Genomic DNA, 230,686 nt, shown 5'->3' with positions numbered 1-230,686 from the left:
TTCGAAGACCTCCCATACATCCGCTTCATTGTTCTTACTGGACAGCGCCAGCAGGAAACCTTCTTCTTTCTTCTGTTTCATAAATCGCTGCAGAGCAATATGTTCCGGCAATAACTGAATACCGTTTACACCATCCTCTCCTACTACACCCGACCATAAGGTGTTATCACAGTCCAGTACGATCAGTTTGAATGAGGGCTGTTTGTAAGCCCTGATCTGACGGGCAACTGTCGTTGCCATCGCAGCGTACACTTCTTCATGGAATGGAATGTGCCCCAACTTATCACGTTGTGTATCATACACTTCCGATATACCAAAGGCTTCTTCGATACAGATCAAGTCCACCTCATGTACATGTTCCATCCGGGCGAGTGCCGCCTTCCAGCGGTGGTTGATCTGCACCAGGAAGTGGTACATCTCTGTATCAGGACAAGCCGCAGCTACCGGTGGTATCACACCTACCATGTATAATGCCTGCCGTTGAGCAGATTCTAAAATAGAGATCAGTTGCGTTAAGCTCTGCTCTACTAACCGGCGCTGTTCTGCCGCTGTTCCCCTGGCATCTCTGATCCAGTCTTCCCAGCGTACCAGCAACAGGTTGATGTCTTTGTTGCGGGCACTGAGACTGTCATCGTTCAGGAGCTCCTGGAAGACCTGGTTGTAAGGCGCCAGTTTCACCTGCACAGGAATACTGAAGCGGTCTGTCCACCAGGTGATATAATCTGATAAAGGATCTGCGGTAAAGGTTGCAGCCACCACCAGCTGAAGGGATGTGGGCTGTGTCGCCGACACTCCCTTCAAGGTGGCATTGTAGGTTTTTACTGCATCAATCCTCCTTTTTTGAATTGCATTTGTGTCATCAGTAAGGTATACATTGACATTACCCAGGTAAGCAGGCAGTCTGTCATGTATAACACTGCTGATATGTGTGTAGTAGGCAGCTACATCGTTCCACCCTGGTTTCACGGCAGCAGGGGTAGCTGCGGTACGCTGATGCTGATGATGGATCGCGTAAATATTGTAAAGCGCTGTTCCTGCCAGTTCTTCTTCCTGTTCTACATATACGCCAAAGCCATGTTCTTCCAGCATACGGGTGATGCGTTCAAGTCTGCCCTCCGTATCATGTACTTCCACAATTACCTGACGGATCCGTTTCCAGTCAGCGGCTTCAATACCCTGTAAAATGTCCCATTCGCTCTTTTCTACGTCGATCTTCAACAGGTCTATCCATTCAACACCCTGTTCTCTCATCACATTGGAAACGGTAGACAAACGGCATTCCCATTTCTCGGAACGGATCATATCATCCAGTATCTCTTCCATGTGCTTTTCTGACATGGTACTGCCTTCACTATCCAGTTTATTCTGCAGGTAGCGGCGTACCACTTCCTTATCTTCTATAGCGTTACCAAAACGGCCTGAGATGATTGTATTGTTTGGATAGTATACAAACTCCGCTGTCGTCTCTTCTGTGGATAGCCCCATATTCATCGCCGTAATGCCTAGTTTATACATAGCGGCATTAGCAGCCAGACAATTATAGATCGGCGGTATTGGTTCGAAGGAGAATACACGGCAACCAGGGAAGTGATGTCCTGCATACATGCTGAACATACCGATATTAGCACCTACATCAAATATCACGTCACCGGGATGGATGGTGATATCATTTCTCAGATAGGCATGCTGCTCAAATACCTCGTGATAAGTAAAGTCTGTCTCGGTCTTGTTCTTATAACAGATGGGTAGTCCGTTAGGAAGAATATAGACCTGTTTATCTTCCCTGTTTTCATCCAGGGCGATATTGAGTAACTGTCCGATCGTATGTCCTTCGTCACCACCTGGTGTTACAAATACATCGAGTGTATTTTCTCCTGTCACCTGGGCATTGGCAGATGTAATACCTGGCAGTGTTTCCAGTGCTGCAGTTACTTCAGCTGCATATACCAGGTGACCATTCATGATAGCCATCGGTATGTCCTTGTCGGACACTTCATCTGCCGGTATATCTTTTACAGCCAGCTCTTTTACCGTAATCGCAGGCTGTGACAGCATATTATTTGTCAATACCGTTAAAGCCTCTGAGATGTTAACGATACGCTCCCTGTCGTAGATATTCGTATTAAAACCGAGGTCCAGGCATAGCTCTTCCCCTTCCATCGTAAAGATGAAAACAAGGTCGAATCTGGCAGTATCTGTAGAAAGATCCAGGGCAGCAGTCACGGTGCCCTGCAGATCCAGTGAAGTGGATTCATTACTCTGCAATACCATCATCACATCTGATAAAGCAGCGTGGCCCGGATCGTATTGTTGTGCGGCATCCTCGATCACCATGTCATAAGGGTACATCTGATAACGGTATGCCGCTACGGTTGTATCCTTTACTTCATGCAAAAGGGCCTCGAAGCTCCGTTCATCGGAGAAACGCGTTCTTAATGGCAGTGTATTGGCAAAGAAACCGATCTGGTCATTCAGATCAGCATGCTCTCTCGCCGCTATCGGAGAGGTGATGACGATATCATCAACACCTGTATAACGATATAATAAAGTATTTACGAGAGCCAGCAGACTCATAAACAAGGTTGCATCCTGTTCTCTGCTGAACTGTTGTAAACGTGCTGTTACAGCTGTACCAAAACGGCATTTTACCACATCACCGTCGAATGTCTGCAGGCGTGGACGTAATCTGTCAGCAGGCATATTCAACCATGGAGCTGGTTTATCAAAACGTTTGCTCCAGTAGTGTTTTGCTTCTTCCCCAAACTGTCCTTCCAGCAGACGGCTATGCCAGCCGGTATAGTCTTTATACTGTACAGACAAGGCTGATAGTTCAGGCGTTTTACCTGCTATCAGCGCATTGTAGATAGCTGATATTTCTTTACCGATCACACCCTGTGACCAACCATCCGAAATAATATGATGAATACAGAATACAAAGATGTAACGTTCTGCTTCGAGCTGTATCAGCGATGCACGAAACAAAGGCCAGGTATGCAGGGCAAAGCCGTTATGCATAGCTGCATGTAAGAGTTGCTCTGCTGTCGCTTCCTTATCGGCATCCGCTCTCAGGTCATGGTAGACGATCTGTGCTTTTACCTTGTCCGTAGCAAGTACCTGCTGTCTTGGTTCGCCGGCAGCTTTGATAAAGATTGTACGCAGACTCTCATGTCTTGCCAGCAGGATGTTCAGCGCAGTGTCCAGCACTGTTTTATCCAGCTGACCTTCTATATTATAGGCGCCCGGAATATTGTATGCACTGGTATTACTTTCCATCTGATCCAGTATCCAGAGGCGTTTCTGCGCATGCGATACGTTATAATGAACCTGTTCAGCTACCGGTGTCAATGCTTCGTAGCTTACCTTATCCGCTGTTGCGATCACTTCGGATAATGCAGCGATGGTATTATGCAGAAACAAAGTCTTGAGTGATAATTTCACGTTCAGTTCCTTGTGTACACCAGCCAGCAACCTGGATGCTCTTAATGAGTGACCACCTTTATCAAAGAAATTGTCATAGATGCCGATATCTTCTCTTTGCAGTATTGTTTTCCAGATAGACAGCAATGTTGCTTCGGTTGCATTGCGAGGCCCTTCCAGTGTAGCTGTCTGCTCAAGCTGAGGAGCAGGCAACGCATCTCTGTCCACCTTTCCATTTGCATTTAGAGGCAGTACGTTCATATCAATGTAACAGCCTGGTTGCATGTAAGATGGCAATCTGTCGCGCAGGAATGACTGCAGCGCAGCTGTTGCTGTTGCCTCTGTCCATACTACATAAGCGGCCAGTTCCTTTTCACCGGCAGCTGTTGTAAATGGTATTACTATGGCATCTTTCACGGTTGCATGTTCCAGAATAGCGTCTGCTATTTCACCCGGTTCGATACGGAAGCCCCTTATTTTTACCTGGTCATCGGTACGACCGGTGAATTCTACTTCACCTTTCTCATTCCATCTGCCAACATCTCCCGTACGGTACATGCGTGTACCCTGTTTGAATGGATTATCGACAAAACGTTCCCGGTTGCGGTCATCCATATTCAGATAACCAGTAGCCAGACCATCACCCGCCAGATAGATCTCTCCATAACTACCTACAGGTACCGGACGTAATTGTTTGTCCAGGATGTATACCTGTGTACCAGTAACAGGATAACCTAATGGAATAGCACCGGTCTGTGCTTCCCGGATAGGATAACAGATAGAGAAGGTTGTATTTTCTGTTGGTCCGTAACCATTGATGATATTGATGTCCGGGTACAATGAAAGTACCGCGTTAATATGTGCAGGAGATAGTTTATCACCTCCTACCAGTATATCTTTCAGTCCTTCGAACAATGAAAGATCATTATCTACCAGTTGATTGAACCATGGCGCACTGAACCACATCATGGTGATGCCATGCTGTTGAATGGTGTCTTTCAATATATCAGCATCCATCAGTTTATCATGATCCAGCAGATACAGCGTACCTCCATTCAGCAGCATACCCCATATTTCAAAGGTACTTGCGTCAAATGATACGGAGCCGGTCTGCAGGAGTCTGTCTTCCTCGCTGAATGTAACATAATTAGGCGCATACACCAGGCGAACGACACCAATGTGTGGCACCATTACCCCTTTAGGCTTACCGGTAGAACCGGAAGTATAGATGATGTATGCCAGTGCATTTGTATCATTAGCAGTATCAACATTACCATTGTCTGCACCGGTGCTTAAAGCAGCTGCTGCAAGTGTTGCTGTCAGTACTACTCTCGGCTGACTATCTTCCAGCATATAACTGATGCGGGAAGCAGGATAAGCAGGATCTATCGGTACATAAGCTGCACCTGCTTTCAGGATCCCCAGTAAACAAATGATCAGTTGTTCTGAGCGTTCCATCATTACACCCACCGGGTCGCCGCTTACTACGCCATGTTCACGGCGCAGGTAATCTGCTACTTTATTAGCGGCACTGTTCAGTGCTGCGTAGGTGAGCTGACGATCTTCATATACCACAGCGATACTCTCACCCATACGCAGGGCTTTTTCTTCAAATAAGCTATGGATACTGCGATCTGATGGATAAGCGTTGCTACCGGTATGATTGAACGTATGCAATATGCGGTTCAGCTCTTCTGCTGACAAATAGGAGATATCAGACAAGGCAGTGTTGCTGTCAGCTACTACCTCATTCACAAATCCGCTATAATGTGCTGCAAAACGTGCGATTCTCTCTGCACTGAACAACTGCGTATTATATTCTATCTCAACAGAGATACCAGTTGCATGCTCTTTAAAGATCAATGTCAGGTCAAATTTGCTGACTGCCGTATCCCTACCTACTTCTTCCCATTGCAGCGCATTGCCGCGGAACTGCTGAGACACACTACGTGCATCACGGTCCTGTAATACAACCATTACGTCAAACAATGGGCTACGGCTCATATCACGCTGTACGTCCAGTTCTTCTACCAGGCGATCAAAAGGATAGTCCTGGTGTTCAAAACCTCCTAACACAACCTCCCTTACTGCCCGTAAGAGATGATCAAAGCTATCGCTGCCATCGAACGTTGTACGCAATGCCAGGGTGTTCACATAGAACCCCAGCTGACGCGCCAGCAATTCGTGGTTACGACCTGCTACAGGACTACCTGTTACGATATCTGACTGACCTGTGTAACGGTATAGTAAACCTTTCACACTCGCCAGTAGGGTCATGTATAAACTTGCGTCATTACGGCGGCCTGTTTCATATAAACCTTCCAGCTGTTCTTTATTCAGTTCCATACGCAGTGTACGGCCTTCATACGTTTTCACAGCAGGACGGGCATTATCAACAGGTAAATCCAGTACAGGAATAGTATCTGCAAACTGATCCTTCCAGTAAGCAGCCGCTGTGTCCAGCTGACCGCCCTGTAAGTTTGCCTGCTGCCATGCGCTGTAATCTTTATACTGAACAGGTAATGCCGGCAGTGATATTGCCTGACCGCTATTCAACTGATCATATATGGTCACCAGTTCTTCGACCATCACTTCGGCGGACCACTCATCGGAGATAATATGATGCATGTTCAGTACAAAGACATACTCGTCCTCTTCTACTTTATATAAACCAGCCTGTAATAGTGGGAAACCAGACAGATTGAATACTGCCTCATGAATCCTGTTTACATATACAGACAGCGCTTCGCCTTTATCTGCACGTCCTTTCAGATCTGCATAGTCTAATGCGATCTTCGCATCCCTTAATATTTGCTGCCGAGGATTACCCTCTTCTGTAATAAATATGGTACGGAGTATCTCGTGGCGTGCAATCAATGCATTGAATGCCTCTTCCAATACACCCGCATTCAGCGCTCCTTTCACGCGGTATTGCACCGGCATGGTATAAGAGCGGCCCTGTTCTTCCAGTTGATCCAGCAACCAGAGACGACGTTGTGCATGAGACAGTTCATAGCTGGATTGTACCCCCACTGCTACCAGTGGATTGGCAATTACTGCGGATGTTGTCTGACTGCTCAGTAGTGCTGACAGCTCTGTAATACGTGGATAAGTAAACATGTCACGGAAGGACAGTTCTACACCCAATTCCTGGCGGATACGCCATAAAGCGCGCATGCCTTTCAGGGAATGACCACCCAGGTCAAAGAAATTATCATGGATGCTGATTGGTTGTTTCTGTAGCACCTCTTCCCAGATACTTACCAGGGTTTCCTCTACTTTATTACGAGGGCCTTCATATGCACGAACGGCATTCAATGTTGGTGCCGGTAACTGCTTACGATCTACCTTTCCATTGCTGGTCAGTGGCATCACATCCAGGGTGATGTAATATGCCGGATGCATATATTGCGGCAGTTTCTCTCTTAACCAGTTGCGCAGCCCTTCTTCATCAGCTACGTTCTGCCATACGATATAACTTACCAGTTCTTTTTCTCTGTCAGATACATTATACGCGAGTACAACCGCTTCACGGATACCACTATAAGCGCCCAGTATATTCTCCACTTCTCCCGGTTCGATACGATAACCACGGATCTTCACCTGGTTATCTCCGCGACCGAGGTATTCAATATTTCCTGCGGATGTCCATCGTGCCAGGTCACCGGTACGATAGATACGTCCGCCTGCTACATAAGGGTCGGCGATAAAGCGTTCAGCTGTCAGTTCAGGACGATTCCAGTAGCCCAGACCAACACCGGCACCACCAATGCACAACTCTCCCGTTACGCCATAGGCGCAAAGCTGCTGGTGCTGATCCAGCACATACATGCGGGTATTCTTAAGCGGACGACCAATACTTAATCCGTTATTATCATCAGCTGTTACTATTTCGTAAGTAGAATCTACGGTTGCTTCTGTAACACCATAGACGTTGATCAGATGTACCGTATTACCAAATATCTCATGGAACAGGGCACGGTCTTCCGCAGGCAGAGCCTCACCTCCTACCAGTATATATTTCAGCGCCAGTCCTTCGGTACCCGTTGCTTTCAGCACATCCATCAGTACACGCAGGTAACCAGGCGTGATATCAATCACGGCAACATGGTTGTTCTTCAGCTGCGCTACATAACGTTCTATCTGACGACGATCGGTTTCACTGATCATCACCAGTTGCGAACCAGACAGTAGCGGTGCAAACAATTGCTGTACGGAAGCATCAAAATTGATAGAAGCTGTCAGCATCGCTACCAGACCTTCCGGATGCTGTACATAGATCAGCTCGCGCAGCCAGTAGCTCAGGTTGATCACCGCATGATGTGCGATCATAGCTCCTTTCGGCAGACCAGTAGAACCGGATGTATAGATCATGTAAGCCAACGAGGTACCATCGCCTTCTGTAGGTACATTACCCAGGTCATTGCCTGTGCTCAGTGCCACAGTCGCCAGACTGTCCGTCAATACCACCCTTGGGGTACTATCTTCCAGCATATAGCTGATACGGGCAGCAGGATAAGCAGGATCTACCGGTACATACGCGGCGCCTGCTTTCAGGATACCCAGCAGACAAATAATCAGTTTCTCTGAGCGTTCTACCATCAAACCAACCAGGTCGCCACTTTCTACACCATGTTCGCGGCGCAGGTAATCTGCTACTTTATTCGCGGCACTATTCAGTTCCGCATAAGTCAGTGTACGGTCTTCAAATACTACGGCTGTACGATTGCCCATGTGCAGGGCATTTTCTTCAAACAGACTATGGATCGTACGTTCAGATGGATACGCATCATTTCCGGTATCGTTGAATACATCCAGTAGACGGTGACGTTCTTCTATCGACAGATAAGGTATTGCTGCTACTGTATTGGTACTATCTGCTACAATACTATTCACGAAGTTTTCATAATGCACGCAGAAACGTTCCATTCTGGCAGCATTGAACAACTGTGTATTGTACTCCACTTCTACCTGTATGCCTTCTTCGTGTTCGCGGAACAGCAGGGTCAGATCAAATTTGCTGACACCGGCATCTGCCGCCACTTCTTCCCACTGCAAACCATTGTCCCATGTCTGCTGTGTCATACCCTGATAGTCGCGGCCCTGTAACACAACCATGGTATCAAACAGCGGACTGCGACTCATATCGCGCTGTACGTCCACTTCTTCTACCAGCAGGTCAAAAGGATAGTCCTGGTGTTCAAAACCTCCTAATACTACACTTCTTACGGATTGTAAGAGACCATCAAAACTATCATTGCCATCAAACTGTGTACGCAATGCCAGAGTATTCACATAAAAGCCGAGCTGACGCGCCAGTAATTCATGATTACGACCCGCCACAGGGCTACCGATTACGATATCTGACTGACCAGTGTAACGATATAATAAACCTTTCACACTCGCCAGCAGGGTCATATATAAACTTGCTTCATTACGGCGACCCACTTCATATAAACCTTCCAGCTGTTCCTTATTCAATTCCATACGCAGTGTACGGCCTTCATACGTTTTCACAGCAGGACGGGCATTATCAGCCGGTAAATCCAGTACAGGAATACTATCAGCAAACTGACTCTTCCAGTAAGCTGCCGCTGTTTCCAGTTGACCGCCCTGTAACTGTGTCTGCTGCCATACACTGTAATCTTTATACTGAACAGGTAATGCCGGCAGCTGTACTGCCTGACCATTATTTAACTGATCATATATCGTCACCAGTTCTTCTACCATTACCTCGGCAGACCACTCATCAGAAATAATATGATGCATATTGAATGCAAACACATATTCCTGTTCTTCTACTTCATACAAACCAGCCTGTAACAATGGGAAAGCTGATAAATTAAATACTGCCTGATGTATCCTGGTTACATATGCAGACAGGGCTTCGCCTTTATCTGCACGTCCTTTCAGATCAGCAGTGTCCAATGCGATCTGTGCATCGGCTAATATCTGTTGACGAGGATTACCCTCTTCTGTAATAAATATGGTACGCAGGATCTCATGGCGGCCAATCAATACATTGAATGCTTCCTCCAGGCGCGCCGCGTTCAGGGCTCCCTTCACCCGGTACTGTACCGGCATGGTATAGGAACGGCCATCTTCTTGCAGCTGATCCAGTAACCAGAGGCGGCGTTGTGCATGGGACAATTCATAACTGGATTGTGTTCCCACCGCTACCAATGGATAAGCAGTACCTGCAGATGTGGTTTGTTTGTTCAGCAATGCTGAGAGTTCTGTAATACGCGGATAACTGAACATGTCACGGAAAGACAGTTCTACGCCCAGTTCCTTACGAATACGCCACAGCGCGCGCATGCCTTTCAGGGAATGACCTCCCAGGTCAAAGAAATTATCATGGATGCTGATCGGGTGTTTCTGTAATATTTCTTCCCAGATGCTTACCAGTGTAGCCTCTACGCTATTACGGGGACCTTCATATGCACGCGTTGTATGCAGTGCCGGTGCCGGTAATTGTTTGCGGTCTATCTTACCATTGCTGGTCAGTGGCATTGCATCCAGAGTCATGTAATATGCCGGATGCATGTATTGCGGCAGTTGTTCTCTCAGCCAGCTACGCAGACCGTCTTCGTCTGCTGCATCCTGCCATACGATATAACTCACCAGTTCCTTTTCTCTGTCAGATACACTATAGGCCAGTACCACAGCTTCCTGTACACCACTGTAAGCCAGCAGTACACTTTCCACTTCACCTGGTTCAATACGATAACCGCGGATCTTCACCTGATTATCGCCACGGCCTAAGAATTCAAGATTACCAGCTGCATTCCAACGAGCCAGATCACCGGTGCGGTACATACGTCCGCCGCTCACAAATGGATCATCTACAAAGCGTTCACTGGTCAGTTCAGGACGGTTCCAGTAACCCAGCCCAACGCCCAGTCCGCCGATACACAATTCACCAGCTACACCGATACCACAAAGCTGCATGTCTTTATCCAGTACATACATCCTGGTGTTTTCCAGCGGACGGCCCACAGGTACATATCCGGTGCTTCTCAGGTCAATACCCAGTCCTTCGTAAAAGCTGGAGTCAATGGTTGTTTCTGTAGTACCGTAGCTATTGATGATACGCAGTGATGAATGACTGAAACGGTCATATACTTTCCGGTAATCTTCAACTGACAGGGTATCAGAACCCAGGATGAAGATGCGCATAAAGTCAAGACGGGCGCCTTCTTCATACATGTAGTCCAGCAGCGGGAGTAATAAACCCGGTGTAGACTCCATCACAGTAATACGATAGCTATGCATCAGCTCATACAGTGCCGGCAGGTTATAACGATGTTCTGCGGAGCAGATCACCATCAAGCCTCCTCTGAAGATGCTGCGCAGCATATCACCAAAGAATACGTCAAAGGAAATACTGGCTACCTGTAGCAACCGTACTTCAAAACTATTGAGATCATAAGCTGTTTCAAGGCTATCCCACAGACCCAGCAGGTGACGATGTGTGATCATCGCTCCTTTTGGTAATCCGGTAGAACCTGATGTATATACCAGGTATGCCAGATCATCCGTAGCTGGTTTCACAGCGGGATTCAGTTCGCTGTACTGATCGGCCATTGCTTCAAATGCGGCCAGGTTCAGTACGCGCATATGATCTGCTGTTACCGGTAACTCATCCAGTTCGGTCAGCAGCACATTCACGCCGCTGTCAGCGATCATGTGATTCACGCGTTCCGCAGCATATTCCGGATCCATCGGTACATAAGCGGCGCCTGCTTTCAGGACGGCCAGTACACTGACTACCATCCATTCGTTACGGCCGACCATAATACCTACACGGTCGCCAGACTGTACGCCAAACTCTTTCGCCAGACAATCAGCCAGGCGATTGGCCAGTTCATTTAATGCACCATAGCTCAGGCTCAGGTCTTCACAATGAACTGCCGGTAAATGCGCGTATTGCAGCGCTTTGGATTCAAACAGCGTTACCAGGTCTGTAGCAGGCAGTTTTGCCTGTCCTTTACCGGCAAACGCAAGCACACGTGCCTGTTCTTCTGCAGGCAGATACGTGTCTTTATTGATGGCCGCAGCGCTGTTGAAGGCCATATTCTGCAGCTGTTGCAGATAACGGTTCAGCAGTATGCGGATACTATCTTCTCTGAAAATGTCTGTGTTAAAATTCAGGGACAGGGATAACTGTCCTTCGGCTGCTGTAAAGTCAAAAGACAGATCAAACTGACTGGCTTCTTTGTCAACCGGGAACGGACTGAGTGTCAGCTGATCCAGTTGTAAAGGCTTTTTAACTGTCGTTTTAGTATTCAGAAAATCTACCATTACGTTGAACAGCGGCGTACGGCTTTCATCACGTACGATGTCCAGTTCCTCTACCAGCAGATCCAGCGGATAGTCCTGGTGTTCAAATGCATCCAGGAACGTCTGTTGCACATTATCAATCAGTGCATCAAATGAATGGTCCGCAGCAAAGGCGGTACGCAGGGGTAATGTATTCACATAGAAACCTACCTGTGATGCCAGATCAGGGTGTAATCTGCCCGATACAGGCGCACCAATCACGATATCGGTCTGACCACTGATGCGCGACAGAAATGCCTTTACAGAAGCCAGCAGTACTACATACAGTCCGCATGTGTGCGCGGCGGTCAGCTCGTTCAGCTGTTGCTGCAACGCGCTGTCAAGATTGACATGTATTGTCTGACCGTTGTAGGTCTGTAATGCAGGTCTGGTATTATCTTCCGGCAGTTGTAAAACAGGAATATCTCCTCTAAAGCGGTTCAGCCAGTACTGTTTTGATGCATTATTTACCTCGCTATCCAGTTTAGCTTGCTGCCATGCGGCAAAGTCTTTGTATTGTATACGTAATGCCGGCAGATCAGGTGTATTACCTGCTGCAAATGCATTATAGGCGAGCGACAGTTCGTTGGAGATCAGATCCATTGACCAGGCATCACCAATAATATGATGCAATGCCAGCACAAAGAGTGCGATGCCATCATTCAGTTGAATGATGGTCGCTTTCAGCAAGGAGGCTGATTGCAGATCGAAAGGATAAACAGCTACTTCTTTTACATATGCACGGGCACTTTCGTATGCTTCCGGATCATTGCTATAGTCAAGGTGCTCTACGCTGAATGCCTTACCATCTCTGATGAACTGGTTCAGACTACCATCGATGAACGCGAAGTTCGTCCGCAGGACTTCATGCCGGTCTACCAGCCAGGCAAATGCCTGAGCAAACGAAGTATAATTAAAAGGACCTTCTATCAGGAAGGCCCAGCTCAGATTGTAAGCGCCTTTGTTCTCATCAAAATTGTCCAGCAACCACAAACGTTTCTGACTGAAAGATGCCGGATAATAAGGAGCTTCGGCCAGCACAGGTATCGGTTCATAGGTACCTGTACCCTGCTCATTGATGGATGCTATCAGTCTGGCCTGCTCCTGTAGAGTAGGATTGCTGAATACATCACGCAGCGTCAGACGCAGTGCAAATTGTTTTTCTATCCATAATATAAGGCGGGTAGCCATCAGGGAGTTTCCACCCTGTTCGAAGAAGTTGGCAGTAATACTGGTAACCGGTGTCCCCAGGATGTTTGTCCATCCTTCCAGTAACGATGTTTCCCATTCATTACCTGGTAATACATCCGGCTGGGTGCTATCGCTGGTATCTACAGCTAATGCAGCCAGTGCTTTACGGTCTACTTTTCCGTTACTGGTGAGCGGTAAGGTTTCTAATTGCGCCCATGCGGAAGGCACCATATAGAACGGCAGGCGTTCTTTGGCATAAGTCTTCAATGCGGAGAGCGCAATATTTCCTTCAACGGTATAGTAACAAACCAGCATGTCTTTACCTGCACCATTCTTACGCGCTATTACTACCGCTTCGCCAACAGCAGGATGTTCTGCCAGTTGTGTTTCGATCTCGCCTGTTTCGATACGATAGCCATTGATCTTTACCTGCTGGTCTTTACGACCCAGGAATTCCAGTGTCGCATCTTCTCTCCAGCGGCCAAGATCTCCTGTACGATACATCTTACCAAAACGGCTGATGGTATCTTCAAAGAAGCTGTTAGTTGTCAGGTCAAGCTGATTCACATATCCATCGGCCACACCCAGACCACCAATATAAATTTCACCTACAGCGCCAGCTGGCACCAGGCATTTATTTTCATCCAGTAGATATACCTTTCTGTTGCGGATAGCACGGCCGACAGGAATATTGCCTGTACCCGGTAATACTTTATGATAAGTAGCGCAAACAGTGGTTTCTGAAGGACCGTAAGTATTGTAGATATTTACACCTTCTTTCAGCAACTGATCAATCTGTGTATATTTCAGTACTTCACCACCGCTTATCAGGACCCTCAGTCCTGTCATTACACCTGCATATCTGTTCAATTCTGCGATTACGGCAGGTGTAGTACTGAGGATAGTTGCCTTGCCGGTATCTATTGCATACAGGATCGCTTCGATATCGCGGCCACCATCTCTTAAGATGTGTATAGCAGCACCCTGGCAAAGTGCAGGAAACACCTCTTCCAGTAGTGTATCGAAGGATAAAGCAGACTGCTGTATAACAATATCTGTATCTGTGATGCCAAAGTATACCACTACGGTCTGTGCGTAATCATACAGCGCCAGTCTGTTGACAGAGACTCCTTTCGGACGTCCGGTAGTACCAGACGTATAAATTACATATGCTTCATCTGTATCCCGTATGATCGTACCCAGATTATCGATTGGATATTCCGTCAACTGAGCGGATACCTCTTCCCACACCAGTTGTGTTGCATGGCTATCGCTAAAATCATGTTCACAGGCAGTATCTGCCAGTAGTAATTTCAGTCCGCTGTCTGCGATCATGAACTGCAGACGACTGGTAGGATATTCCTGTTCCAGTGGCACATAGGAAGCACCTGTTTTCAATATCGCCAGTATAGCGATCAGTGATTTGTCGGAACGAGGTAAACAAACTCCTACTCTGTCCCCATAGCCAATACCATGTGCTGCTTTCAGGAAATAAGCCCATTGGTTTACCTGGGCGTTCAGTTCTTCGTAAGAGATGTACTTACCTTCAAACAATAGGGCGGTCGCCTGTGGTGTTTGTACAGCCATTCGCTCAAAGCGTCTGATGATATCATTCTCTACATAGATATGAGAGTAGTAGAGATCATTATGACGTTTTGCAAGCAGTACTTTTTCTTCCGCACCCAGCATATGCAGGTTATTCAGTCTTGTGGACGGCATTTCCAGTAATGCGTTCAGGAGCATTCTGAAATGACCAGGCCACCAGCCTGCCTGAGAACGGGAAAATAATGCGTTTCTAAAATCAATATGGCAACTCAGTGAAGATTCCTGTTCGATAAATTCGAAAGACAATGCGGCCAGTGAAGTTTCTGTAGGTAAATCTACCAGCTGTGCTTTTGCATTGCCGAAGTGATCGTAGGTTGTCAATCCGAAGTTCTGGAACAATACCAGAACATCCATTACGGGTGCTGCTGTTGTATTTTCCTGTCTCATATCAGCCGGATACAGCTGATGTTCGAAAGCGTCGAATATTTTCCCTGCGGTATAAGACAGCAGCCAGCCAAGGCTGTTATCTGCTGTAAAACGGTTTCTGATCACCATCGTATTGATGAAACAACCGGCAATACCTTCCAGTCCGGCTGCCAGTCTGCCGCTGCTATCTGTACCAATCGCTATATCGGTACGACCGGTAAATTTGTACAACCAGGCGCTGATCAGCGTAATGAGTGCTGCAAATACAGATACCTGTTGTTCCTTACAATACTGCTGGAGACGAGCATAAGTCGCTGCATCCAGCTCAAAAGAAACACGGCTGGCAGCGAAGTCCTTTCCATGATGTTCCATGCCCTGTGGCAGCTGGAACAAAGCGGTCTGTTCAAAACCGGCATACTCATGTAACCAATATTGTTTGTCAGTCAGGTATTGCGCACCTGTCAACCAGGATGCATACCAGCTGGTATACGCTCTAAAATCAGTAGCGGAGGGTAGTTGTACCTGCTCACCCAGTAACATTCTGTAGATAGCAGCCAGTTCATTTTTGATCAGCAGCAATGTCCAGCCATCGCTGATAATGTGGTGCATTACCGCACATACCATGCTTTTACCCGGTGCTACTTTAAACAAACCTATGCGCCACAGTGGTGCACTTTCCAGGTCAAAAGGCATACGGCTGAAAGCCTTACAGGCATCCTGTGAAGCAGCCAGCGGGTTGCCGGCTGCTGACAGATCATTGTATAGAAAACTAACGGAAGCGTCTCTGTTAAAATACTGGCGGGGACCTGCGTCTGTGAGGCGGAAGAAGGAACGCAATACATCATGTCTGCGGGCCAGTTCTGCGGACGCAGCTTCGAGTACGTCAGGACTGATATCATCTTCTACCAGCAGCGTATAGGAAATGTTCAGCGGACTGTTTTCCGGCTGTAACATCTCCATCATAAAGAAGCGTTGCTGGGTCAGGGTAACGGTGTGGGCTTCCTGTTCTGCGTATGGCAGCAGACAGGTATTTATTTCCTGCTGCGGAGCAGCCTCCAGGAATGTTTCCAGGGCAGCTACAGTAGGGTGTTCAAAGAAGTCTTTAATCGTAAGTTTCCTGGACAGTTTCCCGCCGACAATAGCGATAAAACGCATGATCAGCAGGCTATTCAGACTGGCATCCAGCATTGACTGATGAGCATCTGTGAGCTGCTGGCCGCTTACTTCCTGCCAGGCAGCGGTGATGATCTCTGCTGTTGCGCCATCAGCTGCTGCTGCCGGAGCTGTTAATGCTTTTAACGCTTCCAGTGTCATATCCCAGTAGCCGGAACGGAACTGTTCTATCAGGCGGAAGTGCTGTACTTTACCACTGGTGGTTTTAGGTACTTTCTTTATAGGTATGAAGCTTTCAACACTGAGGCCGGTTGCTTCCATGATTCTTTTTTGTGCAGCTGCTGCCAGTTCTGCGAATGGTTCCAGGGCGCCTTTATGCAGGATAAACAGTACTAATGCATCGTTCTTCTCATCTGCCTGTTTGATGGCGCATGCCACTACTTTACCCAGTTCCATGCCGGGAATAGTCTGTACCACTCTTTCGATATCGTGCGGATAATAGTTCTGACCATTGACGATCATCATATTCTTTGCACGACCGGTGATCACTAGTCTTCTGTTGTGTATAAAACCGATATCGCCGGTACGCAGCCAGCCATCTTTTGTATACAACTGGCGGGTTACATCATCCTGCATATAATAACCGGCGGTCACGTTCAGACCTTTGATCTGAATATTACCAACGGTATCATCACCCAGCCATTCATCTTTAGGACCGGCGATCCTGATATTACAATGATCGATTGGTAAACCTACTTCAACAAAACTTACAGCACTTTTATCGTGTGGATCCAGCTCGCGCACCTGATTACCGACACTGAGATTTTCTCTGTCAAGGTAATAAACGGTCAGTTCGTCACCAGGTATAGGCAGCGTAACGGCTACAGAAGCTTCTGCCAGACCATAACCCGGATAACATACTCTTTCCGGCAGACCATAAGGCGCCAGTGTATGCTGGAAATTACGGCAGATAGCAGCATCTATCGGTTCAGCGCCATTGTAAATGATCCTGATGGAGGAAAGGTCCATACCAATGCTGGTAGCTTCTTCTCTGGAGAAAGCAGCCAGGAAATACTGGTAACCGAAGTTAGGGGAATACAACTGTGAGATCCTGTGCTGGGAAGCTTTGGTTAACCACAGAGAAGGTCTTCTGATAAAAAGCGGCGTTGGCAGCAGATACTGATCAATACCTGCAAAAAGAGATGACAGGTGAAAGCAGATCATACCCATATCGTGCGTCAGCGGCATCCAGCTCAGGCTTTTATCCTGGGCGGAGGTGCCGGAACGCATTACGATATCGCGTGCATTATATAAGAGGTTTTCGTGGGTTAGTATAACACCTTTGGGATTACCTGTAGAACCGGAAGAGTATTGTATGTAGGCAATATCTTCCCTGTTCACAACAGGCAGTGTTGTGGCACGTTGTTCCCGTGTGGTAATGGCATCCAGCGGCACTGCAGCGGCTACCATTTCTGCATAGGTATCTGCGCCGGCCTGGTCATCAGCAAATTCAGACATCCTTTTCAGCTGATCAGCAGTTGTGATCAGGAAAGGGTGTCTGAGTGTGCGCCATACGGCGAATAGCTTGTGTTTATATTCTTCCTGTCCTCCAAAAGAAAGCGGCACCGGAATGATCTTACCAATGAGGCAGGCCCAGAAGATAAGCAGGAAGGATTTATTATCCTCTAACTGTATGATCAGTTCATCCCCTGCCTGTAAGCCTGCACTACGCAGGTTAAACAGTACAAATTCTGCCTGCGCTTTCAGTTCTTTATAAGACAGGAATTCCTCTTTGTCCTGACCGGCGATAAAAGTAATACCTGTACTTTTTCCGGCACTACTATCGAACAATATTTCAACCAGGGAATTGATTCTGCTGAAAGACATATCCTTTAAGTATGATTAGGTTATTGTTTATTATAATTGTTGTTCTGCTTCAAACGGGATGAGTACACTGGCCGGCATATCCGCCATTATGCTTCTTTGCAGCATATGTACGCGTACGAGTATTTTATCTTTGCCTTTGTACTGTATTACTTCACAGTTAAGGCCACAGAGCGGGCCTTCTTTAATCGTCATCTGCTGACCGGGTGTAAAGCGTTCACTGGAGACTTCCAGGTTATTCCCCGCTTTAGCAATTGTCCTTACGGCTTCTACTGCTGCATCACTTACACGGGCTACTTCATTACCGAAACGCACATAACTGCAGGCGCTTTCCAGGTTTGATCCGTAGTAGAATTCGTGCATATTGGTGAGGCGCACAAATACATATGAGGGAAAAAGCGGTACTTCAAGTACTTTGATCCTGTCAGTCCATCTTCTTTTTACTGTCGTATAGGGCAGGTATATCTGTATGTTTTTGTCTGCCATTTCCTTCGCTACTCTGGCTTCCTGCCGGGGTCTTGTATAAAGGAGGTACCAACCAACGTTAAATTTGGACATACAATGCGGTTTAAAGAGGTCATTAAAGAAATTGATACAGATTGCTAATTCGGTTAACAGTAGAATCCCCTGGGTTTACGGTATTTTTTATCATTTTACCTGCGGGGCACAGCTATCGCTACAAAAAGTCCCAATGTGAATTTTTAAAGGCAACAGGGGGTACAGCACATAGCTATCGCTACGAAGAGTCCCGATCTGTACGTTTAAAGGAAATAATGGGTATGGGACATAGCTATCGCTACAAAGGGTCCCAATGTGAATGTTCTACGAAAAATGAAGGGTGCAGGGTATAGCTATCGCTACAAAGAGTCCCCGATTGAATTTTCTGAAGAGAGACGGATGATCAGGAGTGGTGCGATCATTTCATTTCTCTGATGATACAAACTTAGAATGATTTTTTCCTCTTCTCAAAGTTGTTACACGAACAAGCTCATTCTAAGTACAAACTACTCATAACTCATAATAAAAACGCTTTGCTCCAGTTCAGCTCATGCTCAGACACATAAGAGAGCAGCGTGAAAGCTACGCCTATAGCGCCTTCCAGCATATCCCCTTCTTTGCCTGCATAAACGTTCTGTGGCAGTTCTTCTTCCAGCAGGATAATCGTACGTTCGATCCAGTATTCATATCCTTTACGATATTGTTCTAATCCTCTTTCATCGTACAGCGTTTTACAGAACTGTGCGACACCTGATGCACCATGGCAAAATCCGGAGGAGATCACCATTGTTGCATTTTCATCCTGACGCATCATGCTTTGCACACCGATAAGGTCTGCCAGCATAATGAGGTTGTCGTCGTTGAACATTTTACCTGCGCGGTACAGTAATAATACCTCGTTCAGATCACCGTAACACCATCCCATTCTGTTGGGAGCGGATATTTCACGGGCGTCTGATTTCATGATGAAAGGGAAAAACGAATATTCGTTCAGAGAGAAGTCTATGTCTATTTTATGCTTGAGTATAAAGTGTATGCCGCCAGTAATAATTTTTCTGATCAGCTCTTTGTGTGCAGAATGAGCATACGCGTTGAGTAATATCAGCATTATACCGCACTGACCATGTGATAGACCAAAGCTGATCACGTCTTCGCCATCAATTTTGATCTGGCTGTTTTTAAACCAGTATCCTCCATCTTCTTCTACGGCGTTCAGACAGATCTTTTCGATCAGACTATCCAGGTATACGGCTACCTGCGGACTGGTATGCATTCTTTCTGTGAAATAATGTACCACGCCCAGGGCGCCATGCAGAAAGTCGAAATTATCTGCGGCAATCAGGTCGAGGGCGGATCTGTACAGGAATTCATCAAGATTTTCCAGCTCGTCGTTTACTTCGAACTGCAGGAATCCCTGTAGGGACATTGCGTTCAGGGCATAACCAAAACCGGCGCCACCACTGCTGAGTGAGGCGCCCATTAAAGCGGGAACGCCCGCATTGATATTTGCAAAGACTTCTCCGATGAGATCTTCCGTCTTGCATTTCAATGCGGGCGCTTCAGTAACTTTATAAAGGTGGGAATAATAATAGATCAGACCCAGTTTCCCTTTCAGGAAAGTATCGTTTGTAGTACGATAATTTTCCAGGAGGAGATTTAATTTGTTAAGATGTTTCTGGGCGATTTGTTGCATTGTTCCTTAATCTTTATCTGCAACAAATTTACCTTTCTACACCGCCAAAGGGTAATTTTCTACACCAAAGGGCTGATTCAAGGTACGTACATTTCAGCCCATCAGCTTGTCTTTCATGATGTCGTAAAAGCCTGCCTTATAGGTGTCTCCCAGCAGGATTTCAGCCTTTACATCTTTCAATACAACCATGCTTCCTTCGATGGCAATGATCTTGCTTAAAGACACGATAAATGACTTGTGCACCCGGTAAAAATGCTTTTTGGGCAATCTGCTCTCCAGGTCCTTCATATTGAGCAGGGCCATCGTTTTCTGGCCTGCATGGTGAATCGCCACATAGTTTTTCATACCTTCTATGTAGTCGATATCCCTGAGGTTCACCTTGAGCATTTTGCCTTTAAATTCCGTTTTCAGGAAAATGTAGTCATTTTCAATAGAAGACGCGTCTTCTACGGGGGTTGCCGCCACTGAAGAGGTCACCATGTTCAGCACCCGCTGTACAGCTTTGAGAAAACGAGGCATCGGGATGGGCTTCAGCAGGTAGTCTACTACCTCCAGGTCGAAGCCTTCCGCAGCGAACTCGCTATAAGCGGTGGTCAGGATCACTTTACTTTTTCCCTGTATGGTTTTGGCAAAATCCAGTCCTGACATTTCAGGCATCTGGATATCCAGGAACACCAGGTCAATTTTCTGCATGTTCACGATCTGCAGGGCTTCAATGGCGTTAGTAGTTGATTTTACCAGCTGTAAGAACGGTATCTGACTGATGTGATGCGTTAATACGTCAATGGCATGCTGTTCATCGTCTACTACTAAACAATTAATCATAATTCGAGGGTTTACGGATTATCAATGAGGAGATTATAATTGGCATAACCGGCGTAACCATCTACGGCGCCAGCTTTTTCCGCAGCCGAAACAGCTTTCACTGCGGTGGCCTGCTCTGTTCCCAGATGAATAGACAAGGATACGGTGTAGGTATCATTATCATCTTTTATTTCAAGCAGGTATTTGTCTTTATACACAGCGGAGAGCCTTTTACGGATATTGTCCATGCCAATACCATGTGACAGCTCTTTGGGTCCGCTTTTCTTTTTATTATGCGTGGAAAAATGTACCATTCTGCCATCCTCACTGACGGTCAACCGAAAAATAACCGGATGCTCCGGATTATTCAGATCTCCGTGTTTAAATGCATTCTCTACCAGGGTGATCAGCACCAGGGGAATAATGCGGAGGTAACCGATATTACCGGTAACATCAAACTGTACCTGTAAGCGGTTACTGAAGCGGAGCTGATTGATCTTGATCACGTTCTGGAGATGTTCCACTTCTTTGGAGAGTGGCACCATACCGCTTTCATCTTCACCGCTGTTCAGCGAATAACGCATGATCTCACAGAGTGTTACAATTCCTTCTGCCAGCTCCCTGGAACATCCCAATGATTTTGCATAGAAGAAGTTCAGCGTGTTATGCAGAAAATGCGGATTGATCTGTGCTCTCAGGAAGGCGTATTCTGCTTCCAGTTTTCCCCTTTCTGCCTGCATCTTTTTCAGTTCGCTCTCTCTCAGTTCTTTCTCTTTTGTAATGAGCCTTGCGGCGAAATAATATCCAAAAGCAAAAAAGGAATATCTGATAAAGGTCCATAAACCTGCCACAACGAAGCTGCTCAGCTCAAAAGGCGGCACTTCTACAGTAGGCAGCATCAACGGAAAGATGACGTCGCCTATGAATGCAAATAACAGCAGGTATGTAATAAAAAGCATTATTTCTGCTGCCAGCAGCAACAGGTATTTCTGTTTCCTGGCTGACAGTATTTTCAGGTAAACGTAAATGCTACCATAAAAAACATAAATGCCGGGCAGCTGTGTAAGTACGACGTCTGCAAGGTCAAGCGCGTCTGTATGGGTAACGTAAATCTTATTCAGCGTGCCAAATGCGATGTATAGCAACCAGGCCCCTATGTGGAGTAACACTACCCTGTATTTCCTGTTTATCTGGAAATGCATCATATAAGGGTTATTTAGTTCTAACAAACTCTACCCAATCTACAACATTATCGGGAATTTCTACATCCGGTTCAATGCCTTTGTTGTCCAGCGGCTCTTCCGGCAGCCTGTTGGTCCGGGAAGTGGCATAGCGCAGTGTATACAACTGGCAGGGCATTGGTGTAGAGGCTACATCGAGATAATCGATAGCGCCCATACTGTGCCGGCCGTAGAGCGTTACCTTAGTGCTCTGTTTTGCCTTCAGCAACAGGATCTCCGCAGCGCTGGCGCTACTTTCATTAACGATAAAGGAGATCGTTTTCGGATAAGGTAACACTGTTGGCATAGTGAGGGTGTCGTCTTTCCAGAGTTTATACATGCCTCCCCTGTTGGCCTGTAGTTCTTTCAGTTCGTTTTTGAAAATTGTTTCCATGCTGTCAGAGATGTTGGGGTAGTCTGTAATGGAGTACAGGTCCTTAATATTGTCGTCGGTCGCCATCACAGACTGTCCTTTTGTAATAATAGGATTGGTATAAAGAAACGGCAGCAGTTTCTGAAAACAGAGCACTGATCCGCCGGTATTATTCCTGAGATCTACGATCAGGTGTTTGATGTGGCTGATGACGGTCCGGTTCTGTTCAATCAGACTATCTATCAGGGGTTTTGCCAGTAAACTGAAACTCGGCATTACCAGCAGGCAGGTCTGATCATCCAGGTTACGGAAAAGCGGATCATAGTAGTGCCCTCTGGACACTTCGCCGCTGTTGTCACCCGGGTATACTTTACGCCAGATGCCGGCCACGCCTGCATTAAGGGTGTGCCGGGCCAATGCCAGTATAGGCGTAATGGTATCATGATATTTATTATAGAAATACCGCATTCTGTACGTTCGTCCGTGTTTGCTGACCCTGGCTTTTACCTGTCCGGGTAGCCAGAACACACTGTCCGCCCTCAGGATAATCCCTACAAACTCCTGCCCCTTCTTTTGTCTGTCGCGGATGAAGGCGATCTGGTATGCGTCGTCTTCATTCTGCCAGATGCCTTCCAGTGAATCCAGTTTATCTTTTTGGCCATCCAGGTAACGCATCAGCTGATCGCGTGAAATCGGTTGTGCCTCTGCATTTGCAAAAAGTGCTCTGATACGGATGCTGTCGCCCGGGTTATCGCCTTTGATGGCGAGGGTCATATGGCGATCATTAAAGAACTTTATCCAGCTTCTCAGTACCGTTACACAATTTCGTTCGTCTGTCCGGGCAGCTATCCGGCCAAGACTATCGGTATAGTGTACAAACAGGGAATGGTTGACCTGGGTCACTTTATCGGCGTACCCGGCGTAATTCTTTTCCACCTTTGACACCATATGATTAAAATTATCTATACAACCACAGTCCTGGGCATTTAACTGTCTGGCAAACAAACAAAAGCAGATAGCGATTAGATACTTGGTTAATACTCGGTTACCCATTTATACTCCTTTAAGATAAAAAAAATACGGGAATCTCACTACTATAAGGCCCGGAGTTATTAGCAGGGGCACTGATATGTGAGTTTCCCGTAAACAATGTTGGAAGACAGTCCCTGAAATATCAGAGTGTCAGCATAGCTGTTTCCCTTGTGTCGCACTGTGGACGACCGGAAACATCTGTAGTATTTAAAATAATTCCGCCACCTCCCCAAAGGTTGTTCATCTTTTCAGCGTTCAGCTTGATAACAGTTACCTTGTTCAGTTTCAGCATTTGCTCTTTTTTGTCTGTAGTGTGTTCCATTTTGTTTAAGGTTTAGCAGTTAAGAAATAGTGCTGTGGTAAGGTTTGAAATATTAAAAGATTGCTTGTTTCTGATTGTATAATAAAATTACCCTGTAATCCCCTCCTCCGGAAAAATGCTACACGAAACGGCCGATTCTAAGTACCAACCCGTTCATTTAGGGTCGTTTTTTGCCGTTTTCCGGGCTTTTAAAGGGTTTATTCCTCCCAAACGATACTCTTTGTGCGGGCCAGGGCGGACTGATAATAACGGGCCAGGAAGTCGTACATCACCATTTCCTGCTTACGGGAATAAGTAATCGTAGTACGGTTGATCATCATATGAATATAACTGCGTAGCAGGTCCCTGATGGATATTTCCAGTTTACCGGCACTTTCCAGCATCAGGATCTCATGAGCTACACCGGCAATATTCAGGGACTTTTCCCGCAGGATCTTCATCAGCGGTTGCAGGCTATCCGACTGACTTGCATTCCGTTCCATAAAACTGGCGATGGTCTGTCTGTTATTCCTGTATTTATTGTCCAGCTGCTGCTTCATCTCCTTACTCCAGTTAAATTCTGCCCGGAAATCGTCCCGCAGGCCACTCAGCAGGGCATGTTTCTCATGCAGGGAGAACATAAAACAGTCCAGCAGTTCGTCTACGGCACGGAGACTCCAGAGCCATCTGATCTCCTCCCGCTGGTCGCCCCAGGTATTGTGCAGCAGGTCAGTAAAGGCGACGCTGTCATGATAGAAAAGCGTTTCTGCCTGTTCTATGGCATTGGCACCGTAGCGGGTGATCTCACGGGAATAGGTATCCAGCTGTACCTTCCAGATATAGCCTGCTGCGGTAAATGGTTGCAGACTGGCATGTATTTTCGCCGTCACCTCTCCTATTTTACTTACATCAGTAAGATGGAAGCGTACACGCAGGTGGAAATCGGGGTCATTAAATCTTACGAAGAACCATTTATCGGTCAGACCGGCATCCACCAGTTCTGCGCCCAGGGGCCTGAGTGCATTCAGCAGTATCTTATCGGCTGATTTTACGCCGCAATACAGTTTGTAGTACAGCCAGTCGCTTCCGGGAGTAAAGTCGCGCTGTGCAGGCTCGCTGATCATTTGTTGCGGAACGGCAGCTTTAAGGTGTGTATAGGAAGCTGTATCCTTTCCAAGGGTTGCTACCAGCTGGTTGACATAAGGCTGTCCGTTTTCGTCAGTAATACACTGCTGATTGTTCAGGGATTCACGCAGTTCAAATGTCTGTCTGCCTTTTATAGTACTCAACCAGGCGTTCACCATACTGTGACAGGAGAAATCGACCATCAGTTCGTTATCGCCATCCGCCAGTACCATTATCTCCGGCAATTTCCAGCGTTCTCTGAACTGTTGCAGCGCTACGGTCAGCTCCTCCCCGTTCAGATTCAGCAGCTGCGCGATATCCTTCTGAGAGAATGTCCATCTGGCCAGGTGCAGGATCGTGTTCCGGCAGGTCACTCTTGGGAAGAAACGGTATTTAGATTCCAGGGCGCCCCAGTGGAAAGACATATCCCCTCTTTTATCCTGGAGTTGTAAGTCGCACAGAAAACGATATACAGGCAGCGAATTATTGGTATAATTATGTGCGGTACTCAGACGCGGGATGATCTGTTTGCCCAGGCGGCGGGAACGCATGACCACACGGTTATTGCGAACGGAAATATAAAGGTCCTGTAAGTCGATCTGTTGTTCTTTATCGAGGGATGATTTCGCCAGATAAGGGATCTCATATCCTCTGAATACAGGGTGTAATAAGATATTCCCTGTACGGCTTTCCGGCAGATGGATGATCTCCGCATACACTACTTCCGGATCCATCGCCTGTTCCTTTTCAGTAATATCGCATACCAGTTTGTTGATTTCGTTATCCGCATAGGCAAAACGACCGAGCAGGTTGGCAGCGCTTGATCCACCCGCACTTTCCAGGTAGATGGAATTGTCTTTTTCATCAACGATCCTGAACATTACAGAGAAGGATGGCGGCAGGTCGTTCCAGTTAGCCGTAAAGTCCTTCAGGTCTTCATCATTGATTTCGATGGACTGACGGCCTTCTGCGTACATATCTACCAGTTTGCCACTCAGCAATTGTTCCAGGGCGCCCCAGGAGAAGCGTACTTCATTCATTTTGCCCGGCAGACTAATATCATCCAGCAGTGGTGCGATATTCGTGCTGCTGCTGTCTACATAACCGATACCGGTTTCTCCGTCCAGTACTTCCAGCAGGGGCATTTCCTGTTCTTCGTAGCGTTCATGGAATCGTTGCATGAATGTCTCCAGGTGAGGGTTTGTTCTATATTCGCTGAGTTTATTCATGACGTTCAGGGCATTCTGCAGCTGATCCTGTACGGTGATATTGATACCATTGCCGGATACATGTTTCACTACATCTGTCTGAAACAGTTTGCTTTCATCGTATGCTACGCCTAATATATCTAGCAACTGCATGATCTCACGGTAGCGTTCGATACTGTTGGTAGCACTTGCATCCAGTTGTTGTAACAGGGTGGCTACTTTACCCAATACGGTGAGCAAGTCTTTCACTACCGCCGGGTCCTGCAGTTCAATTCTTTCCAGCACTTCGATCACCTGTTGCAAGAATTCTTTTCCGGTGATGGCGGGTTCAATTTCACTGATGAGTAGCTGTGCTTCTATCAGTTCATCGATGAAGATCCTGGCGTCTTCCTCTGCGATATGATCATCGGCCAGCCAGTTACACAGTTGACCGATGGTAGCGCCGTTATAAGCAGCGCTTACCACTTTATCCAGGTATTCAGAAGCGCTTACGGCGCTGATCTGATGCAGGCGAGCACCGCCTACATATAAGTATTCTACATAACGGAGTTCATCTCCAATGGTATACACGCTGCTATTGGGCATATAGAGCAGGTGTTCTTTCACACCGGGCATGTTGGCCAGTTGTTGAGAAAGCGCACAGAGATAGTGCATATCCAGGCGTGTGTGGCGATTGAAGGTTGTGCTGCTGACAGTCACAGCGGTAGGGTTTTCGCTCCATTCAGTCACCGCGCAACCGGAAAATAATCCGAATGGGGTGCAACGTCTGCTCATACGGATCACATACTTTGTGAGTGAGCGGGTCAGTTTATCAATATCTTTTTTACTGGTGATCCCTCCTTCTCTCCATTTGATACATTCGCTGTATAATACAGGTGAAGCCAGATAGATTGCTTCAAGGAATGCGTTGTCATGCAGTAAAGCTGGCAGTTGATCATTAGTCGGAATTTGCATTAGCGGGAATCTGGGCGTTCTTAGTACAAGGCGATTATCAAAAGAGTAAGGAGTGCTCATAATCAGATTGGGTTTTACTCGCTAGTAATGTTGGTGCCTACTCTGTTCTGCAGCTTTTCGGCTTCCGCTGGATTAGGGTGTGGAATCATCCACCTATTCTGCGCAGCTCTTTTTCGATACCTGTTTTACGGTTTACGGCTGCTTTAACTTGCTGGTTCCCGAACTTGTAACTGAATACCAGCTTAATAAAACGTGACTCTATTTTATCGACATGAGTCGAGATGACTCCGAAAGATGCCACATCGTATGCGGCGTTGAATGTATTGAAGATGTCTGTTACGTTAAATGTTAATCTCCCTGCTTTATGCAATATACTTTTACTGATACCTGCATTTACTGAATAACGGGCTTTCATACGGTAGGTAGCCCATTTTACCGGCGAATACCAGTTGGCAGTCAGTTCTCCTGCAAATCCGCCTGGCAATGCAAATGTATTGGCAGAACTGGCATACATGCCTGCACCGGCAGTATTGATCTCTGCATAGCGGGTATATGTCAGTGTAGCCGCGCTGGTGGTCTGCCATTTGTTACCCAGCAATCCTTTTGACCAGCTGAGGCTTGCACTTGCGGTGGAAGCTCCTTTCAGATTTTCAAAAGTGCTGATCACCACATTGCCGGTATCTTTTCTGTATACGTCTGTCAGCACCTGCGCATAATGCTGATAGCCCAGTGTGGCGAACAATTCATTCCGGTAAGTATATGACAACTCGAAAGTATGGCCAATAGAAGGCCTGATATCAGGATTACCCTGATAGTAGAAATACTGGCTGACATAAGTCAGGAACGGATTGACAATGCTAAAGCTGAAACGTTCTATATTCTTTCTGTAAGCAAAACCATACTGGTGATTTCCGGACTGACCATACACCAATGAAAAGGATGGAAAAATATTAAACTGACTGCGTTTACTATGCTGACGCAATGTTACAGATTCGCCCTGCATGGTGGCGTGTTCTGCACGCAGTCCGGCTCTCAGTTCCCATTGCCTGATTGTACGCTGGTAATCGAGGTATCCTGCATGAATATTTTCCCTGTAAATAAAATGATTTGTTTTTCCACTATCTGTCTGCCATGTTTTTCCGGTTTGTTGTTCCCATAGTACATTATTATCGGTCAGCGTGGCGGTTGTTTTAATGCCTGCTTCGAGTTTTCCTTTCCAGAGTGGCTGCGAATAATCCAACGCCAACGACAGAATTGTATTGTCTGAAGGTGAATTATCTCTTAACAGCCAGGGATTTTTTAAAGTGCGATTGTTTGTTTCAAAATAAGTCGTGATGTAGTCATCTTTCCACGCTTTGTTGTAGTTAAAATAGTCGGCATTCACAGTTAGCTGTCTGCCCATGGTATCCAGATTCACTTTATACCAGGCGTTCACAGCAGGATTTAATACACGAAGATGACCAGTGGTGGCTACTACAGACAATGCATCCTCTTTTTCTGACCGCGTATCCATTGCACGGTCTCTGTAGATTAGCAGTCCTTTGAACATAATTCCGGCACTGCTGCGCTTATTAACATCAAAATCTATTCCTCCTTTGAAAGAATGATTATAACGTACCCTTGTTTCATAACTATTTTGCGTAATCGTTGCTTTATTATCAGCATAGCGGTCTGAACGTAAATCGTAATACTGCTTATTATATAAATAGTCATAATTAGCGTATATGTTCATCTTTTCATTGCGGTAGTTCAGCGCCAGTCCTCCGTTATATCTTCCATATCTCCCCATCCCTACTCCTGCGGTCAGTACCCCGTTCAGTCCGTATCGTTTATTTTTTACTGTGATGATATTTATCACGGCCGCACCTGCTGCATCATAGCGGGCAGAAGGGTTTGTGATCAGCTCTACTTTTTCGATGCTGCCTGCCGGTAGCGCACTCAGCCATCCTTTCAAAGCATCCCCGGATAAGCGGCTATCCTTTCCATCTACCAATACGGTTACTTTTTTCCCATAAAGCTCATATTGTCCATTTCCTCTTTCGATCACACCAGGCGCCAATGTCAAAACCTGTAGTGCATCTCCGCCGGCAGCGATCTTACTGTCTGCGATGTTTAATAATATTTTCCCGGTTTTCATTGTCACTACCGGAGCAGCGGCGTTCACTGTAAAGGCCTGCAGATCGTGTCTGCGTAATGTATCAGCCTGCTGCGCTTCAACTGTCTGTTGCCCCAGACATAGGATTGTGGTGATTACATAGAGGGCTTTGTATTTCATATAGTCGGGTTAATCCTGTCAGCCTTCCGCACATAACGACGATGAAACAAACTTAATGCAGAGAGCGGGATGAGCGAATTGAAATACACGAATGAGGATTTTCGAAGGACGAAAAGGGATTTGGGGAGGGAGGTGTTCCAATATAGCTGTAAATGGAAAAGCCGCCTCTTGCGGGGCGGCTTCTTCGTTATATGATCCGATAATTTGTTAAGATGTCAGTATGAGATTGGCGGCACTGATCTGAGATAGATGTAATTTTCTCTGCAAATCACGCTTCACTTCTCTCATATGTTTATTAAATGATTCTCTTCTGGCAGCATCCTCCTTACTGTTTATTATGAAACATTGTCCATTTTTTTTCAGACGCTCAATGATCTGAGCGTTATTTTCTATGCGGATTATCATTGCTTAGAAACCGTTTAAATTGTTTAAATAAATATTAAACCTCACCAAAGATAATGTATTGATTACTAATTTCCCACCTTGCCCATCAGGATAAAAGAAGGAGTCCTTATAACCACCAAATATCATTGAATTATAATTTTCAAAATTAGGTTCAGTTGCATCGATTATAAAAAGACCATGAGCTAGTTTTAGCTTCATATCTGACTTATCTGATATTTCTCCAATCCATATGAACTTGGGCATCGCAATATTTAAAATAAACTCTTTTACATCTGGCTGTAAGCTAGTATCACGAGCCAGGTAATCTTTATACGATCTGCTTGAAGTTATAAACACCCTTATAAATATTTCACTTCCATATTGAATAGGATAATCTCCATTTAACAATAACTTTTTAACGCACTCTTTGGCAAAACCCGCTTCAAGATACATTTTCTGATGCATCGGCACTATGAATTGATTAATCCGGCAGGAGGACCAATCTGCATTATTATAGTGTTCTGCAGGTGAATCATATCTCTGTAATTGATAAGGAGGTATATTATCGTCTATAAAAACGAACTGTCGGTTAATATCATCATTGTCAAACAGGCTAATCCCTTTTTGCTGAATGATTTCATTTAAATATGGGTCTGATTCCGTTGTAACAGGCAACTGATCAATTTGATCTTCTGTGGTAGGTGTACGGCCTATTACAACTAGTGCATGTGCTATATTTAAACGATTAGTTATCGCTACTATCATGGGCATTCCACTTTCCACATACCCGGAAAACAAACGTTTGAAAGCTATGTCACCAAACTCACTACGGGAATAAATCTTTGTTGCAAATCCGAATTCCCTTAGCGCAAAACCAATCTGTTCCGTCTGCAAACCTTCAGAAGGTATCTGCCTTACATTGGACCGGGCTTTAAGTGTTTGAATGATCATCGATGGCAGTGCAGGCTTATACTCGGGATACCTGGACGAAAAGTATTCCATTATAGCCCAAACTGACGTTTCAGCACAACTTATTGTTTCTGTATCCTGAGAAGAATGTGGGAATCCATGTGCAGTTAGTCTAACTCCATTAACAGTTGCCGGATAAGAAGAAGTAACATGTAGGAATTTCTCTCCTTTCAATGCGTTAGGATCAATGACGGATCGTCCAATTACATATGGAATCGTTGGCCGCAACACCATGAAGCCCCTATAATGTTGTTGCAGTTTTTCAATTTTATCATTTTCCCTGAAATCCCCCTCTTGAATTGCATTTTCAAAAATGGAGACTTTAATACAATTCTTATTATAGTCTCCCAACTTAGTTGAGTAATAAGAATAATAGCTATCCCTATATACTCTGTCTACATATGGAAACTCTACAACAAAACGAATTGCTGGCAGAAATTTGTCAAAATAGTCAACCAATACGTCGTCATATATTGACGCCGCAATTTCATCTGAGATTACCCATTCTTTTTTAAACAATGAGAGCAGATATGCTCGTAAATCTTTGAGATCACAAATAATGGTGGTGTTTGTCATTACTAAAATTTCATAATATTAAATTTTAAAGCAAAGCACGTTGCACGCAATTTAAATCAATAAATTATATCACGTGAACAAAAAAACACATTGAAAATAATTTTTCTTGATAATAGAATCTGCGTTTCATCATGACCTGATAATTGTACATTTCATCGATTTTCCTTCCCTTCGATAAATCAGACAACTAATCATCGCAATTCACGGTTGACTGCTCCTTCCCACAGCACTAGCTTTGCATTATCATTAAGGAAAGGCTTGCCTGACCTTCACTTTAAACGACAACACATGAAAAAAACAATGCTATTGTTTGCTGCTGGTATAGGAATGATGCTCTCTGTGCAGGCGCAGCAAAACCCAACACTGATCATTCATCATGCAAACATCATTACACTGGATGATGCGAAACCACAGGCGCAGGCGATCGCGATTGCAAATGATAAGATCATTGCGGTTGGTAACGATGCGGAGATTCTTCCGCTAAAAGCGACAAATACAAAAGTGGTCAACGCAAATGGGCGCACAATTATTCCGGGATTATATGATTCACATCTGCATGTTATCAGAGCGGGCAGATTTTACAATACTGAATTGAGATGGGATGGTGTGAAGTCTTTGAAAAGAGCATTACAAATGCTGAAAGAGCAGGCGGCAAGAACACCGAAAGGACAATGGGTAAGGGTTGTTGGTGGATGGAACGAATATCAGTTCGATGAGAAACGGCTGCCAACGCTGGAAGAGATCAATGAGGCTACCGGCAATACGCCGGCGTTCATTTTATATCTCTATGCGCATGCCTATCTGAACAAAGCAGGTATTGCCGCATTGCATATCGATGAAAACACGCCTAATCCTACCGGCGGACTTATACAAAAAAACGCAGATGGACAGCCTACCGGTTTGCTGATAGCAGAGCCGAATGCATATATCCTTTATTCTACACTTGCCAGACTACCTGAACTGACGCCTGCTGAAAAAGGCAATTCTACATTGGGTTTTATGACAGAGATGAACAGACTGGGTGTAACGAGCGTCATGGACGCGGGTGGCGGATTTCAGAACTTCCCGGATGATTATGGCATCACTGATTCTTTGTTTAAACTGGGTCAGCTGACGGTCCGTCTGCCTTATTATCTGTTTGCACAAAAAGGTGGTTCTGAGTTGCAGGATTATCAGAAATGGATCAGTATGGTAGATATAGAACACCAACATGGTGAGGAAGCTGAAACGGAATACTTTGTTGAAGGTGGTGGAGAAAATCTCGTCGCAACCGGCGGTGATTTTGAGAATTTCAATAAACCTCGTCCGGACCTTGCCCCTGTTATGGAGCAACAACTTAAAGAAGTGCTGACCGTATTAGTGAAGAACAGATGGCCGTTCCGCCTGCATGCAACTTACAATGAGTCTATCACCCGATTCCTCAATGTGATCGAAGCAGTCAATAAAGAGTATCCATTGAATGGACTGTCCTGGTTCTTTGATCACGCGGAAACCGTATCCGAAGAAAACCTGCAACGTATCAAAGCGCTGAACGGTGGTATTTCCATTCAGCACCGTATGGCCTTCCAGGGGGAGAATTTCGTAGCCCGTTATGGTAAACAGGCAGCCCGTAATACCCCTCCTATCCGGCAGATGCTCGATATGGGTATCAAAGTGGGTGCAGGTACTGATGGTACCAGGGTAGCAAGTTATAATCCATGGGTGGCGCTCTACTGGCTCTCTACCGGTAAAACTATCGGCGGACATGATTACACTGCAAATGAGAATAAACTTGACCGTCTGACCGCATTGAAATTGTATACACAGGGTAGTGCAGGTCTTATCAATCAGCAGGGTGACAGAGGAACATTGAAAGCTGGTTACCTGGCAGATCTCGCCGTGTTAAGCGATGATTATCTGAAAACAGATGCAGCAAAGATCAGGGATATTCATGCATTGCTGACTATCCTGGACGGTAAGATCGTCTATGGCGAAGGCGAATTCAAAGCTGTAGCACCCGTGCAGCCGAAAGCCATGCCGGCCTGGTCTCCGGTGAATTTCTACGGCGGATATCAGTATAAGTAGTACAACGTATTATTGCAGGCTTTATATATTGTAAAAATCCAGCGTTCATAACGCTGGATTTTTTATGCGTATCAATGGATATTATATTGTGTATCAATCAGCTGCAACAGTTTCTTCGATTACTATACGATTACACCGTTATTATGCCGCTATTTCTACGCTCATGAGCGTAGCGGTAGCGGCGTAATAACGGTGTAATAGCGGTGTAGTGCGGATAACTGATTGATATGAGCGAAGCATATCATCAGGAACGGAAACTCTGCGCGGTGATCTTCGCGTGTTTTTTAAAAAAATTCGAAAAATGGGCTAAATCATCAAATCCGAGGGTATAACCGATATCATATACACTCCAGTCTGTCCTTTTCAGCAGCATCTTCGCTTCCTGTATGATCCTGTCACTGACAATATCTGTCGTTGTACGGCCTGTTTTTGCTTTCAGTACTTTATTGAGGTGGTTGACATGTACAGCCAGGCGATCGGCATAGTCTTTCGCTGTACGCAATTCCAATCGCTGGTGCTGTGATTCCAGTGGAAACTGTCTTTCCAGTAATTCTACAAATAACGAAGAAATCCTGTCGGCTGCATTTTGCGGCGCGGTCAGGACAGACATTGGCTGCAGCTTCTGTCCGTAGTGAATGATCTCCTGTAAGAGGTTGCGCAGCAGGTCATATTTGTAGACATAATCACCGGCAATTTCCCGGAGCATTTTACGGAAAATATATTCCAGTTCGGCTACTGCTTCCGGCGTCAGCTGGAAGACCGGCAATGCACCTGGTTTGAAAATGGGTAATTCATCCAGAAAAACACCCGCATTATTCCTGGATAGAAACTCTGCGGTAAAAATGCAGAACATACCTGTCTGATCGCTGTCTACAGGCACCCAATGATAAGGAATTCTCGGGGTAGCGAAAAGCAGCGCACTGTCTTCAATCTCTATTACTTTATCAGCATATTCGGCCCTGCTGTGCCCACGGATGAGACTGACCTTGTAATAATCCCTTCTGCTGTATGGCATAATCCGGTTACCCGTCTTTTTATCATACAGCTTTTCTGTTTCAAAAACGTTAAAATGCCCATTCTGCGTCCCGATACCATCAGGAAGATCACCGGTTGCCCGCTGGTAAAACTTGTTTAGGGAGGTATTCTCGATCATGTTATCAAAAGATGACAGGATCAAAGGTACCATGTTTGTGAAATCTGCAAAATTCATTCTATCACCGTTAGCCATTTTCCTTATTTGGAGATCTCCTTCACCCATCGTAATATTGCGATATATGAGCTAATAAAACCAATCTATTCACCAAAGGCAAATAAGGTCGCCATCATGGCGAAGGCTGTAGTAAGTATGGAAAAGGTATACGATGTTATAGTGATTGGCGGAGGACAAAGTGCACTGGCTGTCGCGTATTATCTGCGACGGACCACACTTGATTATATAATGCTTGACAAAGAAGCGATGCCCGGAGGCGCATGGCAACACTACTGGGATTCGCTGACACTCTTCTCTCCCGCTTTATGGAGCTCTCTTCCCGGCGTTATCATGCCTGGTGGCAATAACTATTATCCAACAAGAGATGAAACGGTCGATTACCTGCGTAACTATGAAGCGCGGTATAATTTCCCTGTACAAAGATCAGTGACCGTTTCGGCTGTCCGCAGAGAGGAAAACATATTTATCCTGACGACAGATAAAGGGGATTATAAGGCGCGGGCTGTGATCAGTGCGACCGGTTCTTTTGTGAACCCGCACATACCGGCTATCCCCGACAGGGAGCTTTACAAGGGTACCGTACTGCATTCCGCACAATATAAAAATCCGGCGGCCTTTGCCGGCAAAAAAGTGGCTGTTGTAGGGGAAGGTAATTCAGGCGCCCAGATCCTTGCGGAAGTATCCAAAGTAGCCGGTACGCTATGGATCGTACAGGAAGCGCCTTCTTTTCTTTCCGGCGAAATAGACGGCAGATATCTGTTTGATGTGGCGACGATGGTCTATAAAGCCAAACAGGAAGGACGGACCTATCAGGCCCCTACGCTGGGACATATTGTACAGGTGCCTGCCGTAAAAGAGGCCATTGAGCGGGACATTTATCATTCCTTACCGGCTTTTGACCGCTTTACGGAAAACGGTATTGGCTGGAACGGCGGACAGGAAGCTGCTGTTGATGCAGTGATCTTCTGTACCGGCTTCTCCCCTGCATTACAGCATCTGGCGCCTTTAAATGCGACCCGTACAGATGGGAAGATCCATACCAATGAGACGATTGCTATAGACGTTCCCGGCCTCTGGCTTGTAGGTTATGGACAATGGACGGGCTTTGCCTCTGCTACCCTGATCGGTGTGGGCAGAACAGCCAAAAAAACAGTGGAAGAAATCCAGCTCTATCTGCAATAATTTATACTGACCTTTACAACAAAGTAAATTGACCTGTGCAACAAAGTGCCGGGTCGGTCTCGTATCTACCTTTGTGTTGTAAACAAAAACAAAAGGTTATGCAAAAAGTATGGTTTATAACAGGTAGCGCAAGAGGTTTAGGCAGAAGCCTGACAGCAGCAGTATTAGCAAAAGGTGATCTCGTGGCAGCAACCGCCAGGAACCCTTCACAGTTAGACGAATTCGTTCAGCAATATGGCGATCATATATTCCCCGTTCAACTGGACGTTACAGATTATACACAGGTACGCAAAGCAGTAGAAGATACCATTGCACGTTTCGGCAGAATCGATGTACTGGTCAATAATGCCGGTTTCGGTATCATTGGCGCAGCAGAAGCATTCACAGACGAGCAGGTACGTAGTCAGCTGGAAACAAATCTGTATGCTCCCATAGAAATTACAAGAGTTGTATTACCTTATATGCGTAAACAGTGCTCCGGCAGGATACTGCAGATCAGTTCCATCGGTGGCCGTATTACCAGCAATGGGCTGACCATGTACCAGAGCGCTAAATGGGGACTCTCCGGCTTCGCGGATGGTCTTGCCAAGGAAGTAGGCGCACTGGGTATTAAAGTGACGGCTGTTGAACCAGGTGGATTCCGTACCGACTGGGCTGGCGATTCAATGACCTACGCAGCAAACGTGGAAGGATATGAATCTACTATCGGTCAGCGGACAGAGATCTTTAAAACCGGTAAATTTGTACCTAAAGGTGATCCTGAAAAAGCAGCCGCTGTACTGGTAAACCTGGCAGATCATCCGGAGCCTCCTGTACACCTCGTATTAGGTAGTGATGCAACCGGCTTACTGCAACAGGTGAATGCCGCAAGACAGGCCGAATTTGAACAGTGGTTGTCAGTGAGTGAGTCTACCGATGCTGTAGATAACCAATAATTCAACTTTATACGCATAGCTGTTGCCATGACAGCTATGCTTTTTACTTTTTTAATGCGGTGATATATATGAGTGATAGTAAAGCATTAAAGCAGATCAGCTATTCCTGCTATCATACGAAAACAAAAGAAGGGGAACAATTTGTTGCCGAACATGTATTCAGTTACCAGATAGCAGGCACACTGATCATGAATGATGGTGAGCAGGAATATCAGTTCAAGGAAGGAGAATTCCGGTTCAGTAAAAGAAATACCCTGATCAAGTTTACCAAACACCCGCCTGCCAACGGAGACTATAAGAACTTATCTATTTTTCTTGATCAGCAGACATTGAGAAGCTTTGGCGCGGAGTATGGTTATACTTCTGAGAAGCATGTACAAACTGTTCCGTTTTTCACCTTACGTCCGCATGCACTGCTGAAAAACTATATGGATTCTTTACAGCCTTATGATCAGCTGTTACAGTCCGGCAATGAAATATTATTGTCCTTAAAAGTGAAAGAAGCTATTGCGATACTTGTGCAGACAAATCCGCAGTTAAAAGATATACTTTTCGACCTCAGCGAACCAGGTAAATTAGACCTGGAAGGCTTTATGAACAAGAACTTTCATTTCAATGTCTCACTTGACAGATTCGCCTATCTGACGGGCAGAAGTTTGTCTACTTTTAAAAGAGATTTCGAAAAAACATTTAATACCCCTCCGGGTAAATGGCTGCAGCAGAAAAGATTACAGGAGGCCTATTACCGGATAAAAGAAAAAGGGGTGGCGCCGTCTGATGTTTATATTGATGTCGGATTTGAAGACCTCTCCCACTTTTCCTATGCGTTTAAAAAGATGTATGGACAAGCCCCCAGCAGGATATGAATGCCTGTCCGCTAATATCAACGGACAGGCATTTACAGCTGCATAGGTAGTGTATTTTAATGTGCAGATCCCAGGTCACGGTCTTCTTCCGGACCACTTAGCAAACGGGATAATTCGCTGCAATAGGTAATCTTTCCATTTTCAATATGAAACTCCGCTATCAGGTGTGCGCTGGCTACTGTTCCATCAGGTTTGGTAGCGGTTACGATATGATTAGTGAATACGATATTCCCTTCCTCAATAACCGTATTATATAAAAATTCCAGACGGGTAGTGCGTTGCTTTACCAGTGCCATATGTGCCACAAACTGCTCATAGTTCAATTCCTTTCCATCTACAAACTGTCGGTAAGACACATCAAAATAGCGGGCGATCATTTCCTCATCAAATATAGGGTCCATCAATACCTTGCTAAAGGCCTCTTTTACAAGCGCTTTGTAGTTATTCATACTTTTTCTGATTTTGTATAACAAAGTAAGTATGGTTCTCTTCCATTCCTTGTGCACAAAACCGGGTAATGTTTATACAATAACCCGCAAAACTGATGTGCAAAAAAATAGCCCACACAATACTAATATTATTAGTAATATTGCTAAATATATTAGTCGTAAACAAACAGATTGTTTCATAACAATCAGCGTCAGCTATGCCAGAAAAAGCAGATATTATTTTTCAGCTGCAAAAGGATATTCTCCGCTTGCAGGGATACAGGTCCGTACAGCAGGACAATGCGCCTGTAATAGACCTGGGTCCGGTGAATACTGCCTTTCCGAATGGCGTCTTCCCTACCGGCGCGATACATGAGTTTCTTTGTCCGCTGACAGAACAGGCAGCAGCCACTTCCGGTTTTGTGAGTGCACTGACCGGTTCTTTGATGCAGTTTGGCGGCGCCTGTATCTGGATAAGCGTTTCCAGAACACTCTTTCCCCCTTCACTGAAAACATTTGGTATTGAACCACACCGGGTGGTTTTCATTGACCTGCAGCGTACGAAAGATGCGCTCTGGGCATTGGAAGAAGCCCTGAAGTGTGAAGGACTTGCTGCGGTGATCGCCGAATTACCGGAGATTGGATTTACACAATCGCGCAGATTACAACTGGCGGTAGAACAAAGTAAAGTAACCGGCTTTATCCTGCGCACTTCTTCCAGGAGTGTGGGTACGACTGCTTCCGCAGCAAGGTGGCAGATCACTCCATTGCCCAGTGCCATGGAAAATGATATGCCTGGCGTAGGTTATCCGCGCTGGCAGGTAGAACTGCTGAAAGTACGGAACGGACGGAATGGCGTCTGGAAAATGGAATGGTCAGAAGGCCGTTATAACATTCTACAGGAGCCTTCTTCCAGTAAACATGTACAGACGCATCAATTAAAAGCAGGGTGATATGTCCGCACGTTTTTTTACGATATGGTTTCGTCATTTAACAACGGACTGGCTTACCCGCCGTCAGCCGGAACTACAAAACATCCCTTTTGTATTTGCCGCCCTGGTACATGGCAGAATGGTGATCACTGCTGCGAATATTCGCGCCGAAACACAAGGCATCCGCAGTGGTATGCCAGTCGCTGACGCAAAAGCGATTGTACCCGGTTTACAGGTTTTTGATGCATTACCGGATAAGGAATCTCAACTCTTACAGGCTCTCGGAGAATGGTGCATCCGTTATACCCCACTGGTAGCTGTCGACCTGCCGGACGGTCTCATTCTCGATATCAGTGGCTGCCCACATTTATGGGGAGGCGAACGGGAATACCTGCGGGAGGTCATTACCAAACTGCGCGCCATCGGATATGATGTAAGAGGCGCTATCGCAGATACCATTGGTACTTCCTGGGCAGTTAGCCGCTATGGCAGGATCAAGCCTATTATTGAAAGCGGGGAACAATCTGCCGCCCTGCATCCCTTACCACCCGCTGCATTACGACTGGAACCGGAACTCCTGGACAAACTGCATAAACTGGGTCTGCAACAGGTCGGTAATTTTATGACGATGCCAGGCCGGATATTACGCCGGCGTTTTGGCAATACACTCCTCTCCCGCCTCAGTCAGGCCCTGGGATACGAAATAGAAGCCATACAGCCCTTATTTCCGCCCGCTCCTTATGAAGAACGATTACCCTGCCTGGAACCGATTCGTACCGCTACAGGGATCGAAATTGCCATTCAGACACTACTGGAGAAATTATGCCTGCGCCTGCAACAGGAAGGGAAAGGATTACGCACAGCCACCCTCAAGGGATACCGCACCGACAACAGGATGGTACAGGCGAGTATTGGCACCAGCAGGGCCTCACATCATGTGCAGCACCTTTTCAAACTGTTTGAGCTAAAGATCCCTTCCATAGAGCCAGCATTGGGTATTGAACTATTTACGCTGGAGGCGGAGCAGACAGAAGAGGTAGCGGCTGCACAGGAGGCATTCTGGACAGCAGGTCCCGGACTGAACAATCCTTCTGTGGCAGAACTGCTGGACAGACTGGCCGGGAAGGTAGGCGCTGATAGTATCCGCCGGTATCTGCCACAGGAACATTACTGGCCGGAGCGCTCTATTAAGCAGACGCCCTCCCTGGAAGAACAACCCACTACCAGCTGGCGGACTGACAAACCACGGCCGGTACAGTTACTGGCTAAACCGGAGCCTATTGAAGTAACAGCGCCGATACCGGATTATCCGCCTATGCTATTCCGCTATAAAGGGAAACTGCATGAGATCAAAAGAGCAGATGGGCCGGAACGGATAGAACGCGAATGGTGGCTGGATGGCGGTGAACACCGGGATTATTACAGTGTGGAAGATAAAGAAGGACGGCGTTACTGGTTGTTCCGCTCAGGACATTATTCCGGTCAGCAGTCACAATGGTTTATTCATGGATTTTTTGCCTAGAGAAAAGTGAGGAAATATGCATTACGTTGAATTACAGGTGACCAGCAATTTCAGCTTCCTGCGTGGCGCTTCCCATCCGGATGAACTGGTGATACAGGCAGCGGAATATGGTTATAAAGAGATCGCCATTACTGACCGGAATACGCTGGCAGGTATTGTGCGTGCACATGCTGCTGCCAAAGCAAAAGGGATCAGGATCATTCCTGCCTGCAGACTGGATCTGCAGGACGGCCCTTCCCTGCTGGCCTATCCTACCGATCAGGCAGCCTATAGCCGGTTATCTTCCCTGTTGACTACCGGCAATCTGCGTGCTGAAAAAGGAGATTGTCATCTCTACAAAAAAGATATCTACGCCTATGCGACAGGCATTATCTTCATCGTTATACCACCTGAACAACTCAATACTAAATTTGATTTTGAAACCGCTTTCAAAAATGATCTGAAAGAATACCGGGAGAAGCTTGGCGAGCAACTGTACCTCTCTGTTACCCGTTCCTATCTGGGAGATGATCATAAAAGGCTTTACCGCCTGGCGCAACTATCCGCATTGTATTATATTCCGCTGGCCGCCACCAATGACGTGCATTATCATCATCCGGAACGGCGGCAGTTGCAGGATATACTGACCTGCGTAAGAGAAAAATGTACGATCTACAATGCCGGTTTCCGCTTACACCAGAATGCAGAAAGACATTTAAAAACACCGGCGGAAATGCTTCGCCTGTTCCGGCAGTATCCGGAAGCGATCAGTAATGCGCGGCGTATTGCAGATGCCTGTCAGTTTACGCTGGAAAGTCTGAAATATGTATACCCCGAAGAACTGACCACGGATGGTCGTACGCCTCAGGAAGAACTGACTTATCTTTCCTGGGAAGGTGCGAAAGAGCGGTTTGGAAATGATATTCCGGAGAAGATCTCTTCAGCGATCAACTACGAACTGACATTCATTGAAGAGATGAATTATGCAGCTTATTTTCTGACGGTGCATGACATTGTACGTTTCGCCCGGAGTCAGCATATCTTATGTCAGGGACGTGGTTCTGCGGCGAATTCCACGGTATGTTATGTACTAGGGATCACGTCTGTGGATCCGACTGAAATTGATCTCTTATTCGAAAGATTCATCTCTTCTGCCCGTAATGAACCGCCTGATATTGATGTAGACTTTGAACATGAACGCAGAGAAGAAGTCATGCAATACGTCTTCAATAAGTACGGCAGGGACAGGGCTGCTATTGTTGCTACCGTTACACAACAACACCAGAAAGGTGCCATCCGGGATGTCGGCAAAGCGATGGGATTATCTGTAGATACGATCAACCGCATGTCTACTTCTATCTGGCGTTATACGGATGAATGGTTTGATGAAGGACGGCTGCAGGAACATGGGCTGAATCCGGAAGATCCACATCTGAAAAAAGTACTGTCACTGACAAAACAGATGATGGGATTTCCAAGACAACTGGGACAACATACAGGCGGCTTTGTGATCACACAGGGAAAACTACATGAGCTCTGTCCTATTCTGAATGCCCGTATGGAAAACAGGACCTGTATAGAGTGGAATAAAGATGATATAGATACGCTGGGATTCATGAAGATCGATGTACTGGCATTGGGCATGCTGACCTGTATCAGAAAAGCTTTTGACCTGGTGAAACAACATTATGGAAAGGATTATACACTAGCAAATATCCCTCAGGGGGATAAAGCAGTATATGAAATGATCAGTCGTGCAGACACTATTGGCGTATTCCAGATAGAGAGCCGTGCGCAGCAGTCCATGTTGCCAAGACTACGGCCAGAAAAGTTTTATGACCTCGTTATTGAAGTAGCAATCGTACGCCCCGGCCCTATTCAGGGAGACATGGTACATCCGTATCTGCGCCGACGGAATGGACAAGAGGAACCAGATTATCCGCCACAACTGAAAGACATCCTGGAGAAAACACTTGGCGTTCCCCTCTTCCAGGAACAAGCCATGAACATCGCCATCAAGGCGGCCAATTTTACTCCAACGGAAGCAGATGAATTACGCCGTAGTATGGCTACTTTCAGACTGAATGGCGTCATTGAGAAGTTTGAGAAAAAACTCATTAAGGGGATGACTGACAATGGCTACGAACTTGACTTTGCACAACGCATATTCAAACAGCTCAAAGGGTTTGGCAGTTATGGATTTCCGGAGAGTCATGCTGCCAGTTTTGCGTTACTGGTGTATGTTTCTTCTTATCTCAAGTGTTATTATCCGGATGTTTTTGCGGGTGCATTGCTGAACAGTATGCCCATGGGTTTTTATCAGCCAGCGCAGATAGTAAGTGATGCCCGTGCACATCATGTGGAAGTCAGACCGGTGGATATCAATCACTCTTTCTGGGATAATACACTGGAGGAAATGGCCGGGAAATACCATGCTTTAAGACTGGGCTTCCGCCAGGTTAAAAGCCTAAACCAGGAAGACATGGACGTCTTATTATCCGCCAGGAAAAAAGGCATTACCAGTATCCTTGCTTTACGGGAAGCCGGTGTGTCTCAGACGGCCCTGGAAAAGCTCGCAGATGCGGATGCCTTCCGGTCCATCGGTCTTGACAGACGAAGGGCCTTATGGGAAATCTCCTCGTTACATGACCGGCCTATTGGTCTGTTTACCGGACAAGCATCTGAAAGCACGGTCGAACAACCCGTTGAACTGCCTGAAATGTCTGCGCCGGAACATGTGGTGCAGGATTATAATGCGCTGGCTTTGTCACTCAAGGCCCACCCGGTGAGTTTTGTCAGGGAAAAGCTTAGTCTGCTACATGTAACGGCAGTGAAGGATCTGGCGACGATACCCGACGGAATGCCAGTAAAAGTGGCTGGTCTGGTACTGGTGAGACAAAGACCCGGTACCGCCAGCGGGGTTTGCTTTATTACCATTGAAGACGAGACGGGCTGTGCAAACCTGGTGGTGTTTAATCAGTTGTTCGAAAAGTACCGTAAGGAGATATTACAGGCCAGGCTGTTGATGGTGGAAGGGAAAATGCAACGGGAAGGTGAAGTGGTCCATGTGGTGGTGAGGCAATGTTATAACCTGAACAAGTTATTACATCAGATGACAGTGGTAAAGGATGGAACGGTGAAGCAGGCGGAAATAAAACCAGGTACAGAGGAGCTGAAGTTACCCGGCGCAAGGAATTTCAGGTAGGAAGCACCATCCCGGTCAGCCAATGTTAATTCTTCATTGCCGGGGGAGTCTGGCAGGATATATGCAGAAGATGGGTTATATTATGTTAACTATGAAAAAGACTCTTTTCCTGCTTTTCACCTCACTATTAGGTATCAAATCCCAGGGAAATGCCCAGGATAAAACACCCGTTTCCTTCAACGATCTTATTGCAAAGGAATGGAAGTTAGCCTATTATGGCGATAATGGTAAAAAACAGCCTCCTTCGAAGCAGCAAGCCGATAACCGCATGACCTTTTACAAAGACAAGCGCGTTTTGTCAGTCGAGCAGGGCAAACAGGACCAGGGGGTATGGCAATATGACTCCACCACCAAAGTGCTGACTATTACGGACAATAAAACAAAAGGGATACTGGCATTGCAGGTGATGCAACTCGATCAATCTAAATTTGTCGTTGGTTATAAGGACCCCAACGGGACTTTAGTGGAAATACATATGCTGGCTGTCAGACAGTAACTACTTCCCTTTTACTTCGATCCATACCGGCGCATGATCGCTGGTCTTCTCCCATCCTCTTACATCGCGGTCTACACCGGCTGCCTTCAGGCGTTTGTCAAAATGCGAGCTAAGCAGGAAGTGGTCAATACGCAGACCGGCATTACGGCCGTAAGCGTCTCTGAAATAATCCCAGAAGGTATAGATCTTATCTTCAGGGTAGAGTTTGCGGATGGCGTCTGTCCAGCCCAGTTCTACCAGTTCTTTAAACGCGGCCCTGGTTTCCGGTCTAAACAGGGCATCATCTACCCAGCGTTCTGGTTTATATACATCCAGTTCTGTCGGCATGACGTTATAATCGCCTGTCAGAATTACCGGCACATCCTGTGCGAGCAATTCTTTTGCGTGGGCGGTCAGGCGTTTGAACCAGTTCAGTTTATAGTCGAATTTAGGCCCCGGCGCAGGGTTACCGTTAGGCAGGTACAAACATCCCAGTATAAAATCGCCATTGATCACGGCTTCAATATACCGGCTGTGCACATCTTCAGGATCACCAGGAAGCGCTCTGCGGATCTCTTCTATCTGGAGGTTACGGGCAAGAATGGCCACACCATTCCAGCTTTTCTGTCCATGCCAGATGGCATTATAACCGGCATCTCTGATCGCCTGTTCCGGAAATTTCTCCTGCGGAGCTTTCAGTTCCTGTAAACAGACAACATCGGGTGCGGACTCTTCCAGCCAGCGAAGCAGGACAGGCAGGCGTCCGTTGACACCATTCACATTATACGTGGCTATTTTCATGGCGAATAGATCTGTGTTTAATGATGGATATTGCGTTTAAAATCATGCCGGTTAAAGGACAGGCTGCAATTTATCACTTTTAGGATTACCACATCAGATCTCTGCGATAGAAATACATGCATCTCATACCCCGGGGAGCATGAGATGCATATTGAAAACTGCTGTTAATGTAGTTTGATCGAAACTACTTCACCCGACTCCTTGACCTCCACAAATTCTTCTATCCTGTCGGAGTGACCAACACTGTAGTATTCAGGCGTATAGTAGTCCGTACGACCGTAGCCGCTATAACCACTACCTGTATACACATTCCTGGAATGACTGGTTGACCAGCCTACAATGGCCTGCAGGAAGTACCTTCCGGGCTTCATCTCGGTAAAGGTGAAATTGCCATAGCTGTCTGTCGTCGTTTCCAGGCGGAAGCGGAAGGCTTCATCTGACATATATACGTAGGTGTGCTTACCTTCTTTTTTCTTACGCAGCGAGAGCCATGCGTCAAAATAAGGCGTTACGGGAAACAACACAATTTTCGTGTTGGTAGCATAAATACGTTCTGCCAGTAGCGGTTTAACCCCCAAATTATTCTTAGGCTTTGTAAAGGCAATACCCTTGATCGTCCCCTTTCCCCTTTTCAGCTGTTCGCGGGCGGTTAAGGAATCAAAAGCGAATTCCGGGTAGAGGATCTTTGGAGGTTTTGGTCCCCTTTGTGCCAAAACAATCCCTGCAAGGCATACGAATGCCATAGTCAATACTGATGATGCGATTCTCATTATACTTAATCGTTGGTTAGCATATGGTTTTTAAAGCTTTCCGTTTATGGGCTTTTAGGTCTTTCTATCAGGGGTTGGGCTGTGCAATTGTGTTTACGAAGCCGCTAAGATATAGATTTTGCAAATATTATTATAAAAAAAAACCTAATTCGCTGTAATTCAGGAAGGACGGCCATATCGGATAGGATGCCCCGGTTTCCGGGCAGTAACAGTGTTAAACGGATAGCTTGTTATAAAAAAGGCGATACATTTGTTATATGGAAAATGTATTGAAGCAATTCTTCTCCAAGAAATTCGGCTATATAGATTTTGATGCTGAGACAGCAGATGACATCCTGTATGAAGAGTATAACGCCTTTATCAAAGTACTCTTTATGGAAGCAGGATCGGAAGTGATGGTGGATTTTAAGGAATACAAACTGGAAAAGGACGCGCTTTTCTTTATTAAGGACGGACAATGGTATAAGTGTGCCGGCAGCGGTACGCTATTATATTATAACCGTGATTTTTACTGTATCCAGATCCATGATGCGGAGGTGGCTTGTGATGGTTTGTTGTATAATAATGTATATGATGTACCGGTTGTATACCTGGATGCAGAGGCTTCCCGTCAGACCAGACACATATTGCAGGAAATAAAGATGGAGGCTGTCAGTTCAGAAAGCAGTACGGAGGAGATGATCAGGATCTTCCTGAAACAACTGATCATCCGTTCTACCCGTATGTGGAAGAAGACAAATGACCTGGCGGATAGCAGTGCCACACAGGAAGTAGAGTTTCTGCGGAAATTCAGTCAGCTGGTGGAAGCACATTATATTAAACACCATAATGTGGCTGACTATGCGGATATGCTGAGCATTACCCCTAAAGCGCTCAGTAAGAAAATATCGAAATACAGTGCAAAAACCCCTAATGATATTATAAAGGACAGGATCATCCTGGAGGCCAAACGCCTGCTGATCCATACTGATCTGAGTGTAAAAGAGATCGGTTACAAGCTGGGATATGAAGACCCGGCGTACTTTGTACGTTTATTTACCAACCAGACGGAAAGCTCCCCCCTGCTTTTCAGAAAAAAATACGCCGAAGGAGAAAAAGTACAATAACTGTCGCCATTCGTGCATTGATCGCGCTCATTTGCTGCCGTAGTTTTGTGTTATCAAATTAAATGATCACAATCAACAACACACAAATGAAAAAGCAAATACTCTCTCTCGCAGTTGCCAGTATACTAAGTGCAAGCGCTTTCGCACAGACCGTAAATCCTGACAATGATCCTAACATTGACAGACACACGAAAGCATTCCTGCATGCGTTAAACAACAGCGGTGGTGCACCTTTGGAAACATTGTCTCCTAAAGATGCCCGCGAAGTACTGGTAGGTGCGCAGAAGAGCGTAAAAGTCGATATATCCGGTATTACAGTTACCGACAAAACAATTACACAGGACGGTCAGACTATCAAAATACATATCGTTCGGCCGGAAGCAGCTAAAGGTGTACTGCCAGTATTTATGTTCTTCCATGGCGGCGGATGGGTACTGGGTGACTTCCCTACTCACCTGCGTTTAGTACGTGACCTGGTAGTAAGTTCAGGAGCAGCGGCTGTTTTCGTAGACTATACACCTTCACCGGAAGCACATTATCCGGTAGCGATCAATCAGGCATATGCAGCCACCAAATGGGTAGCAGCGAATGGTAAAGAGATCAACGTAGACAGTAAACGTCTGGCAGTTGCAGGTAACAGCGTGGGCGGTAACATGGCAGCTGTAGTAGCGCTGATGGCGAAAGAGAAAGGTGGTCCGGCTATTAAATTACAGGTACTCCTGTGGCCTGTAACAGATGCTAACTTTGAAACTGGCTCTTACAATCAATATGCAGAACAGCGCTTCCTGACCAAGAATCTGATGAAATGGTTCTGGGATAATTATACAACAGATGCGAATCAGCGAAAAGAGATCTATGCTTCTCCTTTACAGGCTACCACTGAACAGCTGAAAGGTTTACCACCAGCACTGGTACAGGTTGCAGAGAATGATGTACTGCGTGATGAAGGTGAAGCATATGCACGTAAAATGGATGCAGCAGGTGTAAATGTAACGCTGGTAAGATATGATGGTGCGATCCATGACTATGGTCTGCTGAATCCTATCGCGGATAATCCATCTACACGTTCTGCGATGTTACAGGCAGGTAATGAATTAAAAGCTTATTTGAAATAGTTGAGGTTACATAAGTGAGGTTTTAACAAAGAGTGATGCCGCCCTGACAGTGTTTTAATACGCTGTCGGGGCGGTTCTTTTTTGGCACTTCCAATGAATACGAATATGTGTTATATTTGGTTACACCAAAACCCAGATATGCTACACATCGGTCTTATACGGGAAGAGAAACAGCCACACGATAACAGAGTCGCCTTTACGCCACAGCAATGTCAGTGGATCATCAGACATCATCCGCAGGTACGCATCAGTGTACAGCCTTCTCCCTGGAGATGTTTCACAGATAATGAATATGCCGCCGCCGGTATTACGCTTTCCGAAGACCTCTCCCATTGTGAGATACTGTTAGGGATTAAAGAGGTCCCGGCAGATGAACTGATTCCCGGGAAAACATATCTTTTCTTTTCACATACCCGTAAGAAACAGCCGCATAACAGGCATATGTTACAGACGATCCTGGAAAAACAGATCACGCTGATAGACTATGAATGCCTGGTCCATGCAGATGGTGCACGTATTTTAGGATTTGGCTTCTTTGCCGGCGTCGTTGGCGCGCACAACGGTTTGCTGACTTATGGAAAGAAGACAGGGGCTTATAACCTTGTGCCGGTGCATCGCTGCCATGATTTTAAAGAGCTGATCAATCATTATTTCGGCGCTAAACTACCGCCCTTGAAGATCGTCATTACAGGTTCCGGACGCGTTGCTGCGGGTACGCTGGAAGTCATGGGACTACTGGGCATTAAATATATTCCACCGGAAGAATATCTCATCAATACCTATGCTTATCCCGTATATACGCAGCTGAAAGCAGGAGAACTGTATCTGCGGAAAACAGATAAGACCTATAGCAGGGAAGATTTTCACCTGCATCCAGAACAGTACGACTGCCGCTTTCTCCCTTTTGTAACAGCAACTGATATCCTGATGAATGGTATTTACTGGGATGAACGTATTCCGCCGTTATTTACCTGGAATGACCTTGCAAAAGACAACTTCCGGATTAAGGTGATTGCTGACATTACAGATGATACAAATGGCTCGATTCCTTCGAATCTGGGAGATTCCAGTATTGATGATCCTGTGTATGGTGTAGACAAACAGACAAGGGAGCGGACAGCGCCTTTCCTGCCGGATACGCTGGATATGATGTGTGTGAGTAATCTGCCGAATGAACTGCCAAGAGATGCGTCACAGTATTTTGGGGATCAGTTGATGAAGTATGTGTTTGATGAATTGCAGCAGGAGAATAGTGAGACTATACGGAATGCGACAATTGCGGATAAAGGACGATTAACGGAGCGGTTTGCGTATTTGGGGGATTATGTGAGTGAGGATTAAGTAGAATGCGCTAAGAGCGATTTATGGAAGTGCGGACGCGATGGGAAGGATTGTTAGAGACTGTGTAAGGTTGAAACATAAGGACCTGGAACGTGTCCGCACACACTTATCACAGGAAAAGATAATAAGGCTTTAACAAGGCTATAAACGTAGCAGTATACGTTTTCTTATCTGCTTCACGTATTGCCATTACCTGTTCGGAGGAAGACGGTGTAACATGCCCTCTCCTACCGAAAATACCTACGCTGCGGAAATAATCATGTTGCTCGCTTTGCTTTACATGCAGTACCTGCTCTAAAGAGAAGCCTGCTATTTCCGCCAATGCTTTAAAGTCTGCAAAGGGCTTATAAGGCAACAATACAGAAAAACGACCTTCTTCTGACAGCTGCCTGTCAATTACCTGCAAGAGCTCGTTATAATCCAGCGTAGTGGCATGCATGGCCTGATTGCGCAGCTGATTGACGCTTTTCAGGTCTCCCTCATAGAAAGGAGGATTTGTGACAATAAAGTCATACCGCTCCCCTGCCGGCAGTTGCTTGGCATCTGTCTCCATCACCCTTAAGCGCTCCTTCCAGGGAGAAGCTTCAAAGTTTGTTCGGGCCTGTCCTGCGGCAGCCGGATCCAGTTCTATACCCGTAATGGCAGCTTCAGATTGCTGTGCCAGCATCAGAGAAAGCAGTCCGGTGCCGGTGCCTATATCCAGTATGCGGCTGACCGGTGATTGCTCCCGGAGCCAGGCAGCTGTATAGGCGCCCTGCACACAGGCGTCTGTGCAGACTTTCATCGCACAGGCGTCCTGGTATACGGTAAATTGCTTGAAACTGAAATAGTGATTGGGCATCGGCAGTTATTAATGTTCAAAACCTGCTCTGGCGCCCGGAATGGCATCCAGTCCTACGAACTCACCTGCCTGATATTTATACCAGGCGGTCATGGCAATCATCGCAGCATTGTCTGTACAGTATTCGAATTTCGGGATGTAGGTTTTCCAGCCATACCTTTCACCATACTGCTGTAAAGCATTGCGCAGACCGGAATTAGCACTCACCCCTCCTGCGATACCGATCTCTTTAATGCCGGTTTCTTTGGAAGCTTTTACCAGTTTGTTCATCAGGATACTGACGATACGATGCTGAATAGAAGCGCAGATATCGGCCATGTTATTTTCGGCGAACTGCGGATCTTTCTGTTGCTGTTCCTGCAGGAAGTAGAGAATGGAGGTCTTCAGACCGCTAAAGCTGAAGTTCAGACCCGGGATCTGTGGTTCGGGGAATTTGAATCTGTCCGGATTGCCCTCACGGGCATATTTATCGATCAATGGACCACCAGGGTATGGCAGACCCAGTAATTTGGCACTTTTATCAAAAGCTTCACCAGCGGCATCATCCAGCGTTTCACCGATCACCTTCATCTGTAAAGGACTGTCACAACGGACGATCTGGGTATGACCACCGGAGACTGTCAGACAGAGGAAAGGAAAAGAAGGCTTATTATCACCGATGAAATTGGCCAGCACGTGCGCCTGCATGTGGTGTACGGCTATCAGTGGAACATCCAGGGCTAAAGCCATCGATTTGGCAAAACAACTGCCTACCAGCAGGGAACCGATCAGACCCGGCGCCTGGGTAAAGGCAATGGCGTTCAGCTCATCCTTGCGTACACCAGCCACTTTCAGGGCCTGGTCTACGACAGGGACGATATTTTCCTGGTGGGCACGGGAAGCCAGTTCCGGCACTACACCACCGTATCGCTCGTGAATAGTTTGATTGGCAATAAAATTAGACAGGATCTTTCCATCGGCCAGTACGGAAGCACTTGTCTCATCGCACGATGACTCTATGGCCAGTATTTTTACAGACATGCCCGCAAAGGTAGGAAATTATAGCTTTATCAATTGCTACGGATAGCCACTACCGGATCCAGTTTGGATGCCAGGTAAGCCGGAATGAAGCCGGCAATGATCCCTACAACAGAGGATACTGTTAATCCGAGGATGATATTATTGAGTGTGAGGGTGAATTCGAAGAAATGTAAACTGTTCACCGCAACGGTCGTCAGAAACACCAGCACCAACCCCAGCAGACCGCCCAGCATACACAGGATCATAGATTCCAGCAGGAATTCCATCAGGATCACCTTTTTACGGGCGCCGATCGCTTTTTTCAATCCGATGATGTTGGTCCGCTCCTTTACCGTCACGAACATGATATTCGCGATCCCGAAACCACCTACGATCAGTGCGAAACAGGCAATCAGCCAGCCGCCCATATTTACCATACCAAATACCTTATTCAGGTCTCCGCTAACGGCAGTGATCTCATTGAGGGAGAAGTCATCCTCCTCTTTCGGACGTAAGCGGCGGATACTGCGCATCACACCTCTCAGTTCGTCTTTCAGCTGTAATAAGGTGGCTCCGGGAGCCGCCTTTACCAGGATGAACGGGTCCGCAAAGCGGCGTTCATCTACGATGGTACGGCCAAATACATATGGTACGATCACAGAGTTGTCATAGTTGATGCCATCCACCAGACTGGCGCCCTTCTTCTTCAGGGTACCGATCACCCGCACCGGGCGGCCAGCTACAGCAATCGTTTTTTCCATTGCCTTATCAGAGGTGCCGAAAAGCCCTTCCCAGATATTGGCGCCCAGAATAGCCACATTGGCGCCGTTTTCGTTTTCCTTACCAGCGAAAAAGCGGCCGGACAGGAAGGTTAAAGCCTGGATCTTCTCATAATCGCCACTAACCGCAAACAGCTCCGTTCCCTCCATGTATCCATCCTTATACTCTACTCTTTTTCCACTGGCAGAAAAGGCAAAAGCCGACAGACCGGCGCTCTGTACTTTATCTTTGATAGGCGTCAGCTCCTGGAACTTCGGTAAAGGCCGGTTTACATACTTCCACCAGGGAAAATCAGGACCGCCATCCCATGGCCATTTTTGTATATATACGACGTCACTGCCGAGGGTTTCGACCTCATTACGGACATTTCTTTCCAGACTGTTAGTAGCAGTAAGTACGGCGATGATACAGAATATACCAATGGTGATACCCAGCAGGGATAAGAATGTGCGGAGTTTATTTACCCGCAGCTCCAGAACCGCCATTTTCAGGCTGTTCCATAAAATTTTGATCGTGGCAATCATAGATACATGTAAATTAATGATTAAACGTGACAATTACGTACCTTTGCACACATTTTCGGTCACAAACTATATGAAGTACGCAAACGAGATCAATAAAAGAAAGACATTCGCCATTATCGCCCACCCGGATGCCGGTAAGACAACCCTGACGGAAAAGTTCCTCCTGTTCGGGGGCGCTATCCAGACGGCAGGTGCTGTTAAGTCGAACAAGATCAAGAAACATACGACCTCTGACTTTATGGAGATAGAACGCCAGCGTGGTATCTCCGTGGCGACTTCCGTAATGACCTTTGAATACAGGGATATGCTGGTGAACCTGCTGGATACTCCTGGTCACAAGGACTTCGCGGAAGATACCTATCGTACCCTGACAGCGGTGGACAGTGTCGTACTCGTGATCGACTGCGTAAAAGGGGTGGAAGAGCAGACCGAAAGACTGATGGAAGTGTGCCGTATGCGTGATACTCCGGTGATCATCTTCGTGAACAAACTGGACCGTGACGGTAAGAACCCATTCGACCTGCTGGACGAACTGGAAGAAAAACTGAGCATCCGTGTACGTCCGCTGAGCTGGCCTATCAATATGGGTACAGACTTCAAAGGCGTATATAACCTTTATAATAAGAGCTTTGTATCTTTTGCACCCAATAAAAAAGCCACTGATGATGACATCGTTCCTCTCAGTGACCTGAGCAGCAGCTACATAGATGAACATTTCAATGCGCAGGACGCTGCTCAGCTGAGAAATGATGTAGAACTGATCGAGGGTGTGTATGATACCTTCGATAACACAGATTATCTGCAGGGTAAAATGGCGCCGGTGTTCTTCGGTAGTGCCGTTAACAACTTCGGTGTAAAAGACCTGCTGGATACCTTCGTGGAGATTGCGCCGGTACCACGTGACCGTGAAGCCAGCACCCGTGAAGTGAAGGTAGAAGAAGATAAATTCAGTGGTTTTATCTTTAAGATCCACGCGAATCTCGACCCTCGTCACCGTGACCGTATCGCCTTCCTGCGTGTATGTTCCGGCCGTTTCGAGCGTAATAAATTCTATAAACACGTACGTCTGGAAAAAGACATGCGTTTCAGCAACCCATATAGCTTCCTGGCCCGTGAAAAGAACATCGTGGATGATGCTTATCCGGGTGATGTGGTAGGTCTGTTTGATACCGGTAACTTCAAGATCGGCGATACATTGACCGAAGGTGAAAAATTCTTTTTCACTGGTATCCCAAGCTTCTCTCCTGAACTGTTCAAGGAGGTGGTAAATAAAGATCCGATGAAAACGAAGCAGCTGGAAAAAGGCTTGCGTCAGCTGACTGACGAGGGTGTGGCACAGCTGTTCACGCAGCATAATGGTAACCGTAAGATCATCGGTTGTGTGGGCGACCTGCAATTCGAAGTAATCCAGTACCGTTTGCTGCAGGAGTATGGTGCTTCCTGTCAGTTCAATACCCTGCCGTTCTTTAAAGCGTGCTGGATCACTGGTGAGAAACAGAAAGTAGAAGACTTCATCCGCTTCAAACAATCCAACATTGTGCAAGACAAGGATGGTTTGCTGGTATACCTCGCACAATCAGAATGGTACCTCAATACAGAGCGTGCAAACAATCCGGATATTGAGTTCCATTTCACATCTGAAATACACAAACAGTAAAATAAAAAGCCGCTTCCTGTGATCAGGAGCGGCGTATTAAGTAATTGTACGACCAACTCAAATCGAAGTACAATTGCAGACTGTCCTTAGTATGTAAAACAATAACGCAAAGCTATACCAGCTTTGCGTTACTTATTTATGCATTTGGGAATTTGATTTACGCAATAAGGAAATCAATAATGAGACGGGCGTTATTGCCTTATATATTGCATGATGAATTCACGGCTCACCCGCCCATCTTTGCCCTCAAAGTGAGCATCCATATGCTTCGTATCTTTCCAGCGATAGATAATCTTCTGCGGATAGGGACTTTGCAGATTTTCGGCTACGAATCCAACGGACTTCAATACACGTAATTTGAAGCGAACCGGTTCTCCTATACTATCTCTTACTGCAGCAATGGTAAAGTAGATCCCATCCCCTTCCAGAAAAAGACGCATATCATCCACTTTCGTACTGTCTCCTTTTATCAGGCGCATGGTCCTGCCCTTCCAGGTATGCTCATCCACTCGTTTCCATTTCTCGGCATAGATACCGAGTTTGGTCTTCATCGTCCAGTATCCTTCTATATTATCGATATACCGGAAATCGGAAAGACGTACCTGTGCGCCCGCCGTAAAGGCTGCGCACAGGAATACTATGATGAATGAACTATTGCGGAACAACTGCTTCTTCTCCATACATCTGAGGTTTATATTTATGAGAAGGAGAAGGAATGAAAGGTCCGAGGTCGAGTGATGCCCATTTTTCATCAACTATTTTGATGGTCGCATCATCTGCAACGATAATGTTTGGCCAGTCACGTTCAAAGTTGTCAAGCGCACGGGTTTTCAGGGTACCATCCATACCGATACCGGCACCTAATTTACCCGGATGACCAGGTACCGCAGGACGTACGATAAAGCTGTCACGACGCGGATCCAGGTTATTGCAGAAACGCCAGAGTGCAGATGGAAGATCCTGTACATCAACAGTATGTTCGACAAACAGCACCATTTTTATGTTACTGAGTTCCGGCATATTGTATAACTGCTCCGTCAATTCCTTGATATGCAGCGGACGTGCTTTTTCTACGGATACCAGGATACATGGAATACCATCTTTCAGCAGGGAATCATTGATATCCTTAATCTCAGGGAAACGCTGCATGACGTTTGTGCGATTGAAGGTCTGATCGGTAGTAATCAGTTCTGATTCGATCTCTTCTTCATATTTGGCGGTGCCATCAATACACATCTTACCACCGAAGCCCATTTTGGAACAGGAGTGGTCCAGTACGTCCATAGGACCCTGGCTCAGGTAGATATCCGTTGCAGGGTTCAGATGTTTGAACACGTACTGTGCGAGTTCTTTATAGTTCTGGATACTGGTATGTTCGTCAGCAACGACCAGTATTTTGTTGAACATCATTTGTCCGGCGCCCCACATGGCATTCATCACTTTCTGCGCCTGTCCCGGATAATCCTTTTTGATCTGTGCGATGACCAGGTTATGGAATACGCCTTCAACCGGCATTTCCATATCTATCATTTCGGGAACCATTGTCATTTTGATAGGCGCCAGGAAAACCCTTTCAGTCGCTTTTCCGATCCAGGCGTCCTCCTGCGGAGGGATACCTACGATGGTAGAAGGATAGATGGCGTCTTTTCTGTGTGTGATCGCTGTTACGTGGAAGCGAGGGTACCAGTCAGCCAGTGAGTAATAACCGGTATGGTCGCCGAATGGCCCTTCCCAGATCAGTTCTTCTTCCGGATCCACATATCCTTCGATCACAAAGTCTGCATCTGCGGGTACTTCAATTTCCGGCTGGGTGATACATTTCACCAGTTCCACCTTCTGCTTACGCAGGAAACCTGCCAGCATGTATTCGTCCACATTTTCAGGAAGTGGCGCGGTAGCAGAATAGGTATATGCCGGGTCTCCACCGAGGATGACCGCTACCGGCATACGTTTCTTCAGTTTTTTATATTCCATGAAGTGCTTGGCGGACACTTTGTGTTTGTGCCAGTGCATTCCTGTCATGGTTTTGTCGAATACCTGCATGCGGTACATGCCCACGTTGCGGGTACCGGTATTCGGATCTTTGGTATGAATAACGGGAAGGGTGATAAAAGGACCACCATCTTTCGGCCAGCACTGCATCACCGGGATCTTGCTGAGGTCCGGTTCGCTCATGATCACTTCCTGGCAGGCGCCTCTGCCGCTTACGCCCTTTGGCATCCAGGAGGCAAACTGCCCCAGTTTTGGTAACATGGCCAGTTTATCGAGTATTCCTTCTTTCGGCTTTGATAATAATTTCACCAGGGATTCGATCTCATTCGCCACATCATCTAATTCCTGGACGCCAAGCGCCATACACATGCGCCTGTAGCTACCCATGGAATTGATCAGTACAGGGAAATCATAACCTGTGTTTTCGAACAGCAGCGCTTTACCTCCGTTGGGCGATTTACTTACCCTGTCGGTAATTTCTGCGATCTCCAGCTTAGGGTCTACATAAGTCTTGATCCTTATCAGCTCTCCTGCCTTTTCTAATGTGTCTATAAAGTGTTTCAGGTGCTTATATGCCATATTTCTAAATGCTATAAATGCGAATGACGAATTACAATAGGTGCAAAGATACACACAATCGTAATTCGTCATCTTTAATTCCGTTGTTCTGACAGCTGAAACCCTGGTAAGGTGCTTTCCTTCCGGAAACTGCCGTCCTTTCGGAACAATTATTTACAGCCCTACTACAATCGGACCAGTAGCGATCACTACTTTCGGAGAGCGCTGATATACTACTCTCGGACGTGGAGGTGGCGGCGGAGCGGGTACATATACTACCGGAGCTGGTTGTACATACACTACCTGTGCCGGAGCCGGACGGCAGCTATAGTAAGCGCCTCTGTAATCTCTGTTACAATCATCCCAACGACCATGGTGTACTCTGTAATTCCTCGGACGGCAATCATCATGATGACCGTGTCCTCTTCTTCCCTGAGCCTGTGCACCGAGTATACCTCCCCCTATCAGCAGTAATACTAATACTATCTGTTTCATACGTTGTTCGATTTTGTAGTTGAATGGAAATTAAATTAATTAGATTGGAATAGTTGTCCGCTTAGATTAAATAAGTTAAATAAAGATGATGGTGTTTCGTGTTTGTTATTAAACGGTTTTTTTTAATATCTGGTATGTGTATTCGTTGGCGACGTTGTTTTTGTTCCGTCTGGTAGATAAATTTCAAGAAGTATGCCAAAAAACATTGATGCCTCTCTGCATGCATATTTTTTTACTACGTTTCAAAAAAAAGCCGCTTCCTGATGATAGAAGCGGCTTTAAAATATTATACTATGTATGTCAGAATCTCGGACACTGTGATACTTTCTGTCTTCTCCAGTTATTGTGCGCGTTACTGCCGCCACCGAAGCGATAGCTGAGCGTTAATCCCGTAAATATGTACCAGTCTTTATATTTGTCGGAGCCACGCTGTATGCCGTCTGCCGGATAAGTACCGGGTGTTACATGACTACCCAGTGTCACTTCATCACCACGATAGGCAAAGTCTGCTGCTTTCTGTCCGCGTGTTCTTACTAACGTATTTCTGTCAACATAAGTAAGACTCACATCATCCAGATAATCGGTAAAGGTTTTACGTAAACCAAATTCAAAACCAGCGATCCAGTTCTCCGTCAGGAGTATTTTCACACCTGCGCCAAATGGAATAGAGATCTGGCGGAGATTATATTCTTTACGGGTTGGATAGGCGGCCAGGCCTTGTCCTTCTGTACCCAGGGGACGAAGATTTACGGTATTGCCGAGTGAATCTTTCGTTGTCGGATAAAAACTAAACAACGCTACGCTGGCAAATACATATGGTGTGATCTTTTTCTCATCCAGATCCAGGAAATTAAATTCAAAACCCAGTTGTCCTTCCCATATAGGAGAACGGAAACTCAGGTTACGCTTTATCAGCATGGTATCTCTGTTGGTGCTGTCGGCGCCGGCGATCCTTCCGTAAGAAAGACCTCCACGAATAGTGAGATAACGGTTGATATCTCTTTTTAAGAATACACCGAGTGCAAAACGGGTGTATTTCAGATCAACTCTTGTTTGCACAAGGTCGCCGCTATAATTACTCGTGCCAATGAAACCACCGGCCTGCCAGTATTGCGAAAAACCGCTGAAAGGGGCACAGATCAATAAAAAAACAAGCACTCTTTTCCATACAGCACGAGAGAAACGATTCTTCAATAAACTTAGATTTGGCATCAATAAAGGGATTGATTAAAGATCATGATTTTATCCGTCCGGACTCGTTCCGGAGGTACTTCAGCAGGCATAAGGGGTAAACAGGCGGAACAATTGCAATAATTGTACTAGGTTCTATTCAAACGCCGGAAATCAATAAAAATTGTTAAAAATTTCCGTTTTGAAGGCCGCGAAAGTAATAATTTTCTATTTCTCTACGCAAAAAGTACTCAATAACATTTGTCGCCTCCACGTTTTTTTTCGTCATGTTCCCTTAAAAGCTTAAATTCGGAAACTACCGCTTAATGATTTATCTAATATGTAAATTATTGTTTAAGTAAACAACAGCGTGGACGTTAGAAAAACCTACTGGAACCATTTAACACCTCAAATTAATATAGTCTATGAACCACAACCCTCCGGCTCGTGAAATGGAGCTGATGGCCCTCAAAGCATTGAGTTACGCGGACGATCGTATGTCCGAGTCATTCGAGATGAAAGACGTATCCGAATACTTAGGCATCTCTTATTCTTATTTTTATCACAGTTTTACGACGGTCATCGGAGAACCTTACTGGCAATATGTAAAACGGCACCGGTTGGAAGTCTCTGCGGGCTTACTGCGACACAGCGGTTACAACATCAGTGAGATAGCCGACAGAACGGGTTATGCTACCGTGGCCGCCTATACTAAAGCGTTTACGCAATACTTTGATAAGAGTCCGCGCAATTTCAGAAAGATCGGAACACTACCCAATGAAAAGCGCACGCTTGACATGGTGAACCTGATCGTGCAGGCCTTTGATAAACAGGGAGAACTGTTCACACCATTGTTCAGTTTTGAGCGTACAGAGACGGATCATCTGCCGGATAGTACATTATTTTACACGCTGTTATCCCGCGGACAGGACCCTGTGGCACAAATGATCATGAAAATGAACCGGGAGGAACAACGCATGCGTGGCATTATCGGTAACCACAACCTGGTCAATGCAAAAGTGATCACCAGTACACTGGATTCAGTGCCTGTAACTGATTATGAGCGTATGAGCATGTATGCGGGTATCCTGGTACCCAATAAAGATATTACGCCGGTATTGGAACAGACGATCCTCGGAGAAAAATTAATGACCAAGCACATACCGGGCGGCCATTATATCACGCTGCCGGTACCAACAGATTTTGCGACCGCAGGCATTCCGATGTACGAGTTTATAGACCGTTATATCAAAGAAGGCGTTTTCAAAATGAGTGGTACTCATTTCTTTATATCAATGCTTGCGCCTAATTCCTGCGTCATTTATATCCCCCATTTCAAGCAACTCATCTGATTCTCTGTTTCTGTTTCCCTCTTTAAAAATATATATTTGAGGGAAATACGACTGTCCCATGAATCAAGTAAAGCTGCCATTTAATGCCCGGCTGGCCTATACCCTGTTATGCATTATACTGATCATCTATGTTGCCCGCTTAGGGCATGAGCTGATCATCCCTCTTGCATTTGCCATGCTGGTGTCCATTATGCTGTTGCCTATGGCGAATCAGCTGGAAAAATGGCGTTTTTCAAGAGGACTGGCGGCATTTACCGTCATCTTCCTCTTTGTGATATTGCTGTTGGGCATTTTATTACTGCTGGCAGCTCAGATGGGATCATTTGTGGCGGATTTCCCACAGTTGCAGCAACAACTGTTGACTTCGCTCAACTCTTTACAGGAATGGATAAACGTAAAGTTCCATATTGATACGGCGCGTCAGATGGATTACCTGGAACAAATGGCGATGGGTACACTGGGTAGCGCGACCGGTTTTATCAGCAGTACCCTGTTGTCCTTATCGTCGCTGCTGATCTTCGTCATCTTCGTATTATTATATAGTTTCTTCCTGCTGTTATACCGTTCCCTGATCTTCACTTTTCTGATCCGCCTGTTCAGGGAAAAACACCGCGACAAGCTGCTGGACGTCGTGATGCAGACCCGCTACATCATTAAAGGGTATGTATCCGGTCTGATGATAGAAATGCTCGTCGTCGCTGTTGTAAATTGCGCCATGTTGTGGATCTTCGGCGTAAAATACGCTACCCTCCTGGGTATCATGGCAGCATTGTTCAATCTCATCCCCTATCTCGGCATATATGTAGCCACTATCATTTGTATGTTGCTCACGCTCACTAACAGTTCACTCGCCGCTTCTATACAGGTAGGCGCGGGTTTGCTGCTGGTTCATTTCCTGGATAGTAACATCCTGTTACCACGTATTATGGGTTCGAAAGTGAAGATCAATGCATTAGTGACCATCCTTGGAGTTGTATCCGGTAACCTGATATGGGGTGTTCCCGGCATGTTTCTCGCTATTCCATTTATCGCCATTCTGAAGATCGTATTTGAACATATAGAATATATGCAACCCTGGGCCCTGTTACTGGGGGACGTTACCTTAAAAAGAAAGAAAGCACCGGTCGTAGTTGAAAAAGGGCCGGATCCAGTCAGTGAATAAACAGCCATGATGGAAATACCCACGCTTACAACCGGCGATATCAGTCTGCGGACAATAGACGAAAGAGACATTGCAGCGCTCTTCAGCCTTTTTTCTCACGAAAAGGTGGTGCGCTTTATGGACATCGAAAAGTTTGTCAACGTATCAGAAGCTGTACAGCTGATCTCTTTTTTCAGAGAAAAACTGGCCAGCGGCGAGGGTATGCGCTGGGCGATCACTATTAACGGACGCAATGAACTGATCGGCACCTGCGGTTTTCATCACATCAGCCGTACGCATTATAAAATGGAGCTGGGATATGACCTGTTACCCTCCTACTGGGGAAAGGGTATCATGACAAATAGTATCCATCGTTTGCTGCAGTATGGATTTGAAGAATTGCAGATGAACCGCATTGAGGCCTATGTCGATCCTGCGAATATTAACTCTTATCGTTTGTTACAACGCCTTGGGTTTGAGCAGGAAGGACTTATGCGGGAAGCGTTTTTCCAGAAAGGCAAGTTTGTGAATGCGTTTATTACAAGTTTACTGCAAAAGGACTATCGTTATGATATGCAGTTTTAGGTGAACAACTAACTGCGGGAAAGTCCGTAGCACCCCTCTTTTTATCTACCTGAACAGGGTTATATACTACTTATCTTTCGCTGATGCTCCCTTTTTTTCGGAAGTATAACGGAGCGTAACTATAGTCAGACTATACATAAAGCATGATCTGCTGATCTTATCCTAATATACTTAAAACAGCTGAAGATTTCACTGCGAATGATAGCGGTTTTTATTACGTTTGCGTCTATCTAATCACATCAGTATAATGAACTACAGGAACGCTACGCAGGAAGATCTTCCGGAAATTGTCGCAATTTACAACACTACTATTGCGGGTCGTATGGTAACGGCCGATACGGAACCGGTTACTGTGGAAAGCAGGCAGCATTGGTTTGACATTCATTCTCCGGAAAAACGTCCGCTGTGGATGGTAGAAGATGAAGGAGTTTCCGTGGGATGGGTCAGTTTTCAGTCATTTTATGGTCGTCCGGCCTATGACGGCACTGCAGAGATCAGCATCTATCTGCATGAAAATACGCGCGGTAAAGGATATGGTAAAAAGATCCTGAAGTACGCGATGGAACAGTGTCCTTCCATTAAAGTACATACCTTACTCGGCTTCATCTTTGCGCATAACATTCCCAGTCTGAAGTTGTTTGAACAGTTAGGATTTAACGAATGGGCGCACCTGCCTAATATTGCGATATTAGATGGCGTTGAAAGAAGCCTGAATATCCTTGGTAAAAGAATTTATTGAGCATGTGGTGGTTATATGCATTATTATCTGCTTTATTTGCTTCGCTGACGGCTATTTTCGCCAAAGTAGGCATTGCGGGGGTGAATTCTGATCTGGCGACGGCCATCAGGACGGTGATCATCCTGATCATGGCCTGGGGTATTGTATTTTTCAGAGGTGAGGGTAAGGGATTACAGCATCTGTCGAAGACGAACCTGATATTTTTGATATTATCGGGTATGGCGACGGGGCTTTCCTGGATCTTCTATTTTAAGGCCTTACAAATGGGTAAAGTATCTCAGGTTGCACCGGTAGATAAGTTGAGCGTTGCATTGACCATTGTTTTATCGATAGTTTTTTTACATGAAGCGTTGACGGTAAAGATGGCGATCGGGGCGGTGTTGATTATAGCGGGGACTTTGGTGTTGATCTTATAATCGGGCTTTAATCTCTGGCTTATTGCTGTGGGTTTCACGTCTACTGCTTTGGGTTGAGGTTTACTGCTGTGGGTTTGAGAAGGGCTATCGGGCTGATGCCCCTGGCAGCGAATTGTCTTTGGGCGTTGTCAGGTCTGATTGCCCGGGAAGGGTGTTAAACCTCTACTAAACGTATGAAGCGCAGCCATGGGCTAAGGCCCGATAGCTCCTTCTCAAACCCTCCGCAGGAATTTTCTGCCGTGGTATTTAGGAGTTTATTTGAATCTTTCGCTGGAGTACTTTCTATGTTAGATTCTCTTTCTTATACTATTTTCCTCCTCTTATACGCTGATCGAATCCACCTCATATTCGCCTTATATCCATATTATGGGCAAAAATACGTCCTTTATGGTAGTGGTTTGCCAGTAGTCCCCTCTGATTATTTCCATCTGGCAGCATGATGTAAAATTAGATTCTCTTGCTCGTACTATTTTATTCCTCTTATAAGCTGATCGAATCCACCTCATATTCACCTTTTCACCATATCATTATCAATGATACGTCCTCTACGGTGGTGGTTTGCTGGTAATCCCCTTTTATATCCTTGTGCCAACACGATGTGAAAATGGTCTCTAAGAACTAACGAAAATAATCAAACACACTCCCGAAAGAACGGGACCGACAATTCGTGCGGAGGGTTTGAGAAGGAGCTGTCGGGCCTTAGCCCCTGGCTGCGTCTCACACACCTCATAACCGGCTTAACCACATTCCGGGCCTATCAGACCTGACACCGCCAAATGGCAATTCGCTGCCAGGGGCATCAGCCCGATAGCCCTTCTCAAACCCACAGCAGTATATTCAGGTCTACCAATAAAAGTAGACGGTCAGACCGATACTATTTTCACAATAGACTTAGAACTGGACATAAACAAGAGGAATATTAGCGATAATTCGCCATGATGTGGGAAATACCCTAGCCTATGATACGGAGATGAGGTGGACTTGAGGTGGACCTGATTAGGTCACAGGTAGGAGAAAATAGTATCTATATAGATAAAATCTTCAAGGACCTCAAACCATTGCGAATTCATATATAATAATATATGCAACAGGTCCAGGCTGAAAAAAAGGGACATCCTGCGGACATCCCTTTTATAATTATTTACGTGCAGCTATTGCTTATCGGGTGGTTATCAATTCTTTAACACGGGTGATCTTATATACACAACGGCGGTTACCGGCGATAATATGATCGACACGTTTTACATCTACTTCATCTCCCATAATGGTACGGAAGGTTTTCAGTTCAGACTCACAGATATTTGCGCACTGGGTGGCAGCACAGCAGATAGGACAGTGATTTTCAATGAAGACGAAGCCATCCTCTTCCTCTTTCCATTCGGCCAGGTAGCCTTCAGATGAACGGATGGTGGCAAATTGCGCCAGTCTTTCTGCCAGGCCGCTAATGCCTGTCAGCGCATTGATATATTTCTCCTGTTGCTGGAATTCACGGGCGGCCACGACTTTTTCCAGTGCAGCTTCCCCGAGTTCCCGGCGGATGGTTTCTATTAATTGCAGTGTCAGCTCTACATGTGTATCAGGAAAATGGGCATGACCCAGCGGTGTCAGATCCCATATCTGAACGGGACGGCCGACCCCTCTTGAGCTGGTAGCCGACACCACAAGACCCTCTTCTGCGAGCTTCAGCAGCTGCAGGCGGGCGCCCTCTCCTGTTATACCTAACGCGGCAGCTAACATAGCGGCCGACTGAGGCCCCTTCGTTTTGAGTAACTGCAAAAACTTGTCGGCAGTTGCTTTTGTGATGGGTCTATAATTTTCCAAGTTATTACTTGTTTTATTCTCAAATGTCGTAATTTTGTAGGAGTTAAAAAAATTTGTTGCCAGAACAACAGCTTAAAACAGGAGAATTTTAAATGAACGTCTTGATCTTCAACGGCACAATGGACAGTAGCCCCTATACAACTGCCAATCAGTTGACGGGGTACTTCGAGGAGCAGTTCCGCCAGAAAGGATTTTCCACGGAAGTGTTCAGCCCTGTTGACGGCCATATTCCGTTCTTTGCATATCCCAAGGGAGAAATGCCCGAATCCGTTAAAAAAATGTGTGATGCCTTCTGCAAGGCGGATGTCCACGTATGGCTCACTCCGCTTTATCATGGCAGTATGACCGGTGTCATGAAGAATACCCTGGACTGGCTGGAAATGACCAGCAAGCTCAGTAATCCTTATTTAACGGGAAAGGTTGTAGCTTTGGTGTGCTGGGGAGACGGTTCTCAGGCCATGCAGGGTATTAATGCGATGGATTCGGTAGCTAAAGCCCTCAGGGCATGGGTGCTTCCGTTTTCGGTACCAATTATGAAAGAACATCTTTATGACCAGGAGACTAAAACCTTCACTACGTCATATAAGAATAAGTTCGACAGAATGATCTCCCTGCTGGGAGACGCCAGAATCGGGGACAGAATCCCGGTGGCGAATGTGAATGATAATCTCTGAGAGGAAGTATTTACAATTTCCCGATAAAATAAACGTCAGGTAAATAGACTCACCACGCATTATCATACTATGGTGAAATCTGTATAAAAGGAAGCAATATGATAACAGTATCAGAAAAAGCAGGCGAATATATAAAGGACCTTATGGTCAAGGAGAACCATGCTCCCGGTACTTTCGTACGCGTTGGCGTAAAAGGTGGCGGTTGTTCAGGACTGGAATATGTGTTGAAGTTTGAAAGTTCAGAGCATGAAGAAGGCGATCAGACCTTTGAAGATAAAGGTGTTAAAATTGTGGTGCAGATGAAGAGCCTCCTGTACCTGTATGGCACCGAGTTGGATTATTCCGATGGTCTCAACGGCAAGGGGCTTTATTTCAACAACCCTAATGCTACCCGTACCTGTAGCTGTGGGGAAAGCTTTGCGGTATAATTCCCATTATCACCAGCAAGCTTCTGCATTACTTAATTAACTCGGAAAATGAGAAACAGCAACGAAATAATTGATGACATAGCCAACCGGGAATATGAGTTTGGCTTCACTACCGACATTGAGATGGAAATGGCGCCGGTGGGTCTGAATGAAGACACCATCCGTTTTATTTCTGCCAAAAAAGAAGAGCCGGAATGGATGCTGGAATGGCGTCTGAAGGGTTTCCAGGCTTTTAAAAAGATGCAGTTCCCAAAATGGCAGCATTTTGAAATGCCGGAACTGGATCTTCAGAAACTCTCCTACTACGCGGCTCCCAAGAAGAAAAAACAGCTGGGTAGTCTGGATGAGGTGGATCCTGAACTGCTGGCTACCTTCGAAAAACTGGGCATTCCTATCAATGAACAGAAAGCACTGGCCGGTGTTGCTGTAGACGTTGTATTTGACAGCGTTTCCGTTGCCACTACTTTCAAAGCCAAATTACAGGAACTGGGCATCATCTTCTGCTCCTTCGGGGAAGCGGTAAGAAACCATCCTGATCTGGTTAAAAAATACCTGGGTACTGTAGTACCTCACTCTGATAACATTTTTGCCGCGCTGAATGCAGCTGTATTCTCCGATGGCTCTTTTGTATACATTCCGAAAGGCGTACGCTGTCCGATGGAACTGAGCACCTATTTCCGTATCAACGCGGAAAACACAGGTCAGTTCGAACGTACCCTGATCATTGCTGACGATAATTCCTACGTAAGTTACCTGGAAGGTTGTACGGCGCCTAGACGTGATGAGAACCAGCTGCACGCTGCAGTAGTGGAACTCGTTGCGATGGACCATGCAGAGATCAAATACTCTACCGTACAAAACTGGTATCCTGGTGATAAAGACGGTAACGGCGGTATTTACAACTTCGTAACCAAACGTGGTATCTGTAAGGGTAAGAGCAGCAAGATCTCCTGGACACAGGTAGAAACCGGTTCTGCTATCACCTGGAAATATCCAAGTGTGATCCTGCAGGGTGATGATGCTGAGGGTGAATTCTACTCAGTAGCGGTAACCCGTAACAGGCAGATCGCTGATACCGGTACCAAGATCTACCACCTGGGCCGCAATACCCGCAGCCGTATCATTTCCAAAGGTATTTCAGCTGGTTTCAGCGATAATACTTACCGTGGACTGGTACAGGTAGGACCACGTGCCGCGAATGCACGTAACTTTACACAGTGTGACTCCCTCCTGATCGGTGATCGTTGTGGTGCACACACCTTCCCTTACATCGAATCAAGGAACAGTACTGCTACCGTTGAACACGAAGCAACTACCTCCAAGATCGGGGAAGATCAGATCTTCTATCTTAATCAACGTGGTATAGAAACAGAAAAAGCAGTTGCGCTGATCGTAAATGGTTACGCACAGGAAGTGCTGAACCAGCTTCCGATGGAATTTGCCGTGGAAGCACGCAAACTGCTCTCTATCACACTGGAAGGTAGCGTAGGATAATAAAAACATTTTCAAAGCAAAAACAACAGAGAAATATACAATCATGCTGACGATTAAAAATCTGCACGCAGAAGTAGACGGTAAAAAGATCCTGAAAGGCATCAACCTGGAAATCAGGAAAGGTGAAATGCACGCCATCATGGGCCCTAACGGCTCAGGAAAGAGCTCATTGTCTTCTGTGTTAGCGGGTCGTGAAAATTATACTGTGACAGAAGGTGAAGTGATCTTCGAAGGTAAAAACCTGCTGGATCTGTCTCCGGAAGACCGTGCACGTGAAGGCCTGTTCCTGGCATTCCAGTACCCGGTTGAGATCCCAGGCGTATCTAACCTGCACTTCCTCAAGACAGCCTTGAATGAGATCAGGACTTACCACAATCTGCCTCCGCTGGAATCCAAAGAATTCCTGAAGCTGACCAAAGAAAAACAGCAACTGGTAGATTTTAACGCCAACCTGATGAACCGCTCTCTGAATGAAGGTTTCTCCGGCGGTGAGAAAAAAAGGAATGAAGTATTCCAGCTGGCTATGCTCGATCCGAAATTAGCGATCCTGGATGAAACTGATTCCGGCCTGGATATTGACGCGCTGCGTATCGTTGCAGCAGGCGTTAATAAACTGCGCAATGCAGATAAGGCTTTTATGGTTATTACCCACTACCAGCGTTTGCTGGAATACATCGTGCCTGACTTCGTACACGTACTGTACAATGGTCAGATCGTAAAGACCGGCACCAAAGAACTGGCGCTGGAACTGGAAGAGAAAGGCTACGACTGGCTGAAAGAAGAGGTACACCAGAAAGAATCTGTATAACGCAAAAAGAACCATGACGAGCGATAAATCATTCTACGAATTTATATCCAATGGGGTGCCCGGACCTGAGCAGAAAGTGGATGCGGATAACGCAATCATGCCTGCGCGTAAGCTGGCTTTCAGCCGCTTCAAGGAACTGGGTCTGCCAACCATTAAAACAGAAGAGTGGCGCTATACCAACGTACAGCGCTTCCTGAAAGATGCTTTTACCCTGGCACAGGAAGAACAGGCGACTGTTACGCCTGATCAGCTGAAAGCTGCCAATATCCCTCAACTGGACAGTTATCGTATTGTACTGGTGAACGGACGTTTGCAGGCGGACCTGTCTGAGCTGCCAACTGGTGGTAAGATCACCGTTTCCAAACTGAGTGATGCAGCCGGTAACGCACAGCTGCAGGCATGGTTTGACAAACACCCACATCTCCAGTCACAGCCTTTTGCTGCACTGAATGCGGCCCTGTTTGCAGACGGTCTGTTTATCGAAGCAGGTGTTAATGCAACGCTTGACAAACCTTTACAGATCATTCACGTATATACGGCTTCTGCTAACGCCTTTATCCAGCCACGCCACCTGGTAGTGCTGCATAAAAGCGCTACCCTGGAAATCATCGAAAGCGCTGTAGGTCTCAATGACTCCGCCATCGCTTTCGTAAACGCAGTAACAGAAGTGGTACTGGAAGAAAATGCGGAACTCTGGCACTACAATATCCAGAGCACCATTAAAAACAGCCGCCACATCTATCATACTTCTGCTACCCAGAAAGCTGATAGCCGCTATCATCATTTCAATTTCACCCTGCCTTCCGCAGAACTGACCCGTAACAACCTCAGCGTAGCGCTGACAGGCAGCAATACGGAAACCAATCTGCACGGCCTTTACCTTGCTACAGGCAGCCAGCACGTGGATAACCACACCTTCGTGGACCACCTGGTACCAAACTGTAACAGTAATGAGCTGTATAAAGGCGTACTGCTGGATGACGCTAACGGTGTATTCACCGGTAAGATCCACGTACACCAGGATGCGCAGAAAACAAACGCTTTCCAGCAGAACAATAACCTGCTGATGAGCGAAAAGGCCAACATCAATTCTCAGCCACAGCTGGAAATATATGCAGACGACGTGAAGTGCAGCCACGGTTTTACCGTAGGACGCTTCAGTGAAGAGTCTCTCTTCTATCTGCGTTCCCGTGGTATTGGTGAAGAAGCCGCCAAGTCACTGCTGGTGAATGCATTTGCATTTGACATTACCGATCAGGTACACATACCGGCATTACAGGATTTCCTCGCAGAAAAGATCCGCCAGTATGTAGCCGGCGCTATCAATAACTAATTCGATCAGAAATTCCGATCTTTGCACGAGGTCATCCAGGTTTAACCCGGATGACCTCTGATGCTTAAGAGAAGAACGATAAATTACAGCGTATTATGCAACACGTACCAGATATAAAAGATCTTGCGATAGATATAGAAAAAATCAGAAAGGACTTCCCGCTGTTACAGGAAAAAGTATACGGCCAACCCCTTGTATATCTTGATAATGCGGCCACTACCCAGAAACCGCAAATTGTACTGGATACGCTGATAGAATACTACACCCGCATCAACAGTAACGTACACCGTGGTGTACACCACCTGAGCCAGGAAGCGACCAATGCTTACGAAAATTCCCGTAAGATCATTGCCTCCTTCATCAATGCCCGCAAACCGGAAGAAGTGATCTTTACCAAAGGTACTACCGACGGTATCAACCTGGTAGCTTACTCCTTCGGCCGTGGTGAGATCAAACCAGGCGACGTGGTACTGGCATCCGCAATGGAACATCACTCCAATATCGTTCCCTGGCAGATGATGTGTGAAGACCGTGGCGCAGAACTGAAGATCATCCCGATGGATGAAAAGGGCGAACTGCTCATGGACGAATTCAGCGCATTGCTGACAGATAAAGTAAAGATCATCGCTGTTACATACGTATCCAACGCCCTCGGCACCGTTAATCCCATACGCGATATTATTGCCCAGGCACATGCCCGTAACATTCCCGTACTGCTGGATGCAGCACAGGCAGTACAGCATATGCCGGTAGATGTGCAGGAGCTGGACGTTGATTTCCTCGTATTCTCCGGTCATAAGATCTACGGTCCTACCGGTACCGGTGTGCTCTACGGCAAGGAAGAATGGCTGGACCGCCTCCCGCCTTATCAGGGTGGTGGAGATATGATCAAAACCGTGACCTTCGCAAAAACGATCTATAATGTACTGCCTTACAAATTTGAGGCTGGTACGCCGGATATCAGCGGAGCGATCGCATTAGGCACCGCGGTTCAATATGTACAGCAGATCGGTGTTGAAAATATTCAGGCATGGGAAGAACAACTGGTGGAGTATGCCGTACAGCAACTGCAACAGATCGAAGGCCTGCGCTTTATTGGTAATCCGAAACACCGTTCCGGCGCTGTTTCCTTCCTGGTATACGATATTCACCCTTACGATCTTGGCGAACTGCTGGATAAACAGGGTATCGCTATCCGTACCGGACACCATTGCGCAGAACCTGTAATGGATTTCTTCTGTATTCCAGGCACCGTGCGTGCATCATTCGCAGTGTATACTACCTTTGAAGATATAGACAGATTAGTGGCAGGCATCAAAAAGGCTGTCTCTATGTTAAGATAACAGGATTATGACTATCAAAGAACAACAGGACGAACTTATATCAGACTTCTCCTTTATGGAGAACTGGATGGATAAATACGAGCATATTATTCAACTGGGTAAGGAATTGCCGCTGATAGATGAAAAATACAAAACGCCTGATCACCTGATCAAAGGTTGTCAGTCGCAGGTATGGCTGCATACGGAAATGCAGGATGGTAAACTGGTCTTTACGGCAGATAGTGACGCTGTGATCACCAAAGGACTGGTAAGTCTGATGGTGACCGTATTTTCCGGTCACACGCCTAAAGAGATCGCGGAATCCGAAATATACTTTATAGACGCTATCGGTTTGAGTAACCATCTCTCCCCCACCCGTTCCAACGGATTACTGAGTATGCTCAAACAGATTAAGTTATATGCAGTTGCCTACGAGGCAAAATCTCAATCACAAAAAAACGGCACAGAACTATGAGCGAAAATACAATGACTTTACGCGATAGGATTGAAGAGGTACTGCGCACAGTATATGACCCGGAAATCCCGGTGAATATATTAGAGCTGGGTCTTGTCTATGAAATCAGAATAGGCGAGAATAACCGCATCGGTATCACAATGACGCTGACTGCTCCGGGTTGTCCCGTGGCAGGCGATATCATTCGTGAGGTAGATGAAAAAGTAAGAGATATAGACGGCGTATCCGATGTAGATGTAACACTCACTTTTGATCCACCATGGAACAAAGAAATGATGAGTGAAGAAGCCAGATTAGAACTGGGCTTCATGTAGAACAACCACCTTCAGTATAAGCGGGCCGTGTCAGGTAATGATACGGCCCGTTTTTTATTGATTAAATACGTGGTTTCACAGCGATCCGTTCTGGCGACTATCAGCAGAAGCATGTCACAGTTATCAGCTTATCACACGACATTGAAAGTATCGTGTCAACGATATGCTGGCTTTCGATGTAGTGGATGATTATTTATCCTTCCGGACAATAGATATCTTCCTCTACTGATCATTCCTGATATTTTCAAAAGTGCATGGCTTTAAAAGCATGTGACAATTAGCAGTGTTCAAAAACATACCGCCTTATAGCTTAAAGTAAGGATTGCATCTTTATCCAATAACAACTATCCAAACCTAATTCTGTACCTGGATACTTATCAAAGTAAATGGTTTTCAAAGCGATTAGTGAATATGACTCCCATTCGCAACAGGATGTGGAAGCCTTTTCTGTTGTAACATCCTTCAATGAAATCTACAATAGACAGATTATATTACCTGACCAGGGCAACTACAATGAAGTCCTGATAATCACTTACCCGCATTACCACTATCTCCTCCAGCTTCAGTTAATTAATTATCATTTTTCTGGTAACATATTTGTTATGAACCAACCTATAGATAAGATTGTTATAAGGTTCCATACCTTTGTCATCTTATTTACCTTATAAAACTCTTTTATGTTTGAACAATTCACGCAACTGATCCAGCAAAGTGGTCTGCAATCTGTCATCAACAATCCGGAAGTGCCTAATGAGCACAATGATGGCGTGATCGCAGAAGCACAGAACACGATCCTCTCCACCTTCAGCCAACTGCAAGCCAACGGCGAAACACAACAGGTAAATGAGGCACTGGAATCAGCTGATCATCCGGTAGCTCAGAATATCCAGCAGAACTTTGCTGGTAATATTATGGAGAAATTCGGTATCAACGGAGCTACTGCTGCAAGCATCGCTTCTGTACTGATCCCAACAGTATTAAATGCGATGAAAGGCGGTCAGCAAGGCGGCGGAGCTGGTAACGGCTTCAATATTCAGGATATCCTGTCTTCCCTCGGTGGTGGTGGTAATCTGGCAGGCGGCCTGGGCAACCTCGGCGGTGGCAACATCCAGAATACTATCAACAACATCGGTGGCAAATTCGGTCTTGACAAAGATGGCGACGGTGATGTTGACCTCAACGATCTGACTAAAATGTTCAGATAAACACGCTCCCCGAAAAATTTTTAACCATCCAATCTATAATTCTTATGAGAAACAAACAATTGAGCATTGCGTTCCTTTGCCTGGCACTGGCTTTCATGGTCGCTTGTAAAGGCAAACCTTCTGATACGCAGATCCAGGCAAAAGTGACTGAACAACTCAGTGGTATGCCTGAAGTTACGGCTGACGTAAAAGAAGGTGTTGTAACCCTGGCGGGTAATGTACCTGACGAAGCAGCAAGGACTGCAGCAGAAACTAAAGTAGCGGCTGTTGAAGGCGTAAAGAGCATTACCAATAACATTATGGTCACTCCTCCTGCGCCACCTGCTCCTGTTGTGGATACAACAGCTGCTCCGGTGAATGCCGCTGATGAGGCACTTCGTACAGGGGTAGCTGATATTACCAAAGACTTCCCTGGCGTAGATGTGAAAGTAGACGCCGGTGTGATCAGCGTAACTGGTGAATTGTCTGCCGCTAAATGGAAGACGCTGAAACAGGCGCTGGATGGTCTGCATCCGAAGAAAGTAGATGCTTCTGGTCTGAAAGTAAAATAACCTTCTAAATTCATTGTTTTATGTCATTACAGGACAAATACAAAGAACTGATAGATACTGCCAGGTCATCCGGGACGGATAATCTTCAGGTAAATGAAACGGATGGTGTACTGCATATTAGCGGCGAAGCACCGAGTGGTGCGGTGAAGGATAATCTTTGGAATATTTATGGGAAGATCGATCCGAACTTTCTTACCGGTGATGTCGTGATGGACATCAAAGTAGCAACCGCCGTAGAAGGTGCGAAGCTGGAAGTCGTGACGCAATCATCGAATCTGAATGTGCGGAAAGGTCCGGGAACGGATCAGCCGATCATCGGCAAAGCCGGGCATAAGGAGATCGTGTCGTTGGTGAGTAAGCATAGTGATCAATGGTGGTTGATAAGAACGAAAGACGGCGAGGAAGGGTATGCGCATGCGCAGTACCTGAAGCCTGTTGAGTAATTTGTCATGGAATTTATCTTTTTAGCCGGATGGTGTTAAGGCCGTCCGGCTTTTTTATTGCTGGTGATGGGTTTTGTGTGGTTTCAGTGCCCAAGACGGTTACTACTTGATTATGAAATGTTGCGTGCGGTTTCAGAAGGGACCCCGGACTGACGCTCTTTGAAGTCACTTGCTATGGGGCGTGGTGGGTCGTATTGGGCATGACAATGCTATTTTACCTTCAGAACGACGTATCGGCTAACTTCAAATAGCTAAGGTCCGGGATCTCCTCCTGAAACCTTCCGCCGAACATGTCGTACTGGGGATGTATGAGTTCTTTATCAATTTGCTGCTTATGATGAAGCGTGAGTTATAATATAGTTATGCTTGCTGCTTCTTTTCGTACTTTCTGTACTATATAGGTTATTTTGATACTGCTTTCACTATATGCTACATTTCTTTTACCATTCACTTATGCTTTGTTATAACTCTCCATATTTTCATTCTTCTGCCATTACTTTACCATCTATTTTCTGTTCTTCTATATAACTTGCCATTCTCTTGTTCCTTATTAGTCCTTCTCCATCCGCTCTACCCTATTGCTAATCCCTTATCGGCGTTTATTCCATCTCATGTAACGTCTCTATTCTTCCCTCATTCTATTATTCCTCTGCTGTTTCTTCACTCATCTTTCCATTCCTTTATTACCTACAATTCCTCTCCATACTTCTCTGTTCTCATGCTCTCCATATTCCTCCTCTATCCCTTCACCCACCTTTCCATTCCTTTGTTACCTACAATTCCTCTCCATACTTCTCTGTTCTCATCCACCCCTCTTTTCAACCTCTCCATTCCTTTATCACACTCCCCTCCTAATTCAACACAGTCCCCATCTGCAGATCCTTCACCTCCAGCTCCTCCGGACTAAACGTCTCCTGATACGTACGGTCACCAACTTTGTAATATACAATGACATTAAAGTCCTCCTGTTTTAGCAGATTAACCTTTGTACCTGGGATGACCAAACCCGAATAACGACGTTCAGTTGTTTTCTTTCCTTCTACATTAAATCCCGGTTGAAGTGGGTTTCCTTCGAACTTAATCATAAATTTCGTCAGACTGAATCTTCCTGCAATAGCGATATCAGTGACAGCTTTTGTAGCAGCAGAGGTGTTGTAGAATTTGAGGTTGATCTCAGCTCTCGCAATGGTGTAACCGGTACGTATGATCGAGTAACGGGTGTCATATCCATATAGAATAAGTCGTTTCTCCTGGAGTCTGACTTTACCCCGGATCTTAAAAAAAGGACCAAAATAAATGGTGAACATACGTACGATCAAAGCGCCGGCGGCAAACCCGGTGAGGCCCCAAATCAAGTTTTCTGTATCGCAATCCATGGTTTTTCAGATATTGATTAATGTAATTGAATGTACAATGGTTGTTATTGTTAATGCCTGATTACAGATAGCACATGGGGTCAGCTATATCAATCGCTGTTTTCTGATAGCTGTAATGAGGTCATTAATGTGTCCCTGGGTTAATTGGTATTGCAAAAGTAACAACTTATTTCGCTTCTTTGAGCATGTAACTGTTACCTTGTTTTGTCAGCTTATATTTAATGGTGCGTTTTCCGCCGGAAGGCTTGCCATCAGGATCAGATTCGCCATAAACAGGATATGTGCGTACAATGTGTTTTTGCTGCACATAGAATGAATCTCTTCCACGATATCCCTTCAGTTCCGGATCATCTACATCACCGGAGAAAATACGTACGCCTTTGTTATTAATATAAGTAATACCGTATACGCTACCCGTATGTTCTGTTCCATCTGCATAAGTGAACAAATAGATCTCCGGATTTTTATCATTATCAAGATCGTCTATAGCCGTTTGCTGCAGGATCCCCTTTACATCATGGATAGTGGTACTGTCCGCTTTCAGCGAATCAATCTTTGTATCTGTGTCCGCAATAGTGATCGTACGACCGCTGCCATCTCCTTTAGAAACGATCGCATACTTATAATTCTTATACCGGAGTGTTTTTGATACGGCTTCATTTCCGCCTTTAGTGACATTGGAGCTCTCTTCTCCGGGAGCTGGCGCACTCCCTGCATTAGCAGTACCTCCGCTGGCATTCTCACTGGAATTACTGGAGGCTGCCTGCGTAGCATTTTCCTGGGAACTGGCTGAATCTGACATCTCCTGTTTGCTTTTCAAAGGGGAATTACAGGCAATACCACAAATCAGCAGAAAATAAATAATGGGTTTCATATATTCACTTTTAATTTTTTTAATCTATCTTAATTTCTAATGTATCTCATAATGTGTTCGTTATAAACGAAAACAAGGAACATGCCTGAACAAGAGAGCACAACCATAAATTTGTGCGTATCTTGCTATCATGTCATTGCTGCCCTACTTACTGGTCCCGCTGTTATCCGCTTTTTTCCGACCCTACACATCGGCATTATTTACATTTCTTTTTACAACGGCATTATTATTCTTCTATCCACAGATCTATTTTTTTGTGGAAGAAAAGCTGCATCCCAGACCAATTGAGGAAGCATTTGCGGGCAGATGTGGTATGATGGAGTTTTCCTTCATGTTTAGTCACTGGGTTCTCTATATGCCGGCGGCACTCATCCTCCAGGTAATTTTTAACAAACTTTTTATGCGCAGGAAAGCCGCAAAAGAAGCAGCCGAAACGATTAACAAATAATAAATTTTTACCGTTCGTCAAGTCAGCATTTGGATTAAGCGCGCTTCATTTTTATATTTGCGGACCAACTGAGAGCGAATTATTATTCATGATCAACACGAACAGGCATATTATGCGCAGGTTTTTACTGTACTTCCTGCTGTTCTGTGGCCTTCTGACAGGCCACTCAGCCGTAGTACATGCAAAATCACCCTTCAAGCAGAAAAGTCTCTGCTTCGAACGCCTGTTTGACCATGAAAAAATAGAGATCCGCTGTATCGATAGCGAAGACCTCGGTATCGAAGAACCCGAAGACGTACCAGTTTTCCTGCGCGTCACCAAAGTACCACGTAAAAAAAGATATTATCTAAATAGCCCTTCACAGTCTTCAAGTTATACGACCCGCTTCACCCAACTGGAGCATAACCTGGAGTTTTACATACCTGTACAACAGAATAAGACCGGCGTCTACCAGCAACAAAGCGCGTTTCTGCCAGCCTATTATAGTTTTCTGTCCAGGTATACCCCCTTCTGATCTGAATAGTTTTACCTATTTCTCTTCGTCACCCGTTTTTTACAAATAACATGCAGCCGTCAACAGCTGACAATCATCTTTTTGCTTGTCGGCTGATGCTGTATGTATTTCAACATGACGGACCACCCGCAAGTGGTCCTGTAAAACTATTCACTCCTATCATGCGAACGTACAGGAACATATATATATTAGCTATCAGCGCTGCCCTCGGTGGTTGTATCACCAAAGGCGAGAACGTGAACAATGAATCAACATTAAATACCTACCCGGTCCTGCAACTGTCACTCTGTGATACCGTTCTTCACAAAAATTACGTGGCAGATATCGAAGCCGTACGTAATGTGGAAATACGTGCCCGTGTTAACGGCTTCCTGAACAAGATCTATGTGGATGAAGGACAACATGTCCAACAGGGACAGTTGCTCTTCACCCTCAACGATGAGGAATACCGCTCCGAACTCGCAAAAGCCAAAGCTGCACTCAGCAGCGCCATCGCAGAAGCAAAAGGCGCTCAGCTGGAAGTAGAACGTGTGCAATTACTGGTGGAGAAAAAAGTAATCGCCAAAAGCGAACTGGAAGTAGCGAAAGCAAGACTCGCTGCCGTCGATGCCCGCATCGATGAAGCCCGTTCCTCTGAGGCCAATGCCGCTACAAGATTATCCTACACGATCATCCGTGCTCCTTTTGACGGATATATAGACAGGATACCATCAAAATCCGGTAGTCTGATCGGAGAAGGCGCACTACTCACTTCTGTATCTGATATCAAAGAAGTATATGCTTACTTCAATGTCTCCGAAACAGAATACCTGCAGCATACCCGTGCCAATAAAGGACAGGAGCATCCTGTAGTGCACCTGGTGCTGGCAGATGGTAGCGACTATCCATATACAGGCAAGGTAGAAACAATTGAAAGCGAATTCGAAGAAACAACCGGCTCCATCGCTTTCAGGGCCAGATTCCCAAATCCACAGTCCTTACTGAAACACGGCGCCAGCGGAAAGGTACAGCTGAGCAATGAAATGAGCGATGCTATGCTCCTCCCGCAAAAAGCCGTATTTGAAATGCAGGACAAAAACTATGTATTCATCCTGGATAAATCCAACCAGGTAAAAATGAAAAACTTCGTACCGGGCGCAAGACTGGCCAACTGTTACATCGTACAGTCAGGTCTGAGTGCCGGCGACAGGGTTGTCTATGAAGGTGTACGCAACCTGCGCGATGGTATGAAGATCAATCCTGCTGCTATCACACTCGACAGCATTAAAGCACTGTAAAAAAACAGCCGCGCTACCAGGCAACATATATCCGGTATCCTACCGATACCGGTATGTGACAGGCCAGCGTATTTGCTGCTGACGACTGCTTTGCGGATACCGGACTTTTCAGTCCGGCACTATTTTTCATTTTTTATTACACCGTTTTATGTTCGATACTTTTATCAAACGACCAGTATTGTCGCTCGTGATCTCATTGATCATCGTACTGCTTGGATTACTGGCGTTATTTACATTACCCGTTACACAATTCCCTGACATCGTTCCTCCTTCCGTAACGGTGACCGCCAAATATACCGGCGCAAATGCTGAAGTGTGCGCCAAAGCCGTGGCTACCCCACTGGAACGCGCCATTAATGGTGTGCCGGGTATGACATATATGTCTTCTGTTTCCAGTAACAACGGTATCACACTTATACAGGTCTTCTTCAATGTAGGTACTGACCCCGATCAGGCGGCAGTAAACGTACAGAACCGTGTAGCCACCATCATCGATGAACTGCCGGAAGAAGTGATCAAGGCAGGTGTGACCACGGAAAAAGAAGTGAACAGTATGCTGCTTTACCTCAATGTAATGAGTGAAGACAGTACGCTCAATGAACAGTTCATCTACAACTTTGCAGACATCAACGTACTCCAGGAACTGAAAAGGATCGATGGTGTTGGCTTCGCAGAGATCATGGGTGCAAAGGAATATGCCATGCGCGTATGGCTCAAACCTGACCGTATGCTGGCCTATAATCTTTCTGCGGATGAAGTGATCGTAGGGATCCGCAAACAGAACATTGAAGCCGCTCCTGGCAAAACGGGTGAAAGCGCAGATAATGATCCACAGGTACTACAATATGTACTCCGCTATACCGGTAAATTCTTTGACCCCGCACAATACGAAAATATTATCCTCAGAGCAAATCCGGATGGTTCCGTGTTAAAGCTGAAAGACGTGGCAGACGTCACTTTCGGCGCACTCAGCTACGGCATGGTTTCTAAAACAGATGGTAAGCCATCTGCTTCTATCATGCTGAAACAACGTCCCGGCTCCAATGCACAGGAAGTGATCGCCAACGTGAAAACACGTATGGCTGAACTGCAGACCAGCTCCTTCCCTCCCGGTATGAGCTATAACTTCAACTACGACGTATCCCGCTTCCTGGACGCTTCTATTCATGAAGTATTGAGAACATTGATAGAGGCATTCATCCTCGTGTTTATAGTGGTATACCTCTTCCTGCAGGACTTCCGTTCTACACTGATCCCCGCACTGGCCGTGCCGGTAGCCCTGATCGGTACCCTTTGTTTTATGCAGATGCTTGGCTTCTCCATCAACCTGCTGACATTATTCGCACTGGTACTCGCGATCGGTATTGTCGTCGATAATGCGATCGTAGTGGTGGAAGCTGTGCACGTAAAAATGCAGGAAACACACCTTCCACCATTAGAAGCCACACTGGCAGCCATGAGAGAGATCAGCGGCGCCATCGTAGCCATCACCCTGGTAATGTCCGCGGTATTTATACCCGTGGCATTCCTTTCTGGTCCGGTAGGTGTATTTTATCGGCAGTTCTCACTCACACTTGCTATTGCGATCGTGATATCGGGTATCAATGCGGTTACGTTAACACCCGCACTGTGTGCCATTATGTTACGTCACAACCATGATGCAGGTAAGAAGAAAAGTCTGCTGCAACGCTTCTTTGATAAATTCAACTTCGGATATAATAAAACAGAACGCAGCTATTCAAAACTGGTCGGTTATATAGCTGGCAGAAGGATGATCACGTTTGTGCTGATGATCGTCTTCTTTATAGCTACCTGGGGCGCCAGCGCCATTCTGCCAGGTGGATTCATTCCTTCAGAAGATCAGGGGATGATCTATGTAAACGTAACAACGCCTGCCGGAGCTACCGTTTCCCGTACAGAAGCAGTACTCGATCAGGTGCAACAGATCGCTGCGCGTCTGCCGGAAGGAGAATCTGTATCTACCCTGGCGGGATTTAGTCTGGTGAATGATGTAGCAGGTGCTTCCTACGGCATGGGTATGATCAACCTGAAACCCTGGGAAGAGCGCAAACGCTCTGTGAAAGAGATCATTGCGGCACTGGAAAAAGAGACACGGAACATCGGTGATGCAAGTATTGAATTCTTCCCGCCTCCTACCGTACCTGGTTTTGGTAACTCAAGTGGTTTTGAATTGCGTGTGCTGGACCGTAGTGGTAGTGGTGATCTGCGACAAACAGCTGATGTTACCAATAACTTCATCACCGAACTGAAGAAACGTAAGGAAATAGGGAGTGCATTTACCAGCTTTGACCCTGATTTCCCACAGTATATGATCCATGTGGACCAGGCGATGGCAGCGAAGAAAGGCGTGAGTATAGAGAATGCCATGTCTACCCTGCAAACGCTGCTGGGTAGTTTCTACGCCTCCAACTTCATCCGTTTCGGACAAATGTATAAAGTGATGGTACAGGCCTCTCCCCGTTACCGTACGAAACCGGAAGATGTGATGCACCTGTATGTAAAGAATGATGCAGGAGAAATGGTGCCGTTTTCCAACTTTATCCGCATGGAAAGAGTGTATGGTCCGGAACAGCTGACCCGCTATAATATGTACACCGCTGCGATGATCAATGGTGACGCAGCTCCGGGCTTCAGTAGTGGTGATGCGATCAAGGCAATTGAAGAAGTAGCCGCCAAATCGCTGCCACGTGGCTTTGCCTTTGAATGGAGCGGTATGACGAGAGAACAGATCTTATCAGGTAACCAGGCCGTCTATGTCTTTGCACTCTGTCTGTTATTCGTATACCTGTTGCTGGCGGCACAGTATGAAAGTTTCCTCTTGCCTTTACCCGTGATCCTTTCTCTTCCTGCTGGTATATTCGGGGCCTTTATCACATTGAAAATGGCCGGACTGGAAAACAATATCTACGCGCAGGTAGCGCTGGTCATGCTGATAGGACTGTTGGGTAAAAATGCCATTCTGATCGTGGAGTTTGCGATCCTGCGCACCAAACAGGGACTCTCTGTACTTGAAGCAGCCAAGGAAGGGGCGGTATCCCGTTTACGGCCGATCCTGATGACCTCTTTTGCATTCATTGCAGGTCTGATACCATTGTGTGTGGCAAGTGGCGCAGGCGCAATGGGTAACCGTTCTATCGGTACAGCAGCTGCTGGTGGTATGTTGATCGGAACAGTGTTCGGCGTACTGATCATCCCGGGATTATATGTGCTGTTTGCCTCCATCGGCAGTAAAAAGAAAATCAGACCACAGGCGCCCAAGCATGCAGCAGGCGCATTAACAGTGTTATTGATAGCGGGTGTGCTGACAGGCTGCTATACGCCTTCCAAAGTGAATTTCCCTGACGCACCGCAGACACCGCACGCATTCAACAATCCGGTGAATGACAGCAACAAAGTGGCGACTGCCGACAGCATTACGATTGCCTCCTTATCTTATAAGCAGTTCTTTACCGATCCCCTGCTGCAACAATTACTCGATACAGCGCTGCGCAATAACACCGACATGCTGATCGCAACACAGCGGATGGAAACAGCCCGCGCCCAGCTGATGGCTGCCCGCCGTGCCTGGACACCGGAAGTGAATGCAGTCGTGAGTGCTGGCGTAGATCGCTGGGGTGATTATACACTGAACGGTGTGGGTAACTACGATACGAACCTTTCACCGAATATTGACGATAAACAAAGAATACCCGGACCTACACCTGATTACTTTGTGGGACTACGCAGCTCCTGGGAAATAGATCTCTGGGGAAAAATGCGTAGCCGTAAAAAGGCCGCCATGCTGAGGTTCATGTCCAGCGAACAGGGACGTCAGCTGATTGGTACACAGCTGATCTCCCAGGTAGCCGGCATGTATTATCAGCTGATGGTACTGGATTATGAGCAACAGGTGATCCTGCGAAATATCGCTTTGCAGGAGTCCGCACTGGCCACCGTACAGATACAGCAGGAGGCAGGTCGTGCGACCTTACTCGCAGTACAGCAGTTCAATGCACAATTACTCAATACCCGTAGCATGTCCCTGGGACTCCGGCAACAGACGCTGGAACTGGAGAATCAGCTCAATGCCCTGCTGGGGCGTTTCCCGCAAAGTATCAAACGCGATTCTGCCCTGCTGACAATGCCATTACCACCGTTTGCACAAACCGGTGTTCCGGCAGGTATGCTGGCACTCAGACCAGACATTCAACAGGCGGCCCTCGAACTGGAAGCCGCCAAAGCTGACATTCATGCGGCGAAAGCATCTTTCCTCCCATCGCTGAATATTACGCCTTACCTGGGCCTGAATTCCTTTAATGCAGGTACGCTGTTCAATACGCCTGCTTCTGTGGCTTATGGGGTGCTGGGTGGCTTGTCAGCACCATTGCTGAACAGGCAGCAACTGCGTTCACAGTATAATATCACCACAGCAGCAGGTATGTCTGCCTTTTATGACTACAGACAGCGCGTGATCAATGGCTACCAGGAAGTGATATCAGCACTGGGCAAGATCCAGAACGGTCAGGAAGCCTATACGCTGAAAGAAGCAGAAGTAGAAATGCTGAAGAACGGTGTTTCCACAGCTAATGTCCTTTACGCCACAGGTTATGCCAATTACCTCGAGGTGATCACTGCACAGAAAAGCGTACTGGAAGCAGAACTGGCACTGGCTGGTAATAAAAAAGAATTATTGTTGGGGACTATTACCCTGTACAGAGCCCTGGGCGGGGGAAAACAATAATAACCAGGGATTTATACAATAAATAACTGTACGCGGATGCGCGGATATACGGATATCAAAAGGAGATATTCGTACATTCGCGCATCCGCATTTTACAAGGACAGCAGTGTGGCGGAACGATTTTTGAGGTATCCCTATAGCCAATTATATTAAATAAGAATGATATTAATTGTAGATGATAAGCCGGAAAACATCTTATCCCTGAGAAAAGTCCTGGAATTGCATGATTTTGAAGTGGATACGGCGTCTTCCGGTGAAGAAGCATTAAAGAAGATACTTAGGAATAACTACGCGCTCATCATACTGGATGTACAGATGCCCAGTATGGACGGCTTTGAAGTTGCAGAAACCATTTCCGGCTACAGTAAAGCAAAGGATGTACCTATCCTTTTCCTGTCCGCAGTCAATAAAGACAAAAAGTTTATTGCCAAAGGTTACGCCTCCGGCGGATTGGACTATATTACCAAACCCGTCGACCCGGATATCCTGCTGATGAAGGTGAAAACCTTTATCCGTCTATACGAGCAAAACCGGCAATTACAGGTAATGCACGCCTCTCTTCAACAGGAAGTAGAAGTGCGTAAACGTGCGCAGGCAGCCCTGAATGCCAAGGTGCAGGAGCAGCATTCCATTCTCGAATCATTACCTCAGGTAGCCTTTACGGCCCGGGCGGATGGTGCGGTAGAATATGCGAACCGCTTCTGGTTCCATTACTCCCCTTCTCTCGGACAATTCCCTGTCACATACGATCACGAACAGTCGCCCATCTCTGTATGGGAGCATGCGATCAAAGCAGGACTGCCACTGGAGAAGGAAGTCTATCTCCATCACCGGCTCCACAACCATTTCCGTTGCCACCTGCTCAGGGCGATCCCCCTGGAAGAAGATGGTCAGATCGTGAAATGGGTAGGTACCTTTACAGATATTGCCCATCAGAAACAGGCCAACGAAATACTGGAACAAAGGGTCATAGAACGTACGCACGAACTACAGGAGATGAACCAGGCCCTGGAAGCCAGTAACCACGAGTTGCAGCAGTTTGCTTCCGTCGCTTCTCATGACCTGAAAGAGCCCCTGCGTAAAATACAGTTGTTCGGCACTATTCTGCGTGACCGGCATATCGGTACCAATCCGGACGCCATGCAGTATATGGAACGCATTGTCAGTTCTTCAGAACGTATGACGAGGCTGATCAACGACCTGCTGCGCTATTCCAGACTTTCTGCCGACGTGTCCTTTGAACCGGTGAACATCAACGTCATCATCAAAGAAATACTGGCGGACCTGGAACTCTCTGTGCGGGATGCCTGTGCAGAGATCACGGCCAACGAGTTTCCGGTATTGGAAGCCGTACCGGGACAGATCAGACAGGCCTTACAGAACATCATCAGTAATGCTTTGAAGTTCAGTCGTGAGGGAGTAGCACCCTGTATCCGGATCCATGCAGAACGGGTGGAAGAAAAAGAATTTGACAGTCAGCCTGCTGAAGAAGGGGCCTATTGCCGGATCACCATCAGTGATAATGGTATCGGATTTAACGAGCTATATCTACCGAAGATCTTTACGCTGTTTCAGCGGCTGCATAGTCATGAGGTGTATGAAGGAACGGGTATCGGACTGGCCATCGCGAAGAAAGTAGTGGAAAGACATCAGGGCATCATTGGCGCCAGCAGTAAGGAAAATGAAGGGGCGACGTTTATCATCGTGTTACCGTTGGAACAACGGCAGATGGTCAGCTAACGCTTAACGGAGGGCTTTTACAAAGGCCACCAGTTCACGGATATTTAAGACTTTATCTACCGGGACATTGTTCATCGCATGCCGGGGCATAAAAGCCACTTCTGCGTTGGCAGGATCCTGTACGGCCGTAAAGCCTCCCAGATCATGAACAGCCTGCAAACCTTCAGAACCATCCATATTAGCACCTGACAGGAGGATGCAATATAAACGGGCAGCAAATACCTCTGCTGCCGACATAAAGGTAACGTCAATACTCGGACGGCTATAATGTACCTTTTCCGAGGCATCCAGCGTAAGTGAGCCATCAGGCTCTATCAGTAAATGATAATCTGAAGGCGCCACATAGATACATCCCGGCATCAGCACATCCTTCTCTTCCGCATCTTTTACAGGCAATACCGTTTTGGCCGACAGCAATTCTGTCAACAACGTATCGTTATCATTCTTACGATGTAATACGATGATCATTGCCAGCGGCCATTGCGATTCCAGTTCCGGCAACAGCTGCAACAGCACATCAAGACTCCCTGCTGAGCCACCTATCACCAGTAGTTTGGGAAGAGCCGTCATGTCGAAATTTTTCTCCAGATCTTTTCTTTGTTTGCAAATGGTTTGAATAATGGGGCTACCGTGGTAAAGCGGAGCGTTTCTTTAGCGCCTAATGCCATGAATCCCAGTTGTTCCAGACTATCGCTAAAAAGATGTAATACTTTATCCTGCAATTCCTTATTAAAATAGATCAGTACATTCCGGCAGATGATCAGCTGAAACTCGTTGAAGGAGTGGTCTGTCACGAGGTTATGCGCCGCAAAAATGATCTTCTCACGTAACCTGTCAGTGAACTTCGCGTATTCGTAATTGGCGGCATAGTAAGCCGAAAATTCCTGCTGTCCGCCGGAAGCCAGGTAGTTCTGCGAATACTGCTGCATATGCTGCAAAGGGAAGATTCCCTTACGGGCCTTCTCCAGTACGCTTTCATTGATATCCGTAGCATAAATAACAGATTTATGCAACAGGTTCAGTTCATCGAGCAGGATCGCCATGGAATAGACCTCCTCTCCTGTTGAGCAACCTGCATGCCATATCCTGATCAGCGGATAAGTAGCCAGCACCGGCAGCACCTGTTTACGGAGGATCTCAAAGAAATGAGGGTCCCTGAACATTTCTGTTACATTGACCGTGATCTGTTCCATGAGATAGATAAGATATTCGGGGTCTGATTTCACCCTGTAGCGGAACTCGGCAAAACTGGGGAATCTGTCTGCACTATACACACGCTGCAACCTGCGTTTTACTGAGGCGAATGAATAATCTGTAAAATCATATCCATACTGCTCCAGCAAGTCATTTAACAGTACTAAAACATCCTCATCCTTCAAATGGCGTAGGCTATCCATCATTGCGTAGTCGTTCTGTTTTGCCGCTGTAAGTTCGCAAAGTTTTCTGGCATTTCAATAATCGTATATGGTTATAGCCTCATATTGCAGTATAAAGTAAGGCGTATAGCCATTAACGACCTGTTAACCTAATTCCCACATCCAACTTTTTCAACAATACGTATATATAATGAAATTTTACTATCTTTAGTTTATCTTATTGTCAATGTGATTCTTTAGAGTAACTATTCCGTATCAGGTCAATGCCAACTTATGCCAATTAACTTTACCAGGGGTCGTATTGTAGCGGCCTTATTGCTGGCAGGTATCACTGTCAGTGCTTTTCGTTCTCCAGCCGATAAAGGCAGAATGCGCCTGCGTGGCATCACCACTGCTACCGATAGAACCGTTATTTCCTATAATGAGGATAAAACGGTAGCTGAACTGCTTACCACCTATAAGACAGAAGAAGGGAGTTATACCACGACCCGTATACCGGTGTATAAAAACGGGCGCCTTGTAAAGACATTTGTTACAGATGATGAATCCTCACATGCGCCTACCCTCTTTGCCTCCTATGACTATTCAGAGAAAGGGAATATCCGGAGGATCATTTATTACCTGGATGGACTGGTACATAGCTATGACTCACTGGTGTATAATGGTAGCGGACAAATCACTGCCCGTTATTTCTTTAATGATACACAGGATGGACTCGCCTTTGAAAATAATAGTTGTCAGTTCTACACCTGGGATATAAAAGGGAATATCGTCAGCGTGGATAATATGGGACGCGTGAATAAAAAACTGCCTTTTACAAAGGCGTCTACAACCACTTACACATATGACGATCACCCGAATGCACAGCATAGCATTCCGGTACTGCCTTACCTGGTGGACATTGCAGCAGTCAATCTTTCTGCGAATAATATCATAACAGAGACCATCACACCTGTTACGGGCAGTAACAATATTGTGAACCAATATAAATATGCTTACAATGAAGAAGCCTACCCGAAGCAGATCACAACGACTTATGCGGAGGCAGGCGAAACAGTGGTGACAGAACTGGAGTGGAGCTGGTAATGGTCAACGCGCAATAAAAGAACACCCGACGGGCGAAAGCCTGCCGGGTGTTCTCATTTTAAATCCCTTTGTATGCACGGTATTGATTACTGTGGATACAGGATCTGTGTTGCCAGAACGTCACCAGCGGTGAAGCCGTTCCAGTTCAACACAAAAGAGTTCATTACAGAATTCGCATCAACACTAGGCGTACCAGAGATGAAGATACCCTGGTTCTGGTTAGTGTGATAGAAACCGATCGTGTGACCCAGTTCGTGAGTGATAGCGAACAGTTTCTGGCTGGCAGGCAGACTGTTGTAGTTACTGTTGATCTCAACGCTTACACCCGGACGGCTGTTAGAGCCTGGCAGGTAAGCACGTGCGATCCAGTTGGCAGATTCAAAGCCCATGAAAACTCTTGTGTCAGAGTTAGCCTGTGAGGTCACGATAGACATACCCAGTCTGGTACCATTAACAGCATTCCAGTTGTTAACAGCACCCTGGATAGCAGTTCTCCAGGCAGTAGGTACAGCCGGATCAATGTACAGTCTTACATTGGAGTTGTAGGCATTACTGATAATGTAAGTACCTCTCCAGTGTTCAGTACCTGCGATACCGCTTGTTTTGTCTTCGTTAGCTGCACGTTTGGCCAGTTCAGCTTTTGTAATGAGTACATCGCCGTCGATGATGTAGGTGTCACCTTTCAGCTCGATGTTCTCTTTCTGGAAACCTAACCTTTCCAGGTAACTTACCAGTTTGTCTTCAGCTGGCTTAGCTTCTGTTGCGATCTTGTCTTTGCTACATGCAAAGAGGAACATTGACAATGCGAGGAAAAGAAAATGAATTTGACGCACATAGATTGACTGGGTTTTCTTTTTCATACTTAAGTGGTTTTTATTTGAGGGTAAAAAAAGAGCTCGCTGACAGATAAATTCAATTTACAATAAAAATGGAATGCAAAAACAAATATTACTATCACTGCTAAACGTAAACAAAGCAAATGTGCAGCGGCTAAAAGCAAGACAGGGCAAGCCTTTGAGGCCTGCCCTGCTGCGGAGATGTTGCGGCATCAGTGTCTGTTAATTAGCACCCTGCTGCTCTTTTATAAATGCATTTAATTTCTTCCCGCTTCCCGCAATCCAGACAATATCACCCTCCAGCAAGTGCATTCCCGACTCCGGATTTAAGATCCTTCTTCCCTGTCTTTCCACGCCCAGTACGATTCCGCGGGTGCGTTCACGTATACCGAGTTCACGTATAGTCTTGTTGGAAAGACGTGATTGTTTACCTATCAGGAATTGCCGCAAAGCGATCGGATCCGTATCCTGCGGCTGTGCATCGGCATCTACTGAGAGTGGTTCGAGAAAACTGTTGAACTTTTCCAGTTGTTCATCGGTGCCAATTCCCGTGATAATATCGCCAGGAAACAGTCTTTCATATTTATCCGGTGCATAGATCTTCTGTCCACTTCTGTTGATTAACGCAATGTTTATCCCGAAGTTTTCACGTAAAGCTAATTCGAGCAAAGTCTTACCTGCTACCGGCGATAAAGGACGTATCTCTGCCACAGCAAGATGCGCATGCCAGGGAGCGAGCACATACTTATTAATGTTGCCGACTTTAGCTTCGCGTGCATTGAAATTGGAAAAGAAACGTTCTTCAATCGTAGTATAAAACGTCTGGATCTTATGTCTTAACACAAGGATCAAAGCAATGATACCCGCTGTCACCAGTACGGCTATTGAATACGAGAAGAAGCGATCTATAAAGAAACCGATCAGGAACACAGCCAGTATCATTCTGGAAAAACGTACCAGCAATAACGGTCCACGATACTTCTTCTGCTCCCATATATTGGAAGACGCCTGACTACTGATATTCCGCAATGCCAGTGCCCATAGAAAAGGCATCAGCAATATCAGTGTGATCAATGCACTGGCTATACGCCCCCAGTTATAACCGTTGAACTTGACATTGATAAATGGCAGCAGGTAATAATATGACAGCAATGTGATTGCCAGGATCACTACGGCATAGATCGTCATATTCACCACATAGGAACGCAACAGCTGTTTCCAGTCACTGACTACAGAAATTGTCTGTGTAGCTGCGCTATAACGGTTGAGGGAAGTCTTCCAGCGATGTGGTAATACCCCTGCAAGCTTCTCGTAAAACGGCGCCGACAAACGTATCATATAAGGCGTGGTGAATGTTGTCACCGCCGATACGGCTACCGCTACCGGATACAGGAAATCACTCGTTACTTTTAAAGACAGACCCAGCTGTGCAATAATGAATGAGAACTCCCCTATCTGCGCAAGACTCATACCTGCCTGTACAGACGTTTTTAAAGGCTGACCTGAAAGCAATGCCCCTATACAGGTGCTGAGGGTTTTACCTGCCAGTGTCACCAGCGTAATAATCGCCACGGGAAGGGCATATTTGATCAGCATGGCCGGATCGATCAACATACCCACCGAGACAAAGAAAATGGCCCCAAAGAGCTCTTTTACCGGTTTAATGAGATGTTCTATCTTTTCCGCCTGTGTTGTTTCGGCAAGAATAGACCCCATGATGAATGCACCCAATGCCGGAGAGAAACCTGCCTGTGTAGCCAGTACGACCATCAGCAGACAAAGTCCTATAGCCGTCACCAGCAGGGTCTCTTCATTCATCAGCTTTTTTGTTTTACGCAGCAGTGTCGGGATGAAAAAGATACCCGTTATAAACCAGGCAATGAGAAAAAAGACAAGTTTGATAACAGAGGTGAGCATTTCTCCACCGGCAAACTGCTGACTGACAGCCAGGGTGGATAATAATACCAGCAGCACGATGGCTACCAGATCTTCCACGACGAGGATACCGAAGACAAGGCCGGCAAATTGTTGTCCTTTGATACCCAGTTCTTCGAATGCCCGTATGATGATGGTAGTAGATGATATAGATAATATTCCTCCGAGGAAGATGCTGTCCATGGAGGACCATCCCATCAGCTGACCGACAAGATATCCCAGGAGCAGCATAAACACGACTTCTACGATCGCGGTAATAGAGGAGGAACCGCCGACTTTGATCAGTTTCTTAAAACTGAATTCCAGTCCGAGGCTAAACAGCAGGAAGATCACACCGATCTCCGACCATATTTTGATATTCGCCTCATCGGAGACTGTCGGCACGAGGGATACGTGTTGTCCCACCAGGAGTCCGGCCACAATATATCCAAGCACGAGCGGCTGCTTCAGTTTTTTGAAGATCAGTGTTGTGATAGCAGCAGCAATTAAGATCAAAGCCAGGTCGGCAATCAGCGGTGGTAAATGTATCATTCGTAAGATCCGGTTTAGTGAGTTGAGACAATTGAATAACGCCAAAGTCCCTGCCGATGTTAAAACGGTAGGGATGGCAATAAAACAGTGTAAAGTCAATTACTTACCAGAAAATATGCTGGGGGAAAATAAGCGATCGAATGATAGTGTGCAGATCGGGCAATAAGCGTGCTGCCTGCACTTTACAGGTAAATAGTGTGATCCGTGTAAGAAAAAGCGTCCTGCCAGATCCCGTACCTTCACGGGTGTCTGTTTTAAGGGATACGATAAAAGACTGATGGGAGGTCGTGCACACCGTGTCAGGGAGTCTGGATTCCCCGTTATGGTTAAACTGGTGGTCACATGACAGTACTTTCAGATATGGCTGGACAGAAGCGGCTGTTATAACATCTTTACGGCATTCTGTCATTGCTGCGCTGACCTTTAGTCCGCAGCAAAACAGTATAATGGAAAGACACAGATAAAAAAGATTCCGCATGCGGACAAAGATATCGTTTTATCCTTATCCCCGTACTTTATCGAGCAGATCGCTGAGTACAGCAGCTTCAGCCGCTGTGATCCTGTCTGCCAGGTCATCATAAAAGGTATCCATCAATACATCTACGTCTGACAGCAGTTTCAGACCCTGCGGCGTAATGTTGATGTCCATTTTTCGTCTGTTATGCGGGCAAAGGCGGCGCTGTACATACTCCAGCTTTTCGAGTTTATCCAGCAAACGGGTCACGTCACTGGCTTTATCGAGCATGACGTCTTTGATATCACCGGCTGACACAGGCTCCGGATGGCGTCCCTTGATGATGCGCAGGGCATTGTAATGCTGCGGCAACAATCCGTGTTCTTTCAGGTTGGCTCCAAGGGCGTCACGTAGCCAGTTACCTGTGAACAACAGGTTTACTACGATCTTGTGATAGTCGTCCTTGAACTTCCGCTGATTAATAGCTTGTTCAATCTTCATGGCCCAAAGATAATAAATATGGGTGTTGCAACATATTTGCTTTAATGTATTCTTTTAACAGACTGTGGATATTTTAAATAAGCAGTGATCACTATATTTGTATACCACCATATTCCTGATTACAGATACCTTCCTTTTATACCATCTGCAATTTAAATTGTCTATGAATATCTTATCTACGCCATGGCCATGGTATGTTGCTGGTCCGCTGATAGGGCTTACCGTTCCCCTGCTGTTATTGCTGGGCAACCGCCATTTCGGTATTTCAGCCAATCTGCGGCATATCTGTGCAGCATGTCTGCCAGGTAAAATTCCTTTCTTTTCCTATGACTGGAAAAAAGAGTCGTGGAATCTGTTCTTTGCCGCCGGTATTGTGATCGGTGGTTTTATAGCGGTCACCTTCCTGGCTGGCCCCACGCCTTCCACGATCGCTCCGCAACTGGAGACTGAGTTACAGCGCTATGGTCTCTCTTATCAGGGTTCCCTCCTGCCAGCGGATCTTTTTAACTGGCCGGCACTGCTCACCATAAGGGGATTGATCCTGATGGTTGCCGGTGGCTTCCTGGTAGGTTTCGGTACCCGTTACGCTGGTGGCTGTACCTCTGGGCATGCCATCATGGGCCTCTCAAACCTGCAATGGCCCTCTCTGGTAGCCACCTGTTGCTTTATGGCCGGTGGTTTTATCATGGCCAATCTGATTCTTCCTTTCATCCTCCAACTGTAAACTTGTAATAATGTCTTTATCCAATATAGATACCGACTTTGAAGTAGTAAGTACGCCCACCACGACCAACCCTGCTACGAAAAAAGCACCCTGGTGGTCTCAGCTGCAATTCCTGGCAGCGGGTATATTTTTCGGGATTATCCTGATCAAATCAGAGGTCATGTCCTGGTACCGGATACAGGAAATGTTCCGCTTACAGTCCTTTCATATGTATGGGGTCATTGGTTCCGCGGTCGTAACAGGGATCATTTCAGTACTGATCATTAAGAAGACAGGGGCTAAAACACTGTATGGCGAACCAATCACCTTTCAACCCAAATCCTTTAATAAAGGCCAGATCTTCGGCGGACTGCTCTTCGGATTTGGCTGGGCATTGACAGGCGCTTGTCCGGGACCTTTGTTTGCGCAGATAGGAGCCGGATTCTCTGTGGTGATCGTCACGCTATTTAGTGCGATCCTGGGTACCTGGGTATATGGTAAGCTGCGGGACCGTCTGCCCCATTAGCAGTCCCCAGAAGTCAATGAAGCTGGCTGACCTGCTTCGCTAAATGCTGCACCTGGCAGTACCTGACCATCATGGTGAGCTTTTTTCCCTGCGGAGGGGCCATCTCATGAACAAGGTTCGCAGGGGTAAGGCCGGTGTCATTACGACTGTAGACACATTGACGAAGTATGCAGTAGTGGGGAAGATCCTGGTTGTCATGCATATTGCAGCAGGTTCCACGACCGAAGCGATCAGACAGGCCATGTCAGGGATAACCAATTGATTAACTTATCAATACACATTATCGGGACCGATTGCTTCTTTCAACTACTTTACTACCGTTCCCAGCAGGACACTTTCCAATAGAAATTACTTGTTCTAACAAGTTTAAAATTGACACTTTTCAATACAGACAAGCAAAAGGAGAGATCAAACGATTACAAAGATGTTAATTTTTGGTTAACGGAAGGCTAAATCATGCGTTAACCAGATAAAATATAGCCTTTACCAAAATGCAGTTGGAGGCTGACGGCTCTCTATTATCTTTGGTATAGGTTTTTCATAGGATATGGTTAAAAAATTTAGGGCGGTATTCTTACCGCCCTTTTCCTTTTCTACTTCTTTCCGTTTATATGCTATAGTTTAGCGTTATATTAAAAGTTACTATCGGGATGACATACGCACTCATTACAGGGGCCAGTAAAGGTATTGGTCTGTCTATGGCACACACCCTCGCTTCCAGGAAATATAATTTACTCTTGATCGCCCGTTCGGAGCAGGAACTGACTGCTGCCGCTGATGAATTGCGTAATAAATGGCAGGTGGAAGTCGTCTGGCTGGCCATTGATCTTTCCTCCCCTGACGCTGCCGCCCGTGTTGCTACATGGGCGGGTGGGTATGCTGTTTCTATCCTGATCAACAATGCCGGTTATGGTGTATGGGGCAACTTTGCCGACCGCTCTTTATCTGAGCATGAGCAGATGATCCAGGTGAATGCCGGGACACCGATAGCGCTTTGTCATCACCTGCTCCCTGTCTTGCGTCAACAGTCGCAGGCTTATATCCTGAATGTCTCCAGTACGGCTGCTTATCAGGCGGTAGCGACCCTGACGTTGTATGCGGCAACGAAGTCGTTTATGCTATTGTTTTCAAGGGGGTTGAGGCGGGAGCTGAAAAATAGTAATGTGTCGGTGACGTGTTTGTGTCCGGGGCCGGTGAAGACGAATTTTATTGATCGGGCGGGGATGCAGGCGATCAAGGAGACGGCGGATAAATATGGCATGCTGGCGGATGATGTGGCGGAGATTGCCATTAAAGGGATGTTCAGGAAGAAAGCGGAGATTATTCCCGGGGCGGTGAATGTGGTGACGGCGTTTATGACGCGGATAGTGCCGAAGGCGATCGTAGAGGCAGTGGCTGCGAATTTGTATAAGACTAAGTAAACTATATTCTATCCCGTTTGATTTTATAGTAGATACTGCCAGTTCATATTATGACTATGTTCCTTTTTTAATGTACCTGGGTGCTGGTGGCAATTTCCTTTTTGGGGTTGAGGCTTTCGGGCGGCGTCAGATTTGCAGATGGGATGACGGGCTGACGCCCTCCACGCGTTCATTGTATGGGCGGTGGGATGGCAGTTAGGCGGGGAATGTTGATTTGACTACTGGTGCATACCTGGGCGATGCGTGAAGGGCTAAGGCCCTTCATCTCCATCTGCAAACCTGACTGCTTCGCAGGAAGAGGCGGATTTGATTTAGGGAGGTAAGGGTGTGAGTTTAAAAATGTAGTGACTTCATGGACAGGCAGCTTCGATTATCCCCAAAAGAATGTGCTACTCTGCTAATGTGATTTTATCAGCCAATATTCAAAAAATAAAGACGAACCTTGTGCAGATTCGTCTTACTGATATGAAAGAAAGCAAATGTATTTGAATGCTTGTGTAGTGTACCTGGCCTTGTCAACTGCCTCATTCCGTACGACAGTTTCCTACTAATTCCCTGGCTGCCTCATTCGCTGTTTATACCATATCATTTTATACCGCTATATAACGTTACAAATGATTTCCTGACTTCTATAACAGCTGTGACTTTTATGACAGCTATGGCTTCCATGCCTGCTATCACTTCAGAATAACGCCAGCCAGTCTCTGATACAACAAGGTCGGACTATTCTCATGTTTAGGCTCATATTTTCCAGCAATGATAGGCACATAGATCACGCGTCTGCGACTTGCTTCTCCTACCACATTTGATTGGGCGACACGATGCCAGAGACGACCGTCATGCACTGTAAGGTCACCGGCATTTGGTGTGATGGCCAGTTCGTTTTTATCGGCTTTATGACCTACAAAATATTTCTTTCTGAACAGCATACTAAAGATGTTCTGTTTATGAGTGCCCGGAATGATGCGCAGTCCGCCGTTTTCCGGACGAAGATTACTCAGGTGGATACCGACATTCAGCATGGGATTCAATTTTCCATGGAGGAAAATATCACGTAAACCGTCTGTATGCCAACCCATTTTAGTAAAGGTGCTCTCCGGACCATTAACATAGTGATTCAATACCATGCCGTCCTTTTCATTTTCTCCCAAACGGGCACCGGGACCTATTAACTGTAAGAGTGCTTGTAAGCGGTTGTCCTTCAGCAGGTCTGAGAGAACACGTGTATGCTGATTGATGAAAGCAAATCGTTGTACTATTGGCTGACCATCCAGGTCTTTACCATATTTTACTGGTACTCCATTAACTTTCTCTACATTTCCGGAAATCCATCTTTGCTGCACGTCTTCTGATGCACTAACGATTTCCTGTACCTGTTCAGGCGTTAGAAAATTAGAGAAATGGATATAACCGTTTTCTTCAAAAAATGATTGTTGCTCCCCGGTAAGCACATTACCGAGTGTGAATGTTTGATAAGCGACAGACATAGATGCGTAGGTTTAATAAGTGTTCAGCTGTAAGTAAGCTTTAAATTAAAATCTGAATGCAAATAGAAAGTGAGACTCACCTCCCATCAGTAGAAAAACGATGGGATATAGATAATTCAGCAACAACAATAAGGGCACCTTTTGCTTATAGGTAAGCAGGAAGTCATTAAGTGATATGTGCCTGACTGGGGATGCATTATTAGTCTACTAGTTTTGTAGGGTAAAGATAACCGGTATTTTATTATTGAACAAAAAAATTATCAGAAACAGGCAGGAAAATCAGAAAAGATTGATTAAGAGACAAAAGAAGACAGCAGCACAATAAAGCAGGAAGAAGCACCTATAATAATAGCACTTAAGAAGAGAAAAAACATTGATCAGGGAAGTCTATATCTCCTCCTGCCGAGAGGTTTGCAGATGGAGATGAAGGGCCTTAGCCCTTGACGCACCGCCCAGCCCATGCCCCAGAAGCATCATCAACATCCCCCAGCCCAATCCCCCCTCCCACGCCCCATAGCGAACGCGGAGAGGGCGTCAGCCCGCAATCCCATCTGAAACCGGCCAGGCCCATAAAACGCCTATCCTCCCTTCCCCCTCTCTATAACAGCAAAAACGCATAAAGAGCGTCAGTCTGGAATATATAACAGAAACATCACCCCTTCACCTGCTTCGCCTCAAACCGCCTCCTATTCTCCTTTATCGCCTCCATATTCTCCTGCCCCCAACTCGTCAGCTGCTGTATGTGCGGCACCAAACTCCTCCCCAACTCAGACAATGTATACTCCACCCGCGGCGGTATCTCCGGAAAAAACTGCCTTATCACCAAACCATCCGACTCCAAAGACCGCAACGTCACCGTCAGCATCTTCTGCGAAATATCCCCGATCGTCTGCGCAATCTCACTAAACCGCAATTTCCCCTCATGTGACAACAACTCTATCACCAGAATCGACCACTTATCGCCAAACCTATCCAGCACCTGCCGTATCGGACAATCCCCCACACACATTTTTCCTTCACTATTTCTTATCATAACAATTTGATTTTCACGATCGTTACTAAAAGGTAAGTAAGTTGCTGCCGCGAAACGTTATTGTTTAACATGCGTCCGCCTACTACCTTTGTCGAGCTTTCCAAAAGAAAGTAACTCTCTTATAAGAGTAAAATTATCATAAATATTTAAAGAAATGAGAAATTGAAAATAGTGTAATACCTTAACCTAGTTTAAGATTTCTGCAACGATATATGTTGAAACATATATTCTCAATAAAAAGACCTAATTTTAATTTTCTAAACAAGAGCAAACATGAAAAAAATCACAATCATCGCCGCATCTTTATTGGCATTTTCCGCAACAACATTTGCACAAACTAAATGGTCTGTAGATAAAGCACACGCAAGACTGGGTTACACCATCTCCCACATGACCCTGTCTGAAAGTGAAGGTAATTTCAAATCTTACACTGCTGACATCACCGCTTCTAAAGCTGATTTCTCTGACGCCGCTTTCAACATCAGCATCGATGTAGCTAGTCTGAACACAGAAAACGAAATGCGTGACAAACACCTGAAAAGTGCAGATTTCTTTGATGCAGAAAAATATCCTACCATCACTTTCAAAAGCACTTCCTTCAAGAAAACAAGTGGTAACCAGTACAAACTGGTTGGTGATCTGACTTTCCACGGTGTAACTAAACAGGTAATGCTGAACGCAGTTTACAACGGTACGCAGGAAAATCCACAGAGCAAGAAACTGGTTGCTGGTTTCACTATCACCGGTTCCTTCAAACGTAAAGATTTCGGTTTCGCGACAGAAGCTCCTGCTACTATGCTGGGTGAAGACGTTAAGCTGAGAGCGAGCGGTGAATTCGTAAAAGAATAATTTAACTTACGGCAATGAAAAGATTAGTAATATTTTCATCAACACTGCTGCTCACAGCAGCAGTGTTTGCCTTCGCCGCACTGGCACAGGCATGGAACATCAGTGGCAAGTATAATATTGCCTTCTCTACAAATGAAGCAAGCGGTATCTTCAAAACTTTTAAAGGTACAATCGCTTTCGATGAAGCCAATCTGGCTGCTTCCAACTTCAGCGTATCTGTCGATGTTGCTTCTATCAACACCGGTAATGCACTGATGAACAAACACGCTAAAAGCGACGAGTGGTTTGATGCAGCGAAATATCCTGAGATCAGATACACTTCCAAAAAGATCGTAAAAGCAGGTGCTGGCTACCAGGTAACCGGCGACCTCGAAATCCATGGCGTTAAGAAGGAATTCACTATTCCCTTCACTTTCAAACGCGCAGGCAACGGCGCTACCTTTGACGGTACTTTTAAAGTAAACCGTAACGATTTCCATATCGGTAAACCAGGTGGTGATGTTGCTGACATGGTCAACGTAACTATAGCCGTTCCTGTAGTAAAGGGCTAATCCTTAAATCAGATTTATGCTTAAAAAATTATCACTACTTGCACTGCTTGCAGTACTGGTAGGAGTGCTTTCCGGGGTAGCTGCCATTGTTTATCAGAAAGTGTATATTGAAACGATAGGAGAAGGATTTGTAAATGTTGTCAGCATCGCCAATATGTTCAAATACGCACTGGCAGGTGCATTCATCGCAGCAATAGGTTATTTCCTGCTTAGCCTGGTACTGAAAGGTAAGACAGACATGGTGTTCAACCTCCTGTTCGTCATCCTTACCTTCGCAAGTATACTCTATCCCATCGGTCACCAGCTGCCGCTGGATCAGGAAACGCCTGAATTATTCCCCGGACTCGCAGTGCCTATGCACTTCTTCCCGGCGCTCGGATGGTTCGCTTTAAAGCCACTGTTCGGCAAATCAATCTAACAATCCATTTACACTAAAATTATATAAGAAAGGGCCACTCAATTATTGAGCGGCCCTTTCTTATTATGAGCATGATAGCTGTAATATGATCATTATACAAATGCACTGAAACCGGTGATCGCTCTTCCCACGATCAACGAATTGATCTCCTTCGTTCCTTCGTAAGAATAGATCGCTTCTGCATCTGCCACAAAACGTGCTACATTATACTCTAGCAGGATACCATTACCACCCATCACCTCTCTCGCACGACTCACAATATCCCTTGTACGTAATGAACAGAATACCTTCGCAATAGAGGCATGTTCGTCTTCTAACCTACCCTCATCCTGTAAAGTCGATAAACGGTAGACCATCGTCTGCATAGCGGTCAGGTTCGATAACATCTCTACCAGGTGATTCTGGATCAGCTGGAATGAGCCTATCGGACGACCAAACTGCTTCCGCTTCTGTGTATAAGCCAGTGCATTTTCATACGCCCCCCTGGCACATCCTACTGCCAGCCATGCAACGCCTGCACGGGTCATACGTAAGACCTTCGCGGTATCTTTAAAGGAATTTGCATGCTGTAAGCGGTCTTTTTCTTCTACCACACAATCTTTCAAGGTGATCAGTCCGTTCTGTACGATACGCAGCGCCATTTTATCGTGCATCTTCTCCACGCTGAAACCAGGCGTATCCTTTTTCAGCAGAAAACCTTTCACCTCATTATCATCCACATCCCTTGCCCAGATCACCAGCACATCCGCAAAGGTGGCATTACCAATCCACTTCTTCTGACCGTTCAGTATCCAGGTATCCCCTTCCCGCTTAGCCGTAGTGGTCAGTCCGCCGGCAGCACCAGATCCTACCTCCGGCTCTGTCAGACCAAAAGCCCCGATCTTCTCCAGCCGCTGCATACCCGGCAGCCACTCCTTCTTCTGTTCCTCCGATCCCAGCAGATAAATGGAACCCATCGCCAGACCGCTCTGCACGCCAAAGAAAGTGGCCATGGAGCAGTCCACACGGGCAATCTCCATCGTGATAATGCCCTCCATCAGAAAGGAGGACTGAATACCGCCATACCCCTCGTAAGTGGATCCGCAGATATCCAGCGCGGCCAGCTTCGGCAGCAACTGAAAAGGAAAATCAGATTTCACCCAATGTTCATTGACAATAGGCTGTACTTCAGACTCCATAAATTCCCGGACCTTCAGCTGCAATGCCCTGTCCTCCGGACTCAGCATGCCGCTCAGATCATAAAAATCACCATTTACGGGTGGTAACTCCTTTTTTCTTTCTCCGCCGCTGCTTTGCAGCATACGCATCAGACCAGAGAGTTGCTGGTCATTCATTTTACCTACAGTGGCCATTACTTTCGGCAGATCTATCTTCTCGGATAAACGCCCCAGTTGTTCGAAATCGACGTTCTTCAATAAATGAAAGGCCTGCCTGATGGTGGACAATTTAACTGCCATGGGAACAAGTATTAGTCCCTTAATTTAGCCAAAACTGTTAAATGTTCATTCCACCTGACCTAATAATTTCGAAGAATCAGTCGATATACGAATATGGGAGATCTCCTCTTCCAGTTTTTCGGCTACTTTTTTCCGGGCAAACAGATTATAAGGAAATCGTAACCAGACCTTAAACTTAATGGCAGGTTCTTCATTTTCCAGGCGGTAGCCAAAACGGATCTGTCGTATTTTACTTCTGCCCAGCGCGTTAGTGAGATGACGGACTACTTCCGCCGGATTCTCCAAAGTTGTGAACTCTTGCATGATTTGACGGCTTAGGTTTTACCCTCTAAAAAGGCATTTCAATAAAAAATATTAACTCTAAAGTTCATTTCACGGACTTTCATGGGATCAGGACGGTGGACTCAACAATGAAATTATGGATCTAATCAGGTATCTTTGGGCGAACACGTATCCTACTATGTAACGCTGATGAGACTATACCTATTCTCCCCCATCGAAAAAAAATACAGGGAGGAGTTTAACCAACATACGAGACTGCAGAATATTAAAGTAACTGCATATATAGCACTGATTGTTGCTGTTGCATCTATCTGTACAAGAGTAGCATCCTGGATCATCCCATACCAGGATATGCTGTTGCCGCAACGTTATGCTGAATACGTTTTTATTAATAATTGTATGATCAGCGTTTCTGTGTTGTTTGCCTGTCTCCTTTTTATCATAAGGAAAAAGCCTCATCCAAAGCAGCAAAATCGATACCATTTTGTCAGCATCCTCTATACGCTTTTATTTACAGGCAGTTGCATGTCCCTGACATTCGTTGCGCAACACAATCCGAAGAATACGATGACAATGCTGTTGCTTGGATTACTCACTGTGGGGGTGTTGCTTATTTTCTCGATCCGCAATCTGTTACTGGTCGCCGGACTTTCCATTGTTACATTTGTGTTATTCTTCCACATATTCCAGGTATCTGCAGAAACGCGTGCACTCAATTACGTGGCTTTCTGGCTGATCATCGCCTGCTTTATGGTTATTTCCCGCCTCATATATTCATATCATGCGAATTATTTTATCAAGCTCAAAACGATTGAAGATAAAAACGGAGAAATACAACGGGCCAACAAACTGAAAAATGAAATCCTGGCCATCGTTGCACACGATCTTCGTAATCCTATTGCAGGTATCCGTTCGGTTACCCATCTGATGGAAGAATACCCCTACACACCAGAACAGGAGAATAAATACCTCTTCTGGATAAAAGACGCATGTGAAACAGCTGACCAGATCATTGAAGAATTACTGCTCGCCGCCAAACAACGGGAAAGTGGCAACCTGCAAACAGATTACATCTCACTGAACGATTGGCTCCGGGATGTACGCGATAACTGGTTACAGCAATCCGGTTTCAACAGAGCGATCTTACTGGAACTACCGCCGGAAGATCTGAAAGCACGGATACATACCGGAAAAATGCAAAGGGTGGTAGATAATCTGCTGCACAATGCCGCCAAATTTACACCAATAGAAGGCGATATTACCATAGGCATGCGGCAGCACAGAGGAGGCGTGCGTATATCCGTTGCTGATACAGGCATCGGTATTCCGGAAGCACTAATCCCTAACCTCTTTGATCAGTTCACCAGCTCCAGTCGTAAAGGCTTAAACGAAGAGCCCTCCAATGGTCTGGGACTACATATCTGCAAACAACTCGTACAGGAACATGGTGGCAGAATATACGTACACTCACAGGAGAATAAAGGAACGATATTTAGTATAGACCTGCCATTTACGTTATTTTAAGAATTAGGAATTAGGAATTAAGAATTAAAAAACCAGCAATTACAAACTCAATTACACAGCTCAATTAAACAGGCCATTAAGATTTAAACACACTTACCCAACCGCCCGACATAACCAGCGGAGGGGTTGAGGTGGAGACAAAGGGCCTTAGCCCTTGAGAGCCTGCCCCGCTTGACAGCGCTCAATCCCCCTCCCCCCCCAACACGACCCTCACCAGCCCAATAGCACCCCTCGCAAAAGGGCGTCAGCCCGGCGTCCCACCTCAACCCGCAGCAAATTTATGTCTCTCCCTACGAAAATAAACCGTCATTTACTTTCCTGACATAGTCACTCTGGCTTTGTCCTACGTTTCCATCGCAGCATTAAGGTAAAATGAGTATAGTATAAGTACAGTACAACACTAAAAAAAGCCCCCAAAGCAGAACACTTTGGGGGCTTTTTCATTGTTATAACAGCCTCTTAATTCTTCATCAGTTTCTCCGCATCCTTATCATCATACTGCGTTATCAATACCTTCAAACGCTTTTTCAGATTCACCACATTCTTCGCCTGTGCAGCATCATTATAAATATTATGCAATTCCTGCGGATCATTTTTCAGATCATACAATTCCCAGAAATCAGCAGGCCCATAAAAACGCACCAGTTTATACCTTTCCGTACGTATGCCGAAGTGAGGCGATACATGATGTGGCTCCGGGAATTCGTAGTAATGATAATACATATCTTTCCTCCAGCGGGCAGTATCTCCCTTACCATTTACCAGTGGCATAAAGGAAGTACCCTGCATATCCGAAGGTGCTTTTACATGTGCGATATCCAGTAAGGTAGGCGCCCAGTCGATATTCAGCATAAAGCCATTGCTGCTGGTGCCAGGTTTGATCACACCAGGATAACGCATCACAAAAGGCGTATGTAAAGACTGTTCGTAAATAAAACGTTTATCAAACCAGCCATGTTCTCCCAGGTAAAATCCCTGGTCGGAACAATAGATCACAACTGTGTTATCGGCCAGACCGGTACTATCGAGGTATTGAAGAATACGGCCGATGTTCCTGTCCAGTGAACGGGCAGTAGCCAGATAATCGCGCATATAACGCTGATATTTCCACGCTGTCAGTGCTTCGCCACTCAGGTGCAGGGAATCAAATTCGCGGCTGATTTGCTGCTCGTAATACTTAGAAAACGGCGCCAGCTGTTCCGGCGTGAACCTGCCGTACTCACTATTCTTATTCTGCTGATAATTTACGTGCACTTTCAGGTCTTCTTTCAGCCGCATCGTATTGGAGATGGTCATATCCTGACCAAGGGCAGCATTACGGCCCTTATAGTCGTCAGAGAAGGTAGCGGGCAGTGGGAAATTGATACTGTCATACGCGCCCAGATCGGGCAAGTCAGGCAGCCATTCGCGATGCGTTGCTTTCTCTCCAACAACGAGCATAAAAGGACGGCTTGTATCCCGGCCGTTTAACCAGGATACAGACAGGTCCGTAATAATATTTGTGACATAACCGTCCATCCTCACCGTATCATTCGGTGTGGAAATAAAGTCCGGATTGTAGTATTTACCCTGACCAGGCAAAATGCTGAAGTAATTGAATCCCTTTGGCAATGTACCAAGGTGCATTTTACCTATCCATGCAGTCTGATAACCATTTTGCTGCAAAATACCGGGGAACGTCTGCTGGGTATTGTCGAATCGTTTTTCATTCAGTGGATACCCATTCTTATGGCTGTATTTTCCAGTCAATAACGTAGCTCTGCTTGGCCCACATATGGAGTTGGTGACCATGGCATGATGGAATAAGACCCCTTCGCGTGCTACCCGGTCGATATTTGGCGTTTGCACATACCTGTTACCATAAGCACTGATGGCCTGGTAGGTATGATCATCTGAAAGAATGAAGATGATATTTGGTCGTTTCGACTGTGCACTCAGCTGAATAGGTGCAAGGAGTACAATAAGTGCGACAACTACAGATCTGATATTCGTAATTTTCAACATGGAAGCTAAGATACTCAATAAGGTTTAGTATCCTAGTGCCATTGACAGATTAAGGGTATGATGTATGGCCATATCCTCTATCCCCCACATGTACAACCTGAAGTATACGTGTGGCAATTGCATTTACTAATTGTGGATCTGCGGCATAGTCTGCATTTGGCTGGAGGTAACCATTGATCTGCAGTAAATAGTCGATTGAATGGTCCTCGTCCAGTACAGCTTTATAGTGCTCAATGCCCATTGATTCGTGAGGCTGTACAACTACAATGTAGTTGTCTCCTTTCAGATCAAAATCTAATGTAAAATCTTTCATACGGCATTTTGTTTAGGAAGAACAGTTGTATGTTATCTAAATATAACAAAATTAAAGCCATGTAGTTGCAAAAAGATTTCATTTCTGCTAGTCTTCTTTTGCCCCTTTTTCTCCGGCAAACCAATGCTCTTTCTGCTTAAAAAGTACATTAAAGGTTGTCAGCGAACCGTACATCCTGGTGATATACTGCTGCATGTTTATTTTGTCTTCATCGCTCAGTTGCTTATGACTGTTGATCTGCTGTTCCAGTACCCGAAGCCGGTCGCGGACCATCACTATTTTATGAAAAAAGACCTCAATAGGTATCTCCTTGGCCTTCAATGAAGGATCTTTCGGCTGTAATACCATCGTGCCTCCCTCCCATCTGTCACCCAGTGGAACGACCTCAGAAACATCGCTCCAGAGACGCAGGATTTTTAATAATGATGTTTCAACGGCTGATACCGTTTCCACTTCAATACTCCGGTTTTCCGTGTGTAAAATCTCGAACAGCGGATCTGTTTTGTCCACTTCTATTATCCCCTGATCCATGAAGGTAACTACGTACTGTGCGTATTTAACATCGATGATCACTCCGGGGCCATAACGTGCGTGCTGTACTCTCGATCCTTTGCCGGCGGTTAATTCTTCCATTCAATATAATATTTGCCAGACAATATAATACAAGTTATTGAAAAAGTGCTCTTTATGATATCCCCAAACAATTACATCCGACTATGACTGCTCCCGTATCGTCATTGAAAATGCAACCATACGGGAGCATACAATATACTACATATATCCGGACATTTACTGTTATTTATAAACGTCAGTTATACACACATTCAATCTAAGCTGACGATAGCTTTTATAACGCCGTTAGATGGGTTTAACCAGCCTTCAAATTCATCTTTTACAGCAGCAAAACCCACTCTGTGCGTAATATAAGTGGTCGGATCAACCTGCCCGCTTTTCATACTCCTGATCACATGCTCAAAATCTTCACGGGTGGCGTTACGGCTGCTCATCAGTGTACCCTCCCTTTTGTGGAATTCCGGGTGACTCACCACCAGTTCCCCCTTCTGCAAACCAACCATTACATATCGTGCACCATGCGACATATAGTTAAATCCATTATTGATCGCCTGCTGACTACCAGTAGCATCAATCACAACGGTCGGCATATCTTGATTGGTGATCTCGCTGAGCCGCGCCATCACATCCTCCTGTTTTGCATTAATGGTATGAGGCACCTGTAATTTCTCCTTACAGAAGGTGAGTCTGCCGTCATTAATATCCATCGCAATCACCTGCGCGCCGGCAATACGGGCAAATTCCATGATACCCAGTCCGATAGGCCCGGCACCTATTACCAGTACAAACTCACCGGGCGTCACCCCTGCCCTGCGTACACCATGTGCGCCGATAGCCAGCGGTTCCACCAGTGCCAGTGCGTCCATACTCAGCCCTTCTCCATGTACCAGGGAGGCAGCCGGCACCTGCAGGTATTCTACCATACCACCGTCCACATGCACGCCGCAAACCTTTATATTGGTACAACAGTTCGGCTTCCCATTGCGGCAGGCAATACAGGTACCGCAATTGAAATAGGGAATGAATGTTACCGGTTCTCCTACGGTAAATCCGGGGGCATCATCAAAAGAGACCAGTTCCCCTGCCAGTTCATGTCCCAGTATCCGGGGATAAGAAAAATAAGGTTGTGTTCCTTCGAAGGCATGCAGGTCAGTACCACAAATACCAATCCTTTTGATCCTTATTATAGCATGTCCGGCTTTCTGCACGGGCATGTCCGCTTCGCCATATTCAAACTTACCAGGCGTGGTACAGGTCAGTATTTTCATAAGTGCACTATCTTTCGTGTCAGGGACTAAAATAATAAAAAAAAGGCCGCATGGTATATACCACGCGGCCATATATGCAAAAACCAATCGTTTTATCCTTCTTTAGGCACCTCAAGACTGGCAGAATCGTCTTTTCCGCCTTTCTTACGGTCTTTATCCTTTTTCTCTGTTTCTTTCTCTTTTTTCTCTGCCTCTTTTCTGGCTGCCTTCTCTTTCTTCTTATAATAACCACGCAACAGGAAATTATGTTTTAAAGCTTCCATATTTTCACTAAATCCATCCGATCCTTTACGTATGGACCTCACCGTTCTCTTAGCTTCCGTTACGGTACCTTCCAGACTGGTCGCCAGACTATCACTATACAACAACCGGCCTATACTACCCTCTCCATGGTTGATCCTGGTCGCAATATCCGCCAGTTGCTCCGTAATGACCTCCGCATTGGCTGCCACACCGGATACCCTGTTGATCACCTGGTCATAGTCCAGCGGATCAACTGCATGTACAGAATCGCCGTCTTTTACAGGTTCGCCATTTTCTCTGCCGGAACTGATAGTGATCAGCTTATCTCCCATCAATCCGTCAGAACTGATACCAGCCACTGCCCCTTTTTTGATAAAAGGCTGTACCTTCTCCTTGATACGCAAGGCCACACGGGCTGTCGTATCAGATAATATTTCGATACTTTCCACTGTGCCCACATCGATACCTACGAAGCGGACATTATTACCGGCTTGTAGTCCGCCGACATTTTTAAAGGTACCATAGAGCAGAAATGTGTTACCAAACATATTCTTATTTCTTCCAATGAGGAAAATACCTACGAGCAATAATGCAAAGGCGACCGTAGCAAAGATGCCGACCTTGATCTTTTGTTTTGCTTTCTGCTGCATGCTTCACTATTTAAAAAAGTTATTAATGAGTTCATCCGGCGAATTCGCCAATTCATCGTATGTGCCTGTTGCGATGTATTCACCGTCATTCATGACGACGATACGGTCTGCTACAATACGGGCACAATTCATATCATGGGTGATAATAATGGACGACGTTTCATATTTCTCCTGCAACTTAATAATCAGCTCACTGATCTCTCTGGATGTGATGGGATCCAGTCCGGTTGTAGGCTCGTCATAGAGCATAATTTCCGGTCTTAATATCAGTGTCCGTGCCAACCCGACCCTTTTACGCATACCGCCGGACAGGTCGGATGGTAATTTATCGATCGCATCTTCGAGTCCTACACTTTCCAGCACCTCTTTCACGCGTTTTTCAATTTCTGCCTCGTCTTTTATTTTTAATACACGGGTAAGCGGGAAAGCCAGATTCTCACGTACCGTCATAGAGTCGTACAACGCACCACTCTGGAACAGAAATCCGATCTTCATACGTAACTCTCTCAGTTCATCGGGAGAGAGTGCCTTTACTTCTTTTCCCAGTACCTCCAGCACACCTTCATCAGGCTCCAGTAAACCGGCAATACATTGTATCGTTACTGATTTACCCTGACCTGAACGCCCCAGTACCACAATATTTTCTCCTCTATGCAGCTCCAGGTTGATATCTTTCAATACCTCATTATCTCCGAAAGATTTTTTCAGATGTTCTATACGGATCACCACTTCATCATCCGTGGTGGTCTCCGTTTTTTTGTCCTGTACTAATGTATCATCCATACGTGTGTCTGATTGAGGTTAATAATAAATCAGGTTAGTGATCTGCACCGCTATCGCATCTATGAGGATGATCCACAGAGAGGCACTTACCACAGCCGAATTAGCCGCTTTACCCACGCTTTCCGTACCACGGGCGGAATGATATCCTTTATAACATCCGACAAAACCGATCGCATATCCGAAGAAAAATGTTTTTATCACAGAAGGAACGACATCACTAAATTCCAGTGCTTTGAATGATTTCTTAAAAAAGAGCGTAGCGCTGACATGATCCTGTATATTGACACCTACCCATCCTCCCAGCATGGCCAGTCCGTCAGCCATAATGGTCAGTAAAGGCACCATGATCGTACAGGCAAGGATCCGCGTCACCACAAGATATTGTACCGGATTTGCAGCCGAGACTTCCATAGCGTCTATCTGTTCCGTTACTTTCATACTGCCCAGTTCTGCACCGATACTCGATGCTATTTTACCCGCACAGATCAGTGCAATGATCACCGGACCTATTTCACGGATAATAGAAATGGACACCATGCCGGGGACATAGCTCTCCGCGCCAAAATCCTTTAAAGTAGGCTGCGTCTGTAGGGTCATTACAAGGCCGATGATAAATCCGGTAATACCAACCAGGCCAACGGACAGGTAACCAACGATAAAGCATTGGCGGATAAATTCGCCCCATTCAAATCCTCCCCGGAAAATATTCCTGGCAAAGCGACCGGTGAATAATACCTGATCGCCGACTATTTCCATATATCTGTTAAACGAAGATGTAAGCGCACTAGCCATAGTTATAAGCATTGGGTCATGTACAGTGGAAGCGACTATCGCTTATGTAAGCAGATGCAATTTCATGCCATTGTCATAAAGCATGATTTTCAGGCGGAAACAGCAATAAAAAAATACTGGACTGGGTAATATTTTACACAAAACGTGAGGGATATAGTATTTACAAATCTGTTTATTATTTTTGATAGGAATATATACATTAATATGGCTCATGTAAAAAAGTGGCGCCTGTGTTTGTTGATCCTGTTGATAGCCGGCGCCTGTCGTGAAAAGAAGAATGCAGATTTTGCGGTAGATAAGATACCGGACCCTATGCAGCATAATAGTTACGTCAGTAACCCCGATCACCTGATCAGCGATGCTACCGAACAGACGTTAAATGCACAGATGCGGCAAATGGATCAATCCGGGCGTGCGCAGATAGCGATCGTACTGTTAGAGACGATCGGTGATAAGGTACCGAAGGATGTTGCGCATGAAATATTCAGACTTTGGAAACCGGGACAAAAAGAAAAGAACAACGGTCTTGTTGTCTTATTGGTGAATGATCAGCATCGGATTGAATTTGAAACGGGTTACGGACTGGAAGGAGATCTTCCGGACGTAGTGTGTTATCGCATACAGCAATCGGAGATGTTACCTTCCTTCAAACAGAAAGACCTGGATGGAGGTATGCTGAAAGGTATGACCGCTGTCATCAATGTACTGAATGAGACGAATGTAGCACAGGGCAATACACAGGAACAGGAGGAATCCGCAGCAGATGGGGTATCCGATACCGCTATTGCCGCACAGGAGATGATGGCAAAGGTGGATAGTTTTGTAGCTGCGGATAGTGTGGGTTTTGCACAACAATTTGGCGCCGTACCTGATAACAGCGAGCCTGTTGTTAATGAAGGAGAAGCCTATGACTACCCGGAACAAACATATGAAGCGAAAGAACGCGGAGACGATATGGGCGTCGGTACTTTGGTGCTATATGTCTTCTATGCGATATTCTCTACAATATTCGTTATCCAGGCGGGTAATGCAAAACGCAGGAAGAACACCACTTCTTTGTTCAGGACCAATATCTTCCATATGATCTGGATATATGCAGCGCCATTTATCCTGACACTGGTACTGATCAATTTCTTCGATATGGTGTACCGTTGGTGGATATTACCATTGATCATGTACGGCAATCTGCTGACGTACCTGATCTATCGCACGATTGTCGTTCACACGAAGGCTGCCTTCCTCCTGAAAGCGGCTGACAGACGCCAGCAATATGATGCCTGGAATCAGGCGAATAAAAGCACCTGGCTGGCCGGCATTTTCTTTCCGCTTCCGTTTCTGATCTACTCAAAATGGCATAAAAAACGCCTGGAGGCACTCCGGTTTGAACCATATGACTGCGAAAATTGTCACCGGCAAATGACAATACTGAAAAAGAAAGAAAAACAACAATTCCTTAACAGCAGTCAGCTGGCAGAAGATAAGGTGGGTTCTGTGATATATGATGTATGGAGCTGTAAGCAATGTAACAGCAGAAAAGTACTGGGTTATCAGGATCTGGATGTCAATGCAGACGAGTGTTCATCCTGTAAAGCGATCACCATGGTACCCGGCAAAAAGAAGGTATTACGCCGTGCTACCAGCAGCCGGGAAGGCGAGGGTATCCAGTATTATGACTGTAAACATTGTAATCATACAAAACAGGAATATTATGTCATACCAAAGCCATCTTCCGGTAGCTCCGGCAGCTCTGGCTCGTCAAGCTCTTCCTCTTCATCGTCCAGCAGTAGCTGGGGCGGAGGTAGTTCCGGAGGTGGTGGAGCAGGTAGCAGCTGGTAAAATTACGATTCACTGATCATGATCATTGTTTTTTGTCCGGAATAGGGATAATTTTGCATTATGAATTCTGAAAAACAACTGAGAGAAGGACCTAACTGGCTGCGTCAATTCGATTTTCTGGGGTTACACCTGGTGCCGATACTGGCTTTTTGGACGCATGTAACAACATTTGACTGGATTTTATGTGCGGCTTTGTATGTAGTACGCATGTTCTTTGTAACAGGTGGTTATCATCGATATTTCTCGCATCGAACGTATAAAACCTCGCGTTTCTTCCAGTTCGTTCTGGCAGGTGGCGCACAGAGTAGTTTACAGAAAGGTGTTTTGTGGTGGGGTGCTAACCACCGTGTTCACCACAAACACAGTGATACGCCTGAGGATCCGCACTCTGCAAATATTTACGGTTTCTGGTATGCACACATGGGCTGGATCATGGGCCCTGAGTTCAAACCAACCCGTTACGAACTGATCAAAGACTTTAAACAACCAGAACTTTACTGGCTGAATAAATATCATTGGGTACCAGGTGTTGTACTGGCAATCGCCTGCTACTTCGTTGGTAATAAAGTGAACGGTGAAGGCTGGTTCGACTGGCATGCAGGTCTCTCTACCCTGCTGATCGGTTTCGTACTGAGCACCATCTTCCTGTACCACGGTACATTTACCATCAACTCCCTGATGCACAAATGGGGCAGACCTCGTTACAAAACAGGTGACTTCTCCAAAAACAGCGCTATTCTGGCACTGGTGACACTGGGTGAAGGCTGGCATAACAACCACCACTACTATCAGAGTGCGACCCGTCAGGGCTTCTTCTGGTGGGAATTTGATATCACCTACTACATCCTCCGTACACTGGGACTGTTCGGTATCGTTTGGGATATCAGAGGCGTACCTGATAAGGTGAAATCAAGCAATCTGCTGACTGACGAAGCAAGAGAAGAGGTAAAGGCAGCAAACAGAAGATTGGTAGAAGAAAACAGATAAAGCAACTTTAGTATTTCTTTTATAGAAAGGACGGTCTGGCAACAGATCGTCCTTTTTGTTTTTTACCGATCAGCTGTGTCCCTCCCTTCCTTTGGAGATACTATCCCCCGGCTATATGACTTCCCGCGCTTAAGCCCGGTAAAGCCCCGACTGAAAAACGAGCCAAACTGTAAAGCGAATCCTTCATCTCATAACGAAACTGTAAAGTCTTTTCTGTCTTAGCCGTTTAAATAAGGGCTGGATCAGTGAGATTTCCTGTAGATAACCCGTAGATAATCCGTAGATAACCCGTATACAAGCCATTCTTATAGATACGGGTTATCTATGGGTTATCTACGGGATATCTACGGATTAACTATGAAACATGTTACTGATTGAAACGAGTTTAAGCAAAATCTGATATAGTCCTGATATAGGTTTAGGTCTTCCTAATATAGGTTTACACTGCTCTTAATCCTGGTAGAGATTTACAGGCGTCTTTTAATCCTGTGCCTGGTATAGGGCTCTCTTTTTTTTTACTTCTATCTAACAGGCATTTCGCCTGCAGTCTGGCGAAATACCTGATTAATCCTGCCATAATTTCAAAAACCAACTGATTATCAACATAATAACAGAATATCTCCACCCTTTCTATCCCCCATCCCTAAATAATCCAACGAAAACGCTATTTAAAACATCAGATGTTTATAAAAACATCATACCTTTGTGAAACATCAGACGTTTAAAACAATGACTAAACCAATAAAACTTGCAGACAAGGTCATTTTTGAACTGCAAAAGGAGATTTCCCTCGGGAAATACAAAGTGGGCGAGCTGATCCCACCGGAGCCGGTATTAATGGAACAGTTTGGCGTAGGCCGCTCTACTATCCGCGAAGCGATAAAAACACTCTCCAATGCAGGCGTACTCAAAGTACAGCAGGGTGCCGGCACCTTCGTATGCGCCCCTGCCGAGACGACAGAGCCTCTGGATCAACGCCTCAGGAGAGCAGCATTGCAGGAAGTGAATCATGTGAGACAGTTACTGGAGGTAGAGATCGTACAACTGGCCGTCACTCACCGTACAGCGGATGACCTGGAAATAATGGACAGCCTTTTGAAGGAAAGATGGGAAGCGATTATCACGGATAATTACGAGGCCTGTGCAGATGCAGATATCCGTTTCCATAAAGCGGTAGCAGGCGCTTCACATAACAGTGTGCTGGCGGATCTGTATCAGACTTTCTCCAACGCGATCATGCGCACCTTCCAGCAAAGGGAAAAGCCACATGTATCGCAGTTCCAGCGCACGCATGAGCTGCACGTACAACTGGCAGAGGCCATCCGTCAACAGGAAGCAGCACCCGCCATCAAAACCGTCAGGGCTATTCTTGAAAATAATTTTTAATCAATAACTATTGTCATGTCGATTCTGGTATTCACACTCATTCTCCTGGTAGGCGCGTTCACGGCGGGCATGCTGGGATCTCTCACCGGTCTCGGTGGAGGGGTCGTATTAATCCCTTTACTTACCCTCGTATTTCACGTAGATATCCGTTATGCGGTGGGCGCTTCTCTTGTCGCCTCCATCGCTAACTCTTCCGGTGCAGCTGCTGCGTATATCAAGGAAGGGATCACGAACGTGCGCATCGGTATGTTCCTCGAAATAGCCACTACGACAGGCGCCATTATCGGTGCTGTACTGGCAGTATATACACCGACGCACCTGGTAGCCATCCTCTTTGGGTTTGTCCTGCTTTTCTCTGCCGCAATGACGCTCAGAAAAAAGAACGAACACGGCGACAATGAAAGCAACAGTAAACTCGCCCGTATCATGCGTCTCAATAACTCCTACCCTGTCAATGGTGTAGAAGTACCTTATAAAGTAAGGGGTGTAGCAGGTGGTTATGCGCTGATGACCGTAGCAGGTGTCGTATCCGGTTTACTGGGTATCGGTTCCGGCGCGTTAAAAGTACTGGCAATGGATGGCGTGATGCGTATCCCATTCAAAGTATCCACCACAACCAGCAACTTCATGATCGGTGTAACGGCAGCAGCCAGCGCAGTGATCTATCTGCAACGTGGTTATATCGATCCGGGTATTGCCTTACCTGTTGTATTAGGGGTACTTGCAGGCGCCTTCGGAGGATCGCGTTTGCTCATGAAAATGAACACGCGTAAACTCCGCCTGCTGTTCTGCGTGGTGATCAGCGCACTGGCACTGGAAATGATCTATAATGGTTTCACCGGGAAATTATAATAAGATGAAAAAGATATTCTCAAAAGAATTCTGGCAGGAAAGAGACGTAGAACTGTTCATCGGACAGCAACTCAGGTGGGGTGTAATTACCTCCAGCATTATCGCTTTCATCGGTGGTGTTATTTACCTGATCAAAAACGGCGGTAATACGCCTTCCTATACTGAATTCATAGGTGCACCGGAATACGTGAGACACATGCCGGGTATATGGCAGGGTGTGAGACAATTCGATGGTATGGCGATCATACAGTTAGGTGTGGTGGTATTGCTGGCTACCCCGATTACCCGGATCGCGTTTTCTGTGTTAGCTTTTGCAATGGAGAAAGATACCCTATATGTGATTATTACACTGATTGTATTAGGGGTGATTACGTTTAGTATCTTCAGCGGCTTTGGCGGCTAATTTCAATGAGGAATCAGGAATTAGGAATTAGGCATTGAGGTATTCATAGCTTCGCTGTGAAACAATCTTCCACTACCAGATAGCAACTCAGTAAACAGAAAAAGCGTCTTACCCCTGGCAAGACGCTTTTTCTATTTATTGAGCCTGCATGTAGCGATGGATAATTACTCCATAATCAGACTATTGGTTCCGTAATTCCTAATTCTTAATTCCTAATTGACTACGTGTTTCGCTCATGCTGCAACAGCATATTCATCGCATGATCAAACGAACCCGCCCTCGTGATCTCTCCATTATTCACGAAGAAGATCTCATCTGCATTTTCAATCGTATTCAACCTATGGGCAATGATCACACGGGTGGTATTCGCCGGCAGCTTTTTCAATACGGCTTCCAGTTGCTGTTCTGTCACGGTGTCGATATTCGCAGTTGCCTCATCCAGCACCAGCAGTTCCGGATCGCGTAACACGGCACGCATAAAGGCAATAAGCTGTTTCTGACCAAGGCTGATGCCATCATTACCGGAAATGATGTTGGTAGCCAGACCATCTTCAAAACGCTCCAGCAATGCATCCAGTCCGACTTTTTCCATTACCTCCTGTAACTGTTCTGCACTGTAATCAGCGTATTTCGGATTACCATAGACGATGTTTTCCTGGATCGTACCGGAAAAAAGGAATGGTTCCTGTAAAATGAACCCGATCTTTCGGGTACGCTCTTCCGGCGTATAAGAACGGATATCACGGCCATTCAGCAATACCTGTCCCTCAGTTGGATCATACAAACGCGCGATCAGTGATGCTGTGGTTGTTTTACCACCACCGGTAGGCCCTACCAGGGCATATGTCTTACCCCGCTCCATGTTGAAGCTGACATTCTTCAGGATTTCCTTACTGTCAGCATAACGGAACTGCACATGCTGAAAACTGATCAGCGGCGCATTTTCCTTAGCTGGTCCGGATGGGATCACTTTCAGATCTGTTTCCAGTTCGAGGATCTGTGAAATCCTGTCCCAACCTGCCATCGCCATCTGGAAGTTGGTCCATAGAATAGCCAGCTGACGGATCGGGTTGTAGAAATAAGTGGAGAAAGACAGGTAACTGATCAGCAATCCAACGGTGAACTGACCTGCTGATATCAGATAGATACCATAGGCCAGTACGGCCAGCATGGCTATCTGGGAGCAGAAAGAAAATACCGGGTTAAAGATATTGTTCAGCACACCAGCAGCGGTGGCAGTTTTATAGTTCTGCTGATTGACCTGGTCAAAGCGCTTGCGGAAATAATCACGGCGGTTGAATGCGATGATCACTTTAAAGTTGCTGAGACTTTCCTGTATTTCTGCACTCATGCCACCGGTGCTTTTCATATTGGCCGCATTTCTCTTTTTCACCAGCGGAGAAAGGATACGGGTGAAAAGCAGCAGCAATATGGCCGGGGTCAATGTGGCGATCCCTAGTTTGATATTAATGGACAGCAGAAAAATACCCGCGCCGATCATAGACATGATACCACTTGCAAACTGGACGAGGGACTGTGAAAAGAACTGGTTCATCTTATCCGTATCATTGTTGATACGGGAGATCAGATCACCGGTTTTATTCTGATTAAAAAAGGCGATCGGCAGCTCCTGCAATTTCACAAAAAGGGCGCTTCTCAGCATATACAGCATCCGCTGACCTACCTTTCCCATCATCAGGGTCTGGGAGTAGGCAAAGACCAGGTTCACCAGGAATATACCCAGCAGGAGTCCTGCACACCGGAGGATGCCGGAGAAGTCCTTATGCGCTACATAATGATCAATCGTATAACCTACCACATAGGGTACTGTGATGGTCAATGTCTGGCTGATCACCATGATACCGAATACGCCCAGCAACGCACGGTGTTCTGTTTTTATATAAGCCAGTAATTTCAGGAGGCGTTTCCCGGAAGTACTCTGCTGTTCGTTTGTATCTGTACTATTCAGGTTGTAATTCATAATTGCTGGTACTACGTTGGGAATTAAAGATCTGTACGTATTCGGGACATGTCTGCATCAGTTCATTGTGTGTGCCTGAGGCCACCACTTCACCATCCATCAGCAGGATGATCTGATCGAAATGCGCAACAGCTGCTATTTTTTGTGTCACGGAGATGAGCGTCAAATGCGGATAGTTCTCCTGCACATTTTCCAGGATACGCTGTTCTGTATTGGCGTCTACCCTGGCGGTAAAGTCGTCCAGCAGCAGGATCTGCGGATTGATCGCCAATGCCCTGGCCAGCATGATACGTTGTTTTTGTCCGCCTGAAAGGCTGTTCCCTCTTTCTGACACCACGGTATCCAATCCGTTCGGGAGACTGGCAACAAACTCTTTCAGTTCTGCGGTAGCAATCGCCTGTTTCATCAGGTCTTCGCTTACGTTCTCATTGAAGGCGATGTTTTCCCGCAGACTCATATTAAACACGATACTATCCTGGAATACCAGTCCGACCTGTTGCAACAGGGCTGTTTTATCATAGTCGGTCAGATCCGTGTTATCATAACTGATATGACCTCCGTTTGGTTTCAGCAGGCCGACAATAATATTGAGCAACTGTGTTTTACCGGCGGCAGTAGGACCGATAATCGCTGTGCGCGTACCTGCTTTTACGGAGAAGGATACCTCTTTCAGGATGGGTTTACCATCCAGGGAAAGCTCGATATGATCCACGTGAAGGTCACCCTTCAGGGTGGCTGTCACGGTGCCTTTTTCTTCGGATTCGGGTGCGTGGAGCACTTCTGCGATACGCTGATAGGAAGCGGTGGCCTGTGCGATCAGGTTACTCATAAAACCGATCACGATGATCGGGAAGATCAGCATGGCGATATAGCTGTTGAAGGCGGCGATATTACCCAGGGTCATTTCCCCGTTGATCACGAAGTGGCCGCCCAGGAGCAGGGTGGCCAGGGTAGCCATACCACCCAGGAAACTGATCACAGGTACGAGTCCGGCAAAGAGGCGGACTACCGCAATACCCAGGGACATGGATTCGCCGTTAGGCGCTATAAAGCGGTCATATTCCTGCTGCTGTGCATTGATCACGCGGACCAGGGCAGCACCGGTAATACTCTCGTTAATCGTCTTATTCAACTTATCAACCACCTCCCTGCTCTTCTTGAAGGTCGTTCTTACCTTCCTTAACACTGTACCGAATGCAACAGCGATGAAAGGCACTACGGAAATAACGGTCAGACCCAGTTTCCAGTCGATGCTGATCAGCAATACGCAACAGCCGATGATCATGAATACGGAAGAAGCGATGGAGATGATTGCCTGTGATACGAACAGTTTGATACTATCGACGTCACCGGTAAGGTTGGTCAGTAGTTTGGAGGGATTGACCTGTTGTATGTAAGCGTAGTCCTGACGGGAAATACGTGCGGCAAGGTCCGTACGTAACTGGCGGCCTACCCTTTCAGACATATAGGTCTGAATGATACTCTGCACATACGTAAAGATGAAAATAGCGATCGCAGCGCCGATGAATTCCACCACCAGGTGGTTCAGATCGAGCGTACCTGCGGTGTATGCGTCAATTCCTTTGGACGTCAGGTAGGGCAGCACCAGGTTCAACAGGTTACTGCACAGGGCCATGAGGATCAGTAGGAATAACTGGCCTCTGTAAGGGCGCAGTAGAGACATTAATCCGGAGTTTCCTTTGCCCGTCTTCGTTACGGGCTTGTTGGTCTTCTTCATATCAATAGCAAATATATAACAGGCGGCAGACCTGTAGGCTGCGGGAGGCCAAATTTACTGTAAAAAAAACGGTGTAAGGTGCAGGTATAAGGTAATGGCAAACTTGCCACAAGGAGAATGACGAATGAACAAAATGAATATTGCATGCCCGGAAAAAAAAATCCTTCCGGAAAACCCGGAAGGACTTCGACGCGTCCGCGTCCCAGATATTTTTTATGGAGCAACCCGGTTAGGCGATACCAACCGAAGGTTTCCATGAATATTCTGTAGATTGCATGAATACCTCCTTTTCTTTGATGAGTTATGAAATTACGGATTTTATCCGAAAAAGCTTTGCCCTTTTATCTGTTTTAGCGAATAATTTTCGTGTTATTTATGATACTTATTGAGACCTATATTCCGGCGCAGCTGACCCATCTGATCAAAACCTGCTGGTACCTGGAAGTGCCGGCTAAGCTGCCACATCCATACGAGGAAGACATATTGCCTGACGGGCATCACGAAATTATTTTTCATCTGCCGCCACATACCGGAAAACGTCGTTTTAAAGCAGGAGCATGGATCGAAGAGCCTGCTGCTTTCATCGCAGGTCAGACGCTAACCTCCTACCGTTTACAACTCATGCCGGGCGCCCGCTTATATGGCATCCGCTTCTATCCGCATACACTATCCGCCTTTCTGAAAATGCCGGTGCCGGATGCAGATACAGGCATCACACCTTTGAGTGATATCCTGCCGGAAGCACCTTTCTGGGCGTGTATACAGGAAGATGCGGAACAGACATTCAGACAGTTTGAGTGTTTGCTGACAAACAGCATCAGCAGACTGGAGCAGCCGGCAGGCGGCTACGATTATGTACATGCAGCCATAGCTGCTATTATGCAGAGTAAAGGGAATATTTCGGTGGACAGACTGCTACAACGTACCGGTGTTTCGGCCAAACACCTGGATGTTCTCTTCAAACGACAGGTAGGATTAACACCCAAGGCCATCAGCAATATTATCCGCTTTAATCATTTTATTGCCTGGAAGAACCGGCATCCGGAACAGAATTATACGGCCGGTGGTTATGAAACAGGCTTTTATGACCAGTCTCACCTCATCCGCAGTTTCCATCAGTATACACAACGATCACCCAAAGCCTGGTTCAATAACAACACCGGGATCAATGATATATTTGTCAATATCTGACAGTTCACTTTTTTACAATTCTATCCGTTCCCCGCAGAATAGCTTTACAGTAAAAAACGTATGCGATTCTTACTGATTATAGCGCTTCTCCTCTCTTTCCGGGCGTCTGCACAAGATAAAAATATCGCTCAGTTTGTGATCTGGGAACCCAGAGAAGGCATGGAACAGGCTTTTGAAAAAGGTTACCAGCAACATTTACAATGGCATGCCGCCAATAGTGATCTATGGGACTGGTATGGCTGGTATTTCATATCCGGACCAAGGGATGGGCAACTGCTGGATGCTACAGTAGACCGTGCCTGGGCGGACTTTGATCAGCGGCTGAAGTCTGCGGAAGATGCAGCTGATAATCAGTTGCATGTACACCCGTTCGCAAAACTAAGGGCTGTTATAAAGATGGAAAAGATTGCCAGCTGCGGGCATAATAAAGGTTTACAGGCGCGTTACCTGCGGATGATCACCATCACAGCCTATCCATTGACAAATGCCATTAAAGCACTTGATAACGTAACAAAGGGATTGCACGCAGGCTGTTTCTATACGTATAAGATCGTCGATGGAGGTAATCTCCATGAACTGGTACTGCTCCTGGGATATGACAGTTTCAGCGAATTAGGCAAAGATGCGGATATTACAGCACTGCTGGAAAAGCAGACCGGTTTTACATTGAAAGCAATCAGTTCTGAGATGCTCTCATTCAGGAAAGAGATGAGCCGCCTGCATCAGTAGGCAGCTGCTTTTTCTCAAAGACTTCTGCCTTCCAGAGCAGCGAAAATATCCAGCCCGTCTCTATCGTGTATAAGAGCAGTACAATGAGATTCAGCGTCATTTCCGTCTTATGGCTGATCAATGCATGGTCATCTAAAAGATGCTGCAGTATCTTTTCCTCTGCTTCAAGCGATGGCTGGGTTTCCCATCTTACACCTGCCGGGAACGGATTCACTTCTTTCGGGGGAAATACCTGTTGTATGACATACACGGCAGGTCCTCCCCAGTTATACAGCAGTACCAGGGTAAAGCCAATCAGCCAGTTACGGACTTTCCTGCCTTTTCCGGCATCAGTAGCATATACCCTGCCCCAACGGAATAACAGGAAAATAGTGATGAACACGGGTATCAGAAAGATGGCATAGAACAATATGCCAAACGGTATCAGTATGGCCCATTCCCATAGTTTTTCCGGAAAAATATACAAACTGAGTATGTCTGCTACAGTATGTGACGGATATAGATAGCGCCTGACATGGAACAACAAACCGATAAACATAACGGCTGCCAGGATCTGTGTATGAACGGATATTTTTTTACGTAGGGTTGTATGCGTGGTCTGGTCCATTGACATAGTTAATAACCGAAATATAGTCATTATTCTCTATTTCAGTAAAAAGGCCCTGCTTTACGCAGGACCTTTTGCAGATTACTTATACCATCCAGCCACTGTGTCCAGATAATTTTCTATTGGCATTGATCTACGCATTTCCATTAGTTGGTTACCCATTGCGCTGAGTACAGTACGGAACTGTTTACTTGCGCCGGTAGCCAGGGCGTAGATAGCATCTACAATGGTTTGCGGATCGTCCAGCGGGCCATTCTTTGCCTCCTGCATCATCTGTTTGACGCGTGTTGTAATGGCCTCGTAATCCGTTATTTCCGGATGTTCATTCCAAACGACCTTATCTACGAAACTGTTACCACTTGATCCGCCCTGTTCTATCAGGTGCAGACTGACATTCAATGGCTCCAGTTCGTAATACAGTCCTTCGGTCAGTCCTTCCAGTGCAAACTTGGACATGTTATATAAGGAGCCGACTGGTACGGCGGTAGTCACGCCCATGAAGGAACTGATATTGATGAACTTCCCTCCTTTCTGTGCCCTGAAATGCGGCAGGAAGGCACGGATCACATTGATAGGGCCACGTACGTTTGTAGCGAACTGCCAGTCAATTGTTTCTTCTTTTGCCAACTCCAATGCGCCGTATGTGCCTGCCCCCGCATTATTTACCACTACATCAATTTTACCGAATGCAGCGACTGCCTGTTCAACGGCTGTATTTACCTGTGCGATATCGGTAACATCCAGTTTGAAGATCTTTATATTTTCATATTGTGTCAGCTCTGTTTCTTTCTCCGGTGTACGCATCGTAGCGGCTACATTCCAGCCCTGTGATGCAAAATATTTAGCTGTCAGCTTGCCCAGTCCACTGCTGGTACCTGTAATGAATACTGTCTTTTTCATATCTGATGATGATTGCTTTTATAATATTGGAACTTTTGTTCCGCTAAGGTAGTTATAACGGAACAAAAGTTCCAAATAAATCTTCCTCTTTTTTAAAAATTCCGGAATATTAGTTCCGTTTATGTATCTTTGCTGGTAAGAATTAAGCGTTACTGTGAAGCGCTATGCTGCATTCAAATGCTTAATTCCTGATTGCCAATTCCTAATTTCAATTGTTATATGGCACGGACAAAAAGATTTGATGAAGAAGAAGTGTTAGATAAAGCGATGCAATTTTTCTGGCACAAAGGTTATAATGGGACTTCTCCGCAGGAGATCCTGGATGAACTGGGACTGAGCCGTTCCAGTCTGTATGATACATATGGGGATAAGCGAAGTCTGTTTGTCAGTGCACTGACGCGTTACAGGAATACCGTAACGGGCAGTATCCTCGAATTACTGGCCAATGCAGAAAATGTACCTGAAACATTGAAGTCATTATTCATTATTTCAAAAAACAACTGCTTTGTCAATGAAGATAAAAGAGGTTGTTTCATGGTGAATTCCATCATGGAGCTGGCTACACATGATGAAGAAATTGCGGAGATCGTAAAGGAAAACAGGGAGGCGCTTGAGAATGGTTTCACCGGAGCCATCAAACGTGGCCAGGACCTGGGACAGATCTCTAAGGATAATACGCCCCGTTCACTGGCGCGTTTTATTATGAATAATCTGTGGGGATTGACAGCGCATTCCAAGTCGGGCGCTGACAAGAAAGTGTTTGATGACATTATCAGACTAACAATGTCAATGCTGAAGTAAGAGCATAATATACGTATAAAAGAAGAGGCTACCCACCATACGGCGGATAGCCTCTTTTTTGTTGACCGCAGCTTTTACTGCTGCCGTCTCATGGTTTGTAGTCATATAACGAAGGCTTTAAAAGCTGGTAGATCTTGTCAATGCTTCTTTTTCTTTAAAAGCGTCTTTCAATAATTCCAGTTTTGCCATACCCCGTTCGTAAGCATCTGAACCCAGTAACAGGTATACAGGAGGCTTTTGCTCGTTGACAATCGCGATCATGGCTGCCGCTGCTTTGTCAGGATCTCCTGCCTGCTGACCATCCATTGACTGGTATTTTTCATGCGAATTTCTGATAGCGGTATATTCCGGGATCGTATTCTTCGCCAGGGTCAGTGATTCTTTTGTCAGGAAGCTGGTCCTGAATGCGCCAGGCGCTACAACGGTCACTTTGATACCAAATTCTTTCACGTCTTCTGCCAGTACTTCGCTCAGACCTATCACCGCATGTTTGGCTGCGCCATATATGGACCAACCAGTAGCGGGAGCAATACCTGCGATGGATGAGATATTGATAATATGTCCTGAGCGTTGTGCCCTTAACTGAGGCATTGCCAGGCGGATCACATTGAGTGTACCGAAAACATTGACGTCGAAAGCATCCCGGGTCTCTTTATCGGTCAGTTCTTCTATACTACCACCGATACCATAACCCGCATTGTTTACTACGACATCCAGTCTGCCGAAAGTAGCAATCGTCTTGTCAATCGCTGCTGTCACACTGGTTTCACTCACCAGGTCAGTTTCCAGGGGGAGGAAATCTGCAGACTGTTCACTTACCGCCTTTACCAGTTCGTCTATCTTTCTTGAAGTTGCTGCCACGCGTTGGCCTGTGGCCAGCAGCTGTTTTACCAGGCTTAATCCCAATCCCTTGGAAGCGCCGGTTACAAACCATACTCTGTTGTTGTTGTTGCTCATCGTTGCTAAGTTTAATGATGCAAAACTACATCGGATCGGGATGCGGGTTATTACATCATTCAAAGCAATACTTGCGGAATTCAAACAATCCTGAAAGAGGACGGTGTCTGGCTGGTCTGCTTCCTGAAAAAGTTGTTGAAATGGGCGGGTTCCTCAAAGCCCAGGCAGTAACTGATCTCAGAGACGTTCCAGTTGGTGTGTTTCAGCAGGGCTTTGGCCTCGCTGACCAGGCGTTCTGAGATGTGCTCGGTAGTTGTTTTACCCGTAGTTTCCTTGATCGCCCTGTTGAGATGATTGACGTGTACGGCCAGCTGGTCAGCAAAGTCCTTGGCCGAACGCAGCGTAAACCGCTGGGAAGGAGACTCAATAGGAAACTGTCTTTCAAGCAGTTCTGTAAAGATGGAGGTGATCCTGGACTTGGCGTCCGGGTGTTTATATAGTGTCTCGGTAGGCTCAAGTTTCAATGCATAGTGGATCATTTCGGTCACATAATTCATCAGCAGATCATACTTATACCGGTAGTCTGAATTGATCTCGTCCAGCATTTTGGTAAAGATCTGGCTGACGTGCGCGTCCTGCTCTTCTGTCAATATATAGGAAGGTTTACCTCCCGGGGCGAACATGGGCAATTCATTGATACTGCCCCGCATACGCTCCGTAAAGAAGCCTTCTTTAAAGATGCAGAAGAACCCTGTTTTTGTTTCGGACAGGGTCTCATATGTATATGGTACCTGGGGATTGAAGAAAGTCAGGGTACTGCCATCCAGTTCCACGCTTTTATCGGCGTAGTGATAGACGTTCCGGCCTCTGACCAGGTTGATCTTATAGAAATCCCGGCGGCTGTATTTAAAGGTCTTTGCAGACGGCCCCTGGAAGTCCTCCAACCGGAACACATTGAAGTGTCCTATGTCCTGCTGGAGGTTTTCAGGCAGCCAGTTGAACTTCTGCTGATAGAACTCCGCTAATGTTTGTGTTTCTGCCATACTGCTAAGTTACAAAATTCAAACATTCCGAAAAACGGGTTTTCTTAAAGACTATTGGTAGGGCGTCAATGTCACCGGACCGATCAGACCAGAAGCCTGCAGGGGCCAGTCTGTCGCATCAAACGGCTTATAGTTGATATTGACAAAATTGATCTCATGATAGTTACGCCAGGGAATGCCATGCTGATCCATATACCGGACCCGGTTGGCCATCAGATTGGCAACTTCTATGCTGATCTCATTTTTACCTGGACGCAGGTATTGCCCTACCCTTCCCTGGAATGGAATCGCCAAGTAAATACCGGCATCCTGTCCGTTGATGGTTACCCTGGCACTTTCATACACTTTCCCCAGGTTGAGCAGATACTCCTTTTCCGGCTTATCCGGCAGGGTAAATGTCTGGGTATATATGGCTGAGCCACTATAAGAAGCAGCTGCTGTATCAGGTAAATCTGTCCAGGATACCAGCCTGTCCAGCTGGCGGTCAGCAGGCTTAAAAGGACCTCCGTGGGTAAAGCTCAGGCCCCATTTACCCGACAGCGGCAACGGCGTTCCTGGTTTATTCAGGTATGTCCAGCTGCCAACTGCCTTCTCTGCGGAAGTGACCGGCCCGGTCCTTATGATAAGAGACTGACCGGGTTGCAGCTGGACCTGCACCACGTTATTGACATGATGGTGCCCTACTGCCGCGGTACCGTATGCTCCTGTCATCGGATCAAGCAGTAAAACAGTGTCCTCATCGCCTATCTTATTAACAGGGATAGCATCATCTACAACATTTGCCGTATGATTAACGATATAATACCAGGTCCTGTCTTTGTCTTTTCTGCGAATAAATTGTAAACCGGCTGCGGTCAGTCGTTCTCCGTCGATATGCTGCAGGTGTAAGGCTTCCTGTATCCCGTCATAGTTGTACAGTGTACCTTTCCCGATCTTTGTGCCGGCTGGTTTGCCGGATAAAGACCCTTTTATCTTTTCCCGTAATGCTTTGAACTGTTGTCTGCGTTTATCCAGGTCATGAAGACCAGGAACATCTTCCGGCATTGATTCAAAAATGATGGTAGCACCTGCTTCCGCCAGTCTGATGATCTGCCGGAAGGTCTCCAGCGGCATCCGTTTCATGGCAGGAATGATCAACACTTTATAGGGAGCCGCATTCGTATTGGTCATGAGTTTCCCCTCCTGAATAGCGATTTTTCCCAGTTGTTTATCTGAAACAAAATCCAGCGAATACCCCGCTTGTTGCAGGTCTTTTACCTGTTTATAAAAAGCCGTTGGATGCAGCCATTCATCAATATCATGCACCTTCAATGGCATATCTTTTCCCTTTGGATTTTCCCAGCAATCATATACCGGCCAGTAGATCAGCAGCTCATTGTCAGGAGTGCCGGTCTGTAATACAGACTGTACCCGGGAGATGTAGTTGTTCAGCCCTGTCAGATGTGGCCAGAAACTATTGGTTGGTACGAAATTGACCGAGGCATAGAACAACCAGCCGGGCCAGGGTACATCTGATGGAGAAAAGGTATTACCATGATAAAATACGTGATTGACACCGGCCAGAAAGGCCTGTTCCACTTCCGGTTTACACTGTGAAAGGGAGGTTTTGAAATGCTCCGTCAGCCAGGTAAATGTTTCACAGGACACCAGCGGATGTCCTGTTACATGTGCAGCAGAGGAAGCAAACTTCAGCATAACCGGATCAGGAGCGACATTACGGATATCGGCACTATCTCTTCTGAGTCCGGGTATCGGAAAATAAGTCGACCCAAAGGTTTCACATTCCGGGATATCAACGGCAGCATATAGGTCGAGCAGATTACCCGGAGAGCCATGCGCCTGATTTTTTGATACGCTATTGTAGCGATGCGCCCATTCGGTCCAGGGAGTGGTAAAATTATTCAGCAGTAGTTCGGACATGGTTTCCCGGTAGTCCGACTTTACCCTGCCTGCCAGTTCGGTCGACACTTCGCTGATCAGTTCCGGCAGGTAATCCCTGAGATCATATCCCCTATGCTTTTTAAACACATCGAAAAACGCGGGCGTCCAGTCGGCATTATACACTTCATAGCTGTCATTATAAAAGGATCGTACACCGGGTGTCTTTCCTTTAAAAGCGGTATCAAAACGTTGCAGGTATACCGGTAAGGCGGCAGCAGAGAGATGATCCAGGGTATACCCTTCTCCACCCGGAGCAGCTCTTTTCACCTGCTGAAGGGTCCAGCCGCTGAATAAGGCATACAGTGTCCAGTCCCCGGTGGGCGGTGTCCATTGCAGCTTACCCTCCTTACTGACCTTACTGATCAGCGAAATACGTTGTTTACCATTATAAGCGGTCAGCGCCTGTAAGACAGCACCCTGTTGTTTGCCATCGTTGATCCGTATCTGTTCTGTAAAGGGAGTGCCTCCTTTGGCAGGATAGGTTTGTATGATAAAGCGGGAAGCGGCCTGCTCTTTTGTGAGCTGCGGCCCGCCAAACGGCCAGCCTGTACCGGTTGTCAGGTCCACACCCATATTGTATCCGGCAGCTGTTTTTACGGTATAGCGCAGGCGGTCTACCCATTGTGGCGAGAGAAAACTGACGTATCTCGATTCATATCCTTTAGCCCCATAGATCGGGGCTATTTCAACACCACCAAATCCTGCATCATGCAATGTCTTTAGCGACGCATCCAGACTTTTTTCATCTACAGCGCTCCCTACCCACCACCAGCGGGTCCAGGGCTGATGCAGCCTGTTACCTGGCGCAGGCCATACTGTTGGACGCAGGGTATCGGTATACGGTATGGAAGGCTGTTGGGCGACAGCTGGCTGTAAAAGCAGCATTGACAGGATAGCTGGCAGCAGTTTGCAGGATCTTCTGATTACAGTTTTCATAACGTCATTTATTGTTCGGTAGCCGACCAGTCAAACTCAGGGTTCTCCGCCGGCGTTTTGGATTGCAGCATCAGTCTGGAGAGCGCTTTCACTTTCTGTGGGTATTTTGCGGCCAGGTCATGTTCTTCCCCTATATCTTCAGAAAGATGGTACAGTTCAAAACGTTCCGGGGTGCCACGTTTTTTAAAGCGGATCAGTTTCCAGTCATCCTTCAGTAATGCTTCCTGTAATCCGCCTTCATTGAACTGCCAGTAGAAGTGATCATGCTGCCTTGCGGGTTTCGTTCCGTTCAGCGCTTTTGTGTAAGATAAACCATCTATTCCGGATAAAACAGGGGAATGTGTAATATCACTCAAAGTGGGCAATACATCCCAGAAAGCCCATGGAATGCTGTTAACTTGTCCTGCGGACACTTTACCGGGCGCTCTCACGAGCAGGGGTACTCTGATACCACCTTCGTAGAGATCGCGTTTAATGCCTTTTAAAGGGCCATTACTGTCAAAATAGACCGGGTCTGCACCACCTTCTCTATGCGGACCATTATCACTTGTAAAGAAGATATAGGTATTGTCGTCCAGACCAAGTTGTTTTATAAGGGCACTGATCTCGCCTACATTCCTGTCCAGTTTCGTCACCATCGCGGCGAAGGCGGCATGTGGGTTTTCCTGACTGCGATAGGTACCGTTCTTACGCTCATAAGGCGTTTCGGGGCCAAACTTACTGCTGCCATCGGCATTCAGGAAGGCCTGCATATCAGCAGCCGGCGGCGCCAGTTCTGCGTGTGGCAGGGTGAATGGTAAGAAAAGGAAGAAGGGTTTGTCTTTGTTATCATTGATAAAAGACAGCGCATGTTGCAGGATCTCATCCTGAGAATAGACATTTGTATCCCGGGGTACCCGGCTGATCTGTCCTTCCTTTACTTCGAAGAGATAATCAGTATAGTAATTATGCGCATGTTGCTGATTCAGATAACCGAAGAAGGTGTCAAAACCCTTTATCTCAGGTGAACCAGTTGTCCCCGATTCACCCAGTCCCCATTTACCAAACATACCGGTACGGTAGCCGTTCCCCTGTAACAGCTGCGCCAGGGTACTGTCCTGCGCACGTAACGGAAGCCGTGAGTTACCTCTGATATAGGCATGTCCCATATGCTTTCCGGTGAGCAGGGCGCAACGGGAAGGCGCACAGACGGTATTACCGGAATAAAAGTTCGTGAATTGGATGCCCTCCTGCCCCAGCCTGTCAATATTAGGCGTTTTAACAGGGCTTTTACTGTTATAAACGCTGACATTACCATATCCCAGATCGTCTGCCAGAATAAAGATGATATTGGGTTTACGGGTCTGTCCCTGGGTCAGGATAGTAGTCAATAGTGCACATCCTGTCAGGACGACGCTCAAAATTTTCTTCCGGTCCATAGTATTGATTGATCGACGTAAATAATCTGTTAGCAGGAGCCAATATAAATAACTCTACTAAATTAATAGACTAATTTCTAAAAGGAATGGGGTAAATACTTATCAGAAATTAAGATTAAGAATTAAGGATTAAGAATTGGGCCGTATGAGAGGAAGGGGCTTCAATAGCAAAAGGCGTCCATTATAGCGGACGCCTTTTACCTATAATCGCTTGTGTAAAATTATTCAGCCACTTTGAACGTAGCAACAGTGTTTTCGATCACCGGAGTGATGCCTGCTTCGTCTTTTACTTTTGCCACACCGGTGATGATATAGGCGATACCATTTTTCACCACTGTATAGTTACGCGCTATAACATCAGCACCGCCGGTCTGGTCAGAACTGTATTTGAACCATTTACCTGGCTGACCGCTGATCTCTTTATCACCGCTTTCCAGCACCTTGAAATTGCTCATATATTTACCCATGGTAGCCAGGGTTGCTTTATGATAATCCTCGAAACTGAGTTTGCCGACATTCTCACTAACCACATTGATATTGGAACGGAAACCGTCTGTTTCAGTCGGTGCAAACAGGAAAGTCAGCTTAATACCATTCAGTGTGGTATCTGTTTTTCTCCATCCCGCAGGGGCATCGATAGAGAATTTACCAGCACCGCTGTTCATATTCTGCCGGGCTTGTTCCAGCAGTTCCTTTGACGTCTTTGGGGCATTATTACCATTCTTACAGGCGCCGAAAAATACAGCTCCTGCAACAACCAGTAAAGAAATGTACTTCATAAATTGGTGTTTATTAATCCGCTAAAGTAAAATCATTTTATTTAAAATCAGCATATTTCGGGCAAGTACCGTGCCGTCCATACTATTCCACACAATGCTTTTTTGCAGATTTTCTATATTTAATACAGGTTTTTACCTTTTAATATATTATTTTCAACTTAAGTCTTATTGTCATTATTGTCACTACCTGTGCCAGATTATGTGGTAGAATATTTCAAACAGATAGCAAATTATGGTCAGATACTATGCAATATTCAGGGATGGAAGTTATAGTCCGCTACACAATCTCGAATCAATTACTGCTTTTTCGGAGTACGCGTATATTCTCATGACAACGGATACCTTAAAACCCAATGGTTACGTTGAATCCACCATTTATCAGTTCGTGAATGCAAAAGGAGAACTGGAAATGCTTAGAATTGCCAACTGGGAACTGTTGTATATCAGTCCGTGGACCTTCAATTCCGAAGGCCTCCGTTACTGCCTGTACAATCACCTGACGAAAACAGCGCATGAATTCCGCGGAGAAGAAACCAGCCTTTCCTTCTTCAAAAACGACCTGTTCCCAAAGTTACGGGAGCTGTCAATTATACCTGATTATCATCAATATCTGCTGAGTGAAAAGGTAGACCTGCTGGAAGAGGAGCTGACAGAACTCAGAAGACGGCTCTATGAGGTCGAGAAAGTATTGAAAAGATAAGCGCCAAATAACATAACTTGCTATTACTGAATAGACAGGTTATGCGTACATCAGAAGAAATTATCATCATAGGGGCTGGCGCTGCCGGCCTCATTGCAGCCAGGGAATTATCTGCACATCATAGCGTTACCGTGCTGGAAGCCCGGGATACCATCGGAGGAAGGATACAGACCGTTTACCGGGATGGTGTCAAATCCGCCGAAACCGGGGCTGAATTCGTACACGGTGAGTTACCCATCACACTCGGCCTGCTGAAAGAAGCAGGTCTCTCCTATTATCACATTTACGGAAAAATGTTCCAGGTGCGGGATGGTAAATGGGATGCCCGCTACGAGATGATCGAAGACTGGGACGGACTGCTGGAAAAAATGAGCAGCATTCCAACAGATATGACCATGCAGGCATTCCTGGATGAGCTGTATCCGGGGGAACGGTATGCCAGTCTGCATGAAAGTGTAAAGTCCTTCGTACAGGGCTATGACCTCGCCGATATGACAAAGGTGAGCGTAAAGGCGCTGTACAGTGAATGGACAAACGAAAGCGAGAATAACTTCCGCATCGACCAGGGGTATACCGCTATGGTGCGTTACCTGGAAGACGTCTCCCTTCGCCAGCAGGCCCGCATTATTACCAATGCAGTCGTGCGTAATATTGACTGGTCAGCCGGTAGCGTCACTGTTACTACGGAGGCCGGAACAACCTATACAGGCAACAGGGTGATCATCGCCGTTCCTTTAGGCATCCTGCAACAAGGTACTATCCACTTCTCTCCTGCCCTGCCCGATCAGATGGCGGCAGCTCACAATATTGGTTGGGGTACAGTTATCAAAACAGTCCTGGCATTTAAAGCACCCTTCTGGGAGAAACAGGCTCCGCAGGTAGGTTTCGTCCTGGGAAAAGCGCCTATTCCTACCTGGTGGACGCAGTTGCCCGATAAAGCCAATGTGCTGACAGGCTGGCTGGGTGGCCCTCCAGCTATTCCTCATCTGCATAAAACAGACGAGGCATTGCTGGAAATGGCATTACAATCACTGGCTATCCTTTGTAACGAAAACATAGATACGCTGAAAGGACTACTGACAGACAGCCATATATCCAACTGGGCAAGCGACCCTCATGTAACAGGCTCGTATAGTTACAGTACACCGGCTACAGCGGCGGCACAGGTGGTCTTAAATACACCGGTGCAACAAACGATCTATTTTGCCGGAGAAGCCCTGTATAATGGCGCCAGTCCGGGAACAGTAGAGGCGGCGCTTAGCACAGGAAAGGCGGTTGCAGAAAGAATATTACAGGGAATTAAGAATTAAGAATTAACGCGAAGATCTCCGCTGCATTCTAATTCTTAATTCCTAATTGAAAAGGGCGTCGCAGAAGTGACGCCCTTGTTATTCATTCCATTTTTTATAACTAATTACTCCTTAGAGCAAACTTTCCAATAGTGGCTTCAGTTCCGGCATGGAAGGTCTTGGTGCGTCCACAGAGACAATGTTGCCCTGTTTGTCAAACACCATGAAACGGGGAATACCGTTTACATCATAGAACTTCTGCATGTCAGACCAGCCACCTGCAAAGAGCTGGATCCCTCCCATTTTCTTCTCTTTTACAAATGATTTCCATTTCTCTTTATCTTCTGCTTTGTCCGTTGAGATGCTGACAAAAGCTACATTTTTACCATGCATCGCTGCTTCCAGCTCCTGCATAAAAGGGATTTCCTTTTTGCACGGACCACACCAGGTAGCCCACATATCCACCAATACGACCTTTCCTTTCAGACTGGCCAGGGTGACAGTATCACCGTTAATGGCAGGGAAAGAGAAGTTATAGCCTGCCGTCCCTTTTTTGAAAGTACTGAGGGATTTGCGTGCTTCAAACAACGCTTTCTGCATGTTGTCAGTCACCAGGTATTTCTGATACGGTGTAAACACTGCATCAAACTTTTCCAGGGATCTGTAAGACCTGAAATCATCTACCATCCATACGCCTTTCAGTGTGTCATTACAAATTACCGATAAAGACAATTCAACCCGGTTTGTGAGGGTAATGCTATCCAGTCTCGATGCAGTCAGCATTGCGTAACGACGTACCAGATCTGCGCCTTCTCCCAGTTCCAGGATAGCGGCAGAACAGTAACGTTTAGGTTGCAGAATGGTGTTGTAATAAGCAGGATACTGCTTCTTATCAGGATGCGCGGAACGTGGCATAACCAGTATACCCATTGCAGTAGATTCCATGTCTGCATCAACGGTGACAGCCAGCAAGCGATTAAATATACCGTTCTTTGTATGAATGGATTTTTTAAACGTTGCTACTGCAGGCTCCAGGGCTTCCAATGCCGGGAAGAATGCACGGTAAGTCGTGGTGTCGATCAGTTCGGTTTTGCTTTTCAGTGGTCCTATCAGCTGCTGCCATGCATAGAGCAGTTTGTTTTCTTCACCACCTTTTACAACACTGTAGTGCCCCTTGTCATCCTGGATATCGAGCGTCACCTGCTCGCCGGACTGCAGATATACGCGAATATAGTTTCTGCTCGCCTTACCATCTACAGACATAGCGAGATAGTAATACCCGCTGGCAGGTACAGGGATAGCAAACGCGAAGTTATGCTCCTTGTCAAGGGTAGTACTGGCAAATTCGACCAGTTTACCTTCTCTGACATTATACAGTTTCATACCATTGGCTGATCTGGGCGCGCAAACGCCACTGATCATAGCTTGCGAAGGGGCGGCATACGTCGCCTTCATACCTGCCAGCGCTGCCAGCAGGAGGATCATTTTTTTCATATGTGAGCAGGTTTAACGTTCTCTGTAAGTAACTGTTTTGATTTTACCAAAGCCGGTGTAGGATTCACTCAATACCAGGTTACCATTCACGGGTGGTACTGTGTAGAGTTCAAAACTACCCGCACTTTCAGCAGGCAGGGACGGGTCATAGACGCCTACCTGTAATTTGTTATAATAAGCTTTCGCCGCTACGGTCGTAGTTGCCATGAAGCCATCGCACTTCAGGAAAGACACTGATTTCTGACCATAGTCTATCATCAGTTTCGTCGCTTTTGTGCTGACGTCATACTCGTACAATTTTCCACCTACATTGTAAAACACATAGCCCAGGTCCGGGTGTATGGCGATGTTCTCCGCTTTGGCAAAGTCGGTCGCCAGTAGTTCTTCATAGTAGGTCTGGGCAATGGTGGCAGCCACATTGAATCTTGCCAGGTAATATTTCTGATGCAGGGAATCCAGGATGGCGTAGGTATCTCCGCTGTTGAAACGGCTGGTTTCCATAAAGCGGAGATCTTTTCCTGTTGTAAAACTAAAACGCGTACCGGCAGGCATATCGGTACAGTTGGCCGGCAGACTGTAAATATGTCTTACGAAGCGTTTCTCATCTTCATTGTACAATATGTGTACATCTGTAGAACCGGATAAATTATCGACATAGCCTACATATTTTGAGACTTTGAAGGGAACCGATTTTCCGTACATCACATTCACCGGTAAGCCGAAATAGATATTGAACGTATACATGTAGTAATACATGTTGTTATCATTTCCATGCAGGTACATCGTACCGGAGGAACGCTGTGTCACCTTATCCGCATAGAAGCCTGCAGGTAGGGTGCTAAATACATCCGTCTGCAAAGGGGATTTCAGCTTGAATGTTTCACCATCCAGGCGGCTGGTACCATCCGTTGTACTTACGTATACCGTATGCCCTGTAATGGCGGCTGTTGTACGGGCAAACTTCACGTCCACCGGCTTACCCGTCAGTGTAAGACCGGCACCGATACTCCCTAATACATCGTATATCGGTTTGTATCCGTTCACGCCTTTGGACAGCATATCCAGGCGGCTGTTCGCATTCACTTCGGACAACAATACCCATCCTTCATATACACTGGTCACCACTGCCATCAGGAATCTTTTGGAATAGCTGATACCTGTTTTCTTATCGGTCACTCTGTATATAACAGTATACTGGCCGGACGGCAAAGTAATACGGGCATCGAGATCATGGCTGTAAGACAAGGTATCATTATCGATTGTATTGCCGGTATTCGTGATAGAAGCGACCCACAGGTAAGCGTAGTTCGCAGTATCCCTTGTGGCATCCAGTGTAAAAGACAAGTCAGGTTTAAGGGTAAATACACTACCATAGTCAACCGTATATATACTGTCAATGCCAGAGATATTTACCACATTGACATCAATGTAATCGTAATTGCCCTTGTCCTTATAGCAGCTGCTTAAAGCAAATACGGTAAGAATATATAAGAATAATTTCTTCATGTTAAGTTGATAAATGATGATCAATCCTTTGCTCTATGCACACAGATCACTGGGAGGCTTCTCCCATGATCATTTCTCTGCCATCTTCTTCATAGATAATATTACCGGCCTCGCGCTGCTGGTTCAGATAGCGCTGCATGGCCTTACCCATATATACTGCTTCTGCAACGGATATGGTGGTAAAATCATTGATGGTCATATCCAGTTGGTCGCATATCAGCAGGATCTTCTTACGGCTAAATTCTCCCAGATATATATCCAGCCAGCGGGTGGGCTTAGGGATCAGGTCTCCGATATACAGGGTAATTGAACCGGTAGATACGAGAGAGTCTTTCGTCTGCGGCTGTGTAAGTGTCGTATCAAAATCCTGATTAGGCAATAAGCTGAAATGGAGCAGAAACTCGTGTGCTGACATCTCCTTCGTACGGTGGATATGTATGGGAATATACATCCAGGATTTGTTCGCCGGCATGACATAGGCATCCGCCAGCGGCTCATAGTGTACGCCTGCCACAGCAGTGCTCAGGCTATCAATCACTTTCACACTGAAGTTCCTGTCCTGATTGGCCTGCCGGCCCATCAGATCCACCCTTATCTGCAGAATGCTGTCTTTCAGATTGGCATCTGCCAGCGAAAAGGTGAACAGCAATGTATCGATCCGCTGTGTGTTCCTTGTGTTACCATAATTGATGGCATTATCGAAGTACAGTGTGGAAGTACCACTATAAAAATCAATTGTTTCCTTTTTGCAGGCGGTTATTGCGAGTAGCATTACCGCCGCGATATAGAATACTTTCATACGATGATCAGTTGTAAGGAGATTAACGATAATCAGATTCACTTTTCGGCAACGGCACTACATATGTCTTTGCCGACATGGTAAAGTTGCCGCTGGTAGCGCCACCTCTGGGAACAGTCGTCTGTGCCTTTCTTTTGTAATAGAAAAACACCTGCCCCTCACCATAAAATTCCTTCTGATATTCTTTCCTGAGCTCCGTCTCTATAGCTGCTGTTGGTGGCAGATCGGCCAGTCCGCGGTTATATCTGACAGTATTGAGATAGCCCAGTGCTGCTGCCGGATCTGTTTCGCTTTCTGCGGCGATGTAATACATCTCGCTGATACGCAGTAAAGGCACGCGGTAACGGAACAGCTCAGAGCTGTCTTTATTATCCAGATCTGCAAACTTGAAGAAACAACGGAAAGTCTTGTTACCACCTGTAGGAATGATCCAGCTTGGGTTATAACGATAATCCCCTTCCTGAGATTCATAGGTCGTCGTCAGCCTTGTAGGGTGAGCCGCCAGGATCTTTGCGTCTGTCGTACTGGGCGAAAAACTACCCGTATAGGTCACATACAGTCTCGGACAATAAATATCAAAGAGATGTTCAGTCGAGAAGGTCCTGTCAGGGAAACCGCCATTGCCGGTCACCAGCTTCAGGTTCGTCCATGGGAACCATTTTCCGGCGCCTTCTATTACAGCTTTCGCTTCAGCCAATGCAGCAGGTTTATTGGCACGATAAAGGTGTATCCTCGCTTTCAGCGCCTTTACAGCGAAGTAGTTCAGACGACCGTTACGCTGTTGTAAAAAGAAGTCCACCTGTTGCTGTCCGGGAATGCGACGCGGACCAGCGCTGATCACAGGGTCATTGCGTAAACAACTTTCCGCACGGTCCAGGTCAGCCAATACACTATCGATCACGTTATTAGCAGGTAGCAGCGGACGCACATTAATATCAGCATGTGTGATATAAGGCACGCTCTTAGCGGTAGAATCGGTTAGATATACCGGTCCGTATAAACGCAGCAGGTCAAAATGCATAAAAGCCCTGATCGCATATGCCTCTCCCCTGATGATAGAATCCCTGCCGGGACGCAGTGTACCCGGATATTTGTCCATGTTCTCCAGCAGGTTATTGCTGGACATGATCACTTTATATCCGTTGGTCCATACGGCGTCTATCGCCGGCTCTGTGCTAGAGTTGGTATAGGTATAATTGGCGTGCTGATACCAGTCATGACCGGCTGTACCGGAGACATTATATTCCTGTCCCAGTACGCTTACAAAGGTGAGCGTGAGATTACCACCATACAGGTTGGTAGATCCCATATCCTGGTACAGGCCGTTCAGATGATTGATGAAGCCCTGTTCTGTACTGTATACAGCGCTTTCCACAAACTGATCCTCCGGTTTTACGTCGAGGTATTTTTCGCAGGAGAATAATCCCGCAGACAATAAAGTTATAATAGCAGAGATCCTGAATGATCTTTTCATAATCTTACTTTTAGAAAGTGGCCCTTACGCTCAATGAGTAGGAATTAGAGAAAGGATAGTCCGTACCGCGTTCGCTTTTGATCGTTGCCAGACGGAACACATCGTTTGTATACCCTGAGAAACGCAGTGTAGACAATCCGGCCTGACGCATCCATGGTTTGTTCAGCAATTCATAGCTGACATTGATGGATTCTCCTGCCAGATAATTGTTACGCTGTACATAGCGGGAAGTCATTTTCACAGCCGTGAAGTCATTGATCGCCTTAAAGCGGGATACATCTCCCGGTTGTTTCCAGCGCTCATACAGGGCACGTTTATCCAGGTTCTCTTCTGCTACTTTTCTGACAGAGATATTCTCTACACGGTCATACAACGCCTGATTAAAGACGTCGCCACCATAAGTGTAGCGGATGTTCATACCGAAGGTGAATGCGCTCCAGCGAAGGTTCGCACTGAAGATACCTTCCATTTTAGGCTGTGCATTACCCACAACCACTTCATCCCTTGCTTCATAGTCAAATGATTGGGTACCGTCTTTTTTGATGAATACTTCCTTTCCTGTCGCAGGATCTATACCGGCAGAACGTACGGCCCAGATCGCATCCGGACTGCTTCCATCCCTGAAGCGCTGGAGTGAATTATTGTCCTGTGCCAGGTCATTCTGTTTCTCCATCATGGTCAGGAAACCGCCGTAAGTACTTTTCTGGTAACGACCGGTCATGCCCAGGGTCAGATAAAGATTTTTCTGCAGATTGCGGATAGGCGAACCTTTCAGATTCCACTCCACACCGCTGGTATGCTGGTAACCGATGTTAAAAGGATATGCACTGATCCCGGTGGAAGAAGGTGTTGTCACCAATGCGATCAGCGGATCGGTGTTCTTTTTATAATAGTCTACCGTCAATGTGATACGGTCCTTCAGGAAGGACATATCCGCACCGATATCGGTTGACATGGAATTCTGCCATTTCAGATCAGGGTTACCAATATTTTTGATCGTATAGCCCTGTCCGAACTGGTTATTGGAAGAGTTGATACCGTATACGGATTCAGAGGAAAGTCCCTGGAAGTTCTGGTTACCTGTAAGACCGATATTCGCACGGATCTTCAGCAATGAGATCCATTTTACACCACGGAGCAATGCATCATTGTGCAGGTTATAACCGATACCGGCTGACCAGAAGGGCGAGTATTTATTATTCGTACCAAAAGAGGTCGAACCATCCATACGGAAGGACCCATCCAGCAGAAAGCGGCGGTCGAACATATAACTGGCTGTTGCCAGGGCAGCTATGCTACGTCTGACTGACTTGGCGTAAACAGGTATACCATCGGGCTCATAACCGTACGCAAAAGAAGGATTACCCGGCGCACCAACAGGGAAACCGGTAGCAGTAAAAGCCTCGTGATTGCTCTCCTCATTTCTGATCTCACCGCGGGCATTTACGTTGACCTGGTGTTTGTCCCTGATCAGCTTTCCGTATGATAGCATCAGGTTACCATTGTACCCAAACTGTCTTTGTTCATCATAGTCGTATGTGCCTCTGTTTTCAGCAGTCTGACCGATAAAGGTCGTATTCAGCGGAGACAGGAAAGTCTTTGTTGTGGCGTTATCACTGGTAATATTGATACCACCGGTAATACGCAGGTCGGCGTTAATATCATAGATCATCTGCAGGTTTTCTGAGATGGCCTGTGATTTTGTATAATCGTAACTGTTGAGTGTTGCGTTATACAATGGATTTCCGGCGGTATCAATCTGGTTATTAGATGTTCTGTATATGTCAAGATATGGATCAACTGACCCGTCCGGATTTCTTTTTTCGAAGTAGGGTAATACTTTCACCCAGTCTGAAAAAGAACCATATGGAGACTGGTCTGCGCGATATCCGTTCAGGTAGAGTTTATTGCTGATATTTAATTTTCCTTTGCGATACTGGAGGTCTATGTTGGCTCCCCAGGTGTTACGGCCGGAGCCTTTCATCACACCATTGAGGTCTTTGTAGTTCACACCGACACCGTAACGCATCTGGTTGTCGCCACCTTCTGCATACAGGGCGTGTCCGCTGGTGGTACCGATACGTACCGGTTCGTTGAGCCAGTAGGTATTTATACCACGTTTTACATTGGTAAGTCGTTTGGCATACAGGTCATCCAGCAGTATTTGTGATTCATACAACGGTGCTGTACTTCTGTTGATATTATATCTGCCTGCCAGCTTTTCATATTCGAGCTTTTCAGCTGCGTCCATCATATTATAGCTGGTCAGGTCAGGCGCTTCCACACGAAAGTCATAGTTATAACTTACGCGCATGGCGCCTGGCTTGGGCTTCAGTGTTTCGATCACCACAACTCCGTTGGCAGCACGCGCACCATACAGTGCTGTAGACGCCGCATCTTTCAATACGGTGATAGCGGCCACACGGTTCATATCCAGGTCATTGATGACCTGCAGGGTTGTTTCGAAACCATCTAATATAAATAATGGCTGGTTGGCGTTTGCGCTGGATTGCGTCTGAACGGAGATAAGGCTGCTTTTACCACGGATCTCAATGTTGGGCATTGCGTTCGGGTTAGCACCTACCATATTGTTTTCGACGATGACGAAGGAAGGGTCCAGTGTTTTCAGACTTTGCAGTACGTTCTGATTACCCACGGTTTTTAGTTGTCCGCCGGTATAAGTTGCAGAAGCGCCTGTAAAGCTTTCCTTCTTACGGGTAACGATACCGGTTACAACGACTTCTTTTGCATTGTTCCTCGATACCAGGGAAACCTTTAGCGATGTACGTCCTTTCAGGGCTATCATCTGTGGCTCCATACCGATATAAGAAACCTGCAGAATGGCGTCCGGAGAGGTTGTTATTTCGAAATTGCCGCTTTCGTCGGTAAAGACGCCTACACGGCTTTTAAGGTCCTGTACAGTGGCTTTACCAAGTGCCTGTCTGTTGTCGTCTGTAATGGTACCATGAACCGTTACCAGCTGAGGCGCCTGTTCTGTAACCGTATTATTGTTTGCTGGAGTGGGCGGTGGCGTACCACGTTTGATAACGAGGACTCCGTTTTCCATATTCCAGGAAAGGCGGGAGTTACCCAATGCTTTGCGCAGTACTTCATCGAGGGTAGCGTTTTTCACGCGCATGGTAACAGGAGGGAGCTTTTTCAGCTCTTCCTGATCGTAGATAAAACGTAGTCCGGCCTGTTTTCTAATTTCATTCAGTAATGCAGGTACCGTGATATTCTTTACGTCAAGGGTGATGCCGGGTGTGGCTGGTGTTTGCGCGTAGACACCGGCAGGCATGAGGGATAGTGAAGAAAAAAGCCCGGAAGGAGCAGCTGCGAGCAGTAGCCATACTGCACCCCGCCTTAAATGGCTTCCATAACAATACTTTTTTTTCATTACTTTTAATGAGATTTTAGGTAATAGAACCCCACTCCTTGTCTACAACAAGGAACAGGTTTTTACTTAGGGCGGGTCTTGTTGCAACCAGGACCCGTCTTTTTTGTCGGTGATTGTGCTACTTGTTTACTGCATAACCTGTTATTATTCTCTCTTTTTGGTTGATATTAAAATGAACGTCTGTCATTTTCTCAAGTAATTCCGTTATGGTGCTGATTTCTCTGTATTGTGGCAGATTTGCTTCGATCTTACGGTTCCTTATTTCGCCCTCAGGCAGTATGATCCTATAGTTATATACTCTCTCAAGCCGGCGGCAGATATCTTCCAGCGTTGTTTCAGCAAAGACCAGTTCTCCATCTTTCCAGGCCGTATATATTTCCGTGTCTACATTACGCACCTTCGCGTTGTCGTATGGCGCCTTGCTGAGGAGTTGCTGTCCCGGATGCAGGTAAGTGCTGTCCCCCTGATGATGCACTACTATTTTACCCTGTACCAGTGTGGCTGCAATATTATCTTCGTACGTATTGATATTAAAAGCTGTCCCTAAAACTTTGATAGATGCATGATTACTCTGTACCGTAAATGGCCGGGCTGCATCTGTTGCCACTTCAAAATAGGCCTCCCCTTCTACGGTCACGAGACGGGCATCCTGTGGAAATCGTGATGGATAACGAAGACGGGAGTCGGCGTTCAGCCACACCTTCGTACCGTCTGACAGTACCAGGTGATACGTGTATCCCCTGGGCACTATCAGGGTATTATAGGAAATATGATCGTTCGTGCCCTGTCCCTTCTCATATATCAGTTCCTCACCATTGACGGCTGTTGCGCCCTTCAAACGCGTCAGCGTATCAAGCTGTACTTCGTCTCCCTCAGCTGTAAGCAGTGTAATCGCTGAAGGAGCTGCTTTTTCGGTTGATCCGGCAGCTATCTGAGACGGATGCTGACCAGCAGACCGGAAATAATACCAGGACGCTCCTGCGAGTAACAATACGACTGCTGCCGCCGCGTACCGCCACATCGGAAGAACCCGGGTTTTCCGTGGCATATGCCAGTCCAGATCCTGTTGTTGCAGACGTTGCGTAAGCGCCTCCCAGCCTTCCTCTACATCCGCTTTCGCCCATTCCTTCAGATCCAGCTCCTCTTTTATGGCCTGGTACTCACGCAGCAATGCCTGTTCTGATTCGTTCAGATCAGAATAGTCCTGCGTTTGACCATTTTCCAGGTAATGGAGCAGTTTATCGTTGTCGATATTCTTTTTACTGTTGTCCATGGGCTACTACTATAATGACAGGTGAGGTTTAAAAAAGGGTGACTGCCCTCAGCAACTTTTTTTTAAAAAAATAGTGAGGTATAAAGCATCTTAAAGATTACCAGGGAGATAAGCAGCTTTTCCAGCCTTTCACGCTCCTGTCTGAGCGTCTCATAGGCTTTTTTAAGCTGGGTCTTCACGGTATTCAGGGAAATATTGAGTTGTTCAGCAATTTCGCTGTACTTATAACCATCGCCATTGCTGAGCAGAAAGATCTTGCGGCGCTGTTCCGGCAAACGTTGTATAGCCAGCAACAAGGCAGCTTTCAGCTGGTCTTCTTTCTGCAAAATGGCTTCTTCCCGCTGAGGATCATAGGCATCAGGGGTAGCAGATTGTGCATTGTGTTTCGTGCGTGTGGCGGAGCTGTTCTGGTAGTTGATGACACTATTCCGGATGGCGCGGAAGGCATATTTCTCAAAACTATCTGGTGTGGGCAGGGTATCTCGTTTACCCCAGCAACGGAAAAAGAAGTCCTGCACTACGTCTTTTGCAGCCTCCATATCTTTCAGGTAGCTATAAGCAAAAAGGCATAATGGTTGATAATGGTCCCTGAACAACTGTTCATACCGTTGTCTGTCTGTCCACTGCTCATGCATCAATAGTTCGTATCATCTTTTTTTGTAAGCGGAGGCACAAAATAAAAACAAAATCGCGATATGCAATTAGGAATTAGGAATAATGTCAACCTGAGGGTCAAGGGGGCCCAACAGAAAAGCGCCCGTATCAAAATATGATACGGGCGCTTACTATTACGCTATGCTATTTATAATCTCGGATCGACAGGTTCACTTTCCAGCGCCAGCAGACCAAAAACGCATTGGTGTACTTTCCGCAGCGGCTCCTTTGCTACGAAGTGCTCCAGTGCCTGTACTCCTAATGCAAATTCCCGCATGGCCAGTCCGCGTTTGGCGCTCAGTCCTCTTTTCTTTAATCGGGTCAGATTAGCATCAAGGGTGTATTCAGGACCATATATTATCCGCAGATATTCCCGGCCCCTGATCTTGATAGCGGGCTGTAAAAGGCCTTTATTGCCCCTTTCTATAAAGGACAATGATTTTACAACCATCCCCTCTCCGCCTTTGGCTGTCAGGGCTTCCCACCAATTCACAGCATCCGTCACACGCTGTTCATCTTCCAGGTCTACCAGCTTCCAGTTGGTCGGGATCAGCGGATTCCCCTCTCCACCGCAATAGCGGGCGATGGTCTCCATATGCCAGACATGATCTTTATCAAAATATGTCCTGCCTTCTGTAGCCATAATATGGAAAGGCGCCAGCTGATAATCTTCCAGGGATTTCACTTCCCAGCAATACTGCCGGTAAGCCTCCACAAACTGTCTGCACATGGCGGCCCGCTCTTCATACCCTTTCAGCAAAGGCGCCATTTCCGGCAGATCAGTCGCTGTGCGCAGGGTATCTACTACCTCCGACATGGCGTGTACTGCTGCGGCGCCTGTAGCGGCATACTGGTGTTGTAAAAGCGCCTGTGCTTTCGCATTCCAGGGCATCAGTTCACAGTCGAGACATACCCAGTCCGTCTCCATTTCTTCCCAGAAATTCCGGGCTGTAAGGGCGTCCCTGACCATTCCCAGAAAAGCCTGTTCAAGCTCCTTATCTGTGAAGAAAGCCCTTCCCGTGCGGGTATAGCAGGTACCGATGGTATCTTCATCCAGTCCGAAACGGCGGTTGACCACTGTACTGTCTTTACAAACGATCACCACAGCCCTGGAACCCATGTGCTTTTCCTCACAGATCACCTTTGTGACGTCATTCTTTTTATAATAACTGAAGGCGCCCGTCGGATACTCCAGATAGTCAGGTAAAGTGCTGGTCTCCGTAGGAGACATTGTTGGTGGCAGATAGATCAGCCACTTGGGATGGATGCTGAAACGACTCATCGTCTCCAGTGCAGCGGTCGTGTATTCCTCTCTGACAGTTACCAGATTTAGCAGACGCGTCTCTATCACCTGTTTGCCCATGAAGTCTTCTATGTCCAGCACATCATCCTGTTCGTGTTGCAGGTTATTACCGGTACCTGGCATCCTGAGCGGACGTGTCGGCTCCATATAAGTAGCCAGCGAAGGTACATTCACCAGTTCTTTCTCCGGATAACGCAGGGCGGTCAGTTTACCACCGAATACACAACCGGTGTCGATATCAATGGTATTATTAAACCACTGTGGTTGATATACGGGTGTATGTCCGTACACCACCATGGCCTTCCCTTTATAGTTGGATGCCCAGTCAAATCTTACCGGCAGACCGAATTCATCGATCTCCCCGGTTGTTTCGCCATACAGACAGAATTCACGTACCGCTCCGGAACCTCTGCCGTGCATTTCCTCTTTTAATCCGGCATGCGCAACGACCAGTTTACCACCATCGAGCACATAGTGACTGATAAGGCTATCGAGAAAGACTTTTAGTTCGTCAATGAAGGTTTGCGCTTCTCCTGCCAGCTGTTCTACCGTCGCCTTTAATCCGTGACTCAGCTGTACATTACTGCCTCGTAGATACTTCAACAGTTTCATATCATGATTACCCGGTACGCAGAGTGCTGTACCGTCTTTTACGGTATTCATGACCAGCTTAAATACTGCCGGACTTGCAGGACCTCTGTCACATAGATCACCCAGGAAGAGGAGCTTCCTGCCTGTCATTACCTGCACGCTATGCGATGCTGCATCTACCGTATGCCCCAGCTTTGTAAGCAGTGCACACAGTTCGTCATAACAACCATGTATATCACCAATGATGTCGAAAGGTCCGTGTTCTTCCTTCTTCATATTCCACAATGGCTCCCGCTCTATGCCTGTGATATCAGTCACTTCTGCTTCGCTGCGGAACTCATATATTTTGCGGAACCCTTCTGTCTTCAGTTTACTGATACCACTTTTTAAAGCACGGATATGATTGGTGACTACGTGTCCGGACAAGTTCCGGTCTGTTCGCATTTCATTGCGCTCCAGACAAACTTCCTGCGGCATATTCATGACGATCGCTACCGGCAATGTGTGATATTCCCTTGCCAGCGCCACCAGGTTCTTTCTGTCTTCCGGCCGTACATTCGTTGCATCTACGACAGTGAGCAAACCACGTTTCAATCGCTTGCCGACAATATAATAAAGCAGATCAAAGGCATCTGCTGATGCATCCCTGGTATTCTCACTATTGCTCACCATTTCCCGACAACTGTCGCTGCTGACTATCTCGGCTGCGCCGAACATTTTTTTCGCGAAAGTGCTTTTGCCTGACCCTGTTGCGCCTATGAGAACGATCAGGGATAATTCAGGTACTTGTATATTCATTAAAGAGAATTAAGAATTAAAAATTAGTGATTAAGAATTAGATTGCAGCAGTTAGCAATTAAGAATTGAGTAAGGAATAAACGCCTTATAGACGGAGCAATTCTTAATTGTTAATTCCTAATTCTTAATTACTGTAAAGACGGCCATCTGCGTAGGCGCACCTACCTTTTCCGCTTCTTCACCAATCGCTTTGATAACATAGGTATAACCATAGGTGGTGCTTATTTTCTCACACCAGGTGCTGAATTCCGCACGTGTCCATTCGAAGCGGTGATCGCTGTGCCGCATGGCACTGTCATCTTCCGTAAAAGTGATATTCCATTCCTTATTAGGCGTCGTCACTACCACTTTACCTGGTTTAGCATATTCAAAGACTGTCTTTCCCAGTGCTTTGAGTCGCTCTTTGTCCAGGTGCTCGATCACTTCCACCAATGCGGCTGCATCAAAACCTTCCGTCCTGCGGTCCCGGTATACCAGGGAGCCCAGTATCAGTCTGAGACGCTTACGCTGATTGTCCGGCAACTGATAGTATTTTAGTCTGCGGTATGCCACTTCCAGCATACGGGAAGAAACATCCATTCCGGTGATATGCGTCAGCTGCGGATACGCCATCAATAGCTTCAGTAACTTACCTTCTCCGCAACCCAGGTCAAGTACAGACTTTATGGGTGTGCTGAGCAATTCGTCACATACCTGTTGTAATCTGGAATCATGCAGTTTAGGCGTAGGAATTTCCGGTTCCGGTATTAACTCCGCTTCTACCAGTTCTTCCGGAATATCGTCTTTCATCAACATTGCCATAGCGTCGTTCATCAGACTTTTCTGATGACGCAGATAACGCCTGGAGATCAGTTCACGTTCCGGATGTTTATCCAGCCAGCCTTTTCCTTTTACCAGCAGCTTCTCTACTTCTTCCTTGTTTACCCAGTAGTGTTTATCATTATCCAGGACAGGGATCAGTATATACAGGTGCGTCAGCAGTGCCTGCAGGGTAACCGTATGTTTCAGTACAACTGTAAAATAACGGCTATTCCCCCATTCGGGGAATTTGTCATCCAGCGTATACTGTGTGGCGGTTATCGTATAACCCAGCGGTGCAAACATCCGATGGATCATCTGCTCACCACCGTTAACCGGCAATACAGACAGCTTCACTTCAAATGGCATCGGCAGCTCTACCAGTTCCGGTTTATCCTTACACTTACCATTTAATGCAGACGCAAATGCTTTGGAAATGGCATTGCTCATAAGGGACGAAGCCACATAGGGCCTGTCATTTACATACTGTTCGAGTGCGAACTGATTACCTGAAGGACCGTCACCGGTACGTACCAGTCCTACCGGATCAATGTCCAGTACCATGGCGCAGGTACATTCCTGTTCAGTGGCGACAGGATAAAATATATGTGCTTTTCCTTTAGACAGTTCTATGTCCTGGATTTTTGCAGGGTGCTTGTGCAACAGATAACCAAGATCTGTGGCGGGCATATGTCTGGTTGTAATTGTCAGTAACATCTTTACTTGAAATTGATAATGTAAAGATGCGCACCATGTGCGAAGTCTTTTTGCGCAGTTGGGAACAATCTTTAAAAAATCTTTTGAAAAACAACAAACAATTGATATTCAATAGGCATAATAATAGGGGCCTATCATGAATGCCCCTGCGTCAGTTTCCAGATCACGAAAAAACCGATAGCTGCCAGCAGGAAATATACCCACCACCAGCTGGCCATATGGGACCTGTGTTCCTCCCCGTCTTCATCATCATGGTGATGGTGATGGTCATCCTCCTCGTGCTGTCCGTAATACATATAGATCTCCCAGTAGCAATTCTCCACTTCGTCGTCTGTCAGCGCTTTTGCCAGCCCATCCTTCGTGAAACGAGTGCCGGTCAGCAGGGTCAGTTCATTCTTTTCGATCAGTTCATCCATGGCCACCAGGAGCTGTTCTCCTTCGGCGTCAGGCAGCGGTCCTGCTTCCAGGTATTTTGTCAGTAATGCGCTTATCTGTGGTAATTCCATACGCCAATTTATAAAACATTCCTGAGTGACGAAACTTCCTGCATGATAACTTCACCCTATATTATCCCTTGCCGTTCTGGAAATAGCCGGTACCTTTAACAGGAAAACGCTCCCGGGTATGCAATTCAGACAAATACCTCCTCCGGAATATCTCAGGGACTACATACGGTTCTTCTGGGTACTGGAAAGTAATAATACGGATGTTGCTGCTGCCACCTTCAGGACAATTGCTGATGGTTGCCCGGGTCTCATTTTCCAGCATCAGGACCAGGGCGTATTGTTCCAGAACGACAAACAATTACCCGGTACCATTCTCTACGGACAAGCCACCCGGCATGCCGCCCTACGGATAAGTGGCCGCTTTGATACCATTGGTATATTCTTCTATCCGCACGCCTTAAAGTCAATTTTCGGACTGAATGCGGATGAACTGACGGATACCTGTCTTGACCTGGATGGCATCGCGGCTTCCCGTGGTTTTCAATTGTCTGCACAACTGACCGATATCACTTCCCCGGAAGCCAGGATAGATATTCTCTGCTCTTTTCTGCTGGCACAGCTGACAAAACATAACCGGCTGTCAGACAAGGCCATGCACCATGCACTGGACCGTATCAGACAGACCAATGGTAACATCTCCGTAAAGGCGCTGAGGGAAGAATTACAGTTATCAGAAAGAAGTTTTGAACGTAAGTTCAAACAACATGTGGGTATCACCCCTAAACTCTTTGCGCGTATTGCGCAGTTTCAGGCATCTATGCAGTTACTCCGCCAAAGCGATTATAACAAGCTCTCTGATATCGCTTTTGAAAATGAATATGCCGATCAGTCTCATTTCATCCGCGCCTTCAAAGAATTCGCAGGTGCCTCTCCTTTTCAGTTCATGAAAAAATCAGAAGAACTGATCGAAAACCTCTCTATTCTGACGAAATAATCCGCTGCCGGTTTTGTTCTATTTTCCGCTGTCACGCCGCAATAGCTTTGTGATATAAAACAACCTATCATGAAACTGATCATCTTTGGCGCCACCGGCGGTACCGGTAAACAACTGACAGAACAAGCCCTTGAAAAGGGACACATCGTAACCGCTTTTGTACGCGATCCTTCCCGCCTCGGTATCATACATTCCAATCTGAACATTGTAAAAGGAGATGTGATGGATCCAGCCTCTATTATACCTGCGATGCAGGGACAGGAAGCCGTATTATGCGCGATCGGCTCTCCTGCCAGCAAGATTGGTACCATCCGGTCTACCGGTACCAAAAACATCATACAGGCCATGAAAGCAACAGGTGTCAAACGCCTGGTATGTCAGACATCCCTGGGTTATGGCGACAGTAAAAAAACACTTGACCAGACGCCCTTTATATTTAAGTATATCATTGTTCCCTTCATCCTGAAGAAAGGCTTTGCGGACCATGCGTTACAGGAAGCGTATATTAAACAGAGTCAACTGGACTGGGTGATCGCCAGACCTGCAAATCTTACAGATGGCGCATTAACACACAGTTATAAAAAAGGATTTCCGGCTACGGAAAAGCAGCTTAAAATGAAGATATCACGTGCAGATGTGGCGGATTTTATGTTAGGGCAGATCAGTGAGAATACGTATCTGAGAAAGACGGCGGGACTGTCGTACTGAAGACCAGTTCCGTTCCTGCTTCCACCTCATAAGCTTCTTTGTCTTTCTCAAAGATCTTTGCTGACAAAGCGCCTTCCAGTGTAATACGTGTATCTTTTATCCTGATCCAGCTACCTTCCCTGAGTCCGACTACCGGCAGGTCCTGCTGTACCTGGAATTCGCGGATACGCGTTTCCCTCGTTTCACCCATATGCGGCAGTCCGGGAATCGGGTCAAGATAATGCGGGTTCAGATTGAAGGGGATCAGTCCCATGGTCTGGAAGCTGGGCGGATATACGATGGGCATATCATTGGTCGTTTGCATATTCACGCCGCCGATATTACTGCCTGCGCTGGTACCCAGGTAGGGCGTTCCATTCTCCACCGCTTCTGCCAACAGGTCCATTAGTCCCTGCTCATGCAGCTGTTTAACCAGCAGGAAAGTGTTCCCTCCTCCCGTAAAAAACGCCTGTGCTGTTCTGATCGCAGCTGCTGGTTCTTCAAAAGTATGCAGTCCGCGCAACTTATAACCGGCAGCTGCAAACACAGTCGCAGCCTTTTCTGTGTACTCATCATGAGAGATGCCGCCCGGACGGGCATAAGGCACAAATATCACTTCAGTAACGCCGGCAAACAGTTCTTTCATGACCGGCAGCAGGTAAGACAGGTATGTTTCTCCATGTAAGGTGGAGGTACTGGCTAAAACGACATTTTTCATGGGCTGCAATATAAAGAGATCGGCGATAATGACCACCTTTTCTCTTTGCTCTGTCCATTAGAATGCCTCACCCAGGTTAATGCTGAAGCGGGTACCGTATCGGCTGATACCATAGTCCACCGCTATATTAGTATTAGATTTCTTGTTGAATTTAAGACGCAGACCACCTCCGCCTGCCGGATGGAAAGCGGTAAACCTGTAACGGTCCCCTTCTGTCACTGTATTCGTGTTAGCAAATAATACGAATCCCAGCAACCCGTCGCGGGTAATATCTCTTCTGTATTCCGCTTCAAGATCTATCAGCGCTTTTCCACGGAAACGGTTCTGGTCCATTCCTCTGCCACTCCGGAAGTTCGGGTCCCAGCCAATACTGGGCAGATCGAGGTATGGCGTCTTTGTACTCAGCGATGTCCAGTAAAATCCCCAGAAAGCGAGTACATTTTGCTGTTTCCCATTACCAAGGTTAAGATATTTCCGATAATCAACATAGAGTGATTTCCAATTGTCATTACTGCCCAGGAACCTGGGATTGATCCTGAAAACGGCGTTAAAATAATGTCCTGACTGAGGGTTGATGGAGTTCTGACGGGAATCTTTCAACAGGTTCAGCGAAACACCGGAGGAGACTGTTTGTCCGCCGTCGGTACCGTAATTATACCCTACGAATTTCGATAACTGTACACTGTCATTTGACCGTATCCCGATATTGGAATGCCAGTCAAGGTGATAACCCACACCCACCAGCCATTCTTTGGTAACTCTGCGGTAGAAGGTTTCATAGACGCGGAAGTAATTGTTGCCCAGCAACTGCTTTTCCTCTTCAGGTACGCCTGCGCCAGTTCCCCAGGTATATTGGGGATTGATGATAAAACGGATATCGCCTACCATATTGTACGCATTGTCCTGGAACCAGATATTCGACCTCAATGCAAAGGAAAAGCGTCCTTTGAAAGAAAAAGAGGGTGTAAAGGACACGTTGGACAGGTTCGTAGTACGTCTTGGTCCCATATAAAAAGCCGCATTCGTAGACGTGATCAGCGCGATACCACCACCGGGTATATTTGATGGAGCAGGCAGCAAAGAGTAATAGATCCGGCGTTTACCCCGTTTTGGGGGCTTTGCCTTGTACCTGACTACACTTTTAAAGATATCAATGACGTCTTTATGAGGCACGGTGTCCTCATCTGACTCATAATCCCAGGCCCAGCGTTTATCTTTATCCTGGGCCGCCACCCAACAAGGCAGGGCTAAAAACAATATGATCAGTGAAAGCTTATTCATCCAGTTGTACGGTCTTATTACTGACGGTATACTATTGTATGTCCTAATATTGTGCCAGTAGAGAGATCGCTACAACCGGATGACCAACTATTTCCTGGCGAGAATAGATAATGCGATCAGACCTGTGCCCGCTATTACTGCTCCACCGACAAAAGGGAAACCCGCGCCGATAAGATCAGGAACAGATGTCGAATATAGAAATGGTAAACAATACAACATCCCCAAAATGCCCATTAAGTAGCTGCATATGCCCCAAAACGTGCAATAGTTGCATCCGAAAGCTGAAAGGATTTGCCGGAAGACGTGTTTTCAGGCGCCTGTATATTGTCCATAGGTATAATTAAGTTAGAGTAAGGGCGTGAAATAAAGAAAAATCCTTATATATTAGCAATACTTAAATATCCAATGAAACGAATACCTATTCTGCTGATACCACTGTTGTTCCTGCTTGTTCAATTACAGGCGCAGAAAGCAGCGCCATTATCCATAGGTGAAACGCATACTTTCCGCTCGGAGATATTGCATGAAAACAGAACGGTGAATATTTATCTGCCGAAGGAATATAATCCTGCGGCAAACAGGCATTATCCGGTGATCTATCTCCTGGATGGCGCCATGGATGAGGATTTCATACATATCGCCGGACTTACACAATTCCTTACCATGATCGATACCCTGCCACCATCGATCCTTGTAGGTATTGCCAATGTGGACAGGAAAAGAGATTTTACCTACCCCAGTACCATTAAGGAACTGACGAAACAGTATCCTACTACGGGCGGGGCTGCCAATTTCATCGCTTTCCTCTCGCAGGAACTACAACCCTTTGTAAAAAAGCATTATAAGGTCAATGACTCCACTACCCTGATCGGACAATCACTGGGCGGACTCCTCGCAAGCTCCATTCTGCTGAAGCAACCCGATATGTTCATGAATTATGTCATCATCAGTCCGAGTCTGTGGTGGGATGAAGGTTCACTGTTGACAATGGCGCCCTTTCTTATCTCAACCAGAAAGGATATCCATGCACATGTATTTATTGCTGTGGGTGATGAAGGAGAACAAATGCAGGACGGCGCTACCAGACTGGCCACAGTATTACAGGATGCAAGGCAAAAAGAATTGTTTACCAATTTCCTGTATATGCCCAAAGAGACGCACCGCACGATCCTGCACAACAGTGTATATAAAGCATTACAGCTCTTAAACGTAAAACGAAGCCGATGAGTGAAAACAATAGCCGTATTTCTTTTAAAGCACAGGTTATCTGGACCAGTCCCGGCCTTAGAGAACTGGTATTGTTACTGCTGATGCAGGAATGCGCATTACCGCAATATCAGCCGGAAGCGAGACCACTGGAGGATTATCTGCTGAAGAACCTGAACATCTATTACGATACAGAACTGGACACGATCCTGGCGGATGCCGCTGTTACGGACCAGCTGGAAAAGATGTTATTGCAGATTGGTGAAGCCATCCGGCAAAGTACCCCGAAAAGCCGCAATGAGTGGCGGCAAAAATTGTTTGGCATATTTCTGAAAAACAAGCCCGGTACCGATAAAAAGAAAGCCGGATGGGCATTACAGCAATTACCTGATATTGCTGATCCTGCTGTTATAGCAGTGCTTGGGCAACTGAAAAGAATGATCAGAGGAGAATATATCTTTGAAACGGTTACAGACATTACCATTGAACAACTATCTGGTAAATGGCAGTCTATACATGTAAAAGACACGCCACAATACGATATCAACTTCAATATGATGGATGATATCAGTCCGGAGAAAGAGCCCATCTGCATATCCATTCAACCTGCAGATGATGCATTTTCCATCCTTGTTGAAATACCTGTATCCAACTGGGCTACCCGTAAAAAGGACACCCTGGACAGGATATCAGGTGCTGTCACTACTGAAGACGGCTGCCTGGTCGTCAGTTACCGGGACGGCCATCAATACCGCATTCCGATATTGAAGATGGAACCACAACATTTTGAAACCTTCCTCTTTCGCACACATATACGGTTTGAAAGAGTTAAAGCATAAAAAAGCGTCCGCCAATGGCGAGACGCTTTTTTCTTTTAAACGCTATTGCTCACTTCCAAAAGTTCTTAAACGACGATAATATTATCAACAAAAACATGCCATAACAGCCTATTACAGTAAACGCATCCTGCAGCATACGCTGCATTGTTTGCTTTAGGTAACACAATGGGTATCAACAGAGTATTATCTGTATATCTTCCGCCCCTTCTGGACCAGTTCCTTCTGGACCAGGTACTTGATCGCCCTGATAACTGTCTCTACCCTGAGTCCGGTGAGATCGGCTATCTGTTGCCTGGTGAGATTAACAGGATACAATTCATCGGTAAAACCATCTCTTTCCTTCAGAAAGTCTATCAGGGTAATGATGCGATGGCTGGCGTCATAGAGACTGATCTCTTTTGCCATCATCGATTTAAAGTAAATACGTTCAGACAGGCTTTTTACCAGCTGCATCTGTAGCGTAAAGTTTTGCGACAGCAGCATGAGTAACTTTGCCTTCTCCAATACCAGCACCTCACAGTCCGTAATCGCAATAGCCGAGGCAGGATAGGTCACGTCCAGGAATAAAGGCGGCTCTGCAAAACTGTTACCCGCTTTGAAAATACCCTGTATGAATTCCTGTCCGTTCTCCCCGGTATTCACCATCTTTACTTCACCACTGATGATCTGGAAATAAAACCTGGCGTGATTGCCTTCTTTCAGGATCGTATCTCCCTTCTTAAAACTGCGTGTCACTGCGCCCGCCTGTATGAGTATCTCGTAATCCAGCATTTTTTGTCTTTATGATCCAGGTCATAAACCCGGGTGCAAATGATTAGTTCCTTTGTGATATAAAATTACACATTTATGGAAACGGTTCATATCAACTTAAACGATAAACAAAAAACAGACAACGTGATCGCTAAACAGTTTGTACAGGTAAAAGCACAGGCGATACCGTATAACAATGCAGTACAAACACTTAGTCTTTGGCAGCGGTTCCTGCAATACGCAGAAGCGCAACAGCCTAACCGTTTTGGCTGGCTTGCCTTCTCTTTTTTTATGCAGGGTTGTGTGCTGGTGCCGATCACACTGATGATCGTTGTGATGCGTGGTAACCCGTTTGAGTTGTGGATACCCTGTCTGGTTGGTTTTGTGATCACAGAAACTACCAATCTGGCCGCCATGCCTACGAAAATTACTATTCCTGTGTTCTGGGCAGGCGTTGTTATAGACCTCCTGGTGGTCGCCAGTTGCTTCCTGTTCTATTAATCATCACCGCTTGTCTCCTATTTCATTAAAATGAATCATACGACAATGAAAAAAGATATCACTACAATAGAAGATGTACAGCTACTCGTAAATACATTTTACAGCAGGGTAAGAGAAAATGAGATCCTTGGATATGTCTTTGACGATGTTGCACAGGTGAACTGGGAAAAGCACCTGCCGGTCATGCACAGTTTCTGGGAAACCGTATTATTTGGCAGAGCATCCTTCAAGGGTAATCCTTTAGCAAAGCATACGGCATTACATGAACGCGTACCACTCACAGAGGAACACTTTGCCACCTGGCTGCTACTCTGGCATCAGACAATAGACGAACTGTTTGATGGCAAGGTGGCCCGGAGTGCAAAGAGTAAAGCAGAACTGATGAAAATACTGATGCTTGGAAAAATACAACAGCTGCATACCGTGTAAGTAAATATTTGTGAATGAGTGCCTGTTTATAAAGCGACTGCAAGTCAGATGGATGAGATGCATTGCAGATGGCTGGAGGTCATTCCGGGGTACGGGAATGACCTCTTTATTTTTTGCGTCAGGCATTATCTTTGCACCTGTCGGTTAAGCTAATCGTTACCAGCCATGACTAAGAAACACCTGTCTTTATTACCACTACTTCTTTTAGTAGGTCACTTCGCCAACGCTCAACAATCACCTGCTGCCATACCTGTTCAGTTTAACCTTAAACAAGCCGGATATGTAACCCTCGTGATCGAAAATGGGGACGGTACGCGTGTACGGAACCTGATATCAGAAACCTACTTCCCTGCCGGCGCTAATACCGTACAATGGGATGGACTGGACGATCTTGGCAGAGATGCCGATGGTGCCAAACATGGCGTCTACAATGTACCGGGCAAAATGGTCGCTCCGGGACAATATACCGTCCGCGGACTCGTCAGAGGCGCCATTCATGCGCATTATGAGATGGCCACCTATTCGCCTGGTACACCTCCCTGGAGAACAGAAGATCATACCGGCGCCTGGCTGGCCAACCACACTCCTCCGCAGGCTGCCTTATTCATTCCTGCAAAAGCCTCTCCTTCGGGACAACCTGCCGTATTACTCGGCTGTTATGTAACGGAAGGTCCGGACGGACTGGCCTGGATAGATATGAGCGGACGTAAACGTGGCGGACGTAGCTGGGTAGGTGGCGCATGGACAGCCGCTCCTTTTATTGCGGCGGATAATGGTCCTAAAGCAGTGCCAGGCAACGACATATATGTGGTCTCTGCCTGGGAGACAGATAAACAGTCAGGCGTAGCTGAACTAAGGCTCAATGCATTAAGCGTAGGTAAAAAGAATGATTATAACGTTAAACAGATCGTAAAACGCTCATTGGGTGCTGTTCCACTGGAGCAGGTCAAAGAAATGATCACCGGTTTTGCGGTTAACAACGGTATTGCACTGATCAGTATTGCGGGTAAGAATAGTATCCTGATTGCGGATATCGCCAAAAGCAGACTGACAGACAGTATCAAAGCGAATGCACCCACCGGGATGTGTTATGATAAACAGGGAAGATTATTATTACTCGCGGGCAATCAGCTGCTACGTTTTTCCGGCACATTACCGGATGACAAAGGACAGGTACTGATCAGCAGTGGACTGGAAGCTCCTATCGCACTCACTCTCGATAATAGTGGCAGGATCTACATCAGCGATCGTGGAAGGAGTCATACAGTGAAAGTATTTTCTCCGGAAGGAAAATTCGTTCGCCAGATCGGTACACCAGGCGCCCCTGCTGCCGGTCCCTATGATCCGCAGCACATGAATAATCCTGCCGGTATTACCATCGATGCAGAACAACAGTTATGGGTCACTGAAAATGATTACCTGCCTAAACGTGTCAGTGTATGGTCGCTGGATGGAAAACTGATCCGGGCGTTTTATGGTCCACCGAAATATGGCGGTGGCGGTACCCTCGATCCACAGGATAAAACCCGTTTTTACTATACGGAAGAAAGCAAAGGCGCAATGGAATTTGCGCTCAACTGGCAAACGGGTACTTCTGCTGTAAAGCAGGTCTACTATCGTCCGGATGCAGATGATATGCCGCTGGCATTTCGGAGTGCAGCGCCGGAAACCCCGCTTTATTATAACGGACAACAATACTTCACGAATTGCTATAACAGCAGTCCGACCAACGGCTGGACCACTGCATTCCTGTTTATCAAACGTAATGGTATAGCTGTTCCTGTAGCCGCTATGGGACAGGCAGCCCAGTGGGACCTGTTAAAAAGCGCTGCATTCCGTTCCGGATGGCCACAGGGTGTTGATCTGAATGCGAAAGGCAGCTCTTCGCAGGCGTTCTTCATCTGGCAGGATCAGAATGGAGATGGCCGTGCGCAAGCCGGAGAAGTACAGTACCAGAAAGGCAACAGTGGCGGTGTAACAGTAATGCCGGATCTTTCTTTCTGTATTGCGCGTGTCAATGATAAAGCGATGCAATTTGCGGTGACAGGTGTATCTAAAGCAGGTGTGCCGATGTATGATATCACAAAAGGGAAGGTCATTGCGCAGGGTGTCCAGGCGCCTGCTTCTTCGGGTGGCGATCAGTTGCTGGAAGGACCTGACGGCTGGAGTGTGATCACATCAGGCGTGAAGCCCTATTCGCAGCTATCCCTCAGTGGCGTAAAAAATGGCGTTCCTGTATGGAGCTACCCCGATCTCTGGCCGGGTTTACATGCTTCGCATAATGCACCGGAAGCTGATAGGGCCGGACAACTGATCGGTACAACCCGTCTCCTGGGCGGTTTCTTTAATGTAAAAGGATCAGCTGCTGGTTCGCTGTGGGCCATTAATGGTAACCACGGTAATGTATATGTATTCACAGCAGATGGTTTATTTGTCGCCTCTCTTTTTGAAAATATGCGTAGCGGTACCCAATGGCGGATGCCGGGTGGTAAAAGAAATATGTCCTTAGACAGTATTACACTGGGTGAAGAAAACTTCTGGCCGGGTATTACAGCTACGGATGATGGTAAGGTCTATCTGGTAGATGGTGCGCGTAGTGCCATTGTGCGACTGGACGGACTGGAGACCATCACGCGTTTACCGGATACAAAGATCGCGGTGAATCAGTCCTCCCTGAACCGTAGTCTGGCGGTGATGTCTTCCGCATCAGCAGCGCAACAGCAGGCCGGGGGGCCACGGGTACTGGAAGTGAATATCAGCACACAAAAACCGATTGTAGACGGTAAACTGAACGAATGGGCAAAGGCCTCCTGGGCGGATATCGATAAACGGGGTGTGAAAGCTAATTTTAACTCGAACTCAAAACCATATGATGTCAGCGGTGCGCTGATGGTATCCAATGGCCGGCTGTATGCTGCCTTCCGTACCGGTAATGCGCACCTCGCAGATAACTCAGGAGAAATGCCAATGGCGCCGTTTAAAACCGGTGGTGCGCTGGATATCATGATCGGTTCTTCTGATACAAAAGCCGATCCTGCGCGGCGTACGGCTATTGCTGGTGACTACCGCCTGCTTGTCAGTGTGGTGGATGGTAAACCACAGGCTTTGCTCTATAAAGCCGTCGTACCGGGTACGAAACAGGATGATAAAGTACCTTTCTCCTCCCCTTCCCGGACGATCACTTTTGATAAGGTGGATAATATCAGCAGTCAGCTGCAATTTGCCGGTTCTGAGGGCAATTACGAGCTTTCTGTACCGCTGACGGCTTTGGGTATTCAGGCAGGCAATGGAACGCAGATAAAGGGCGATATAGGCATTTTAAGAGGCAGTAACGGAGAAACCACCTCCCGTCTCTACTGGAGCAACAAAGCGACTGGTATTACGGCGGATGTTCCTTCTGAAGCGACATTGTCCCCCAATCTCTGGGGCACCTTCTTATTCAAAGGAAAATAGGGGTCAACATAAAAAAGAAGGGGGCGGATGCAAATAACTGCATCGGCCCCCTTCTTTTTTATGTAAATGACTATTCTGATCTGAGACTTTTCACCGGGTTCACCAGCGCCGCTTTCACACTCTGAAAACTAACCGTCGCCAATGTGACGATAATGATCCCTACTCCGGCAACCACAAAGATCCACCACGCAATTTCCGACCTGTAGGTATAATGCTGTAACCATTCATGCATGAAGTAATAAGCCAGTGGTACTGCGATGAGCAGTGCCACGCCTACCAATACCAGGAAATCCTTCGAGAGCATGGCCCACAGATTGAATACCGAAGCGCCCAGTACCTTGCGTACGCCGATCTCTTTTGTACGCTGTTCTGCCATAAAGGAAGCCATACCAAATAAACCCAGGCAACTGATGAAAATAGCCAGTATGGCAAAGAAGGTCGTTAGTTTACCTACCCTGACCTCATTCCCGAATTTATGGGCATATTCTATGTCGACAAACTGGTAATCGAATGGTTGTTCCGGACTATATTTTTTAAATACTTCTTCTATTTTCGCTAACGCAGTATGACTACTCACCGCAGGGTTGATCCTGATGTTCATGATACCCAGGAAACTCTTGTTCATCACATACATGGAGGGCCGCACCGGTTCGTAAGGAGATTCTGCTACCAGGTCTTTGATCACACCTATTACGATGAATGGCGTACCATCCCAATAAATTGTTTCTCCTACCGGGTCTTTTAAACCCATTAATCTTACCGCAGATTCATTCAGAATAAAGGAAGCAGAGTCGGTTGCATAAGCATTAGAGAAATCACGTCCTGCTACAAACTTCCAGCCGATCGTCTTCCCGTATTCAGCCGATACGGTCTGGGTAGGCATGTCCACCGTCATGGAAGGATCTTTTCCTTTCCACCTGAGATTACCGTTTGTCTGCCATACAGTGGTAACAGGCGTACTCGCTTCTGCCATATCCACAATAGCACCGGCATTTTTCAGTTCAGCTCTGACTACCTCAAAATGGTCGTGAATATTGGTCATACTTGTTTCCATTGACAGCAGTCCTTCTCTGCTATATCCTACCGGTCTGTTTCTTGCAAACTCTACCTGCCGGAATACGATGATGGTACCTATGATCAGGATCAGTGAGGCAGCGAACTGTATCACTACCAGTACCTTTCTTGGCAAAGCAGCATGACGGCCTGCGCGGAAAGTCCCTTTAAGCACACGGACAGGTTGAAAAGAGGAAAGATAGAAAGCAGGATAACTACCGGCAATAAAGCTGGTCAACAGTATAAACACTATGCCGGCCAACCAGAACAGCGGACCAGTCCATGGTATCGTAATCTGTTTATCGGCTACATTATTAAAAAATGGTAATGCCAGTTGTACCAGGATGACAGACAATACAAATCCGATCATCACTATCAGCAGGGATTCGCTGAAAAACTGCCAGATCAGCTGTTTTCTGAAAGAGCCCACTGCTTTACGGATACCGACTTCACGGGCACGTTTTTCTGAGCGTGCGGTACTCAGGTTCATGAAGTTGATACAAGCCAGCAGTAATACGACAATACCGATTGCGCCAAACAGCCAGACGAACTGTATACGGCCGCCTGTATTCATTCCATTTTTAAACGTCTGGAAGAGATGCCACTTACTCATGGGCTGCAGGAAGATGACCGGTTTATAACGTCTGTCTTCCGGACGTACATTATTCAGTTTTGTATTAACGATGCGGGCTGAGACCTTTGCAAGATCAGCTTTATCGGCCAACCGTACAAATAACAGGAAAGCGTTACTGCCCCAGGGATCAGACACTGTTTTGATCCAGGCCATATATTTATCGATGAATACATCCCAGGAAGCGATGAAATCCATGTTACCGAAATAAGAGTTATGTGGCAGGTCTTTGTAGACGCCTCTTACAATGAGGGATTGTTTGTTGTCCAGCAGCAGGGTTTTGCCAACAGCATTTTCTTCTCCGAAATAAGCTTTCGCAGCGGAAGCGGAGATAAGAACGGTACCCGCATCTTTCAATGCATCACGGGTACCTGACAGCATCGTAACATCTATCAGTTCCGGACCACCCGCTTCCATAAACCGGCCTATTTTACGCAGCTTTTTATCACCGGCAGCGAGTACCTTATAGGTATCCCAGGAAGACTTTACGACCTGTTTAAAGTTATCGCCATACTGATCACGCAGCACCTCTCCCATATAATAGGGCATGGTCTGCCAGGTGTCTATCTGACCGTTAAAGGTCTGGTGCTGCATTACCTGGGCGATACGGTCATAATTACGGTTGTACCTGTCATAGGTAACCTCATCCCAGATCCAGAGACCGATGAGCATTGCCACGGCCATGCCGGTTGCCAGTCCGCCGACATTAATAACCGTATATCCTTTGCTTTTCTTGAGATTGCGCCAGGCAATTTTAAAATAGTTCCTGATCATAGTGGTATGGGTTATGCGATTACACTGTACAGAAAAGTATGCCAACGAACAGGAATATTGAAAATCAACCGCTTAAACCAAACAATATGTCTTATAGTGTCCGTTTTCGTTACACCTGGGTGTCCGCTCCCGGATCTTTGCTGTCTGCTGTAGTGTTGCAGTAAGATAATGTATTTTCATGCAACAGCCGTGAAAGGATACATTACACTGTTTGAACCCATACAATGCCAGCTGATCATCAGGGCGGACGAAAACACTATACTTATTTTATAATTCATCACCATGCACATTGCATTTGTAATTGACCTTCCTGCGCTGGAAGGCTTAGGCGCCACGATTACTTCACTTGTGAGGAACTGTTCCGACACATCTCAACTCGACCTGCACTTTATCTGCAACAATTTAAGCACCAGACATAAGAACAATATCCTGATGTTGTTACAGACGGAGAGTTATCATGGCCATACGCGGTTCTATGATTTCGATGCACAGGAGATGTTCGGACATCTCAGTGCTGCACATGGTTCCCGTACCAGTTATGGCCGTTTCCTGATCCCTAAGCTGCTGGACGTTGATTATGTGCTCTGTCTGGACCCTGACCTGCTGATCTTACTGGATGTGCTCATGTTTGATCAGATACGCTTTGAAGATCATTTTCTCGCAGCCGTACCGGGAGGTCCGTTCAGGAATACGCTGGAATCAAAATTGCTGCCTGGTCAGCTGAGCGTCTGCAAAGACGAGTGCTCTTTTATCAGTGGTATGCTGTTGCTCAATCTCCGGAGATGGAAAGAGCAGGATATCTGTCATGAAATAGAAAAGATCTGTCTGCGTCATGGTATGGCTTTGCAGGAAGCAGATAATACGGTACTGAATACCATTTGTAATGGCAGTTTCCATCACATAGACGACCGGTTCAACTGCATCTGGACACCCGGACAGGCCACCCCTTCCTTTAAGGAAAATGCGATCCTGCATTTTGCCGGCGCACCCAAACCCTGGGACTTTCTGGGCAGAGAGGTACATGCAGGTTATCAGCGTTGGGCGGACTATGATACGACGTTCTGGGACAGAAGGTATAAGCGGGTCGCTTTTGCCGGATTGCAAAGGATCTGGAAGATCAGAAAGTCACTGATCAGACATTATCTGAAGAGTTTCAGGACAGCGGACAGTCTTAAATTAGGAATTAAGAATTAGGAATTGGTGTGACACGGCGGTATACTGAGGAACCGACAGCTGGAAATACCAGAGAATAGCCGTAAATTACTTACTCATCAATCCTTTTTCAATATACTTAGACTATACTTACGCTGCGTTGATCTTACCTTAAAAAGGCAGCATTAGCGAAAGATAAAAGCGCTTTAAGTACACATTTGCTCTTCAGGAGCTATTGCGTACTTAAAGCGCTTTTTCTATTAATACTTAATTCTTAATTCCTAATTCTTAACTGACTCCAGGTTCCATGCCTTCAGCGTCTCCAGCTTCACATCACCGTCTTTCGCAAATACAGACCATCCTGTGGCCTTTGCGTCCGGAAACAGCAGTGTTGTCAATACGCGCTCTCCACCGTTCACAAATACCTCCAGTGAAGACTTATCCAGCAGCACCTGTAACCTGAGCTTACCATCAACTGGTTTTACAGTGAGTTTATCTGTTGTAACGGCAGTCTGTCCGTCTTTTACAGTTGCCACATACAATTCATTGGTAGCCGTATTATAGCCTAATATCGCTTCACTCTTCGTGTCTTTATTCTGAATGAGTTTTAAGCCGAATTCAGACGCTGTGCCAGGTACGAAGGTAAGGTCTACCCAGTTAGCATTTGCGTTGAATTTACCGCCCTTATTTAGCGGAATTTCTTTACTGCGAATGTCGGTCTGCTGCATCACCAGTTTTTTTGCAGCCGGTAGTGCCGTCAGTGTTTTATCCAAAACAGCAGATGGCTGCTGATATAAGATCACGCCATCAGGACCAGACTTCAGGGCAAGGTCTCTGGGGATGGACATCTGGCCTCTCCAGGGATGGGTAGGCGTTTCGAACGGCATCAGCCAGCCCAGCATCATCTGACTGCCATCCGGCAGGTTATTGTAAGGAATTGCTGCATAATAGGTACGACCATAGTCCACAAACTGCTGGTGGGCAGCCGGACGATCATTGGTGAATGTTTTACCATCAAAATCACCGGTGAAATATTGCATACCGGTAGCGCCGTCCTGGTTACCGGAAGAGATCATCAGCAGCCATTTCTTTTTAGCCGGATCTCCATCTACGAACAGGGGTGTCATGGAAGGACATTCCCAGATCTTGCGCGTATCACCCTGGTTACCAAATTCACCCTGTAAGGTCCAGTCTCTCAGGTTTTTTGACGCATAGAACTGCAGCTTATGCTCGTGCGGTACGGCCACGGTCATGATCCATTGCTGCTGGTCTTCCATCCATACAACGCTGGGATCCCGGAAGTCTTTCTTCTGGATATTGACAACCGGATTACCGGCGTATTGTGCGAAGGTCATACCGCCATCATTACTATAGGCGACAAACTGCGTTTCCAGCTGCTGTTTAGGCTGATCTGCCGTATATACTGCTACCAGGGGCGCTTTACCATTCTGACCAAAACCACTGGTATTTTTGGTATCCAGTACTGCACAACCGGAGAAGATCCAGGTGGTGGTATCCTTTTTCTCGATTTCGGGAATAGCCACCGGCAGGTGTTTCCAGGATACCAGGTCTTTACTGGTGGCATGTCCCCAGCTCATATGCCCCCATTTATTCTCAAAGGGATTGTGCTGATAATAGAGATGATATTCGCCATTCAGGTAAATGAGTCCGTTCGGGTCATTGGTCCAGTTCTTCGCTGGCGTAAAATGGTATACAGGCCGCCATTGCGGCGTAGGTGTCTGATCCTGGGCGAATACTGCTACAGGCAATAAGGCGGTCAGGAGGGCAAACAAATGCTTTGTCATACTGTGGAGCTTTAGTCGGCTGTAAAATAGACAATTCTGTAAATAAAATGAGGCCACCCGGTAAAACCAGGTGGCCTCATTGTCTGATATCTTCAGCGGCTTTAAAGCTCCGCAAATATTTTCTCTCTGCTGGCAGCCAGTAAGTCCAGTACGTCCTGTTTGTTACCGGTGAATGGTCCGGAAGACTCGATGTTCATCGTCGCCATTGCAGCGGCAAATTCACCTGCATATTGCAGGGAAGCACCTTTGCTGCGCTGGTACAGGTAACCCGCCATATATGTATCTCCGCAACCAGTTGCATCGATCACCATATTCGGCAGATAAGCCGGTATACGGTGGAATACACCCTCTGCATAGATCACGGAACCCATGCTACCCAGTGTGATCACCACTTCTTTTACGCCCCACTCTGCCAGTACCATGGCGCCTTTCCGTACGTCCTTATGACCGGTCAGTACTTCCATTTCGTGCTCATTCGCCTTCAGTGTGTGAATATATTTCAGGGCCTCCTGTTTGGCAGGCCAGTCGATCGCGTGTACGTTATGATCTTCCACTTTACGCAGGTAACCCTGTACGTCCAGCGACACCTTTCCTCTTGCAGAGAGTGATTTTATCAGCTCTACCGGAAAATCGTCAGCCAGTAATGGTCCAAGGTGAAAAATGCGTGCTTCGGTATGCGACAGTGCTTCGATAGTAAACGGATCTGCTTTCTGCAATACACGCTGGGTGCGGTGATCCTGATTTTCTGAATAGATATTCTCGAAATAGACGGTGTGTTTGCTTGGCAATGCATCCACTTCAATGCCTTTCGCTCTCAGCTCATTTACACTATTCATCTCACTCTCTGCCAGCGCGGTTACCAGTCTGTATTTAACGTCCATATGACGGATAGCATTGGAAAAGTAAAATGAAGTGCCTCCTGCCATATGTACCACGGATTTCGTGGTCACTACTTTATCCAATGTGATATGCCCTACACAACAAATATCGTACATGTACTTTCTTAATGTGATTAATATTCCAGCTAATTAGGGGTCAAATATAATCAATTTCCACTCAACCTGCCCCAAAGGGGCTTCTTTTCCTGCTGAGCTACCCCTACAGTAGCACCTCCAATAAGTCTCCCGGTGGCTCAACAAAAATCTATATATCAGTTAATCACACTTTATCTGCAATTCAAATATGGCATTCCCTTTATCTAAAAAACATAACGCTGCCCTTATTGATTATTCTAAATAATTTATTTACATTCACTTAACCCTTAAGAAATCTGTAGCAAGAAAGTCAACCAAGAGCACATTCCCGATATTCCGTCCGTTTTTCTATTCCATCATCTTTAAACAAAAATCACTATGAAAAGAAATCGACTATTGGCCCCCGCATTCCCCGTTATTATGCTGCTGCTGATGACCGTTGCCTCCTGTACAAAAGACGACAAGATCCTAAACGTTCGCAAAGACGCATTAAATCCCCAACAACACCAGGACAGAGGTTTTCTCATTATCGCTAAAGAAGGCGCTAAATTAGCCGGCATCTCTGAGAGTCTGGGCAAATTGCGTGTAAAGGACTTTAAACTGAAAACAGCCAACGAGGAACTTGGTCTGATACGTGTACAGACGCCTGACCCATCCTTCCCTGAAAAAGCAAGACAGATCGCAGATGTGCAGTCTGTAGTCGTAGACGTTGTCATGAACTGGCGTCTGCCCGAAAAAACCTTCCGTGCCAGCAAACCTTCTCAGCCTGTTACCAACGCAAAGCTGAACAATCCTTTAGCCAACAATCCCTTCAGTGCCTTACAGTGGGGCCTTCAGTCTGTCAAAGCACCACAGGCATGGGCAAAAGGCTACAGAGGACGTGGCGCGAAAGTAGCAGTACTGGATGGCGGTTTCCTGCTGCAAAACCCTGAAATCAAACCAAACATCATCCTCACCAAAAACTTCGTTGAAGGAGAAGAAGTACAATACCACGGTATTGAAGGCTTCAGCCATGGCACACACGTAGCAGGCACCATCGCCGCCATCGATGACGCCAATGGCGTTGTAGGTGTTGCACCGGATGCAAAACTGATCCTGGTGAAAGTATTGAATGACGCCGGTAGTGGTTCCTTCAGCGGTATCATTGATGGTATCTTCTATGCCAGCAAGCATGGTGCTGATGTCATTAACATGAGTCTTGGCGGCGAACTGCCACGTAAGACCTATACGGATGATAACGGTACGCCGGACGATCCTTCTGATGACTATGTAGTACAATACGACAGAGACGTGAAGGACCTTATCATCGCTATTAACAGGGCTACTTTATATGCCACCCTTCGTGGTACCACGATCGTAGCTGCTGCTGGTAATGATGCCTATAACTACGATGTTGAAAAACGCTTCATCACCTACCCTGCCGCAGCACTGGGCGTTATCTCCATTGCGTCTAATGGTCCGCTGGGATGGGGTATCAACCAGGATACTTCTTTGTACCTGCCTTCCATCTTTACCAACTATGGCAAGAACTTTATCTCCTACGGTGCACCTGGCGGTAACTACAGCATTCCGTTGAACACACAGATCGTGACCGTAGCAGGTATCACTTACTATGAATACGTGTTTGACTTCATCTTCAATATCGGTTTCTGGGATGAAGCCACCAATGAATTTGGCTATGGATGGTCAGCGGGTACCAGTATGGCAGCTCCTCATGCGAGTGCAGTGATCGCTTTGCTGTATGGCAAACATCCAAGGATCAGTCCTGTACTGGTAGAACTTATATTGCGCAAATCATCCAATGATTATGGCGCGCCTGGCAAAGATCCGTTCTTCGGAAATGGACAGATCAATGCAGGAAAAGCGGTTAGTTATTAAAATGGGAAAAGGCATCCGCCTATGGTGGATGCCTTCTTTTTAATATCATGTAACAATTACTTCTTCTTACCATAATCAAATACCAACTGACAGAACGCCTTCACTCCTGCATCCAATTTTGAGTCATCGATATAAAAGTCAGGCGTATGGTGCGCCGCAGCTTTCAGGGGCTCCTGTCCCGGCGGTAACCCTCCCAGAAAGAAAAAGAAGGCTGGTGCTTTATCACCGTAAAAAGAAAAATCTTCTGCTCCTGTTGTCCAATCTGCTTCTCTTACATTATCCTTTCCGACAGCCGCTTCCAATGATGGCAGCATCTGTTTTACCAGTGCCGGATCGTTATAGGTCACTTTGGTCTTAGTATCAATTGAAACCTCTGCTTCCGCACCGGAGGCTTCCGCGATCTTTGTTGCCGTCAGCTTCATGCGCTCGTGTACATCCTCCTGCATACGACTGTCCAGTGTCCGGATCGTACCTTCCATCACCAGCTCTTCCGGAATGATATTACTTCTCACACCACTATGGATCTTGCCTACGGTGATTACGACCGGCGCTTTGGTCAGTTCGGCCTGACGACTGACGATCGTCTGAAAACCCTGTATGATCTGTGCTGCTACCACTACCGGGTCGATACCATGCCAGGGCTGTGAACCATGAGACTGTTTGCCTTTTACCTTTACAACAAACCAGTCGCTGGAAGCCATCTCTGCTCCTGATTTATACTTGATGACACCAACAGGCGTCTGTGAATTGATATGCAATCCAAAAATGGCGTCCACCTTTGGGTTATCCATCACGCCTTCTTTGATCATCAGCGGCGCACCGCCTTCCTCATTGCCGGGAGCCCCTTCTTCTGCCGGCTGGAAGATGAACTTCACAGTACCTGGTACCTCCTTTTTCATGGCCGTCAATACAGTCGCTGTACCCAGTAACATCGCCACATGCGTATCATGTCCGCAGGCATGCATAACAGGTACCTGTTGTCCGAGGTAATCGGCTGAATCGACTGATTTAAACGGAAGGTTCGCTCTCTCAAATACCGGCAAAGCGTCCATATCTGCGCGTAAAGCGACTACCGGACCGGGCTTGCCTCCTTTCAGGATAGCGACTACACCCGTTTTTGCGATGCCGGTCTGTACTTCCAGTCCGAGAGCCTTTAAATGAGCCGCTACATAAGCGCCCGTTTTGTATTCCCTATTGGAGAGTTCCGGATACTGATGGAGATACCTTCTCCAGGCGACTACCGAATCTTTGACACCGGCAACATGCTTATCCAGGTCTTTCACCTGTGCCATCGACAATACCGGCAACAGGGTCAATAATGCAAGCAGGGGGTATTTCATAAGCAATAACAGATTTGGGTTGATTGATGCTATACAAAATAGACATTTTCAGGGGAATGACATAACCATTTACAGAGAATACCCACGGAGCTGACTACTCATTTTAGTCAGTCAACAGGGAAGTGATAATCATCCGGCTGACTGACCGTCGTCATGCTCCACTCCGGACCGGCCCGCTAATTTGCAGTATCAAATTCAAGTAAACAGACTATGAAAACATTATTCAAATCGACCGCCCTGTTGTTGTTTATCCAGTTTATTATCAGTACAGGTTTTGCGCAGGTGCAATACCAGCAGAAGAGAGACTTTAATCTCAGTATCAGCGGCACTTCCACGATGCATGACTGGGAGATGAAAACATCCAAGATCGCGTGTAACGCCACCTTTACCTTTTATGAAGACGGAGAATTGGGGGGCTTATCCCTACTCGACTTCACCATGCCCACGGAGAGTCTGAAGAGTGAACGAACGGGCCTGGATGCGGTGGCTTATAATGCATTGAAAACAAAGCAGAACCCCACGATCACGTTCAATCTGATCAAAGCATCCGTATCCAGACAAGGCACTTTGATCAATTGTTCCGGTAAACTGACCGTGGCCGGTGAAACCAGGGAAGTAGAGCTGGTGGCGGCAGCAAAGATGAATGCGGACCACAGCATCAATATCAGGGGGAGTAAACAGATCGATATGCGTGATTTTGATATCGAGCCGCCTACTTTCCTCTTTGGTAAGTTCAAAACCGGCGAGGTGGTTACCATCAATTTCGACCTTACTTTCAGACAATAATCACGTCTTCCACGTAAAAACAGCTAAAAGTTCATCAGCATCTGTTAAAATATGCGTACCGGGTACAGATCAATTCCGGATCTTACACCGGCATCACAATACTTATTTAAACAGGTCAATACATGAGGAAATCATTCGCCGTATTCCCATTATTAGTAGCATGCATGCTGACGGGAAAGCAGGTATCAGCCCAGGAGAAAGAGGGGGTACACGAAATGTCCAAAGATTACCAGGCGCCAAAAGACCCACTGGTAATCAGAAAATTATCACAATGGCAGGATCAGCGCTTTGGTCTGTTCATGCACTGGGGCACTTATACACTATGGGGTGAAGTAGAAAGCTGGAGTATTTGTCCGGTTGACTGGGTAGTAAGAAAAGGTCCGTACAGCGAGGATTATAACACTTACAGGAGCGCGTATGAACATCTGCAATACGACTTCAATCCGGTACAATTCAACCCTGAGAAATGGGAGAAAGCGGCTAACGCAGCCGGTATGCGTTATGTGGTGTTCACCACCAAACATCACGATGGATTTTGCATGTTCGATACAAAAGAAACTGATTATAAGATCACCAGTCCGAATACGCCCTTTTCTAAAAATCCCCGGAGCAATGTCACCAAAGAAATCTTTGATGCCTTCCGTAAGGATAGTTTCATGATCGGTGCTTATTTCTCCAAACCAGACTGGCATAGCCAGGATTTCTGGTGGAAATATTATCCGCCGAAAGATGAGCATGTCAACTATGATATCAAGAAGTTCCCTGAGCGCTGGAAGCGATTCAATGATTATACATACAACCAGATACAGGAACTCATGACCGGCTATGGTCCTATTGACATCCTGTGGCTGGATGGCGGATGGGTAAGACCGGATGGCAAACAAAGCCTCGATATGCCGCGTATTGTGGATATGGCACGTAGTCACCAGCCGGGTCTTATTGTTGTGGACAGAACCGTACCCGGTGAGTATGAAAACTACACCACACCGGAGCAGTCTATTCCTGACAAACCATTACCTTATCCATGGGAGACCTGTATGACGATGGGTTATTCCTGGAGTTACAGTCCGCGGGACGAATACAAACCATCCCGTCAGCTGGTATCCCTGCTGGTAAAGATCGTGTCAAGAGGAGGTAACTTCCTGCTGAACATCGGGCCCAGTGAAAAAGGCGATTGGGCGCCGGATGCGTATAAACGTCTGGAAGACATGGGTAAATGGATGGCGATCAATGGCGAGGGTATACACTCCTCAAGACCGGTAGCGCCTTATTCTGATAAGAATGTCTATTTCACACAATCCAAAGACCAGCACACTATTTACGCATACTATCTTTCTGAAACAGATGATGTAACACTGCCGGCAGAAGTTAGTTTTGCAGTAACAGATGTTAAGAAGATCAATAAGATAGCACTGCTGGGTAGCAATGCTAAACTGCAATGGACACTGAAAGATGGTCAGGTGACCATTAAGATACCAAAGAACGTACAGGCACAAAGCGGCCTCAAATACAGTGCTGCATTCAAGATCAGCGTATAAGTAATTAAAAGACAATTAATAAGGGCTATCCACCGCAGGCGGATAGCCCTTTTGTTTATATGAACCCAATATTAGTTAACGTTCCTTTATCAATCCCTTAACTTTTTATTTAAATACGATTAGGCATTTTTACAGCGAACCTATACGTAAACACTCTTAACTAAAATGATTATGCTCAGGAAATGTACACTTGCATTGGCGTTAACTGCATTCACAATTTTTATTTCATCAACAGGATTTGCGCAAACGAAGATTGCCTACATCAATATGCAACAATTGATCACAGGCATGCCGGAAGCAAAAAAAGCATTTGATACACTACAGGTTTATCAGCAGGAACTGGCGAAAGACGGACAGGAACTGGTGAATGAATTTCAGGCGAAGGTGGCTAAATTCCAGGAGGCTGAGCCTACCTTAAAAGCGGATCTAAAAGACGCGAAAATAAAGGAACTGGAGATGATGAAGGCCAATATAGAGCAATACAATGCACGCATGGAACAGCGCATGGCCGAAAGAGAACAACAGCTGACAGCACCGATCATTGCAAAGGCGAAAAAGGCAGTATCTGACCTGGCTGCAGAGAAAGGATTTGCCTGTGTACTCGACAATTCAAAAGACATTGTTATAACGGCTACCTGTGAGGATCTGTTACCAGCAGCGAAACAGAAACTCGGTATTAAGTAGTCATTCATCCATTGTGAACCTAAAAGGGCGTCCGTCAACGGAACGCCCTTTCTTTTTGCAGGAATAATTTGTTATTTAGAAACCATATCTGATACCAAACTGGATCTGCCATGGATTACCGGAAGGCACGATCACACCGGAGTTCACATTCACATTGTACACATAGCTCCTGGTATCTTTATCAAAACCACCGATGGAATACAGGTTCTGTTTACCCAGTGTTTTGATAGTACCCCAGTCCTTTTTGATCATATTCGCGATGTTGAAGAAATCAGCAGAGAGTTCAACGAAGTGTGATTTATGGATCTTGATCTTATTCGCAATACGCATATCCCAGATACCATAGAAAGCATTGACACCACCATTTCTTTCTGCTACCTTACCACTGCTTTTTCTGATATAATCCTTTACACTTTCTGAAGCCAGTGGATTATCGAGGATAGACTGTAAACCCTGACGCACCTTCTCAGGTACATGCTGGTCTTTTATATCAAACACATAAGCCAGGTCATTGGAGTTCACAAAGTCGCCATTCACATTACCACCTACTGCCAGTGAATAACGGGTACCACCGATACCGGAGTAACGTACACCGATGTTAAAGCCCCAGAAAGACGGCAGTGTACCATAGAACACTACTTTATGACGGAACTGGTTGTCGGAGTAAGACATAGTACGCAGGTCACGCGGATCATCTTTCACCATCAGTGACAAGGTCGCTGTATTCGCTACGTCGCCATTATAGGAAGTGTTGTCTTTTGCGTCATTCCAGGTATAGCTGAAGGAGATCTCCCCATCTCTGAAATAACGGTAGGTACCATCTACCACGAAGGCGAACTGGTTCACTTTACCTTCGCTGTTCAGCTCCAGTACACGACCCACTTTTTTGCTCTTACGACCGTCCATCCAGTTGGAGTTACCTGTTGCTTTCTTTACACTATCCAAAGGTACAAATACGCCACGGTTGCCTTCATTAGGCAATGTAAACAAAGGTTTGTCCACCATGTTACGGTCTACATACATATAGTTATGACGTGCCAGGGTCATGAAGGCAGTGATACCCATTTTAAAGCGCTCATTGAAGAAGTGGTTGTAAGAGATATTAGCCTTATATACTACCGGGATGCGGGCGTCTTTACCATTCATGTTAATAGTACCCTGACGCTCCAGTCCCAGTTGGTCAAACAGCTCCTTACCAGGCGCCGATGATGGGTTCTTACGGTATTCCACGAAATCAGGCGCAGGTACACCCACGTTCTGGATATCTACCGTCAGTACTTTGGTACCATCAAACAACTGGTTATTGATCATTGCATAGTTGTTGATATCAGAACCGAAGATCGCAGCGCCAAAACGCAGGTAGTCTTTGTGTTTATCATTGATATCCCAGTTGAACTGCAAACGCGGCTGTAACTGGAATGTATTCAGCTTATTGTCTGTACGCAGTCCGAGTTCCTGGTATACTAAAGGATTGTAATTTGCATTATTCAGATAGGTCGTATAATCAGCACGGAGACCGGCGATCATTTCAAATCCTTTGAAGAGTTTGGTCTGCATCTGTGCATACAAACCACCGGCCACGACATTCTGATTGATACCTGGATCATCCGCCAGTGCTACTTCACGTGCATAACGGTAGGGTGTCATGTTGTTAAAATTCTCCAGACCGGTGAAGTAGAAGCGACCGTTCATTTCACTACCGTACAGGGAGTTCATGTGACTGTACATGAGATCTGTACCGAAGGTGAAGTTGGCTTTATTGGTGCTGAAATAGACGTTGTCTACCAGTTGCACGACATGGTTGTAGAAGTGTTCCGGAGAATAGCGCTGACCACCCAACTGAATATTGGTAAATACGGTGTTGCCATCGATATTAGAAGACACACGTTCGATGATCGCACGTGGGATATTAGCCTTTGGTAGCTGGCTACCCGGCGAACTTTCTTCAAAAGTATACAGGTGTTGTACTTTCAGTTCGTTTGTCAGACGTGGGTTCAACACAGTACGTAAAGTAGCGAGGATACTGTTGTTCACAGCTTTTGCATCCGCATATACTTCATACAGGTTGATGGAGGTATTATCGTCACGACCCAATGGTGCGCGGTCACTGATATAGTTATCACGCAGGGTCAGCAGGCTTTTTTCACTCAGCTGAATATCCACGCGGGCGAAGATGGCATCTGTGCTTCTTTTCTTATCGAAAGAGCCGAATTGCGGCGCCATGGACACACCATATTTACCACGGGCGATGGTCAGGAAATTATCCAGGGTGCTCTGTGTTACGTTCAGGCGTTTTTCATCCGCAGCAGACCGGATATCTGCCAGCTGTAAAGGACGGGCATCTGCCTGACGGTCCCATGCCACGAAGAAATGTGCTTTGTCTTTTACGATCGGTCCTGATAAGGTGAAACCGAACTGTTTGGTAGAAAAGTCATTTACACGTTTCGCACCACGGATGTCATAATTAGAAGACAACTGATCAGCTCTGTAAAACAGGAAGGCGCTACCTGAGAAGGTATTGGTACCTGATTTTGTTACCGTACTGATGGTACCACCACCACTACGGCCAAACGTGACATCGTACTGGTTAGTGACCACTTTGAATTCCCTGATGGCCTCCATGGATAATGCATAAGGACCACCGATACGGGCGTTCGTTCCGCTGCTGGAGGTTGGGTTTTTCGCACTGGTACCGTCGATGGTAATGTTGGTAGAAGAGCCCAGCTGACCCGCCAGGTTACCGCCACTACTCAATGGAGAGAGATCGATCAGTGAGGAGAAGTTACGACCGTTCACCGGTAATCTGGCGATATCACGCGCAGTAACGGTGGTAGCAGCGCCGAAGTTTTCTGTTTTGTTCTTCAGTGCGTTACCGGAAACGGTGATCTCTTTCATCCCTACGGTAGAAGATCTCATGGCAACATTGATGCGGACGATATCTCCCTGGTTCAGTGTGTAGCCGGAAAGTTTCTGTTCGCTATAGCCTACGAAAGATACGGTTACGGTGTATGGTCCACCGAGTGGCAATTCCTTTAACAGGAATTCACCTTTTGTGTTTGTAATGGTTCTGCTACTGAAACCAGTAGATTCATTCCGGACAAGTACGGATGCGCCGGGAATCAACTGTTTGGTTTCATCTGCAACAACGCCTGCAATGGAGGCTTGCGTGGTCTGGGCGAACAACTGTGTATGGGCTAAACAACACAGCAGTAGCAATGTAATGCTGGCAAATATAGGTTTCATAAGCGCGAAAATAGAGTCATGCTGAAAGCAATGCAATACAGTTGCGGCTTGTTAACGAAGAATTCATATTACACGTCAGTAAGACATTATTTACGTGTCCATTCTTCATGGATAGGATCGCCTTTTGAGCTCTTACCACTATGATCCCATTTATTACCGGATACACTGCCTTTGAATGTAAGCGTTGCACCTACCCTGCTGTTATCTCTGGAAAAGAATTCTATCTTTTCTATATAGGCGCCATTTTCAAATGTATAAGCGCCACCACCGGAGCCAAAGAACTGTCCGGTCTTTGTATTCATGGCGATCCACTGGAACTTTGTACCTGTCAGTATTTTGATGGTTTTTCTATCACCGGGCTGCATGGCATTCATAGCGCCGTTGTTCTCTCTGCCGGTGATCTGCCATACACCTGCCATCTGCGCATTACCATCATCTATTCTTGTCCAGGTAGTTGTTTTATCACCTAAAGTGGTGACAATGTTATCTCCTTCAAAAGTAACATTTGCCTCAGGCCTTGTACCAACCTGTGCAGAGTCTGCTGAATTGAATTCGATATTCGTGATACCGTTATCATCCCAGGTGCCTCCCATGGTGGATTTAAAACCGCTGTCGTCATAGGCGGTAATACTGAAATAACCAGGGGTGATCAACATTAACGAATTGGTGTTGCCTGTTACCGCCTTCCAGGCGCCTACGGGAGAGTTTTGTGCCTGGGCAGATGCTGTCAATGTTACAGCAAAAAACAGGATAAGGAAAGAATGGATGATTGTTTTCATAACTGGTGGATTTTATAATTGTAAATGTACATCATAACAGGTGGATCAGTAAAAGAAAAAAGCTATCTTGAAGTGTTTCCAATAAATATCTGATGACAAGTAATTCAACGGAAAAAACACCGGCAGCACTTTACCTGGAGCACCTTGATAAGATCTTTCAGGTGGAGCCCGCTTTCTACAGAGAGGCCAGTAATACTGAAGGCCTGCCTGGCCTTACGGCCATTGTATACAAGGATATCCCTGAAAAGGGGTATACAACTGCTTTTACCTATGGTCTTTCACTGGGTACACATGCTGAGTGGACACTGGGCCGTCCGGAGTTATGCATCTGTGTGGCTTCTGACAACGACGCCTGGGGACAGGTAGCAGCGTATATTGCCAACAGACTGCGCGGGGACTGTCCTTTTCTGTATGGGCAGACGATCAACTTCGGTACGCGAATCAGTGAGGATTCTGATATGGATGCATTCTTTATATTTGCACCAAGTATCCTGGATCGGGAAGAATATACTGATATAGATGTCGGCACTGACTATAAGATCAATATTGCAGGGTTATATCCGATGTATGCAGATGAAACGGACGCGTATGAGAAACTGGGGTTAAAGGATTTCTGGCATCATCCCGATTATGATAACTACAGCGTGAACAGAAAGAAGGTCACTATATAAAAAAATCCGGAGCGATCACTCCGGATTTTTTTATATGCTATTAATATACACCGCTAAGATTGGTATGACCATTACTTGTTGGCATATCGTATATCTTCTTCAGATTCCTGCCATCTACATCACAGGAATAGATATCGTCTTTATTCGCTGTCGCCTTTGTATCTATACCAACAAAAAAGAGTTTTTTACCATCAGGAGAAAGATGTGCATTGCCATCTATCTCTACACCGGCAGGCAATGTAATGTTGACCTTCGTCTGACCTGTCCCGTCATAATTCATCAACCAGATCTCATTGCCCTTATCCACGTTATATTTGGAAAAAACAATTTTACTCAGTGGTGTTGCGCCTCCTGTTGCAGGATCAAGCGATAATACACCTGAATTGCTTACAGCAAGACCATCGCCAACTATCACACCACCTAAGGCTGATTTCGTTGCAGGTGGCAGGGTATAACTACCATTTCCGTTACCTGCCTGGGCATCGGCAGACTTCTGACAACTGATCTGAAATAACAGGATGGAGGAGGAAAACAGGATCAATGCAAATGATCCGAGGATTACTTTTTTCATACAATAGATTTACGAGATAAGGGATTGGGTTTTGTGCTACTTTTTTTGTCCCGAGGCGAATATATATTAATTTATTTTATAAAACAAAGTAGACAATTATATGGTATATTAAAACTACTGGAATTCCGGGATCAGCAATACTGCTGTTTTCATATACATTTGTCCGTAGTAACCAGAACGGATTAACCATGTCACATAGAATGTATTTGTATAACCTCTCCGGGACTGAGGTTATTGCAAACGAATCAGAAGAAACAACTATGCCCCTCGCCAGCTATGGTGTAAACAATAAGGATGTACGCATGATGATGGAATGGAAGTATGAACTTCCCCTTTTATTTCATCCTCTCTTCAACGGTAGCATGACGATTGCCCCACCGGTCTATAATGGCAATGAAGGAGGTATCTATGCGCCTGCTGCTCCTGGTATCGAAGCGTTCAGGACATTGTATGATTTTATTGAAAAACACCAGAACACTCTGATAGATGACATTGCAGCTTTTCAGGAAGCAAAAACGAAGATCTTCACCTGGTTCAGCAGAAAAGTTATCCATCCTACATTCCACCTGGATGCCTGGGATGTATTCAATATGAGTGATGAGGAACATGATACACAGGCGGAAGAGCTGATCGCTTTCATTCACGCAAACAATAAGGCCCTTGTGGCTGCCATCGTTGCGGATAATCCCGTTCTGCTGGATACCTGTCCTTATTTCCAGGAACCAGGGAACTATTTTAAAACTTTCAGACAGTTACTGAACGAACCTTCTTATCAGTTTGGCTGGAGTATACTGGCTTCGGGGATGTCCGGAGATGAAGACGAATTGCAGGTGTTCAGTGAAGGAGAGCTGAAAGGATTGAAAGATGCAGATGGGAATGAAATAGTAGCAGCTATTTATGAGGAGATATATGGCTACCCGTATTGCGTAGACCTGGCGGTGGTCATGAGAGGCGGCAAGGCTGGCTATATCGACAGATCAGGCAGAGAAGTAATACCCTGTGTGTTTGATGATGCATATGATTTCGAAGATGGGTACGCGGCGGTTGTATCCAATGGCAGGTTTGGGCTGATAGACACTACAGGTAATTTCAAACTTCCTGCGATATATGACGACGGACATGTATTATCATCCACAGCCATTGCGGTGCAACAGGATAGTTTATGGGGGATTATTGATATCGACGGACAGCTACTCCTCCCCTTCCAGCATGTGAAAGAGATCATCGCGGAACAGACGTATGCATTCACTTACTACAAACTGGTAGGACATCAGCAGGAAGAAAGCTGGTATACCCATGCATTCAAACCACTGGTCAATGGGCCGGTATCAACTATTGCGTGCTTTGGAGCATACTATATCATTACAAAGGACGATCGTGCGACTTTAATGGATGCACAGGGCAATGTGCTGCTGGGCGAAGACTATCTGCATATACGTGCTGAGGAGCAGCTAAATGCGCTCATTGTACAATCCGCAGCAGGTACTGGTCTCTATATCCCTGAAAAGGGCTGGATACTCCCCTGTATGTACGAGGCGATCTTTCCACTGGAAGATGCCAATCCGGAAGAAGATGGTACCGTCTATGCCGTTGTGAAGGAAAACAAAAAGGCTGGTTTATTTGCCGTAGGCGCTAATAGCCGCTGGATCAAAGCACCGGGCTATCAGCAATTCAGGTGGTTGAAAAAGGATTTACTGGCCTACCAGGAAAACAAATTATGGGGTTGCATGGATGCGACGGGGCATTTGCTGACTGACGCGACCTATACGAGCATCAACAGCAAATTTGGGTATTTACTTTATGGTCTGGCATTAGGCTTCCATAACGACGGTATCGATGTTCTCGAAGAAGATGAGATCATTCGCGATTTTCAGTCTGTAGAGGCCCAAAATGAGCTCAATGACTATCCGCAGGCATGTTACTCCAAAAAAGAGATACAACAGCTAAAACAGCTCGCTAAATCAGCAGAAAAGGCATTGGCGTATTTTGAAGAGGCACAGGCGTATAAAGAGCAGCAACAATATAAAAAGGCAATGGACCTGTTCCGTCATTCTGCCGAACTGGGGAATCCCGCGGCACTCACCAGCGTCGGTCATACCTATGAAGTGGTCTACAATGACCTCGGGAAAGCCTTTGCCTATTACTGGCAGGCGGCACAGCGGGGAGAAGTATATGCCATGTGTAACCTGGGACTTGCCTATCAGTATGGAAGAGGAACCGCGATGGATATTCCTGCAGCGATCGGATGGTTTCAGAAAGCGGCAGATCTTAAGCATGTCGATGCGCATCTCTACCTTGGAGACATTTATTATCATTCGACGTTTAATGTGGTTGATTATGATAAGGCACTCTTCCACTATTCCAAAGCGTATTTATTACAGGAACAGCCGGTGGCAGATGCCATTGGGCATATCCACGAGATAAAGCAGGATTACGAACAGGCGGTTTACTACTACCGTGTGGCAGCAGACAGTGGTAATGCCTTTGCGAAATGGCGGCTTGCCTGTCTTTATATGGACGGCAATGGTGTGGAGACAGACCTGGAGAAGGCATTACAGTTATTACACGAGGCTGTTGCTGAACAAGCGGAAGCGCATCTCGACCTGGTTGCCATATACATGTCAGCTGATTATTACGATGAAGAGAAAGCAGGCATGCATCTGGCAGCCGCAGAAAATGCGGAAGTACCCGATGTAGCAACTTATAAAGCCCGCTATGAGATATTATGGAAGGGACGGCGCTGATCAGCGTCGTTTCTCCTGATATTCAATATTGGGATTGACAGCGCGTAGTTGTCCGATAAAACCCTCCTTATCCTTCGGAGATACCAGGATCGTATCAAACTTATTAAAACTTATTTCCAGTCTGTCGAGCGATGCCGCTGGTGCACTCAATGGATTACGTGTTGGTCTGATACTGCGGATGGACTGAACGGACAGGGTTCTTTTAAAAAGAATACCGCAACGGATGGTCAGTTCATCGCCTTCCAGCTGGTATGCGACAGAAAAGATCGTATAGAAGGCAAACGCTGAAGTCAATAGTATAAAAGCCAGCAATCCCCAGGTATGTGAGATGATAGCGGTGATCAGCACTATTGAAAAAATAATGATAACGGGTACTATGATGCCGGCGCTTACAGCCGATTTATAGGTAATCATATGTCTTTCAGGTTGTACATGTAAAGGTACCGAAAATTATATGGTTACCGGTACAGCAGGATCAGGTACCCGGATGATGTTGATCATCCGGAAAATGGTCATCCCTTCAAAACCTTACCAGTGACGCTATAATGCTTAATTTGTTCGATTAAACCGTTACTACGCCGCTATTACGCCGATATCTCTTCGCTCATGAGCGGACAGATATGGGTGTAATAGCGGCATAATAGCGGTATACAGCGAAGAACAGGGGTATAGATCGAAGAGATCCATACCCCCGTTAAATACAAAAAGCATATATCCATGAGATTAAATCAATTATTGATGCATCTCATGGATATATGCTTTTACTTATTTAACAGTTACTTATACTGTAGGTGTAGTCGGGTCTTTATCCGAAGCGGAAGAGGTTTGTTCTATAGCCGCATCAGCTACTGGTATGTGATCTATCGCATCAGGATATGCATCATCAGAACCGTCAGCCAGACCTTCCGTATTGATCATTTTCTCTTTTCTCCTGCGGGTGAACAGGTTTTTGAGGAATGCGATCAGCGCTGCAAAACCTATTGCGACAAACTTCCATCCGGCCACCAGGAATTTCAGGATAATCGCAAAGAAACCTACTTTGGCCAGTATTTTACCTGCTACCAGTCCACCAATGGTCCAGGCAGCCACCTGGTCTATTTTCGGATCGAAGTCAAAGTAAGTATTACCGTCAGTGAATTTAGCCATGTGCAATACCTGGTTAATGTTGGCTTTCACCAATGGCAGTTCATCCATGGTACAGATAGCATTCAGAGATAATACGCCATGACGCCCCAGGATACGTACGTTATAATTGAGCGTATTAGCCCCTTCCTCGTCTCCAAACTTTACTTCCTTCGCCCAGTGCAGCACCTTGTTTTTAGCGTCGTAAAACGGCTTTTGCGCCCATCCTACAATGTGCACGGAAGAATAACCATTCTTTGCACGCTCTTCATTGGTTGCTTTTTCATCTGCCTGCATATTCTTCAGCATCTCATCGTAATCGATCTTTCCGGCGTCGTCATCTTTCACGTAACCGATTTCTTCAAACTCAACGATGAAAGCGTAAGAACCTTCTGTAAAAGGATCAGCTTTTGCGGGGAAGATCATCCCAAGCACATCCTTCGCATTTTCAGGCGGGTTTCCCCATAGGGTGGTAAGGACGTACTGACTCTGTTCCCTGTTCAGGAATTTGAAGCCTTCAGGTACATCGATATTGGCTTTGCCACCCGGAAGATGGATCAAACCTGTCTCAAACTTTTCTGATTTTCTGACAGAATCTGCGAACTGCTCATACTGTCGCTGATAAATTTCGGTGGAGTCTTCCACGGGGCCGGCTGCCTTTACGGCGATCGTTGCCAGTAGCAATACGGCAACATAAATGGATCTTAACATCTGATGGTTGTTATTATTCGTTATATAGGTATATTTCTGCTGATAAGAGTTGGTTAACAACTAATTACAAACTACTATTGTCCCTTTGCGCACCAAATGTAATAAATCTCAGGCATACACGTATCATACCCGCCAGTTTTTCCAGCTACCAGGATTACTGGCAACATTGGTCCCAGTGGACCTTCCCACTGGATAAGTTGTTGTTCGTCAGCAGAAAATATCTCAACTTAGTTTCGAAACCATTTTATGAAACAAGTACCCACCTTATATGAATGGGCAGGAGGTATGCCTGTATTTGAGCGGCTTACAACACTCTTTTATGCCAAAGTATTACAGGACCCTTTACTCGAGCCTGTATTTAAACATATGTCTCCGGAACATCAGCGGCATGTTGCACATTTTATCGCAGAGGTATTTGGAGGTCCGGCCTTTTACAGTACGAATGAAGGCAGTCATTTCCGGATGATACAAAAGCATATCGGGAAACACCTGACTGAAGCACATCGTAAACAATGGCTACTGCTATTACTGGAGACGGCCGACGAAATCGGATTACCTGACGACCCGGAATTCAGGTCGGCTTTTGTTGCCTACCTTGAATGGGGTACACGGATCGCCATCCTGAATTCCAATACATCCGACAACATCATGAATCCGGACGAACCAATGCCAACATGGGGATGGGGTGTACCGGGGGGCCCCTATCAGTAATTTGTTGTTATTCATTGGTGGCTGTATTCGGATAGTAATGACCTATTTCTATAAACAGGTTATCGAAATAAAAGTAAAAGCCATAGCTGTTCCTGATCTTTGCTGGTGGTCTGTCCAGGGTAATATTACCCGACAGCAAATGCGCATAGAGCGCATCTACGGCAGCTGCATCATCCAGCATAAATCCAATATGAAAAGCACCAGGGTACTTTGTATCGTCCTTTTTATCTGTCATCAAAACAAGGGTAAAACCCACCTTGTTTGTCAGTACAGCGATGACATCGCCTTTACGCATTTCACAATGAAAATCCAGGTATGTTTCGAAAAAGGAAACCGTTTCCGGTAGTCTGACAACGACCAGATTTAAGTGATTAATAGTCATATGTATTGTTTTATAATAACCGAACGTTCGTTCTTTTATAAGGTAAAAAAATTTTATGCTGCCAGTGCTGCTAATACAAGTTCCAGCGCTTTCTTTAATTTTTTTTCTGTCAATGAAAACGCGGTACCGGCCATATTCGCATTGGAAAGATGGAATCTGACGAGGGTATAAAATGGTCCATAAGCGATGGCCCAGTAAAGTTCGGGAGACAGGTCTTTTATCTCTCCTCTTTTGATCGCATTACTGAAGAAATCATTCATCGCTTTCCTGAAGGTGGCAGGTTTTATATCTTCATGATTGATCAGGGGGGAATTTCTGAATTGCTCGTAAAACTGATAGGCAACCGGATGCTGGTTGATATTTTTGAGCCGGTTTTTCCATTGCAGCCACAGACCATCTGCAAATGACATCTCCGGAGAAAAACCAGTAAGGGCGTCCTTTTCAAACTTCTCCTGTACACCCATGTACAGCTTGTTCAGCAGGTCTTCCCTGTTCTTAAAATATATATAGATGGTAGAAGCAGAGATATTCACCTCTTTAGCCAGCTTTTGCATACTGAGACCATCAAATCCTTCATTGACGATCATAGCGATCGCCTTTTCCCGGATCATCAGTTCTTTGTTCTCATCCCTGTTTCTCATAACACAAAGATAAACGAATAATCATTCGGTTATAATTCCAGGCTGATTATTTTTGGTTGATAATTTGACATCAAATAGATAACTTCAGATAACAAACAATTAATCAAGCACTTGTAAAACAGTGATTATGCAGGATCAAACCGTTATAGAAGCACAAATGCTAATCAGGAGGCCTGCCAGCGAGGTATTTGATGCCTTTATCGATCCGGAGAAATCCAGGCATTTCTGGTTTACCAAAGCCAGCGGTAAGCTGGAAAAAGGTAAAACGATCACCTGGGAATGGGAGATGTATCAGGTATCTACCCAGGTGATCGTAAAAGAGATCATTCTTCATGAACAGATCATAATAGAATGGAATTCTCCCGCTACTACGGTTGAGTTTATATTCAGGGCGTTGACTGACGACCAGACTTATGTGGTCATCAGGAACTATGGTTTCAGACAACAAGGTGGAGACCTTATCAAAGAAGTCATCAACAATACAGGCGGATTTACAACTGTGCTCGATGGCTTAAAAGCCTATATGGAACATGGTATCAACCTGCACCTGATAGCAGATAAATTTCCTGCGGGAAAATAATATTTAGAAAGCTTCGCCGGTGAAGAAGTAAAAGCCGGGACCTTCTCTTGTCATCCCCACATCCAGGCGCAGGAAGATGTCTTTTTTAGGGAACAGGAGATAGCGTAATCCTGCGCCACCGGCAAACTGTGTTTTATCCAGCTGGAAAGCTTTTATCTGTGGTGCTACTGCGGCAGTGCCTGCAAAGATAGTAGCCCCCCAGCGCTGGCTGAACGTAAAAGGCAACATGCGATATTCCACCTGTGCAGCCAGCATATTTTTATCGCGGTACCGTCCCTGGTAATATCCACGCATCATCATGTCCCCACCCATCAATGCCAGCTGATTAAAAGGCACTTCTCCGCTGATGAAATTACCCAGTACCTGCCAGGCGAGTACATTATTCTTCTTAATAGGATGGAAAGCCCGGATGTCCAGATTCACGCTGCCAAACTGAAAATCGCTTGCTACTGAAGGATGATATCCGAGATAAGAAATTTCTCCAAACCAGCCCTTGCGTACATTCAGCACATTGTGGCGGTCATCATACACCAATGCGGCGCCAAATCCCAGATTCGTGGTACCGCCACTCCCGGCAGGTAATGCATGATGTGGTCCTTCTTCCGGTTGATTGAAATCAGCGCTGAAGAGATGCTGATAGTCGATCTCCGGTCCGAAAAACAAATTAGGACTGATCTTTCTCAATACCCGCTGTCTCAGCAGAATATAATTCGCATCCACCACTGCCGGGTGTTCACCATCTGTGCTATGTCCTATACCATAATACAACAGGGGAAAGCGCTGTATCCTTGTTCTTCCTAAAAAGAACCATTTGTCTTTATCACCATAAACAGCATTGTCTATCCAGAGGCCGTATTGGCCTTTGAAAGTAAAGAAAGAGAAGGCCTGTACTTCACTCAGCCGGTTCGTACTATCTCCTTTGGCGCGGAAGAGCCACAATGAGGAAGCTCCTAATTCCACACCTGTTTCCGGTGCATATCCCAGGGTCGGATATATGCGGAAACTTCTTTCTGCGGCGGAAGTGGTGTCTCTAAAAAATCTGTTCAGCTGTCGGTTCACCCAGCCATTCTTTTCGGATTGAGCCATGACTGTTGTTGTAAAGCACAACAATAGGATAATGTTCGCAATAGTAGGTCGCATAGTGGAAGATATACATAAAAAAGGCCAAAGTTATCATTTGGCAGCTTTTCTCTGTCAATTTTATAATTAACTATATTCGTGGAAAGTACCTCATTTACCAGCGAACTGCTGTAACCCGGAAAAACCTCCAAAACATGAAAAAAAAACAAATCAGCGAAGAAGCCTTTGACGAGATCCTGGATGAACTTGTCATATCGTATGCAAAACAGGCCGACGCCCGAGAACTACACCAGATGGCGATGGAATGGAACTGGGATGATGATAAACCCTTTCTCCACTGGCTGATAGAAAATCCGGCCACGGACCGCGGCACCATCCTCATGATCTACTGGAAATATGGTCCACGGTACTGGAAGCAGTTCAAAGACAGGGAACACGTACTTGCAGAAGATGAATATGTAGAAAGCTTTGATATCATTCAGAACATTGAGCAAAAGTATACCAGCGGTTTCTACAAAACGGGCCGTTTTGCTTTTGATCCTAATAAAAAAGATTATGACGGCACGGTATGGTCAGAAGAATATAGTGACAAACCAGCTGTAAGCGAGATACCACCTGTAATGCTGGAAAAAGTGGATGGAGAAACGGTAGCACCACCGGAAGATTTTGAAGAAGGCATCCCTCCTGCTCTGATGGAACAAATGGAGGATGCCTACGAACAATATGACATCGATGAAGATTAATATATTGAACAGGAAAGGATAGCATTAGTGCTATCCTTTTTTTATGCCGGTCAGCGTTGCGACACATCAACAATATTCAGTATTTAACAATAAGCATTATAGGTTGGTATTGAACTAATATTGGCAGATGTCAGATTTTTAATTAGATTTAATCAGCAAACAGACTCGCCTTTTAGCCGACATACCACGGACTTATATATTGTACCTTACCTCAAACACCACTACAATGGCTGTCCCCCAAAAACTACGTAACGCAATCGCCCGGATTGAAGCTGCCGATGATGCATTAGCAGATGAGATCAGCAAGATCAGGCGTAATCCATCTTACAAAGAAGAGGCACGTGAGATCGCACCTCGTATCAGTACCGAAGTTCCGGAAGGTTTACAGGAAGGATTTAATAACGACTTTGCGCTGGAGACGATCGTGCTCCGCGTAGGCCGGCCGGTATTGCGTATCAATGACAACCTTCCACGGCTGGATTTTGAAGATGTAGAGAGCCAGATCTGGAAAAGTAAACTGGAGCAGGCACGCAACACATTGCTACGGACGATTCCTTCTGTAGGCCGTATAGAAGTAAAACACCATCCATCTTATGAGTGGCTGGGTACAGGCTGGATGGTAGCGGAAGATATTGTGGTGACCAACAGACATGTGGCACAGGAATTTGGCAGCAGGAACGGCGAAGGTTTTGTATTCCGGCAATTGCTCGATACACCGGTGACTTCCTCCATTGATTTTTTAAGAGAACAGGACCTCTCTCCTGATCTTTCTTTTCAGGTGGTAAAGATCCTGCATATAGAAGACGATCGCGGACCAGATATCGCCTTTCTGAAAGTGGCGCCCACAGGCAATAAGACACTCCCCCCTCAACTACCGCTTTTTACCGGCACATCTCTCAGCAACACAGATGTAGCCGTGATAGGTTATCCCGCAAGGGATAGCCGCATTCCTGATGTAGCATTGATGGAAGATATCTTTGGTAAGATCTATAACTTCAAAAGGCTGGCGCCAGGAAAGATAACAGCGGTTACACAAGAACGGCTCTTTCATGATTGTACTACCCTTGGTGGTTGTTCAGGAGGAGTTGTATTTGATCTTGTCAGCGGACAAGCAGTTGGGTTACATTTCGCGGGCCGTTTCCTGGAATCCAACTATGCTGTTCCTGCTTCAGTTGTAGCAGAGCGGCTGGCGGCTATACAGCGATCTGCTCCTGTTTCTGCTGGTATCGTACCCGAGGATAAGCCGCAGGCACTACAGCAATTACAGGCATCTCCATCCACTCCTATAAACAACACAAACGTGCAGACACAGACATTCTCCTTTAACGTCCCTATAGAAGTGACTGTTACTGTCGGCCAGCCTGCTATAGCAGGTGCAGCAGCAGCCGTAGCGCAAAACATACAGGCTACGCAGCCCGCGGCCATTGAAAGCGAAGATGAATTTTATACGGAAGGGGTAGCGGAAGATTATGATGACCGCACAGGATACAAGCCTGCATTTCTGGGTACTGACTTCCCTGTACCACTACCTGAAATTGCTGATCCGGCGAAAGCCGCAGATGTACTCCGGTATGACAGGAATGGTGAACAGGAGCATGTATTACGTTATGAGCATTTTTCCGTTGTGATGAGTAAAAAAAGACGCCTGTGTTATTTTAGTGCTGTAAACATCAATGGCGCTAAATCAAGAAAAGCGACGAGAGTAGGCTGGCGTACCGATCCGCGTATTGCAAAAGATGCGCAGATACTGAATGAATGTTATGGTAATCCGCCTAAGTTCAGCCGTGGACATATGACCCGCCGGGAAGACCCTGTATGGGGTAGTGAAACCGCTGCATTACGTGGGAATGCGGATTCCATGTGTGTGACCAATACCATTCCGCAGATGCAGTCCTTTAATGCACCTGTATGGCTTGGACTGGAAGATTATGCGCTGGATCATGCACGCGAAGACGGGATGAAGATCTCTGTATTCACGGGGCCTGTTTTCAGAAAGAATGATCCGGTGATCTATGGAGTCAAGATACCAGTGATCAGCTGGAAAATCATTGTTTTTATCAACGATGAAACAGGAAAGTTGTCGGCTACCGGCTATAAGATGTCGCAGAAGGATCATCTGCCGGAAGAGGAATTTGTATTTGGAGCATATGAAGCGGCACAGACCTCTATAACGAATATTGAAAAGCTGACAGGGTTATCATTCGGAGAATTATCCGCACATGATCCGTTGAATGAGCAAAGTGAATTACCGGCATTACCCCTGGATAACGTCAGGCAGATCCGGTTTTAGATAAGTCTGATAAACACGCCCATAAAACGTAAATGGCTGCCCACATAAACGGGCAGCCATTTTACATATATTACCCTTCAATCAGACTGACCATCGCATCTTTACATTGCGCAAGAAACATCCCTACAGAGACATGTCCCTGCTGATTGCTATCCAGACCTTGCAGGTAACTGTAAGGCACATACATACGACAGCAATATCCTAATGACAGCGTTAAATAACTACGCGCTGAATCTTCGAAATTCTGCTCCCATTTACAGGCCTGTTTCCAGTCAAACGAGAAATATTCATCCAGCGTTTCAATTAGTTTGGGCCAGTCATCCCGGTACCATTTTCCGGAGATCTGATGCAGATTTGCCGGCGTATTAATCTCTTTCTTCAGTAGTCTGTCGCCACCTGCAATAGGTATATCCAGGCTGGTAATGTATTTATTAAAGTGCATGAACTTGATATGCCGGTCTACCTCTACTTCAAATACCTCACCATTGATGGTCACCATTTCTGCGTTCACCCAGTCCAGGGGCATGCTATACAGGGCGTATCCCTGCTGTTTTACATTGCCTGGCCAGATATCCATTATGAGATACTGTTTGCCATCATTGCCCCATATGAAGTCCGGAATAGCTTCTGTTGCCCATGGCTTCCCGACCTTAATGGCCGTACGATCCCACAATATGTCTATCTGATCCCTGCCAATTGACTGTACTGCATTGTGGAGCCTTTGAATCAAAGGCTGACGGCCGCTAAGGTCGGAGCTGTCTTTGAAGAAAGGTTGAAATTTGAATGGCTTTGTCGGCACCCAATGACTGAAGCGTGCTTTTACCAGTTGCAGGAAGGAGTTGATAAACTGATTGGACTGACCATTGTAGGTATAAAAATTACTTATCTGTTCAATCAGGTGCAGCATATCGCTCCATGTATAGTGCATAGGTGTGACCTGGATATGCTGTTTATATGTGAAAGGTGCGATCTGCTGACGAAGCTGTTCTTTACAATCTTCGCCGGTACGTTTTACTTCAAAAATGATTTTAATGTCCTTGATAGATATCACCAGGTCTGTGATGTTCATCTTGTTGATGACATCTATGTCTTTTTCAATGCCCGTCCAGTCCTCTCTGGCGGTCGTATCTGTCAAACCGATAGCGTACAGTTTTCTTGTCTCGTCCACGAGTGTAGAAGTCTCTATCTGCATATCAAAATCGATAGAAGTATCTTTTTCATGAACATAAAACAGGAAGTTATAATCCTCCGGAGAAAGTACTTCTCTCAGAAATGCATACAGTAACACCGGGTCATGTTTCAGACAAAGTGCGAAGGCGCGGGTAAGGTTATTTTCGATGAATTTAGGTTCTTCACTTTCGTGATAGAAGTTAAACAGATGGAGATGATGATTCATAGTATCGGATTTAATCGTTGGGTGCAAGGTTGTCTGAGATCAAAAAAATTGAAATGCTACAGTAAGAGTTGCGTTGATATAGCCAGCGTAACATTGGTACTTCTACCAGGGAAATAATCTCAGCCGGAATCAGAATTATTTATGATATTTACCTGTATAACCCAATATATGAGCAGAATAACGTTCATCCCTATGAAGATAGCTAAAGCTATCATTACGAAACAGATCCGGATGTAGATCAGCCGGTGTGGTTATGTAATCCTGTCACGAAATATTGGGTGCAGATCTATTTCGGCACCCCTCATGAATGGATCGACGAAGTAGTATGGGTTGCTGACAATAAATTCATATTGGTCGGAAGTCAGTCAGCAGACGGCGATGATAAAAGAGTACCGGTTGTTTTACTGGGAGATACCAAAACCTATACCTTTACAAGATATATGATGTGGAATAGTAAGTCTGTGAAAATGAAAAGCAGCTACCAAGCTCCTACGTTAAAAAAGATGAAGATAGTTGGATTATAAAAGTAAGCATGGCTGATTTTAGAGATTTTAGATGGAGGAGGCCTGACGTAGCCCTGACACCTACCTGGCGACTTGATAGTGACATGTCCCCTATGTGGTTGTTTAATTGCTCCGAATATGAGTTTCGCACTATTCAACAGGGAGCGCTTGTTCCTATCTTCTGCTCCCCCCTGTTCATTATTGTCCATGATGCCATTCTTGATTTTCTTCATGAGCATGTAGGGGATCAATTCACTTCCCATCCGGTGACCATTTATGACAGACCGACGCAGGCCTATTTTCCCGGATATCATCGGCTCTATATCAAAGAGAAGATCGATGATATTAGAAAAGGGTTACCTACTGCTACCGGGAAGAAGATATGGGCGAGTGCCGGCTTTGTTTTTATCTCCCTGGAGTTGAAGCGGGCGATGGAAGCGGCCGACGTAAAAGGGGTGTATTATTATCCGGGATTGGCGTTTCTTGGCTGATGGACGTTTGCTTGCTCCTGGCTGATAATCAGCCCCGTAGAGGGGGGCTGAATTTGAAAAAATATGTATTTAAAAATTTTGAAAGATTAATTTTATTATTACATTTGCATCCCGCCGTTTATTAACGACGATACCGGTTTCGGGACGTAGCGCAGCCCGGTAGCGCGCTTGCATGGGGTGCAAGAGGTCGCTGGTTCGAATCCAGTCGTCCCGACTGTAATAAAGCCTTCTACTAGCCAGTGTAAGGCTTTATTTTTTTAGCACCACCTCAATTACACAATAAATGTATTCTGTAAGGTTTACTATTTTACTTGCATTGTTGCTTGCGGTTCCCTTTTTGCTCAGATTTAAGGGTCTGGAGCCCTATCCTGCCCTTCTATTGCCGGAGAATGCTGCTACAAGTCCGGATGTATCATACACACTCTTATATGGCCAGACACCTGCGGGTTCCTGGGAAGAACTCAACCCGGCTAATTTTGGCTATCCTATACCAACACAGTATATGGTACCGGTTATTAAACGGCTCTCCTCAGACTACAATGCAGATCCAGGCAGTTACAAAAGCATCCTGCTGGGAAAACTGCATTTAGCGGACCGTTATCATCTGACAGCGGAAGACAAAAAGATCGCTGACCAATGGTTTCAGGAAAGACTGCATCGCTGCGGTATGGATACTTCCGCTATAAAACTGGTGACTTATAAACAACAATTAGATGTGGACGCAGCCGGCAACCGTCCAAAAACAATAACGCATGAACAAATCATTCACTTCAATAGATAAGTTAAACAATTTATTCTGGTCAAAAATAGTTAGTTCTACGCGTCAGGATGTTTCCTCTGTAAGCGTATTCAGGGTAATTGCCGGATTATTTATTTTATTATTGAACGTAAACAGTTTTGGATGGATAGGAAGTGCTCCCCGTGCTTTTTTTGATCCTCCTTTTTTTAGTCTGGGTATATTATTCAAGTCATTTCCATCAACTGCCGTATTAAGGACGATGGAGGTACTGATGCTGATATGTCTCTTATTCACCATTGCAGGTATCCGTGCAAGATTTTCCACCCGTTTGTATGTAGCACTTTCCTTAATTGCACATAGCTTCCAGTTTTCCTTTGGCAAGATCGATCATGATATCATATACCTTGCATTGCTGCTATGCATGTCGTTTTCCGGTTGGGGAACGCAATTGGCGCTGGTACCTGACACCATGAAAAGCAGTGATTCACCGGAAAGAAGTCTTTCATTGATAAGTGTGTTGCTCTGCTTTGGATTTTTCTCAGCCGGCTTTTTAAAAGCTATCAACTGGTTCAATCTGGACTTCACCAGGAGCGGCGTCGCCTTTTGGTATTATTCCGGTTATTATGCCATGGGCAGGACTTCCCTACTGGCACCGGCAGCACAGCATGTTCCTTTGTCTGTATTCAAAATAATGGATTACCTGGGAGTCATCTTTGAACTGATTCCATTGTTTTGCCTGCTCAAATCAAGGAAAATGTGGACGATATGGCTGATCCTCGCCTGTTCCTTCCACCTGGTGAATTTGCTCCTGCTGAACATCGCATTTTTCACGAACGCACTTGCTTACCTTGCTTTCATTGATTATAGCGCCCTTGGTCAAAAAATAAGAAAGAACAGATCGCTGATTACCGCATTTCTGGTAATGACTCTTTTTGTATTCATCATCAGATTATACAACGTTTTATTCTATGTGGAAGATATGAGCATGCTGTTTATAAAGGATACAGATATTAAAACATGTCTCTGGATCTATCTGATAATCTGGCTCTTTACATTGTCCGTTTTTATACGTTACTTCCGCCGATTATTGCGACCAGCAGTGGTTTAACGTTATTATATTCCAGACAGAACATACATTCTGAAGCGTTTCTGGTAGAGAGAAGGTCAGGCTTAATGCCTGGCCTTCTCTCTTTATAGTAAAACTCAAGCCAGTCAAAAACGATACGAGCTCTTACTGCTTCAGCAACCAACTCTCCACCGCCCTCGAAAAATCCGCCACATCTATCGGGTGCCTGCTCGTAATCAGGTTTCCATCTGTTACCACCGGCTGTTCCAATACGGTCCCTCCGGCGTTCTTCAGATCCACCTGTATATTCCAGTAACCTGTCAGCTTTCTTCCTTTTAAAATATCAGCAGACGCCAATACAACCGGTGCGTGACAAATAGCAGCGATCAGTTTTCCTGATTGATTGAAGTCCTGAATGAACTTTATCACGTCTTTATCATAGCGCAGGTTATCCGGGTTCCATGCCCCACCTGGTATGAATACAGCATCATAATCGCTCACCTTGATCTGGTCTGCCGTACGATCAAATTTTATCCAGCCAACAGGTTGTAAATACTGAATGGCCATGATATGTGTTTTTGACATTTCAGGGAACATCAGGCCATACCGTTCCGGCGCAGGATTGTATTTTGGCGCTACAATATCCACTTTAGCGCCGAGTTGTTTGAAATACCATACAGGCCCGAGTAATTCAATTTCCTCAAAGCCATCGGCAGCTAATACTGCGATCTTCTTATCCTTTAAGGCAGTTGGATTCGGTACAGGCGTAAAGAAGAAAGTTCTCAACGCCTCGTTCCCAGGTGCATTCAGAAGCTGGGATACGGGCATATTCACAACGACTGCGGGAGAGGCAAGTTGATTCAATACCGAAAGTTCATGACTATTCATTGCTGTAGTTTTAACCTGTGCTGTTGCGCTCAATACAGTAAAAACACTTACTATACCGGCTAGCATGGATTGATTAAGAAAATTCATTTTCATCAGATTTTAAATTGTTACATATACTTACCTGCCATTATCCAACGGAGCAAATCTTATCAACCTGTGCAACCCGGCCTGAAAGGGTTGTTGCTTAATGCTGCTGTTCAGATAGTCTATCACAGGCTGAATAGGAGGAAAATTCAGGTGGTATTGAAAGGCATCCTCATTCCTGAATTTTTCATATGTTACAAACTGTGTGCTGTCTTCTTCCAATTGTGAAAGCTGATAGTTAACAACACCTGGTTCGCTTCTGAATTGCGGCATGGCGGTATGATATACCTCCTTAAACCGATTTTCTGTACCAGCTTTACTGTCCACAAATAACATAATGGTGATGGGGGTATCGCCCTTCCCAGGTTCTCTTCGCCACTCTTCTTTTGAAAGCGGTTCCAGGTCTTTTAAATAGATCGTTTTTACAGGCTGTACCAGTCCTTTTTCAGATAAGGTGCGCACCTGCTTAAAAATTTTACTATTGCTGATTTTCTCCAGCACCTGCTTAGTGGTCCATCTTTCGATAAGCCACATGATAGCAGGGCTTTGTTCTTCATAATAGGCCTCTGCCATAATGTTGTCTTCATTGACAAGCGCCTGTTTTACATACTCACCCAGTGATTTGTGTAATGCATTCTCCTGGTCTTTTTTTACTTCAAACCGCGTTAATACAACGACTTCCTTCATACTATGTGTTTTTTGCGCTTTTACGTAAATACTACCCAGCAACAGGCACATTACAAGCATTAAATTTCTTGTCATTGTAATTGGTATTTATTGTGCAACCCTGATCAATAAGTCTGAAACGGTATGAGGTGCTGCCAGAAAGGGCGAGTGACTTGTATTTACCGTGTATATGGTTTTTATACCTGCCGCTGCTATCATACGATCCTGCAAAGCCGGTGAGATCACGATGTCTTTTAAGGTCTTGATATATATTTTATCTACCGAACCAAAAGCATCATTTGTCAGCGTAACCTTATTCGTAAATGGAATCGCAGGTTCTGCGCGGTAGTTGGCCAGCACCAGGTCTTTAGTTGCCTGCGAACCATCGTTGATAAAAAGATACGTGAGACTATCGCGTTTTACATCCAATGTCAATTGATCAGCGGAGGGCACCAGTAATGGTCCCAACTGAGAACCTGGATCTGAAAAGGCAAGGTCCGTAAGTGCCTGTCCTGTTGCAGGAAGAAAAGCGCCTATATAGACCAGCTTTTTGATCTTATTGGGAATCTTTTCTGCCACATCCGTAATCACCATCCCCCCCATACTATGTCCGACGAGAATAACATTACTATCGGCCTGCACAATCGCATTGATCACTTCATTACCATATACATCAAGGCTCAGCCGGTGCGGAGCCGTTGTATCGGAGCCGTGCCCCGGCAACTTTACAACAATCACTTTGTTGCCATTTTTAACAAGATCCGCCTGTACAGAATCCCAGACGTAAGGAGCCTGCCATGCTCCATGTACAAGTACAAACGTCTGGGGAGCAGCTGCAGATGGTTTTTCGTTGTTGACGCATGATACTGCTGTTGTAATAAGTGTTACAGCAACAAGTATAGATATCATTGAATTTTTCATGTATTGGGTTCAAATTTTTCAGGTGCCGGCATATCAAATCCGTTTAAAATAATGGCTATAAAACAGTAGCCTCCGATAAGGAAAAAGAGCTCCGCTACTGCGTCCTGTCCGAGCAGCTGAACTGCCCGCCTGTAAGCTGAATCCGGTACAACATGTCCGGCGACAAGCACCTGCGCAATAGTATGTGCGATGAGCTCCTGTTCATTTAAACCATGAGGATGACCGCCTGCTGCAAGGGATGCTATAATATCCGGAGAGATTCCAAATGCTTCAGCCATGATCTCGTGTGCATACAGTTCAAAGCGGGCGCCAAAGGAACCGGCAACCGTCAGGATAGCTACCTCACGCACTCTTTTGTCAAGTGTTGCATGCATGTCAAGCGTTCTGAGAAAGCTCAGCGCAGGAATGCCGAACTGCGGATAATGTAACATCGCCGGGAAAGGCCCGAGTAATGCCCCCTGTGCATCCATCATTGCAACCTGGCGCTGGCTTCTGCCAACAAGACCGGCAATCTCTTCATGCACTGCACGTATCCCGCCATCAAGCATCGCTGGTGGTAATGGTTGTATACGCATGGCTTAATTTTTAGGGGTTACAATTTCAGGTGCAAACTCCCCATCGATCAGGATGAAGGCCATGCGGCATATTTTACCTGAGCGATTGGCCCATGCATGATTAGTGCCGTTTTGAATAATGATATCACCTGCCTGAATCGTGGTCTCTTCCATATCAAGCACCAATGTGATCTCGCCTTCAAGGACAATTCCATAATCAAGCGTTTTGGTACGGTGCATCAAAGGATGCGGAGCTGCTTCGTTGGAGGTAGACGCTTTCTCATCGCCCATTGATTTAAACTTAGCGGCTGCATCTGCTCCACTTAGTCTTCGTATTTCTTCACCTTCCGGCGGGAATTCAATGACCCGTAAACGGGTTCCGTTTTTTGGAGGCGGCAATACCAGGCCTTTTTCTTCAGGCTCCGCCGGCTGTGCGTAAATCAAAGCAGGAGTTTCCAGGGTATGCCATACTTCAAAAAACGTAGGTCCCCCAGGTCCGCCGACAAGTTGTGTATGCGTAGGTGGTGCATCAGAAATAATAACGGCTGTACCGGCTGTATTATGACCTGTTATGACGCGTCTGAATGTGTTTTGTTGTGGGTTCATGCATTTGTTTTTAATTGCTCTTTACTTTTTTGAAAACAAATACGCCCAGGTAATGGAATAAAACACCGATCCCCCATGCAATGGTGGACCATAAAGGCCAGGGGTAACTTCTATCAGTGAAGTACCATACAATCCACATAACTGGAATGCAAAGCAAAAAAACGAGAAGATGAATTCTGAAGCCCTTTTTAGGGTTGACGGAGCCTTCGCTCCATTGGTTCGGGTAGGACATACAATTAGTTTTGTGCTGTGTAAACTATTTGTATGCCACGCTGCTATAAAGATAGCATAGAGAGAAACGCGACTATGTAATAAACTGAAAGTAAGTTAAATAGTAATAACTAACGATAGAGAAAGGGAGCACACAAACAAGATAGCGCTCCGATAATCTCGGAGTTCACCGAAATTATCGGAGTTTTAATCAATCAAAATCCTGTCTTCTTATATTCAACCTGACCATTTTTGATTCAAGAGTGGTAGGTTTTATATTTAATAACTCCGCAGCGCCATTAGCGCCCCTTATACGGCCTCTTGTTTTTTTGAGGATGGAAGTAATATATTCCCTTTCCGTCTCCTGTTGAATATGTTTTACTTCTTCAAATGTATTGATACCGGTTTTGCCGATCAGGTCAAAAGCTGGTGATGAAAGATCCCGCATCAACTGTAATTTCGACCTGCCATCATTCAACACAACAGATTGCTCTACAACATTCTCCAGTTCGCGGATATTGCCTGGCCAGTTATACGCACATATTTTCCGGATCATTGTATCTGAAATCCCGTTAAACGGCTTATTAAACTCTTTACAGAACTTATTTCCAAAAAAAAGGATGAGCGCTTCTATATCTGTTTTGCGCTCACGCAAGGGCGGTAAAGTAATAGGAAACACATTCAGACGATAGTACAGATCCAGACGGAACCTGCCTTCGGCGACTTCTTTCTCCAGATTACGGTTTGTAGCGGCGACAACACGAACATTCACTTTTACCGGTGAGTTGCCACCGATATATTCGATCTCCCTCTCCTGTAAGACACGTAACAATTTCATTTGTATAGCAAGTGGTAGTTCCCCTATTTCATCCAGAAAAATAGTCCCGCCTTCCGCCTGTTCGAACTTCCCTTTCCTTTTTTCAATAGCACCCGTAAAAGCACCCTTTTCATGACCGAACAACTCAGATTCAACCAATGTTTCAGGAATAGCTGCACAATTCACCTTAATGAAAGGACCCTTTTTCCGGGTTGAAAGTTCATGAATGGATTGTGCCACTTTCTCCTTACCGGTACCGCTTTCTCCTAATATCAGCACGGATGTATGATAAGGCGCCACCTGCGTTGCAAGATCTAATGCTGCTAATAAAAGATGATGGCTACCAATGATACTTTTGAAGCCGGGATAAAACGCTGGTTTATGCTGTTTCTTCTCAGCAGCTACAAGTCTGTCCTTTTCGACAGATGATGCGGTCTCATAATAAATGATCTTCTCTGCCAGTTCTTCCAGGCATTGCTTTATTCTGTTCAGAAAGGTAAGATGGTTCTTGCTGTAGATACCGGGCTGCCGGCTATAAAAAAAATAATGCACTGACAGTCCATAGCCCAGCGAAACAGGAAATACCAGGTATGACTCCATGCGTAAACAATCTAATAATAGTCTTTGCAGTGAATTGTTCGGGGAATTATTACCGGGCGCATCGCTACTATAAATATTTCCATTACTGTGCGGCTGACTATTTTCAATAATTGTATGAAAAGACTGATGCTTTAGACCCGTGATGGTGAGTAGTTCTTCTTCGCCAATATGCTGGTATTCATCAAAACCAACCCGCAGGTACCCTATATCAGAAAACCGTTCCCCATTCAGGGGTCTTACTCCCGTTGACATAAAATCAAACGGGATAAAAGATTGCATAGCCGCAGCGAGTTTTAAAAGTTTTAACTGTATATCAGATGCATCATTAGTTATCTCTGTGAGCAATGCCTGCAAACGTTCTTCATTCCGCAATTTTGACTCAAGGCTATGCGTATGACGATACCATGCAATATCCAGGGTGACCAACAGGTCTTTCTCTCTAAATGGTTTAACTAAAAACCCATAAGGCTCGGTTGTCTTTGCCTCTTCCAGTACCTTTTGATTAGCGTTAGCGGAAACATAAATGAATGCGATATTATCATCTTTCAGCTTCCGTGCCAGCGCAATTCCTGAGAGTTTTCCGTTTAAGCGGATATCCAAAATTACCAGGTCCGGTGTTTGTTGTTGCAGATACGTCTCCGCTTCCTGAACAGAAGCAGCAATTCCTGTTACCTGATACCCTGCCTGCGTCAATATCAGTTGCAGATCATTGGCTACAATGAATTCGTCTTCTACTATCAATAATTTTTTATTCATCAAATCCTGCTTATTAAGAATTAACAAATGCCTCGTCTAAAATTGGCCTGCTCATCACTTCAAACCGGATTATTACACTTAGTCCGTTTTCACTGACAATATTCACATTACCGCTTAATTGCTTCGCAAGTCCCTGCACTAATTTAAATCCCAGCGAATTGTGCTTCATGATATCAAAATCTGCCGGCAGACCAATCCCATTATCGGAAATATTAAGTAATACACGATCATCGTCCATAGGCTGCAGATTGATACTGATAATCCCATTACGATCATCGGGAAATGCATACTTAATAGCATTCACTATACATTCATTGATGATCAATCCAAGCGGAATTGCCTGTGATACATCAAGATCGATGGGCTCTATGTTTTGCTGAAAAACGATCTGGTTACCGGTATCGAAACTTTCATGCAGGTAATTCAACAGCTCCTGGATATATTCGGGCATTGAAATAGTTGAAATATTTCCGGACAAATAAAGCTTCTGATGTATAAGGGACATCGCCTGCATCCTGCGCAAACTAACCTTTATCGCCAGCACAGCAGCGTCGTTATCGAGGTAGGCGGACTGTGAATTAAGCAGACTGGTCACCATCTGAAGATTATTCTTTACACGGTGATGGATCTCTTTAATGAGCCATTCCTTCTCTTTCAATAAGATCCGCTGTTTCGTATTCAGCGTTTCCAAAAATAAATTTTTCTGATCTAACTCCTTTTGGTGTACCTCCAGTTTGCGATTGGATCTGTGTTTTAGCAGGTAGCGGTTAAATAATAACCCTACAATAATCACTAACAACACAGCGCACATCAGGGTAATATTCTTTGCCCTGTTGGCCTGCTCTACCACAGTACGTTGTAACTGGTTCTGTTTATTTAAAGTCTCAATATCTTTTTCTCTTTTAGCCGTTTCGTATTGTACCTTCAATTCTTCCATTTGCCAGCTCCTGGTTTCATTGAAGAGAGAATCGTCCAGTAGTTTATGCCTGAGCAAATGTTTCATAGCCAAAGGATAATTACCAATACCAGAGTCAGCCCTAAAAAGCAGCAGATGAATATCTTTCGCTACCGGAAATGAATTGGTAGCTTCTGCAACATTCAGTGCCTTTTGGAGATAAAAGGCGGCTTTCTGATATTGTGTCTTCCGGATAAAATACTGGCCTAACTCGTAATGGATATCGCTTGTGATGTCATTATCTTTCTGCAACTGACCAGATAGCTTTATCAATGCAGCATAATACCTCTCTGCCTGTCTCTCCTGTTTTACCGCATGATAACAAAACGCCAGTGAACCAAGCAGACATGCTTCTGCGTGCACACCAATGGGTTTATTTTTTTCATGGATATCAAGAATATAAGCCAGTGCTTCCTTTGCTCTTCCTATTTTTATAAGCTCCCTGGCAAAGAAAAATGCGTCCCTGAACACATAACAATTATTATCCGCTGTAAATACCCGGTCTCTGAGCGCTTTTGAATACCACTCTACACTTTTATCCGGCTGACCTGATTCCCGGTACATATTTGCAAGGCGGCTATAAAAAGTAGTGGCTGAAGCAGAATCACGCGTAGCTTCCACGCTCTCTATTGCCTTTGAACCATAGAAGATGCATTTACTAAAATCACCTTTATAGCGGCAGGTGACCGCCAGCAGGTCGTAAATATAGTGCAGGTCCTGGTAGCCAATGGCTTTATAAAGTTCAAGTGCTTCCAATAACTGTGTTTCAGCAAGATCCGGTCTTCCATTCACCAGGTGTATATCAGCAATTGTCTTTAATACCCACGCCTGTCTTTCCAGGTTACCGCTTCTCTTATAAAGCGCATACATTTCTTCAAAACAATCAAGTCTGGTTATCCCTGTCTTCTCACGCAAGGGAATCAACGTTGCCAGTTCATGCCACAAAAGCGCTTCTTTTTCCTCATTACCGGGCATATTTATTTTATCTATTGCTGTCCGGTAAAGTTTTTTACTTTGTTGTAAACCTTCGTTAATAAAAGAAAGCATTGCCTTAACATGTATACGTTCAGGCTGCAGCCTTTCACTCAAGCGGGCTGCCGGAATGTTATTTGCCTGCTCTAAAAAAAGTATTGAACTATCCAGGTTTACTTTGGTCCTTTCGCTATGAAAAAGATAATGCCGGCCTAATATTATCAATAAACGAAAGCGGGGAGCATCTTTTAATCCTCCCAATATGGCAAGGGCTGATCCTATTTCATTTTTTCTGATCAATGCATCACCTTTTATCAGCATCGCCTCATTCCTGCCCTTTTCATATCTTAAAGTTCTGCTCAAATGGAGGGCTTCCTCCGCGAAGTAACAGGCACTGTCGAGTTGAGTTAGCGGATTACCTGTTTTGTACAAATAATACTCCCGGCGAATATAATACTGACCAAGCTTTAGTAAAAGAGACACCCGGCCGGTGTCCGCTTTACTTTGCTCCAATTGTAACACCAATTGCGTATGAACATTATCTTTTACCTGCGGAAATGACAAAAGCGGAACAAGCACCAAAATAAAAATGGTGGCAGGAATATAGAAGAACGCTTTGCTACAGTGTTCCATTGGTAAACAACAACTTTTTTAATAGTTCATTAATATTTGTGGTCTGTTATGTCCTTGGTACTTTAGCTCAAATGCTTCAGGTTAGTTGTAGTGATCTCCTGACTAATTGGTTGTAATTCTGAAAAATACCAATACTAAATTAACGCAAATAATGATCGTTTATGTTATTCTCCCGGCGCCTGCCCTGTCTTATTATCTGCGTGCTTTAAGATATACGTAAGGTATTGAATTTCCAGCAAGTCATTTATTAATAGGTCGGGAATTTATCCGGTATGTCAGGATGACGATAAAAGAATGGTAAAAACCTCACGCACTGATTCCCCCTGATACCCTATATTTTAGAAAATAGTTACCAGATCATCGGATGCTGCCCATGCCAGAACAGTTTGGCGATCCATCTTTCAGATGCCTCCTGAACGGTTGTAAACATAGGAGCTTATTATTTTTAGAGTTCGTATGAAAATAGATACGAGCGGGTCAACATGCTAATAAGCAACTACTACAAATGATCTACAAGACGCATTATTATTGCAAATGAGGTACTACAGCGCTCCTATTTATCAAAGAAATAGTAGACCACAAACATACCTACGAACATGAGAATACCCAGTGCCATGGATATCCAGAAGGGAGATAACACCCAAAGCCATGACCAGCCGGCCATCGGACTTACACCACAAAGCTTTAGGACAACGATAAGGGAAGTTAGCGGAAATATTAACTTGACTCCTCCGGGAATATATTTCCATATTCGGGTTCGCGGCTTTTCTATTTCTGGTGAATCGCTCATTGGTGATCTGATTATTTGCAGTAAAATAAACAAATAGCGGGAAACCTTATATCAACCCAAATAACGTGAGACTATTATAATGAGCTATTTTCTACCCGTTCAGCTATTCCGACAGCAACAAAAAAGCCGCTCCTCCGGGAACGGCTTTTTTATTATTTATACGAAACCCGTATTGTTCTAGCTAAACATTTTCGTTATCAGGGAGTTGATTAAATCCCAGTCAGTATGTTTAGCTGGCTCACCTTTTAACACAGCCAGACTTCTCTGGAATTCAGACCTTCTTTCCTGATGCTCCTGCACCAGTTGCTCTTTGTTAAGGCGTGTAGTGCCCCAGTCTTTTTCTATTGCTATCTGTACCTGGTTATCCATCGCCTCAAAAAAGCGATTCCCAAAATCTTCCATTTCGTTGACAAAGGTCCTGTATTCCATTTCTACGGACCCGTTTTGAGCCGTCCAAACCGAAATATTGTTTTCTGTCAGATGATCTGCTTTCCAGACAACAGAAATATTATTCGCGTTTCTGAAAAAACTGATGCTCGGTCCGCCGGTTAAGTGCATCGCGTTAAGTGTCCGGCTATATATCCATTCGATCGCCTTGTCGTAGGTCTCCATATCGATTGAAGGATCTTCAGACATATTATCCATCCATTTTGTAACTGCTGCATAAAATCTGTACAGATAACTGTTATCGCGGGAAATAGCATAAAAAGCATCAGGTACAGGTTCTGCAATAGATTCAAACAGACTTGTCCAGTCCTCAATCAAACGAACCAGTTGATATTCCACATAGGTAGAGCCATCGGGCTCGCCGCCTGCCAATACTTCATTTGTATATTCGTAAAGAGTCGTCTTATTTAAATCGAGCCAATATTCACCATCCGTAAGTACGGTCCAGTCCATGCTTGTATCCGGTTGATCGCCCCAGGGAAGGATATTATCCGGATGCCTGAGTTTGAAATTAATGAAAGCCATAGAGAAAATTAAAAAGTCAAAGTATCGGCAAGGTAGTATAAAAAGTGAAATAAGCGCATGCCTCTCCTTCTACCAAAAAGACTTTTAAACAAACAAATTATAACCTTTAAACAAAACCCCTCACCCAAATCCCCGGTAATTTTACATAAAAAAAGAATGACCAACATCACCGAACAAAAGCCCATCAACTCCGGTTTCAATGCGGCTTCCACCACCACAGACGTCATCAAAGGAATCGATCTTACAGGAAAAACAGCCATCGTAACAGGGGGCTATGCGGGTTTAGGATTAGAAACCGTAAAAACACTGGTAAAGGCAGGTGCAGCAGTCATCGTTCCTGTGAGAGATAAAGCGAAGGCGACGCTTAATTTACAGGGGATTCAAAATGTTACCATTGAGGTAATGGACTTAATGGACGCTACCTCTATTGATACATTTGCCAGTAAATTTCTAGCTACTCACGATGCACTGCATATCCTTGTTAATAATGCCGGTATTATGTGGGTACCACTCATCAGGGATAGCCGCGGGTATGAGTCGCAACTGTCCACCAACCATCTGGGACATTTTCAGTTAACAGCCCGGTTATGGCCGGCGCTGAAAAATGCAAATGGCGCAAGAGTGATCAATGTGTCATCATGGGGGCATCACTATTCATCGTTCGTATTCGAAGACGCGAACTTTGAACACCGTGCATACGAAACGCTACATGGTTATGGCCAATCTAAAACTGCCAACATCCTCTTTACCTGCGAACTTGACAAACGTGGAAAAACAGCTGGCGTACGCTCTTTTTCATTACACCCCGGCGCCATTGTAGATACCGATATAAAAAGGCTATTAGCGCCTGAGAAGCTGATTGAGATGGGTATATATGATAAGGATGGCAATACTATATACGACGCCGAAAAGGGCCTGAAAACAATTGCACAGGGCGCCTCTACGATTGTATGGTGCGCGACAAGTCCTACCTTAAACGACATGGGTGGGGTATACTGTGAAAACAATGAAATAGCTGTCATCGATACCTCTGAAGACGATCACAAAGGCCGTAATTCACTGGACCTTCGTGGTGTAATGCCTTATGCGATCGATAAGGAAAATGCCGCAAAATTGTGGACATTAAGCGAGGAAATGACAGGAATAAAATTTGATATTTAGTCAATAAGGTACTGATGAACAATTATAGAACATTAGGAAAATCCGGACTACGTGTAAGTCCGCTATGCCTTGGAGGTATGACACTCGGCGATGACTGGGGATGGGGCGCTGATGCGAAAACCTCAGCAACTATCATCCGGCGTTTCCTGGAAGCTGGCGGCAACTTTATCGATACGGCAAGCATATATACCAACGGACACTCGGAAAAAATCATCGGAGATGTTGTCGGCGCTTCATCTGCGCTACGCACACAAACAGTGATAGGCACAAAATGCTCCGCTAACATTTTCCCGGGTAACCCCAATGGAGGCGGGACAGGCACTAAAGCCATCATAGAGAGTTGTGAGCAATCGCTCAGACGTTTAAAGACCGACTACATTGATCTGCTGTCTATACACCAATGGGACTGGAACACCCCCATGGAAGAAACCATGCGCACACTGGACAATCTGGTAAAGTGTGGTAAAGTCCGTTATATCGGCGTCAGCTATGCGCCTGCATGGAAAATTGCACAGGCACAGACAATGGCCTTCTTTAAAGACTGGACACCGTTTACTGGTCTGCAGATAGAATACTCTTTATTGGAAAGAACTATTGAAGATGAACTGGTACCAATGGCATTGGAACTGGGACTCGGCATTACACCCTGGTCACCACTGAAAGGAGGTTTGTTATCTGGTAAATACAACAGAGAAAACGCCGGCAAAGTAGCTGGTAGTCGCATGGATGATACCGGGCGTGCTGTAACACTGACAGAAAGAGAATTAAGGCTTCTGGATAAGCTTGCCAGCATTGCAGCAGCGCACAACACATCTGTTGCTGCGATTGGCCTCGCCTGGGTTATCAGCAGACCAGGAGTTGCTTCTACCCTCATCGGCATCCGCAAGCCGGAGCAACTGGAAGCCAATATTGCGGCTACAGACATTCAGCTCAGTTCAGCGGATCTAGCTGAATTAGATAGTTTCTCTACTCCTGCGCCTGGTTTCGTCAGCAATTACAGGCCATACGCAAAAATGTTCCATCATGGAGGGATATCGGTGAATGGGGACCTGCCTCCTACCCTGCCGCTTACAAAAGACATGGTTCCGGGGAAATATTAGTGGCAAGGAAATAATATTTAATTTTACAGGAGATATCGAAACAGCGAGATGGAATATCCAAATGCGAATCTAAAAGGCAGCATGTTTATGTCCTGTAAGCGTGAGAAGCATTACAGCGGCGAACTGATGCTCGACCAACATGCTTTTGTGTACATATATGCAGGGACAATGGAATTTGTTTATGCTGATCAGCGTCACACATTTCTGCCTGGTGAGGCTGTCATTATACCCAGACATCAGCTGGGACGATTATCCAAAATCCCGGCAAATGATCAGCCATTTACGTCTGTTTCTATCCTGTTCCCTGAGGAACTCTTAAGAGAGTTTTATACCGAACATCCGGCTAAGCAAATAATGGAGAAGTGGACCGGACATCTGAAGATGAAGCACCATTTGCTGATGGAAAGTCTCTTTAACTCCCTGCTTCCCTACTTCGAAATGCATGAGGAATTACCAGCTGATCTGAGGGATTTAAAAATACGGGAAACACTTACGGTGTTGAACAGCATTGCTCCAGAGGCCAGGCACATCCTTAACTCCTTTCACGAACCGGGGAAGCTTGATCTTACCAGCTTTATGGAACAGAACTTTATCTACAATCTCCCGCTGGAAAAGTTTGCCTATCTGACGGGACGAAGCCTGAGCGCTTTTAAAAAGGATTTCAAAGCAATATTTAAAACTACACCGGGCAGGTGGCTGACAACAAAAAGACTGGAGCGGGCGCATTACCAGATCGCTGTCCAAAAGAAAAAGCCTTCTGATATTTACCTGGATACCGGCTTTGAAAACTTATCCCACTTCTCACATGCTTTTAAAAAGAACTTTGGTTATCCGCCCACCGAAATAAGATCAAATACTGCCGCTGGCAAAGCACTTTAATCATCTCAGCCTGATTTTCATTGAATCCTCATTCCGGCTAATCATTCACTCGTTTTGGTTTATTGGAGCCATCGCATTCGTGAGACATTTGTACTGTCACAAATATCAAACGAATAAAATCTCAGAGAATGAACAAAACTATATTGATTACAGGTACCTCTACAGGATTTGGCGCTTCAGCAGTACATTATTTCGCCCGGAAAGGCTGGAATGTGATTGCCACCATGCGTGATATTACAAAGGCGGGAGACCTCCAAAAACCGGATCGTGTTTTCGTTACAAAACTGGATGTACAGGACAAGGCAAGTATCGAAACGGCTATTGCAGCTGGCATTGAACGTTTTGGTAATATTGATGTGGTAGTGAACAATGCAGGTTATGGCCTCTTTGGCATTTTCGAGAGCATCTCTCCTGAAGGAATACAGGATCAGTTTGCTGTAAACGTATTCGGAGCAATGGATGTTGTAAGAGCGATCCTCCCCCATTTCCGCGCAAAGAGCGCAGGTACGATCATCAATATCAGCTCTGGCGCAGGTGACGCCACTCCAGTTTCGGGAAGGACTGAACTAATTATCGGCACGGATAGATATAGCTATTAATAAAAGAGGATGTTCGCCATACGGTGAACATCCTCTTTTATTGAATGATTATTGCAATACTGCGCTGTTAACCGGCAGTAATAAGCGATCGTCTATAATTTATAACTTCTCACACAAAAAGATATTATTCAGATAAAGGTCCTTTCTGCGGGGCAAAATTGCCGCTAATACAATTGTATAAAGGTTCATGGAACTATATACAAACAGACGGGCCAGCGATCTTACAACCGGTATTTTACGGAAGATCGGCAGAATATGTCTGGCCACATAAGTGATCTTCAGTTGCATGATCGTCTCTATATTACCGCCGGTTTTATCTATCTGCAATACTTTAAAACCGCTCTTTTCAAACAGGCTGCGTAATGCAAAAATGGTATAACGGGCGTAATCGTTAGGCTCTTCATGCTCACAGATCGCAAACGGACAGGTAATCAGTATACGCCCGCCTGGCTTCATAACCCGGTTGATCTCTAACAGGATCTCCTCCAGATTGAATACGTGCTCAAATACCTCGGTGCTGAACACCGCGTCAAAATGCTGATCCGGAAAAGGCAGGTGCCTGCCATCATAGAACACATCTACAGGCTCATCATCATGCGGATGACCTTCACTATCATAATCCACACCGATATATTCATCGACAGAAAACAGACTCTTATAGGGTTTCGAACCACAGCCAAAATCCATTAAACGCCCTTTCAATTGAGGAATATAGATAGTCAGCGCGTTCAGGAGCGCCTTCCTTGTAAGATAGGCCGGAAAGCGTATATCCGGATTAAAAGCGTAAGGTATTTGTCTGTCTGGCATCCGGTAAAAATAAAAATAATTTTCAATATGCAGCACCTAACCGGAAAAAGGGGGATCTTCAGATATCAGTCAGATCACGCTTTAAAGTAGGTGAGGTCAGCAACAGATATAAAAAGCAGTCACAACGTAACGCATATGGGTCAAATTCCGGGCGAATTAAAAAAACGCTATATTTGCCCCGTTTACGTTCTTTTTCTTTCCCCAACTTAAAAAGGTTCTGCTTAATCGCAGATTAATAGGGAATCGTGTGAAAATCACGAACTGTCCCGCAACTGTAAGTAACACAATCAGTTGCTGCCAAAAGAAGTCCACTGTCCAGCTAAAAGCGGATGGGAAGGACGGTAGCAATGTTACAAGTCAGGAGACCTGCCTTTTTTATGCTGGCAATGCTTTCGTGGACTGAAGCAACGTCGAGAATGGAGGTTTAGTGGCCGGGGTGTAATCATTATTACGCCCGCGGATCATTTGTGTATTTATAAAAGCCTCCTGCCTTTTCTGTACAGCTGCACCCGATCGCATGGTAAAGTACTGAAGAACAATTGTTTTATTTTCTTCATCAACGCTATCAATGCAAATTTCTACAACTGGTAAAGCCAGGACGGGGCATTATTACTTTTCTTTTTATTTACAGGTTGTTTTTCTTTGTGCGCTTGTCTGCATGATTCACCCTTTTCTGCCGGTGAACAAACTCCATGCACAATCTCAGACAAACGCAGCACGTACCGGTGGTTTGCGCGGACAGATCACTACAGAAACGGGGCAACCACTGGCGGATATCACCGTAAGACTACATGGCACCGGTCATGGTACCGTAACAGATGCCGATGGCAACTTCGCATTTGCAAACATCCCTGCAGGTAATTATACGCTTGCAGCAAGTGGTGTAGGTTATCATCCTGCGAAGCATCCTGCTGTGATCACCAGCGGACAAACAACCACACTGTCTTTTCAGCTGAACAGTCATACCGGCCAGCTATCCGAAGTAACAGTGAGTACCGCACAGGTATCATCCTTTGCCGGTATCAATAAAATAGCTGTCCCTGTCAGGGATCTACCGCTGACTACCTCCGCAGTTTCTGCCCGTACACTCGAACAAAGAGGGACAGACGATCTGGGAGAAGCCATGAAAAACACGACAGGTGTACGTGCCAATAATACCTATGGTGGCTTCCAGCACTTCACCATCCGTGGTTTTAATAACTTTGTATTACTCGTAGACGGCGTCAGAGATGAACGTCATAACATCTCTACCAGTGCTCCCAGTACGAACCTGGCCAATATCGAGCGTATAGAAGTGTTGAAAGGACCCGCATCTGTGTTATTTGGGCACTCCGCACTGGGTGGTATCATTAACCTGGTACGCAAACGTCCTTCTAAAGAACAGAAAGCGGAATTCTCTGCTTCTTACGGTAGTTTTAATACGCGTCGTATGCGTGCAGGTGCAGGTGGTGCGATCAATAATAAACTCGCCTACAGGGTAGACGTGGGTCTGTCTGAAACAGATGGCTATCGTCAGTCAGGCGTCAATACCAACAACGCCTACCTCGCGCTGGAATATACACCTACGGCACGCGACAACTTTTATCTGAGTGTCGGTGCAAACAAAGATAAATATGATACGGATGCAGGTATTCCCGTACTGGAAGGTGGTAAGATCGCTCCGGGCATGAATGTTGACACCCGTTACAATGATCCCGCTGATTTCCTGAAAAATACGCGTTACGATTTCCAGCTGCGCTATACGCATCAGTTCAATAGTAAACTGGTTCTATCTGACCAGCTGTCTTACTCCTATGATAACATCGATTATCTTTCAACGGAAGAACTGACGTTCAACGAAGCCTTGGACTCGCTGACACGCACCTCTCCCCTGTATTTCAATCATATTACCAAACCGCTGCAAAATCAGCTTGAACTGACATATACAACACAGACAGGCAATATCGAACATAAGCTGTTGTTTGGTTATTCCCTCAGTATCCTCGATCGTAAGACTTACAACGGCAACATCACGGGTAGCGGACTTTATGCACAGGTCGCAGTACAAAATCCGGTGCTGAGTCAGGGTAATATCGATTATTATCAGACGCAGTACAGGGCGACAGAAGAGAACGTACATGGCTTTTATATACAGGAATGGCTCAGGTTCTCCGACAAACTGAAAGCATTGGTAGGCCTGCGTTATGATATCTTCCGCGGTACGTATTATACCAATAAAATAGACAGGACTCACCACGTTACAGATAAAGGCGCCAAAACAGATATTCCATCTTCTGCATTCACCTACCGTGCAGGTTTGGTCTATCAGCCAATTGAAGCGTTGTCCATATATGGCTCTTACTCCACTTATTTCAAACCATCCCGCAGGGTAGCGCCTAATGGCGAGACCTTTGATCCGGAAGATGGATATCAGGCAGAATTCGGTTCACGTCTGGACCTGAGCAAAGCATGGTCACTCACCGGTTCTCTCTACTATATGAGAAAGAACAACCAGGTGGAAAGTCTGCCGGGGGGCGTATACAAACGCGTTGGTTCTGCGGATTCCAAAGGCTATGAGATCGAGTTACAGGGTAGTCCGCTGGCGGGTCTTGACGTCAACGCAGGATATACATTCACAGATGCAAAGTATCGTCCTTTTGCAGGAAATGACATCAATTCCGTGGCCGGAAAAACGGTAGCGCTGGCGCCTGCACACATGGCTAACATATGGGTAAACTATCAGCTGCAACAAACTGTTTTACGTGGTCTGAGTATGGGTATGGGCATGAACTACATGAGCGACACCTATGCTAACAGTAACAACACGTATGTATTACCAGCGTATACTGTACTGGATGCAGCTATTGGTTACCAGATCGGTAAAGTTGGTCTGCGCCTGAATGTAAATAACATCGCCAACGAGCGTTATTTCGCCAATGTGATCATCACAAATCAGTTTTATCCGGGTGCTACCAGGAACTACCTGCTGACTTTAAAATACTCCCTCTAAATACCAGCCTCTCTTCTGCTGTAAAAGCGGAAGGGAGGTCTCCATTTTATCATCCGATCCTACTTCAAATGTTTATTAAACAGCTGAAAAAAATCATTCTGTTACTGCACCGGTACCTGGGCTTTGTGTTGAGCCTGTTGTTTGTTATCTGGTTTCTCTCGGGGTTTGTGATGATGTATGTGAGTTATCCGACGATGAAACATCATCAGCGATTACAAAAGCTGCCTCCGGTGAATATGGAACAATGTCACCTTAGTGCCCGGCAGGCTATTACAGCAGGCCACCTGACAGATACAGTTACTACTATCCGCCTCGGTATGTTACTGAACCGGCCCATTTACAGGATCGTTACGCAGCAGAATAAACACCTGGCAGTCTTTGCTGACAATGGCGACTTATTGAATGAGGTAGATACTGCACTGGCCAGTCAGGTTGCACAGGCTTTTGTGGGTAATCGCAGTCATCCGGTAGCTGTCGAAAAACTAACTAAAATAGACCAGTGGATGGCCGCGCATCGCTATCAGGGATATCTGCCACAGGTCTATCGTTTTAAGATGGATGATGAGGAAAAAACCTATGTGTATGTATCCATCTATACCGGAGAAGTGGTACAAATGCTGAACGCCAGACAACGCTTCCTGGCCTGGCTGGGACCTATTCCTCACTGGATCTATCCGACGGTGCTGATCCGCAACCGGCCTGTATGGAGTCAGGTAGTCATATGGGTTTCCCTGATTGGCGTAGTGATGAGTATCACGGGTATTGTCATGGGTTTTACCCGGTATAAGAGAAAGAAAAAGCAGTCCATCGCTTTCAGTCCTTATAAGAAGCCCTGGTTCCGTTATCACCACTACACAGGATTTGTGTTTGGCATTTTCATATTTACCTGGATACTGAGTGGCCTGTTTTCAATGAGTCCGGTTGACTTTGGTCCTGATAGCGGTAAAATACTGGAAGCGCGCAAACGCTTATCCGGCGGACCATTAAACACTACTGCCTTTACGGTATCACCGGCACAGGCAGTGAATGCATTCAGGCCTTTATTAACAGTAAAAGAAATACAACTGATACAGGTGCTGGGTAAGCCTTATTACCTCGCTTATCAGGATTATCATCACACCTGTCTATTGGCGGCAGATCGGGCAGATAGCCAGCCTTTTGAGGTATTCCCTTCCAATGCGTTGACCGAAACCGTGAAGGCGTTTCAACCCGAACAGGCGATCCAGGATACAGCCGTGATGAACAGCTATGATAACTATTACTATTCACGCACTTATGAAAAACGCCTACCGGTATTGAGAATAAGGGTAGATAACCCGGAGCAGAGCTGGTACTATATTGATCTAAAAACAGGGCAGCTGGCGCTCAAACACGAAAAAGGAAGCCGTATCGAGCGTTGGTTATACCATGGCTTACATAGCCTGGATTTTGGCTTTCTCGTATACAAAAGACCCTTATGGGATACGATCATGTGGTTACTCCTTTTTGGAGGTACGCTGGTCAGTGTAACCGGATTGGTATTGACGGGAAAATGGATCAAAAGAAAGGCAAAAAAAATCAGCTGATAACAGCATAACTACCTGGTGTGGCGTTCCCTCTGGGAGGATGGGAATTGTCACCGCCACTGCCGTCCCGGTTCACCGGGGCGGCTATTTTATTTATAGTGTATGATCTTAGTGTTTAACTATAGTCAGACTATACATATCCTACGCTAATGCTTCGTTTGAAAGGGAGCATTAGCGGCAGATAAGTATAGTCTGACTATAGATTAAGGCTGTCCATTACCACCTGTAGCACCATAAATCTGGCCAGTTGCATAACTACCGTCACTGGCTGCCAACTGTACATATATGGATGCCAGTTCGACAGGTTGTCCGGGCCGTTTAAAAGGCGTATCACCACCGAAGTTTTTCAGTTTCTCCATAGTCGCACCACCACTGACCTGCAAAGGTGTCCAGATAGGTCCCGGCGCTACGCCATTTACACGAATACCTTTTTCTGCCAGCTGTTTGGCCAGTGATTTCACATAACTGGTAGTAGCTGCTTTTGTCTGTGCGTAATCATATAGTTCTGCCGAGGGGTCTGTGGCCTGTTCGCTGGAAGTCGCAATGATCACAGCACCAGGTTTCAGGTGTGGTAATGCCGCTTTTACCGTCCAGAAAGGCGCGTAAATATTTGTCTTCATTGTCGCATCAAAAGCCTCGCTGGTGATATCCATGATGCTTTTCTGCGTTTGCTGGCGTGCTGCATTATTCACCAGAATATCCAGTCCACCTAACTGACGTACTGCCTCTGCAACCATCTGCTGACAAAAAGCTTCTTCCCGCAGATCACCTGGAATAGCGACTGCTTTACGACCGGCTTTTTTGATCAGTTCTACCACTTCCTTTGCGTCCTCTTCTTCCGCAGGCAGGTAATTGATTGCGACGTCAGCACCTTCGCGCGCATAGGCAATTGCGGCAGCACGGCCCATACCGGAATCACCACCTGTGATCAATGCTTTTCTGCCGGCCAGCCGGTTGGAGCCTTTATAACTGATTTCACCATGATCGGGTTTGGGTTCCATTTTGGCGGCCAGTCCCGGCCAGGGTTGAGATTGCTCTTTAAATGGTGGTTTGGGGTATTTTGTAACGGGGTTTTCCAATTCTGCGCCAGCGTCTGCTCCGGTTACACTTCCTCCTGCGGCTCCGCCAGCAGATGCGCTGAATGCCGGAGTAACCATCAGTGATGCAAGCCCAACTCCAATACCTCCAATAGCCTGACGACGATTATATAAATTTTTGCTGTCCATATAAAATACTTTGAATGAGTAATGAATGGTAAAACATACATTATCTATTCGTCCGAATTTCATACCAGCAACAGTCAACGTCATAAGCGCCCTATTGCAGGATTCTATCTGTGGAGAACTATACCTGATGAACGTTTATCAGCTGCTACACTTCCGGGCAAAGTTTACTTAAACCGGCTGACGATCTTTTTACAGGCCAGCGAACTCAGGGCCATGATCGTCCATTGCGGATTGACGGTTATACTGACCGGAAACAGCGAAGCATCTGTTACAAACACATTACTATACCCCTCCAGACAGAACGATTCATCTACAACACGTTGTGCGCGGTGCGGTGATTTACTACCGGCCATCAGGTTACCGCCCTGCGGGTGAGCCGTACTGACAGGCAGGTCTTTCATCCTTACCGGGAAGCCGGATAGTTGTCCGATAAAACGGTCTACTTCATCTTCATTGGTAAGGTCTATTTCGATACCCGGTTTTGTGGGAATCACTGCTTTAACAGCGCCCCCAAACCGGCCCAGTTCTATCAGTTTTTCAATGGCAAATTTGATCTTTGAGATATCTTCTTCCCCCAGCTGCCATACAAATGCCTGTCCATTGATCAAATCAGCCTTTTTAAGCACCTCTCCCCCTGCGGATGAACCAATGAGTGCCCCCAGGTTCAGATAGTAGCAATAACGGCCTGTAATAGCGTCCCTGCGGTCAAAAAAGAAAGGAATGCTGCTGAGGCCAAAAGAAGCAGGCGGATTGAAATACGTCTCAAAAATAGCTCTGCCTTTACTATCCATTGCCGCCATGGTGATCTGATCACCATCATATGCCCTGACGGGACGGTCAAATTCAAAGGCTACCGGTAAGGCAAAATTGCAGCTGAGGCGTTTGCCGATATTATCGTTCTTAACACCGCTCCGCATCAGGAAATGGCTGCTGGAGATCACCCCGCCGGCCACAATTACCGCCTTCTTTACCTTTACGCGTTGTAAGTAGCCATTATCCGCCCGTACGATCACTTCTCCTGCCCTTCCCGGCTGTGCAGGGTCTTCGATAAACTGTACTGCCGTCATATTGGGGATCACCTTTACGCCCCTTGATTCTGCCCAGGGAATATAGGTTTCCAGCATGCTACGTTTACGCATCCGTTTATTCCCCAGATTCCAGTTACCATCTCCCATGGTATTCAGGTGATTGACCAGTACCGGAAAGGTAGTGATCAGTTTATCGGCAGCTGTCTGGTTGTAGCGTTCAACCGCCTGACTAAACCGGGCCGCCACCTCTCTGTTTACCCCATTTGACTCCAGTGGTCTGATCGATAATTCAGCGGCAATCTGCTGATATTCGGTCTCCAGTCCGGACAGATCTATATCATACTGCTGTTGCCATATTTCCTTGATCGTATCTGGTATGGTGAAGCAAACTGCGTTATTAATGACAGTCGTACCACCCACGCATTCCCCCTGTAAAAGGGTCATGCTGAAGGTTTTTGTTTGTTGCAATCCGCCTTCTTTATAGACCTTCTTCATCATCTCGATCTCTGTATCCTGGAAATCCTGCAAAGGCTGATAACGGGTGCCTCTTTCCAGTAAAAGGATACGTCCGGGATCTGCTACTGTACATGCAAGTCTGTAAGCAGCGATAGCGCCACCTGCACCTGAACCGACAATAAAATAATCGACCTCCTGCGGCAGTTTATCTTCTTTCACCGGTGTGGTCACCCTTGGTGCTACCTCTTCTTTTTCCGGCATACCGGCAGGCTTAAAATTAGCCGGGTCTTTTTCATCGAGTGGCAGACGTGCAATACTTTCATGTGGCGGCGGATAAGCAGGCATATCCCCTTGTGTACGATCCCTGGCATTGACCGGCACATAGCCCATGGCATTGCGCACATTGATCGTAGAATAATGCGCAAACATGATAATAGAATTCAGGGACAGTCCTATCTGATAGGCCAGCTCCGCCAATGGGGGAATAAATGCCCGTTTACGCTGCCATTCATTACGGAAGAAATAACGGCTCAGATAGTACCGCTGTTCATCCCGCTGCATGGAGGAAAAACAGGGACGGATGCCATAGATCAGGTTGAGTATATTTTCAAAGAGTGCAAAAGGCAGGTTCAGTAAACCTCTCTTACGTCCTTTGATGCCACCGGCATATTTATCGACCAGTTCGAGGTCACTGGCCTGTTGCTGGTTATCACTGTTAAAAAAGGCATTACTCAATGCCATTACACTGATGGCAGAAGACGGACTTAAGGTGTTGGTGGTGTAATCAATATCATAGTACATTTTCCTGATCCTGATCATCAGCGTTGCCAGTAAAGCATGTACCAATGCAAACAAAGGGAAATACCAGTTTACCTGTACGGCTGCGCCGGATCTGGTGGTAATAAAAATACCCCCATTCAGGTCACCGATGATCAGCCATAGTACCGCGATACTGCCGCCTGCGAATAATGGGATCACCAGTGCATTAAAGAAATGATTGCGCAATGCCTCCTTATTGATCAGAAATATACATAACACTGCCAGGGTACCATACAGGGTGACAGTGTTACCGATCATCGGATCAGGTGCACCATAGACAGCCCCTATTCCCCCGTCCGGAGATGCTTTTAAACGGATCAGTACAATACCTGCACAAAATAATACGAAGAGCACAGACATGCCGGTATACAGGTATTTTACCAGCGTAAGCGGCACGGAGAAATTGATCGGCAGATCTCTTGATGCTGCGTGTATCGCTGCGTCTTTTTTATACGCAACAGCGATCCAGACAAACAGCACCAGTAAAGCGCCATCTGTGATAGCGGAGGTCAGTAAAAAGTTGGTAGGATCTGAAGCCTGTAAGGCGGTGCAATAATGAAAGACCAGGGCATAGACGGTAGACACAAGATGTCCCGCAAATAATGCCAGTGAGCAGTGATAACGCAGACTCTTATTATACGCGGCTACAAAGGCCAGGGTAGTCATCAGAATGATCTTAAAGTAGGTATTGATGGCCAGGGCCGGATTGGCATAGGTCATCCTGATCAGCTGTTGTATCTGACCCGGCCAGACATGTTCTCCCAGGATGCCGATGATCAGCACCAGCAGATAAAAAAGATAGAAAGACCCCAGGATCCGCAGTGCCAGAAAAGCGAAATCCCGGCGGGGTTTGGGAATATCTTCTGAAGAACGTTCTTCGCTGAAAAACAGTTTATAGGCCCTTTCGTCAGGTTCAGTCACTTCCTCTTTTTTACCATACACCAGTCGCCCCGCTATCCGGTACAACCAGATAGACAGCACACCGAAAATAAGGGCATACAGTGCAAACAGTACCAATGAACGCAATACCGGTGGTTGCATCCCTGCGAAGATAAAATCTGCATTATATTCCCAGCAGGCAGGATGAATGGCGCCGGCTTGCCTGAAATGATTTTCCTGGTAGAGATCATACAGAAAAAAAGGGGCAAATACCAGCAGCGCGGTGACAAGTGAAGAACATTTCCTGAGCAATACATTTGCCGGACCATACAACAGGCAGTTGACAGCAGCCATTACTATCAATACCGTTGTTGAGCGAAAATGCAGCGATTGCCCTGCCAGCAGGAACAATCCCGCGCTGAGGATTGCGTTGATCAATATAGCCAGTATCATGCGGGCGAAAGGTGGTGTATGATCCAACGGATCCCGCTTTACATAACCGTGGAAATAAAACAATACAGGTATATTCATAAGGGCATTTTAACCGGGGTAACGAAAGCTGATTGAACACAAATACTAAAAGAGGCCCGCCCGGAACGACGAGCCTCTTTCTGAGGTTGTATATAAAGTTAACCTGTTCTTTCCTAACAGGCAATACCAACCAGTTTGTATTTATAAAGCGGCCGTCCGCATGCATAAAAACCGGTCATCTGCCCGGAAGACCGGCTGACAAATAAAACTGCGGGAATTTCACCCGAATTTCATTACATTTATAACAACAGTGAATGTTTGATGATGTTCTAAAATCTTATCAGCTACCGAATGACGCCAGATCGTATCAGACGGTACTTCCTTTTCCCCTGTATGCTGCTACTCCAACTGTATGGCTGCAAAGGTGATAGAACAATCAGGCCATCCGGTAAGGTGTATATATCCAGGGAAAACGGGAAGTATACATTATATCGAAACAGTAGCCCGTTCCTGGTAAAGGGAGGAGCCGGTTACACAAATATGTCCACGTTGAAAACAATAGGAGGTAATACCATCCGTACCTGGGATACCACCAATCTTAAAGCAATTCTGGATGAAGCTGCTGCCAATAACCTGGCCGTCATTGCCGGCTTTTATGTTCCCGAAAGCAGGTATCTCGACCATTTTTACCGTGATGAAAAGAAAGTGGAGGCACAATACAATGCCTTCCGGAGTGTGGTGTTGCGTTACCGCTCCCACCCTGCTTTGCTGATGTGGTGCCTGGGTAATGAAGTAGACTTCCCCTACAGTCCTGAATATAACCGGTTTTATGCCGTTTATAACCGCTTGCTGGACATGATACATACCGAAGATCCGGATCATCCGGTGACGACGGCCATGATCAATTATCAGTTAAGAAATGTTATGAATATCAGGCTGAAAATATCCGGACTTGATCTGCTTTCGTTTAATACTTTCGGCGACCTGAAAAAACTTGACAAGCAGCTATCATCCAATGACTGGCTATGGAATGGCCCCTTCCTCATCTCAGAATGGGGGATCTATTCTCCACAGGAATCAAGGACGACGGCATGGAGCGCTCCCATTGAACCTACCAGCACCGAAAAAGCAAAATATTATCATGAATTCTATACAAAGTATCTTCCGGTAAATAATCCACGTTTCCTCGGTGCGCTTACCTTTTACTGGGGATACAAATCCGAGGTCACACCTACCTGGTACAGCATTGTTGATCAGCATGGCGCAAAAACAGCGCTCGTACAGGAAATGGAATCATGCTGGACAAACAGACTACCACAGCATCCGGCCCCGGAAGTGGAACGCTTGCTGATAAATGGTAAGCAACCGGTTGACAACATCTTTCTGTCACCGGATACGGTGCAGACCGCTGAGTTAAAACTGACAACGACTGATACTTCCCGGCTACGTATTCTCTGGGAAGTGACAGATGAGGACTTTGACCCCGGATACATCGCTAACATGCACGTCTACGATGCAGGGATCACACCTCAGAACAGCGCCCGGATCACCTTCCGTTCGCCGTCGAAAGAAGGCCCTTATCGTATCTATTCATGGGTCTATGACAAATATGGAAATATTGCAACTGCCAATACACCCTTTTACGTAATTGAAAACAAAGACAAAAATACGGATACGCGTATCACGGCCTACAAGCACTGAGTTATTGGTCCTTCGGTTTATCATTGTAACCGGGATAGCCAGTATGGGGATACTCCTGTGCAGCCTCTTCAACCCTGCCAACATAGGAAATAAACCCCTATACTGGCTGATGATGTCAGGCATTGTCTACTTCTGCCTGAAAGTGCTGCACGAGTGGTATCACTACTTCTATATCTCTATGCCCGTACGGCCCCGTACCAAAATAGATCCTACCGTCGATATATTCACTACCTTCTGTGCCGGAGAGCCCTATGAGATGATCGTAGAGACGCTTACCGCTATGCAGGCCATTACCTATCCCCATACCACCTGGCTTTGTGATGAAGCAAATGATCCTTATCTCATAGAAGTATGCCAACGGTTAGGCGTACGGCACGTCACCAGGACAAACCGTAAAGATGCCAAAGCAGGTAACATCAATAATGCCTTACAATATGCTACAGGCGAACTCTGTGTCGTAATGGACCCGGATCATGTACCTATACCCGAATTCCTCGATCGTGTAGTACCTTACTTTATTGATCCGGAAATAGGATTTGTGCAGATCGTACAGGCATACGGCAATATCGGTGATAATATCATTGCCAAAGGCGCTGCGCAGCAAACCTTTCAGTTCTACGGACCTATGATGATGTCTATGAACACCTACGGTACCGTACAGGCAATCGGCGCTAACTGTACCTTCAGGCGTAGTGCGCTCGACAGTATTGGTGGTCATGCTGCCGGACTCGCAGAAGATATGCATACCGCCATGCAGCTACACGCCAAAGGATGGAAATCAGTGTATGTACCAGAAGTGTTGACGCTTGGACTGGTGCCCTCTACCCTTTCCGCTTATTACAAACAGCAACTGAAATGGGCAAGAGGCACGTTTGAATTACTGGTGGCTACCTATCCGAAATTGTTCCGGAAGTTTACCTGGCAACAAAAAATACATTACGGCACACTGCCCTTTCATTACTTCTCCGGAGTGATGTCTTTTATCAATTTCCTGGTACCGGTACTCGCCCTTGTACTGGATATCATCCCCTGTCAGTTCGACCTGCTTTCATTCGGTATCATCAGCATTCCTTTCCTGGCCAGTACCATACTGGTAAGACATTTCGTACAACGTTGGGTCATGGCGGAAGAGGAAAGTGGTTTTCATATAGTTGGTGGGTTATTACAGATAGGCACCTGGTGGATCTATGTGTTAGGTCTGTTTTATACCATTATCCGTAAAAAAGTACCCTATATCCCAACACCCAAAGATGACAGGGAAGGCACCAGCTGGAAACTGTTTATTCCCAATGGCATCATTCTGCTGGTGTCAGTGACGGCCATTATATACGGACTATGGCTGGACTGGAATCCTTATTCCTGGGTGATGGCAGGCATTGCATTCGTCAACTGCCTGATCATGTTGTTCAATATCCTGGCAGGCATCTGGAAAGGCCGTATGAGTAATGTCGCGCCGCAAACAACTATGGAGTTTGTATACCATCACTACTATGCGGTAAAAGTAAGACTCTGGAAATTCAGACATGGCGTTTATGTGATGATGCGTAAATCCGCCATGTCGCTTACATTGATCGTTTGTGGTTTCACCTCCTGGTTTATTTATGAGGATAATAAACCACCGCCGGCTTATCAGTCATCACACGCCTACAAAGAAAATATTTTCTATACAGGGATATTCAGTCCGGCAGATACAAGTGGTATGACCTCGATAGAGCAGGTCATGCATTACGTTGCTGTGAAAGGTGCATCTTTCAATATCATCTCCTGTTATATCCCCTGGGGAGATAAGCCTGCCTGCCTGCCGGACGATTCACTAATGAATGAGATCTATTCCTTTCATGCTGTGCCGATGATCACCTGGGAACCCTGGGCCGCCCTTTTTAACGATGAGCTGAAAGACGATGAACTGCGCGATGAGCAGAAGATCATGACGCATATCAGCAATGGCATTTTTGACAACTACCTGCAACAGTTTGCACAACGTATCATCTCCCTGCGCCGGCCTGTATTCATCCGCTTTGCGCATGAGCCGGACAACCCTGCTTATCCATGGTCTGCAAAAGGACATAACAAAGCCACAGAATATATCGCCGCATGGAGGTACATACATGATTTCTTCCAGCGCGCAGGCGCCAGAAATGTAGTATGGGTATGGAACCCATGGAAGGCAGCGACAGCGAACAGGTATTTCCCCGGCAGGGAATATGTTGACTGGCTGGCTGTTACCATGCTTAATTACGGCAGACTGAATCCGGACGGGCAATGGTATAATTTCAGTCAGCTCTACCAGCCATTCCATACACAGGCGCTTTTCCGCTCCGGATTACCGGTAATGATCGCAGAAACAGGTTCCCTGGCCAGAGAACCCGGACAAAGTGGCTGGCTGCAGGATGCATTTGCCGATATCACAGATCATTTTCCGGAGGTAAAAGCCACTATTCTTTTCAACAGCAGTTTTGATAAAAACACGGTTGGCAACACCACTGTAGATATGCTGAACTGGGAACTGCTGGAGCCTTCTGCACCATTGTCTCTCCTCAATGATCTGCAGAAAAACAGTGCTGCTTCCATCAACAAGCCTGTCATGCTACCCGCTGTCAATATGGTCAGCCATAGACAAAACGCCCTTCTGAGTGACACCATCAGAGGCGTTATATATTCAAAAGGTATCCCCTGGTTCAGGAACCATCATACACTGACGCGAAAAGAAGTGATGACCGATCTCCAATCCATGCAACGCATTGGTATCAATACGATCAGGCGTTATGGTCCCGGTGTATATGATCACAACATTTTCTCCGTTGCTGCGGATCTGGGCATGCAGATACAATATGGTTTCTGGATGCCGGAACCCGCCCTCGATGAGGGAATGGAAGAATGGCCGGAAGACTATATCCATTCAGTTGTGAATACCGTCCGTAGTAACAAAGACAACAAAAGTATTATCGGCTGGCACCTCGGGAATAATTACTGGGAAGCGCTGGACGACAGGTACATATCGCCTTCATTGCTTTATCACGAGGATCAGTATATACGCTGGCTGAGAAAGCTGGTGCAGCAGATCAAAGCAGTTGATCCCGGAAGACCTGTTACACTGGATGTACCGGAGGGACACCGTTTCTCGCTGACAGTACAAACCATCGCGGATGCTATTCCGGAACTCTCCGCAATAGGGCTTGTCTCACCGAAAGACGCTACCGGCGGCAACATCACAGTTACTGATATTCCATATTTCTTCAGCGGTATCCATGCAGATAATTACATAGCTGCCAGTAAAAAAGGGCCGGTATTTATAGACGCATGGCAGGACGCGCAGACCAGAGATGCGATCACCTTCAATGGGCTGACAGATCTCTATGGTCATTACAAACCCGACGCCGTACGCCTCGCACAATACTGGCATGGCAGTGTACCTGCACCGGCATTACCGGCAATAAAAATACTGAAACCGGCCAGAGTAACGGATCCCGGTGCTGTACTGACTTACAGCGCACTGGTATTTGAGAAGGGACAATGGAATCTGGAGGGTTACTTCGATCCCTCGCTGCATTTTGAGTGGTACCTGTACAAAACAGATGGATGGGAAAATGGTATTTATATGGAACATGCAGGTAGCGGACCTGTGCTCAATCTGCATATCCCTAAGTCGCCGGAATTATACCGGCTGTATCTTGTAGCAGGGAAAGGACAATACGTGACCACTGCCCTTTCCAATCTGCATACCCCGCTGATAAAATAAAAGCACTTATTTATCCAGTCCGAAGAAATGACAGGCTTCCGACGGACTATCATACGCCGCAGACGTCATGCCCAGCAATCGCGGGAACCTGAATCCCGGCTGAGGAACAGTGTGTCCACCACCTGATATACTGATCAGCTGCACAAGGGTACGCCCTTCTTTTTTCCATGTACGTTGCGATACCGTGGCTGATGCAGTTGCAGACTTTTCTTCTGTAGCCTGATTTCTCTCTGCGAAATGTTGCGCCGTGGCAGGCGCGGAAATCGCAGTACCTACTTTCTTAAAGAAAAGGTTTACTTCCCCTCCGTTATAAGGAATGATCTTATCGGCTGTACCATTCACCAGCAATACCGGCGAAGTGGCGCCCTCCATGGTACAGGAGCAGGTAGCTGCATCCGGCAGACTCGCACACACGGCAGCGATACCAGCTACCTTCTCAGGCGTTTCCATACCCAGTCTGAAAGCCATTTGTCCGCCGTTGGAATAGCCAAACACAAAGACCTTTTTTGGATCAATATTGTATTGCTTTTCATAGTACGCAATCAACGCATGCAGAAAGCCCATATCGTCGATATTCAGCTGCTTTGCCTCAAAAGGAGCATCCATACGGCAATCATTCCAGTTGCCCTTATATCCGTCGGGATAAGCAACCAGAAAGCCATGTTTATCCGCCAGCTGATCAAAGCTGTAACCGGTCCATTCCCGAAAACGCTTCCCGTCCAGACCAGAACCATGCAGCATAATAACGAGTGCGGGATGATCATGTGGTTTAGCGGGCACATACGAGAGGAAACTGCGTTCCAGTTGGCCCACCTTTATAGCGGATGCGCTGATAGTTGCGCTGAGTGGCGGTGTCTTTGGTACGGGTGCATAGATATAGTAACTGTACAAAGCGGCGATGATGACCAGTAATACGGCCAGGCTGATAAATCCGATCTTCAGTAAATACATTGCTGATAGTTTTAATTTCCTGTAATGCCGCAAACTTATGTACATTAGTTCCCGCTTTCGTATTGATAAGTAAAAGGTTAGCGCTAACCTTAAAGTAACTGCCTGAACTATGCACGAGTGTAATTTAAAGGATCCGATATCTGATCAGCAATGCGTGGAAATGATCAATGCTGTGGGAGATGCCCTGTACGTAATCGGAGGCAAATGGAAACTGCGGATCATCATCGCACTTTCCAATGGAAAGAAACGTTTTAACGAATTGCAGAAGGCATTGAAGGGTATCTCTGCCCGGGTGTTGTCAAATGATCTGAAAGATCTTGAACTGAACGGTTTCGTCCGCAGGATTGAACGAAGTGAATCCACCACTTTGCTGGTAGAATATGAATTGCTGGAGTACAGTCACTCACTGATGAATGTGATCTCCTCGCTGAATGACTGGGGCACGATGCATAAGAAAAAGATCATGCATAAAGATTGAAAAAAATAGCCCCCCCAGGAATGGGGAACGGCCTAGATTAAAACAGAAAATCTTTATTACATCATCTTACGATATTTCTTGTGTAATTGTACGGCAGCTTTCACCGGGTCTCCCTGTGGCTTTGCGGCATATTTATCATGCCCGTTCGCCCATTTCCACTCAAATGCCTTCACCTGCTCTTCAAATGCCTTTAAATCGGCTGTTTCGCCCTTTTTAAGGCTGGCTTCCAGCAAAGTGAAGAACTGCTGCCAACGAGGCTTATAAAAGCCTTTAATCAGCCCGTTCCACTGACGGTTTGAATATTCGTGTACCGGACTATCCTTATCTCCCCACAAAGTCACCAGGTCTTTCGCATTGAACTCATACAGGTCCTGCTCTGCCGGCGTAATCCCATTACTCCGTGCATCGCTTACCCATTTGCCCAGCAGAAATCCTTCCTGGGTACCTAATAGCATATCCATGTCGTCCAGGAGTCCGAGGAACTGTGTGCTGTATTGCTTAAATGCTGCGAGGTCCTTATTGCGGTAAGCAGTAGCTACACGCTGTTGTAAAGGACTGGCATAGTTACCAAGCACCTGACGGGTCACATCTACCAGGTCATACTTAAACCCTGCTGTTGGTTTCACCTGTGCGGCTGCACTGATGAAAAGATCCCAGGCCGGTACTACTTTGGCCGGATCATATTCCAGTTTTGTCTTTACTCTCTCTGCGGCTATATCCAGTGTTGGTCTTGCAACAATGATCGATTCCGGTGCTCCTTCGGTAGGACCACCGATGTATACTGTATGATACAGGATCTGCCAGGCCTTGTTCACTGCTTCATTTTCTACACCATAACGCTGCTTTGCATACGATTGCAGCCAGGTATCTACGTTAATCGGCTGATCTCTCCAAACGTTATCGATCATCAGCTGGTATAATGCAGGATTCTGCTCGATACCTTCCGGTGTCAGACCAATGCCCGACATCTTTCCGGAAGCCGGATCATGTAAGGCTGTAGCCGGATCGTGCGCAGCAGCATCCATTAATCCCCACATACCCGTGTTGCCGCCGAAGTTGTGCAGCATATTCCAGATCCATGGTTTACCATAGTAAGCCTGTGTATTCTTCCATTCAGGATGACTTTCACTGTAAAGGTCCAGTACGATCATATGGTCGTCAGGCACTGCATTCAGTAAAGCACGGATCTGCGGCTGATGCCAGTAACTGGCATTATAATGGAACATCCATCCCTGCATCACCCATACGGCTTTCGGATCAGCGGCTGCCATAGATGCGTATACCTTACGGCTCATGGCATCCAGGAAAGAAGAATCGCTGGAAGGCGGCACATTTTCATTAAAGGTATCCGCTGAATAAAAGTGATCGGTACCGAAAGCTTTGGTTTGTGCTTCCAGAAATTTCTTACCGATCTTATCAAACATCGGACTGTTCGGATCGAGTATATATACATCCGGGAAACCAGCGTCCCAGTTGGTCGGCTTTACGATCTCATTCGGGTATTTGTCTTTGAATGCCGGCGGTACGTGTCCGGTAAAAGCAGGCAGTATTGGCAGCATACCCATACTACGTTCTGCTGCCAGGATCTTTTGCTGTAAGGCTTTGTGACTATCTTTCCAGTGTTGTGGCAATGGACCGCCCCAGGCATCGATATTCCCCATCCAGAGCCAGGAGAAATAAGCTGGTCCGCTGAAAAATTTGTCCAGTTCTGCATCCGTAAAGCCCATCTCTTTATACACTTCCTGCCAGATAGCTTCTTCACCGGTAAGCGCCAATGGCATGTTGATGCCATTCATCGCCATCCAGTCTATTTCCTGCTGCCATCTCTCCCTGTTCCACCAGGCCATGCTGTACTGGAATGTACAGTAGTTGATATAATAGCGATATTTATACGGCGTCACATGGTGCTCTTTCTCCTTCACAACAGGCAATACAGCCGGCAGATGAAGGTTTGTACCGTTCCAGGTAATGATCGAATTACAGTAATTTCTGAGATAGTAGTTCAATGCCGATGCTACGCTCACGCCGTTGTTTCCGCGCAACACAATACGGTTGCCATTACTTTCTATTTCAAATACATCCTTTCCATTGTCCGCAGGCAGGTATTCGCAGGTAAATGCGGCAGCCCTGTCCTTTACGACCCTTTTTAAAAACGCGTCCGTAGCGGCCTTGTCTATCTGTGCAAATGCAGGTAATCCTGCGGTGCCGAGCAACAAGGCAGCAATGATCTTTTTCAATTGCATGAAAAAACTACTTTAAAGGAAAATGGCGGATGATACCAGCCATTTTCCTTCAGATTGATGAATGATAGTTGTGTTAGTAATTCTCGTTTTGCTTCAGTACACCATTGCTCTTATCAATCTCTGTTTGTGGCAATGGGAAATAATAATGCTTAGGTCTGATGAAATTACGCGCCTGTACCAGGATATTACCATCTCTGCCATACTTAGGTTTGTTATAGTATGTGGTGATATCCAGCAGCCCCGCTTTGTCCCAGCGCATCAGGTCCTGGTGGCGTTCATTTTCGCCGCTCAGTTCCACACGACGCTCATGGATAACAGCCGGCATACCTGCACCGCTTACATCACCCAGACCTGCTCTTTTACGCACTTTATTGATCTCTGTATCACCTGCACCTGCACCAGACTTACGGATCTTCGCTTCTGCCACCAGCAGCATGATATCTGCAGTTCTCAGCAAAGGCGTCTTCAGGGAATAGTTCAGACCACCATTAGGTTTCCAGTAAGAGAATTTACGGAAGTGATAACCGGTCTCTGACATGTTTGCATTGTATGTTGCAATAGAAGAACCAATATTGATCTTATCACCAGGAGACATGATGGATACTGCCTTACGCGCATCATTCTGTTCGAATTCATCTACCAGTTGTTTCAGTGGCTGGTGGAAGTTCCATCCGTTCCATTCGCGCGGTGTATAGTAAGTAGTGAAATCTGAGTAGCCCCAGGTATCGCTTGTCTGCACAGCAAACAGCATTTCATCATTGTTACTTGTTTCCGGTGTAAAGTTCGCTACATAAGTTGGTGCAAGATTGTACTTACCGCTGTTGATCACTTTCTCGCCATAGATGATCGCCTGATCCAGCTTCTCCCAGTACATGTACAGCTTACACAGTAAGCCCCATGCAGAGCCTTTTGATACACGGCCTCTGTCAGCGCCTTCGTAGCTATCAGGCAGGAGGTCTGCTGCTGCCAGCAGGTCCGTCTGGATCATACCACGCAGACTATCTATGCTTACTTTCGGCTTGTTATAATTACCCGTCAGTACATCATCTTCTGATACAACCGGCGCTTCGCCGTATACCAGCATCAGTCTCCAGTAGGCAAATGCACGCAGGAAACGGGCTTCACCCAGACAACGGTTTTTAATATCCTCGTCTATGGAAGTGATCTTCGGGATGTAGATCAATGCACTGTTTGCACGGTTGATCATTTCATATTTCCATTTCCAGCCGAAACGTACCTGTGCATTTGCTGCATCATAGGTAAGGTTTTCGATAGCCACATCTTCAGAGTGGTCACCCGCACGGTACTGGTCATCAGAAGGATCATCAAAAGTAAACTCGGCGTGTCCTGTGAAATCTTCTTCCAGCAGTACGTTATAAATACCGGTAATACCATTGACTGCATCTGACTGGTTACGCCAGTAAGTAGCGGTGGTATAGGTGCCTTTCGGAGTTACGTCCAGGATGCTATCGCAGGAGGTCATGGAAGTAAACAGTACCGCAGCTATAATTAAAAGTTTATTACGATTTTTTGTTGTCATGGTCCATTGGTTAAATGAAGCTTAGAAATTCATTGAAGCACCAAATGTTATACTTCTTGCCTGTGGATAGGTCGCTACGTCCACACCTCTCTGCTTGTTACCGTCTGTATAACCCAGTTCAGGATTCAGTCCGGAGTAGTTGGTGACGATGAACATATTCTGTCCGGCTACGTACACACGGATACCAGGCGCATTTGACTGGCCACCCCATACTTTCGCAGGAATGGTATATCCCAGTGAAACGTTGCGCAGGGCGAAATAGTTACCTTTTTCAATGAACCTGTCGGAGGTACGGTAGTTACCATTGTTATCGCTCAGGGTCATACGGGATACGCTGTTGCTGGTACCCTCACCATGCCAGCGGTTCAGCTGTTCTGCATAGTAATTGTATGAATAGGTTGGATCCAGACCCTGCATTTTATCTGCGTTGTACAGTTTAACACCTGCTACGCCGGTAAAGGAGAGATTCAGATCAAAGCCCTTAAAGTTACCACCTGCCTGGAAACCGTATTGCAGACGAGGATTAGGATCGCCCAGATAAACACGGTCAGCTTCAGTGATCGCACCGTCGTTATTAACGTCTACGAAACGTACGTCACCTGGTTTGATGTTCGCTTTCCTGCCATCTTTAGCGATGTAAGGATCGTTATCGATCTGTGCCTGGTTCTGATACAGACCAGCTGTTTTCCATCCATAGAAAGAAGCGATCGGCTGGCCTTCGTAAGTACGGGAAATCTCCTGGTTCTGACGACCGTAGTTAGATGAACCGATATATGAGTTACTTGAATACAGTCTGGTTACTTTGTTCTTCAGTACTGTAGCATTCGCAGCTAAGAAATAAGTAAACGCTTTTTTACCACCCTGATAGGATACCTCAAACTCCCAACCGTGGTTGTTCAGTCGGCCGATATTCTCATCAGGCACCGTAGATGTACCATGCAGGTCAGGCTTTGCAGCAGGTACCAGCATGTCTATAGTATTCTTGTTGAAGTAAGTGATCGTACCATTCAGCGCGTTGTTCAGGAATCCGATCTCCATGCTGATATTGGTCATGTGTGCTTTTTCCCAGGTAATAGCGTTGTTTGCCAGACTGGAGTTCCAGATACCGGTATAAGGCACATCACCGAAGTTATATTTACGGTTTTTTACAACAGTAGCCAGGTACTGGAATTCAGTTACGTTCTGGTTACCCAGTACGCCCCATCCACCGGTCAGTTTCAGGTTGCTGACAGCATGCACATTCTTTTTAAAGAAGTCTTCATCAGAAATACGCCATCCTGCAGATACGGCAGGGAAATATCCCCAGCGGTTACCCGGTGCAAATCTGGAAGAACCATCTGCACGCATGGTAGCGGTCAGCAGGTATTTACCTTTAAAGCTATAGAAACCTCTTACAAATCCGGATGCCAGGATGTTGGTCGCATAATAGTTACCAGCAGCATTGTAAACGATGGAACCATTGTCCAGCACCAGCACATAAGGAGATTCATCATCAAAACCATTACGCTGTGCATTGAAATAGCTGCCGGTATATTTCTGGTAGGAAACACCACCCGTCAGGGAGATCTGGTGTTTCTGCGCCAGGGTCTTATTATAACTCAGAAAAGCTTCACCCAGGTGTTGGTTGGTGCTTGTATTCGCCTGGTTTAATTCCGCATCATCACGGGTACGTACCTGTGTGAGCGTCTTAGGCAGGAAGCTGAAAGAGTTGCTCAGTGTTCCGTCAAATGCGTAGTTCAGACGCAGTTTCAGGTCTCTGATGATCTCTACTTCTGCGAATGCGTTCGCCAGGATACGATAGTTCTTTACCCAGGCATCTGTTGTTTCAGCAGTATACACCGGGTTGTTGATGTCACCCAGTTCATTACTACCCTGAGCGGATCCATAGTTACCGTTTTCATCCTTCACAGGAATAGCAGGGTTGAAACGCAGGGCGCTGAAAATAAGACCTGTCTGAGAAGAATAGGTATCCAGTGAATTACCCTTGCGGGCAGTCAGCTGTAAGTTCTCTCCTACTTTCAGACGGCTGTTGATCCTGTGTTCTGAATTAATACGTACGGTAAAACGTTTGAAATAGGTATTGGTGATCAATCCTTTTTCATCGTAGTAACCCAGAGAGAACAGGTAGTTGGAAAATGCGCTACCACCTTTGATGGATACATCCGCATTGGTCACATGACCGGTATTGAATAAAGCTTTCTGCCAGTCAGTACGCTGTACGGCATAATATGGGTCCTGCCAGATAGCCGGTACTGACAGACCATCATTGGTATAACGCTCCTGTTTCAGTTTTACGAGATCAGGTGCGGTCAGCAACGGCAGATATTTACGCACGTTGGATACACCACGATAGATGTTTACAGAGGTATTCAGCTTTTCGTTGTAAGTACCTTTCTTCGTGGTAATGATGATCACACCGTTAGCAGCACGGGTACCGTAGATAGCAGAAGAAGAGGCGTCTTTCAGTACTTCCATGGAAGCGATATCGTTATTATTGATATCACTCAGGCCGGAAGAGGCTGCAGGCACACCATCGATAACGATCAGTGGTTCTGAGTTATTGATCGTACCTGTACCACGGATACGGATACTTGGTGTTGTACCAGGAGATCCATCCGAGCGAACGATATCAACACCTGCTACGCGGCCCTGAATAGCCTGTGCGGCATCACTCACCGGCAGGTTTTTGATATCTGCACCTTTTACGGTGGAGATGGTACCGGTCAGGTCACGTCTTGTCTGTACACCATAACCTACGACTACAACGTCATTCAGACTGGTAGTGCTGGTGGACAGGGTAATATTATTCAGATTGGAGAGGGCGCTGACAGTCACCGGAGAGAATCCAATGGTTTTGAATACCAGAGAGTCACTATTTTCAACCCTGATAGAGAAACTACCGGTAGCGTCAGTGGTCACACCCCTGTTTTTGCCTTTTACACCTACGGTAACACCGATCAGCGGCTGGCCTTTATCATCTTTTACCTTACCTTTTACGGTGATCGCGGTATCCACCGGCAGTGACAACATATCACCTTCCAGCGCCATATCGGCCATCACATTCCGGGTATTCCTGGTAATGATGATCTGTGTTTTATTCTGTTCGAAATTAAAATCGGATGTATTGAGCAGCTGTGCCAGTACTTTCTCTACCGGCATATTGCTGACATGCATACTTACCGGTGCAGCCGCCTTGATATGCGAGGAATTGTAAACAAAACGGAAAGGCGTCATCTGCTGGATCTTTTCCAGAACGGCTGACAGCTTCATATTGCTGACAGTCAGATTGATCTTTACCTCTCTGATATCCTGCCCGTCTGTATTATTGGCGAACAATGAAAAGGAAAAGGTAAAGGCAAATATCAATATATAAACCGAACATCGCATGAGAAATAATAAGAATTGGATACACGAGCCCCGTGTATGCGCTGTTTTTTCCATAACTTTAATACGATTTGTTGTTAGTAAATAATGAATCCAGGGTATGCAGGTTTGGCGACATGAAATACCCTGTACAGGCGTCCCCTGTACTCAGGTGCAGGGACGTTTTGTTTATATTACGTACTGTTTATACTCTGCGGCATATATGTCCAGATGGTTTTTCTCTTCCTTAATTACATGACAACCCGTGGTTTCTGTTTCACTGACAACCTTTTCCTTCCAGCGTCACCATGCTACTGTCTGCACTGAAGGTATATGTTGCATTATTGATCTTACACAAGAGATCTATCACACGGGATACTGCTGATTCTTTCTCAAAACTTGCAGTGATCATACACTGCGTTAACGTGTTGTTGGCGAATACTACTTTAACATTATATTTTCTGTTGATGGCACGGGCGATTTCCCCGAATGACTGATCATAAAACTCCAGTTGTCCGCTTGTCCAGGCATATGCATTGGCTGATACTACTTCCTTCAGTACCGGCGGATGCTGGCTCGCATATTTCAGTTGTTTATTGGATGTCAGTACAGTAACTGTTTTTGTTTGTTTGTCCTCCAGTCTGACTTTACCACTTGTTACCGTGATATAAAAAGGCTCGTCCGGATAAGCTTTGATATTAAATGCGGTGCCCAGTACCTGTGTCGTCATATCACCCGACTGTATGATAAAGGGCTTCTCCGGATCGCTGGCTACATCGAAATAGGCCTCCCCTGTCAGATCCAGTTTACGCTCGCTAAAGAACGGTAAATCGGTATATACCAGGCGGGTTTCGGCATTAAGCCACACTTTACTACCATCTTTCAGCACGATCTGCCGGGGATGTCGTGCGGCCTTATAGACCTCCCTGTTGCTGAAAAATATGGTGAGCAATCCTCCTGTAAGCAGCAGCAGTGCGCCTGCGGCTATCTGCCATACTGAGAACCGTTTTATTAATGACTGCCTTGAACGATTGACAGACTTTACCCGCTGATCGATCTTTTCTTTCATCCTCGCTTCCAGCACTGCTTCATCCTCTCCTCCCAGATCGATGCTCAGTTCCTGCTGATTAAAGGAATAATACCATTTTTCCAGCAGGGCATGCTCCTCAGGAGTTGCAGTACCCTTCAGGTACTTCGCAGTCAGATCAGTCAGCTGTTCTTTAGTCATAATTTCACAGTAAATACAGATAAGAAACGTTTCCTGACAAAGCACAGCAAACCGTATTCTAAGTAATAGTGTAAAAAAAGAGGTCCTACCCTACCTCTCTGAAAAAATATTTTTTGAAATCTTTGGGTCAGAGGAACCAGACCATATGTTTCAGTTGCACCCGTAATTGACGGAGTGCTCTGGTAATGTGCTTTTCGACCGCTTTTGTGGAGATGTTCAGTTTCTCAGAGATATTTTTATTACCCAGGCCTTCTTCCCTGCTATAATGGAAAACGAGACGGCATTTTTCGGGTAAACGATTGATTTCCCGGTTGATCTCATCCTGTAGTAATCTGCTTTCGGCGGAAGGTTGTTCTACCGGCAAAGACAATAATTCTTCCAGGGAAGCTGTACTATTAGATGGCTGGGCAAAATGATGAAAAACGGCATATTTGGTGGCCGTAGCGAGATAGGTATACAGATATTTAATGTCGGAGCGTTCGCGGGCAGCCCAGAGGCTTGTAAATACTTCCTGCACAATATCTTCTGCTGCCTCACTATCTTTCAGATGGTAAAACGCCAATGCATATAATTTACGCCAGTAGCGAAGGTAAATTTCGTCGAAGGCTTTTGCGTCAGAAAGCCTGACCCTGTTAAATAATTCATTGTCCTCCAATACGCTGTATGACATAGGCGCCGGTAAAAAGTGACTCAAAGTACCAATAATAATTTTCAATTCCAATACACCGCTTACAGGCAAAATATAAATTTAATCAGGGCTGTCCTTCCCCTCCATTTATCACGCCAGACAGCCTGTACCAACCTGCAATAATACAAACAAAACTAATATATCGGCACATCCATTACGTTATCCGGGGCCGGATATGTGCCTTTTCAGGGTGAATAGACAGGATATAAAAGCAGGTCTCTTTATCCAATAATGCACATAACAATATGATTATTAGATAATTAATCATTAACCCTATTCATTTTCAATTATTTACCGGGGAAAAGTAAAATAGCTCCTGATGCGCTGCCTAATGCGAATTTCTATTACTTTTGCAGCCGGTATTTTTTCTAAGAAAAGGTATAGACACAGTTAGTAAAGCATGCATATATTACTCAAAAACGTTCAGGTAGTCGCTCCATCGTCCCCATTTCACGGACAGCAGCAGGATATTTTAATTGAAAACGGCATCATCCGCCAGATAGGGACAGGGCTTTCCGCTCCTCAGGCCAGGGTTGTTTCCGGAGATAATCTGCACGTATCCCTCGGATGGACAGACCTTTTCGCTCATTTCAGCGATCCCGGTCAGGAATACAAAGAAGACCTGCAGAGTGGTGTTGACGCAGCTGCCAAAGGTGGCTATACTGCCGTTATGATTGTGCCGAACACCCAGCCGGCCCTTCATACAAAAGCACAGATAGAATACGTGATCAGCCGTACGCGTCACAGCGCCGTACAGGTACTGCCTATCGGAGCCGTAACCAAGAACCTGGAAGGAACTTCCCTGGCAGAAATGTACGAAATGCGACT

Annotated in this window: 180 protein-coding genes, 1 tRNA gene and 1 riboswitch (2 of these 182 running past the window's edge); of the genes, 86 read left to right on the top strand and 95 right to left on the bottom strand. The window is 46.0% G+C overall.

Annotated elements, in window-relative coordinates; all coding sequences use genetic code 11:
• From BMZ72_RS31170 to BMZ72_RS31120, 10 genes are all read right to left on the bottom strand, one after another.
• Positions 1-17,901 carry the 5' portion of a non-ribosomal peptide synthetase gene (locus BMZ72_RS31170; protein WP_089814522.1) on the bottom strand. 3,471 nt of this gene lie to the left of the window's left edge, so 17,901 of the gene's 21,372 nt are visible here — the first part of the coding sequence; it begins with the start codon at positions 17,899-17,901; the stop codon falls past the left edge of the window.
• 30 nt (positions 17,902-17,931) lie between these two features.
• Positions 17,932-18,456, bottom strand: a complete 525-nt coding sequence (locus BMZ72_RS31165) for a transcription termination/antitermination protein NusG (RefSeq protein ID WP_089814520.1) — start codon at positions 18,454-18,456, stop codon at positions 17,932-17,934.
• A gap of 457 nt (positions 18,457-18,913) precedes the next feature.
• The gene (locus BMZ72_RS31160) at positions 18,914-20,089 is read right to left on the bottom strand and encodes a lanthionine synthetase C family protein (protein WP_089814518.1); all 1,176 of its coding nucleotides are present in this window, start codon (positions 20,087-20,089) and stop codon (positions 18,914-18,916) included.
• Positions 20,090-20,182: 93 nt separating this feature from the next.
• Complete coding sequence (locus tag BMZ72_RS31155) at positions 20,183-20,914, bottom strand: LytR/AlgR family response regulator transcription factor (protein WP_089814516.1); 732 nt, start codon at positions 20,912-20,914, stop codon at positions 20,183-20,185.
• A gap of 11 nt (positions 20,915-20,925) precedes the next feature.
• Positions 20,926-22,098, bottom strand: coding sequence for a sensor histidine kinase (locus BMZ72_RS31150; RefSeq protein ID WP_089814514.1), 1,173 nt, complete (start codon positions 22,096-22,098; stop codon positions 20,926-20,928).
• A 7-nt stretch (positions 22,099-22,105) separates the two neighbouring features.
• Positions 22,106-23,434, bottom strand: a complete 1,329-nt coding sequence (locus tag BMZ72_RS31145; RefSeq protein ID WP_177222985.1) for a S41 family peptidase — start codon at positions 23,432-23,434, stop codon at positions 22,106-22,108.
• 226 nt (positions 23,435-23,660) lie between these two features.
• Positions 23,661-23,840 carry a hypothetical protein gene (locus tag BMZ72_RS31140; protein ID WP_089814510.1) on the bottom strand — a complete coding sequence of 60 codons (180 nt, stop codon included), beginning with the start codon at positions 23,838-23,840 and terminating at the stop codon, positions 23,661-23,663.
• A gap of 197 nt (positions 23,841-24,037) precedes the next feature.
• Positions 24,038-27,166 carry a lantibiotic dehydratase gene (locus tag BMZ72_RS31135; protein WP_089814508.1) on the bottom strand — a complete coding sequence of 1,043 codons (3,129 nt, stop codon included), beginning with the start codon at positions 27,164-27,166 and terminating at the stop codon, positions 24,038-24,040.
• Between the two features lie 85 nt (positions 27,167-27,251).
• Positions 27,252-29,381, bottom strand: a complete 2,130-nt coding sequence (locus tag BMZ72_RS31130) for an outer membrane beta-barrel family protein (protein ID WP_089814506.1) — start codon at positions 29,379-29,381, stop codon at positions 27,252-27,254.
• Between the two features lie 408 nt (positions 29,382-29,789).
• Complete coding sequence (locus tag BMZ72_RS31120) at positions 29,790-31,310, bottom strand: hypothetical protein (protein ID WP_089814503.1); 1,521 nt, start codon at positions 31,308-31,310, stop codon at positions 29,790-29,792.
• 288 nt (positions 31,311-31,598) lie between these two features.
• Between BMZ72_RS31120 and BMZ72_RS31115 the strand changes: the two genes are divergently transcribed.
• On the top strand, positions 31,599-33,374 hold the full coding sequence (locus BMZ72_RS31115; protein ID WP_089814501.1) for an amidohydrolase: 1,776 nt from the start codon (positions 31,599-31,601) through the stop codon (positions 33,372-33,374).
• A gap of 244 nt (positions 33,375-33,618) precedes the next feature.
• Here the strand turns inward: BMZ72_RS31115 and BMZ72_RS31110 are convergent, their stop codons facing one another.
• Positions 33,619-34,584 carry a helix-turn-helix domain-containing protein gene (locus tag BMZ72_RS31110; RefSeq protein WP_255373340.1) on the bottom strand — a complete coding sequence of 322 codons (966 nt, stop codon included), beginning with the start codon at positions 34,582-34,584 and terminating at the stop codon, positions 33,619-33,621.
• 114 nt (positions 34,585-34,698) lie between these two features.
• Between BMZ72_RS31110 and BMZ72_RS31105 the strand changes: the two genes are divergently transcribed.
• The 3 genes from BMZ72_RS31105 (at position 34,699) to BMZ72_RS31095 (ending at position 37,567) form a co-directional block, all read left to right on the top strand.
• Positions 34,699-35,766, top strand: coding sequence for an ArsO family NAD(P)H-dependent flavin-containing monooxygenase (locus tag BMZ72_RS31105; protein WP_255373339.1), 1,068 nt, complete (start codon positions 34,699-34,701; stop codon positions 35,764-35,766).
• A gap of 98 nt (positions 35,767-35,864) precedes the next feature.
• Positions 35,865-36,701, top strand: a complete 837-nt coding sequence (locus BMZ72_RS31100; RefSeq protein ID WP_089814499.1) for an SDR family NAD(P)-dependent oxidoreductase — start codon at positions 35,865-35,867, stop codon at positions 36,699-36,701.
• A 68-nt stretch (positions 36,702-36,769) separates the two neighbouring features.
• Entirely contained in the window at positions 36,770-37,567 is a 798-nt protein-coding gene (locus tag BMZ72_RS31095) for a helix-turn-helix domain-containing protein (RefSeq protein ID WP_089814497.1), read from the top strand.
• A 56-nt stretch (positions 37,568-37,623) separates the two neighbouring features.
• Here BMZ72_RS31095 and BMZ72_RS31090 read toward each other — a convergent pair whose 3' ends face one another.
• A complete protein-coding gene (locus BMZ72_RS31090) occupies positions 37,624-38,016 on the bottom strand; it encodes a nuclear transport factor 2 family protein (protein ID WP_089814495.1) in 393 nt (130 codons plus the stop codon).
• Between the two features lie 197 nt (positions 38,017-38,213).
• Here BMZ72_RS31090 and BMZ72_RS31085 point away from each other — a divergent pair, with 197 nt between their 5' ends.
• The 4 genes from BMZ72_RS31085 to BMZ72_RS31070 all read left to right on the top strand — a co-directional run bounded on the left by BMZ72_RS31085 (position 38,214) and on the right by BMZ72_RS31070 (position 44,129).
• A complete protein-coding gene (locus BMZ72_RS31085; RefSeq protein ID WP_089814493.1) occupies positions 38,214-38,948 on the top strand; it encodes an ImuA family protein in 735 nt (244 codons plus the stop codon).
• A gap of 1 nt (position 38,949) precedes the next feature.
• Complete coding sequence (locus BMZ72_RS31080; protein WP_089814491.1) at positions 38,950-40,449, top strand: Y-family DNA polymerase; 1,500 nt, start codon at positions 38,950-38,952, stop codon at positions 40,447-40,449.
• Positions 40,450-40,465: 16 nt separating this feature from the next.
• Entirely contained in the window at positions 40,466-43,633 is a 3,168-nt protein-coding gene (locus BMZ72_RS31075) for an error-prone DNA polymerase (protein ID WP_089814490.1), read from the top strand.
• Between the two features lie 91 nt (positions 43,634-43,724).
• Positions 43,725-44,129: a hypothetical protein gene (locus tag BMZ72_RS31070; protein WP_143087833.1), complete on the top strand. Its 405-nt coding sequence runs from the start codon at positions 43,725-43,727 to the stop codon at positions 44,127-44,129.
• Here the strand turns inward: BMZ72_RS31070 and xth are convergent, their stop codons facing one another.
• Both xth and BMZ72_RS31060 read right to left on the bottom strand, forming a co-directional pair.
• Complete coding sequence (xth, locus tag BMZ72_RS31065; protein ID WP_089814486.1) at positions 44,130-44,909, bottom strand: exodeoxyribonuclease III; 780 nt, start codon at positions 44,907-44,909, stop codon at positions 44,130-44,132.
• 164 nt (positions 44,910-45,073) lie between these two features.
• Positions 45,074-45,652, bottom strand: a complete 579-nt coding sequence (locus BMZ72_RS31060; protein WP_143087832.1) for a carboxypeptidase-like regulatory domain-containing protein — start codon at positions 45,650-45,652, stop codon at positions 45,074-45,076.
• 284 nt (positions 45,653-45,936) lie between these two features.
• On the opposite strand from BMZ72_RS31060, the gene BMZ72_RS31055 reads away from it, so the two are divergent.
• From BMZ72_RS31055 to BMZ72_RS31045, 3 genes are all read left to right on the top strand, one after another.
• The gene (locus BMZ72_RS31055) at positions 45,937-46,785 is read left to right on the top strand and encodes an AraC family transcriptional regulator (RefSeq protein ID WP_089814481.1); all 849 of its coding nucleotides are present in this window, start codon (positions 45,937-45,939) and stop codon (positions 46,783-46,785) included.
• Between the two features lie 86 nt (positions 46,786-46,871).
• Complete coding sequence (locus tag BMZ72_RS31050) at positions 46,872-47,900, top strand: alpha/beta hydrolase (protein ID WP_177222984.1); 1,029 nt, start codon at positions 46,872-46,874, stop codon at positions 47,898-47,900.
• 138 nt (positions 47,901-48,038) lie between these two features.
• A complete protein-coding gene (locus BMZ72_RS31045) occupies positions 48,039-49,241 on the top strand; it encodes an NAD(P)-dependent oxidoreductase (RefSeq protein WP_089814478.1) in 1,203 nt (400 codons plus the stop codon).
• A gap of 109 nt (positions 49,242-49,350) precedes the next feature.
• On the opposite strand, the gene BMZ72_RS31040 is transcribed toward BMZ72_RS31045, so the two are convergent.
• The 3 genes from BMZ72_RS31040 to BMZ72_RS31030 are packed head-to-tail and all read right to left on the bottom strand — an operon-like array spanning position 49,351 to position 52,385.
• A complete protein-coding gene (locus BMZ72_RS31040) occupies positions 49,351-50,082 on the bottom strand; it encodes a tRNA1(Val) (adenine(37)-N6)-methyltransferase (RefSeq protein WP_089814475.1) in 732 nt (243 codons plus the stop codon).
• A 9-nt stretch (positions 50,083-50,091) separates the two neighbouring features.
• Entirely contained in the window at positions 50,092-51,102 is a 1,011-nt protein-coding gene (gene tsaD / locus BMZ72_RS31035; protein ID WP_089814473.1) for a tRNA (adenosine(37)-N6)-threonylcarbamoyltransferase complex transferase subunit TsaD, read from the bottom strand.
• A 29-nt stretch (positions 51,103-51,131) separates the two neighbouring features.
• Positions 51,132-52,385, bottom strand: coding sequence for an ABC transporter permease (locus tag BMZ72_RS31030; protein WP_089814471.1), 1,254 nt, complete (start codon positions 52,383-52,385; stop codon positions 51,132-51,134).
• A gap of 70 nt (positions 52,386-52,455) precedes the next feature.
• On the opposite strand from BMZ72_RS31030, the gene BMZ72_RS31025 reads away from it, so the two are divergent.
• Positions 52,456-54,042 carry a peptide chain release factor 3 gene (locus BMZ72_RS31025; RefSeq protein WP_089814963.1) on the top strand — a complete coding sequence of 529 codons (1,587 nt, stop codon included), beginning with the start codon at positions 52,456-52,458 and terminating at the stop codon, positions 54,040-54,042.
• A 191-nt stretch (positions 54,043-54,233) separates the two neighbouring features.
• Here the strand turns inward: BMZ72_RS31025 and BMZ72_RS31020 are convergent, their stop codons facing one another.
• From BMZ72_RS31020 to BMZ72_RS31005, 4 genes are all read right to left on the bottom strand, one after another.
• Positions 54,234-54,722 (bottom strand): hypothetical protein, encoded by a 489-nt coding sequence (locus BMZ72_RS31020; protein ID WP_089814469.1) that lies wholly within the window; start codon positions 54,720-54,722, stop codon positions 54,234-54,236.
• Complete coding sequence (locus BMZ72_RS31015; protein ID WP_089814467.1) at positions 54,694-56,613, bottom strand: menaquinone biosynthesis decarboxylase; 1,920 nt, start codon at positions 56,611-56,613, stop codon at positions 54,694-54,696. The genes BMZ72_RS31020 and BMZ72_RS31015 overlap by 29 nt, the downstream gene beginning before the upstream one ends.
• A gap of 153 nt (positions 56,614-56,766) precedes the next feature.
• Positions 56,767-57,087: a hypothetical protein gene (locus tag BMZ72_RS31010; protein WP_012791010.1), complete on the bottom strand. Its 321-nt coding sequence runs from the start codon at positions 57,085-57,087 to the stop codon at positions 56,767-56,769.
• Between the two features lie 300 nt (positions 57,088-57,387).
• A complete protein-coding gene (locus BMZ72_RS31005) occupies positions 57,388-58,299 on the bottom strand; it encodes a type IX secretion system protein PorG (protein ID WP_089814465.1) in 912 nt (303 codons plus the stop codon).
• 383 nt (positions 58,300-58,682) lie between these two features.
• On the opposite strand from BMZ72_RS31005, the gene BMZ72_RS31000 reads away from it, so the two are divergent.
• The 5 genes from BMZ72_RS31000 (at position 58,683) to BMZ72_RS30980 (ending at position 62,490) form a co-directional block, all read left to right on the top strand.
• The gene (locus BMZ72_RS31000; RefSeq protein WP_089814463.1) at positions 58,683-59,609 is read left to right on the top strand and encodes a helix-turn-helix transcriptional regulator; all 927 of its coding nucleotides are present in this window, start codon (positions 58,683-58,685) and stop codon (positions 59,607-59,609) included.
• Positions 59,610-59,667: 58 nt separating this feature from the next.
• Entirely contained in the window at positions 59,668-60,771 is a 1,104-nt protein-coding gene (locus BMZ72_RS30995; protein ID WP_089814460.1) for an AI-2E family transporter, read from the top strand.
• A 6-nt stretch (positions 60,772-60,777) separates the two neighbouring features.
• Positions 60,778-61,335 (top strand): GNAT family N-acetyltransferase, encoded by a 558-nt coding sequence (locus BMZ72_RS30990; protein ID WP_089814458.1) that lies wholly within the window; start codon positions 60,778-60,780, stop codon positions 61,333-61,335.
• A gap of 247 nt (positions 61,336-61,582) precedes the next feature.
• Positions 61,583-62,074: a GNAT family N-acetyltransferase gene (locus BMZ72_RS30985; protein WP_089814456.1), complete on the top strand. Its 492-nt coding sequence runs from the start codon at positions 61,583-61,585 to the stop codon at positions 62,072-62,074.
• 2 nt (positions 62,075-62,076) lie between these two features.
• Entirely contained in the window at positions 62,077-62,490 is a 414-nt protein-coding gene (locus BMZ72_RS30980) for an EamA family transporter (protein ID WP_089814454.1), read from the top strand.
• A gap of 1,158 nt (positions 62,491-63,648) precedes the next feature.
• On the opposite strand, the gene BMZ72_RS30975 is transcribed toward BMZ72_RS30980, so the two are convergent.
• Positions 63,649-64,311 (bottom strand): helix-turn-helix transcriptional regulator, encoded by a 663-nt coding sequence (locus BMZ72_RS30975; RefSeq protein WP_089814452.1) that lies wholly within the window; start codon positions 64,309-64,311, stop codon positions 63,649-63,651.
• Between the two features lie 92 nt (positions 64,312-64,403).
• Between BMZ72_RS30975 and BMZ72_RS30970 the strand changes: the two genes are divergently transcribed.
• The 11 genes from BMZ72_RS30970 to BMZ72_RS30915 all read left to right on the top strand — a co-directional run bounded on the left by BMZ72_RS30970 (position 64,404) and on the right by BMZ72_RS30915 (position 73,358).
• Entirely contained in the window at positions 64,404-64,985 is a 582-nt protein-coding gene (locus BMZ72_RS30970) for an NADPH-dependent FMN reductase (protein ID WP_089814450.1), read from the top strand.
• 98 nt (positions 64,986-65,083) lie between these two features.
• Positions 65,084-65,413, top strand: coding sequence for a HesB/IscA family protein (locus BMZ72_RS30965; RefSeq protein ID WP_012790999.1), 330 nt, complete (start codon positions 65,084-65,086; stop codon positions 65,411-65,413).
• Between the two features lie 48 nt (positions 65,414-65,461).
• Positions 65,462-66,907 (top strand): Fe-S cluster assembly protein SufB, encoded by a 1,446-nt coding sequence (sufB, locus tag BMZ72_RS30960; protein WP_089814448.1) that lies wholly within the window; start codon positions 65,462-65,464, stop codon positions 66,905-66,907.
• A 43-nt stretch (positions 66,908-66,950) separates the two neighbouring features.
• Positions 66,951-67,715, top strand: a complete 765-nt coding sequence (sufC, locus tag BMZ72_RS30955) for a Fe-S cluster assembly ATPase SufC (RefSeq protein WP_089814446.1) — start codon at positions 66,951-66,953, stop codon at positions 67,713-67,715.
• A 13-nt stretch (positions 67,716-67,728) separates the two neighbouring features.
• The gene (gene sufD / locus BMZ72_RS30950; RefSeq protein ID WP_089814444.1) at positions 67,729-69,048 is read left to right on the top strand and encodes a Fe-S cluster assembly protein SufD; all 1,320 of its coding nucleotides are present in this window, start codon (positions 67,729-67,731) and stop codon (positions 69,046-69,048) included.
• 95 nt (positions 69,049-69,143) lie between these two features.
• Positions 69,144-70,391: an aminotransferase class V-fold PLP-dependent enzyme gene (locus BMZ72_RS30945; protein WP_089814442.1), complete on the top strand. Its 1,248-nt coding sequence runs from the start codon at positions 69,144-69,146 to the stop codon at positions 70,389-70,391.
• 7 nt (positions 70,392-70,398) lie between these two features.
• Complete coding sequence (locus tag BMZ72_RS30940) at positions 70,399-70,845, top strand: SufE family protein (RefSeq protein ID WP_089814439.1); 447 nt, start codon at positions 70,399-70,401, stop codon at positions 70,843-70,845.
• Positions 70,842-71,159 carry an iron-sulfur cluster assembly protein gene (locus BMZ72_RS30935; RefSeq protein ID WP_012790993.1) on the top strand — a complete coding sequence of 106 codons (318 nt, stop codon included), beginning with the start codon at positions 70,842-70,844 and terminating at the stop codon, positions 71,157-71,159. Before BMZ72_RS30940 ends, BMZ72_RS30935 begins: the two co-directional genes overlap by 4 nt.
• A 677-nt stretch (positions 71,160-71,836) precedes the next feature.
• Positions 71,837-72,364 carry a hypothetical protein gene (locus tag BMZ72_RS30925; RefSeq protein ID WP_089814436.1) on the top strand — a complete coding sequence of 176 codons (528 nt, stop codon included), beginning with the start codon at positions 71,837-71,839 and terminating at the stop codon, positions 72,362-72,364.
• A gap of 44 nt (positions 72,365-72,408) precedes the next feature.
• Complete coding sequence (locus BMZ72_RS30920; protein ID WP_089814434.1) at positions 72,409-72,915, top strand: BON domain-containing protein; 507 nt, start codon at positions 72,409-72,411, stop codon at positions 72,913-72,915.
• Between the two features lie 20 nt (positions 72,916-72,935).
• Positions 72,936-73,358 (top strand): SH3 domain-containing protein, encoded by a 423-nt coding sequence (locus tag BMZ72_RS30915; protein ID WP_089814433.1) that lies wholly within the window; start codon positions 72,936-72,938, stop codon positions 73,356-73,358.
• Between the two features lie 851 nt (positions 73,359-74,209).
• Here the strand turns inward: BMZ72_RS30915 and BMZ72_RS30910 are convergent.
• Both BMZ72_RS30910 and BMZ72_RS30905 read right to left on the bottom strand, forming a co-directional pair.
• Entirely contained in the window at positions 74,210-74,713 is a 504-nt protein-coding gene (locus BMZ72_RS30910; protein WP_143087831.1) for a hypothetical protein, read from the bottom strand.
• Positions 74,714-74,900: 187 nt separating this feature from the next.
• Positions 74,901-75,608 carry a hypothetical protein gene (locus tag BMZ72_RS30905; protein ID WP_089814429.1) on the bottom strand — a complete coding sequence of 236 codons (708 nt, stop codon included), beginning with the start codon at positions 75,606-75,608 and terminating at the stop codon, positions 74,901-74,903.
• 130 nt (positions 75,609-75,738) lie between these two features.
• Between BMZ72_RS30905 and BMZ72_RS30900 the strand changes: the two genes are divergently transcribed.
• The 5 genes from BMZ72_RS30900 to BMZ72_RS30880 all read left to right on the top strand — a co-directional run bounded on the left by BMZ72_RS30900 (position 75,739) and on the right by BMZ72_RS30880 (position 84,328).
• The gene (locus tag BMZ72_RS30900) at positions 75,739-76,056 is read left to right on the top strand and encodes a hypothetical protein (RefSeq protein WP_089814427.1); all 318 of its coding nucleotides are present in this window, start codon (positions 75,739-75,741) and stop codon (positions 76,054-76,056) included.
• A gap of 112 nt (positions 76,057-76,168) precedes the next feature.
• The gene (locus BMZ72_RS30895) at positions 76,169-76,570 is read left to right on the top strand and encodes a hypothetical protein (protein WP_089814425.1); all 402 of its coding nucleotides are present in this window, start codon (positions 76,169-76,171) and stop codon (positions 76,568-76,570) included.
• 161 nt (positions 76,571-76,731) lie between these two features.
• On the top strand, positions 76,732-77,847 hold the full coding sequence (locus BMZ72_RS30890) for an efflux RND transporter periplasmic adaptor subunit (RefSeq protein WP_089814961.1): 1,116 nt from the start codon (positions 76,732-76,734) through the stop codon (positions 77,845-77,847).
• Between the two features lie 148 nt (positions 77,848-77,995).
• Complete coding sequence (locus BMZ72_RS30885) at positions 77,996-82,588, top strand: efflux RND transporter permease subunit (RefSeq protein ID WP_089814422.1); 4,593 nt, start codon at positions 77,996-77,998, stop codon at positions 82,586-82,588.
• 159 nt (positions 82,589-82,747) lie between these two features.
• The gene (locus BMZ72_RS30880) at positions 82,748-84,328 is read left to right on the top strand and encodes a hybrid sensor histidine kinase/response regulator (RefSeq protein ID WP_089814420.1); all 1,581 of its coding nucleotides are present in this window, start codon (positions 82,748-82,750) and stop codon (positions 84,326-84,328) included.
• A 3-nt stretch (positions 84,329-84,331) separates the two neighbouring features.
• Here BMZ72_RS30880 and BMZ72_RS30875 read toward each other — a convergent pair whose 3' ends face one another.
• Positions 84,332-84,898 (bottom strand): chemotaxis protein CheB, encoded by a 567-nt coding sequence (locus tag BMZ72_RS30875; protein ID WP_089814418.1) that lies wholly within the window; start codon positions 84,896-84,898, stop codon positions 84,332-84,334.
• Positions 84,895-85,728 (bottom strand): CheR family methyltransferase, encoded by an 834-nt coding sequence (locus tag BMZ72_RS30870; RefSeq protein WP_012790979.1) that lies wholly within the window; start codon positions 85,726-85,728, stop codon positions 84,895-84,897. Before BMZ72_RS30870 ends, BMZ72_RS30875 begins: the two co-directional genes overlap by 4 nt.
• Before the next feature lie 249 nt (positions 85,729-85,977).
• Here BMZ72_RS30870 and BMZ72_RS30865 point away from each other — a divergent pair, with 249 nt between their 5' ends.
• Positions 85,978-86,790, top strand: coding sequence for a hypothetical protein (locus tag BMZ72_RS30865; RefSeq protein WP_089814416.1), 813 nt, complete (start codon positions 85,978-85,980; stop codon positions 86,788-86,790).
• Between the two features lie 86 nt (positions 86,791-86,876).
• Here the strand turns inward: BMZ72_RS30865 and BMZ72_RS30860 are convergent, their stop codons facing one another.
• The 4 genes from BMZ72_RS30860 to BMZ72_RS30850 form a co-directional block, all read right to left on the bottom strand.
• A complete protein-coding gene (locus tag BMZ72_RS30860; protein ID WP_089814414.1) occupies positions 86,877-87,650 on the bottom strand; it encodes a M57 family metalloprotease in 774 nt (257 codons plus the stop codon).
• 198 nt (positions 87,651-87,848) lie between these two features.
• On the bottom strand, positions 87,849-90,092 hold the full coding sequence (locus tag BMZ72_RS30855) for a monovalent cation:proton antiporter family protein (protein ID WP_089814412.1): 2,244 nt from the start codon (positions 90,090-90,092) through the stop codon (positions 87,849-87,851).
• Positions 90,093-90,195: 103 nt separating this feature from the next.
• Complete coding sequence (locus BMZ72_RS36430; protein WP_143087830.1) at positions 90,196-90,570, bottom strand: hypothetical protein; 375 nt, start codon at positions 90,568-90,570, stop codon at positions 90,196-90,198.
• A 24-nt stretch (positions 90,571-90,594) separates the two neighbouring features.
• Entirely contained in the window at positions 90,595-91,047 is a 453-nt protein-coding gene (locus BMZ72_RS30850) for a MarR family winged helix-turn-helix transcriptional regulator (protein WP_089814410.1), read from the bottom strand.
• Between the two features lie 163 nt (positions 91,048-91,210).
• Here BMZ72_RS30850 and BMZ72_RS30845 point away from each other — a divergent pair, with 163 nt between their 5' ends.
• The 4 genes from BMZ72_RS30845 (at position 91,211) to BMZ72_RS30830 (ending at position 93,697) form a co-directional block, all read left to right on the top strand.
• Complete coding sequence (locus tag BMZ72_RS30845; protein ID WP_089814958.1) at positions 91,211-91,771, top strand: YeeE/YedE family protein; 561 nt, start codon at positions 91,211-91,213, stop codon at positions 91,769-91,771.
• Between the two features lie 10 nt (positions 91,772-91,781).
• Positions 91,782-92,276: a DUF6691 family protein gene (locus tag BMZ72_RS30840; RefSeq protein ID WP_089814408.1), complete on the top strand. Its 495-nt coding sequence runs from the start codon at positions 91,782-91,784 to the stop codon at positions 92,274-92,276.
• Positions 92,277-92,382: 106 nt separating this feature from the next.
• Positions 92,383-92,538: a hypothetical protein gene (locus BMZ72_RS30835; RefSeq protein WP_218155305.1), complete on the top strand. Its 156-nt coding sequence runs from the start codon at positions 92,383-92,385 to the stop codon at positions 92,536-92,538.
• A 388-nt stretch (positions 92,539-92,926) separates the two neighbouring features.
• Positions 92,927-93,697, top strand: a complete 771-nt coding sequence (locus BMZ72_RS30830) for an SDR family NAD(P)-dependent oxidoreductase (protein WP_089814404.1) — start codon at positions 92,927-92,929, stop codon at positions 93,695-93,697.
• A gap of 677 nt (positions 93,698-94,374) precedes the next feature.
• Here the strand turns inward: BMZ72_RS30830 and BMZ72_RS30825 are convergent.
• Both BMZ72_RS30825 and BMZ72_RS30820 read right to left on the bottom strand, forming a co-directional pair.
• Positions 94,375-95,184 carry a phytanoyl-CoA dioxygenase family protein gene (locus BMZ72_RS30825; RefSeq protein WP_089814402.1) on the bottom strand — a complete coding sequence of 270 codons (810 nt, stop codon included), beginning with the start codon at positions 95,182-95,184 and terminating at the stop codon, positions 94,375-94,377.
• 652 nt (positions 95,185-95,836) lie between these two features.
• Positions 95,837-96,217, bottom strand: a complete 381-nt coding sequence (locus tag BMZ72_RS30820; protein WP_089814400.1) for a winged helix-turn-helix transcriptional regulator — start codon at positions 96,215-96,217, stop codon at positions 95,837-95,839.
• Positions 96,218-96,490: 273 nt separating this feature from the next.
• Between BMZ72_RS30820 and BMZ72_RS30815 the strand changes: the two genes are divergently transcribed.
• Genes BMZ72_RS30815 through BMZ72_RS30805 form a run of 3 tightly spaced genes read left to right on the top strand, consistent with a single transcriptional unit; the run spans position 96,491 to position 98,035 of the window.
• Positions 96,491-97,066 (top strand): YceI family protein, encoded by a 576-nt coding sequence (locus BMZ72_RS30815; protein ID WP_089814398.1) that lies wholly within the window; start codon positions 96,491-96,493, stop codon positions 97,064-97,066.
• 14 nt (positions 97,067-97,080) lie between these two features.
• A complete protein-coding gene (locus tag BMZ72_RS30810) occupies positions 97,081-97,617 on the top strand; it encodes a YceI family protein (protein WP_089814396.1) in 537 nt (178 codons plus the stop codon).
• 16 nt (positions 97,618-97,633) lie between these two features.
• Entirely contained in the window at positions 97,634-98,035 is a 402-nt protein-coding gene (locus tag BMZ72_RS30805) for a hypothetical protein (RefSeq protein WP_089814394.1), read from the top strand.
• Between the two features lie 92 nt (positions 98,036-98,127).
• On the opposite strand, the gene BMZ72_RS30800 is transcribed toward BMZ72_RS30805, so the two are convergent.
• Together BMZ72_RS30800 and BMZ72_RS30795 are read right to left on the bottom strand one after the other, a co-directional pair.
• On the bottom strand, positions 98,128-99,492 hold the full coding sequence (locus tag BMZ72_RS30800) for an acyl-CoA dehydrogenase family protein (protein WP_089814392.1): 1,365 nt from the start codon (positions 99,490-99,492) through the stop codon (positions 98,128-98,130).
• Between the two features lie 45 nt (positions 99,493-99,537).
• A complete protein-coding gene (locus BMZ72_RS30795; protein ID WP_089814390.1) occupies positions 99,538-99,795 on the bottom strand; it encodes a hypothetical protein in 258 nt (85 codons plus the stop codon).
• A 135-nt stretch (positions 99,796-99,930) separates the two neighbouring features.
• Here BMZ72_RS30795 and BMZ72_RS30790 point away from each other — a divergent pair, with 135 nt between their 5' ends.
• Complete coding sequence (locus BMZ72_RS30790) at positions 99,931-101,298, top strand: sensor histidine kinase (RefSeq protein WP_089814387.1); 1,368 nt, start codon at positions 99,931-99,933, stop codon at positions 101,296-101,298.
• Between the two features lie 459 nt (positions 101,299-101,757).
• Here BMZ72_RS30790 and BMZ72_RS30785 read toward each other — a convergent pair whose 3' ends face one another.
• The 7 genes from BMZ72_RS30785 to BMZ72_RS30755 form a co-directional block, all read right to left on the bottom strand.
• Positions 101,758-103,302, bottom strand: a complete 1,545-nt coding sequence (locus BMZ72_RS30785; protein ID WP_255373338.1) for a sulfatase family protein — start codon at positions 103,300-103,302, stop codon at positions 101,758-101,760.
• A gap of 49 nt (positions 103,303-103,351) precedes the next feature.
• Positions 103,352-103,615 (bottom strand): hypothetical protein, encoded by a 264-nt coding sequence (locus tag BMZ72_RS30780; protein WP_012790962.1) that lies wholly within the window; start codon positions 103,613-103,615, stop codon positions 103,352-103,354.
• An 87-nt stretch (positions 103,616-103,702) separates the two neighbouring features.
• A complete protein-coding gene (locus BMZ72_RS30775) occupies positions 103,703-104,248 on the bottom strand; it encodes a hypothetical protein (protein WP_089814384.1) in 546 nt (181 codons plus the stop codon).
• Between the two features lie 191 nt (positions 104,249-104,439).
• On the bottom strand, positions 104,440-105,456 hold the full coding sequence (locus tag BMZ72_RS30770; protein WP_089814382.1) for a zinc-binding alcohol dehydrogenase family protein: 1,017 nt from the start codon (positions 105,454-105,456) through the stop codon (positions 104,440-104,442).
• Positions 105,457-105,548: 92 nt separating this feature from the next.
• A complete protein-coding gene (locus BMZ72_RS30765) occupies positions 105,549-106,349 on the bottom strand; it encodes an MlaD family protein (protein ID WP_089814380.1) in 801 nt (266 codons plus the stop codon).
• Positions 106,350-106,355: 6 nt separating this feature from the next.
• Positions 106,356-107,132: an ABC transporter ATP-binding protein gene (locus BMZ72_RS30760; protein WP_089814379.1), complete on the bottom strand. Its 777-nt coding sequence runs from the start codon at positions 107,130-107,132 to the stop codon at positions 106,356-106,358.
• Positions 107,133-107,150: 18 nt separating this feature from the next.
• Positions 107,151-107,924: an MlaE family ABC transporter permease gene (locus BMZ72_RS30755; RefSeq protein ID WP_044221761.1), complete on the bottom strand. Its 774-nt coding sequence runs from the start codon at positions 107,922-107,924 to the stop codon at positions 107,151-107,153.
• A gap of 204 nt (positions 107,925-108,128) precedes the next feature.
• Here BMZ72_RS30755 and BMZ72_RS30750 point away from each other — a divergent pair, with 204 nt between their 5' ends.
• From BMZ72_RS30750 to BMZ72_RS30730, 5 genes are all read left to right on the top strand, one after another.
• Positions 108,129-109,760 (top strand): TPM domain-containing protein, encoded by a 1,632-nt coding sequence (locus BMZ72_RS30750; RefSeq protein ID WP_143087829.1) that lies wholly within the window; start codon positions 108,129-108,131, stop codon positions 109,758-109,760.
• A 60-nt stretch (positions 109,761-109,820) separates the two neighbouring features.
• The gene (locus BMZ72_RS30745; protein ID WP_089814375.1) at positions 109,821-110,747 is read left to right on the top strand and encodes an acyl-CoA desaturase; all 927 of its coding nucleotides are present in this window, start codon (positions 109,821-109,823) and stop codon (positions 110,745-110,747) included.
• 729 nt (positions 110,748-111,476) lie between these two features.
• Positions 111,477-112,133 carry a FadR/GntR family transcriptional regulator gene (locus BMZ72_RS30740; RefSeq protein WP_089814373.1) on the top strand — a complete coding sequence of 219 codons (657 nt, stop codon included), beginning with the start codon at positions 111,477-111,479 and terminating at the stop codon, positions 112,131-112,133.
• Positions 112,134-112,148: 15 nt separating this feature from the next.
• Positions 112,149-112,985, top strand: coding sequence for a sulfite exporter TauE/SafE family protein (locus tag BMZ72_RS30735; RefSeq protein WP_012790953.1), 837 nt, complete (start codon positions 112,149-112,151; stop codon positions 112,983-112,985).
• A gap of 4 nt (positions 112,986-112,989) precedes the next feature.
• Positions 112,990-113,388 (top strand): DUF1634 domain-containing protein, encoded by a 399-nt coding sequence (locus BMZ72_RS30730; protein WP_089814371.1) that lies wholly within the window; start codon positions 112,990-112,992, stop codon positions 113,386-113,388.
• 220 nt (positions 113,389-113,608) lie between these two features.
• On the opposite strand, the gene BMZ72_RS30725 is transcribed toward BMZ72_RS30730, so the two are convergent.
• Positions 113,609-115,369, bottom strand: coding sequence for an ABC transporter ATP-binding protein (locus tag BMZ72_RS30725; RefSeq protein ID WP_089814369.1), 1,761 nt, complete (start codon positions 115,367-115,369; stop codon positions 113,609-113,611).
• Positions 115,350-117,107, bottom strand: a complete 1,758-nt coding sequence (locus tag BMZ72_RS30720; protein WP_089814367.1) for an ABC transporter ATP-binding protein — start codon at positions 117,105-117,107, stop codon at positions 115,350-115,352. The genes BMZ72_RS30725 and BMZ72_RS30720 overlap by 20 nt, the downstream gene beginning before the upstream one ends.
• A 375-nt stretch (positions 117,108-117,482) precedes the next feature.
• On the opposite strand from BMZ72_RS30720, the gene BMZ72_RS30715 reads away from it, so the two are divergent.
• The gene (locus BMZ72_RS30715; protein ID WP_089814365.1) at positions 117,483-118,298 is read left to right on the top strand and encodes a helix-turn-helix domain-containing protein; all 816 of its coding nucleotides are present in this window, start codon (positions 117,483-117,485) and stop codon (positions 118,296-118,298) included.
• Positions 118,299-118,358: 60 nt separating this feature from the next.
• Entirely contained in the window at positions 118,359-119,027 is a 669-nt protein-coding gene (locus BMZ72_RS30710; protein WP_089814362.1) for a hypothetical protein, read from the top strand.
• Here BMZ72_RS30710 and BMZ72_RS30705 read toward each other — a convergent pair.
• On the bottom strand, positions 118,996-119,634 hold the full coding sequence (locus tag BMZ72_RS30705; protein WP_089814361.1) for a hypothetical protein: 639 nt from the start codon (positions 119,632-119,634) through the stop codon (positions 118,996-118,998). The genes BMZ72_RS30710 and BMZ72_RS30705 overlap by 32 nt on opposite strands.
• An 81-nt stretch (positions 119,635-119,715) precedes the next feature.
• The gene (locus BMZ72_RS30700) at positions 119,716-120,534 is read right to left on the bottom strand and encodes an SDR family oxidoreductase (protein ID WP_089814359.1); all 819 of its coding nucleotides are present in this window, start codon (positions 120,532-120,534) and stop codon (positions 119,716-119,718) included.
• A gap of 219 nt (positions 120,535-120,753) precedes the next feature.
• Here BMZ72_RS30700 and BMZ72_RS30695 point away from each other — a divergent pair, with 219 nt between their 5' ends.
• On the top strand, positions 120,754-121,335 hold the full coding sequence (locus BMZ72_RS30695; RefSeq protein ID WP_089814357.1) for a TetR/AcrR family transcriptional regulator: 582 nt from the start codon (positions 120,754-120,756) through the stop codon (positions 121,333-121,335).
• Between the two features lie 117 nt (positions 121,336-121,452).
• Here BMZ72_RS30695 and BMZ72_RS30690 read toward each other — a convergent pair whose 3' ends face one another.
• From BMZ72_RS30690 to BMZ72_RS30670, 5 genes are all read right to left on the bottom strand, one after another.
• The gene (locus BMZ72_RS30690) at positions 121,453-122,292 is read right to left on the bottom strand and encodes an SDR family oxidoreductase (RefSeq protein WP_089814355.1); all 840 of its coding nucleotides are present in this window, start codon (positions 122,290-122,292) and stop codon (positions 121,453-121,455) included.
• A gap of 80 nt (positions 122,293-122,372) precedes the next feature.
• A complete protein-coding gene (locus BMZ72_RS30685; RefSeq protein ID WP_089814353.1) occupies positions 122,373-123,275 on the bottom strand; it encodes a helix-turn-helix domain-containing protein in 903 nt (300 codons plus the stop codon).
• Between the two features lie 51 nt (positions 123,276-123,326).
• On the bottom strand, positions 123,327-126,152 hold the full coding sequence (locus BMZ72_RS30680) for a glycosyl hydrolase (protein ID WP_089814351.1): 2,826 nt from the start codon (positions 126,150-126,152) through the stop codon (positions 123,327-123,329).
• Between the two features lie 8 nt (positions 126,153-126,160).
• Complete coding sequence (locus BMZ72_RS30675) at positions 126,161-127,570, bottom strand: arylsulfatase (RefSeq protein WP_089814349.1); 1,410 nt, start codon at positions 127,568-127,570, stop codon at positions 126,161-126,163.
• Positions 127,571-127,791: 221 nt separating this feature from the next.
• Positions 127,792-128,349 carry a hypothetical protein gene (locus BMZ72_RS30670; RefSeq protein ID WP_089814347.1) on the bottom strand — a complete coding sequence of 186 codons (558 nt, stop codon included), beginning with the start codon at positions 128,347-128,349 and terminating at the stop codon, positions 127,792-127,794.
• Positions 128,350-128,581: 232 nt separating this feature from the next.
• Between BMZ72_RS30670 and BMZ72_RS30665 the strand changes: the two genes are divergently transcribed.
• A complete protein-coding gene (locus BMZ72_RS30665; RefSeq protein ID WP_143087828.1) occupies positions 128,582-129,049 on the top strand; it encodes a hypothetical protein in 468 nt (155 codons plus the stop codon).
• Positions 129,050-129,090: 41 nt separating this feature from the next.
• Positions 129,091-130,359, top strand: coding sequence for a flavin monoamine oxidase family protein (locus tag BMZ72_RS30660; protein ID WP_089814345.1), 1,269 nt, complete (start codon positions 129,091-129,093; stop codon positions 130,357-130,359).
• A 111-nt stretch (positions 130,360-130,470) separates the two neighbouring features.
• Here the strand turns inward: BMZ72_RS30660 and BMZ72_RS30655 are convergent, their stop codons facing one another.
• The 10 genes from BMZ72_RS30655 to BMZ72_RS30610 all read right to left on the bottom strand — a co-directional run bounded on the left by BMZ72_RS30655 (position 130,471) and on the right by BMZ72_RS30610 (position 145,648).
• Positions 130,471-131,832, bottom strand: a complete 1,362-nt coding sequence (locus BMZ72_RS30655; protein WP_089814343.1) for a TlpA family protein disulfide reductase — start codon at positions 131,830-131,832, stop codon at positions 130,471-130,473.
• Positions 131,833-131,844: 12 nt separating this feature from the next.
• A complete protein-coding gene (locus BMZ72_RS30650) occupies positions 131,845-133,338 on the bottom strand; it encodes a PKD-like family lipoprotein (protein ID WP_089814341.1) in 1,494 nt (497 codons plus the stop codon).
• 46 nt (positions 133,339-133,384) lie between these two features.
• Positions 133,385-134,137 (bottom strand): DUF4843 domain-containing protein, encoded by a 753-nt coding sequence (locus BMZ72_RS30645; protein ID WP_089814339.1) that lies wholly within the window; start codon positions 134,135-134,137, stop codon positions 133,385-133,387.
• Between the two features lie 22 nt (positions 134,138-134,159).
• Positions 134,160-135,611 (bottom strand): RagB/SusD family nutrient uptake outer membrane protein, encoded by a 1,452-nt coding sequence (locus BMZ72_RS30640; protein ID WP_089814337.1) that lies wholly within the window; start codon positions 135,609-135,611, stop codon positions 134,160-134,162.
• Positions 135,612-135,621: 10 nt separating this feature from the next.
• On the bottom strand, positions 135,622-139,008 hold the full coding sequence (locus BMZ72_RS30635; protein WP_089814335.1) for a SusC/RagA family TonB-linked outer membrane protein: 3,387 nt from the start codon (positions 139,006-139,008) through the stop codon (positions 135,622-135,624).
• 118 nt (positions 139,009-139,126) lie between these two features.
• Positions 139,127-140,281 (bottom strand): FecR family protein, encoded by a 1,155-nt coding sequence (locus BMZ72_RS30630; protein ID WP_089814333.1) that lies wholly within the window; start codon positions 140,279-140,281, stop codon positions 139,127-139,129.
• 62 nt (positions 140,282-140,343) lie between these two features.
• The gene (locus tag BMZ72_RS30625; protein WP_089814331.1) at positions 140,344-140,916 is read right to left on the bottom strand and encodes an RNA polymerase sigma-70 factor; all 573 of its coding nucleotides are present in this window, start codon (positions 140,914-140,916) and stop codon (positions 140,344-140,346) included.
• 167 nt (positions 140,917-141,083) lie between these two features.
• Positions 141,084-143,627 (bottom strand): polynucleotide kinase-phosphatase, encoded by a 2,544-nt coding sequence (locus tag BMZ72_RS30620; RefSeq protein WP_089814330.1) that lies wholly within the window; start codon positions 143,625-143,627, stop codon positions 141,084-141,086.
• Positions 143,628-143,744: 117 nt separating this feature from the next.
• Positions 143,745-145,142, bottom strand: a complete 1,398-nt coding sequence (locus BMZ72_RS30615) for a 3' terminal RNA ribose 2'-O-methyltransferase Hen1 (RefSeq protein ID WP_089814327.1) — start codon at positions 145,140-145,142, stop codon at positions 143,745-143,747.
• A 134-nt stretch (positions 145,143-145,276) separates the two neighbouring features.
• The gene (locus BMZ72_RS30610) at positions 145,277-145,648 is read right to left on the bottom strand and encodes a hypothetical protein (protein WP_089814325.1); all 372 of its coding nucleotides are present in this window, start codon (positions 145,646-145,648) and stop codon (positions 145,277-145,279) included.
• 118 nt (positions 145,649-145,766) lie between these two features.
• Between BMZ72_RS30610 and BMZ72_RS30605 the strand changes: the two genes are divergently transcribed.
• Together BMZ72_RS30605 and BMZ72_RS30600 are read left to right on the top strand one after the other, a co-directional pair.
• A complete protein-coding gene (locus BMZ72_RS30605; RefSeq protein WP_089814323.1) occupies positions 145,767-146,582 on the top strand; it encodes a helix-turn-helix transcriptional regulator in 816 nt (271 codons plus the stop codon).
• 69 nt (positions 146,583-146,651) lie between these two features.
• Entirely contained in the window at positions 146,652-147,290 is a 639-nt protein-coding gene (locus BMZ72_RS30600; protein ID WP_089814321.1) for an NAD(P)-dependent oxidoreductase, read from the top strand.
• Here BMZ72_RS30600 and pepE read toward each other — a convergent pair.
• Both pepE and BMZ72_RS30590 read right to left on the bottom strand, forming a co-directional pair.
• Positions 147,244-147,987: a dipeptidase PepE gene (gene pepE, locus BMZ72_RS30595; RefSeq protein ID WP_089814319.1), complete on the bottom strand. Its 744-nt coding sequence runs from the start codon at positions 147,985-147,987 to the stop codon at positions 147,244-147,246. The genes BMZ72_RS30600 and pepE overlap by 47 nt on opposite strands.
• Before the next feature lie 57 nt (positions 147,988-148,044).
• Positions 148,045-149,268 (bottom strand): BamA/TamA family outer membrane protein, encoded by a 1,224-nt coding sequence (locus BMZ72_RS30590; RefSeq protein WP_089814317.1) that lies wholly within the window; start codon positions 149,266-149,268, stop codon positions 148,045-148,047.
• Between the two features lie 79 nt (positions 149,269-149,347).
• Here BMZ72_RS30590 and BMZ72_RS36735 point away from each other — a divergent pair, with 79 nt between their 5' ends.
• The 3 genes from BMZ72_RS36735 (at position 149,348) to BMZ72_RS30580 (ending at position 151,313) form a co-directional block, all read left to right on the top strand.
• Complete coding sequence (locus tag BMZ72_RS36735) at positions 149,348-149,509, top strand: hypothetical protein (RefSeq protein ID WP_177222982.1); 162 nt, start codon at positions 149,348-149,350, stop codon at positions 149,507-149,509.
• A gap of 164 nt (positions 149,510-149,673) precedes the next feature.
• On the top strand, positions 149,674-150,495 hold the full coding sequence (locus tag BMZ72_RS30585; RefSeq protein WP_089814315.1) for an alpha/beta hydrolase: 822 nt from the start codon (positions 149,674-149,676) through the stop codon (positions 150,493-150,495).
• Positions 150,492-151,313, top strand: a complete 822-nt coding sequence (locus BMZ72_RS30580) for a hypothetical protein (RefSeq protein ID WP_089814313.1) — start codon at positions 150,492-150,494, stop codon at positions 151,311-151,313. Before BMZ72_RS30585 ends, BMZ72_RS30580 begins: the two co-directional genes overlap by 4 nt.
• 183 nt (positions 151,314-151,496) lie before the next feature.
• Here BMZ72_RS30580 and BMZ72_RS30575 read toward each other — a convergent pair whose 3' ends face one another.
• Positions 151,497-152,084: a Crp/Fnr family transcriptional regulator gene (locus BMZ72_RS30575; protein WP_089814311.1), complete on the bottom strand. Its 588-nt coding sequence runs from the start codon at positions 152,082-152,084 to the stop codon at positions 151,497-151,499.
• Between the two features lie 75 nt (positions 152,085-152,159).
• Here BMZ72_RS30575 and BMZ72_RS30570 point away from each other — a divergent pair, with 75 nt between their 5' ends.
• The 3 genes from BMZ72_RS30570 (at position 152,160) to BMZ72_RS30560 (ending at position 156,446) form a co-directional block, all read left to right on the top strand.
• Positions 152,160-152,564 carry a hypothetical protein gene (locus BMZ72_RS30570; protein WP_089814310.1) on the top strand — a complete coding sequence of 135 codons (405 nt, stop codon included), beginning with the start codon at positions 152,160-152,162 and terminating at the stop codon, positions 152,562-152,564.
• A 45-nt stretch (positions 152,565-152,609) separates the two neighbouring features.
• Positions 152,610-152,993 carry a group III truncated hemoglobin gene (locus tag BMZ72_RS30565; protein ID WP_089814308.1) on the top strand — a complete coding sequence of 128 codons (384 nt, stop codon included), beginning with the start codon at positions 152,610-152,612 and terminating at the stop codon, positions 152,991-152,993.
• 165 nt (positions 152,994-153,158) lie between these two features.
• The gene (locus BMZ72_RS30560) at positions 153,159-156,446 is read left to right on the top strand and encodes a hypothetical protein (protein ID WP_089814306.1); all 3,288 of its coding nucleotides are present in this window, start codon (positions 153,159-153,161) and stop codon (positions 156,444-156,446) included.
• 70 nt (positions 156,447-156,516) lie between these two features.
• Here BMZ72_RS30560 and BMZ72_RS30555 read toward each other — a convergent pair whose 3' ends face one another.
• The gene (locus tag BMZ72_RS30555) at positions 156,517-158,904 is read right to left on the bottom strand and encodes an ABC transporter permease (RefSeq protein ID WP_089814304.1); all 2,388 of its coding nucleotides are present in this window, start codon (positions 158,902-158,904) and stop codon (positions 156,517-156,519) included.
• Between the two features lie 282 nt (positions 158,905-159,186).
• Between BMZ72_RS30555 and BMZ72_RS30550 the strand changes: the two genes are divergently transcribed.
• Entirely contained in the window at positions 159,187-160,098 is a 912-nt protein-coding gene (locus tag BMZ72_RS30550; RefSeq protein WP_089814302.1) for a glycosyltransferase family 8 protein, read from the top strand.
• A 239-nt stretch (positions 160,099-160,337) separates the two neighbouring features.
• Here the strand turns inward: BMZ72_RS30550 and BMZ72_RS30545 are convergent, their stop codons facing one another.
• Positions 160,338-161,861: a glycoside hydrolase family 32 protein gene (locus tag BMZ72_RS30545; protein ID WP_089814300.1), complete on the bottom strand. Its 1,524-nt coding sequence runs from the start codon at positions 161,859-161,861 to the stop codon at positions 160,338-160,340.
• A gap of 101 nt (positions 161,862-161,962) precedes the next feature.
• Positions 161,963-162,856, bottom strand: coding sequence for a PfkB family carbohydrate kinase (locus BMZ72_RS30540; protein WP_089814298.1), 894 nt, complete (start codon positions 162,854-162,856; stop codon positions 161,963-161,965).
• A 357-nt stretch (positions 162,857-163,213) separates the two neighbouring features.
• Between BMZ72_RS30540 and BMZ72_RS30535 the strand changes: the two genes are divergently transcribed.
• The gene (locus BMZ72_RS30535) at positions 163,214-164,713 is read left to right on the top strand and encodes a S8 family peptidase (RefSeq protein WP_089814296.1); all 1,500 of its coding nucleotides are present in this window, start codon (positions 163,214-163,216) and stop codon (positions 164,711-164,713) included.
• Between the two features lie 56 nt (positions 164,714-164,769).
• On the opposite strand, the gene BMZ72_RS30530 is transcribed toward BMZ72_RS30535, so the two are convergent.
• A complete protein-coding gene (locus tag BMZ72_RS30530) occupies positions 164,770-166,053 on the bottom strand; it encodes an amidohydrolase (RefSeq protein ID WP_255373337.1) in 1,284 nt (427 codons plus the stop codon).
• 210 nt (positions 166,054-166,263) lie between these two features.
• Between BMZ72_RS30530 and BMZ72_RS30525 the strand changes: the two genes are divergently transcribed.
• The 3 genes from BMZ72_RS30525 to BMZ72_RS30515 all read left to right on the top strand — a co-directional run bounded on the left by BMZ72_RS30525 (position 166,264) and on the right by BMZ72_RS30515 (position 169,061).
• Positions 166,264-166,839 carry a YceI family protein gene (locus BMZ72_RS30525; RefSeq protein ID WP_089814291.1) on the top strand — a complete coding sequence of 192 codons (576 nt, stop codon included), beginning with the start codon at positions 166,264-166,266 and terminating at the stop codon, positions 166,837-166,839.
• 122 nt (positions 166,840-166,961) lie between these two features.
• Positions 166,962-168,377 carry an alpha-L-fucosidase gene (locus BMZ72_RS30520; protein ID WP_089814289.1) on the top strand — a complete coding sequence of 472 codons (1,416 nt, stop codon included), beginning with the start codon at positions 166,962-166,964 and terminating at the stop codon, positions 168,375-168,377.
• Positions 168,378-168,548: 171 nt separating this feature from the next.
• A complete protein-coding gene (locus tag BMZ72_RS30515) occupies positions 168,549-169,061 on the top strand; it encodes an OmpH/Skp family outer membrane protein (RefSeq protein WP_177222981.1) in 513 nt (170 codons plus the stop codon).
• 75 nt (positions 169,062-169,136) lie between these two features.
• On the opposite strand, the gene BMZ72_RS30510 is transcribed toward BMZ72_RS30515, so the two are convergent.
• Positions 169,137-172,304, bottom strand: coding sequence for a TonB-dependent receptor (locus BMZ72_RS30510; RefSeq protein WP_089814285.1), 3,168 nt, complete (start codon positions 172,302-172,304; stop codon positions 169,137-169,139).
• A gap of 86 nt (positions 172,305-172,390) precedes the next feature.
• A complete protein-coding gene (locus BMZ72_RS30505) occupies positions 172,391-173,083 on the bottom strand; it encodes a DUF2147 domain-containing protein (protein WP_089814283.1) in 693 nt (230 codons plus the stop codon).
• Positions 173,084-173,175: 92 nt separating this feature from the next.
• Here BMZ72_RS30505 and BMZ72_RS30500 point away from each other — a divergent pair, with 92 nt between their 5' ends.
• On the top strand, positions 173,176-173,754 hold the full coding sequence (locus tag BMZ72_RS30500; protein ID WP_089814281.1) for a suppressor of fused domain protein: 579 nt from the start codon (positions 173,176-173,178) through the stop codon (positions 173,752-173,754).
• 40 nt (positions 173,755-173,794) lie between these two features.
• Here the strand turns inward: BMZ72_RS30500 and BMZ72_RS30495 are convergent, their stop codons facing one another.
• Entirely contained in the window at positions 173,795-174,325 is a 531-nt protein-coding gene (locus BMZ72_RS30495; protein WP_089814279.1) for a TolB family protein, read from the bottom strand.
• Between the two features lie 188 nt (positions 174,326-174,513).
• Between BMZ72_RS30495 and BMZ72_RS30490 the strand changes: the two genes are divergently transcribed.
• A complete protein-coding gene (locus BMZ72_RS30490) occupies positions 174,514-177,069 on the top strand; it encodes an SEL1-like repeat protein (RefSeq protein WP_089814277.1) in 2,556 nt (851 codons plus the stop codon).
• Here the strand turns inward: BMZ72_RS30490 and BMZ72_RS30485 are convergent, their stop codons facing one another.
• From BMZ72_RS30485 to BMZ72_RS30480, 3 genes are all read right to left on the bottom strand, one after another.
• On the bottom strand, positions 177,070-177,483 hold the full coding sequence (locus BMZ72_RS30485; RefSeq protein WP_089814275.1) for a PH domain-containing protein: 414 nt from the start codon (positions 177,481-177,483) through the stop codon (positions 177,070-177,072). It lies immediately after the preceding gene.
• Positions 177,484-177,642: 159 nt separating this feature from the next.
• The gene (locus tag BMZ72_RS36730) at positions 177,643-177,780 is read right to left on the bottom strand and encodes a hypothetical protein (protein ID WP_177222980.1); all 138 of its coding nucleotides are present in this window, start codon (positions 177,778-177,780) and stop codon (positions 177,643-177,645) included.
• Between the two features lie 69 nt (positions 177,781-177,849).
• Positions 177,850-178,902: a DUF2167 domain-containing protein gene (locus BMZ72_RS30480; RefSeq protein ID WP_143087827.1), complete on the bottom strand. Its 1,053-nt coding sequence runs from the start codon at positions 178,900-178,902 to the stop codon at positions 177,850-177,852.
• A 246-nt stretch (positions 178,903-179,148) separates the two neighbouring features.
• On the opposite strand from BMZ72_RS30480, the gene BMZ72_RS30475 reads away from it, so the two are divergent.
• Positions 179,149-179,613, top strand: a complete 465-nt coding sequence (locus tag BMZ72_RS30475; RefSeq protein WP_089814271.1) for a group II truncated hemoglobin — start codon at positions 179,149-179,151, stop codon at positions 179,611-179,613.
• Between the two features lie 7 nt (positions 179,614-179,620).
• On the opposite strand, the gene BMZ72_RS30470 is transcribed toward BMZ72_RS30475, so the two are convergent.
• Together BMZ72_RS30470 and BMZ72_RS30465 are read right to left on the bottom strand one after the other, a co-directional pair.
• Positions 179,621-179,995: a VOC family protein gene (locus BMZ72_RS30470; protein WP_089814269.1), complete on the bottom strand. Its 375-nt coding sequence runs from the start codon at positions 179,993-179,995 to the stop codon at positions 179,621-179,623.
• A 53-nt stretch (positions 179,996-180,048) separates the two neighbouring features.
• Entirely contained in the window at positions 180,049-180,636 is a 588-nt protein-coding gene (locus tag BMZ72_RS30465; protein WP_089814267.1) for a TetR/AcrR family transcriptional regulator, read from the bottom strand.
• A gap of 127 nt (positions 180,637-180,763) precedes the next feature.
• On the opposite strand from BMZ72_RS30465, the gene BMZ72_RS30460 reads away from it, so the two are divergent.
• Positions 180,764-181,216, top strand: coding sequence for an SRPBCC family protein (locus tag BMZ72_RS30460; RefSeq protein ID WP_089814265.1), 453 nt, complete (start codon positions 180,764-180,766; stop codon positions 181,214-181,216).
• Positions 181,217-181,219: 3 nt separating this feature from the next.
• Here BMZ72_RS30460 and BMZ72_RS30455 read toward each other — a convergent pair whose 3' ends face one another.
• A complete protein-coding gene (locus BMZ72_RS30455) occupies positions 181,220-182,302 on the bottom strand; it encodes a BamA/TamA family outer membrane protein (protein ID WP_255373336.1) in 1,083 nt (360 codons plus the stop codon).
• Between the two features lie 188 nt (positions 182,303-182,490).
• Here BMZ72_RS30455 and BMZ72_RS30450 point away from each other — a divergent pair, with 188 nt between their 5' ends.
• Together BMZ72_RS30450 and BMZ72_RS30445 are read left to right on the top strand one after the other, a co-directional pair.
• The gene (locus tag BMZ72_RS30450) at positions 182,491-183,039 is read left to right on the top strand and encodes a DUF4274 domain-containing protein (protein WP_089814262.1); all 549 of its coding nucleotides are present in this window, start codon (positions 182,491-182,493) and stop codon (positions 183,037-183,039) included.
• A gap of 226 nt (positions 183,040-183,265) precedes the next feature.
• Complete coding sequence (locus BMZ72_RS30445) at positions 183,266-185,329, top strand: DNA/RNA non-specific endonuclease (protein WP_089814260.1); 2,064 nt, start codon at positions 183,266-183,268, stop codon at positions 185,327-185,329.
• A gap of 70 nt (positions 185,330-185,399) precedes the next feature.
• Here BMZ72_RS30445 and BMZ72_RS30440 read toward each other — a convergent pair whose 3' ends face one another.
• Positions 185,400-186,725 carry a hypothetical protein gene (locus BMZ72_RS30440; RefSeq protein ID WP_089814258.1) on the bottom strand — a complete coding sequence of 442 codons (1,326 nt, stop codon included), beginning with the start codon at positions 186,723-186,725 and terminating at the stop codon, positions 185,400-185,402.
• A gap of 278 nt (positions 186,726-187,003) precedes the next feature.
• On the opposite strand from BMZ72_RS30440, the gene BMZ72_RS30435 reads away from it, so the two are divergent.
• The 5 genes from BMZ72_RS30435 (at position 187,004) to BMZ72_RS30415 (ending at position 189,566) form a co-directional block, all read left to right on the top strand.
• Positions 187,004-187,249, top strand: coding sequence for a hypothetical protein (locus BMZ72_RS30435; protein WP_143087826.1), 246 nt, complete (start codon positions 187,004-187,006; stop codon positions 187,247-187,249).
• Between the two features lie 8 nt (positions 187,250-187,257).
• Positions 187,258-187,719, top strand: coding sequence for a hypothetical protein (locus BMZ72_RS30430; protein WP_089814254.1), 462 nt, complete (start codon positions 187,258-187,260; stop codon positions 187,717-187,719).
• Between the two features lie 140 nt (positions 187,720-187,859).
• Positions 187,860-187,933 (top strand) — tRNA-Pro (locus BMZ72_RS30425).
• A 123-nt stretch (positions 187,934-188,056) separates the two neighbouring features.
• Positions 188,057-188,500: a hypothetical protein gene (locus tag BMZ72_RS30420; RefSeq protein WP_143087825.1), complete on the top strand. Its 444-nt coding sequence runs from the start codon at positions 188,057-188,059 to the stop codon at positions 188,498-188,500.
• Positions 188,472-189,566, top strand: coding sequence for a hypothetical protein (locus tag BMZ72_RS30415; RefSeq protein WP_089814250.1), 1,095 nt, complete (start codon positions 188,472-188,474; stop codon positions 189,564-189,566). The genes BMZ72_RS30420 and BMZ72_RS30415 overlap by 29 nt, the downstream gene beginning before the upstream one ends.
• Before the next feature lie 123 nt (positions 189,567-189,689).
• Here BMZ72_RS30415 and BMZ72_RS30410 read toward each other — a convergent pair whose 3' ends face one another.
• The 9 genes from BMZ72_RS30410 to BMZ72_RS30365 form a co-directional block, all read right to left on the bottom strand.
• Complete coding sequence (locus BMZ72_RS30410; protein WP_218155303.1) at positions 189,690-190,412, bottom strand: DJ-1/PfpI/YhbO family deglycase/protease; 723 nt, start codon at positions 190,410-190,412, stop codon at positions 189,690-189,692.
• Between the two features lie 117 nt (positions 190,413-190,529).
• Positions 190,530-191,258, bottom strand: a complete 729-nt coding sequence (locus tag BMZ72_RS30405; protein ID WP_089814246.1) for a putative quinol monooxygenase — start codon at positions 191,256-191,258, stop codon at positions 190,530-190,532.
• A 12-nt stretch (positions 191,259-191,270) separates the two neighbouring features.
• The gene (locus tag BMZ72_RS30400) at positions 191,271-192,083 is read right to left on the bottom strand and encodes an alpha/beta fold hydrolase (RefSeq protein ID WP_089814244.1); all 813 of its coding nucleotides are present in this window, start codon (positions 192,081-192,083) and stop codon (positions 191,271-191,273) included.
• On the bottom strand, positions 192,080-192,658 hold the full coding sequence (locus tag BMZ72_RS30395; protein ID WP_143087824.1) for a carboxymuconolactone decarboxylase family protein: 579 nt from the start codon (positions 192,656-192,658) through the stop codon (positions 192,080-192,082). Before BMZ72_RS30395 ends, BMZ72_RS30400 begins: the two co-directional genes overlap by 4 nt.
• Positions 192,659-192,661: 3 nt before the next feature.
• A complete protein-coding gene (locus BMZ72_RS30390; RefSeq protein ID WP_089814239.1) occupies positions 192,662-193,243 on the bottom strand; it encodes a cupin domain-containing protein in 582 nt (193 codons plus the stop codon).
• Positions 193,244-193,253: 10 nt separating this feature from the next.
• Positions 193,254-193,475 (bottom strand): 2TM domain-containing protein, encoded by a 222-nt coding sequence (locus BMZ72_RS37240; RefSeq protein ID WP_089814237.1) that lies wholly within the window; start codon positions 193,473-193,475, stop codon positions 193,254-193,256.
• A 189-nt stretch (positions 193,476-193,664) separates the two neighbouring features.
• Positions 193,665-195,626, bottom strand: a complete 1,962-nt coding sequence (locus tag BMZ72_RS30380) for a sigma 54-interacting response regulator (RefSeq protein WP_089814235.1) — start codon at positions 195,624-195,626, stop codon at positions 193,665-193,667.
• A 13-nt stretch (positions 195,627-195,639) separates the two neighbouring features.
• On the bottom strand, positions 195,640-198,186 hold the full coding sequence (locus tag BMZ72_RS30375) for a histidine kinase dimerization/phosphoacceptor domain -containing protein (RefSeq protein ID WP_089814233.1): 2,547 nt from the start codon (positions 198,184-198,186) through the stop codon (positions 195,640-195,642).
• A gap of 967 nt (positions 198,187-199,153) precedes the next feature.
• Positions 199,154-199,948 carry a DUF5984 family protein gene (locus BMZ72_RS30365; protein ID WP_089814229.1) on the bottom strand — a complete coding sequence of 265 codons (795 nt, stop codon included), beginning with the start codon at positions 199,946-199,948 and terminating at the stop codon, positions 199,154-199,156.
• 156 nt (positions 199,949-200,104) lie between these two features.
• Between BMZ72_RS30365 and BMZ72_RS30360 the strand changes: the two genes are divergently transcribed.
• The 4 genes from BMZ72_RS30360 to BMZ72_RS30345 all read left to right on the top strand — a co-directional run bounded on the left by BMZ72_RS30360 (position 200,105) and on the right by BMZ72_RS30345 (position 203,687).
• The gene (locus tag BMZ72_RS30360; RefSeq protein WP_089814227.1) at positions 200,105-201,109 is read left to right on the top strand and encodes an SDR family NAD(P)-dependent oxidoreductase; all 1,005 of its coding nucleotides are present in this window, start codon (positions 200,105-200,107) and stop codon (positions 201,107-201,109) included.
• A gap of 14 nt (positions 201,110-201,123) precedes the next feature.
• A complete protein-coding gene (locus BMZ72_RS30355; protein ID WP_089814225.1) occupies positions 201,124-202,209 on the top strand; it encodes an aldo/keto reductase in 1,086 nt (361 codons plus the stop codon).
• Between the two features lie 87 nt (positions 202,210-202,296).
• Positions 202,297-203,088, top strand: coding sequence for a helix-turn-helix domain-containing protein (locus tag BMZ72_RS30350; protein WP_218155302.1), 792 nt, complete (start codon positions 202,297-202,299; stop codon positions 203,086-203,088).
• A gap of 128 nt (positions 203,089-203,216) precedes the next feature.
• Entirely contained in the window at positions 203,217-203,687 is a 471-nt protein-coding gene (locus BMZ72_RS30345; RefSeq protein WP_255373335.1) for an SDR family NAD(P)-dependent oxidoreductase, read from the top strand.
• 99 nt (positions 203,688-203,786) lie between these two features.
• Here BMZ72_RS30345 and BMZ72_RS30340 read toward each other — a convergent pair whose 3' ends face one another.
• Positions 203,787-204,494: a class I SAM-dependent methyltransferase gene (locus BMZ72_RS30340; protein ID WP_089814223.1), complete on the bottom strand. Its 708-nt coding sequence runs from the start codon at positions 204,492-204,494 to the stop codon at positions 203,787-203,789.
• Positions 204,495-204,689: 195 nt separating this feature from the next.
• Positions 204,690-204,883: riboswitch (cobalamin riboswitch) on the top strand.
• A 179-nt stretch (positions 204,884-205,062) separates the two neighbouring features.
• On the opposite strand from BMZ72_RS30340, the gene BMZ72_RS30335 reads away from it, so the two are divergent.
• Positions 205,063-207,483, top strand: coding sequence for a TonB-dependent receptor (locus BMZ72_RS30335; protein WP_255373334.1), 2,421 nt, complete (start codon positions 205,063-205,065; stop codon positions 207,481-207,483).
• Between the two features lie 68 nt (positions 207,484-207,551).
• Positions 207,552-209,048, top strand: coding sequence for a PepSY domain-containing protein (locus BMZ72_RS30330; protein WP_089814219.1), 1,497 nt, complete (start codon positions 207,552-207,554; stop codon positions 209,046-209,048).
• A gap of 203 nt (positions 209,049-209,251) precedes the next feature.
• Here the strand turns inward: BMZ72_RS30330 and BMZ72_RS30325 are convergent, their stop codons facing one another.
• Both BMZ72_RS30325 and BMZ72_RS30320 read right to left on the bottom strand, forming a co-directional pair.
• Positions 209,252-210,274: an SDR family oxidoreductase gene (locus BMZ72_RS30325; RefSeq protein ID WP_089814953.1), complete on the bottom strand. Its 1,023-nt coding sequence runs from the start codon at positions 210,272-210,274 to the stop codon at positions 209,252-209,254.
• Positions 210,275-210,438: 164 nt separating this feature from the next.
• Positions 210,439-213,987 carry a GMC family oxidoreductase N-terminal domain-containing protein gene (locus BMZ72_RS30320; RefSeq protein WP_089814217.1) on the bottom strand — a complete coding sequence of 1,183 codons (3,549 nt, stop codon included), beginning with the start codon at positions 213,985-213,987 and terminating at the stop codon, positions 210,439-210,441.
• 489 nt (positions 213,988-214,476) lie between these two features.
• On the opposite strand from BMZ72_RS30320, the gene BMZ72_RS30315 reads away from it, so the two are divergent.
• On the top strand, positions 214,477-215,628 hold the full coding sequence (locus BMZ72_RS30315; protein ID WP_177222979.1) for a glycoside hydrolase family 2 TIM barrel-domain containing protein: 1,152 nt from the start codon (positions 214,477-214,479) through the stop codon (positions 215,626-215,628).
• 109 nt (positions 215,629-215,737) lie between these two features.
• The gene (locus BMZ72_RS30310; RefSeq protein ID WP_218155301.1) at positions 215,738-219,367 is read left to right on the top strand and encodes a glycosyltransferase; all 3,630 of its coding nucleotides are present in this window, start codon (positions 215,738-215,740) and stop codon (positions 219,365-219,367) included.
• 6 nt (positions 219,368-219,373) lie between these two features.
• On the opposite strand, the gene BMZ72_RS30305 is transcribed toward BMZ72_RS30310, so the two are convergent.
• Positions 219,374-220,318 (bottom strand): CE1 family esterase, encoded by a 945-nt coding sequence (locus BMZ72_RS30305; RefSeq protein ID WP_177222978.1) that lies wholly within the window; start codon positions 220,316-220,318, stop codon positions 219,374-219,376.
• Between the two features lie 109 nt (positions 220,319-220,427).
• Here BMZ72_RS30305 and BMZ72_RS30300 point away from each other — a divergent pair, with 109 nt between their 5' ends.
• A complete protein-coding gene (locus BMZ72_RS30300; RefSeq protein ID WP_089814209.1) occupies positions 220,428-220,796 on the top strand; it encodes a winged helix-turn-helix transcriptional regulator in 369 nt (122 codons plus the stop codon).
• A 56-nt stretch (positions 220,797-220,852) separates the two neighbouring features.
• Here the strand turns inward: BMZ72_RS30300 and BMZ72_RS30295 are convergent, their stop codons facing one another.
• The 5 genes from BMZ72_RS30295 to BMZ72_RS30275 form a co-directional block, all read right to left on the bottom strand.
• The gene (locus BMZ72_RS30295; protein ID WP_089814208.1) at positions 220,853-223,039 is read right to left on the bottom strand and encodes an alpha-N-acetylglucosaminidase; all 2,187 of its coding nucleotides are present in this window, start codon (positions 223,037-223,039) and stop codon (positions 220,853-220,855) included.
• Between the two features lie 73 nt (positions 223,040-223,112).
• A complete protein-coding gene (locus BMZ72_RS30290) occupies positions 223,113-224,579 on the bottom strand; it encodes a RagB/SusD family nutrient uptake outer membrane protein (protein WP_089814207.1) in 1,467 nt (488 codons plus the stop codon).
• Between the two features lie 21 nt (positions 224,580-224,600).
• Positions 224,601-227,966: a TonB-dependent receptor gene (locus BMZ72_RS30285; protein ID WP_177222977.1), complete on the bottom strand. Its 3,366-nt coding sequence runs from the start codon at positions 227,964-227,966 to the stop codon at positions 224,601-224,603.
• 253 nt (positions 227,967-228,219) lie between these two features.
• On the bottom strand, positions 228,220-229,170 hold the full coding sequence (locus BMZ72_RS30280; protein ID WP_089814205.1) for a FecR family protein: 951 nt from the start codon (positions 229,168-229,170) through the stop codon (positions 228,220-228,222).
• A 127-nt stretch (positions 229,171-229,297) separates the two neighbouring features.
• On the bottom strand, positions 229,298-229,840 hold the full coding sequence (locus tag BMZ72_RS30275) for an RNA polymerase sigma-70 factor (protein ID WP_143087822.1): 543 nt from the start codon (positions 229,838-229,840) through the stop codon (positions 229,298-229,300).
• Positions 229,841-230,258: 418 nt separating this feature from the next.
• Here BMZ72_RS30275 and BMZ72_RS30270 point away from each other — a divergent pair, with 418 nt between their 5' ends.
• Positions 230,259-230,686, top strand: partial view of a dihydroorotase gene (locus BMZ72_RS30270; protein WP_089814203.1) — the 5' portion only. The gene runs 832 nt beyond the window's last position; only the first 428 of its 1,260 coding nucleotides appear in the window; its start codon is at positions 230,259-230,261; its stop codon lies off the right edge, out of view.

It is taken from the genome of Chitinophaga sp. YR627 (genome assembly GCF_900114995.1).
GTDB lineage: Bacteria > Bacteroidota > Bacteroidia > Chitinophagales > Chitinophagaceae > Chitinophaga.
This window is presented reverse-complemented; position numbering and strand designations above follow the sequence as displayed.

Excerpts from the sequence above, each read along its gene's own strand:
- BMZ72_RS31120 (WP_089814503.1), bottom strand. The coding sequence starts at position 31,310 with ATGACAAACACCACCATTATTTGTGATCTCAAAGATTTACGAGCATAT.
- BMZ72_RS30495 (WP_089814279.1), bottom strand. The coding sequence starts at position 174,325 with ATGAAAAAAGTAATCCTCGGATCATTTGCATTGATCCTGTTTTCCTCC.
- BMZ72_RS30275 (WP_143087822.1), bottom strand. The coding sequence starts at position 229,840 with ATGTCATACAGCGTATTGGAGGACAATGAATTATTTAACAGGGTCAGG.
- BMZ72_RS30585 (WP_089814315.1), top strand. The coding sequence starts at position 149,674 with ATGAAACGAATACCTATTCTGCTGATACCACTGTTGTTCCTGCTTGTT.
- BMZ72_RS30465 (WP_089814267.1), bottom strand. The coding sequence starts at position 180,636 with ATGAGAAACAGGGATGAGAACAAAGAACTGATGATCCGGGAAAAGGCG.
- BMZ72_RS30700 (WP_089814359.1), bottom strand. The coding sequence starts at position 120,534 with ATGAAAAAGACAGTATTCATTACAGGTACCAGCAGTGGACTGGGCAAG.
- BMZ72_RS31095 (WP_089814497.1), top strand. The coding sequence starts at position 36,770 with ATGAGTGATAGTAAAGCATTAAAGCAGATCAGCTATTCCTGCTATCAT.
- BMZ72_RS30890 (WP_089814961.1), top strand. The coding sequence starts at position 76,732 with ATGCGAACGTACAGGAACATATATATATTAGCTATCAGCGCTGCCCTC.
- BMZ72_RS30530 (WP_255373337.1), bottom strand. The coding sequence starts at position 166,053 with ATGAAATACCCCCTGCTTGCATTATTGACCCTGTTGCCGGTATTGTCG.
- BMZ72_RS30625 (WP_089814331.1), bottom strand. The coding sequence starts at position 140,916 with ATGCATGAGCAGTGGACAGACAGACAACGGTATGAACAGTTGTTCAGG.
- BMZ72_RS30935 (WP_012790993.1), top strand. The coding sequence starts at position 70,842 with ATGAGCGAAAATACAATGACTTTACGCGATAGGATTGAAGAGGTACTG.
- BMZ72_RS30750 (WP_143087829.1), top strand. The coding sequence starts at position 108,129 with ATGGCTCATGTAAAAAAGTGGCGCCTGTGTTTGTTGATCCTGTTGATA.
- BMZ72_RS30400 (WP_089814244.1), bottom strand. The coding sequence starts at position 192,083 with ATGAAAAATTCAATGATATCTATACTTGTTGCTGTAACACTTATTACA.
- BMZ72_RS31085 (WP_089814493.1), top strand. The coding sequence starts at position 38,214 with ATGCCAGAAAAAGCAGATATTATTTTTCAGCTGCAAAAGGATATTCTC.
- BMZ72_RS30445 (WP_089814260.1), top strand. The coding sequence starts at position 183,266 with ATGGCTGTCCCCCAAAAACTACGTAACGCAATCGCCCGGATTGAAGCT.
- BMZ72_RS30305 (WP_177222978.1), bottom strand. The coding sequence starts at position 220,318 with ATGTATTTACTGAAGATCGGATTTATCAGCCTGGCCGTATTACTGGTC.
- BMZ72_RS30805 (WP_089814394.1), top strand. The coding sequence starts at position 97,634 with ATGCTTAAAAAATTATCACTACTTGCACTGCTTGCAGTACTGGTAGGA.
- BMZ72_RS30395 (WP_143087824.1), bottom strand. The coding sequence starts at position 192,658 with ATGCGTATACAACCATTACCACCAGCGATGCTTGATGGCGGGATACGT.
- BMZ72_RS30480 (WP_143087827.1), bottom strand. The coding sequence starts at position 178,902 with ATGTTAAGATCCATTTATGTTGCCGTATTGCTACTGGCAACGATCGCC.
- BMZ72_RS30670 (WP_089814347.1), bottom strand. The coding sequence starts at position 128,349 with ATGAAGTACATTTCTTTACTGGTTGTTGCAGGAGCTGTATTTTTCGGC.
- BMZ72_RS31145 (WP_177222985.1), bottom strand. The coding sequence starts at position 23,434 with ATGGTGTCAAAGGTGGAAAAGAATTACGCCGGGTACGCCGATAAAGTG.
- BMZ72_RS36730 (WP_177222980.1), bottom strand. The coding sequence starts at position 177,780 with ATGCTTTTTGTATTTAACGGGGGTATGGATCTCTTCGATCTATACCCC.
- tsaD (WP_089814473.1), bottom strand. The coding sequence starts at position 51,102 with ATGTCTGTAAAAATACTGGCCATAGAGTCATCGTGCGATGAGACAAGT.
- BMZ72_RS30795 (WP_089814390.1), bottom strand. The coding sequence starts at position 99,795 with ATGCAAGAGTTCACAACTTTGGAGAATCCGGCGGAAGTAGTCCGTCAT.
- BMZ72_RS30615 (WP_089814327.1), bottom strand. The coding sequence starts at position 145,142 with ATGTTACTGACAATTACAACCAGACATATGCCCGCCACAGATCTTGGT.
- BMZ72_RS30965 (WP_012790999.1), top strand. The coding sequence starts at position 65,084 with ATGATAACAGTATCAGAAAAAGCAGGCGAATATATAAAGGACCTTATG.
- BMZ72_RS31075 (WP_089814490.1), top strand. The coding sequence starts at position 40,466 with ATGCATTACGTTGAATTACAGGTGACCAGCAATTTCAGCTTCCTGCGT.
- BMZ72_RS31160 (WP_089814518.1), bottom strand. The coding sequence starts at position 20,089 with ATGCAACAAATCGCCCAGAAACATCTTAACAAATTAAATCTCCTCCTG.
- BMZ72_RS30360 (WP_089814227.1), top strand. The coding sequence starts at position 200,105 with ATGACCAACATCACCGAACAAAAGCCCATCAACTCCGGTTTCAATGCG.
- BMZ72_RS30525 (WP_089814291.1), top strand. The coding sequence starts at position 166,264 with ATGAAAACATTATTCAAATCGACCGCCCTGTTGTTGTTTATCCAGTTT.
- BMZ72_RS30675 (WP_089814349.1), bottom strand. The coding sequence starts at position 127,570 with ATGGACCGGAAGAAAATTTTGAGCGTCGTCCTGACAGGATGTGCACTA.
- BMZ72_RS30475 (WP_089814271.1), top strand. The coding sequence starts at position 179,149 with ATGAAACAAGTACCCACCTTATATGAATGGGCAGGAGGTATGCCTGTA.
- BMZ72_RS30575 (WP_089814311.1), bottom strand. The coding sequence starts at position 152,084 with ATGCTGGATTACGAGATACTCATACAGGCGGGCGCAGTGACACGCAGT.
- BMZ72_RS30605 (WP_089814323.1), top strand. The coding sequence starts at position 145,767 with ATGCAATTCAGACAAATACCTCCTCCGGAATATCTCAGGGACTACATA.
- BMZ72_RS30895 (WP_089814425.1), top strand. The coding sequence starts at position 76,169 with ATGCGCAGGTTTTTACTGTACTTCCTGCTGTTCTGTGGCCTTCTGACA.
- BMZ72_RS30665 (WP_143087828.1), top strand. The coding sequence starts at position 128,582 with ATGGTCAGATACTATGCAATATTCAGGGATGGAAGTTATAGTCCGCTA.
- BMZ72_RS30835 (WP_218155305.1), top strand. The coding sequence starts at position 92,383 with ATGAACAAGGTTCGCAGGGGTAAGGCCGGTGTCATTACGACTGTAGAC.
- BMZ72_RS31030 (WP_089814471.1), bottom strand. The coding sequence starts at position 52,385 with ATGATTGCCACGATCAAAATTTTATGGAACAGCCTGAAAATGGCGGTT.
- BMZ72_RS30980 (WP_089814454.1), top strand. The coding sequence starts at position 62,077 with ATGTGGTGGTTATATGCATTATTATCTGCTTTATTTGCTTCGCTGACG.
- BMZ72_RS31055 (WP_089814481.1), top strand. The coding sequence starts at position 45,937 with ATGGAAAATGTATTGAAGCAATTCTTCTCCAAGAAATTCGGCTATATA.
- BMZ72_RS31115 (WP_089814501.1), top strand. The coding sequence starts at position 31,599 with ATGAAAAAAACAATGCTATTGTTTGCTGCTGGTATAGGAATGATGCTC.
- BMZ72_RS30600 (WP_089814321.1), top strand. The coding sequence starts at position 146,652 with ATGAAACTGATCATCTTTGGCGCCACCGGCGGTACCGGTAAACAACTG.
- BMZ72_RS30335 (WP_255373334.1), top strand. The coding sequence starts at position 205,063 with ATGCAAATTTCTACAACTGGTAAAGCCAGGACGGGGCATTATTACTTT.
- BMZ72_RS30470 (WP_089814269.1), bottom strand. The coding sequence starts at position 179,995 with ATGACTATTAATCACTTAAATCTGGTCGTTGTCAGACTACCGGAAACG.
- BMZ72_RS30490 (WP_089814277.1), top strand. The coding sequence starts at position 174,514 with ATGTCACATAGAATGTATTTGTATAACCTCTCCGGGACTGAGGTTATT.
- BMZ72_RS30610 (WP_089814325.1), bottom strand. The coding sequence starts at position 145,648 with ATGGAATTACCACAGATAAGCGCATTACTGACAAAATACCTGGAAGCA.
- BMZ72_RS31165 (WP_089814520.1), bottom strand. The coding sequence starts at position 18,456 with ATGTCCAAATTTAACGTTGGTTGGTACCTCCTTTATACAAGACCCCGG.
- BMZ72_RS31090 (WP_089814495.1), bottom strand. The coding sequence starts at position 38,016 with ATGAATAACTACAAAGCGCTTGTAAAAGAGGCCTTTAGCAAGGTATTG.
- BMZ72_RS30365 (WP_089814229.1), bottom strand. The coding sequence starts at position 199,948 with ATGGCTTTCATTAATTTCAAACTCAGGCATCCGGATAATATCCTTCCC.
- BMZ72_RS30905 (WP_089814429.1), bottom strand. The coding sequence starts at position 75,608 with ATGAAACCCATTATTTATTTTCTGCTGATTTGTGGTATTGCCTGTAAT.
- BMZ72_RS30845 (WP_089814958.1), top strand. The coding sequence starts at position 91,211 with ATGAATATCTTATCTACGCCATGGCCATGGTATGTTGCTGGTCCGCTG.
- BMZ72_RS30810 (WP_089814396.1), top strand. The coding sequence starts at position 97,081 with ATGAAAAGATTAGTAATATTTTCATCAACACTGCTGCTCACAGCAGCA.
- BMZ72_RS30325 (WP_089814953.1), bottom strand. The coding sequence starts at position 210,274 with ATGGACAGCAAAAATTTATATAATCGTCGTCAGGCTATTGGAGGTATT.
- BMZ72_RS30345 (WP_255373335.1), top strand. The coding sequence starts at position 203,217 with ATGAACAAAACTATATTGATTACAGGTACCTCTACAGGATTTGGCGCT.
- BMZ72_RS30730 (WP_089814371.1), top strand. The coding sequence starts at position 112,990 with ATGAAAAAGATATTCTCAAAAGAATTCTGGCAGGAAAGAGACGTAGAA.
- BMZ72_RS30920 (WP_089814434.1), top strand. The coding sequence starts at position 72,409 with ATGAGAAACAAACAATTGAGCATTGCGTTCCTTTGCCTGGCACTGGCT.
- BMZ72_RS30735 (WP_012790953.1), top strand. The coding sequence starts at position 112,149 with ATGTCGATTCTGGTATTCACACTCATTCTCCTGGTAGGCGCGTTCACG.
- BMZ72_RS31000 (WP_089814463.1), top strand. The coding sequence starts at position 58,683 with ATGAACCACAACCCTCCGGCTCGTGAAATGGAGCTGATGGCCCTCAAA.
- BMZ72_RS30630 (WP_089814333.1), bottom strand. The coding sequence starts at position 140,281 with ATGGACAACAGTAAAAAGAATATCGACAACGATAAACTGCTCCATTAC.
- BMZ72_RS30875 (WP_089814418.1), bottom strand. The coding sequence starts at position 84,898 with ATGACGGCTCTTCCCAAACTACTGGTGATAGGTGGCTCAGCAGGGAGT.
- BMZ72_RS30915 (WP_089814433.1), top strand. The coding sequence starts at position 72,936 with ATGTCATTACAGGACAAATACAAAGAACTGATAGATACTGCCAGGTCA.
- BMZ72_RS31010 (WP_012791010.1), bottom strand. The coding sequence starts at position 57,087 with ATGAAACAGATAGTATTAGTATTACTGCTGATAGGGGGAGGTATACTC.
- BMZ72_RS30340 (WP_089814223.1), bottom strand. The coding sequence starts at position 204,494 with ATGCCAGACAGACAAATACCTTACGCTTTTAATCCGGATATACGCTTT.
- BMZ72_RS30455 (WP_255373336.1), bottom strand. The coding sequence starts at position 182,302 with ATGGCTCAATCCGAAAAGAATGGCTGGGTGAACCGACAGCTGAACAGA.
- BMZ72_RS30820 (WP_089814400.1), bottom strand. The coding sequence starts at position 96,217 with ATGATAAGAAATAGTGAAGGAAAAATGTGTGTGGGGGATTGTCCGATA.
- BMZ72_RS30300 (WP_089814209.1), top strand. The coding sequence starts at position 220,428 with ATGCACGAGTGTAATTTAAAGGATCCGATATCTGATCAGCAATGCGTG.
- BMZ72_RS30800 (WP_089814392.1), bottom strand. The coding sequence starts at position 99,492 with ATGGCAGTTAAATTGTCCACCATCAGGCAGGCCTTTCATTTATTGAAG.
- BMZ72_RS30430 (WP_089814254.1), top strand. The coding sequence starts at position 187,258 with ATGGCTGATTTTAGAGATTTTAGATGGAGGAGGCCTGACGTAGCCCTG.
- sufD (WP_089814444.1), top strand. The coding sequence starts at position 67,729 with ATGACGAGCGATAAATCATTCTACGAATTTATATCCAATGGGGTGCCC.
- BMZ72_RS36735 (WP_177222982.1), top strand. The coding sequence starts at position 149,348 with ATGACCAACTATTTCCTGGCGAGAATAGATAATGCGATCAGACCTGTG.
- BMZ72_RS30855 (WP_089814412.1), bottom strand. The coding sequence starts at position 90,092 with ATGATACATTTACCACCGCTGATTGCCGACCTGGCTTTGATCTTAATT.
- BMZ72_RS30350 (WP_218155302.1), top strand. The coding sequence starts at position 202,297 with ATGTCCTGTAAGCGTGAGAAGCATTACAGCGGCGAACTGATGCTCGAC.
- BMZ72_RS30560 (WP_089814306.1), top strand. The coding sequence starts at position 153,159 with ATGACTAAGAAACACCTGTCTTTATTACCACTACTTCTTTTAGTAGGT.
- BMZ72_RS30540 (WP_089814298.1), bottom strand. The coding sequence starts at position 162,856 with ATGTACGATATTTGTTGTGTAGGGCATATCACATTGGATAAAGTAGTG.
- BMZ72_RS30825 (WP_089814402.1), bottom strand. The coding sequence starts at position 95,184 with ATGTCTGTCGCTTATCAAACATTCACACTCGGTAATGTGCTTACCGGG.
- BMZ72_RS30765 (WP_089814380.1), bottom strand. The coding sequence starts at position 106,349 with ATGCAGCAGAAAGCAAAACAAAAGATCAAGGTCGGCATCTTTGCTACG.
- BMZ72_RS30295 (WP_089814208.1), bottom strand. The coding sequence starts at position 223,039 with ATGCAATTGAAAAAGATCATTGCTGCCTTGTTGCTCGGCACCGCAGGA.
- BMZ72_RS30580 (WP_089814313.1), top strand. The coding sequence starts at position 150,492 with ATGAGTGAAAACAATAGCCGTATTTCTTTTAAAGCACAGGTTATCTGG.
- BMZ72_RS31050 (WP_177222984.1), top strand. The coding sequence starts at position 46,872 with ATGAAAAAGCAAATACTCTCTCTCGCAGTTGCCAGTATACTAAGTGCA.
- BMZ72_RS30850 (WP_089814410.1), bottom strand. The coding sequence starts at position 91,047 with ATGAAGATTGAACAAGCTATTAATCAGCGGAAGTTCAAGGACGACTAT.
- BMZ72_RS30380 (WP_089814235.1), bottom strand. The coding sequence starts at position 195,626 with ATGAATAAAAAATTATTGATAGTAGAAGACGAATTCATTGTAGCCAAT.
- BMZ72_RS37240 (WP_089814237.1), bottom strand. The coding sequence starts at position 193,475 with ATGTCCTACCCGAACCAATGGAGCGAAGGCTCCGTCAACCCTAAAAAG.
- BMZ72_RS30945 (WP_089814442.1), top strand. The coding sequence starts at position 69,144 with ATGCAACACGTACCAGATATAAAAGATCTTGCGATAGATATAGAAAAA.
- BMZ72_RS30880 (WP_089814420.1), top strand. The coding sequence starts at position 82,748 with ATGATATTAATTGTAGATGATAAGCCGGAAAACATCTTATCCCTGAGA.
- BMZ72_RS30695 (WP_089814357.1), top strand. The coding sequence starts at position 120,754 with ATGGCACGGACAAAAAGATTTGATGAAGAAGAAGTGTTAGATAAAGCG.
- BMZ72_RS30355 (WP_089814225.1), top strand. The coding sequence starts at position 201,124 with ATGAACAATTATAGAACATTAGGAAAATCCGGACTACGTGTAAGTCCG.
- BMZ72_RS30330 (WP_089814219.1), top strand. The coding sequence starts at position 207,552 with ATGTTTATTAAACAGCTGAAAAAAATCATTCTGTTACTGCACCGGTAC.
- BMZ72_RS31060 (WP_143087832.1), bottom strand. The coding sequence starts at position 45,652 with ATGGCATTCGTATGCCTTGCAGGGATTGTTTTGGCACAAAGGGGACCA.
- BMZ72_RS30865 (WP_089814416.1), top strand. The coding sequence starts at position 85,978 with ATGCCAATTAACTTTACCAGGGGTCGTATTGTAGCGGCCTTATTGCTG.
- BMZ72_RS30535 (WP_089814296.1), top strand. The coding sequence starts at position 163,214 with ATGAAAAGAAATCGACTATTGGCCCCCGCATTCCCCGTTATTATGCTG.
- BMZ72_RS36430 (WP_143087830.1), bottom strand. The coding sequence starts at position 90,570 with ATGCGGAATCTTTTTTATCTGTGTCTTTCCATTATACTGTTTTGCTGC.
- BMZ72_RS31135 (WP_089814508.1), bottom strand. The coding sequence starts at position 27,166 with ATGAGCACTCCTTACTCTTTTGATAATCGCCTTGTACTAAGAACGCCC.
- BMZ72_RS31130 (WP_089814506.1), bottom strand. The coding sequence starts at position 29,381 with ATGAAATACAAAGCCCTCTATGTAATCACCACAATCCTATGTCTGGGG.
- pepE (WP_089814319.1), bottom strand. The coding sequence starts at position 147,987 with ATGAAAAATGTCGTTTTAGCCAGTACCTCCACCTTACATGGAGAAACA.
- BMZ72_RS30410 (WP_218155303.1), bottom strand. The coding sequence starts at position 190,412 with ATGAATAGTCATGAACTTTCGGTATTGAATCAACTTGCCTCTCCCGCA.
- BMZ72_RS30655 (WP_089814343.1), bottom strand. The coding sequence starts at position 131,832 with ATGAAAAAAATGATCCTCCTGCTGGCAGCGCTGGCAGGTATGAAGGCG.
- BMZ72_RS30450 (WP_089814262.1), top strand. The coding sequence starts at position 182,491 with ATGAAAAAAAAACAAATCAGCGAAGAAGCCTTTGACGAGATCCTGGAT.
- BMZ72_RS30405 (WP_089814246.1), bottom strand. The coding sequence starts at position 191,258 with ATGACAAGAAATTTAATGCTTGTAATGTGCCTGTTGCTGGGTAGTATT.
- BMZ72_RS30650 (WP_089814341.1), bottom strand. The coding sequence starts at position 133,338 with ATGAAGAAATTATTCTTATATATTCTTACCGTATTTGCTTTAAGCAGC.
- BMZ72_RS30390 (WP_089814239.1), bottom strand. The coding sequence starts at position 193,243 with ATGAACCCACAACAAAACACATTCAGACGCGTCATAACAGGTCATAAT.
- BMZ72_RS30440 (WP_089814258.1), bottom strand. The coding sequence starts at position 186,725 with ATGAATCATCATCTCCATCTGTTTAACTTCTATCACGAAAGTGAAGAA.
- BMZ72_RS31025 (WP_089814963.1), top strand. The coding sequence starts at position 52,456 with ATGAAGTACGCAAACGAGATCAATAAAAGAAAGACATTCGCCATTATC.
- BMZ72_RS30705 (WP_089814361.1), bottom strand. The coding sequence starts at position 119,634 with ATGGACCAGACCACGCATACAACCCTACGTAAAAAAATATCCGTTCAT.
- BMZ72_RS30720 (WP_089814367.1), bottom strand. The coding sequence starts at position 117,107 with ATGAAGAAGACCAACAAGCCCGTAACGAAGACGGGCAAAGGAAACTCC.
- BMZ72_RS30710 (WP_089814362.1), top strand. The coding sequence starts at position 118,359 with ATGCGATTCTTACTGATTATAGCGCTTCTCCTCTCTTTCCGGGCGTCT.
- BMZ72_RS30740 (WP_089814373.1), top strand. The coding sequence starts at position 111,477 with ATGACTAAACCAATAAAACTTGCAGACAAGGTCATTTTTGAACTGCAA.
- sufB (WP_089814448.1), top strand. The coding sequence starts at position 65,462 with ATGAGAAACAGCAACGAAATAATTGATGACATAGCCAACCGGGAATAT.
- BMZ72_RS30510 (WP_089814285.1), bottom strand. The coding sequence starts at position 172,304 with ATGAAACCTATATTTGCCAGCATTACATTGCTACTGCTGTGTTGTTTA.
- BMZ72_RS30620 (WP_089814330.1), bottom strand. The coding sequence starts at position 143,627 with ATGAATATACAAGTACCTGAATTATCCCTGATCGTTCTCATAGGCGCA.
- BMZ72_RS30970 (WP_089814450.1), top strand. The coding sequence starts at position 64,404 with ATGAACGTCTTGATCTTCAACGGCACAATGGACAGTAGCCCCTATACA.
- BMZ72_RS30550 (WP_089814302.1), top strand. The coding sequence starts at position 159,187 with ATGCACATTGCATTTGTAATTGACCTTCCTGCGCTGGAAGGCTTAGGC.
- BMZ72_RS30780 (WP_012790962.1), bottom strand. The coding sequence starts at position 103,615 with ATGAAAGATTTTACATTAGATTTTGATCTGAAAGGAGACAACTACATT.
- BMZ72_RS31020 (WP_089814469.1), bottom strand. The coding sequence starts at position 54,722 with ATGGAGAAGAAGCAGTTGTTCCGCAATAGTTCATTCATCATAGTATTC.
- BMZ72_RS30940 (WP_089814439.1), top strand. The coding sequence starts at position 70,399 with ATGACTATCAAAGAACAACAGGACGAACTTATATCAGACTTCTCCTTT.
- BMZ72_RS30285 (WP_177222977.1), bottom strand. The coding sequence starts at position 227,966 with ATGCGATGTTCGGTTTATATATTGATATTTGCCTTTACCTTTTCCTTT.
- BMZ72_RS31110 (WP_255373340.1), bottom strand. The coding sequence starts at position 34,584 with ATGAATTTTGCAGATTTCACAAACATGGTACCTTTGATCCTGTCATCT.
- BMZ72_RS30555 (WP_089814304.1), bottom strand. The coding sequence starts at position 158,904 with ATGATCAGGAACTATTTTAAAATTGCCTGGCGCAATCTCAAGAAAAGC.
- BMZ72_RS30590 (WP_089814317.1), bottom strand. The coding sequence starts at position 149,268 with ATGAATAAGCTTTCACTGATCATATTGTTTTTAGCCCTGCCTTGTTGG.
- BMZ72_RS30745 (WP_089814375.1), top strand. The coding sequence starts at position 109,821 with ATGAATTCTGAAAAACAACTGAGAGAAGGACCTAACTGGCTGCGTCAA.
- BMZ72_RS30515 (WP_177222981.1), top strand. The coding sequence starts at position 168,549 with ATGCTCAGGAAATGTACACTTGCATTGGCGTTAACTGCATTCACAATT.
- BMZ72_RS30505 (WP_089814283.1), bottom strand. The coding sequence starts at position 173,083 with ATGAAAACAATCATCCATTCTTTCCTTATCCTGTTTTTTGCTGTAACA.
- BMZ72_RS30545 (WP_089814300.1), bottom strand. The coding sequence starts at position 161,861 with ATGACAAAGCATTTGTTTGCCCTCCTGACCGCCTTATTGCCTGTAGCA.
- BMZ72_RS30815 (WP_089814398.1), top strand. The coding sequence starts at position 96,491 with ATGAAAAAAATCACAATCATCGCCGCATCTTTATTGGCATTTTCCGCA.
- BMZ72_RS30310 (WP_218155301.1), top strand. The coding sequence starts at position 215,738 with ATGATGTCAGGCATTGTCTACTTCTGCCTGAAAGTGCTGCACGAGTGG.
- BMZ72_RS30690 (WP_089814355.1), bottom strand. The coding sequence starts at position 122,292 with ATGAGCAACAACAACAACAGAGTATGGTTTGTAACCGGCGCTTCCAAG.
- BMZ72_RS30775 (WP_089814384.1), bottom strand. The coding sequence starts at position 104,248 with ATGGAAGAATTAACCGCCGGCAAAGGATCGAGAGTACAGCACGCACGT.
- BMZ72_RS30770 (WP_089814382.1), bottom strand. The coding sequence starts at position 105,456 with ATGAAAATACTGACCTGTACCACGCCTGGTAAGTTTGAATATGGCGAA.
- BMZ72_RS30640 (WP_089814337.1), bottom strand. The coding sequence starts at position 135,611 with ATGAAAAGATCATTCAGGATCTCTGCTATTATAACTTTATTGTCTGCG.
- sufC (WP_089814446.1), top strand. The coding sequence starts at position 66,951 with ATGCTGACGATTAAAAATCTGCACGCAGAAGTAGACGGTAAAAAGATC.
- BMZ72_RS30760 (WP_089814379.1), bottom strand. The coding sequence starts at position 107,132 with ATGGATGATACATTAGTACAGGACAAAAAAACGGAGACCACCACGGAT.
- BMZ72_RS31140 (WP_089814510.1), bottom strand. The coding sequence starts at position 23,840 with ATGGAACACACTACAGACAAAAAAGAGCAAATGCTGAAACTGAACAAG.
- BMZ72_RS30660 (WP_089814345.1), top strand. The coding sequence starts at position 129,091 with ATGCGTACATCAGAAGAAATTATCATCATAGGGGCTGGCGCTGCCGGC.
- xth (WP_089814486.1), bottom strand. The coding sequence starts at position 44,909 with ATGAAAATAGCCACGTATAATGTGAATGGTGTCAACGGACGCCTGCCT.
- BMZ72_RS30830 (WP_089814404.1), top strand. The coding sequence starts at position 92,927 with ATGACATACGCACTCATTACAGGGGCCAGTAAAGGTATTGGTCTGTCT.
- BMZ72_RS30990 (WP_089814458.1), top strand. The coding sequence starts at position 60,778 with ATGATGGAAATACCCACGCTTACAACCGGCGATATCAGTCTGCGGACA.
- BMZ72_RS30860 (WP_089814414.1), bottom strand. The coding sequence starts at position 87,650 with ATGAAAAAGAAAACCCAGTCAATCTATGTGCGTCAAATTCATTTTCTT.
- BMZ72_RS30840 (WP_089814408.1), top strand. The coding sequence starts at position 91,782 with ATGTCTTTATCCAATATAGATACCGACTTTGAAGTAGTAAGTACGCCC.
- BMZ72_RS30725 (WP_089814369.1), bottom strand. The coding sequence starts at position 115,369 with ATGAATTACAACCTGAATAGTACAGATACAAACGAACAGCAGAGTACT.
- BMZ72_RS31150 (WP_089814514.1), bottom strand. The coding sequence starts at position 22,098 with ATGATGCATTTCCAGATAAACAGGAAATACAGGGTAGTGTTACTCCAC.
- BMZ72_RS30680 (WP_089814351.1), bottom strand. The coding sequence starts at position 126,152 with ATGAAAACTGTAATCAGAAGATCCTGCAAACTGCTGCCAGCTATCCTG.
- BMZ72_RS30715 (WP_089814365.1), top strand. The coding sequence starts at position 117,483 with ATGATACTTATTGAGACCTATATTCCGGCGCAGCTGACCCATCTGATC.
- BMZ72_RS30885 (WP_089814422.1), top strand. The coding sequence starts at position 77,996 with ATGTTCGATACTTTTATCAAACGACCAGTATTGTCGCTCGTGATCTCA.
- BMZ72_RS30645 (WP_089814339.1), bottom strand. The coding sequence starts at position 134,137 with ATGAAAGTATTCTATATCGCGGCGGTAATGCTACTCGCAATAACCGCC.
- BMZ72_RS31070 (WP_143087833.1), top strand. The coding sequence starts at position 43,725 with ATGAAAAAGACTCTTTTCCTGCTTTTCACCTCACTATTAGGTATCAAA.
- BMZ72_RS30290 (WP_089814207.1), bottom strand. The coding sequence starts at position 224,579 with ATGACAACAAAAAATCGTAATAAACTTTTAATTATAGCTGCGGTACTG.
- BMZ72_RS30415 (WP_089814250.1), top strand. The coding sequence starts at position 188,472 with ATGAACAAATCATTCACTTCAATAGATAAGTTAAACAATTTATTCTGG.
- BMZ72_RS31080 (WP_089814491.1), top strand. The coding sequence starts at position 38,950 with ATGTCCGCACGTTTTTTTACGATATGGTTTCGTCATTTAACAACGGAC.
- BMZ72_RS30565 (WP_089814308.1), top strand. The coding sequence starts at position 152,610 with ATGAAAAAAGATATCACTACAATAGAAGATGTACAGCTACTCGTAAAT.
- BMZ72_RS30925 (WP_089814436.1), top strand. The coding sequence starts at position 71,837 with ATGTTTGAACAATTCACGCAACTGATCCAGCAAAGTGGTCTGCAATCT.
- BMZ72_RS31100 (WP_089814499.1), top strand. The coding sequence starts at position 35,865 with ATGCAAAAAGTATGGTTTATAACAGGTAGCGCAAGAGGTTTAGGCAGA.
- BMZ72_RS30375 (WP_089814233.1), bottom strand. The coding sequence starts at position 198,186 with ATGGAACACTGTAGCAAAGCGTTCTTCTATATTCCTGCCACCATTTTT.
- BMZ72_RS30500 (WP_089814281.1), top strand. The coding sequence starts at position 173,176 with ATGACAAGTAATTCAACGGAAAAAACACCGGCAGCACTTTACCTGGAG.
- BMZ72_RS30755 (WP_044221761.1), bottom strand. The coding sequence starts at position 107,924 with ATGGCTAGTGCGCTTACATCTTCGTTTAACAGATATATGGAAATAGTC.
- BMZ72_RS30485 (WP_089814275.1), bottom strand. The coding sequence starts at position 177,483 with ATGATTACCTATAAATCGGCTGTAAGCGCCGGCATCATAGTACCCGTT.
- BMZ72_RS30280 (WP_089814205.1), bottom strand. The coding sequence starts at position 229,170 with ATGACTAAAGAACAGCTGACTGATCTGACTGCGAAGTACCTGAAGGGT.
- BMZ72_RS31015 (WP_089814467.1), bottom strand. The coding sequence starts at position 56,613 with ATGGCATATAAGCACCTGAAACACTTTATAGACACATTAGAAAAGGCA.
- BMZ72_RS31005 (WP_089814465.1), bottom strand. The coding sequence starts at position 58,299 with ATGCCAAATCTAAGTTTATTGAAGAATCGTTTCTCTCGTGCTGTATGG.
- BMZ72_RS30900 (WP_089814427.1), top strand. The coding sequence starts at position 75,739 with ATGTCATTGCTGCCCTACTTACTGGTCCCGCTGTTATCCGCTTTTTTC.
- BMZ72_RS30320 (WP_089814217.1), bottom strand. The coding sequence starts at position 213,987 with ATGAATATACCTGTATTGTTTTATTTCCACGGTTATGTAAAGCGGGAT.
- BMZ72_RS30785 (WP_255373338.1), bottom strand. The coding sequence starts at position 103,302 with ATGTTGAAAATTACGAATATCAGATCTGTAGTTGTCGCACTTATTGTA.
- BMZ72_RS31040 (WP_089814475.1), bottom strand. The coding sequence starts at position 50,082 with ATGCCCAATCACTATTTCAGTTTCAAGCAATTTACCGTATACCAGGAC.
- BMZ72_RS30995 (WP_089814460.1), top strand. The coding sequence starts at position 59,668 with ATGAATCAAGTAAAGCTGCCATTTAATGCCCGGCTGGCCTATACCCTG.
- BMZ72_RS30460 (WP_089814265.1), top strand. The coding sequence starts at position 180,764 with ATGCAGGATCAAACCGTTATAGAAGCACAAATGCTAATCAGGAGGCCT.
- BMZ72_RS30985 (WP_089814456.1), top strand. The coding sequence starts at position 61,583 with ATGAACTACAGGAACGCTACGCAGGAAGATCTTCCGGAAATTGTCGCA.
- BMZ72_RS31155 (WP_089814516.1), bottom strand. The coding sequence starts at position 20,914 with ATGATTAATTGTTTAGTAGTAGACGATGAACAGCATGCCATTGACGTA.
- BMZ72_RS31045 (WP_089814478.1), top strand. The coding sequence starts at position 48,039 with ATGCTACACATCGGTCTTATACGGGAAGAGAAACAGCCACACGATAAC.
- BMZ72_RS30870 (WP_012790979.1), bottom strand. The coding sequence starts at position 85,728 with ATGATGGATAGCCTACGCCATTTGAAGGATGAGGATGTTTTAGTACTG.
- BMZ72_RS30570 (WP_089814310.1), top strand. The coding sequence starts at position 152,160 with ATGGAAACGGTTCATATCAACTTAAACGATAAACAAAAAACAGACAAC.
- BMZ72_RS30635 (WP_089814335.1), bottom strand. The coding sequence starts at position 139,008 with ATGAAAAAAAAGTATTGTTATGGAAGCCATTTAAGGCGGGGTGCAGTA.
- BMZ72_RS30520 (WP_089814289.1), top strand. The coding sequence starts at position 166,962 with ATGAGGAAATCATTCGCCGTATTCCCATTATTAGTAGCATGCATGCTG.
- BMZ72_RS30685 (WP_089814353.1), bottom strand. The coding sequence starts at position 123,275 with ATGGCAGAAACACAAACATTAGCGGAGTTCTATCAGCAGAAGTTCAAC.
- BMZ72_RS31105 (WP_255373339.1), top strand. The coding sequence starts at position 34,699 with ATGGCGAAGGCTGTAGTAAGTATGGAAAAGGTATACGATGTTATAGTG.